This window comes from Leifsonia shinshuensis, assembly GCF_031456835.1.
GTDB classification, from domain to species: domain Bacteria; phylum Actinomycetota; class Actinomycetes; order Actinomycetales; family Microbacteriaceae; genus Leifsonia; species Leifsonia shinshuensis_C.
Genome location: NZ_JAVDVK010000001.1, coordinates 1,629,046 through 1,854,531, shown reverse-complemented (window position 1 = coordinate 1,854,531; position 225,486 = coordinate 1,629,046). Strand labels below are relative to the sequence as shown.

Annotated in this window: 228 protein-coding genes, 3 tRNA genes, 2 pseudogenes and 1 riboswitch (1 of these 234 only partly in view); of the genes and pseudogenes, 152 read left to right on the top strand and 81 right to left on the bottom strand. The window is 69.7% G+C overall.

Features of this window, described 5'->3' with window-relative positions; translation table 11 throughout:
* The first annotated feature begins 151 nt into the window (after positions 1-151).
* The 36 genes from rpsL to truA all read left to right on the top strand — a co-directional run bounded on the left by rpsL (position 152) and on the right by truA (position 24,291).
* The gene (gene rpsL / locus J2W45_RS09095; RefSeq protein ID WP_011186743.1) at positions 152-526 is read left to right on the top strand and encodes a 30S ribosomal protein S12; all 375 of its coding nucleotides are present in this window, start codon (positions 152-154) and stop codon (positions 524-526) included.
* Positions 526-996 (top strand): 30S ribosomal protein S7, encoded by a 471-nt coding sequence (gene rpsG / locus J2W45_RS09090; RefSeq protein WP_089908555.1) that lies wholly within the window; start codon positions 526-528, stop codon positions 994-996. Before rpsL ends, rpsG begins: the two co-directional genes overlap by 1 nt.
* An 84-nt stretch (positions 997-1,080) precedes the next feature.
* Positions 1,081-3,195 (top strand): elongation factor G, encoded by a 2,115-nt coding sequence (gene fusA / locus J2W45_RS09085; RefSeq protein WP_310130969.1) that lies wholly within the window; start codon positions 1,081-1,083, stop codon positions 3,193-3,195.
* Between the two features lie 115 nt (positions 3,196-3,310).
* Positions 3,311-4,504, top strand: coding sequence for an elongation factor Tu (gene tuf / locus J2W45_RS09080; RefSeq protein ID WP_310130967.1), 1,194 nt, complete (start codon positions 3,311-3,313; stop codon positions 4,502-4,504).
* Positions 4,505-4,974: 470 nt separating this feature from the next.
* Positions 4,975-5,973 (top strand): hypothetical protein, encoded by a 999-nt coding sequence (locus J2W45_RS09075; protein ID WP_310130964.1) that lies wholly within the window; start codon positions 4,975-4,977, stop codon positions 5,971-5,973.
* Between the two features lie 413 nt (positions 5,974-6,386).
* Complete coding sequence (rpsJ, locus tag J2W45_RS09070) at positions 6,387-6,695, top strand: 30S ribosomal protein S10 (protein WP_018191969.1); 309 nt, start codon at positions 6,387-6,389, stop codon at positions 6,693-6,695.
* A 14-nt stretch (positions 6,696-6,709) separates the two neighbouring features.
* Entirely contained in the window at positions 6,710-7,384 is a 675-nt protein-coding gene (rplC, locus tag J2W45_RS09065) for a 50S ribosomal protein L3 (RefSeq protein ID WP_310130963.1), read from the top strand.
* Positions 7,385-7,388: 4 nt separating this feature from the next.
* Positions 7,389-8,051: a 50S ribosomal protein L4 gene (gene rplD / locus J2W45_RS09060; RefSeq protein ID WP_310130962.1), complete on the top strand. Its 663-nt coding sequence runs from the start codon at positions 7,389-7,391 to the stop codon at positions 8,049-8,051.
* Positions 8,051-8,347 (top strand): 50S ribosomal protein L23, encoded by a 297-nt coding sequence (rplW, locus tag J2W45_RS09055; RefSeq protein ID WP_310130960.1) that lies wholly within the window; start codon positions 8,051-8,053, stop codon positions 8,345-8,347. Before rplD ends, rplW begins: the two co-directional genes overlap by 1 nt.
* Before the next feature lie 24 nt (positions 8,348-8,371).
* Positions 8,372-9,211, top strand: a complete 840-nt coding sequence (gene rplB, locus J2W45_RS09050; RefSeq protein ID WP_310130958.1) for a 50S ribosomal protein L2 — start codon at positions 8,372-8,374, stop codon at positions 9,209-9,211.
* Positions 9,212-9,223: 12 nt separating this feature from the next.
* Positions 9,224-9,505 carry a 30S ribosomal protein S19 gene (rpsS, locus tag J2W45_RS09045; protein WP_018191964.1) on the top strand — a complete coding sequence of 94 codons (282 nt, stop codon included), beginning with the start codon at positions 9,224-9,226 and terminating at the stop codon, positions 9,503-9,505.
* A 24-nt stretch (positions 9,506-9,529) separates the two neighbouring features.
* Positions 9,530-9,940, top strand: a complete 411-nt coding sequence (gene rplV / locus J2W45_RS09040) for a 50S ribosomal protein L22 (protein WP_310130956.1) — start codon at positions 9,530-9,532, stop codon at positions 9,938-9,940.
* Complete coding sequence (gene rpsC / locus J2W45_RS09035) at positions 9,940-10,707, top strand: 30S ribosomal protein S3 (protein WP_310130955.1); 768 nt, start codon at positions 9,940-9,942, stop codon at positions 10,705-10,707. Before rplV ends, rpsC begins: the two co-directional genes overlap by 1 nt.
* Positions 10,708-10,709: 2 nt before the next feature.
* Positions 10,710-11,129, top strand: a complete 420-nt coding sequence (rplP, locus tag J2W45_RS09030; protein WP_055894786.1) for a 50S ribosomal protein L16 — start codon at positions 10,710-10,712, stop codon at positions 11,127-11,129.
* Positions 11,129-11,458: a 50S ribosomal protein L29 gene (rpmC, locus tag J2W45_RS09025; protein WP_089908569.1), complete on the top strand. Its 330-nt coding sequence runs from the start codon at positions 11,129-11,131 to the stop codon at positions 11,456-11,458. The genes rplP and rpmC overlap by 1 nt, the downstream gene beginning before the upstream one ends.
* Positions 11,458-11,763: a 30S ribosomal protein S17 gene (gene rpsQ / locus J2W45_RS09020; RefSeq protein ID WP_310130954.1), complete on the top strand. Its 306-nt coding sequence runs from the start codon at positions 11,458-11,460 to the stop codon at positions 11,761-11,763. The genes rpmC and rpsQ overlap by 1 nt, the downstream gene beginning before the upstream one ends.
* On the top strand, positions 11,760-12,128 hold the full coding sequence (gene rplN, locus J2W45_RS09015; RefSeq protein ID WP_018191958.1) for a 50S ribosomal protein L14: 369 nt from the start codon (positions 11,760-11,762) through the stop codon (positions 12,126-12,128). Before rpsQ ends, rplN begins: the two co-directional genes overlap by 4 nt.
* Positions 12,129-12,131: 3 nt before the next feature.
* Positions 12,132-12,491 (top strand): 50S ribosomal protein L24, encoded by a 360-nt coding sequence (gene rplX, locus J2W45_RS09010; RefSeq protein ID WP_090035914.1) that lies wholly within the window; start codon positions 12,132-12,134, stop codon positions 12,489-12,491.
* A complete protein-coding gene (rplE, locus tag J2W45_RS09005) occupies positions 12,491-13,078 on the top strand; it encodes a 50S ribosomal protein L5 (RefSeq protein ID WP_310130952.1) in 588 nt (195 codons plus the stop codon). Before rplX ends, rplE begins: the two co-directional genes overlap by 1 nt.
* 100 nt (positions 13,079-13,178) lie before the next feature.
* Positions 13,179-13,577: a 30S ribosomal protein S8 gene (gene rpsH, locus J2W45_RS09000; RefSeq protein ID WP_310130950.1), complete on the top strand. Its 399-nt coding sequence runs from the start codon at positions 13,179-13,181 to the stop codon at positions 13,575-13,577.
* A 6-nt stretch (positions 13,578-13,583) separates the two neighbouring features.
* On the top strand, positions 13,584-14,120 hold the full coding sequence (rplF, locus tag J2W45_RS08995; protein ID WP_310130948.1) for a 50S ribosomal protein L6: 537 nt from the start codon (positions 13,584-13,586) through the stop codon (positions 14,118-14,120).
* A gap of 2 nt (positions 14,121-14,122) precedes the next feature.
* Positions 14,123-14,494 (top strand): 50S ribosomal protein L18, encoded by a 372-nt coding sequence (rplR, locus tag J2W45_RS08990; protein WP_310130946.1) that lies wholly within the window; start codon positions 14,123-14,125, stop codon positions 14,492-14,494.
* Positions 14,491-15,204, top strand: a complete 714-nt coding sequence (gene rpsE / locus J2W45_RS08985) for a 30S ribosomal protein S5 (protein ID WP_310130943.1) — start codon at positions 14,491-14,493, stop codon at positions 15,202-15,204. Before rplR ends, rpsE begins: the two co-directional genes overlap by 4 nt.
* On the top strand, positions 15,204-15,389 hold the full coding sequence (rpmD, locus tag J2W45_RS08980; protein ID WP_018191951.1) for a 50S ribosomal protein L30: 186 nt from the start codon (positions 15,204-15,206) through the stop codon (positions 15,387-15,389). The genes rpsE and rpmD overlap by 1 nt, the downstream gene beginning before the upstream one ends.
* A complete protein-coding gene (rplO, locus tag J2W45_RS08975; RefSeq protein WP_310130939.1) occupies positions 15,389-16,078 on the top strand; it encodes a 50S ribosomal protein L15 in 690 nt (229 codons plus the stop codon). The genes rpmD and rplO overlap by 1 nt, the downstream gene beginning before the upstream one ends.
* Positions 16,079-16,154: 76 nt before the next feature.
* Positions 16,155-17,477 carry a preprotein translocase subunit SecY gene (gene secY / locus J2W45_RS08970; RefSeq protein WP_115697821.1) on the top strand — a complete coding sequence of 441 codons (1,323 nt, stop codon included), beginning with the start codon at positions 16,155-16,157 and terminating at the stop codon, positions 17,475-17,477.
* Positions 17,474-18,088, top strand: a complete 615-nt coding sequence (locus tag J2W45_RS08965) for an adenylate kinase (protein WP_310130936.1) — start codon at positions 17,474-17,476, stop codon at positions 18,086-18,088. The genes secY and J2W45_RS08965 overlap by 4 nt, the downstream gene beginning before the upstream one ends.
* A 2-nt stretch (positions 18,089-18,090) precedes the next feature.
* Complete coding sequence (map, locus tag J2W45_RS08960; protein ID WP_310130935.1) at positions 18,091-18,921, top strand: type I methionyl aminopeptidase; 831 nt, start codon at positions 18,091-18,093, stop codon at positions 18,919-18,921.
* A gap of 179 nt (positions 18,922-19,100) precedes the next feature.
* Positions 19,101-19,322, top strand: coding sequence for a translation initiation factor IF-1 (gene infA, locus J2W45_RS08955; protein WP_011186713.1), 222 nt, complete (start codon positions 19,101-19,103; stop codon positions 19,320-19,322).
* Positions 19,323-19,404: 82 nt separating this feature from the next.
* The gene (gene rpmJ / locus J2W45_RS08950) at positions 19,405-19,518 is read left to right on the top strand and encodes a 50S ribosomal protein L36 (RefSeq protein ID WP_011186712.1); all 114 of its coding nucleotides are present in this window, start codon (positions 19,405-19,407) and stop codon (positions 19,516-19,518) included.
* 149 nt (positions 19,519-19,667) lie between these two features.
* Positions 19,668-20,042: a 30S ribosomal protein S13 gene (gene rpsM, locus J2W45_RS08945; protein WP_018191945.1), complete on the top strand. Its 375-nt coding sequence runs from the start codon at positions 19,668-19,670 to the stop codon at positions 20,040-20,042.
* A gap of 38 nt (positions 20,043-20,080) precedes the next feature.
* The gene (gene rpsK / locus J2W45_RS08940) at positions 20,081-20,479 is read left to right on the top strand and encodes a 30S ribosomal protein S11 (protein WP_018191944.1); all 399 of its coding nucleotides are present in this window, start codon (positions 20,081-20,083) and stop codon (positions 20,477-20,479) included.
* Positions 20,480-20,600: 121 nt separating this feature from the next.
* Positions 20,601-21,599, top strand: a complete 999-nt coding sequence (locus J2W45_RS08935; protein WP_018191943.1) for a DNA-directed RNA polymerase subunit alpha — start codon at positions 20,601-20,603, stop codon at positions 21,597-21,599.
* A gap of 54 nt (positions 21,600-21,653) precedes the next feature.
* Positions 21,654-22,226, top strand: a complete 573-nt coding sequence (rplQ, locus tag J2W45_RS08930; protein WP_310130928.1) for a 50S ribosomal protein L17 — start codon at positions 21,654-21,656, stop codon at positions 22,224-22,226.
* A gap of 165 nt (positions 22,227-22,391) precedes the next feature.
* A complete protein-coding gene (locus J2W45_RS08925; protein WP_310130926.1) occupies positions 22,392-23,417 on the top strand; it encodes a GNAT family N-acetyltransferase in 1,026 nt (341 codons plus the stop codon).
* Entirely contained in the window at positions 23,407-24,291 is an 885-nt protein-coding gene (truA, locus tag J2W45_RS08920) for a tRNA pseudouridine(38-40) synthase TruA (RefSeq protein ID WP_310130924.1), read from the top strand. The genes J2W45_RS08925 and truA overlap by 11 nt, the downstream gene beginning before the upstream one ends.
* Positions 24,292-24,314: 23 nt before the next feature.
* On the opposite strand, the gene J2W45_RS08915 is transcribed toward truA, so the two are convergent.
* Positions 24,315-25,154: a helix-turn-helix transcriptional regulator gene (locus tag J2W45_RS08915; protein ID WP_310130922.1), complete on the bottom strand. Its 840-nt coding sequence runs from the start codon at positions 25,152-25,154 to the stop codon at positions 24,315-24,317.
* 105 nt (positions 25,155-25,259) lie between these two features.
* Here J2W45_RS08915 and J2W45_RS08910 point away from each other — a divergent pair, with 105 nt between their 5' ends.
* The 4 genes from J2W45_RS08910 to glmM all read left to right on the top strand — a co-directional run bounded on the left by J2W45_RS08910 (position 25,260) and on the right by glmM (position 28,753).
* Positions 25,260-26,198 (top strand): SDR family oxidoreductase, encoded by a 939-nt coding sequence (locus J2W45_RS08910; RefSeq protein WP_310130918.1) that lies wholly within the window; start codon positions 25,260-25,262, stop codon positions 26,196-26,198.
* A 170-nt stretch (positions 26,199-26,368) separates the two neighbouring features.
* The gene (gene rplM / locus J2W45_RS08905; RefSeq protein WP_310130916.1) at positions 26,369-26,815 is read left to right on the top strand and encodes a 50S ribosomal protein L13; all 447 of its coding nucleotides are present in this window, start codon (positions 26,369-26,371) and stop codon (positions 26,813-26,815) included.
* Positions 26,816-26,866: 51 nt separating this feature from the next.
* The gene (gene rpsI, locus J2W45_RS08900; RefSeq protein ID WP_310130914.1) at positions 26,867-27,364 is read left to right on the top strand and encodes a 30S ribosomal protein S9; all 498 of its coding nucleotides are present in this window, start codon (positions 26,867-26,869) and stop codon (positions 27,362-27,364) included.
* Between the two features lie 27 nt (positions 27,365-27,391).
* Positions 27,392-28,753 carry a phosphoglucosamine mutase gene (glmM, locus tag J2W45_RS08895; RefSeq protein WP_310130910.1) on the top strand — a complete coding sequence of 454 codons (1,362 nt, stop codon included), beginning with the start codon at positions 27,392-27,394 and terminating at the stop codon, positions 28,751-28,753.
* 51 nt (positions 28,754-28,804) lie between these two features.
* Here the strand turns inward: glmM and J2W45_RS08890 are convergent, their stop codons facing one another.
* Both J2W45_RS08890 and coaA read right to left on the bottom strand, forming a co-directional pair.
* On the bottom strand, positions 28,805-29,113 hold the full coding sequence (locus J2W45_RS08890) for a helix-turn-helix domain-containing protein (protein ID WP_310130907.1): 309 nt from the start codon (positions 29,111-29,113) through the stop codon (positions 28,805-28,807).
* 78 nt (positions 29,114-29,191) lie between these two features.
* On the bottom strand, positions 29,192-30,130 hold the full coding sequence (coaA, locus tag J2W45_RS08885) for a type I pantothenate kinase (RefSeq protein WP_310130905.1): 939 nt from the start codon (positions 30,128-30,130) through the stop codon (positions 29,192-29,194).
* 66 nt (positions 30,131-30,196) lie between these two features.
* On the opposite strand from coaA, the gene glmS reads away from it, so the two are divergent.
* The 8 genes from glmS (at position 30,197) to J2W45_RS08845 (ending at position 36,985) form a co-directional block, all read left to right on the top strand.
* Complete coding sequence (gene glmS / locus J2W45_RS08880; protein ID WP_310130903.1) at positions 30,197-32,047, top strand: glutamine--fructose-6-phosphate transaminase (isomerizing); 1,851 nt, start codon at positions 30,197-30,199, stop codon at positions 32,045-32,047.
* A gap of 4 nt (positions 32,048-32,051) precedes the next feature.
* Positions 32,052-32,408, top strand: a complete 357-nt coding sequence (locus J2W45_RS08875; protein WP_310130902.1) for a holo-ACP synthase — start codon at positions 32,052-32,054, stop codon at positions 32,406-32,408.
* Complete coding sequence (gene alr, locus J2W45_RS08870) at positions 32,396-33,523, top strand: alanine racemase (protein WP_310130900.1); 1,128 nt, start codon at positions 32,396-32,398, stop codon at positions 33,521-33,523. Before J2W45_RS08875 ends, alr begins: the two co-directional genes overlap by 13 nt.
* Complete coding sequence (gene tsaE, locus J2W45_RS08865) at positions 33,520-34,056, top strand: tRNA (adenosine(37)-N6)-threonylcarbamoyltransferase complex ATPase subunit type 1 TsaE (protein WP_310130897.1); 537 nt, start codon at positions 33,520-33,522, stop codon at positions 34,054-34,056. Before alr ends, tsaE begins: the two co-directional genes overlap by 4 nt.
* A gap of 9 nt (positions 34,057-34,065) precedes the next feature.
* Positions 34,066-34,686: a tRNA (adenosine(37)-N6)-threonylcarbamoyltransferase complex dimerization subunit type 1 TsaB gene (gene tsaB / locus J2W45_RS08860; RefSeq protein ID WP_310130895.1), complete on the top strand. Its 621-nt coding sequence runs from the start codon at positions 34,066-34,068 to the stop codon at positions 34,684-34,686.
* A complete protein-coding gene (rimI, locus tag J2W45_RS08855) occupies positions 34,683-35,195 on the top strand; it encodes a ribosomal protein S18-alanine N-acetyltransferase (protein WP_310130894.1) in 513 nt (170 codons plus the stop codon). The genes tsaB and rimI overlap by 4 nt, the downstream gene beginning before the upstream one ends.
* Positions 35,192-36,274, top strand: a complete 1,083-nt coding sequence (gene tsaD, locus J2W45_RS08850) for a tRNA (adenosine(37)-N6)-threonylcarbamoyltransferase complex transferase subunit TsaD (protein ID WP_310130892.1) — start codon at positions 35,192-35,194, stop codon at positions 36,272-36,274. The genes rimI and tsaD overlap by 4 nt, the downstream gene beginning before the upstream one ends.
* A gap of 123 nt (positions 36,275-36,397) precedes the next feature.
* Positions 36,398-36,985, top strand: a complete 588-nt coding sequence (locus tag J2W45_RS08845; protein ID WP_310130890.1) for a DUF4190 domain-containing protein — start codon at positions 36,398-36,400, stop codon at positions 36,983-36,985.
* Here J2W45_RS08845 and J2W45_RS08840 read toward each other — a convergent pair whose 3' ends face one another.
* A complete protein-coding gene (locus J2W45_RS08840) occupies positions 36,986-38,173 on the bottom strand; it encodes a class I SAM-dependent methyltransferase (RefSeq protein WP_310130888.1) in 1,188 nt (395 codons plus the stop codon). It lies immediately after the preceding gene.
* A gap of 132 nt (positions 38,174-38,305) precedes the next feature.
* On the opposite strand from J2W45_RS08840, the gene groES reads away from it, so the two are divergent.
* From groES to guaB, 3 genes are all read left to right on the top strand, one after another.
* On the top strand, positions 38,306-38,602 hold the full coding sequence (gene groES / locus J2W45_RS08835) for a co-chaperone GroES (protein WP_055894868.1): 297 nt from the start codon (positions 38,306-38,308) through the stop codon (positions 38,600-38,602).
* Positions 38,603-38,722: 120 nt separating this feature from the next.
* A complete protein-coding gene (rarD, locus tag J2W45_RS08830; protein WP_310130886.1) occupies positions 38,723-39,664 on the top strand; it encodes an EamA family transporter RarD in 942 nt (313 codons plus the stop codon).
* Positions 39,665-39,760: 96 nt separating this feature from the next.
* The gene (gene guaB, locus J2W45_RS08825; protein ID WP_310130884.1) at positions 39,761-41,263 is read left to right on the top strand and encodes an IMP dehydrogenase; all 1,503 of its coding nucleotides are present in this window, start codon (positions 39,761-39,763) and stop codon (positions 41,261-41,263) included.
* A gap of 81 nt (positions 41,264-41,344) precedes the next feature.
* Here guaB and J2W45_RS08820 read toward each other — a convergent pair whose 3' ends face one another.
* Positions 41,345-42,502 (bottom strand): MalY/PatB family protein, encoded by a 1,158-nt coding sequence (locus tag J2W45_RS08820; protein ID WP_310134994.1) that lies wholly within the window; start codon positions 42,500-42,502, stop codon positions 41,345-41,347.
* Between the two features lie 112 nt (positions 42,503-42,614).
* Here J2W45_RS08820 and J2W45_RS08815 point away from each other — a divergent pair, with 112 nt between their 5' ends.
* The 7 genes from J2W45_RS08815 (at position 42,615) to guaA (ending at position 50,748) form a co-directional block, all read left to right on the top strand.
* Positions 42,615-43,733 (top strand): GuaB3 family IMP dehydrogenase-related protein, encoded by a 1,119-nt coding sequence (locus J2W45_RS08815; protein ID WP_310134991.1) that lies wholly within the window; start codon positions 42,615-42,617, stop codon positions 43,731-43,733.
* A 40-nt stretch (positions 43,734-43,773) separates the two neighbouring features.
* Positions 43,774-45,705: a glycerol-3-phosphate dehydrogenase/oxidase gene (locus tag J2W45_RS08810; RefSeq protein ID WP_396427083.1), complete on the top strand. Its 1,932-nt coding sequence runs from the start codon at positions 43,774-43,776 to the stop codon at positions 45,703-45,705.
* A gap of 185 nt (positions 45,706-45,890) precedes the next feature.
* Complete coding sequence (locus tag J2W45_RS08805) at positions 45,891-46,424, top strand: cation:proton antiporter regulatory subunit (RefSeq protein WP_310130881.1); 534 nt, start codon at positions 45,891-45,893, stop codon at positions 46,422-46,424.
* A 6-nt stretch (positions 46,425-46,430) separates the two neighbouring features.
* Entirely contained in the window at positions 46,431-47,807 is a 1,377-nt protein-coding gene (locus J2W45_RS08800) for a cation:proton antiporter (RefSeq protein ID WP_310130879.1), read from the top strand.
* Positions 47,808-47,863: 56 nt separating this feature from the next.
* On the top strand, positions 47,864-48,655 hold the full coding sequence (locus J2W45_RS08795; protein WP_310130877.1) for an SURF1 family protein: 792 nt from the start codon (positions 47,864-47,866) through the stop codon (positions 48,653-48,655).
* Positions 48,656-48,659: 4 nt separating this feature from the next.
* Positions 48,660-49,109: a DUF3817 domain-containing protein gene (locus J2W45_RS08790; RefSeq protein WP_310130874.1), complete on the top strand. Its 450-nt coding sequence runs from the start codon at positions 48,660-48,662 to the stop codon at positions 49,107-49,109.
* Positions 49,110-49,134: 25 nt separating this feature from the next.
* Positions 49,135-50,748 carry a glutamine-hydrolyzing GMP synthase gene (guaA, locus tag J2W45_RS08785; protein WP_310130871.1) on the top strand — a complete coding sequence of 538 codons (1,614 nt, stop codon included), beginning with the start codon at positions 49,135-49,137 and terminating at the stop codon, positions 50,746-50,748.
* An 83-nt stretch (positions 50,749-50,831) separates the two neighbouring features.
* Here guaA and J2W45_RS08780 read toward each other — a convergent pair whose 3' ends face one another.
* Together J2W45_RS08780 and J2W45_RS08775 are read right to left on the bottom strand one after the other, a co-directional pair.
* On the bottom strand, positions 50,832-51,623 hold the full coding sequence (locus tag J2W45_RS08780) for a Bax inhibitor-1/YccA family protein (protein WP_310130869.1): 792 nt from the start codon (positions 51,621-51,623) through the stop codon (positions 50,832-50,834).
* A 42-nt stretch (positions 51,624-51,665) separates the two neighbouring features.
* Positions 51,666-52,220, bottom strand: a complete 555-nt coding sequence (locus J2W45_RS08775; RefSeq protein WP_310130868.1) for a hypothetical protein — start codon at positions 52,218-52,220, stop codon at positions 51,666-51,668.
* Between the two features lie 53 nt (positions 52,221-52,273).
* Between J2W45_RS08775 and J2W45_RS08770 the strand changes: the two genes are divergently transcribed.
* From J2W45_RS08770 to J2W45_RS08760, 3 genes are all read left to right on the top strand, one after another.
* The gene (locus J2W45_RS08770) at positions 52,274-53,383 is read left to right on the top strand and encodes a glycerophosphodiester phosphodiesterase family protein (protein ID WP_310130866.1); all 1,110 of its coding nucleotides are present in this window, start codon (positions 52,274-52,276) and stop codon (positions 53,381-53,383) included.
* Positions 53,384-53,497: 114 nt separating this feature from the next.
* On the top strand, positions 53,498-56,050 hold the full coding sequence (locus tag J2W45_RS08765; RefSeq protein WP_310130865.1) for an ATP-dependent helicase: 2,553 nt from the start codon (positions 53,498-53,500) through the stop codon (positions 56,048-56,050).
* A 29-nt stretch (positions 56,051-56,079) separates the two neighbouring features.
* Positions 56,080-57,090 (top strand): FUSC family protein, encoded by a 1,011-nt coding sequence (locus J2W45_RS08760; RefSeq protein ID WP_310130863.1) that lies wholly within the window; start codon positions 56,080-56,082, stop codon positions 57,088-57,090.
* Here the strand turns inward: J2W45_RS08760 and J2W45_RS08755 are convergent.
* Both J2W45_RS08755 and J2W45_RS08750 read right to left on the bottom strand, forming a co-directional pair.
* Positions 57,087-57,884 carry an oxygenase MpaB family protein gene (locus J2W45_RS08755; protein ID WP_310130862.1) on the bottom strand — a complete coding sequence of 266 codons (798 nt, stop codon included), beginning with the start codon at positions 57,882-57,884 and terminating at the stop codon, positions 57,087-57,089. The two genes, J2W45_RS08760 and J2W45_RS08755, sit on opposite strands and share 4 nt — an antisense overlap.
* A 51-nt stretch (positions 57,885-57,935) precedes the next feature.
* The gene (locus tag J2W45_RS08750; RefSeq protein WP_310130861.1) at positions 57,936-59,495 is read right to left on the bottom strand and encodes a hypothetical protein; all 1,560 of its coding nucleotides are present in this window, start codon (positions 59,493-59,495) and stop codon (positions 57,936-57,938) included.
* Between the two features lie 233 nt (positions 59,496-59,728).
* Between J2W45_RS08750 and sucC the strand changes: the two genes are divergently transcribed.
* The 8 genes from sucC to ddaH all read left to right on the top strand — a co-directional run bounded on the left by sucC (position 59,729) and on the right by ddaH (position 69,313).
* Positions 59,729-60,892, top strand: a complete 1,164-nt coding sequence (gene sucC / locus J2W45_RS08745) for an ADP-forming succinate--CoA ligase subunit beta (RefSeq protein ID WP_310130860.1) — start codon at positions 59,729-59,731, stop codon at positions 60,890-60,892.
* 17 nt (positions 60,893-60,909) lie between these two features.
* A complete protein-coding gene (gene sucD, locus J2W45_RS08740; RefSeq protein ID WP_018191900.1) occupies positions 60,910-61,797 on the top strand; it encodes a succinate--CoA ligase subunit alpha in 888 nt (295 codons plus the stop codon).
* 159 nt (positions 61,798-61,956) lie between these two features.
* Complete coding sequence (locus J2W45_RS08735; protein ID WP_310130857.1) at positions 61,957-63,345, top strand: hypothetical protein; 1,389 nt, start codon at positions 61,957-61,959, stop codon at positions 63,343-63,345.
* Positions 63,346-63,400: 55 nt separating this feature from the next.
* Complete coding sequence (locus tag J2W45_RS08730; protein ID WP_310130855.1) at positions 63,401-64,702, top strand: cell division protein PerM; 1,302 nt, start codon at positions 63,401-63,403, stop codon at positions 64,700-64,702.
* Positions 64,703-64,748: 46 nt separating this feature from the next.
* Positions 64,749-65,342, top strand: a complete 594-nt coding sequence (purN, locus tag J2W45_RS08725) for a phosphoribosylglycinamide formyltransferase (protein WP_310130853.1) — start codon at positions 64,749-64,751, stop codon at positions 65,340-65,342.
* The gene (gene purH, locus J2W45_RS08720; protein WP_310130850.1) at positions 65,339-66,919 is read left to right on the top strand and encodes a bifunctional phosphoribosylaminoimidazolecarboxamide formyltransferase/IMP cyclohydrolase; all 1,581 of its coding nucleotides are present in this window, start codon (positions 65,339-65,341) and stop codon (positions 66,917-66,919) included. Before purN ends, purH begins: the two co-directional genes overlap by 4 nt.
* Before the next feature lie 99 nt (positions 66,920-67,018).
* The gene (locus J2W45_RS08715) at positions 67,019-68,089 is read left to right on the top strand and encodes a Glu/Leu/Phe/Val dehydrogenase family protein (RefSeq protein ID WP_310130847.1); all 1,071 of its coding nucleotides are present in this window, start codon (positions 67,019-67,021) and stop codon (positions 68,087-68,089) included.
* Between the two features lie 24 nt (positions 68,090-68,113).
* Positions 68,114-69,313, top strand: coding sequence for a dimethylargininase (gene ddaH, locus J2W45_RS08710; protein WP_310130845.1), 1,200 nt, complete (start codon positions 68,114-68,116; stop codon positions 69,311-69,313).
* Here ddaH and J2W45_RS08705 read toward each other — a convergent pair.
* Positions 69,285-70,679: an MFS transporter gene (locus tag J2W45_RS08705; RefSeq protein WP_396427082.1), complete on the bottom strand. Its 1,395-nt coding sequence runs from the start codon at positions 70,677-70,679 to the stop codon at positions 69,285-69,287. The genes ddaH and J2W45_RS08705 overlap by 29 nt on opposite strands.
* A 337-nt stretch (positions 70,680-71,016) precedes the next feature.
* On the opposite strand from J2W45_RS08705, the gene J2W45_RS08700 reads away from it, so the two are divergent.
* Positions 71,017-72,849 carry an ABC transporter ATP-binding protein gene (locus J2W45_RS08700; protein ID WP_310130840.1) on the top strand — a complete coding sequence of 611 codons (1,833 nt, stop codon included), beginning with the start codon at positions 71,017-71,019 and terminating at the stop codon, positions 72,847-72,849.
* Positions 72,846-74,660, top strand: coding sequence for an ABC transporter ATP-binding protein (locus J2W45_RS08695; RefSeq protein ID WP_310130837.1), 1,815 nt, complete (start codon positions 72,846-72,848; stop codon positions 74,658-74,660). Before J2W45_RS08700 ends, J2W45_RS08695 begins: the two co-directional genes overlap by 4 nt.
* Positions 74,661-74,734: 74 nt before the next feature.
* Here J2W45_RS08695 and J2W45_RS08690 read toward each other — a convergent pair whose 3' ends face one another.
* The 5 genes from J2W45_RS08690 to J2W45_RS08670 form a co-directional block, all read right to left on the bottom strand.
* Entirely contained in the window at positions 74,735-75,070 is a 336-nt protein-coding gene (locus J2W45_RS08690; RefSeq protein ID WP_310130834.1) for a hypothetical protein, read from the bottom strand.
* Positions 75,067-75,432 (bottom strand): hypothetical protein, encoded by a 366-nt coding sequence (locus J2W45_RS08685; protein WP_310130833.1) that lies wholly within the window; start codon positions 75,430-75,432, stop codon positions 75,067-75,069. Before J2W45_RS08685 ends, J2W45_RS08690 begins: the two co-directional genes overlap by 4 nt.
* 16 nt (positions 75,433-75,448) lie before the next feature.
* On the bottom strand, positions 75,449-76,678 hold the full coding sequence (locus J2W45_RS08680; RefSeq protein WP_310130831.1) for an alpha/beta hydrolase family protein: 1,230 nt from the start codon (positions 76,676-76,678) through the stop codon (positions 75,449-75,451).
* Positions 76,675-77,079 (bottom strand): hypothetical protein, encoded by a 405-nt coding sequence (locus J2W45_RS08675; protein ID WP_310130829.1) that lies wholly within the window; start codon positions 77,077-77,079, stop codon positions 76,675-76,677. Before J2W45_RS08675 ends, J2W45_RS08680 begins: the two co-directional genes overlap by 4 nt.
* Positions 77,080-77,226: 147 nt before the next feature.
* Positions 77,227-78,207, bottom strand: coding sequence for a type III PLP-dependent enzyme domain-containing protein (locus J2W45_RS08670; RefSeq protein ID WP_310130827.1), 981 nt, complete (start codon positions 78,205-78,207; stop codon positions 77,227-77,229).
* Positions 78,208-78,387: 180 nt separating this feature from the next.
* Here J2W45_RS08670 and J2W45_RS08665 point away from each other — a divergent pair, with 180 nt between their 5' ends.
* Genes J2W45_RS08665 through J2W45_RS08655 form a run of 3 tightly spaced genes read left to right on the top strand, consistent with a single transcriptional unit; the run spans position 78,388 to position 81,253 of the window.
* A complete protein-coding gene (locus J2W45_RS08665) occupies positions 78,388-78,735 on the top strand; it encodes a response regulator (protein ID WP_310130826.1) in 348 nt (115 codons plus the stop codon).
* A gap of 4 nt (positions 78,736-78,739) precedes the next feature.
* Positions 78,740-79,423 carry a response regulator transcription factor gene (locus J2W45_RS08660; protein ID WP_310130824.1) on the top strand — a complete coding sequence of 228 codons (684 nt, stop codon included), beginning with the start codon at positions 78,740-78,742 and terminating at the stop codon, positions 79,421-79,423.
* Between the two features lie 3 nt (positions 79,424-79,426).
* Complete coding sequence (locus J2W45_RS08655; RefSeq protein ID WP_310130822.1) at positions 79,427-81,253, top strand: sensor histidine kinase; 1,827 nt, start codon at positions 79,427-79,429, stop codon at positions 81,251-81,253.
* A gap of 18 nt (positions 81,254-81,271) precedes the next feature.
* Here the strand turns inward: J2W45_RS08655 and J2W45_RS08650 are convergent, their stop codons facing one another.
* From J2W45_RS08650 to J2W45_RS08640, 3 genes are all read right to left on the bottom strand, one after another.
* A complete protein-coding gene (locus J2W45_RS08650; protein ID WP_310130820.1) occupies positions 81,272-81,697 on the bottom strand; it encodes a hypothetical protein in 426 nt (141 codons plus the stop codon).
* A gap of 64 nt (positions 81,698-81,761) precedes the next feature.
* Entirely contained in the window at positions 81,762-82,127 is a 366-nt protein-coding gene (locus J2W45_RS08645) for an MGMT family protein (protein WP_310130819.1), read from the bottom strand.
* Positions 82,111-82,563, bottom strand: coding sequence for a GNAT family N-acetyltransferase (locus J2W45_RS08640; protein ID WP_310130817.1), 453 nt, complete (start codon positions 82,561-82,563; stop codon positions 82,111-82,113). The genes J2W45_RS08645 and J2W45_RS08640 overlap by 17 nt, the downstream gene beginning before the upstream one ends.
* A 144-nt stretch (positions 82,564-82,707) precedes the next feature.
* Here J2W45_RS08640 and J2W45_RS08635 point away from each other — a divergent pair, with 144 nt between their 5' ends.
* On the top strand, positions 82,708-83,922 hold the full coding sequence (locus J2W45_RS08635; protein ID WP_310130815.1) for an NADP-dependent isocitrate dehydrogenase: 1,215 nt from the start codon (positions 82,708-82,710) through the stop codon (positions 83,920-83,922).
* A 79-nt stretch (positions 83,923-84,001) separates the two neighbouring features.
* On the opposite strand, the gene J2W45_RS08630 is transcribed toward J2W45_RS08635, so the two are convergent.
* Positions 84,002-84,796 (bottom strand): SDR family NAD(P)-dependent oxidoreductase, encoded by a 795-nt coding sequence (locus tag J2W45_RS08630; RefSeq protein WP_310130814.1) that lies wholly within the window; start codon positions 84,794-84,796, stop codon positions 84,002-84,004.
* An 82-nt stretch (positions 84,797-84,878) separates the two neighbouring features.
* Here J2W45_RS08630 and J2W45_RS08625 point away from each other — a divergent pair, with 82 nt between their 5' ends.
* The 7 genes from J2W45_RS08625 to nagB all read left to right on the top strand — a co-directional run bounded on the left by J2W45_RS08625 (position 84,879) and on the right by nagB (position 92,734).
* Positions 84,879-86,060: an ROK family transcriptional regulator gene (locus tag J2W45_RS08625; protein WP_310130812.1), complete on the top strand. Its 1,182-nt coding sequence runs from the start codon at positions 84,879-84,881 to the stop codon at positions 86,058-86,060.
* 87 nt (positions 86,061-86,147) lie between these two features.
* Positions 86,148-87,494, top strand: coding sequence for an extracellular solute-binding protein (locus J2W45_RS08620; protein WP_310130810.1), 1,347 nt, complete (start codon positions 86,148-86,150; stop codon positions 87,492-87,494).
* Positions 87,495-87,590: 96 nt separating this feature from the next.
* Positions 87,591-88,547, top strand: a complete 957-nt coding sequence (locus J2W45_RS08615) for a carbohydrate ABC transporter permease (RefSeq protein WP_310130808.1) — start codon at positions 87,591-87,593, stop codon at positions 88,545-88,547.
* A complete protein-coding gene (locus J2W45_RS08610; RefSeq protein WP_396427114.1) occupies positions 88,541-89,452 on the top strand; it encodes a carbohydrate ABC transporter permease in 912 nt (303 codons plus the stop codon). The genes J2W45_RS08615 and J2W45_RS08610 overlap by 7 nt, the downstream gene beginning before the upstream one ends.
* Entirely contained in the window at positions 89,449-91,056 is a 1,608-nt protein-coding gene (locus J2W45_RS08605) for a glycoside hydrolase family 3 protein (RefSeq protein WP_310130806.1), read from the top strand. Before J2W45_RS08610 ends, J2W45_RS08605 begins: the two co-directional genes overlap by 4 nt.
* Complete coding sequence (locus tag J2W45_RS08600; protein ID WP_310130804.1) at positions 91,053-91,949, top strand: ROK family protein; 897 nt, start codon at positions 91,053-91,055, stop codon at positions 91,947-91,949. Before J2W45_RS08605 ends, J2W45_RS08600 begins: the two co-directional genes overlap by 4 nt.
* Positions 91,949-92,734 (top strand): glucosamine-6-phosphate deaminase, encoded by a 786-nt coding sequence (nagB, locus tag J2W45_RS08595; protein ID WP_310130803.1) that lies wholly within the window; start codon positions 91,949-91,951, stop codon positions 92,732-92,734. The genes J2W45_RS08600 and nagB overlap by 1 nt, the downstream gene beginning before the upstream one ends.
* Before the next feature lie 143 nt (positions 92,735-92,877).
* Here nagB and nagA (J2W45_RS08590) read toward each other — a convergent pair whose 3' ends face one another.
* From nagA (J2W45_RS08590) to purU, 3 genes are read right to left on the bottom strand one after another with little or no spacing between them, the layout of a single operon-like run.
* Positions 92,878-94,032 (bottom strand): N-acetylglucosamine-6-phosphate deacetylase, encoded by a 1,155-nt coding sequence (nagA, locus tag J2W45_RS08590; RefSeq protein ID WP_310130801.1) that lies wholly within the window; start codon positions 94,030-94,032, stop codon positions 92,878-92,880.
* Positions 94,029-94,391, bottom strand: a complete 363-nt coding sequence (locus J2W45_RS08585) for a YrdB family protein (protein ID WP_310130800.1) — start codon at positions 94,389-94,391, stop codon at positions 94,029-94,031. The genes nagA (J2W45_RS08590) and J2W45_RS08585 overlap by 4 nt, the downstream gene beginning before the upstream one ends.
* 23 nt (positions 94,392-94,414) lie before the next feature.
* Positions 94,415-95,278 (bottom strand): formyltetrahydrofolate deformylase, encoded by an 864-nt coding sequence (gene purU, locus J2W45_RS08580; RefSeq protein WP_310130798.1) that lies wholly within the window; start codon positions 95,276-95,278, stop codon positions 94,415-94,417.
* A 173-nt stretch (positions 95,279-95,451) separates the two neighbouring features.
* On the opposite strand from purU, the gene J2W45_RS08575 reads away from it, so the two are divergent.
* From J2W45_RS08575 to J2W45_RS08565, 3 genes are all read left to right on the top strand, one after another.
* On the top strand, positions 95,452-96,918 hold the full coding sequence (locus tag J2W45_RS08575) for a purine-cytosine permease family protein (protein WP_310130795.1): 1,467 nt from the start codon (positions 95,452-95,454) through the stop codon (positions 96,916-96,918).
* On the top strand, positions 96,915-97,472 hold the full coding sequence (locus J2W45_RS08570) for a cysteine hydrolase family protein (protein ID WP_310130793.1): 558 nt from the start codon (positions 96,915-96,917) through the stop codon (positions 97,470-97,472). Before J2W45_RS08575 ends, J2W45_RS08570 begins: the two co-directional genes overlap by 4 nt.
* A gap of 145 nt (positions 97,473-97,617) precedes the next feature.
* Positions 97,618-98,826: an MFS transporter gene (locus J2W45_RS08565; RefSeq protein ID WP_310130791.1), complete on the top strand. Its 1,209-nt coding sequence runs from the start codon at positions 97,618-97,620 to the stop codon at positions 98,824-98,826.
* A gap of 15 nt (positions 98,827-98,841) precedes the next feature.
* Here J2W45_RS08565 and nagA (J2W45_RS08560) read toward each other — a convergent pair whose 3' ends face one another.
* From nagA (J2W45_RS08560) to J2W45_RS08535, 6 genes are read right to left on the bottom strand one after another with little or no spacing between them, the layout of a single operon-like run.
* Positions 98,842-99,993, bottom strand: a complete 1,152-nt coding sequence (gene nagA, locus J2W45_RS08560; RefSeq protein ID WP_310130788.1) for an N-acetylglucosamine-6-phosphate deacetylase — start codon at positions 99,991-99,993, stop codon at positions 98,842-98,844.
* Positions 99,990-100,775, bottom strand: coding sequence for a DeoR/GlpR family DNA-binding transcription regulator (locus tag J2W45_RS08555; protein WP_310130786.1), 786 nt, complete (start codon positions 100,773-100,775; stop codon positions 99,990-99,992). The genes nagA (J2W45_RS08560) and J2W45_RS08555 overlap by 4 nt, the downstream gene beginning before the upstream one ends.
* Positions 100,772-101,647: a class II fructose-bisphosphate aldolase gene (locus J2W45_RS08550; protein ID WP_310130785.1), complete on the bottom strand. Its 876-nt coding sequence runs from the start codon at positions 101,645-101,647 to the stop codon at positions 100,772-100,774. Before J2W45_RS08550 ends, J2W45_RS08555 begins: the two co-directional genes overlap by 4 nt.
* A 31-nt stretch (positions 101,648-101,678) precedes the next feature.
* On the bottom strand, positions 101,679-102,590 hold the full coding sequence (locus tag J2W45_RS08545; RefSeq protein ID WP_310130784.1) for a 1-phosphofructokinase family hexose kinase: 912 nt from the start codon (positions 102,588-102,590) through the stop codon (positions 101,679-101,681).
* Positions 102,587-103,510, bottom strand: a complete 924-nt coding sequence (locus J2W45_RS08540; protein WP_396427113.1) for an ROK family protein — start codon at positions 103,508-103,510, stop codon at positions 102,587-102,589. The genes J2W45_RS08545 and J2W45_RS08540 overlap by 4 nt, the downstream gene beginning before the upstream one ends.
* 59 nt (positions 103,511-103,569) lie before the next feature.
* A complete protein-coding gene (locus J2W45_RS08535) occupies positions 103,570-104,451 on the bottom strand; it encodes an SIS domain-containing protein (RefSeq protein WP_310134985.1) in 882 nt (293 codons plus the stop codon).
* Positions 104,452-104,802: 351 nt separating this feature from the next.
* Here J2W45_RS08535 and J2W45_RS08530 point away from each other — a divergent pair, with 351 nt between their 5' ends.
* The 7 genes from J2W45_RS08530 to J2W45_RS08500 all read left to right on the top strand — a co-directional run bounded on the left by J2W45_RS08530 (position 104,803) and on the right by J2W45_RS08500 (position 117,713).
* On the top strand, positions 104,803-106,044 hold the full coding sequence (locus J2W45_RS08530) for an extracellular solute-binding protein (protein WP_310130780.1): 1,242 nt from the start codon (positions 104,803-104,805) through the stop codon (positions 106,042-106,044).
* 6 nt (positions 106,045-106,050) lie between these two features.
* Positions 106,051-107,025, top strand: a complete 975-nt coding sequence (locus J2W45_RS08525) for a carbohydrate ABC transporter permease (RefSeq protein ID WP_310130778.1) — start codon at positions 106,051-106,053, stop codon at positions 107,023-107,025.
* The gene (locus J2W45_RS08520) at positions 107,022-107,918 is read left to right on the top strand and encodes a carbohydrate ABC transporter permease (protein WP_310130776.1); all 897 of its coding nucleotides are present in this window, start codon (positions 107,022-107,024) and stop codon (positions 107,916-107,918) included. Before J2W45_RS08525 ends, J2W45_RS08520 begins: the two co-directional genes overlap by 4 nt.
* A gap of 515 nt (positions 107,919-108,433) precedes the next feature.
* On the top strand, positions 108,434-108,694 hold the full coding sequence (locus J2W45_RS08515; protein ID WP_310130772.1) for a hypothetical protein: 261 nt from the start codon (positions 108,434-108,436) through the stop codon (positions 108,692-108,694).
* The gene (locus J2W45_RS08510) at positions 108,694-114,861 is read left to right on the top strand and encodes an RHS repeat-associated core domain-containing protein (RefSeq protein ID WP_310130771.1); all 6,168 of its coding nucleotides are present in this window, start codon (positions 108,694-108,696) and stop codon (positions 114,859-114,861) included. The genes J2W45_RS08515 and J2W45_RS08510 overlap by 1 nt, the downstream gene beginning before the upstream one ends.
* Positions 114,862-115,576: 715 nt before the next feature.
* Positions 115,577-115,909 carry a hypothetical protein gene (locus tag J2W45_RS08505; RefSeq protein WP_310130770.1) on the top strand — a complete coding sequence of 111 codons (333 nt, stop codon included), beginning with the start codon at positions 115,577-115,579 and terminating at the stop codon, positions 115,907-115,909.
* Positions 115,910-116,468: 559 nt separating this feature from the next.
* Complete coding sequence (locus J2W45_RS08500) at positions 116,469-117,713, top strand: hypothetical protein (protein ID WP_310130768.1); 1,245 nt, start codon at positions 116,469-116,471, stop codon at positions 117,711-117,713.
* Between the two features lie 54 nt (positions 117,714-117,767).
* Here the strand turns inward: J2W45_RS08500 and J2W45_RS08495 are convergent, their stop codons facing one another.
* Entirely contained in the window at positions 117,768-119,288 is a 1,521-nt protein-coding gene (locus tag J2W45_RS08495) for a beta-N-acetylhexosaminidase (protein WP_310130767.1), read from the bottom strand.
* Between the two features lie 132 nt (positions 119,289-119,420).
* Positions 119,421-119,518: riboswitch (ZMP/ZTP riboswitch) on the top strand.
* 32 nt (positions 119,519-119,550) lie between these two features.
* Between J2W45_RS08495 and glyA the strand changes: the two genes are divergently transcribed.
* The 3 genes from glyA to J2W45_RS08480 all read left to right on the top strand — a co-directional run bounded on the left by glyA (position 119,551) and on the right by J2W45_RS08480 (position 122,324).
* A complete protein-coding gene (gene glyA, locus J2W45_RS08490) occupies positions 119,551-120,876 on the top strand; it encodes a serine hydroxymethyltransferase (protein WP_310130765.1) in 1,326 nt (441 codons plus the stop codon).
* Positions 120,877-120,963: 87 nt separating this feature from the next.
* Positions 120,964-121,845 (top strand): bifunctional methylenetetrahydrofolate dehydrogenase/methenyltetrahydrofolate cyclohydrolase, encoded by an 882-nt coding sequence (locus tag J2W45_RS08485; RefSeq protein ID WP_310130763.1) that lies wholly within the window; start codon positions 120,964-120,966, stop codon positions 121,843-121,845.
* Positions 121,842-122,324 carry a YbaK/EbsC family protein gene (locus J2W45_RS08480; protein WP_396427081.1) on the top strand — a complete coding sequence of 161 codons (483 nt, stop codon included), beginning with the start codon at positions 121,842-121,844 and terminating at the stop codon, positions 122,322-122,324. Before J2W45_RS08485 ends, J2W45_RS08480 begins: the two co-directional genes overlap by 4 nt.
* Before the next feature lie 101 nt (positions 122,325-122,425).
* Here the strand turns inward: J2W45_RS08480 and J2W45_RS08475 are convergent, their stop codons facing one another.
* The 3 genes from J2W45_RS08475 to galT are packed head-to-tail and all read right to left on the bottom strand — an operon-like array spanning position 122,426 to position 125,640.
* Positions 122,426-123,232: an MBL fold metallo-hydrolase gene (locus J2W45_RS08475; RefSeq protein ID WP_310130762.1), complete on the bottom strand. Its 807-nt coding sequence runs from the start codon at positions 123,230-123,232 to the stop codon at positions 122,426-122,428.
* Between the two features lie 45 nt (positions 123,233-123,277).
* Entirely contained in the window at positions 123,278-124,438 is a 1,161-nt protein-coding gene (gene galK / locus J2W45_RS08470) for a galactokinase (RefSeq protein WP_310130760.1), read from the bottom strand.
* Complete coding sequence (galT, locus tag J2W45_RS08465; RefSeq protein ID WP_310130758.1) at positions 124,435-125,640, bottom strand: galactose-1-phosphate uridylyltransferase; 1,206 nt, start codon at positions 125,638-125,640, stop codon at positions 124,435-124,437. Before galT ends, galK begins: the two co-directional genes overlap by 4 nt.
* Positions 125,641-125,722: 82 nt before the next feature.
* On the opposite strand from galT, the gene J2W45_RS08460 reads away from it, so the two are divergent.
* Together J2W45_RS08460 and J2W45_RS08455 are read left to right on the top strand one after the other, a co-directional pair.
* The gene (locus J2W45_RS08460; protein ID WP_310130757.1) at positions 125,723-126,508 is read left to right on the top strand and encodes a DeoR/GlpR family DNA-binding transcription regulator; all 786 of its coding nucleotides are present in this window, start codon (positions 125,723-125,725) and stop codon (positions 126,506-126,508) included.
* 16 nt (positions 126,509-126,524) lie between these two features.
* A complete protein-coding gene (locus J2W45_RS08455) occupies positions 126,525-127,460 on the top strand; it encodes an aldose 1-epimerase family protein (protein WP_310130755.1) in 936 nt (311 codons plus the stop codon).
* Here J2W45_RS08455 and J2W45_RS08450 read toward each other — a convergent pair.
* Positions 127,439-128,143 carry an SDR family oxidoreductase gene (locus J2W45_RS08450; protein ID WP_310130753.1) on the bottom strand — a complete coding sequence of 235 codons (705 nt, stop codon included), beginning with the start codon at positions 128,141-128,143 and terminating at the stop codon, positions 127,439-127,441. The two genes, J2W45_RS08455 and J2W45_RS08450, sit on opposite strands and share 22 nt — an antisense overlap.
* Positions 128,144-128,243: 100 nt before the next feature.
* Here J2W45_RS08450 and J2W45_RS08445 point away from each other — a divergent pair, with 100 nt between their 5' ends.
* Positions 128,244-128,822 (top strand): TetR/AcrR family transcriptional regulator, encoded by a 579-nt coding sequence (locus J2W45_RS08445; protein ID WP_310130751.1) that lies wholly within the window; start codon positions 128,244-128,246, stop codon positions 128,820-128,822.
* Positions 128,823-129,218: 396 nt separating this feature from the next.
* On the opposite strand, the gene J2W45_RS08440 is transcribed toward J2W45_RS08445, so the two are convergent.
* Positions 129,219-130,313 carry a calcium:cation antiporter gene (locus J2W45_RS08440; RefSeq protein ID WP_310130748.1) on the bottom strand — a complete coding sequence of 365 codons (1,095 nt, stop codon included), beginning with the start codon at positions 130,311-130,313 and terminating at the stop codon, positions 129,219-129,221.
* Between the two features lie 84 nt (positions 130,314-130,397).
* Between J2W45_RS08440 and J2W45_RS08435 the strand changes: the two genes are divergently transcribed.
* A complete protein-coding gene (locus J2W45_RS08435; RefSeq protein WP_310130745.1) occupies positions 130,398-131,009 on the top strand; it encodes a DUF4232 domain-containing protein in 612 nt (203 codons plus the stop codon).
* A 58-nt stretch (positions 131,010-131,067) separates the two neighbouring features.
* Here J2W45_RS08435 and J2W45_RS08430 read toward each other — a convergent pair whose 3' ends face one another.
* Positions 131,068-131,712, bottom strand: a complete 645-nt coding sequence (locus J2W45_RS08430; protein ID WP_310130742.1) for a transporter — start codon at positions 131,710-131,712, stop codon at positions 131,068-131,070.
* Positions 131,713-131,800: 88 nt separating this feature from the next.
* Here J2W45_RS08430 and J2W45_RS08425 point away from each other — a divergent pair, with 88 nt between their 5' ends.
* The 4 genes from J2W45_RS08425 (at position 131,801) to J2W45_RS08410 (ending at position 135,648) form a co-directional block, all read left to right on the top strand.
* A complete protein-coding gene (locus J2W45_RS08425) occupies positions 131,801-133,078 on the top strand; it encodes a chloride channel protein (protein WP_310130739.1) in 1,278 nt (425 codons plus the stop codon).
* A 262-nt stretch (positions 133,079-133,340) separates the two neighbouring features.
* Positions 133,341-133,931, top strand: coding sequence for an RNA polymerase sigma factor (locus tag J2W45_RS08420; protein ID WP_310130736.1), 591 nt, complete (start codon positions 133,341-133,343; stop codon positions 133,929-133,931).
* Entirely contained in the window at positions 133,928-134,521 is a 594-nt protein-coding gene (locus tag J2W45_RS08415; RefSeq protein WP_310130734.1) for a hypothetical protein, read from the top strand. Before J2W45_RS08420 ends, J2W45_RS08415 begins: the two co-directional genes overlap by 4 nt.
* 650 nt (positions 134,522-135,171) lie before the next feature.
* Positions 135,172-135,648 (top strand): hypothetical protein, encoded by a 477-nt coding sequence (locus J2W45_RS08410; protein WP_310130729.1) that lies wholly within the window; start codon positions 135,172-135,174, stop codon positions 135,646-135,648.
* Positions 135,649-135,751: 103 nt separating this feature from the next.
* Here J2W45_RS08410 and J2W45_RS08405 read toward each other — a convergent pair whose 3' ends face one another.
* The 3 genes and pseudogenes from J2W45_RS08405 to J2W45_RS08395 form a co-directional block, all read right to left on the bottom strand.
* Positions 135,752-135,856, bottom strand: coding sequence for a type II toxin-antitoxin system YoeB family toxin (locus J2W45_RS08405; protein WP_310130727.1), 105 nt, complete (start codon positions 135,854-135,856; stop codon positions 135,752-135,754).
* Between the two features lie 248 nt (positions 135,857-136,104).
* Positions 136,105-136,392 (bottom strand): annotated as a pseudogene (locus J2W45_RS08400) (type II toxin-antitoxin system Phd/YefM family antitoxin); the annotation flags it as partial.
* A gap of 394 nt (positions 136,393-136,786) precedes the next feature.
* Positions 136,787-136,859: transfer RNA gene (locus tag J2W45_RS08395), tRNA-Lys, on the bottom strand.
* Between the two features lie 56 nt (positions 136,860-136,915).
* On the opposite strand from J2W45_RS08395, the gene J2W45_RS08390 reads away from it, so the two are divergent.
* From J2W45_RS08390 to J2W45_RS08380, 3 genes are all read left to right on the top strand, one after another.
* Positions 136,916-137,545 carry a DNA-directed RNA polymerase subunit beta gene (locus tag J2W45_RS08390; protein ID WP_310130725.1) on the top strand — a complete coding sequence of 210 codons (630 nt, stop codon included), beginning with the start codon at positions 136,916-136,918 and terminating at the stop codon, positions 137,543-137,545.
* Between the two features lie 260 nt (positions 137,546-137,805).
* Positions 137,806-138,381, top strand: coding sequence for an ECF RNA polymerase sigma factor SigK (sigK, locus tag J2W45_RS08385; protein ID WP_310130723.1), 576 nt, complete (start codon positions 137,806-137,808; stop codon positions 138,379-138,381).
* The gene (locus J2W45_RS08380; protein ID WP_310130720.1) at positions 138,378-139,169 is read left to right on the top strand and encodes an anti-sigma factor; all 792 of its coding nucleotides are present in this window, start codon (positions 138,378-138,380) and stop codon (positions 139,167-139,169) included. The genes sigK and J2W45_RS08380 overlap by 4 nt, the downstream gene beginning before the upstream one ends.
* Before the next feature lie 88 nt (positions 139,170-139,257).
* On the opposite strand, the gene pstB is transcribed toward J2W45_RS08380, so the two are convergent.
* The 7 genes from pstB to J2W45_RS08345 all read right to left on the bottom strand — a co-directional run bounded on the left by pstB (position 139,258) and on the right by J2W45_RS08345 (position 147,468).
* Positions 139,258-140,037 (bottom strand): phosphate ABC transporter ATP-binding protein PstB, encoded by a 780-nt coding sequence (gene pstB / locus J2W45_RS08375; protein WP_310130717.1) that lies wholly within the window; start codon positions 140,035-140,037, stop codon positions 139,258-139,260.
* A gap of 32 nt (positions 140,038-140,069) precedes the next feature.
* Positions 140,070-141,164 (bottom strand): phosphate ABC transporter permease PstA, encoded by a 1,095-nt coding sequence (gene pstA / locus J2W45_RS08370; RefSeq protein ID WP_310130715.1) that lies wholly within the window; start codon positions 141,162-141,164, stop codon positions 140,070-140,072.
* Positions 141,164-142,111 (bottom strand): phosphate ABC transporter permease subunit PstC, encoded by a 948-nt coding sequence (gene pstC / locus J2W45_RS08365; protein WP_310130711.1) that lies wholly within the window; start codon positions 142,109-142,111, stop codon positions 141,164-141,166. Before pstC ends, pstA begins: the two co-directional genes overlap by 1 nt.
* A gap of 95 nt (positions 142,112-142,206) precedes the next feature.
* Positions 142,207-143,301 carry a phosphate ABC transporter substrate-binding protein PstS gene (gene pstS / locus J2W45_RS08360; protein WP_310130709.1) on the bottom strand — a complete coding sequence of 365 codons (1,095 nt, stop codon included), beginning with the start codon at positions 143,299-143,301 and terminating at the stop codon, positions 142,207-142,209.
* 157 nt (positions 143,302-143,458) lie between these two features.
* A complete protein-coding gene (locus J2W45_RS08355) occupies positions 143,459-144,409 on the bottom strand; it encodes an NUDIX hydrolase (protein ID WP_310130707.1) in 951 nt (316 codons plus the stop codon).
* Entirely contained in the window at positions 144,406-146,616 is a 2,211-nt protein-coding gene (locus J2W45_RS08350) for an RNA degradosome polyphosphate kinase (protein ID WP_310130705.1), read from the bottom strand. The genes J2W45_RS08355 and J2W45_RS08350 overlap by 4 nt, the downstream gene beginning before the upstream one ends.
* Positions 146,617-146,700: 84 nt before the next feature.
* On the bottom strand, positions 146,701-147,468 hold the full coding sequence (locus J2W45_RS08345; RefSeq protein ID WP_396427080.1) for a response regulator transcription factor: 768 nt from the start codon (positions 147,466-147,468) through the stop codon (positions 146,701-146,703).
* 96 nt (positions 147,469-147,564) lie between these two features.
* Here J2W45_RS08345 and J2W45_RS08340 point away from each other — a divergent pair, with 96 nt between their 5' ends.
* From J2W45_RS08340 to ygfZ, 3 genes are all read left to right on the top strand, one after another.
* On the top strand, positions 147,565-147,915 hold the full coding sequence (locus J2W45_RS08340) for a hypothetical protein (protein WP_310130702.1): 351 nt from the start codon (positions 147,565-147,567) through the stop codon (positions 147,913-147,915).
* 168 nt (positions 147,916-148,083) lie between these two features.
* Positions 148,084-148,680 (top strand): heme-binding beta-barrel domain-containing protein, encoded by a 597-nt coding sequence (locus tag J2W45_RS08335; RefSeq protein ID WP_310130701.1) that lies wholly within the window; start codon positions 148,084-148,086, stop codon positions 148,678-148,680.
* Positions 148,681-148,687: 7 nt separating this feature from the next.
* Positions 148,688-149,803: a CAF17-like 4Fe-4S cluster assembly/insertion protein YgfZ gene (gene ygfZ / locus J2W45_RS08330; RefSeq protein ID WP_310130698.1), complete on the top strand. Its 1,116-nt coding sequence runs from the start codon at positions 148,688-148,690 to the stop codon at positions 149,801-149,803.
* Positions 149,804-149,849: 46 nt separating this feature from the next.
* On the opposite strand, the gene J2W45_RS08325 is transcribed toward ygfZ, so the two are convergent.
* Positions 149,850-150,671, bottom strand: a complete 822-nt coding sequence (locus tag J2W45_RS08325; protein ID WP_310130696.1) for a class I SAM-dependent methyltransferase — start codon at positions 150,669-150,671, stop codon at positions 149,850-149,852.
* 103 nt (positions 150,672-150,774) lie between these two features.
* Here J2W45_RS08325 and J2W45_RS08320 point away from each other — a divergent pair, with 103 nt between their 5' ends.
* Together J2W45_RS08320 and J2W45_RS08315 are read left to right on the top strand one after the other, a co-directional pair.
* The gene (locus J2W45_RS08320; RefSeq protein ID WP_310130694.1) at positions 150,775-151,524 is read left to right on the top strand and encodes a phosphoglyceromutase; all 750 of its coding nucleotides are present in this window, start codon (positions 150,775-150,777) and stop codon (positions 151,522-151,524) included.
* Positions 151,525-151,577: 53 nt separating this feature from the next.
* Positions 151,578-151,997 carry a 2'-5' RNA ligase family protein gene (locus J2W45_RS08315; RefSeq protein ID WP_310130693.1) on the top strand — a complete coding sequence of 140 codons (420 nt, stop codon included), beginning with the start codon at positions 151,578-151,580 and terminating at the stop codon, positions 151,995-151,997.
* Between the two features lie 91 nt (positions 151,998-152,088).
* Here J2W45_RS08315 and phoU read toward each other — a convergent pair whose 3' ends face one another.
* Positions 152,089-152,745, bottom strand: coding sequence for a phosphate signaling complex protein PhoU (gene phoU, locus J2W45_RS08310; protein WP_310130692.1), 657 nt, complete (start codon positions 152,743-152,745; stop codon positions 152,089-152,091).
* Positions 152,746-152,937: 192 nt separating this feature from the next.
* Here phoU and J2W45_RS08305 point away from each other — a divergent pair, with 192 nt between their 5' ends.
* On the top strand, positions 152,938-154,089 hold the full coding sequence (locus J2W45_RS08305) for a sensor histidine kinase (RefSeq protein WP_310130690.1): 1,152 nt from the start codon (positions 152,938-152,940) through the stop codon (positions 154,087-154,089).
* The gene (locus J2W45_RS08300; protein WP_310130689.1) at positions 154,086-154,769 is read left to right on the top strand and encodes a response regulator transcription factor; all 684 of its coding nucleotides are present in this window, start codon (positions 154,086-154,088) and stop codon (positions 154,767-154,769) included. Before J2W45_RS08305 ends, J2W45_RS08300 begins: the two co-directional genes overlap by 4 nt.
* Positions 154,770-154,859: 90 nt before the next feature.
* On the opposite strand, the gene J2W45_RS08295 is transcribed toward J2W45_RS08300, so the two are convergent.
* Positions 154,860-155,366, bottom strand: a complete 507-nt coding sequence (locus tag J2W45_RS08295; protein WP_310130688.1) for a hypothetical protein — start codon at positions 155,364-155,366, stop codon at positions 154,860-154,862.
* Between the two features lie 139 nt (positions 155,367-155,505).
* Here J2W45_RS08295 and J2W45_RS08290 point away from each other — a divergent pair, with 139 nt between their 5' ends.
* The 5 genes from J2W45_RS08290 to rlmB all read left to right on the top strand — a co-directional run bounded on the left by J2W45_RS08290 (position 155,506) and on the right by rlmB (position 160,192).
* Positions 155,506-155,988 (top strand): CarD family transcriptional regulator, encoded by a 483-nt coding sequence (locus J2W45_RS08290; RefSeq protein ID WP_301211919.1) that lies wholly within the window; start codon positions 155,506-155,508, stop codon positions 155,986-155,988.
* Positions 155,989-156,090: 102 nt separating this feature from the next.
* Positions 156,091-157,248, top strand: a complete 1,158-nt coding sequence (gene ispD / locus J2W45_RS08285; protein WP_310130683.1) for a 2-C-methyl-D-erythritol 4-phosphate cytidylyltransferase — start codon at positions 156,091-156,093, stop codon at positions 157,246-157,248.
* A gap of 87 nt (positions 157,249-157,335) precedes the next feature.
* Positions 157,336-157,716: a nuclear transport factor 2 family protein gene (locus J2W45_RS08280; protein WP_310130681.1), complete on the top strand. Its 381-nt coding sequence runs from the start codon at positions 157,336-157,338 to the stop codon at positions 157,714-157,716.
* 26 nt (positions 157,717-157,742) lie between these two features.
* Positions 157,743-159,176 carry a cysteine--tRNA ligase gene (gene cysS / locus J2W45_RS08275; RefSeq protein WP_310130678.1) on the top strand — a complete coding sequence of 478 codons (1,434 nt, stop codon included), beginning with the start codon at positions 157,743-157,745 and terminating at the stop codon, positions 159,174-159,176.
* A complete protein-coding gene (rlmB, locus tag J2W45_RS08270) occupies positions 159,173-160,192 on the top strand; it encodes a 23S rRNA (guanosine(2251)-2'-O)-methyltransferase RlmB (protein ID WP_310130676.1) in 1,020 nt (339 codons plus the stop codon). Before cysS ends, rlmB begins: the two co-directional genes overlap by 4 nt.
* A 92-nt stretch (positions 160,193-160,284) precedes the next feature.
* On the opposite strand, the gene J2W45_RS08265 is transcribed toward rlmB, so the two are convergent.
* Both J2W45_RS08265 and J2W45_RS08260 read right to left on the bottom strand, forming a co-directional pair.
* Complete coding sequence (locus J2W45_RS08265) at positions 160,285-161,586, bottom strand: DUF4032 domain-containing protein (RefSeq protein WP_310130674.1); 1,302 nt, start codon at positions 161,584-161,586, stop codon at positions 160,285-160,287.
* A 102-nt stretch (positions 161,587-161,688) separates the two neighbouring features.
* Positions 161,689-162,783: an ABC transporter ATP-binding protein gene (locus tag J2W45_RS08260; RefSeq protein ID WP_310134974.1), complete on the bottom strand. Its 1,095-nt coding sequence runs from the start codon at positions 162,781-162,783 to the stop codon at positions 161,689-161,691.
* Between the two features lie 311 nt (positions 162,784-163,094).
* Between J2W45_RS08260 and J2W45_RS08255 the strand changes: the two genes are divergently transcribed.
* Together J2W45_RS08255 and J2W45_RS08250 are read left to right on the top strand one after the other, a co-directional pair.
* Positions 163,095-164,000, top strand: a complete 906-nt coding sequence (locus J2W45_RS08255) for a DsbA family protein (RefSeq protein ID WP_310130672.1) — start codon at positions 163,095-163,097, stop codon at positions 163,998-164,000.
* Between the two features lie 27 nt (positions 164,001-164,027).
* Positions 164,028-164,103: transfer RNA gene (locus tag J2W45_RS08250), tRNA-Thr, on the top strand.
* A gap of 10 nt (positions 164,104-164,113) precedes the next feature.
* On the opposite strand, the gene J2W45_RS08245 is transcribed toward J2W45_RS08250, so the two are convergent.
* Both J2W45_RS08245 and J2W45_RS08240 read right to left on the bottom strand, forming a co-directional pair.
* Positions 164,114-165,931: an acyltransferase family protein gene (locus tag J2W45_RS08245; RefSeq protein WP_310130671.1), complete on the bottom strand. Its 1,818-nt coding sequence runs from the start codon at positions 165,929-165,931 to the stop codon at positions 164,114-164,116.
* A complete protein-coding gene (locus J2W45_RS08240) occupies positions 165,928-166,575 on the bottom strand; it encodes an Ig-like domain-containing protein (RefSeq protein ID WP_310130669.1) in 648 nt (215 codons plus the stop codon). Before J2W45_RS08240 ends, J2W45_RS08245 begins: the two co-directional genes overlap by 4 nt.
* Positions 166,576-166,756: 181 nt before the next feature.
* On the opposite strand from J2W45_RS08240, the gene J2W45_RS08235 reads away from it, so the two are divergent.
* The gene (locus J2W45_RS08235) at positions 166,757-168,079 is read left to right on the top strand and encodes a glycosyltransferase family 2 protein (protein WP_310130666.1); all 1,323 of its coding nucleotides are present in this window, start codon (positions 166,757-166,759) and stop codon (positions 168,077-168,079) included.
* 24 nt (positions 168,080-168,103) lie between these two features.
* Here J2W45_RS08235 and J2W45_RS08230 read toward each other — a convergent pair whose 3' ends face one another.
* Positions 168,104-168,589 carry a hypothetical protein gene (locus J2W45_RS08230; protein WP_310130665.1) on the bottom strand — a complete coding sequence of 162 codons (486 nt, stop codon included), beginning with the start codon at positions 168,587-168,589 and terminating at the stop codon, positions 168,104-168,106.
* Between the two features lie 152 nt (positions 168,590-168,741).
* Here J2W45_RS08230 and J2W45_RS08225 point away from each other — a divergent pair, with 152 nt between their 5' ends.
* Positions 168,742-169,338 carry an alpha/beta hydrolase gene (locus tag J2W45_RS08225; protein WP_310130663.1) on the top strand — a complete coding sequence of 199 codons (597 nt, stop codon included), beginning with the start codon at positions 168,742-168,744 and terminating at the stop codon, positions 169,336-169,338.
* Positions 169,339-169,358: 20 nt separating this feature from the next.
* Here the strand turns inward: J2W45_RS08225 and J2W45_RS08220 are convergent, their stop codons facing one another.
* Genes J2W45_RS08220 through J2W45_RS08210 form a run of 3 tightly spaced genes read right to left on the bottom strand, consistent with a single transcriptional unit; the run spans position 169,359 to position 171,648 of the window.
* Positions 169,359-169,733 carry a PLD nuclease N-terminal domain-containing protein gene (locus J2W45_RS08220; RefSeq protein WP_310130660.1) on the bottom strand — a complete coding sequence of 125 codons (375 nt, stop codon included), beginning with the start codon at positions 169,731-169,733 and terminating at the stop codon, positions 169,359-169,361.
* Positions 169,734-169,756: 23 nt separating this feature from the next.
* Entirely contained in the window at positions 169,757-171,307 is a 1,551-nt protein-coding gene (locus tag J2W45_RS08215; protein ID WP_310130659.1) for a carboxylesterase/lipase family protein, read from the bottom strand.
* The gene (locus J2W45_RS08210) at positions 171,304-171,648 is read right to left on the bottom strand and encodes a YciI family protein (RefSeq protein WP_310130656.1); all 345 of its coding nucleotides are present in this window, start codon (positions 171,646-171,648) and stop codon (positions 171,304-171,306) included. The genes J2W45_RS08215 and J2W45_RS08210 overlap by 4 nt, the downstream gene beginning before the upstream one ends.
* A 194-nt stretch (positions 171,649-171,842) precedes the next feature.
* Here J2W45_RS08210 and J2W45_RS08205 point away from each other — a divergent pair, with 194 nt between their 5' ends.
* Positions 171,843-172,802, top strand: a complete 960-nt coding sequence (locus J2W45_RS08205; RefSeq protein WP_310130655.1) for a siderophore-interacting protein — start codon at positions 171,843-171,845, stop codon at positions 172,800-172,802.
* 15 nt (positions 172,803-172,817) lie between these two features.
* Here J2W45_RS08205 and lepB read toward each other — a convergent pair whose 3' ends face one another.
* Positions 172,818-173,552 carry a signal peptidase I gene (gene lepB, locus J2W45_RS08200; protein WP_310130654.1) on the bottom strand — a complete coding sequence of 245 codons (735 nt, stop codon included), beginning with the start codon at positions 173,550-173,552 and terminating at the stop codon, positions 172,818-172,820.
* Between the two features lie 214 nt (positions 173,553-173,766).
* On the opposite strand from lepB, the gene J2W45_RS08195 reads away from it, so the two are divergent.
* Positions 173,767-175,137: a M23 family metallopeptidase gene (locus J2W45_RS08195; protein ID WP_310130652.1), complete on the top strand. Its 1,371-nt coding sequence runs from the start codon at positions 173,767-173,769 to the stop codon at positions 175,135-175,137.
* Between the two features lie 87 nt (positions 175,138-175,224).
* Positions 175,225-176,562 carry a maltokinase N-terminal cap-like domain-containing protein gene (locus tag J2W45_RS08190; protein WP_310130649.1) on the top strand — a complete coding sequence of 446 codons (1,338 nt, stop codon included), beginning with the start codon at positions 175,225-175,227 and terminating at the stop codon, positions 176,560-176,562.
* A 125-nt stretch (positions 176,563-176,687) separates the two neighbouring features.
* Here J2W45_RS08190 and J2W45_RS08185 read toward each other — a convergent pair whose 3' ends face one another.
* Genes J2W45_RS08185 through paaA form a run of 6 tightly spaced genes read right to left on the bottom strand, consistent with a single transcriptional unit; the run spans position 176,688 to position 181,195 of the window.
* Entirely contained in the window at positions 176,688-177,458 is a 771-nt protein-coding gene (locus J2W45_RS08185; RefSeq protein ID WP_310130646.1) for an enoyl-CoA hydratase/isomerase family protein, read from the bottom strand.
* A gap of 13 nt (positions 177,459-177,471) precedes the next feature.
* Positions 177,472-178,560: a 1,2-phenylacetyl-CoA epoxidase subunit PaaE gene (paaE, locus tag J2W45_RS08180; protein WP_310130644.1), complete on the bottom strand. Its 1,089-nt coding sequence runs from the start codon at positions 178,558-178,560 to the stop codon at positions 177,472-177,474.
* A gap of 10 nt (positions 178,561-178,570) precedes the next feature.
* Positions 178,571-179,053: a 1,2-phenylacetyl-CoA epoxidase subunit PaaD gene (gene paaD / locus J2W45_RS08175; RefSeq protein ID WP_310130642.1), complete on the bottom strand. Its 483-nt coding sequence runs from the start codon at positions 179,051-179,053 to the stop codon at positions 178,571-178,573.
* A complete protein-coding gene (gene paaC / locus J2W45_RS08170) occupies positions 179,047-179,916 on the bottom strand; it encodes a 1,2-phenylacetyl-CoA epoxidase subunit PaaC (RefSeq protein ID WP_310130639.1) in 870 nt (289 codons plus the stop codon). The genes paaD and paaC overlap by 7 nt, the downstream gene beginning before the upstream one ends.
* Positions 179,913-180,200 carry a 1,2-phenylacetyl-CoA epoxidase subunit PaaB gene (gene paaB / locus J2W45_RS08165; protein WP_310130637.1) on the bottom strand — a complete coding sequence of 96 codons (288 nt, stop codon included), beginning with the start codon at positions 180,198-180,200 and terminating at the stop codon, positions 179,913-179,915. The genes paaC and paaB overlap by 4 nt, the downstream gene beginning before the upstream one ends.
* Complete coding sequence (paaA, locus tag J2W45_RS08160; RefSeq protein ID WP_310130636.1) at positions 180,197-181,195, bottom strand: 1,2-phenylacetyl-CoA epoxidase subunit PaaA; 999 nt, start codon at positions 181,193-181,195, stop codon at positions 180,197-180,199. Before paaA ends, paaB begins: the two co-directional genes overlap by 4 nt.
* An 87-nt stretch (positions 181,196-181,282) precedes the next feature.
* Here paaA and J2W45_RS08155 point away from each other — a divergent pair, with 87 nt between their 5' ends.
* Positions 181,283-181,876: a TetR/AcrR family transcriptional regulator gene (locus J2W45_RS08155; RefSeq protein WP_310130635.1), complete on the top strand. Its 594-nt coding sequence runs from the start codon at positions 181,283-181,285 to the stop codon at positions 181,874-181,876.
* 92 nt (positions 181,877-181,968) lie between these two features.
* Here the strand turns inward: J2W45_RS08155 and paaZ are convergent, their stop codons facing one another.
* Positions 181,969-184,056, bottom strand: coding sequence for a phenylacetic acid degradation bifunctional protein PaaZ (gene paaZ / locus J2W45_RS08150; RefSeq protein WP_310130633.1), 2,088 nt, complete (start codon positions 184,054-184,056; stop codon positions 181,969-181,971).
* A gap of 36 nt (positions 184,057-184,092) precedes the next feature.
* Between paaZ and J2W45_RS08145 the strand changes: the two genes are divergently transcribed.
* Positions 184,093-184,494, top strand: coding sequence for a PaaI family thioesterase (locus J2W45_RS08145; RefSeq protein WP_310130630.1), 402 nt, complete (start codon positions 184,093-184,095; stop codon positions 184,492-184,494).
* On the opposite strand, the gene J2W45_RS08140 is transcribed toward J2W45_RS08145, so the two are convergent.
* The 4 genes from J2W45_RS08140 to J2W45_RS08125 all read right to left on the bottom strand — a co-directional run bounded on the left by J2W45_RS08140 (position 184,469) and on the right by J2W45_RS08125 (position 187,962).
* The gene (locus J2W45_RS08140) at positions 184,469-185,356 is read right to left on the bottom strand and encodes a 3-hydroxyacyl-CoA dehydrogenase family protein (protein WP_310130629.1); all 888 of its coding nucleotides are present in this window, start codon (positions 185,354-185,356) and stop codon (positions 184,469-184,471) included. The two genes, J2W45_RS08145 and J2W45_RS08140, sit on opposite strands and share 26 nt — an antisense overlap.
* Positions 185,353-186,093, bottom strand: a complete 741-nt coding sequence (locus tag J2W45_RS08135; protein ID WP_310130626.1) for an enoyl-CoA hydratase/isomerase family protein — start codon at positions 186,091-186,093, stop codon at positions 185,353-185,355. The genes J2W45_RS08140 and J2W45_RS08135 overlap by 4 nt, the downstream gene beginning before the upstream one ends.
* Positions 186,090-187,274 carry a thiolase family protein gene (locus J2W45_RS08130; protein WP_310130624.1) on the bottom strand — a complete coding sequence of 395 codons (1,185 nt, stop codon included), beginning with the start codon at positions 187,272-187,274 and terminating at the stop codon, positions 186,090-186,092. The genes J2W45_RS08135 and J2W45_RS08130 overlap by 4 nt, the downstream gene beginning before the upstream one ends.
* Positions 187,275-187,533: 259 nt before the next feature.
* Positions 187,534-187,962 carry an Lrp/AsnC family transcriptional regulator gene (locus tag J2W45_RS08125; RefSeq protein WP_310130622.1) on the bottom strand — a complete coding sequence of 143 codons (429 nt, stop codon included), beginning with the start codon at positions 187,960-187,962 and terminating at the stop codon, positions 187,534-187,536.
* 127 nt (positions 187,963-188,089) lie between these two features.
* Here J2W45_RS08125 and pdhA point away from each other — a divergent pair, with 127 nt between their 5' ends.
* The 4 genes from pdhA (at position 188,090) to J2W45_RS08105 (ending at position 192,859) form a co-directional block, all read left to right on the top strand.
* Positions 188,090-189,217: a pyruvate dehydrogenase (acetyl-transferring) E1 component subunit alpha gene (gene pdhA / locus J2W45_RS08120; RefSeq protein ID WP_310130621.1), complete on the top strand. Its 1,128-nt coding sequence runs from the start codon at positions 188,090-188,092 to the stop codon at positions 189,215-189,217.
* On the top strand, positions 189,214-190,293 hold the full coding sequence (locus tag J2W45_RS08115; RefSeq protein WP_396427079.1) for an alpha-ketoacid dehydrogenase subunit beta: 1,080 nt from the start codon (positions 189,214-189,216) through the stop codon (positions 190,291-190,293). Before pdhA ends, J2W45_RS08115 begins: the two co-directional genes overlap by 4 nt.
* Positions 190,290-191,720 (top strand): dihydrolipoamide acetyltransferase family protein, encoded by a 1,431-nt coding sequence (locus tag J2W45_RS08110; RefSeq protein ID WP_310130620.1) that lies wholly within the window; start codon positions 190,290-190,292, stop codon positions 191,718-191,720. Before J2W45_RS08115 ends, J2W45_RS08110 begins: the two co-directional genes overlap by 4 nt.
* Before the next feature lie 188 nt (positions 191,721-191,908).
* Positions 191,909-192,859: a DMT family transporter gene (locus J2W45_RS08105; RefSeq protein WP_310130619.1), complete on the top strand. Its 951-nt coding sequence runs from the start codon at positions 191,909-191,911 to the stop codon at positions 192,857-192,859.
* A 21-nt stretch (positions 192,860-192,880) separates the two neighbouring features.
* Here the strand turns inward: J2W45_RS08105 and J2W45_RS08100 are convergent, their stop codons facing one another.
* Both J2W45_RS08100 and msrB read right to left on the bottom strand, forming a co-directional pair.
* A complete protein-coding gene (locus J2W45_RS08100) occupies positions 192,881-193,480 on the bottom strand; it encodes a nitroreductase family protein (RefSeq protein ID WP_310130617.1) in 600 nt (199 codons plus the stop codon).
* Positions 193,480-193,905: a peptide-methionine (R)-S-oxide reductase MsrB gene (gene msrB / locus J2W45_RS08095; protein ID WP_310130615.1), complete on the bottom strand. Its 426-nt coding sequence runs from the start codon at positions 193,903-193,905 to the stop codon at positions 193,480-193,482. Before msrB ends, J2W45_RS08100 begins: the two co-directional genes overlap by 1 nt.
* A gap of 195 nt (positions 193,906-194,100) precedes the next feature.
* Here msrB and J2W45_RS08090 point away from each other — a divergent pair, with 195 nt between their 5' ends.
* From J2W45_RS08090 to groL, 4 genes are all read left to right on the top strand, one after another.
* Positions 194,101-194,412 carry a DUF3263 domain-containing protein gene (locus J2W45_RS08090; protein WP_396427078.1) on the top strand — a complete coding sequence of 104 codons (312 nt, stop codon included), beginning with the start codon at positions 194,101-194,103 and terminating at the stop codon, positions 194,410-194,412.
* A 22-nt stretch (positions 194,413-194,434) separates the two neighbouring features.
* A complete protein-coding gene (locus J2W45_RS08085; RefSeq protein ID WP_310130612.1) occupies positions 194,435-194,995 on the top strand; it encodes a LytR C-terminal domain-containing protein in 561 nt (186 codons plus the stop codon).
* A gap of 168 nt (positions 194,996-195,163) precedes the next feature.
* The gene (locus J2W45_RS08080; protein ID WP_115695343.1) at positions 195,164-195,367 is read left to right on the top strand and encodes a cold-shock protein; all 204 of its coding nucleotides are present in this window, start codon (positions 195,164-195,166) and stop codon (positions 195,365-195,367) included.
* Positions 195,368-195,533: 166 nt separating this feature from the next.
* A complete protein-coding gene (groL, locus tag J2W45_RS08075) occupies positions 195,534-197,153 on the top strand; it encodes a chaperonin GroEL (RefSeq protein WP_175338331.1) in 1,620 nt (539 codons plus the stop codon).
* Positions 197,154-197,526: 373 nt separating this feature from the next.
* Here groL and J2W45_RS08070 read toward each other — a convergent pair whose 3' ends face one another.
* Positions 197,527-199,233 carry a sensor histidine kinase gene (locus J2W45_RS08070; protein ID WP_310130608.1) on the bottom strand — a complete coding sequence of 569 codons (1,707 nt, stop codon included), beginning with the start codon at positions 199,231-199,233 and terminating at the stop codon, positions 197,527-197,529.
* 81 nt (positions 199,234-199,314) lie between these two features.
* Entirely contained in the window at positions 199,315-200,007 is a 693-nt protein-coding gene (locus tag J2W45_RS08065) for a response regulator transcription factor (RefSeq protein ID WP_018191755.1), read from the bottom strand.
* A 104-nt stretch (positions 200,008-200,111) separates the two neighbouring features.
* Between J2W45_RS08065 and J2W45_RS08060 the strand changes: the two genes are divergently transcribed.
* From J2W45_RS08060 to J2W45_RS08045, 4 genes are read left to right on the top strand one after another with little or no spacing between them, the layout of a single operon-like run.
* Positions 200,112-201,335: an NAD(P)/FAD-dependent oxidoreductase gene (locus tag J2W45_RS08060; RefSeq protein ID WP_310130605.1), complete on the top strand. Its 1,224-nt coding sequence runs from the start codon at positions 200,112-200,114 to the stop codon at positions 201,333-201,335.
* Positions 201,289-202,233 carry a dihydropteroate synthase gene (gene folP / locus J2W45_RS08055; RefSeq protein ID WP_310130603.1) on the top strand — a complete coding sequence of 315 codons (945 nt, stop codon included), beginning with the start codon at positions 201,289-201,291 and terminating at the stop codon, positions 202,231-202,233. The genes J2W45_RS08060 and folP overlap by 47 nt, the downstream gene beginning before the upstream one ends.
* A complete protein-coding gene (locus J2W45_RS08050; RefSeq protein ID WP_310130600.1) occupies positions 202,226-202,978 on the top strand; it encodes a pyrimidine reductase family protein in 753 nt (250 codons plus the stop codon). Before folP ends, J2W45_RS08050 begins: the two co-directional genes overlap by 8 nt.
* Positions 202,965-203,837, top strand: coding sequence for an aminoglycoside phosphotransferase family protein (locus J2W45_RS08045; protein WP_310130598.1), 873 nt, complete (start codon positions 202,965-202,967; stop codon positions 203,835-203,837). Before J2W45_RS08050 ends, J2W45_RS08045 begins: the two co-directional genes overlap by 14 nt.
* A 444-nt stretch (positions 203,838-204,281) precedes the next feature.
* On the opposite strand, the gene J2W45_RS08040 is transcribed toward J2W45_RS08045, so the two are convergent.
* The 3 genes from J2W45_RS08040 to J2W45_RS08030 form a co-directional block, all read right to left on the bottom strand.
* Positions 204,282-205,925, bottom strand: a complete 1,644-nt coding sequence (locus tag J2W45_RS08040) for a DNA repair helicase XPB (RefSeq protein ID WP_310130596.1) — start codon at positions 205,923-205,925, stop codon at positions 204,282-204,284.
* A 91-nt stretch (positions 205,926-206,016) separates the two neighbouring features.
* Positions 206,017-207,900 carry a helicase-associated domain-containing protein gene (locus tag J2W45_RS08035; protein WP_310130593.1) on the bottom strand — a complete coding sequence of 628 codons (1,884 nt, stop codon included), beginning with the start codon at positions 207,898-207,900 and terminating at the stop codon, positions 206,017-206,019.
* Positions 207,901-207,924: 24 nt separating this feature from the next.
* The gene (locus J2W45_RS08030) at positions 207,925-208,236 is read right to left on the bottom strand and encodes a hypothetical protein (protein ID WP_310130590.1); all 312 of its coding nucleotides are present in this window, start codon (positions 208,234-208,236) and stop codon (positions 207,925-207,927) included.
* Positions 208,237-208,292: 56 nt separating this feature from the next.
* Between J2W45_RS08030 and J2W45_RS08025 the strand changes: the two genes are divergently transcribed.
* Complete coding sequence (locus tag J2W45_RS08025; RefSeq protein ID WP_020077081.1) at positions 208,293-208,673, top strand: cold-shock protein; 381 nt, start codon at positions 208,293-208,295, stop codon at positions 208,671-208,673.
* Positions 208,666-209,541, top strand: a complete 876-nt coding sequence (locus J2W45_RS08020) for a DUF3027 domain-containing protein (RefSeq protein ID WP_310130586.1) — start codon at positions 208,666-208,668, stop codon at positions 209,539-209,541. Before J2W45_RS08025 ends, J2W45_RS08020 begins: the two co-directional genes overlap by 8 nt.
* On the opposite strand, the pseudogene J2W45_RS08015 reads toward J2W45_RS08020, so the two are convergent.
* Positions 209,470-209,625: pseudogene (locus J2W45_RS08015) on the bottom strand (DUF2530 domain-containing protein); the annotation flags it as partial. The gene J2W45_RS08020 and the pseudogene J2W45_RS08015 overlap by 72 nt on opposite strands.
* 8 nt (positions 209,626-209,633) lie before the next feature.
* Positions 209,634-210,749, bottom strand: coding sequence for a phosphoserine transaminase (gene serC / locus J2W45_RS08010; RefSeq protein ID WP_310130584.1), 1,116 nt, complete (start codon positions 210,747-210,749; stop codon positions 209,634-209,636).
* A gap of 131 nt (positions 210,750-210,880) precedes the next feature.
* Here serC and J2W45_RS08005 point away from each other — a divergent pair, with 131 nt between their 5' ends.
* From J2W45_RS08005 to J2W45_RS07990, 4 genes are all read left to right on the top strand, one after another.
* Positions 210,881-211,576, top strand: a complete 696-nt coding sequence (locus tag J2W45_RS08005; protein WP_310130581.1) for a metal-dependent transcriptional regulator — start codon at positions 210,881-210,883, stop codon at positions 211,574-211,576.
* Between the two features lie 309 nt (positions 211,577-211,885).
* Positions 211,886-212,695: a C40 family peptidase gene (locus J2W45_RS08000; protein ID WP_310130578.1), complete on the top strand. Its 810-nt coding sequence runs from the start codon at positions 211,886-211,888 to the stop codon at positions 212,693-212,695.
* Between the two features lie 372 nt (positions 212,696-213,067).
* A complete protein-coding gene (locus tag J2W45_RS07995; RefSeq protein ID WP_310130575.1) occupies positions 213,068-213,583 on the top strand; it encodes an HNH endonuclease in 516 nt (171 codons plus the stop codon).
* Between the two features lie 30 nt (positions 213,584-213,613).
* A tRNA-Arg gene (locus J2W45_RS07990) sits at positions 213,614-213,685 on the top strand.
* A gap of 321 nt (positions 213,686-214,006) precedes the next feature.
* Here J2W45_RS07990 and J2W45_RS07985 read toward each other — a convergent pair.
* The 3 genes from J2W45_RS07985 to J2W45_RS07975 form a co-directional block, all read right to left on the bottom strand.
* Positions 214,007-214,516 carry a hypothetical protein gene (locus tag J2W45_RS07985; RefSeq protein ID WP_310130574.1) on the bottom strand — a complete coding sequence of 170 codons (510 nt, stop codon included), beginning with the start codon at positions 214,514-214,516 and terminating at the stop codon, positions 214,007-214,009.
* A 478-nt stretch (positions 214,517-214,994) separates the two neighbouring features.
* Positions 214,995-215,855 carry a deaminase gene (locus J2W45_RS07980; RefSeq protein ID WP_310130573.1) on the bottom strand — a complete coding sequence of 287 codons (861 nt, stop codon included), beginning with the start codon at positions 215,853-215,855 and terminating at the stop codon, positions 214,995-214,997.
* A 156-nt stretch (positions 215,856-216,011) separates the two neighbouring features.
* A complete protein-coding gene (locus J2W45_RS07975) occupies positions 216,012-216,686 on the bottom strand; it encodes a tyrosine-type recombinase/integrase (RefSeq protein ID WP_310130570.1) in 675 nt (224 codons plus the stop codon).
* On the opposite strand from J2W45_RS07975, the gene J2W45_RS07970 reads away from it, so the two are divergent.
* On the top strand, positions 216,679-216,918 hold the full coding sequence (locus J2W45_RS07970; protein WP_310130567.1) for a hypothetical protein: 240 nt from the start codon (positions 216,679-216,681) through the stop codon (positions 216,916-216,918). The genes J2W45_RS07975 and J2W45_RS07970 overlap by 8 nt on opposite strands.
* Before the next feature lie 47 nt (positions 216,919-216,965).
* Complete coding sequence (locus tag J2W45_RS07965; RefSeq protein WP_310130564.1) at positions 216,966-217,394, top strand: IS3 family transposase; 429 nt, start codon at positions 216,966-216,968, stop codon at positions 217,392-217,394.
* Here J2W45_RS07965 and J2W45_RS07960 read toward each other — a convergent pair whose 3' ends face one another.
* On the bottom strand, positions 217,395-217,541 hold the full coding sequence (locus J2W45_RS07960) for a hypothetical protein (RefSeq protein ID WP_310130562.1): 147 nt from the start codon (positions 217,539-217,541) through the stop codon (positions 217,395-217,397). It abuts the gene before it with no gap.
* Between the two features lie 18 nt (positions 217,542-217,559).
* On the opposite strand from J2W45_RS07960, the gene J2W45_RS07955 reads away from it, so the two are divergent.
* From J2W45_RS07955 to J2W45_RS07935, 5 genes are all read left to right on the top strand, one after another.
* The gene (locus tag J2W45_RS07955) at positions 217,560-217,790 is read left to right on the top strand and encodes an integrase core domain-containing protein (protein WP_310130560.1); all 231 of its coding nucleotides are present in this window, start codon (positions 217,560-217,562) and stop codon (positions 217,788-217,790) included.
* Between the two features lie 244 nt (positions 217,791-218,034).
* Positions 218,035-219,600: a type I restriction-modification system subunit M gene (locus tag J2W45_RS07950; RefSeq protein ID WP_310130558.1), complete on the top strand. Its 1,566-nt coding sequence runs from the start codon at positions 218,035-218,037 to the stop codon at positions 219,598-219,600.
* 14 nt (positions 219,601-219,614) lie between these two features.
* Positions 219,615-220,796 (top strand): restriction endonuclease subunit S, encoded by a 1,182-nt coding sequence (locus J2W45_RS07945; protein WP_310130557.1) that lies wholly within the window; start codon positions 219,615-219,617, stop codon positions 220,794-220,796.
* Entirely contained in the window at positions 220,793-223,891 is a 3,099-nt protein-coding gene (locus J2W45_RS07940) for a type I restriction endonuclease subunit R (RefSeq protein ID WP_310130554.1), read from the top strand. The genes J2W45_RS07945 and J2W45_RS07940 overlap by 4 nt, the downstream gene beginning before the upstream one ends.
* 1,126 nt (positions 223,892-225,017) lie before the next feature.
* On the top strand, positions 225,018-225,486 hold the 5' end (the start) of the coding sequence (locus tag J2W45_RS07935; protein WP_310130552.1) for a TIR domain-containing protein. It continues 533 nt past the right edge of the window; 469 of the gene's 1,002 nt are visible here — the first part of the coding sequence; its start codon is at positions 225,018-225,020; its stop codon lies off the right edge, out of view.

Here is a 225,486-nt window from a genome sequence, read left to right as displayed (position 1 = left end):
CCCCCACGGCATATCGGCCGGCGGACAACGCCTGTCGGCCGATTCCCCCAGTGCCTTCTCATCCGCGAGCCGAATGCGTGCGAAGCGGGCGGGTGGCTGCTGGGGAAAAAGCGACAACTGTCACCGTGCAGTCCATATAAGGAGAAGTTCAGTGCCAACCATTCAGCAGTTGGTCCGCAAGGGACGGACGCCGAAGGTCACCAAGACCAAGGCCCCCGCCCTGAAGGCCAACCCCCAGCAGCGCGGCGTGTGCACCCGTGTCTACACCACCACCCCCAAGAAGCCGAACTCGGCGCTCCGCAAGGTCGCCCGTGTGAAGCTGTCGAACGGGACCGAGGTCACCGCTTACATCCCCGGTGAGGGCCACAACCTGCAGGAGCACTCCATGGTGCTCGTCCGTGGCGGCCGTGTGAAGGACCTTCCCGGCGTCCGCTACAAGATCGTCCGCGGCGCCCTGGACACCCAGGCCGTGAAGAACCGCAAGCAGGCTCGCAGCCGTTACGGCGCGAAGATGGAGAAGAAGTAATGCCTCGCAAGGGTCCCGCTCCGAAGCGCCCCGTCGTCGCCGACCCGGTCTACGGGTCCCCGGTCGTCAGCCAGCTCGTCAACAAGATCCTCCTCGACGGCAAGAAGGGCCTCGCCGAGCGCATCGTCTACGACGCGCTCGAGGGCGTCGCCACCAAGTCCGGCCAGGATGCGGTCACCACGCTCAAGAAGGCGCTCGACAACATCCGTCCGACCCTCGAGGTCCGCTCCCGCCGTGTCGGTGGTTCGACCTACCAGGTGCCGGTCGAGGTGAAGCCGCACCGCGCCAACACCCTCGCGCTCCGCTGGCTCACCAGCTACGCCAAGGGCCGTCGCGAGAAGACGATGACCGAGCGTCTCACCAACGAGATCCTCGACGCCTCGAACGGCCTCGGCGCCGCCGTGAAGCGCCGTGAGGACACGCACAAGATGGCCGAGTCGAACAAGGCCTTCGCTCACTACCGCTGGTAATAAATCTGGCCGTCCGGGCGTTGTACTGAACAGTGCCGCGCCCGGACGGCACACCTTCCACTTTCAACTTTTCGGAGGAACCCTGTGGCACAGGACGTGCTCACTGACCTGAACAAGGTCCGCAACATCGGCATCATGGCCCACATCGATGCCGGCAAGACCACCACGACCGAGCGCATCCTGTTCTACACGGGCGTCAACCACAAGATCGGCGAGACGCACGACGGCGCCTCGACCACCGACTGGATGGAGCAGGAGAAGGAGCGCGGCATCACCATCACGTCCGCGGCCGTGACCTGCTTCTGGAACAAGAACCAGATCAACATCATCGACACGCCCGGACACGTCGACTTCACCGTCGAGGTGGAGCGCTCGCTCCGCGTGCTCGACGGCGCGGTCGCCGTCTTCGACGCGAAGGAGGGCGTGGAGCCCCAGTCGGAGACCGTGTGGCGCCAGGCCGACAAGTACAACGTCCCGCGCATCTGCTTCGTCAACAAGATGGACAAGCTGGGCGCCGACTTCTACTTCACGGTCGACACCATCATCTCCCGCCTCGGCGCCAAGCCGCTGGTGATGCAGCTCCCGATCGGTTCCGAGTCCGACTTCGTCGGCGTCGTCGACCTGATCGAGATGCGCGCGCTGGTCTGGCCGGGCGACGCCAAGGGCGATGTGACCATGGGCGCCAAGTACGAGGTCCAGGAGATCCCCGCCGACCTCCAGGCCAAGGCCGAGGAGTACCGCGCGAAGCTGATCGAGACCGTCGCCGAGAGCGACGACGCGCTGCTCGAGAAGTTCTTCGGCGGCGAGGAGATCACGGTCCCCGAGATCAAGGCCGCGATCCGCAAGCTCACCGTCAACAACGAGATCTACCCGGTCCTCTGCGGTTCGGCGTTCAAGAACCGCGGCGTCCAGCCGATGCTCGACGCCGTGATCGACTACCTCCCGTCGCCGCTCGACGTGCCCGCCATCGAGGCGCACAACCCGCGCGACGAGGAGCAGGTCATCATGCGTCACGCCGACGCGACCGAGCCCTTCTCGGCGCTGGCCTTCAAGGTCGCCGTGCACCCGTTCTTCGGTCGTCTGACCTACGTCCGCGTGTACTCGGGCCGCATCGACTCCGGTGCCCAGGTCGTCAACTCGACCAAGGGCAAGAAGGAGCGCATCGGCAAGATCTTCCAGATGCACGCCAACAAGGAGAACCCGGTCGACTTCGTCACCGCCGGGAACATCTACGCGGTGATCGGCCTCAAGGACACCACCACCGGTGACACCCTGAGCGACCCGGACAACCAGGTCGTGCTCGAGTCGATGACCTTCCCGGAGCCGGTGATCGAGGTCGCCATCGAGCCGAAGACCAAGGCCGACCAGGAGAAGCTGGGCACCGCGATCCAGAAGCTGGCCGAAGAGGACCCGACGTTCCGCACCGAGCAGAACCAGGAGACCGGCCAGACCGTCATCAAGGGCATGGGCGAGCTCCACCTCGACATCCTCGTCGACCGCATGAAGCGCGAGTTCAACGTCGAGGCGAACGTCGGTAAGCCCCAGGTGGCCTACCGCGAGACCATCCGCCGCACGGTGGAGAAGTACGACTACACCCACAAGAAGCAGACCGGTGGTTCCGGTCAGTTCGCAAAGGTGCAGATCAGCCTGGAGCCCATGGAGGTCACCCCGGAGACCTCGTACGAGTTCGTGAACGCCGTCACCGGCGGTCGCGTCCCGCGCGAGTACATCCCCTCGGTGGATGCGGGCATCCAGGACGCGATGCAGGTCGGCGTTCTCGCCGGCTTCCCGACGGTGGGCGTCAAGGCGACGCTCGTCGACGGTGCCTCGCACGACGTCGACTCCTCGGAGATGGCGTTCAAGATCGCCGGCTCGATGGCCTACAAGGAGGCCGCTCGGAAGGCGAACCCGGTGCTCCTCGAGCCGCTCATGGCGGTCGAGGTGCGTACGCCGGAGGAGTACATGGGCGACGTGATCGGCGACCTGAACTCCCGTCGTGGGCAGATCCAGTCCATGGAGGACGCCAGCGGTGTCAAGGTGGTGCGTGCCAACGTTCCGCTGTCCGAGATGTTCGGATACATCGGCGACCTGCGGTCGAAGACCTCGGGCCGCGCGGTGTACTCGATGCAGTTCGACAGCTACGCGGAGGTCCCGAAGGCTGTGGCCGACGAGATCGTCCAGAAGAGCAAGGGCGAGTGACCTCGGTCGCTCACCCCAGGCAACATCCCGTAACATAAGAAACCAATCCGCAGATCCCACCGGTCGAAATCCGTCGACCGGGGGACCTGCACGAGAGTCCTGAGGAGGACCCACAGTGGCTAAGGCCAAGTTCGAGCGGACTAAGCCGCACGTCAACATCGGAACCATCGGTCACGTCGACCACGGCAAGACGACGCTCACCGCGGCGATCTCCAAGGTGCTTGCTGACAAGTACCCGTCGGCGACCAACGTTCAGCGCGACTTCGCGTCGATCGACTCGGCTCCGGAAGAGCGTCAGCGTGGTATCACGATCAACATCTCGCACGTCGAGTACGAGACGCCGAAGCGCCACTACGCGCACGTTGACGCCCCGGGTCACGCCGACTACATCAAGAACATGATCACCGGTGCCGCTCAGATGGACGGCGCGATCCTCGTGGTCGCCGCCACCGACGGCCCGATGGCTCAGACCCGTGAGCACGTTCTGCTCGCCAAGCAGGTCGGCGTGCCGTACCTGCTCGTCGCGCTGAACAAGTCCGACATGGTCGATGACGAGGAGATCCTGGAGCTTGTCGAGCTCGAGGTCCGTGAGCTGCTCTCCAGCCAGGACTTCGACGGCGACAACGCTCCGGTCGTCCGCGTCTCGGGCCTGAAGGCTCTCGAGGGCGACGAGAAGTGGACGCAGTCCATCCTCGACCTCATGGAGGCCGTCGACGAGTCCATCCCGGACCCGGTGCGCGACAAGGACAAGCCGTTCCTGATGCCGATCGAGGACGTCTTCACGATCACCGGTCGTGGCACCGTCGTCACCGGTCGCGCCGAGCGCGGCACCCTCGCCATCAACTCCGAGGTCGAGATCGTCGGCATCCGCCCGACGCAGAAGACCACGGTCACCGGTATCGAGATGTTCCACAAGCAGCTCGACGAGGCGTGGGCCGGCGAGAACTGTGGTCTGCTCCTCCGCGGCACCAAGCGCGAGGACGTGGAGCGCGGCCAGGTCGTCGCGAAGCCGGGTTCTGTGACCCCTCACACCAACTTCGAGGGAACCGCCTACATCCTGTCCAAGGATGAGGGTGGCCGTCACAACCCCTTCTACACGAACTACCGTCCGCAGTTCTACTTCCGCACCACCGACGTCACCGGCGTCATCTCGCTGCCCGAGGGCACCGAGATGGTCATGCCCGGCGACACCACCGACATGTCGGTCGAGCTGATCCAGCCGATCGCCATGGAGGAGGGCCTCGGCTTCGCCATCCGTGAGGGTGGCCGCACCGTGGGCGCCGGTACCGTCACGAAGATCAACAAGTAAGTCCTCGCGACCTCGCTTGAAGAGGGTCGGGCCTTCGGGTCCGGCCCTCTTTTGTGTTCACCGGGGCTTTACCCGGCGGCATCTCCGTCGCAGAATTGACGCACCGTATCAACCGAACGGTTCCGTCGATGAGAGGAGTGCCTATGGATACCCACGGCCTCGCAAACCAGCCCACGTCGCTGACAGGTTCTCGCAACGGAAGTTCGGGGGCCGCGTAGCGGTCGTGGACACATCAGCTGAGTGGCGGCGCGAGGCGCCACTCGAGCGGGGTCGGCAGAGCCGGCCCCGCTCCTTTATGTCCGGCCGGCACCGCGACTGCTGCGTTCCGTAACGTCTGCGCCCCGTCGCCCCGCCGCAGACGTTACGAATCGGAGCAGAAGCCACTGTCCACAGGCCACGGGGTTGCCGACGGTCTCCACAGATCTGCGGCACGTCTTCGCCCGGTGCGTAACCGCCGGTAGACCGGAGGGATGCGCTCCTCCGACACTCCGCTGCTCCGGCTTCCGCCCACGGTGCTCGTCCGTCACCTCCACGGCCATGCGGAGACGCGGCAGCAGCACGCGCGGGCCGCTCACCGGGGCGACGAGATCCGGGTGGGCCGGGGTGCTTACGTCGACCGCTCCGAATGGGACCATCTCGGTGCGCGCGAGCGACATCTCGTCCGTGCCAGTGCGTTCGGCCGGACGCGTGCGACTCCGCCGGTGTTCTCGCACTGGTCTGCTGCGGCACTGCACGACCTTCCGTTCGCCCGAGATCGCGCCGACTTCATCCACATCGCCGTCGGCCGGACGAGCGGCGGCCGCTCTGCCCGGGATGTACGTGCTCACTCCGTCGATGTGCCGCAGGACGACATCGTCGATGTGCACGGGATGCGGTGCACCGGCCTCGAGCGGACCGTCGTCGACATCGCGGCGACCTCGTCGCGAGCCGAGGCCGTCGCCGTCGCCGACCACGTCCTCGCCGGCGCGGACGCCCGCGACCTCGTGAGCGGCGAGGCTCGCCGTGAGGCTCTCCTGGCCGCATGGATGCGCGCGCAGCCGTTGCGCGGACATCGCCGGGCACTGGAGGTGATCGGTTTCGCGGACGGACGCGCCGAGTCCCCGCTCGAGTCGATCAGCCGCGTGGCGATGCACGAAGCGGGGCTCCCGCGTCCGCTCTTGCAGGAGCCGTTCGACGACCGGCGCGGCCGGATCGGCTACGCCGACTTCGCGTGGCCTGAGTTCGGCCTGATCGGCGAGGCCGACGGCGACGCGAAGTACCTCGACGCCTCCCTGCGGGGCGGCCGGTCCGCCGAGCGGGTGGTGCTCGACGAGAAGATCCGCGAGGACCGCCTCCGCGCCCTCGGCTGGACCGTCGTGCGCTGGCGCTGGAGCACCGCCCGCGAGGCCGGCGCCCTGGCCCGCCTCCTCTCCGACGCCGGCCTGCCCGCCGACCCGCGTACCCGCTGGGACGACTGCGCCGTCTCGTAACGTCTGCCGCCCGTCGCGCACGCGCAGACGTTACGGGACGCGGCAGTCGCCGCGCGCGAGGCGCGCCACGCCGGCGCGACACGCCCGGGTTGCAGCATTGGCCGCGATCTGGCAAACTTGTCTAGTTCAACATTTCGGAACGCGTGCGCAGGTGCGCCCGCCGACCGGATCACTGCCAGGCAGTGCATAACCCGTCGCAGAAGCGACCGATGGTTAGGCCGCAGGCAGCAGGACACGCTCAATCAGACCACCGTAGAGGCCAGGGGTTACCCCTGTGCCACGAACCGGCCGGCTCGGGTGAGTTGACAGAAGAATAGTGGCGTTCCCCACGCGTACGTCGCACCGCGTCCAATGCGAAGAACGACTCGAGAGAGCCGTCTCGTACGACGCCATAACAAGAGAGAGAGTCAGACATGGCGGGACAGAAGATCCGCATTCGGCTTAAGTCGTATGACCACGAGGTCATCGACACCTCGGCGCGCAAGATCGTCGACACGGTGACCCGTGCAGGCGCGACCGTCGTCGGCCCGGTGCCCCTTCCCACCGAGAAGAACGTGGTGGTCGTCATCCGTTCGCCCCACAAGTACAAGGACAGCCGCGAGCACTTCGAGATGCGCACGCACAAGCGGCTGATCGACATCATCGACCCGACGCCGAAGGCCGTCGACTCGCTCATGCGTCTCGACCTGCCCGCCGACGTCAACATCGAGATCAAGCTCTAAGGGGGAGTGTCACCATGCCTAACTCCAACAGCGCAGCGCACGACACCAAGACCTCCAAGGGTCTCCTCGGCAAGAAGCTCGGCATGACCCAGGTCTGGGACGAGAACAACAAGCTCATCCCCGTCACGGTCATCGAGATCACGCCGAACGTCGTGACCCAGGTCCGCACCCCCGAGGCCGACGGCTACAACGCCGTCCAGATCGCCTACGGCCAGATCGACCCCCGCAAGGTCAACAAGCCGTCCGCCGGTCACTTCGACAAGGCGGGCGTCACCCCGCGTCGTCACCTCACCGAGGTCCGCACCGCCGACGCCGCCGAGTACGCGGCCGGCCAGGAGCTCACCGTCGACGGCACCTTCGAGATCGGCCAGCTGGTCGACGTCGTGGGTACCTCGAAGGGCAAGGGCTTCGCCGGTGTCATGAAGCGCCACAACTTCCAGGGCGTCTCCGCTTCGCACGGTGCGCACCGCAACCACCGCAAGCCGGGCTCCATCGGCGCCTCCTCGACCCCCAGCCGTGTCTTCAAGGGCATGCGCATGGCCGGTCGCATGGGTGGCGAGCGCGTCACCGTCCTGAACCTCAAGGTGCAGGGCATCGACGCCGAGAAGGGCCTGCTGCTGGTCAAGGGCGCCGTTCCCGGCGCTCGTGGCCGCATCGTTTTCGTCCGCAACGCAGTGAAGGGGGCCTAAGCACATGGCTACCTCGATTGACGTCGTCGACCTCAAGGGCAAGAAGGCCGGCTCCATCGAGCTTCCCGAGGCCCTGTTCGACGTTCAGACCAACATCCCGCTGATCCACCAGGTCGTCACGGCGCAGCTCGCCGCGGCACGCCAGGGCACGCACAAGACCAAGGGTCGTGGCGAGGTCTCCGGCGCCGGCCGCAAGCCGTTCAAGCAGAAGGGCACCGGTCGCGCCCGCCAGGGTTCCATCCGCGCCCCGCAGATGACCGGTGGTGGCATCGTCCACGGCCCGACGCCGCGCAGCTACGCGCAGCGCACCCCGAAGAAGATGATCGCCGCTGCTCTGCTCGGCGCTCTCTCGGACCGCGCTCGCGGCGCCCGTCTCCACGCCGTCCAGGCCTTCACCTCCGGTGACGCGCCCTCGACCAAGGCCGTCGTCGACCTGCTGAGCGGCATCGCGACCTCGAAGCACGTCCTCGTCGTGCTGGAGCGCGACGACGAGCTGGCCTTCAAGAGCGTCCGCAACGTCCCCTCGGTGCACGTGCTGACCTTCGACCAGCTGAACGCCTACGACGTCCTGGTGAGCGACGACATCGTCTTCTCGCAGGCCGCGCTCGAGGGCTTCATCGCCTCCAAGACGAACACTGCGAGCAACAAGGAAGAGGTGGATGCGTAATGGCCGTCAACAAGGACCCGCGCGACATCATCATCGCCCCGGTGGTCTCCGAGAAGAGCTACGGCCTGATCGACGAGGGCAAGTACACCTTCGTCGTCGACCCCCGCTCGAACAAGACCGAGATCAAGCTCGCGATCGAGTCGATCTTCAAGGTCGAGGTCGCTTCGGTGAACACCCTGAACCGTCAGGGCAAGACCCGCCGCACCCGCTTCGGCATCGGCAAGCGCAAGGACACCAAGCGCGCCATCGTCACGCTGAAGTCCGGTTCCATCGACATCTTCACGGCCGTCGGCTGAGCGAAGGACTAGAGGAAGACAGACATGGCTATTCGTAACTACAAGCCCACGACCCCCGGTCGTCGCGGCTCCTCGGTCGCCGACTTCGCCGAGATCACTCGCTCGACGCCGGAGAAGTCCCTTCTCCGTCCGCTGTCGAAGAGCGGTGGCCGCAACAACCAGGGCCGCATCACGACCCGTCACATCGGTGGTGGCCACAAGCGCCAGTACCGCGTGATCGACTTCCGTCGCAACGACAAGGACGGCGTCAACGCCAAGGTCGCTCACATCGAGTACGACCCCAACCGCACCGCTCGTATCGCGCTGCTCCACTTCGTGGACGGCACCAAGCGCTACATCCTCGCGCCGGCCGGCCTCAAGCAGGGCGACGTCGTGGAGTCGGGTGCCGGCGCGGACATCAAGCCGGGCAACAACCTGCCGCTGCGCAACATCCCGACCGGTACCGTCGTGCACGCGATCGAGCTGAAGCCGGGCGGCGGCGCGAAGATCGCCCGTTCGGCCGGTTCGTCGGTGCGCCTCGTCGCGAAGGACGGCCCCTACGCCCAGCTGCGCCTCCCCTCGGGCGAGGTCCGCAACGTCGACGCGCGCTGCCGCGCGACGATCGGCGAGGTCGGCAACGCCGAGCAGTCGAACATCAACTGGGGCAAGGCCGGCCGCATGCGCTGGAAGGGCGTCCGCCCGACCGTCCGCGGTGTCGCGATGAACCCGATCGACCACCCGCACGGTGGTGGTGAGGGCAAGACCTCCGGTGGTCGCCACCCGGTCAGCCCGTGGGGTCAGAAGGAAGGCCGTACGCGCCACCCCAACAAGGAAAGCGACAAGCTCATCGTCCGCCGCCGTAACGCCGGCAAGAAGCGCAAGTAGGAGTTCGAGAAGATGCCACGCAGTCTCAAGAAGGGCCCCTTCGTCGACGAGCACCTGTTTCGCAAGGTGGTCGCCGCGAACGAGGCCAACAGCAAGAACGTGATCAAGACCTGGTCGCGCCGCTCGATGATCGTCCCCGCCATGCTGGGTCACACCATCGCGGTGCACGACGGTCGCAAGCACATCCCGGTGTTCGTCACCGAGACCATGGTCGGTCACAAGCTCGGCGAGTTCGCGCCGACCCGTACCTTCCGCGGTCACGTGAAGGACGACAAGAAGGGTCGCCGCCGCTAACGCGGAGGCGAAAGGAGGAGAGAAATGGTGGAGTCGATCGCCCGCGTGCGACACATCCGCGTCACCCCCATGAAGGCCCGCCGCGTCGTCAACCTGATCCGCGGCAAGCAGGCCCAGGAGGCCCTGGCCATCCTGAAGTTCGCGCCGCAGAGCGCGAGCGAGCCTGTCTACAAGCTCGTCGCCTCGGCCATCGCCAACGCGCGGGTCAAGGCCGACCAGAGCAACACCTACCTGGACGAGCAGGACCTGTACGTGAGCCGCGCCTTCGTGGACGAGGGAACCACCCTCAAGCGGTTCCAGCCGCGTGCACAGGGCCGGGCCTTCCGGATCAACAAGCGCACCAGCCACATCACGATCGTCCTCGCGACGCCGGATGAGGTCGTGGACGCTCAGCCAGCGAAGAAGGCCAGCACCGTGAAGAAGGCGAGCAAGTAATGGGCCAGAAAGTCAATCCCTACGGCTTCCGTCTGGGCATCACCACCGACCACGTGTCGCGCTGGTTCTCGGACAGCACCAAGCCGGGTCAGAAGTACAGCGACTACCTCGCCGAGGACGTCAAGATCCGCCGCCTGCTGCAGACGTCGCTCGACCGCGCGGGAGTCTCGCGCATCGAGATCGAGCGCACCCGTGACCGCGTCCGCGTCGACATCCACACCGCCCGCCCGGGCATCGTGATCGGTCGTCGTGGCGCCGAGGCCGAGCGCATCCGCGCCGACCTCGAGAAGCTCACCGGCAAGCAGATCCAGCTGAACATCCTCGAGGTCAAGAACCCCGAGGCCGACGCCCAGCTCGTCGCGCAGGGCATCGCCGAGCAGCTCTCCGCCCGTGTGGCCTTCCGCCGCGCGATGCGCAAGGGCCTGCAGGGCGCGCAGCGCGCCGGCGCCAAGGGTGTCCGCATCCAGGTGTCCGGCCGTCTCGGCGGCGCCGAGATGAGCCGCTCCGAGTTCTACCGCGAGGGTCGTGTGCCGCTGCACACGCTCCGCGCCAACATCGACTACGGCTTCTACGAGGCCAAGACCACCTTCGGTCGCATCGGTGTGAAGGTGTGGATCTACAAGGGCGACATCACGAACAAGGAACTGGCTCGCGAGCAGGCGAACGTCAAGCCGTCCCGCGAGCGCAACGACCGTCCGCGTCGCGGTGGCCGGGGCAACGCCCCCGAGACCACGGCCGCGCCGGCCGCAGCAGGAGTTGAGGCATAACCATGTTGATCCCACGCAGAGTCAAGCACCGCAAGCAGCACCACCCCGGCCGTAGCGGCCAGGCGACCGGTGGCACGAAGGTCTCCTTCGGCGAGTTCGGCATCCAGGCCCTGACGCCCGCTTACGTGACCAACCGTCAGATCGAGTCCGCTCGTATCGCCATGACGCGTCACATCAAGCGTGGCGGCAAGGTGTGGATCAACATCTACCCCGACCGTCCGCTCACGAAGAAGCCGGCCGAGACCCGAATGGGTTCCGGCAAGGGTTCGCCCGAGTGGTGGGTCGCGAACGTCAAGCCGGGTCGCGTCCTCTTCGAGGTCTCGGGAGTCTCCGAGGAACTCGCTCGCGAGGCCATGACCCGTGCAATCCACAAGCTGCCCCTCAAGGCACGCATCATCAAGCGCGAGGAGGGCGACGCATAATGGCGATCGGTTCCAAGGAGCTTGCCTCGAGCGAGCTCGACACTTTCGAAGACGAGCGTCTCGTCGACGAGCTGAAGAAGGCCAAGGAAGAGTTGTTCAACCTGCGCTTCCAGTCGGCCACCGGCCAGCTCGAGAGCCACGGCCGCCTGCGCGCCGTGAAGCGTGACATCGCTCGTATCTACACCGTGATCCGCGAGCGCGAGCTCGGGATCCGGGCGACCCCGGCCCCGGCCGAGGCCGCGCCGGCCGAGAAGAAGAAGACCCGCGCCAAGAAGGCGGCCCCGGCCGCCGAGGCCGAGGTCGACACCACGAATGAGGAGGCCAAGTAATGGCTGAGACCACCAAGGCCGCGGCCGCGGAGTCGGCGGCCGGCGAGGCCCTCGTCCGCGGGTACCGCAAGGCCCGTCGCGGTTACGTCGTCAGCGACAAGATGGACAAGACCATCGTCGTCGAGGTCGAGGACCGCGTGAAGCACCCCCTGTACGGCAAGGTCATCCGCCGCACCTCCAAGGTGAAGGCGCACGACGAGAACAACACCGCCGGCATCGGCGACCTCGTTCTCATCAACGAGACCCGTCCCCTGAGCGCCAGCAAGCGCTGGCGCCTGGTTGAGATTCTGGAGAAGGCCAAGTGATCCAGCAGGAATCCCGACTCAAGGTCGCCGACAACACCGGCGCCAAGGAGCTCCTCGCGATCCGCGTGCTCGGCGGCTCCAGCCGTCGCTACGCCGGCCTCGGCGACGTCATCGTCGCCACGGTCAAGGACGCGATCCCGGGTGGGAACGTCAAGAAGGGCGACGTCGTCAAGGCGGTCGTCGTGCGTGTTCGCAAGAACACCCGCCGCCCGGACGGCTCCTACATCAAGTTCGACGAGAACGCCGCTGTCATCCTGAAGAACGACGGTGACCCCCGCGGCACGCGCATCTTCGGACCGGTCGGCCGCGAGCTCCGCGACAAGAAGTTCATGAAGATCATCTCGCTCGCACCGGAGGTGCTGTAACCCATGGCGAACATCAAGAAGGGCGACCTGGTCCAGGTCATCTCGGGCCGCTCGCAGGCCCGCGGTGGTGACCGTGGCAAGCAGGGTCGCGTCATCGAGGTTCTCGTCGAGCAGAACCGCGTCATCGTCGAGGGCGTCAACTTCGTGACCAAGCACGTGCGCGTCGGCCAGACGCAGCGTGGCACGAAGACCGGCGGCATCGAGACCCACGAGGCCCCGATCCACGTCTCGAACGTGGCGCTGGTCGACCCCGAGAGCAAGAAGCCGACCCGCGTCGGCTTCCGCGAAGAGAGCGTCACGAAGGACGGCGTCACCAAGACGGTCCGCGTTCGTTACGCCAAGAAGTCTGGTAAGGACCTGTAATGACCGACACTGCAACCGCTGCTGGCAAAATCCAGCCGCGCCTGAAGCAGAAGTACAAGAACGAGATCTCCAAGCAGCTCCAGGGAGACTTCGGCTTCACCAACGTGCACCAGGTGCCCGGTCTGGTGAAGATCGTCGTCAACATGGGTGTCGGCGAGGCGGCTCGTGACGGCAAGGTGATCGACGGTGCGGTCAACGACCTCACCCTGATCACCGGCCAGAAGCCTCAGGTCACCAAGGCCCGCAAGTCCATCGCGCAGTTCAAGCTGCGCGAGGGCCAGCCGATCGGTGCGCACGTCACGCTGCGCGGCGACCGCATGTGGGAGTTCCTCGACCGCCTGCTCTCCCTCGCGCTTCCGCGTATCCGCGACTTCCGCGGCCTCAGCGACAAGCAGTTCGACGGGAACGGCAACTACACGTTCGGTCTCACGGAGCAGTCGATGTTCCACGAGATCAACCAGGACCGCATCGACCGCGTCCGCGGCATGGACATCACCGTGGTGACCACTGCCAAGAACGACGACGAGGGCCGCGCGCTGCTGAAGCAGCTCGGCTTCCCGTTCCGTTCGAGCGACGCGGCCAACTAGGCCCACCTGCGGGCCGGCCGGCCTGGCCGGCCCGCTTCCACCACAGGTCGTCAGTCGTGTAACGGCTGAACGAAACCTGGTGACCAAAGGAAACACCGAAATGACCATGACAGATCCGGTCGCAGACATGCTGACCAGACTGCGCAACGCGAACTCGGCTCACCACGACACCGTGTCGATGCCGCACTCGAAGCTCAAGGCCCACATCGCCGAGATCCTCACCAACGAGGGCTACATCTCCGGCTGGGAGGTCACCGACGCCCGCGTCGGCAAGACCCTGACCCTGAACCTCAAGTTCGGTCCGGACCGCGAGCGTTCCATCGCCGGTATCAAGCGCGTGTCGAAGCCCGGCCTCCGCGTCTACGCGAAGTCCACGGAGCTCCCCACGGTGCTCGGCGGCCTCGGCATCGCCATCCTGTCCACCTCCTCCGGTCTGCTCACGGACCGTCAGGCTGAGAAGAAGGGCGTGGGTGGGGAAGTCCTCGCCTACGTGTGGTAATCCGCCATGTCGCGTATTGGAAGACTGCCCATCGACGTCCCCGCCGGGGTCGATGTGAAGATCGACGGCCAGGCCGTCACCGTCAAGGGTCCGAAGGGTGAGCTGAGCCTCACCGTCGCGAACCCGATCGAGGTCAAGCTCGAGGAGAACCAGGTCCTCGTGACCCGTCCGGACGACGAGCGCGAGTCGCGTTCGCTGCACGGCCTCACCCGCACCCTCATCAACAACCAGATCATCGGCGTCACCCAGGGCTACTCCAAGGGCCTGGAGATCGTCGGCACCGGTTACCGCGTCGTGCAGAAGGGTGCGGCCGTCGAGTTCGCGCTCGGCTTCTCGCACCCGGTGACCGTGGAGCCGCCGGCCGGCATCACGTTCACGGTCGAGGGCAACAACCGCCTCACCGTGGCCGGGATCGACAAGCAGGCCGTCGGCGAGGTCGCCGCGAACATCCGCAAGATCCGCAAGCCCGAGCCGTACAAGGGCAAGGGCGTGCGCTACGCCGGCGAGGTCGTTCGTCGCAAGGCCGGAAAGGCTGGTAAGTAATCATGGCTCTGGGTACCAGAGGAAAGAGCAAGGCGGCCGCTCGCGACCGCCGTCACACCCGCCTTCGCAAGAAGATCGAGGGCACCGCGGTCCGTCCGCGCCTGGTCGTCACCCGTTCGGCCCGCCACGTCTTCGTGCAGGTCGTCGACGACGCGAAGGGCCACACGCTGGCCTCGGCGTCGACCATGGAGGCCGACCTCCGCACGTTCGACGGTGACAAGACCGCCAAGGCCCGCAAGGTCGGCGAGCTCGTCGCCGAGCGCGCGAAGAGCGCCGGGGTCGAGGCCGTCGTGTTCGACCGTGGTGGCAGCAAGTACGCGGGTCGCGTCGCCGCTGTCGCCGAGGGAGCTCGAGAGGGTGGACTGAACCTGTGAGCGACGCAAACAACAAGGAGCAGACCGTGGCCGATCAGGTAACGGACAGCACGCAGCCGGTCGAGACCGCTGCGGGCACCGACAACAACACCCGGAGCGAGCGCGAGCCGCGCCGCGGTGGCCGCGAGCGCAACCCCAACCGCGACCGTGGCAGCCGTGACGCCGACAAGAGCCAGTTCCTGGAGCGCGTCGTCACCATCAACCGCGTCTCGAAGGTCGTGAAGGGTGGTCGTCGCTTCAGCTTCACCGCTCTCGTGGTCGTCGGCGACGGCAACGGCCTGGTGGGCGTCGGCTACGGCAAGGCCCGTGAGGTGCCGCTGGCGATCTCGAAGGGCGTCGAGGAGGCGAAGAAGAACTTCTTCCGCGTCCCGCGCGTCGGCAACACCATCCCGCACCCGGTGCAGGGTGAGGCCGCCGCCGGCGTCGTCCTCCTGCGTCCGGCCGCCGCCGGTACCGGTGTCATCGCCGGTGGTCCGGTGCGCGCCGTGCTCGAGTGCGCGGGCATCCACGACGTCCTGAGCAAGTCGCTCGGCTCGTCGAACACGATCAACATCGTGCACGCGACCGTCGAGGCGCTGAAGCAGCTCGAGGAGCCCCGTGCCGTCGCTGCCCGCCGTGGCCTCGACTACGACCAGGTCGCCCCGGCGCGCCTGCTTCGCACTGAGGCAGCGCTGGCCGAGGCCGCCGCGACCGCTAAGGCAGGTGCCTGATGGCTGCGCGTCTGAAGATCACGCAGATCAAGTCGAAAGTGAGCGAGAAGCAGTACCAGCGCGACACGCTGCGCAGTCTGGGACTGAAGCGCATCGGTGACGTCGTCGTCCGCGAGGACAATCCGCAGAACCGCGGGTACGTCAACACCGTCGCTCACCTGGTGAAGGTTGAGGAGATCGACTAATGGCTGACGACAAGGCCACCACTGAGGCCGCCGAGAAGCCGGCCACCAAGAAGCCCGCGACCAAGGCCGCGAGCACCAAGGCTGCCGCCGACAAGCCGGCCGCCGAGAAGACCAGCACCGCGAAGAAGGCTCCGGCCAAGAAGGCGACGGCTTCCGCCGCCGACAAGGCTGCCGCCTCGACGAAGGACGACACGGTGTCCGCAAAGCCGGCCGCCAAGGCGTCGGCCAAGAAGGACGTCGCGGAGCCCCGCGAGCAGGTCCTGAAGGTGCACCACCTCCGTCCCGCCGCCGGCGCCAAGAAGGACAAGACCCGCGTCGGACGCGGTGAGGGTTCGAAGGGTAAGACGGCCGGCCGCGGTACCAAGGGCACCAAGGCGCGTTACCAGGTCCGGCCCGGTTTCCAGGGCGGCCAGCTTCCGCTGCACATGCGTGCGCCGAAGCTGCGCGGCTTCAAGAACCCGTTCCGGGTCGAGTACCAGGTCGTGAACCTGGAGAAGCTCGCCGAGCTGTACCCGTCCGGCGGTGACGTCACCGTCGCGGACCTCGTCGCCAAGGGCGCCGTTCGCAAGAACGAGAAGGTCAAGGTTCTCGGCAACGGGGACATTGCGGTTAAGCTGAACGTTGCGGTCGACAAGGTCTCCGGCTCTGCCGAGCAGAAGATCGTCGCCGCTGGTGGCTCCGTCCAGTAGCCACCCGAACAGCAGTCGAGTCGGGTGGCCGGGAGACCGGCCACCCGACTGACTCTTAGGAAAGCAGGACGCAGGTTTGTTTAGCGCCGTTGCGCGGATCTTCCGCACCCCGGATCTTCGCCGGAAGATCTTCTTCACCCTGGGCATCATCGCCCTCTTCCGGTTGGGCTCCTTCATCCCTGCGCCGTTCGTCGACTTCGGTAACGTCCAGACCTGTCTGAACGCCAACCAGGACACGTCCGGCCTCTACTCGCTGGTGAACCTGTTCTCCGGCGGCGCGCTCCTCAAGCTCTCGATCTTCGCGCTCGGCATCATGCCGTACATCACCGCGTCGATCATCGTGCAGCTGCTGCGCGTGGTCATCCCGCGCTTCGAGACCCTCTACAAGGAGGGCCAGGCGGGCCAGGCCAAGCTGACGCAGTACACGCGCTACCTCACAATCGCGCTGGGCGTCCTGCAGTCCACCACCCTCATCACCGTCGCCCGCAGCGGCGCACTGTTCGGCACCACCGCCGTCTCGCAGTGCACGCAGCTCATCACGGACGACTCGTGGTACGCGATCATGCTGATGGTCATCACGATGACCGCCGGTACCGGCCTCATCATGTGGATGGGCGAGCTCGTCACCGAGCGCGGCATCGGCAACGGCATGTCGCTCCTCATCTTCACCTCGATCGCCGCGCAGTTCCCGTCCTCGCTCTGGGCGGTCGGCCAGTCGCAGGGCATCGAGATCCTCCTGGTCGTGATCGCGATCGGACTGCTCATCGTCATGGGCGTCGTCTTCGTCGAGCAGTCGCAGCGGCGCATCCCCGTGCAGTACGCGAAGCGCATGGTCGGCCGGCGGACGTACGGCGGCAACAACACGTACATCCCGATCAAGGTCAACATGGCCGGCGTCGTGCCCGTCATCTTCGCCTCGTCGCTGCTGTACCTGCCCGCCCTGATCGCGCAGTTCAACCAGCCCGCCGCGGGCAAGGCCCCGGCGCCGTGGGTGACCTGGATCACCAACTACCTGACCAAGGGCGACCACCCGCTCTACATGCTCCTGTACTTCCTCCTGATCGTGGGCTTCACGTACTTCTACGTGGCCATCACCTTCAACCCGGAGGAGGTCGCGGACAACATGAAGAAGTACGGCGGCTTCATCCCCGGCATCCGCGCGGGCCGCCCGACGGCCGAGTACCTCGACTACGTGCTCACCCGCGTGACGCTGCCCGGCTCGTTCTACCTCGGCATCATCGCGCTGATCCCATTGGTCGCCTTCGCCTTGATCGGTGCGAGCCAGAACTTCATGTTCGGCGGTACGTCCATCCTGATCATCGTCGGTGTGGGACTGGAGACGGTCAAGCAGATCGACTCCCAGCTCCAGCAGCGGCATTACGAAGGGCTTCTGCGTTGACCCGAATGCTGATCGTCGGTCCCCCCGGAGCGGGCAAAGGCACCCAGGCCGCCCGCATCACCACCGCATACGGGATCCCCGACATCTCCACGGGCGACATCTTCCGGGCCAACATCAAGAACGAGACCGAGCTCGGCAAGCAGGTCAAGGCCATCGTGGATGCGGGCGACTACGTTCCCGACAGCCTCACCAACCAGCTGGTCGCCGACCGCCTGGGCGAAGAGGATGCGGCCGGCGGCTTCCTGCTCGACGGCTACCCGCGGACGCTGGCTCAGGTCGAGTACCTGGACGAGCTGCTGGCCGGCCAGGGCGAGAAGCTCGACGCCGTCATCCAGCTGACCGCCGATCAGGACGAGATCGTGGAGCGCCTCAGCAAGCGCGCCCACGAGCAGGGCCGCGCCGACGACTCGGAGGAGGCGATCCGCCACCGCCAGCAGGTGTACCTGCGCGAGACGTCCCCGCTGATCGACGTGTACCGCGAGCGCGGTCTCCTCGTCCCCGTCGACGGCCTCGGCGGGATCGACGAGGTGGCCGAGCGCATCGCCGCGGCGCTGGCCGAGCGGGGCATCCTCCCCGTCGCCGGCGCCTCGACGGGCGAGTCCGTGGCCTGACGGTGGTCTTCAAGAAGTCGATCTACAAGACGCCCGCTCAGTTGCGCGACATGGTCGCGCCGGGGCTGGCGACCGCCGCCTCCCTTGAGAGCGTCGCCGCGGCAGTGGCGGCGGGCGTCTCGACCCTCGAGCTGGACGCGATCGCGGAGCGTGCGATCGTCGACGCCGGGGGAGCGTCCAACTTCAAGCTGGAGCCTGGATACCACCACACGATCTGCGCGTCGGTCAACGACGAGGTCGTGCACGGCATCCCGAGCGGGCGCATCCTGGAACCGGGCGACATCCTCTCGGTGGACAGCGGCGCGATCCTGAACGGCTGGAACGGGGATGCGGCGCGCACGTTCGTGCTGCCGGACCCCGCGCATCCCGAGACCGTGGCCGAGCGGCAGCGACTTTCGGACGTGACCGAGCAGTCGCTCTGGCGCGGCATCGCCACGCTCGCTTCGGCCCGCTACCTCAACGAGGTGGGGGAGGCGATCGAGGACCACATCATGACGCAGGGCGACTACGGCATCCTCACCGATTACATCGGCCACGGCATCGGCCGGCGGATGCACGAGGAGCCCCCGGTCTTCAACTACCGCGTGCGCGCGAAGGGCCCGGAGATCAAGCCCGGACTCGTCGTCGCCATCGAGCCGATGGTCGTCCTCGGCTCCCAGGAGACCTACGTCAAGGACGACGGCTGGACCGTCGCTACGGAGGACTCGTCGGCCGCAGCGCACTGGGAGCACAGCGTCGCCGTGCACGCGGACGGCATCTGGGTGCTGACCGCCCGCGACGGCGGAGCGGCCGGGCTGGCGCCGTTCGGCGTGACTCCGACCCCCATCCCGTGACCCGCCGGAGCCGTCTCGACGCGGGTTCGCTCAGAGCGCGCGCAGATGATACACGCGGATTGGCGGAATCGCTCCCTTTCCCATAAGATAGATCCTTGGTGTCTTAGGCACGTTTCAGACGAGCCTTCCGCCGATCAACGCACGACCAGCAAACCACTACTTTTAGCGACAGTGAGGCTATGGCCAAAAAAGACGGTGTCATCGAGATCGAAGGATCCGTGATCGAAGCTCTGCCCAACGCGATGTTCCGCGTCGAGCTGACGAACGGTCACAAGGTTCTTGCCCACATCTCCGGCAAGATGCGCCAGCACTACATCCGCATCCTCCCCGAGGACCGCGTGATCGTGGAGCTGAGCCCCTACGATCTGACCCGCGGCCGGATCGTCTACCGCTACAAGTAAAGGTCTGCTGTAAGTAACGGCCTCGCCCAACGGGTCGCCCCGGGCGAGGTACGAGGACAGCGAACAAAGGTTAGAAACACTCATGAAGGTCAACCCCTCCGTCAAGAAGATCTGCGACAAGTGCAAGGTCATCCGTCGCAACGGCCGGGTCATGGTCATCTGCGAGAACCCGCGTCACAAGCAGCGCCAGGGCTGAGCGAACGCGGCTGAACGCAGTCACAACCGAATAGAAGAACAGGCGATCCCAGAACCCGCATCCGGAGACGGATGCGGGGGACACCCTCGGAGGAGGCCGGGGCACCGGGATCGCTGCAGACCTCCACTCATCACAGGAGAAGCCAACACATGGCACGTCTAGCAGGCGTCGACATCCCGCGCGAGAAGCGCGTGGAGGTCGCACTCACCTACATCTACGGAGTCGGCCGCACCCGCGCCCTCCAGACACTGCGCGAGACCGAGATCTCGGGCGACATCCGCGTCAAGGACCTGACCGACGAGCAGCTCGTCGCTCTCCGCGACTACATCGAGGGCAACTTCAAGGTGGAGGGCGACCTGCGCCGCGAGGTGGCCGCCGACATCCGCCGCAAGGTCGAGATCGGCAGCTACGAGGGCATCCGCCACCGCAAGGGCCTCCCGGTCCGCGGCCAGCGCACCAAGACCAACGCTCGTACCCGCAAGGGTCCGAAGCGCACCGTGGCCGGCAAGAAGAAGGCGCGCTAAGGCCCGCGGCCCCACGCTCTTAGGATTCAGGAGAAGAAATGGCAGCACCCAAGTCGGCCGCTCGCAAGCCGCGCAAGAAGGAAAAGAAGAACATCGCTGTGGGCCAGGCCCACATCAAGAGCACGTTCAACAACACGATCGTCTCGATCACCGACACCACCGGTGCGGTCATCAGCTGGGCCTCGTCCGGCGGCGTCGGGTTCAAGGGCTCCCGCAAGTCGACCCCGTTCGCGGCGCAGCTCGCCGCCGAGTCGGCTGCGCGTCAGGCGCAGGAGCACGGCATGAAGAAGGTCGACGTCTTCGTCAAGGGCCCGGGTTCGGGTCGCGAGACGGCGATCCGCTCCCTCCAGGCCGCAGGCCTCGAGGTCGGCTCGATCAACGACGTCACCCCGCAGGCGCACAACGGTTGCCGCCCGCCCAAGCGCCGTCGCGTCTAAGCAGTTCTCTTCAGTCCGCCGCAGGCGGCGACTCCACCGGGTCGCCGCCTGACGGCGTGACACCCCCACCTCAGTAGAAGCGAATGTCATATAGCGGACATTCAGCCGAAAGGAATCAATAGTGCTCATTGCACAGCGTCCTACGCTCACCGAAGAGAACATCTCCGAGTTCCGCTCGCGGTTCGTCATCGAGCCGCTGGAGCCCGGCTTCGGATACACCCTCGGCAACTCCCTGCGCCGCACCCTGCTCTCCTCCATCCCCGGCGCCGCGGTCACCAGCATCCGCATCGACGGTGTGCTGCACGAGTTCAGCACCGTGCCGGGCGTGAAGGAGGACGTGACCGAGATCATCCTGAACATCAAGGGTCTGGTGGTCTCGAGCGAGCACGACGAGCCGATCACCGCGTACCTCCGCAAGACGGGCGCCGGTCAGGTCACCGCCGCCGACATCTCGGCCCCGGCCGGTGTGGAGATCCACAACCCCGAGCTCGTCATCGCGACGCTCAACGACAAGGCGAAGTTCGAGGTCGAGCTGACCATCGAGCGCGGCCGCGGCTACGTCTCGGCGCAGCAGAACCGCAACGAGTACAGCGAGGCGGGCCAGATCCCGATCGACTCGATCTACTCGCCCGTCCTCAAGGTCACCTACCGTGTCGAGGCCACCCGTGCCGGTGAGCGCACCGACTTCGACCGTCTGGTCGTCGACGTGGAGACCAAGCCCGCGATCAGCCCGCGCGACGCCATCGCCTCGGCCGGCCGCACCCTGGTCGAGCTGTTCGGTCTGGCCCGCGAGCTCAACAGCGCAGCCGAGGGCATCGAGATCGGCCCGGCTCCGGTCGACGCCGTCCTCAGCTCCGAGCTGTCGATGCCGATCGAGGACCTCGACCTGTCGGTCCGTTCGTACAACTGCCTCAAGCGCGAGGGCATCAACACCGTGAGCGAGCTCGTCTCGCTGTCGGAGACGCAGCTCATGAACATCCGCAACTTCGGTCAGAAGTCGGTGGATGAGGTCAAGGACAAGCTGACGGAGATGGGCCTGTCGCTGAAGGACTCGGTCCCCGGGTTCGACGGCGCCCACTTCTACAGCGGCTACGACGAGGACGAGTCCACCACCATCTGAGGCTCGTCGTCCGACTCAGCCATCAGACCTTTTCAACACTGGAGATAACCGATCATGCCTAAGCCCACCAAGGGCCCCCGCCTCGGGGGCGGCCCGGCGCACGAGCGCCTGCTGCTCGCGAACCTGGCCGCTGCGCTCTTCACCCACAAGAGCATCAAGACCACCGAGACCAAGGCGAAGCGCCTCCGTCCCGTGGCCGAGCGCCTGATCACGTTCGCGAAGCGCGGCGACCTGCACGCCCGCCGTCGCGTGCTCGCCGTGATCAGCGACAAGTCCGTCGTGCACGAGCTCTTCACGGAGATCGCGCCGCTGGTCGCCGAGCGTGAGGGCGGCTACACCCGCATCACGAAGCTCGGCTTCCGCAAGGGCGACAACGCCCCGATGGCTCAGATCGAGCTCGTCCTCGAGCCGGTCACCCCGAAGGTGAAGTCGACCAAGACCTCCGCCGCCCCCAAGGCCGCGCCGGCCGAGGAGACCTCGACCGAGGAGACCGCGACCGAGGAGACCCCGGTCGAGGAGACCAGCACCGAGACCGCGGCCGCCGAGGCCGAGGTCGCGGAGGACGCCACCGCCGACACCGAGGTTGCCGGCGAGTCCGACGCCGAGACCGAGGCGGAGAAGGCGTAACACCCTCCCGTTCCGAACGAAGGCCCCGCATCCCCGGATGCGGGGCCTTCGTCGTTCCGCCGGCATTGAGGGGTCGCAACACGCCGTTCTGGCCGCCGGATAACCGCGTGTTGCGACCCTTGGATGGGCGGGCGCGGGTGGGAGCCGAGGCTCTAGGGTGAAGGGATGACCGACGACACCCTGCCGCCGCTCCGCGAGCGGGTCACCGCGCCGCCGACCTACCGCCCGCAGCATCCCCTCATCGCCGACTGGCGTCCCGCCACGGCGGCGGACGTCGACGCCGTGCACGAGGTGTACCGGGCGATCGCCGTCCAGGACCACCCGAACTATGTCGCCACCCGCGAGGAGGTCGAGGAGGAGCTCGGCTACAGCTTCGTCGACCTCGAGGCCGACACGCTGCTCGCGGTCACCGCGGACGGACGCGTCGTCGCGGTCGGGGTCGTCATGGAACCGCCCCGGCAGGAGACGCTGGTGCGGGAGTTCATGAACGGCGGCGTGCATCCTGAGTTCCGGGGACAGGGGATCGGGCGCGAGCTGCTCGCCTGGCAGCGCGCCCGCGGCGAGCAGAAGCTCGCCGCCTCGGAGAAGACGCTGCCCGGCTGGCTCGTCGGCTACGCGGACCGCCGGGCGCCCGACCGTGAGCGGCTGCTGCTGGCCGGCGGGTTCGAGGTGGCGCGCTACTTCCGCACCATGGAGCGCGACCTGCGGGACCCCATCCCCGACGTCTCTCCGACGGTGGATGTGCGGATCGTGCCGTACACGAGCGAGCTGGCCGATGCCGTCCACGTGGCGCGCGACGACGCCTTCCGCGACCACTGGGGCAGCCAGCCGCTCAGCGACGAGCAGTTCGCCGGACTGGTCTCGGGCGTCTTCGTACCGGAGCTCTCCTTCGTGGCGCTGGCGGGCGACGAGGTCGCCGGCGTGCTGCTCACCGACGTGAACGAGGACGACTGGGAGGGGCAGGGCTTCACCGGCGCGTACGTGTCGACCGTGGCGGTGACGCGGCCGTACCGCGGTCGCCGTATCGCACCGACACTGCTGCGCAGCGTGCTCGAGGCGTGCGCCGCGCGCGGCTGGGACAAGGTGGTGCTCGACGTGGACGCCGAGAACCCGACCGGTGCGCTGGGCCTGTACACCGGGATGGGCTTCGTCACCACGCAGGCCGAGACGGGTCTGGTCCGTGCCTACTGACGCGGCCGCGCCTCGGCTGGCGCGCCGCTACCGGCTCGACATCGCGTACCAGGGCACCGACTTCAACGGCTGGGGGCGTCAGCCCGGGCTGCGGACGGTGCAGGGGACGCTGGAGGACGCGCTGGCGACGATCTTCCGCCGGGCGGGGGAGCCTCCGCTGCTCACGGTCGCGGGACGCACCGACGCCGGGGTCCATGCCGTCGGCCAGGTGGCGCACATCGATCTCACCCCGGAGCAGGAGGCTGTGCTGCGCAAACCGCACGGCAAGCGGCCGCCGCTCTCGGCGGAGGAGGCGCTGGGCCGCCGGCTCAACGGCATCCTCGGCCCGGTCTCCGACGTCGTGGTGCTCGCCGCGACCGTCGCGCCCGACGGGTTCGACGCCCGGTTCTCGGCGCTCTGGCGCCGCTACGAGTACCGGGTCGCCGACCGTCTCGCGCTGCGCGACCCGCTGCAGCGCCACCGCACGGCGTGGGTGTCGTCGGATCTCGACGTCGCCCGCATGGACATGGCCTCGCACGGACTCCTCGGACTGCACGACTTCGCCAGCTACTGCAAGGCGCGGGAGGGCGCGACGACCATCCGGACGTTGCAGGCCTTCTCGTGGAGCAGGGATGCCGAGGGCGTGCTGATCGCCGACCTGACCGCCGACGCGTTCTGCCACAGCATGGTCCGCGCCCTGGTCGGCGCGTGCGTCGAGGTGGGGGAGGGCAAGCTGGAGCCGGGCGCCCTGGTCGCCCTGCGCGACGAGCGCCGCCGGACCAGCGCGTTCAAGGTCATGCCCGCCCGCGGTCTCACCCTGCTGGAGGTCGGCTACCCGGAGGGCGCGGAGCTGGCCCTCCGGGCTGAGAGGACTCGCGCGATACGGGAGCTCTAGCGTCCAACCCGGCGACGCGACCCTCAGCGCAGTGCCTGGGCCCCGATGACCGACAGCAGTCGCAGCTTCTCCGCGGACTCACTGCCCGGGATCGCCGTGTAGACCAGCAGCGAGTGCGCGTGACCCGGGTCGACGAGCTGCTGGCAGTGGAGTTCGAGCTCCCCGACCTCCGGGTGCGCGAAATGTTTGACCTCCTTCGGCCGGAGCCCGACCTCGTGCGCCGCCCAGAGCGTCCGGAACTCGGCGCTGCGGTCGAGGATGTACTCCGCCAGGGCGGCCGCTCGTGAGCCGGGGCCACGGGCCGTCACGATCTCGCGCAGGCCGGAGGCGAACATCCGGCTCAGGAAGTCGTGGTCGCGCGGCGCGTACAGACGGCGTGAGGCGGGATCGGTGAACCATCGCACCCCGAGACTGCGCTCCGGACCGCGGAGCGACGCCGTGTCGCCCGTCAGTGCCACGCCCATCCGGCTCTGCCGCAGCGTCTCTCCCAGTTCGGTCACGATCTCGGCCGGGGTGTCGTCGAGCCGGTCGAGCACGCGCAGCAGGCCGGGGCTCACGTGCTCGCTCTCGGAGCCCTGCGCCGGCGGGGTGTGACCGGCGAGACGGAACAGGTGATCGCGCTCGGCATGGGAGAGATGCAGCCCCTGTGCGATGGATGCGAGCATCTGCTCGGACGGCTGAGGACCCCGTTCCCGCTCCAGACGGGCGTAGTAGTCGACGGACATGTGGGCCAGTGCCGCCACTTCCTCGCGCCGCAGCCCGGACGTGCGGCGACGGCTGCCGCGGGGGAGACCCACGTCCTCCGGCTGCAGCAGGTCGCGCCGCGTCCGGAGGAATTCGGCGAGTCCGATGCGATCGATCACCTCTCATGTCTACCGTCTGGCGCTCTCCGTAACCACGGATCGCCGGGCCGTGGCTACGGCGGACCGGAGCGTCCAGGGTGGAGTCACCGAACGAAGGAGAACACCGTGGCACGCACGATCGACATCCACATCCCACCGCTCACCGGCAGGCGGGCCGTCGTCACGGGGGCCAGCGACGGTATGGGAACGGTCATCGCGGCACGGCTCGCGCAGGCCGGCGCGGAGGTGGTCCTGCCCGTGCGCAACCGCGCGAAGGGGGCTGCGGCGGCGGATCGGATCCGTTCGGCCGTCCCGGATGCGGACCTGGTGCTGCGCGACCTCGACCTCGCCTCGCTCGACTCGGTCGCCGCCTTCGGCGAGGGGATGCGATCGGACGGCCGCCCGGTCCACATCCTCATCAACAACGCCGGGCTGATGACGCCGCCGGAGCGCCGCACCACGGTGGACGGGTTCGAGCTGCAGTGGGGCACCAACCACCTCGGCCATGTCGCGCTCGTCGGGGCACTCTTCCCGCTGCTCCGGGACGGGCGCGCACGGGTCACCTCGCAGGTGAGCGTCGCAGCGCGCAGGGGCGCGATCGACTGGGACGACCTCGCCGGCGAGCGTCGGTACCGCGCCCAAGCGGCCTACAGCGCCTCGAAGATCGCGCTCGGCCTGTTCGGGCTCGAGCTGGACCGCCGCAGCGCCGCGGACGGCTGGGGGATCAGCAGCAACCTCGCGCACCCCGGGGTCGCGCCGACCAACCTGCTCGCAGCGCAGCCCGGGTACGGGCGCGCGGCGGACACCGGCGCCGTCCGCCTCATCCGCCGACTGTCCGCGCGCGGCATCCTGGTCGGCACCCCGGAGACCGCCGCGCTGCCCGCGCTGCTCGCTGCGACCGGACCGGATGCGGAAGGTGGCCGGATGTACGGTCCCAGCGGACCGGGTCACCTCGGCGGGGCACCGGCGGAGCAGACCCTGTACCCGCCGCTCCGCGATACCGTGGAGGCTGCCCGGGTGTGGGAGGTCGCCGAGCAGCAGGTGGGCCTTTCCCTCCCGGTTTGACCGGGTACTCCCGGCTCACGTAGTATTGACCTTTGGTGTCCGGGCCCCCTGCGGCCGGACGCACGAACGTGAGCCCTCCACCGGTCCGGTTCTCTCGCCATCGGCGTGCGAACCCCCAACGGAGCGGGATTCACGAACACCTCCGTTCGAGACAGAAAGCAGCCACTACTGTGACGCGCACCTATTCCCCGAAGGCAGACGAGATCCAGCGCGACTGGGTCGTCATCGACGCGACCGATGTCGTGCTCGGCCGTCTCGCCAGCCACACCGCCGCGCTGCTGCGCGGCAAGCACAAGCCGACCTTCGCTCCGCACATGGACATGGGCGACTTCGTCATCATCGTCAACGCCGACAAGGTCGCGCTGACCGGTCAGAAGGCTCTGCAGAAGAAGGCCTACCGCCACTCGGGCTACCCGGGCGGCCTCAAGGCCACCACCTACTCCGAGCTCCTCGAGAAGAACCCGATCCGCGCCGTCGAGAAGGCCGTCCGCGGCATGCTCCCGAAGAACTCCATCGGTCGCGCCCAGCTCCGCAAGCTGAAGGTCTACACCGGAAGCGAGCACCCGCACGCCGCTCAGCAGCCGAAGCAGTACACGCTCGGCCAGGTCGCCCAGTAACGCCGGCGACGCAGACCTTCAGACTTCAAGAGACAAAGGATTATCACCACCGTGGCGAAGATCGCAGACAGCATCGACACTGCCCAGGCCGAGAACGTCGAGTCCTACTCGACCGAGACTCCGGCCTCTGAGGCCCCGGCCGCCCCGCGCGCCGTCCTCTCCGTCCCCGGCGCGGCCGTCGGCCGCCGCAAGGAGGCCATCGCGCGCGTGCGCCTGGTCCCGGGTTCCGGCACCCTCACGGTCAACGGCCGTGAGTTCGCGGACTACTTCCCGAACAAGCTGCACCAGCAGCTCATCACCGACCCGTTCAAGGTGCTCGACCTCGTCGGCTCCTACGACGTGGTCGCCCGCATCACCGGCGGCGGCCCCTCCGGCCAGGCGGGCGCCCTGCGCCTCGCCATCGCGCGCGCTCTCAACGAGATCGACCGCGAGAACAACCGCCCGACCCTCAAGAAGGCCGGCTTCCTGACCCGCGACGCTCGCGTCACCGAGCGCAAGAAGGCCGGTCTCAAGAAGGCCCGCAAGGCGTCGCAGTTCTCCAAGCGTTGACGCTCGCGAGCGTCTAGGCTTCGGTCCATGCCCCGCCTTTTCGGAACCGACGGCGTTCGCGGTCTCGCGAACGGCAGTCTCACCGCCGACCTGGCGCTCGGCCTTGCGCAGTCAGCTGCTGCTGTACTGACGCAAGGCCGAAGCGCCGAGGCGCGCCGCGCCGCCGGCAAGCGCCCCTCGGCCATCGTCGCCCGTGACCCCCGCGTCTCGGGCGAGTTCCTCTCCGCCGCCGTCGCGGCCGGGCTCGCCAGCTCCGGCATCGACGTGTACGACGCGGGAGTCATCCCCACACCCGCCGCGGCGTTCCTCATCGCCGACTTCGACGCGGACTTCGGTGTGATGGTGTCGGCGTCGCACAACCCGGCGCCCGACAACGGCATCAAGATCTTCGCCCGTGGAGGCACCAAGCTCCCGGACATCGTCGAGGACCGCATCGAGCAGCACCTCGACCTCGACAAGCTGACGCCCACCGGCGCGGCGGTCGGCCGCATCCGCCGCTTCGCCGACGCGGAGGACCGCTACGTCGTCCACCTGCTGGCCAGCCTGCCGCACCGCCTCGACGGCATCCACGTCGTGCTCGACTGCGCCCACGGCGCGGCCGCCGGCATCTCGCCGGAGGTGTTCACCGACGCCGGCGCCCGGGTCACCGTGATCGGCGACTCCCCGGACGGCATGAACATCAACGACGGGGTCGGCTCCACCCACCTCGACAAGCTCGCGGAGGCCGTGCTCGCCGCCGGCGCCGACGTCGGCATCGCCCACGACGGCGACGCGGACCGCTGCCTCGCGATCGACGCGAACGGAAACGTGGTCGACGGCGACCAGATCATGGCGATCCTCGCGGTCGGCATGAAGGAGCGCGGCAAGCTGCACGAGGACACGCTGGTCGCCACGGTGATGAGCAACCTCGGCCTCAAGCTGGCCATGCGCGAGCACGGCATCCGGGTCGTCGAGACCGCGGTCGGCGACCGCTACGTGCTCGAGGAGATGAACGAGCACGACTTCTCCCTCGGCGGTGAGCAGTCCGGCCACGTCATCATGCGCGAGTTCGCGACCACCGGCGACGGCATCCTCACCGGGCTCCACCTCCTCAGCGAGATGGCGCGCCAGAAGAAGTCGCTCGCCGAGCTGGCCAGCGTGATGACCGTCTACCCGCAGGTGATGATCAACGTGAAGAACGTCGACCACCACGGCGTCCACACCGACGAACTCCTGCGCACGGCTGTGCAGACCGCGGAGAGCGCCCTGGGCGACACCGGTCGCGTCCTGCTCCGTCCCTCCGGGACCGAGCCGCTGGTGCGCGTGATGGTGGAGGCGGCCGATCAGGAGACCGCGGAGCGCCTCGCCGCCGAGCTGGCCGACGTCGTGCGGGAGCGCCTCTCCCTCTGAGGGACGCTCGCGGAGAGGCTGCTACCGCAGCGCCTAGCGCGATGTCAGCGCCTAGCGCGACTCCTGCGCCCGCCGGGCGGCGATGAAGTCGGCGACCGAGTAGGCGCGCGACCGATCCGGCAGCATGTCGGCGCCGTACAGGCCGCTCATCAGCTCGGCCGGATCCACGTTCAACGCGGTCGCGAGACGGACGATCGTGTGCAGCTCGGAGTTCGCCTCGCCGCGCTCAACGCGGCCGTAATTGGTGACGTGCATGTCGGCCAGCCCGGCGATGTCCTCCTGGCTCATGCCGAGGGCGATGCGCGCCTCGCGCACGCGACGGCCGAACACCTCGGCGGCGCGGGAGCGTGGAGTTGGCATGCCTCATGCCTACGGGATGTGTGCATCCCGGGCCAGAGCTTGACGGCCTCCCGCATCTGGACGTGAGGTCTGAATGCCCTACAGCTTGCGGAGCAGGACCGAGCTGACGGCGTGGTCCTCGTCCTTGCGCAGCACCAGCTTGGCGCGCGAGCGGGTCGGCCGGATGTTCTGCACGAGGTTCGGCTCGTTGATGCTCGACCAGATCGCGGCGGCCCGGGCCCGCGCCTGCTCCTCGGTGAGCGACGCGTAGCGGTGGAAGTACGACTTCGGGTTGGCGAAGGCGCCTCGCTGCAGCTTGAGGAACCGCTCCTCATACCAGCGGGCGATGTCGCGGGTGCGCGCATCCACGTAGACGCTGAAGTCGAACAGGTCGCTCACGGCCAGCCGGTTGCCGCCGCCCGCGGGCTGCAGCACGTTGAGGCCCTCGACGATCAGCACGTCGGGACGGCGGACCACGATCTCCGCGTCCGGCACGATGTCGTAGCTGAGATGGGAGTAGAACGGGGCGCGAACCTCGGGGGCGCCGCTCTTGATGGCGGTGACGAAGCGCAGCAGCGCCTTACGGTCGTACGACTCGGGGAAGCCCTTGCGCTCCATGAGGCCGCGCCGCTCGAGCTCGACGTTGGGGAGCAGGAAGCCGTCCGTGGTGACGAGCTCGACGCGGGGGGTGTCGTCCCAGCGCGACAGCAGCTCACGGAGGAGGCGCGCGATGGTCGACTTGCCCACGGCGACGGATCCGGCGACGCCGATCACGAACGGCGTGCTCGCCGCGCGCTCCCCGAGGAAGTCGCTCGTCACCCGGTGCAGCTGCTTGGCGCCGCCCACGTAGAGGTTGAGCAGACGGCTCAGCGGCAGGTAGACCTCTTCCACCTCGCGCATGTCGAGCGGATCGCCGAGACCCCGCAGCTGCACGATCTCGGTCTCCAGCAGCGGGAGGCGCGTGTTCTGCGCCAGCTCGGCCCAGTCGCTCCGGCTCAGCTCGACGAAGGGGGTGGAGGAGTCACCGTTCGGAAGCATAGGGCACCCAGTCTAGGGGTGGCCTCCCAGCGGGGCTTCATCCGCGCCCACGATAGACTCGGGTGCATGTGTGGAATCGTGGGGTACGTCGGTACCGACAAGAGCCTCGAGGTGCTCCTCGGCGGTCTGAAGCGGCTGGAATACCGCGGATACGACTCGGCCGGCATCGCCGTCATCGGTCCGGACGGTGCCCTGGGCACCGCCAAGAAGGCCGGGAAGCTCTCGGTGCTGACCGACGAGCTGAAGCACAATCCCATCCCGAACGGTCAGACCGGCATCGGCCACACCCGCTGGGCGACGCACGGCGGCCCGACCGACGTGAACGCGCACCCGCACCTGGGTGACGAGGGCCGCCTCGCGGTCATCCACAACGGGATCATCGAGAACTTCGCCACGCTGAAGGACGAGCTCCTCGCCGACGGGTTCGCCTTCGAGTCCGAGACCGACACCGAGGTCGCCGCTGTGCTCCTCGGCCGTGAGTACCACCGCACCGGCGACCTGCCGCAGGCGTTCCAGGCCGTCGTGTCGCGCCTGGAGGGCGCCTTCACGCTGCTGGCGATGCACCAGGACCAGCCGCACGTCGTCGTCGGCGCGCGCCGCAACTCCCCGCTCGTGATCGGGCTGGGTGACGGCGAGAACTTCCTCGGCTCGGATGTCGCCGCGTTCGTCGAGCACACCCGCCGCGCGATGGCGATCGGACAGGACCAGATCGTCACGATCACGCCGGACAGCGTGATCGTCACCGACTTCGTCGGCGCGCCGGTCGAGGTCGAGCCGTTCGAGGTCGCCTGGGACGCGTCCGCCGCCGAGAAGGGCGGCTGGTCGTCGTTCATGGCGAAGGAGATCGCCGAGGAGCCGGACGCGGTGGCGAACACGCTGCGCGGCCGCCTGGTCGGCGAGACCGTGCACATCCCCGAGCTGGATGCGCTGGGCGACGAGTACTTCGCGGGCATCGACCGCATCACCATCATCGCCTGCGGCACGGCCGCGTACGCCGGTCTGGTCGGCAGCTACGCGATCGAGAAGTGGGCCCGCGTGCCCGTCACCGTCGAGCTCAGCCACGAGTTCCGGTACCGCGAGCCGGTGCTCACGGACGGCACGCTCGTCATCTCCATCAGCCAGTCGGGCGAGACGATGGACACGCTGATGGCCGTCAAGTACGCCCGCGAGGCCGGCGCCAAGGCGATCTCCGTCTGCAACACGCAGGGTGCGACCATCCCGCGCGAGTCCGATGCGGCGCTCTACACGCACGCCGGCCCGGAGGTCGCGGTCGCCTCGACGAAGGCGTTCGTCGCCCAGATCACGGCGCTCTACCTCTTCGGCCTGCATCTCTCCCGCGTGCGCGGCACCCTGTCCGCCGCGCAGCAGCGCGACGCGATCGCCGAGCTGCAGTCCGTGCCCGAGAAGATCGCGACCGTGCTCGAGTCGCACGGCGAGATCGCCCAGCTGGCCAAGTGGATGTCGGACACCCGCTCCGTGCTCTTCCTCGGCCGCCACGTCGGCTACCCGATCGCCCTGGAGGGTGCGCTGAAGCTGAAGGAGCTCGCGTACATCCACGCCGAGGGCTTCGCGGCCGGCGAGCTGAAGCACGGGCCGATCGCGCTGATCGAGCCGGGCCAGCCCGTCTTCGTCGTCGTCCCGAGCCCGCGCTGGTCGGACGAGCTGCACAAGAAGGTCGTGTCGAACATCCAGGAGATCCGCGCCCGCGGCGCCCGCGTCATCGCGATCGCCGAGGCCGGGGATGCGGCGGTGCTCCCGTTCGCCGACGAGGTCATCCGCATCCCGCTCGCCGCGCCGCTCTTCGAGCCGCTGCTCGCGGTCGTGCCGCTGCAGATCTTCGCGATGGAGCTCTCGGCGGCCAAGGGCCTCGACGTGGACCAGCCGCGCAACCTGGCCAAGTCCGTCACCGTGGAGTGATGCCGTGATCGCCGGCATCGGGGTCGACGTCGTCGATCTGGCCCGCTTCGAGCGGTCCATCGCGCGGACCCCGAAGCTGCGCGAGCGACTGTTCACGGAGGCGGAGCGCCCGCTTCCCGTGCACTCCCTCGCCGCGCGGTTCGCGGCGAAGGAGGCGCTCATCAAGGCGCTCGGCGGCTCCGAGGGCGTGCGCTGGCACGACATGGAGATCGTCCCGGACGAGGAGAGGAACCCCGGTTTCGTGCTGCACAACGTGGTCCAGGCGCAGGTGCGCGAGCGCGGCATCACGCGCATCCACGTGTCGATGTCGCACGACGCCGGGATCGCGACCGCGTTCGTCGTGACGGAGTGCGCGCCGTGAGCGCAGCGTTCCGCGAGCGTGTCGTCGACCTGGATGCGGTGGCCGGCAACGTCGCCCGCCTGCGGGAGCTGGTGGGCACGCCGCACGTGATGGCGGTCGTCAAGGCGGATGCGTACGGTCACGGCGCGGTCGAGTGCGCCCGCGCGGCGCTGGCCGGGGGAGCGGACTGGCTGGGTGTCGCCGAGATCGCCGAGGGGCTCGCGCTGCGCGAGGCCGGGATCACCGCGCCCGTGCTCGCGTGGTTGCACGATCCGGATGAGGACTTCGCCGCAGCCGCAGCGGCCGGACTGGATCTTGGGCTCTCGTCGCGCAGTCAGCTCGAGGCCGCCGCCGCGGCGGGCGACGGGTCGGCGCCGGTCTTCGTGCAGCTCAAGGTCGAGACCGGTCTGAGCCGCAACGGGCTCGCCGAGGAGGACTGGGATGCGGCGTTCGCCCGGGCCCGGGAACTCGAGACCCAGGGCGCCATCGTCGTGCGCGGCATCTTCTCGCACCTGTCGAACGCCTCGCCCGAGGACGACCGGGCGGCCATCGCGTTCTTCGAGCGAGCACTCGCCAGCGCTGCCGCGGCCGGTCTGACGCCCGAGCTCCGGCATATCGCCGCGAGCGCCGCGGCCCTCTCGCTGCCGGAGGCGCGGTACGACCTGGTGCGTCTCGGCATCGCCGTCTACGGTCTCTCGCCGTTCGGCGGCTCGGCCGCCGAACTGGGACTCCGCCCCGCGATGACGGTGCGCGGCCGGGTGGCCGCCGTGCGTCGGGTCCCCGCGGGCAAGGGCGTGTCGTACGACTACACGTACCGCACCTCCGGGGAGACGACGCTGGCGCTGGTCCCGCTGGGGTACGCCGAGGGCATCCCGCGGCACGCCTCCAACCGGGCGCCCGTGTCGATCGGCGGCCGGACGTTCCGGGTGAGTGGTCGCGTCGCCATGGACCAGTTCGTGGTGGATGTCGGCGATCTCGACGTGCAGGTCGGCGACGAGGTCGTGCTGTTCGGCGATCCGGCGACGGGTGTCCCGAGCGCCGATGACTGGGCGGAGGCCGCCGGCACGATCAACTACGAGATCGTCACGCGGCTCGGCGGGAGGCTGACCCGCACCTTCCTCGGAGGTGAGCGATGAGCACCGCATCCCACGCTCCCACCGTGCGTTGCGTCGCGACCGCGGAGGAGATGCACCAGCTGGGCCGGGAGCTCGCCCGCCTGCTGCGCGCGGGCGACCTGGTCGTGCTGTCCGGGCCGCTCGGTGCGGGCAAGACGACGCTGACCCGTGGCATTGGGGAGGGGCTCGACGTGCGCGGTCCGGTGACGAGCCCGACCTTCGTGCTCGCACGCACGCATCCCAGCCTGTCCGGCGGGACGCCGCTTGTCCACGTGGATGCGTACCGCCTGTCGAGCGCGCTGGAACTGGACGACCTCGACATCGACTTCGCCCGCTCCGTCGTCGTGGTGGAGTGGGGCGCCGGGATGCTCGACGGCGTCGCCGAATCGTGGCTCGAGGTCGCGATCGAGCGACCGACCGGCGCCGATCAGAGCGGCGACGCGGTCTCGGGCGACGAGGCCGACGTCGACCAGGTGGATGAGCCGCGCACGGTGACCATTACGGGCTTCGGACCGCGGTGGGCTCAGGGGCCGGACGTCGTCGATCCCGCATAGGCTGGACGCATGCTTCTCGCCATCGACACGTCGGCCGGCACCAGTGTGGCGGTCGTCGACCGGGACGCCGGAGTGCTCTCCGAGGTGATCGAGACCGACACCATGCGCCACGCCGAGGTGATCGGCACGCTGATCGACGAGGCGCTCACCGTCGCAGGCATCGAGCTGCGCGCGCTCTCCGGTGTCGTCGCCGGCATGGGCCCCGGCCCGTTCACCGGGCTGCGCGTCGGGATCGCTGCTGCGAAGGCCTTCGCGATCGGCATCGGCCGCCCCCTCGTCCCGGTGGTCAGCCACGACGCCGTGGCGTACGACCGCTACGCCGCCGGGCACACGGGACCGCTGCTGGTGGTGACGGATGCACGGCGCCGCGAGCGCTATTGGACCGCCTACTCCGGCGCCGGCGACCACGGCCTGCCGGTGCGGTTGGACGGGCCGGGACTCGCGAAGCCGGACGACCTCCCGCACCCCGGCATCGAGCGGTTCGACGCGGAGGTGGTGCCCGCAGGCCGCCTCGGGATGCTCGCCGAGCTGCGCTACGCGAACGGACTACCGATGGATCCGGACGAGGCGCTGTACCTGCGCTCGCCCGACGTCACCCTCTCCGCCGGCCCGAAGCGGGTGACCGCATGACCGTCGAGCCGGCTGCGAACGCGCACGTCGCCTACGAGCTGCGCCGCGCATCGCGCGACGACGTCCCGGCGATCATGGAGCTCGAGCGCTCGGTGTTCGTCACGGACGCCTGGTCGGAGCGCTCGATGCTCTCCGAGGTCACCGGTGAGCACGGCTACTACCTCGTCGCCTTCGAGCCCGGAGCGCCCGACCGCATCGACGGCTATGCCGGTCTGCTGGCGCCGCGCGGGGCCGGTGAGGGCGACATCCAGACCATCGCCGTCGCGCCGCAGGCGCGCCGTCGCGGCCTCGGGCGCACGCTCATGCTCGCCCTGATCGGGGAGGCCCGGCGGCGCGGAGCGCGCGAGGTCTTCCTCGAAGTGCGCGCCGACAACCCCGGCGCGCAGACGCTCTACCGCGCGCTCGGCTTCGAGGAGATCGGCGTGCGGCCCCGCTACTACCAGCCGGACGGCGTGGACGCGATCGTGATGCGCCTCACCGTCCCCAGCCCGGAGACGACGATCGCATGACCATCGCAGCCACGGACTCCGGACCCCTGGTTCTCGGCATCGAGACCTCGTGCGACGAGACCGGCGTCGGCATCGTGCGCGGCACGACCCTGCTGGCGAACACGATCGCGTCGTCGATGGAGGAGCACGCCCGCTACGGCGGCGTGGTCCCCGAGGTCGCGGCGCGCGCCCATCTCGAAGCGCTCGAGCCCACGCTCCGCACCGCGATCGCGGATGCCGGCATCGAGCTGGCCGACGTGGACGCGATCGCGGTCACGAGCGGTCCGGGGCTCTCGGGCGCGCTGATGGTCGGGGTCGGCGCCGCGAAGGCGCTCGCCGTCTCCCTGGGCAAGCCGCTGTACGCCGTCAATCACCTGGTCGGGCACGTCGGCGCGGACCTGCTGGATGCGTCGGGCGGCCCCGGCCATCCCGTCGAGCTCCCGACGATCGCGCTGCTGGTCTCCGGAGGCCACACCTCGCTCCTCCTGGTGCGCGACCTGGTGTCGGATGTCGAGCTGCTCGGCGAGACCATCGACGACGCCGCGGGCGAGGCGTTCGACAAGGTCGCGCGGGTGCTCGGCCTGCCGTATCCGGGCGGTCCGCAGATCGACCGGGTCGCCGCGGACGGCGATCCGGCCGCCATCCGCTTCCCGCGGGGGCTCACGCGGCCGAAGGACCTGGAGAACCACCGGTACGACTTCTCGTTCTCGGGGCTCAAGACGGCGGTCGCCCGCTGGGTGGAGCAGCGGCAGGACGCCGGGGAGGAGGTGCCGGTCGCCGACGTGGCCGCATCCTTCCGGGAGGCGGTCGTGGATGTGCTGATCACGAAGGCGCTGGCCGCCTGCCGCGACCACGGCGTCCCCCGGTTGCTGCTCGGCGGCGGGGTCGTCGCGAACGCCCGGGTGCGGCAGCTCGCCGTGCAGCGCGCGGCGGAGGCGGGCGTCGCGCTGCGCATCCCGGCCCTGTCGCTGTGCACCGACAACGGCGCGATGATCGCGGCACTCGGCGCGCAGCTCATCCTGGCCGGGCATGCGCCCAGCGAGCTGACATTCTCGGCCGACTCGACGCTCCCGGTGACGGAGATTCAGGTCACCCGCTGACGTCGTGCGTTGACACCCCCGCGCGCACCCTGTCACGATGGACCTGATACAGCGTTCTCTCAGGAAGCGGAGCTTCCCGGACGGGACGCCGAACGACGACTTCCACTGAAGGAGATGGGTCCCATGACCGATCCGAACACCCCCGCCGAGCCGGTGGACCCGAACGCGCAGAACGGGTCCGTCCCGCCGGCCGCGCCCCAGCCGCCCGCAGGCGACACCGGCGCCGTTCCGCCGCCGCCTCCGCCCGCGCCGGACTACGGCCAGCAGCCGCCTGCCCCGGGATACGGCCAGCAGCCGCCGGCGCCGGGCTACCAGCAGCCGTATGGTCAGCAGCCGTACGGGCAGCAGCCCTACGGCCAGCAGCCGGGCCAGCCGGGTTACGGTCAGCCGGCGTACGGTCAGCCCGCTCCGGGCTACGCGCAGCCCTACGGGCAGCCGGCCGCCAAGTCGCCGATCCTGAGCATCCTCTCACTCGTCGGCGGCATCGTCGGCATCGTGCTCAACCTCGCGTGGGGCATCGGATTCCTGTTCGGCATCGCCGCGGTCGTCCTCGGTTTCATCGGCCGCCGCAAGGAGCCGCAGGCTCGCGGCTTCTGGCTGACCGGTATCATCCTCGGTTTCGTCAGCATCGCGATCGCGATCATCTACTGGATCTTCCTCGCGATCATCTTCGCCAGCCTCGCCACCTACGGCAACAACTACGGAGGCTGATCAGAGCCGCTCGGCGAGCAGAGCCGTGTGCCGCCCGGCCACCCTGGTGAGGATCAGGGTGGCCGGGCGGTCGCCGTTGAGGGCGAGCCGACGGCGCAGGGCCGCGGGGTCCACATCGACGCCGCGCTTCTTGATCTCCAGGGTGCCGATCCCGCGCTGACGCAGCGCGCGTTTCAGGTCCTTCTCGCCGTACGGCAGGGTCTCGAGGACCCGGAAACCGGCGGCAAACGGCGTCTCCACGGGGGCGTCGGCGGTGATGTAGGCGATCTGCTCGGAGAGCATCCGCCCGTCGATGCGCCGGGCGAGGTCGCCGATGAGGCGGGCGCGGATGACGGCGCCGTCCGGTTCGTAGAGGTACTCGCCGAGGGGCCCGGTCTCCTCGTCCTCGCTGTCCGCGTCCGCGACCAGCTCGTCCGCCTGGTCGCCGCGGAGCACGAGGGCGGCTCGCCGGATGCCCGGGCGGGCCAGCGCCCCGAACCAGAGGCCCAGCTCGACGACCTGCCCGTCCGCCGACACCCACTGCGCTTCCGCGTTCGAGGGGATGAGATCGCGGTCGAAACCCGGGCCGAGCTTGAGGCCGACCGAGCGGCCGGTCGCCAGCTCGTACGCGAAACCGAGCGACGGAGTGTAGTCGTCGGGGTCGACGAGGCGCTCGGTCTGCGTGTGCCCGGCGGTGCGGCGGGCGGGGTCGAGGAACACGCCGTCGACGGTCCGGAGGTCCACATCCTCGGCCCGGCCGTGTTCGACGGTCGCCGTCGGGAACGGCGCGAGATTGAAGGACGCGATCGCCGCGGTGACCTCGTCGGCCTCCACAGCGGTCACCTCGAGCTCGAGAGCGGCCAGGGCCAGGGCGTCGCCGCCGATCCCGCAGCCGAGGTCGGCGACGCGGTGCAGCCCGGCGGCGCGGAACCGTCCGGCGTGACGCGCGGCGACCGGCAGCCGGGTCGCCTGCTCCAGGCCGGCCTCCGTGAAGAGCATGCTCGCGGCGAAGTCGCCGAACTTGGCCTGGGCCTTGCGGCGCAGCTTCGACTGCGTCAGGACGGCGGCCACGAGGGCGGGAGAGTGCCCCTGCTTGCGCAGGTCGGAGACGATCCGCAGCACGTCGCGCTCGCTGCGGTACGGCGGGAGCGAGTCGAGCAGGCGCAGGCCCTCGGGGCTCAGCAGTGCGACCAGCTCGGACCGTTCCATGGCGTCCAGGCTACCCTGGCACTCACGTTGCGGGACTGCTAACGCACCCCCTAGACTCGTGTTAGCACTCTCACTGCGAGTTTGCTAATCAGTCTTAGTCGAGACACTGTTCTTCACAGGAAAGGGGTCAACGTGTCGGTCTCCATCAAGCCGCTCGAGGATCGCATCGTCATCAAGCAGGTCGAGGCTGAGCAGACCACTGCTTCCGGTCTGGTCATCCCCGACACCGCCAAGGAGAAGCCGCAGGAGGGCGAGGTCGTCGCCGTGGGCCCGGGCCGCATCGACGACAACGGCAACCGCGTCCCCCTCGACGTCGCCGTGGGCGACAAGGTCATCTACTCCAAGTACGGTGGCACCGAGGTCAAGTTCGGCGGCGAGGACTACCTGGTCCTCTCGGCCCGCGACGTGCTCGCGGTCGTCGTCCGCTGACGCACCCTTCTTCCGACGGCCCGGCTGCTCTGAGCAGCCGGGCCGTCGTCGTGTCTGCGGTGATGTCTGCCGCGGCGCCGGGGGGCGGGGGTGTCTGCGGGCGGCGGTAGAGTCGTGCGAGTGGCACAGCCTGACGACCTCTCCTCGCACCGCACCTCCGGGCTGGTGTACGCGGTCTCCGCGTACGTCCTCTGGGGCATCCTCCCGATCTACTTCCTCGCGCTCGCCCCGGCCGGCGCGTGGGAGATCGTGGCGTGGCGGGTCATCTTCTCGCTGGTCTTCTGCGCCATCGCGCTGACCGTCACGCGGTCGTGGGGCCGGTTCGCGGCGCTGCTGCGGGATGGGCGGGTCCTCCTCACGATGGGCCTCGCCGGCGCGTTCATCTACGTGAACTGGCAGACCTACGTTCTCGCCACGGTCAGCGGCCACGTCGTGGAGGCGGCGCTCGGGTACTTCATCAACCCGATCGTGACCGTGTTCCTGGGTGTGCTGGTCCAGCGCGAGCGCCTCCGGATCGCCCAGTGGGTCGCCGTCGGCGTGAGCGTCGTCGCGGTCATTGTCCTGGCCGTCGGATACGGCTCGGTTCCGTGGATCGCGCTCATCCTCGCGTTCTCGTTCGGCTTCTACGGGCTCATCAAGAAGCGCGTCGGCGGACGGGTGGATGCTCTTTCGGGGCTCACCCTGGAGACCATGTGGCTGACCCCGGTCGCCATCATCCAGCTGGTCGTCGTCGGCGTCACCGCCGGCCTCACGATCGGCTCCGCCGGTCCCTGGCACACGGTCCTGCTCGCCGGGGCGGGAGTGATCACGGCCGTGCCGCTGCTGTTCTTCGCCGCGGCCTCCCGGCGGCTGCCGCTCGTCTACATGGGCTTCATCCAGTACTTCGCCCCGTTCATCCAGTTCATCGTCGGCGTCGCGGTGCTGCACGAGGCGATGCCGCCCGAGCGCTGGGTCGGTTTCGCGATCGTGTGGCTCGCGCTCATCATCCTCAGCGTCGACATGATCGTGGCCGCGCGTCAGGGTAAGCGCGCCGCGGAGCTCGACCTCGCGCCGGTCGACTGAAACCCACCAGATCCCGGACCCTGATCGGCGGAATAGCCGCCCAGTTTCTGCCGTTACCATTGAGCATCCACAGTCGCGCATCTTGATAGGGGTGAAATGGACCAGGCGGATCCGTTCGGATTCATCGGTTTGACCTACGACGACGTCATGCTGCTCCCCGGGCACACGGACGTCATCCCGAGTGAGGCGGACACCTCCACTCGCCTGACCAAGCGGATCTCGATGGCAACGCCGTTGCTGTCGAGCGCCATGGACACCGTCACCGAGTCGCGGATGGCCGTCGCCATGGCGCGCCAGGGCGGCATCGGCATCATCCACCGCAACCTCTCCATCGAGGACCAGGCGGCCCACGTCGACAAGGTGAAGCGCTCCGAGTCGGGCATGATCACCAACCCGGTGACCGCCACCCCGGACGCGACCGTCGAAGAGGTGGACGCGCTGTGCGGCCAGTTCCGCGTCAGCGGCCTCCCGGTCGTGGAGCCGGACGGCACCCTGGTCGGCATCATCACCAACCGCGACATGCGCTTCGTCTCGCCGTTCGAGCGGTCGACCACCAAGGTGCGCGACGTGATGACCCGTCAGCCCCTGATCACCGCTCCGGTCGGCATCGACCCGGACTCCGCGGTCGCCATCTTCGCCGAGCACAAGATCGAGAAGCTGCCGCTGGTGGACGGAGACGGCAAGCTGCGCGGACTGATCACGGTCAAGGACTTCGACAAGAGCGAGAAGTACCCCGACGCCACGAAGGACGAGGAGGGCCGGCTGCGCGTCGGCGCCGCCATCGGCTTCTTTGGCGACGCCTGGGACCGCGCCATGACGCTGGTCGACGCGGGCGTCGACGTCATCGTCGTGGACACCGCTAACGGCGACAGCGCGGGCGTGCTCGACATCATCCGCCGCCTCAAGGCCGAGCCGCGCGCGTCGCACGTCGACGTGATCGGGGGCAACGTCGCCACGCGCTCCGGCGCTCAGGCGCTCATCGACGCCGGTGCGGACGCGATCAAGGTCGGCGTCGGCCCGGGCTCCATCTGCACCACGCGTGTGGTCGCGGGCGTCGGCGTGCCCCAGGTGACCGCCGTGTACGAGGCGTCGCTCGCGGCGCGCGAGGCGAACGTCCCGCTCATCGCCGACGGCGGCCTCCAGTACTCCGGCGACATCGCCAAGGCGCTGGTCGCAGGCGCGGACAGCGTCATGCTCGGCTCGCTGCTCGCCGGGACCTCCGAGTCCCCGGGCGAGCTGGTGTTCGTCAACGGCAAGCAGTTCAAGAACTACCGCGGCATGGGCTCGCTCGGCGCGCTCCAGACCCGGGGCAAGAAGACCTCCTACTCGCGCGACCGCTACTTCCAGGCGGACGTGCCGAGCGACGAGCAACTGATCGCCGAGGGCATCGAGGGGCAGGTGCCGTTCCGCGGCCCGCTCTCCGCCGTCGCGTACCAGCTCGTCGGCGGCCTGCGGCAGTCGATGTTCTACGTCGGCGCGCGCACCATCCCGGAGCTCAAGCAGAACGGCAAGTTCGTGCGCATCACCGCGGCCGGCCTCAAGGAGTCGCACCCGCACGACGTGCAGATGGTCGTGGAGGCCCCGAACTACCGTCGCTGATCCGACGACTGCGGTCGTTCGGAACGTCTGCGGCGGGTCGCCCCGGCGCAGACGTTCCGAAACGCAGCAGTCGCGACCGGGTCAGTGCCGGGTCAGCTCGGCGATGCGGTCGACGGCCTCGGTCAGCACCTCCGGCGAGCAGGCGAAGTTCAGCCGGACGAACCCGGCGCCCTGGCGCCCGAAGTCGGTGCCGGGGTTGACGGCGACGCGGGCCTCGTTCAGGATGCGGGCGGCCGGGTCGTCGCCCCAGCCGAGTTCGCGGAAGTCGAGCCACGCCAGGTAGCCGGCCAGCGGCTCCCGGTAGCGCACGCGCGGCAGCCGGTCGGTGAGCAGCAGCGAGAGCAGTGCGCGATTGGATTCGATCGCCTCCAGCGCGCCATCCAGCCAGCTGCGCGCCGAGCGGTAGGCGGCCTCCGTGGCGATGCGGCCGAACTGGCTGGTCCGCACCTCCACCTCGATCGGGAGCGCGTGGATGCGCTGCGACTGCTCGCGCGAGGCCGTCACGAACAGCGCGCACTTCAGCCCGGCGAGGTTCCACGCCTTGCTCGCCGCATGGGCCGCGATACCCACCCGCCGCGCTTCGTCGGAGACGGACAGGAACGGGGTGAACGTCGCGTCGGAGTGCGTCAGCGGCGCGTGCACCTCGTCGCTCACGACCCACACGCCGTGGCGCGCGGCCAGCGCGGCCACGGCCTCCAGCTCCTCCCGCGGGTGGACGAGCCCGAGCGGGTTGTGCGGGTTGCACAGCAGGAACGCCTTCGCGCCCCCGGCGAAGGCGCGCTCCAGGCCATCGACGTCGAGGGCCCAGCCGCGGCCGTCGGCCCCGCCCTCCATCAGCGGCACCTCCTCGACCACGCCGCCGGCCTCCGGGATGAAGTCGAAGAAGGGCGGGTAGACCGGCGGGGTGATGACGACGCGGTCGCCGGGCTCGATGAGCATCCGGAGGGATTCGACGATCACCACGCCGACATCCGTCGTCGTCCGGGTACGCGCCGGTTCGACCTCCCAGCCCCAGCGGTCGCGCGCGAACCGTGCGAAGGCCCGCTGGGTGCGGTCGTCGGGGCCGATGTACCCGGTGTCGTTGCGGTCGACCGCCGCATGCAGCGCCTCGGCGACGGCCGGGGCGAGCGGGTAGTCCATCTCGGCGACGAACAGCGGGAGGACGTCCTCGGGGTAGGCGCGCCACTTCTCACTGGTGCGCTGGCGGAGGCGGCTGAGTGGTTCGGCTTCGACGGTCACCACCCCACCATCCCACCGCGGGGACCCTCCGACCTAGAGCCGCGTCCGACGGCGGTCGCGGGCGCGCGCACTGGCCCGGAGGGACCGGCGGCCTAGACTGAAGCGCGTGAGTATGGAGATCGAGATCGGGCGCGCCAAGCGCGCCCGCCGTGTGTACGCCTTCGACGACGTCGCGGTGGTTCCGAGCCGCCGCACCCGTGACCCGGAGGACGTCTCGGTCTCCTGGACGATCGACGCGTACCAGTTCGCCATCCCGTTCATCGCGGCGCCGATGGACTCCGTCGTCTCGCCGACCACCGCCATCATGATGGGCCAGCTGGGCGGCCTCGGCGTGCTCGACCTCGAAGGCCTGTGGACCCGCTATGAGGACCCGGAGCCGCTGCTCGCCGAGATCCGCGAGCTCCCGGCCGAGCGGGCCACCGCGCGCATGCAGGAGATCTACTCCGAGCCGATCAAGCCGGAGCTGGTCACCCGCCGCCTCGCCGAGATCCGCGAGGGTGGCGTCACGGTCGCCGGCGCCCTGTCGCCGCAGCGCACGCAAGAGCTCTACGAGACCGTGGTCGACGCGGGCGTCGACCTGTTCGTCATCCGCGGCACCACCGTGTCAGCCGAGCACGTCTCGAAGAACGTCGAGCCGCTCAACCTCAAGAAGTTCATCTACGAGCTGGATGTGCCCGTGATCGTCGGCGGCGCCGCCACCTACACCGCGGCGCTGCACCTGATGCGCACCGGTGCGGCCGGCGTGCTCGTCGGCTTCGGCGGGGGAGCCGCATCCACCACCCGCTCGACCCTGGGCATCCACGCGCCCATGGCCACCGCCGTGGCCGACGTCGCCGGAGCCCGACGCGACTACATGGACGAGTCCGGCGGCCGCTACGTGCACGTGATCGCCGACGGCGGCCTCGGCAGCTCGGGCGACATCGTCAAGGCGATCGCCTGCGGCGCCGACGCGGTCATGCTCGGCACGACCCTCGCCCGTGCGACCGATGCTCCGGGAGGCGGCTGGCACTGGGGCGCCGAGGCGCACCACTCGCAGCTGCCGCGCGGCAACCGCGTCGCGGTGGGCCAGGTCGCGCCGCTCGAGGAGATCCTCTACGGACCGGCCCCGGTCGCCGAGGGCTCTGCGAATCTGGTGGGAGCCTTGCGCCGGAGCATGGCGACGACGGGATACTCGGACCTGAAGGAGTTCCAGCGCGTCGAGGTCGTGGTCGCGCCCTACCGGACGCAGTAGCACTGACGCCGGCCGAAGATGGTCGGGGAGGGAGAGAACGATGACGGATACGCAATCGGCTCCGGGCGGCAACAGGCACGCCACCCCCGCCTCCAATCCGGCGGTGACATACCCGTCGCGGCTCGGCCCGGCCGAACGGGCCGCCGCGATCGCGGCGCTGAAGGACACCGAGCTCGACATCCTCGTCGTCGGCGGCGGCATCGTCGGCGCCGGCTCGGCGGTGGACGCGGCCACGCGCGGACTCAGCGTCGGACTGGTGGAGGCGCGCGACTTCGCGTCCGGCACGTCCAGCCGGTCGTCCAAGCTCGTGCACGGCGGCATCCGCTACCTCGAGCAGCTCGACTTCCGGCTGGTCCGGGAGGCGCTGATCGAGCGCGGACTGCTGCTGCAGCGAATCGCCCCGCACCTGGTGAAGCCGGTGCGGTTCCTCTACCCGCTGCACAAGCGGGTGTGGGAGCGCTTCTACATCGGCGCCGGCATGATGCTCTACGACATCTTCTCGTACTCGGGAGGCCGTCCGCCGGGGGTCCCGCACCACCGGCACCTGAGCAAGCGGCAGGTGCTCAACGCCATCCCGTCGATGAACAAGGACGCCCTGGTCGGCGGCATCACCTACTACGACGCCCAGGTGGATGACGCCCGGTACGTCGCGAACCTGGTCCGCACGGCCGCCCACTACGGCGCGCACGTCGCGTCGCGGGTGCGCGTCGAAGGGTTCATCAAGGTGGGGGAGCGCGTCGTCGGCGTGCGGGCGCACGACCTCGAGACGGACGAGCGGTTCGACATCCGCGCGAAGCAGGTCGTCAACGCGACCGGCGTCTGGACGGACGACACCCAGTCGATGGTCGGCGAGCGCGGTCAGTTCAAGGTGCGCGCATCCAAAGGCATCCACCTCGTCGTGCCGCGGGACCGGTTCCAGTCGACGATGGGCCTCCTGCTGCGCACCGAGAAGAGCGTGCTGTTCGTCATCCCGTGGGGCCGCCACTGGCTGATCGGCACGACGGACACCGACTGGCACCTGGACAAGGCGCACCCCGCGGCGACCGCGGCGGACATCGACTACCTGCTCGCGCACGTGAACGAGGTGCTCAACGTGCCGCTGACCCGCGAGGATGTCGAGGGCGTGTACGCCGGCCTCCGGCCGCTGCTCGCCGGCGAGTCCGAGCAGACGTCGAAGCTGTCGCGAGAGCACCTCGTCGCGCACTCGGTGCCGGGTCTCGTCGTCATCGCGGGCGGCAAGTGGACGACCTACCGCGTGATGGCGAAGGACGCGGTCGACTCGGCCGTGAGCGCCCTCGACGGCAAGATCCCCGCATCCACCACCATGGACATCGCGCTGGTCGGAGCCGAGGGGTACCAGGCGGCGTGGAACCGCCGCGGGCGCATCGCGAAGGAGTCGGGCCTGCACGTCGCCCGGGTCGAGCACCTGCTCAACCGGTACGGGACGTTCGCCGAGGACATCCTGGCGCTCATCCGCGAGGACCCGTCGCTGGCCGAGGCGCTGCCCGGAGCCGACGACTACGTCGGCGCAGAGGTCGTGTACGCCGCGTCGCACGAGGGCGCGCTCCATCTGGAGGACGTGCTCGCCCGCCGCACGCGCATCTCGATCGAGGCCTGGGACCGCGGGGTCTCGGCGGCGCCGGTCGCCGCGTCGCTGATGGCCCGCGTGCTCGGCTGGGACAAGGACCGCGAGGAGCGCGAGGTGCGCACGTACCTCAAGCGGGTCGAGGCCGAGCGCTCGAGCCAGCTGCAGCCCGACGACGAGTCGGCCGACCGCATCCGGCTCGAGGCCCCGGACATCGTGGATGTGGATGCCGCGGCGGCGAAGAGCGGAGCGGCGGCCGGCGCGGGGGCCGGCGCGGGCGCGGCGAAGCGCGGCGCGGCCGCCCGGCCGACGCCGACGAGCGCCGACGAGGCGCCGAAGGACGTGCAGGGTGCCGGCGCGGAGGACGCGCCCGCCACGGACGGCTGACCGCTCCGCCGAGCGTCGCCTCCAGCGACTGCGGCGTCCCGGAACGACTGCGTGGGCTCGACCCGCCGCAGTCGTGACGGGACGCCGCAGTCACGTCTGGCGCCGGCGCCGGAGGGGGTCCGCGTGCCTTCGATAGACTGGAGGCTCACTCCCCTTATGCCGGCGAACCCGGTGGATGGAGACGGATGATGGTAGACGTTCGGCGGGTCAAGCTCCCCGGGGTGGGGGTGCTGCACACATTCGTGACCGACGATGGCGGCAAGGTCGGCGTCATCGCGCACCGGTCCGGTCACAGCGACCTCATCACGTTCTCGGACCACGAGGACGGCAGCGACGTGACCAAGGTCTCGCTGCGGCTCAACGAGGACGAGGCGCACACCCTGGCGGAGCTGCTCGGCGGCACGCAGATCACCGAGACGCTGACGGCGCTCGACCAGATCCCGGGCCTGAGCATCGACTGGTTCACCGTCGACTACGACGACCACATCGCGGGGCAGCAGCTCGGCGCCCCCGGTGACCGCGGTTTCGTCGGTCTGACCGTCGTCGCAGTCGTGCGCGGGGACTCCGCGAACCCGGCGCCCGCTCCCGACTTCAAGGTCTTCCCCGGCGACACCCTGGTCGTCGCGGGCACACCGGAGAAGGTCGCCAAGGCCTTCTCGTTCTTCCGCACGGGCGAAGTCGCCTCCCGGGTCGCCGCCGACGCTCCGCCCGGAGGCTGATCGACGATGCATCTCGGCGAAGACCTCATCGTTCTCGGACTGCTCCTGCTCGTCGCGTACGTGCTGGGCCGCCTCGGCAAGCTGGTCGGTCTCCCCGCGATCCCCATCTACATGATCGTCGGTCTGCTGGCGAGCCCGCACACCGGCTGGTTCCCGCTGAACTTCGACAGCGACTACATCGAGCTCATCGCGATCTTCGGGCTCATCCTGCTGCTGTTCAATCTCGGGCTGGAGTTCGACCAGGACGAGTTCTTCGGCAACTTCGGCAAGCTGATCGTCTCCGGCGGGTCGTACATCCTCATCAACATGGGGGTCGGCCTCGTGTTCGGCTTCATGGTCGGCTGGGGCACCCGGGAGGCGCTCATCATCGCCGGGATGACCGCCACGTCGTCGTCCGCGATCGTCACGAAGCTGCTCATCGAGCTGCGGCGCCTGGCCAACACCGAGACGCCGATGATCCTGGGCGTCACCGTCGTCGAGGACATCTTCATCGCGATCTACCTCGCCATCGTCTCCGTGGTGCTGAGCGGTGAGACCGACTTCTGGCCGGTGGTCGGCAAGCTGACGATCGCCTTCGTCTTCCTGGTCGTGATGTTCACGATCGCCCGCTTCGGCGGCCGGTTCGTCTCGCGGCTGTTCCGCACGAAGGACGACGAGCTCTTCACCATCCTGTTCTTCGGGTTCGCCGTGCTGTTCGCGGGCATCGGCGAGCTGCTCGGGGTCACGGATGCGATCGGCGCGTTCCTGATCGGGCTCGTGCTCGGGGCGACGAAGTACCGCAACAAGATCGAGCAGATCGCCATCCCGCTGCGGGACGTATTCGCCGCCTTCTTCTTCCTCAACTTCGGGCTCGCCCTCAACCCCGCGCAGTTCCCGTCGGTGCTCGTCCCGGTGCTGGTCGCCGTGGGCCTGACCATCGTGCTGAACATCGCCGCCGGGCAGTTCGTGGCGTGGATCAACGGGCTGGGGGTGCAGGCCGGCATCAACACGACGGTGATCCTGCAGAACCGGGGCGAATTCGCGCTGATCCTCGCGACGCTGTCGCTCGCCGCGGGGCTGGATGAGCGCATCCAGCCGTTCGCCGGGCTGTACGTGCTGATCATGGCCGTGCTGGGGCCGATCCTCGCAGCGAACTCCGAGAAGATCGGTGCGATGATCCTACGGTCCGGGCCGAAGAAGGAGCGCCGGCGGAAGAGGAAGAAGACGCGCGATCCCATGCTCGACGAGGAGATCGCGCTCGTGGAGGCGGCGACCGCCGATCCCGGCTCCGACCCCGCCCCGCGGCGCGAGCACGCGAGCGCGGACGAGACGCGGCAGGCCGTCGACCGGATGGTGGAGCAGGCCATGCAGCAGGACATGAGCGGCGAACGGGAACGGGACTGACGATCGACACCACCACGGGAGGGTCCGCGGCCGACCGCCCCACCACCCTCTTCCAGATGATGCTGCGCCCGCGCTGGATCGCGGCGCTGGTCTTCGCCCTGCTCCTCGCCGCCGGTTTCGCCTGGCTCGGGCAGTGGCAGCTCGAGCGCGCCGTCGAGTCCGGCAAAGCGGTGGAGGCTCCGACCGAGACGGTGCTGCCGCTCGCGAAGGTCGCGGGCCCCGGGGCGCCGCTGCGCGACGTGGCCGTCGGCCAGCTCGTCTCGTTCACCGGCACGTTCGTGCCGGGGGACTACCAGCTGCTGCACGGCCGTCTCAACAAGGGCGCCAGCGGCTGGTGGGTCGTCGGGCACGCGAACGTCGAGCGGCCGGACGGCAGTCAGGCGGCGCTCGCCGTGGCGCGCGGCTGGGCGGCCGACGAGCCGACCGCGCGCGCCGCAATCGCGCGGCTCGCCGAGGAGCCGGCGACCCCGCAACCGATCGTGGGGCGCATCCTCCCCGACGAGCAGCCGCAGCTGCCGGACGACAAGGAGAAGGACCCGACCGGGATGACCAGCCTCGGCGTCGGCCAGCTCTACAACCTGTGGACCGGCGTGGACGGCATGGACGTCTACGCCTCGTACGTCGTGCAGCGGGGTGCGCCCGAGGGGCTCGTGCAGATCTATTCGCCGCCGCCGATCGCGCAGACGGAGCTCAACTGGCTGAACGTCTTCTACGCCGCCGAGTGGATCATCTTCGCCGGTTTCGCGGTGTTCCTCTGGTACCGCCTGGTGAAGGACGCCAAGCAGAAGGAGGACGAGCTGCGGGAGCTCTCAGCGCAGGAATCCGCCACCGCGGGGAACGTAGAATAGCCTCATGCCCCTCGCTCCCAAGCTCGAAGACTTCCCGAAGATCCGCGGGGCGCTCCGGTTCTACCAGGTGTTCGCGTACGTCACGGGCATCATGCTGCTCCTGCTGTGCGCCGAGATGGTCGTGAAGTACGGGCTCGGCTACGAGCTCTTCGCCTTCAGCAACTACGGGGCGCTGACCTTCGTGCCGGTGAAGACCGCGGTCGCGCCGACCGGCGTCGACCTGAGCACCGGCATCCTGATCCTGCACGGCTGGCTCTACGTCGTGTACCTGTTCTCAGACTTCCGCCTGTGGAGCCTGATGCGCTGGCCGTTCTCGAAGTTCATCATGATCGCCCTCGGCGGCGTGGTGCCCTTCCTGTCCTTCTTCGTGGAGGCGCGCATCACCAAGCAGGTGAGGTCCTACCTGGCCGGCCGGGAGGCCGAGGCCACGACCCTCGCGGAGGCGACAAATTAGCGAAGATTCCAGGAGGCCCGATCCGATGAGCACGGACGCCCCGTTCACCGAGCAGCCGGGGGGCGCCGACTCGGCGAATCCCTCCGGACCCGTGCTCGTCGTCGATTTCGGCGCGCAGTACGCGCAGCTGATCGCGCGGCGTGTGCGCGAGGCCAACGTGTACTCGGAGATCGTGCCGCACACCGTCACGGCGTCCGAGATCGCGGCCAAGCGCCCGTCCGGCATCGTGCTGTCCGGCGGCCCGTCGAGCGTGTACGAGGAGGGCGCCCCGCGCCTCGACGAGGGGATCTTCGACCTCGGCGTCCCCGTTCTCGGCATCTGCTACGGATTCCAGGTGATGGCGACCGCCCTCGGCGGCGAGGTCGCGAAGACCGGCCAGCGCGAATACGGCTCGACCGCGGTACGCATCTCCGACTCGGGCGTCCTGCTCGACGGCCAGCCGGCGGAGCAGACCGCCTGGATGAGCCACGGCGACTCCGTCTCGCGCGCCCCCGAGGGCTTCGAGGTGCTCGCCTCGACCGAGGGCACGCCGGTCGCCGCCTTCGCGAACGACGCTCGCCGCCTCTACGGCGTGCAGTGGCATCCCGAGGTCAAGCACTCGACGTACGGGCAGGCCGTGCTGGAGAACTTCCTCCACCGCGCGGCGGGCATCCCCGCCGACTGGAACAGCGGCAACGTGATCGCCGACCAGGTCGCCGCGATCCAAGCGCAGGTCGGCTCCGGCCGCGTCATCTGCGCGCTGTCCGGTGGCGTCGACTCGGCCGTCGCGGCCGCCCTCGTCCACAAGGCCGTCGGGGACCAGCTCGTGTGCGTGTTCGTCGACCACGGGCTGCTCCGCAAGGACGAGGCGCGCCAGGTCGAAGAGGACTACGTCAAGGCGACGGGCGTGCGGCTCGTCACGGTGAACGCCCAGAAGCAGTTCCTGGATGCGCTCACCGGCGTGAGCGACCCGGAGACGAAGCGCAAGATCATCGGCCGCGAGTTCATCCGCGTCTTCGAGAAGGCGCAGGCCGACCTCATCGCCGAAGCGGCGAGCGAGGGCGACCCCATCCGCTTCCTGGTGCAGGGGACGCTGTACCCGGACGTCGTCGAGTCCGGCGGCGGCACCGGCACCGCGAACATCAAGAGCCACCACAACGTCGGCGGCCTGCCGGAGGACCTCCAGTTCGAGCTGGTGGAGCCGCTGCGCACGCTGTTCAAGGACGAGGTCCGCGCGATCGGCCGCGAGCTCGGGCTGCCGGAGGAGATCGTCTCGCGTCAGCCGTTCCCCGGGCCGGGCCTCGGCATCCGGATCGTCGGAGAGGTGACCCAGGAGCGGCTCGATCTGCTTCGGGATGCGGACGCCATCGTCCGTGCCGAGCTGACCGCCGCGGGTCAGGACGCCGAGATCTGGCAGTGCCCGGTCGTACTGCTGGCCGACGTCCGCTCGGTCGGCGTGCAGGGCGACGGACGCACCTACGGGCACCCGATCGTGCTGCGCCCCGTGTCCAGCGAGGACGCCATGACCGCGGACTGGACGCGCCTGCCCTACGACCTGCTGGCGAAGATCTCGAACCGCATCACCAACGAGGTGGACGGGGTGAACCGCGTGGTTCTCGACGTCACGTCGAAGCCGCCGGGGACCATCGAGTGGGAGTGACCTCCCGCTGACGCGAGAAGCGTCGACGCGAGAAGGCCCGGGATGCGGTGAGCATCCCGGGCCTTCGTCGTTTGCTTATGCGATTAGTCGCGGCTGATGGCGAGCATGCGCAGGATCTCGAGGTACAGCCAGATGACGGTGACCATGATGCCGAAGGCGCCGGACCAGCCGTAGATGCGGGGGGCGCGGTTGGCGACGCCCTGCTTGATCGCGTCGAAGTCGAGCACCAGCGAGTACGCGCCGAGGATGACGACGAGCAGGCCGATGATCAGGCCGAGCTTGATGCCGGTGTTGCCGAGCTCGACGCTGTTGAGGCCGAAGGCGCCGTTGGTGGCGCCGGTCCACATCAGGACGAGGTTGACCAGCGAGTAGGCCAGGTACCCGAACATCGCGATCAGGAAGACCTTGGTCGCCTTGGCGGAGGCGCGGATCTTGCCCGACGCGAAGAGCGCGAGCGTCACACCGACGACCGCGAAGGTGGCGATGACGGCCTGGATGACGATGCCGGACCACTGCGCCTCGAAGACCATCGAGATCGCGCCGAGGAAGATGCCCTGCGCGAACGAGTAGCCGAGAATGAGCGCGGGCACGGGGCGGCGCTTGAAGATGTTGACCAGCGCCAGGACGAAGCCGATGATCGCGGCCGGGAGGGCGAGGGCGGGGACGAACCAGCCGATGCCGGCGCCGGCGAGCAGGAGGACGAAGCAGATCGCGGTCTTGACGATCGAGTCCTCGACCGTCATGCGGTCGGTGTCGACCGACGTCGCGGACGGCGCCTGGTACATCTGCTCCAGGTTCTCGGCCGAGACCGTGGCGGCCTGGCCGTTGTTGGAGAACGCCGGGTTCGTGGAGAAGGCCGGGTTACTGAGTGCCATGAGCTCCTCGTTCTTAGGGGACCGCAGGCGGGTGCGGTCGTGTCAGTCCAATCTATTCGTTTCTTTCCTGAGAGTTCTGACAGATTGCCATGAATCCGCCCGGATCGCGATCCAACGCGCGAGCCAGGCGGCGGCCACGATGATCACGCTGCACGACAGGATCGTGATCCAGCCCTGCCCGTAGTAGCGCACGAACGAGGGGAGGACGATGCTCCATCCGATCGGCAGCAGCAGCACGACGAAGGAGACCAGGGGGCGGAGCCGCACCAGCAGCCACGCGGCGAGGGGGACGGCGTAGCACCAGGCGAAGCCGGCGCCGCCGAGCATGAGCCAGGTGAAGCCGAGCACCGGGAGTGCGACGGCGACGCGGCGCCCGATGGTCGACGGCAGGACGGCCCAGCCGGCGGGCTGCATCAGCGACCCGACGAGCAGCAGAGGGAGGCTGTAGGCGGTCGTCGCGAGGACGCACGCGGTGCCCACCACGAGCATGGCGAGGCCCGTCACCAGACGCGCACGGTAGGAGCCCCAGCGGAGGGGGAGCCGCGAGGCGGGCTCCGTCCATGACGTGGCGGCGGTCGCGTTCGGGTCGGCGGGCACGGGACGATTCTGGCATCCCCGGGCGCGGCGTGGCGCCCGGCTAGGATCGGGCCATGCGAGCTCGAACCGCCCCCGTGGTCATCGGGCACCGGGGTGCCCCCGGGTACCGGCCCGAGCACACGCGCGGTTCCTACGAGCTGGCCTTCCAGCTCGGGGCGGATGCCGTGGAGCCGGACATCGTGGCCACCCGCGACGGCGTCCTGGTGCTCCGCCATGAGAACGAGATCTCCGGGACGACCGATGTGGCCGACCATCCCGAGTTCGCCGACCGGCGCACGACCAAGGAGGTCGACGGCGTCGAGCTGACGGGGTGGTTCACGGAGGACTTCACGTGGGCGGAGCTCTCCGTCCTGCGTGCGCGGGAGCGCATCCCGAAGCTGCGTCAGGCGAGCTCCACCTTCGACGGGCACTACCCGCTGCTGCGGCTTCGCGACCTGCTCGAGCTGATCGACCGCACGGCCGAGGCGGCCGGCCGCGACGGCGGCGGCCGCGATGGCGGCGGCAGGACCACGCCCGGGTCGCCCGGACTCGTCGCCGAGCTGAAGCACGCGACGTACTTCGCGGCCGCCGGGCTCCCGCTCGACGAGCTGTTCCTGGCGGAGCTCGCGGACGCGGGCTGGAACGACCGGTCGGGAGTCGTCGTCGAGAGCTTCGAGCGGACCGTGCTCGGCACACTGCACGACCGCGGTTTCCGGGGACGCCGGGTCTACCTCGTCGAGAGCTCGGGAGCGCCGGCGGACCGGGTGGCCGCGCTGGGATCGTCCGCTCCCGGCTACGACACCGATGTCAGCCTGCGCGGGCTCTACGCGCTCGGATCGGCGGCGGCGTCGCCCGCGCACCGGGTCGACGGCATCAGCGTGGAGACCAGCCAGGTGCTGTCGTCGGGGTCCGTCTCGGTCGCCCTGTTCGGCGAGGAGGACGCGGCCGACGTCGGAGCGGTGACCTCGGATCTGGTCGACCTGGCGCACTCGGCCGGACTCGCCGTGTTCTGCTGGACGCTCCGGCCCGAGAACGGCATGCTGCCCCCCGAGTTCCGCACCTCGTCGACGGACACCGAATGGGGCGATTGGCGCCGCTACTACTCGATCCTCCTCCACTCGGGGGTGGACGGGGTCTTCGCCGATCATCCCGACCTCGCAGTGTCGGTGCGCGACAACCGCTGAGCGGCACAGGGGCCGCGGGCGTCGCAGGCGCCGCGGGCGTGGCGGGCGCCGCGGGACCGGGCGCGGGGGACTCCCGGCCGAATGACGGTGGCAGCGACTAAAATCGACGGAGACATGACGAGCCTCCCCGACGCCCCGCAGACCACCCCCTCCTCCGTCCCGATCATCCTGGACGGGTGGCAGGGCGACGGTGCGGACCGCACCCCGGCCGAGGGGAGCCGCTCGGGCGGAGGCTCGGGCGGGTCCGGTGCCGGTCAGGAGGGTTCCGGGCACTGGCGCGGGCCGAGCGAGCGGCTGTTCGCCGGCCTCAACCCGCAGCAGCGCGAAGCGGCCGAGTACCGCGGGCAGGCGCTGCTCATCGTGGCCGGCGCCGGCTCCGGCAAGACCAGCGTGCTCACCCGCCGCATCGCCGGGCTCATCGAGAGCCGCGAGGCGTGGCCGAGCGAGATCCTGGCGATCACGTTCACGAACAAGGCCGCGAACGAGATGCGCGAGCGCGTCGAGCAGCTGCTCGGCGGCAAGGCGCAGGGCATGTGGATCTCGACCTTCCACTCCGCGTGCGTGCGCATCCTGCGGCGCGAGGCCGAGACGATCGGCAAGACCCCGAGCTTCACGATCTACGACTCGGGCGACAGCCGGGCCCTCCTCAAGCGCATCATCAAGGAACTCGACGCCGACACACTCGGCTTCACGGTGGGAGGCGCGGCCAACCGCATCTCGAAGCTGAAGAACGAGCTGACCGATCTCGAGACCCACGCGCGGTCCGCCAACCTGAGCGACCCGCAAGAGGTCATGTTCCTCGAGATCTTCCGTCAGTACACGCGCGAGCTCCGCCGGGCCAACGCGTTCGACTTCGACGACCTGATCGCCGAGACGGTGTACCTGTTCCGCGCGTTCCCGCGGGTCGCCGCCCTGTATCAGAGCCGCTTCCGGCACATCCTCGTCGACGAGTACCAGGACACGAACCACGCTCAGTACTCGCTGATCCGCGAGCTGACCATGCCGGTGGCCCCCGACATCGTCGACGATCTGGAGGCGCACGGCCGCAACGTCCGCCCGTTGCGCGACGCGGCGGGACTGATCCCGCCTGCGTCGCTCACGGTGGTCGGCGACTCGGACCAGTCGATCTACGCGTTCCGCGGGGCGGACATCCGCAACATCGTCGAGTTCGAGCGCGACTTCCCCGGTGCGAAGGTGGTGCTGCTGGAGCAGAACTACCGGTCGACGCAGAACATCCTGAGCGCGGCGAACGCCGTCATCGCGAACAACTTCGACCGCAAGGACAAGAAGCTGTGGACCGCCGTCGGCGACGGCGAGAAGATCATCGGCTACACGGGTTACTCCGGCCACGACGAGGCGCAGTTCGTCGCCGACGAGATCGAGAAGCTGCACTCCGCGGGGATGGACTACAAGGACATCGCCGTCTTCTACCGGACGAACGCCCAGACGCGTGCACTGGAGGAGATCTTCATCCGGTCGGCGCTGCCCTACAAGGTGATGGGCGGCACGAAGTTCTACGAGCGCGCCGAGATCAAGGACGCGATGGCGTACCTGATCACGGTCGCCAACCCGGATGACATGCTCGCGCTCCGCCGCATCCTGAACACGCCGAAACGGGGAATCGGACCGGCGACAGAGACGCAGCTGGCGAGCTATGCGGAGGACAACGGACTGACGTTCCGGGCGGCGATGCGCGACGCCGGATCGCTGGGACTCGGGCCGAAGGTCACCAACGCGATCCTGCAGCTGTCGAACCTGCTCGACGAGGCGGCGGCGAAGATCGACCCGTCGAACCCGGCGGGCATCTCGCCGGTCGCCGACGTGCTGACCTTCCTGCTGGACGGCAGCGGGTACCTCGAGGTGCTGCGCAACAGCCGCGATCCGCAGGACGAGGCGCGCGCCGAGAACGTGGACGAGCTGGTCGCGGTGACGCGCGAGTTCGCGCGCAACAACCCGGACGGCACCCTCGTGGACTTCCTCACCGAGGTCTCGCTCGTGGCGGCCGCCGATGAGATCGACGACTCGAGCGGCTCCGTGTCGCTCATGACGCTGCACACGGCGAAGGGGCTGGAGTACGACGCCGTGTTCCTGACCGGGATCGAGGAGGACCTCCTCCCGCACCGGATGTCGGCGAACGAGCCGGGCGGTCCGGCGGAGGAGCGCCGGCTGTTCTACGTGGGCATCACGCGGGCGAAGAAGCGGCTCTTCCTGTCGCTCGCGATGACCCGCGCGCAGTTCGGCGAGACAGCGGTCGCCATGCCCAGCCGTTACCTCCAAGAGATCCCCGCAGACCTCATCGACTGGCGGCAGTCTCCCGGCTCGGCGAACGGTCGCGGTGGCACGCAGTCGCGCGCGCTCAACGCCCGCCGGCCCGGCCTCGGCGCTGGTTCCGGCGACGGCTCCGGCGGCTGGAACGACCCGCTCTCCGCGTCGACGTTCCGGCAGGAGCGTCCGAAGGCGGAGTGGCCGAACCGGGTCACCGGCAAGGTCCGCGACAACGGCGACCTGGAGCTCGAGCCGGGCGACCGCATCCGGCACGCCGACTTCGGCGAGGGCCGCGTCACGGCCGTGACCGGGCAGGGCGCCAAGCGCGTCGCGCACGTGCAGTTCGAGAAGGTGGGCGCGAAGAAGCTCCTCATCAAGATCGCTCCGATCGACAAGCTGTGAGGGCCGTCTCCGGTCCCCGGAATCTGGAGGTGGGACTGCGGGCCGCGCTGGCGGTCGCCGTCCCGTTGTCGGTGCTGTTCGCGGTCGGTCGGCTCGACCTGACCGCGTACGCCACATTCGGTGCCTTCACGGCCCTGTACGGGCGGAACGAGCCGTACCAGTACCGGGTGCGCACGCTCACCGTCGCCGCGATCGCGCTGCTGGTGAGCATCGCGGCGGGAATCGGCCTCGCGGTGGCGGGCGAGCCCCTGCCGCTCGTCGCGGTCGCCCTCGTCGTGGTCGTGGGCGGCGGGACGCTGTTCGTCACGGTGTTCCAGATCGTTCCTCCGCAGTCGCTGTTCTTCGTCTTCGCCCTCCTGGTGTGTGCCGCGATACCCACCGCTCCGGCCGACGTTCTGCCCCGCCTCGGGCTGGCGGCGGTCAGCGCGGCGTTCGCCTGGCTGCTCACGATGTCGGGCTGGGCGATCCGCCGGATCCCCGGTGCCTCGCAGGGACTCCTGGCGCGCAGCGGTCTGGTCACCGAGCTTCGGCGTCGCCCCGGCATCGACACGGCAGCTCTGCGCGACCCGCGCGTGTGGCTGACCGTTGTGCAGAACGTCGTCGGCGTTCTCCTGGCGGGCGGCATCGCGCTGGCGTTCGGCTTCGGGCACGCGTATTGGGCGGTCGTGAGCGTCGTGGCTGTGATCCCGCCTGCGCGGGCGGCCCATTCGATCTCGCGCTCGTTGCACCGGATCGTCGGGACCGTCGTGGGCGTCGCCGTCACCGCCGTGCTTCTCAGCTGGTCGCCTCCGGCCGCCTTCGTCATCGCCGTGATCGTGGTGTGCCAGTTCTTCGCCGAGATCCTGGTGGCGCGGCACTATGGTGCTGCGCTCGTGTTCATCACGCCGCTCGCGCTGTCGGTGTCGCACCTCGCGAATCCCACGCCGATCGGAACGCTGGTGATCGATCGAGTGCTGGAGACCGTTCTCGGCGCCGGGATCGGCATCGTCCTGGTGCTCCTCGCCCGTGGGTTCGAGCGACGGCGGGGACTCGCGCCCTAGGACGTGACGACTGCGGACCGCAGCTTGGCCCGGTACCGCTCGTGGGGAAGCCGACGCAGCCTCGACGGGAGCCGCGGGTACAGAACCGCGGTGAAGCGCAGCATGCGGTCGAATCGCCGTCTCCTGCCCTCGCTCCAGTCGAGCCGGAACTCGGCTCGCACCTCGGGAGGCAGCAGACCGGCGGTGAGCAGCCGGAGGAGCGGCAGAGCCGGGCGCATCCCCCAGGGGACGCCTCGCGGGTACAGGATCTGGCGCGACACCGTCAGCACCTCCTCGTCCACGGAGAGGGTCGGGAGCATGTCGTCCCAGTACCGGTCGAAGTCCCGCCGCGAGGCCGGCCAGTGCTCCGGCGACAGCTGCAGGTTGGACAGAGCGTGCACGAAGTCCTCGTACACGGAGTCCGCCTGGTCTGGGGTCAGCTCGCCGAAGACCCGACCGTGGAGGTCCATCATCGTCTGGTAGAGCGTCGCCGCCACCCACACCTGCAGCTCCGGGTCGAACGCGTTGTACGGCGTCGTCCCCTCTCCGCCGCGGACCGGCGCATGCGCCCGATTCACCGCTCGCCGCATGGCCCCGACCTCCTCGGGCGAGCCGAACATCGACGCTGTCAGATAGAGGATCGTGGCATCGAAACGGTCCATCAGCCGCGTGGCGAAGTCGCTGTGCTCCACGACGCCACGGCCCACCGCAGGATGGGCGATCTGTAGGAGCAGCGCGCGTCCGCCTCCGGCGAGCGTTATCGCTTCCGCCGCGATATCGCGGGCATCCACGGGTCGGGTGCGGGGGCGAGGCACGGCTCCATGGTGCCCACTCCGCCTGCGAAGCAGCGGAGAGCACGCCGTCGTTCACAGTGAGATCCAGGTGGACCGCGCCCGCCGGGGACGCGCACGTCCGAAGCGGGGTGTGCGCCCCTTCCGCCGGTTCCGCCGCATGTGCGACATGACCAGCATGGCCACCCCGGTCCCGGTCGCTCCGAGGCTGGATAGGGCTGCGGGGCCGATGTCCCCACCGACGTCGGCGCCGGTGTCGGCCAGCACCACGGTCGTCGCCAGGCTGGCCGTCGAGCCCGGCGCGACCGGGACCGGCGCGACCGCGACCGGCGCCGACGAGACCCGCGTGATCTCCGTCGCGACGCCGAAACGGGACACCCAGGGCCGCAGACGACCGCCGCCGTCGGCGACCGCGACGCGAGACGGGTCGATCCTGTCCGTCCAGACGTAGTACCCGTCGGCCGGGACGGTGCAGGGCGGAGTCACGTACTCACCCGTGTCATGGATGGCCGTCTCGACCGTGCAGACCGTCGGCGCTCCGACGGGTGGCGCCTCAGCCTCCGCGATCGGGTCGGAGAAGGGGCCGTACAGCGTGCTCTCCACGACTGCTTCGACGGGCTCGAAGCCCTCGCCCGCCTCGCGCACGCCCCACGACGGGAGCAAGCCGTCGCCCTCCTCGACCGTGACCGTGAGCCGGTCGGCCACCTCCGCACCCGGGTGCGCCTGGGCGGCTGTGGTCTGCGTCTCGACTCGCGGCTGGAACGGCAGGGGAGACGGACCGGTCGCCTCGGTCTGCGCCTGAGCGCTGGCGGAGGACGGCTGCGCGATCAGCACCGCCTGCGCATCCACGGTCGGAAGGGCGACGGTCAGGCGGTTCCCGTACGGCAGGCCGTCGGTCGTCGCTGCGGCACTGACGGTGGTGCTCGCGGCCGTCCCCGTCGGGGTGATCGGGATGTCGGTCCCCGAGGGCACCGAGCGCTGAGTGGTGCCGTCGTCGAAGGCGGCGCCGTTCAGGGTCACGGCGACGGGATGCGCCCCGGGCGGCAGCTCCTCCGGGCCACTGACCCTGTCGACGGTCAGCTCCACGCGCACCCGGCCCGGTCCGGACTCGGCGAGCTCGACGATCGCCGCAGCGTGGACGCCGGTGGATGCCTGCGCCCGTGCCTCGGCCAGCATCCGCCCGGCACGTTCGTAGACGGCGTCCGCGTCGGCGCCTGCCCGAGCCGCGTGACCGCGGGCATCGGCGTCGGACATCCCGGCGTAGATCCAGGTCGCCAGCTGACCCGAGGCAGCGGTCAGGCGGTCGCCGGCGCCTGCCCACGTGCGGGCGATGTAGGCGAACACCGCCGACTGTTCCGGCGTCCACCAGCCCATCCCGGCCGGATCGGCATAGGTGTAGGTCACTCCGGTGGGGGACACCTTGCCCGGGTTGAGGCAGAAGCCGAGCGCCCCGTCGTCGAAGTGGTAGGCGCCGATCCACCAGCCGTCGGCGGACCGGTATCCGGGCCCTGTCCCGTCACCGGCGAGTGCCCGTGCGGGTGCGGCTCCGGCGACGACCGCCTGGAGGACGCCGAGGAAGACGGCGAGGCCGGCGAGCGCCACCGCCGTGATGAGGGAGAAGGGTCGATGCGTCATGCATCCACCGTCGTTGGCCGGCGAGGCCCGCTGTCGGGAGACCCCGGAATCGGTGGATAACCGCACATCCCGGGCGCCTGTGAGCACATCCCCGGTTTCGGGCCGTTCAGGGGGACGCGCTAAAGTTCTTCCTGGCGAATTTATCTCGGCGTCGAGCTATTCTCGCGTCGGACCGCCCGGAGAAATCAGCCGGCAGCCACGAGCGCACCGGACCACCAGCGGATTGGATAACCGTGGATCTATACGAGTACCAGGCCAGAGACCTGTTCGAGAAGTACGGGGTCCCGGTGCTTCCGGGAATCGTCGCAGACACCCCGGAGGAGGTGCGAGCAGCGGCCGAGAAGCTGGGCGGCGTGACCGTCGTCAAGGCGCAGGTCAAGACCGGCGGCCGCGGCAAGGCCGGTGGCGTCAAGGTCGCCAAGAACCCCGATGAGGCCGAAGAGGCCGCGAAGGCCATCCTGGGTCTCGACATCAAGGGTCACGTCGTGCGCCGCGTGATGGTCGCCGGCGGCGCCCGCATCGCTCGTGAGTTCTACTTCTCGGTGCTCCTCGACCGGGCCAACCGCTCCTACCTGTCGCTGACCAGCGTCGAGGGCGGCATGGAGATCGAGCAGCTCGCCGTCGAGAAGCCTGAGGCGCTCGCGCGGGTCGAGGTCGACCCCCGCGGCGGCATCGACCACGCCAAGGCCGTCGAGATCGCCCAGGCCGCCGGCTTCCCGGACGAGCTGGTGGAGAAGGTCGCCGACGTCTTCGTGAAGCTCTACGAGGTCTACACCGGCGAGGACGCGACGCTCGTGGAGGTCAACCCGCTCGTCCTCACCGAGGAGGGCGACGTCATCGCCCTCGACGGCAAGGTCAGCCTCGACGAGAACGCCGACTTCCGTCACCCCGACCACGAGGCGCTCGAGGACAAGGACGCGGCCGACCCGCTGGAGGCCAAGGCCAAGGCGGCGAACCTCAACTACGTCAAGCTCGACGGCCAGGTGGGCATCATCGGCAACGGTGCGGGACTGGTCATGTCGACCCTCGACGTCGTCGCCTACGCGGGCGAGAAGCACCAGGGCGTCAAGCCGGCGAACTTCCTCGACATCGGCGGCGGCGCGTCCGCCGAGGTCATGGCCGCGGGCCTGGATGTCATCCTGAACGACCCGCAGGTCAAGAGCGTGTTCGTGAACGTCTTCGGCGGCATCACCGCCTGCGACGCGGTCGCGAACGGCATCGTGAAGGCGCTGGAGATCCTCGGCGACGAGGCCAACAAGCCGCTGGTCGTCCGCCTCGACGGCAACAACGTCGACGAGGGCCGCCGCATCCTGAAGGATGCGAACCACCCGCTGGTGACGCTCGCACTCACCATGGACGAGGGCGCCGACAAGGCCGCCGAGCTGGCCGCGAAGTAAGCGAAGGACGAACGAGAATGTCTATCTTCCTCAACAAGGACTCCAAGGTCATCGTCCAGGGCATCACCGGCGGCGAGGGCACCAAGCACACCGCGCTGATGCTGAAGGCCGGCACCCAGGTCGTCGGCGGCGTCAATGCCCGCAAGGCCGGCACGACCGTCACCCACGGCGATGTCGAGCTGCCCGTCTTCGGAACGGTCGTCGAGGCGATCGAGAAGACCGGCGCCGACGTGTCGATCATCTTCGTGCCGCCGGCGTTCGCGAAGGATGCGATGGTCGAGGCCATCGACGCCGAGATCCCGCTGCTCGTGGTCATCACCGAGGGCATCCCGGTGCAGGACTCCGCCGAGGCGTGGGCCTACGCCAAGGAGAAGGGCAACAAGACCCGGATCATCGGCCCGAACTGCCCCGGCATCATCACGCCCGGCGAGTCGCTGGTCGGCATCACCCCCGCCACGATCACCGGCAAGGGCCCGATCGGACTCGTCTCCAAGTCGGGCACGCTGACCTACCAGATGATGTACGAGCTGCGCGACCTCGGCTTCTCGACCGCGATCGGCATCGGCGGCGACCCGGTGATCGGCACCACCCACATCGACGCGCTCGCCGCGTTCGAGGCCGACCCGGAGACCAAGGCCATCGTCATGATCGGCGAGATCGGCGGCGACGCCGAGGAGCGCGCGGCCGACTTCATCAAGGCGAACGTCACCAAGCCGGTCGTCGGCTACGTCGCGGGCTTCACCGCGCCGGAGGGCAAGACCATGGGCCACGCCGGCGCCATCGTCTCCGGATCCGCCGGCACCGCACAGGCGAAGAAGGAGGCCCTCGAGGCCGCCGGTGTGAAGGTCGGCAAGACGCCGTCCGAGACCGCCGAGCTGCTCCGCGAGGTGTACGCCGCGCTGTAAGGCGACTGCGTCGACACCGGCGCAACGCGCATCCGGAAGGCCGGGACCCCCGTGGTCCCGGCCTTCCCCGCGTCAGGCGAGAGGCCGCGAATACTGCCTGCCCACATCCGCATGCCCGGCGCTACAGTGAGCGCACCGTGACGGCGGAAGGGGGCCCTGATGGCTCGCCCGACGAATACCACCGACCTGCTGCAGCGCATCGCAGCCCTCGAGGAGGAGAACGCGTCCCTGCGTTCGAGGATGACCGAGGAACAGGTGGAGGGAGCGCCCGCCACCGTGGCGTCCACCCCGGTGAAGCACCGGCGCAGCTGGGCGTGGACGCTGCTGGCGACGGTCCTCATCGTGCTCGGCTCCGTCCTGGCGCCGCTCGCGGTCGTGTCCTCGTGGGCGAAGGTCCAGCTGACCGACACCGACACATTCGTGGCGACGTACGCGCCGCTCGCCCACGACCCGGACGTTCAGGCGTTCGTCACCGACCAGACGGTCAAAGCGGTGCAGCAGCACGTCGACGTCGAGCAGATCACCGGTCAGGTGATCGACGGGATCACAGGGCTCGGCACCGGATCCGTCGCGACGAAGGCGCTCGAGTCCCTGAAGGCGCCGCTCGCGCAGGGGATCGTGTCGCTGATGCAGTCGACGGTGCAGCGCTTCGTGGCGTCCGACGCCTTCGCGCAGGTGTGGCAGCAAGCGCTGCGGACCAGTCACGACCAGCTCATCGCGACGATGCAGAACAACCCGAAGGCGGCCGTCACCGTGGGAGCGGACGGCTCCGTCGGCATCCAGCTCGCACCGATCGTCGCGCGGGTGAAACAGCTGCTGGTGGATCAGGGGCTCACCTTCGCCTCGCGCATCCCGACCGTGGACCGCACCATCACCGTGGCGCAGAACTCGTCCATCCCCACCCTGCAGCTGCTCTACGGCCTGTCGATCGCGGCCGGTGCGTGGCTTCCCTGGGTGGCCATCGGGCTGCTGGCCCTCGGCGTCATCGTCGCCCGGCGACGCGCGCTCGCCCTCGTGTGGGCGTCCATCGCCCTCGGGCTGGCGATGGCGTTGACGCTGGGGGCGATCGCCGTCGCGAGGCTCGTGTTCGTCGCCAGCGCATCCCCCTCGCTGGTGCCCTCGGCGCTCGCCCAGACGCTCTATTCGACGGTGACGGATGCGATGATCGCGACCGCCGTCGCCGTCCTGGTGCTCGCCATCGCGGTCGCCCTCGTCGGCTGGTACGCCGGGCCCTTCGGCGTGCCCCGGCGCCTCCGCGGGTTTTTCGGCGACGGCGTCGCCTGGGTGCGCCGCTCGGCCGAGTCGCACGGGATCACCACCGGTCGCGTCGGCGAGTGGATGTACGCGCAGCGGGTCCTGCTCCGCACTGCTGTGGCGGTGATCGCGGCAGCGGTGGTGCTATTCGTCCGGCCGCTGACCCCGTCGCTCATTATCTGGACGCTGGTGCTCGCGGCGCTCGTCGTCGCCATCCTCGAGCTGCTGCAGCGTCCCGTGATCACCGTGCCCGAGACGGCCGACGAGGAGACGCCGGTGGTCACGGTCTCCTGAGCGCCGAAGTGTCGGCGGTGCGCGCGACCGCGCCGCCGGTAGGCTCCGTTCGGTCATGAGTCGCACATCCGTCGCCCTGCTCGCCGCTCTGGAGGCGCTCATCGTGGCCGCCATCGGGCTGGGCATCTGTCTCGTCCCGATCACCATCCTCTGGGCCGCGCAGTACCACCTGGGCGCGGACTTCACGGTGGTGTGGCGCTCGGCAGCGGACATCTGGCTGGTCGGGCACGGCGTGAACCTGACCGTGGCGCTCGACCCGCAGACCGTCGCCCAGCTGGGGCTGCCCGCGGCCGCCGCACCCTTCCAGGTGACCATCGCGCTTCTCGGCTTCGCGGCGCTCACCGCCGGTCTCGGCGTCCGCACCGGCCTGCGCGCCGCGGAGACGGACGAGCGCCTGATCGGGGCGCTGAGTGCGGTGGCGGCCTTCGCGGTGATCTCCACGCTCGTCGTGCTGTCGTCGGGGTCCGCCATCGCGCAGCCCTCGGTCTGGCAGGGGATCGTGCTGCCGCCGTTCGTCTACGCGCTGGGCATCGCCGTGGGCTTCGGCTTCGCCGCGCTGCGCGGACCGGCGCCGGAGGATGGCGAAACCGGCGCGCGCGCCGACGCATCCCCGGGAGCACCGCGCGAGAGGGCGGCCGGCGATTCGTCGTCCGGCGGCGCCGTCCTGTCGGCGCTGCGCACCCGCACGACCACCATCGAAGTGCCCGGTGCGCTCCGTTCCGGAGCACTCGCCGCCCTGCGGGCCGGTTCTGCCGCCACCGCGGTCGTCATCGGCATCGCCGCCCTGCTGCTCGCGCTCCTCATCTTCGGCCACTACGGCACCATCATCAGCCTCTACGAGCAGCTGCAGACCGGCGTCGCCGGAGGCATCGCGCTGACCGTCGGGCAGCTGGCCGTTCTGCCCAACCTGGTCGTATGGACGGCGTCGTGGCTGATCGGGCCCGGATTCGCCATCGGGACCGGCTCGTCGGTCGGCCCGCTCGGCACCGAGCTCGGGCCCGTTCCGGGGCTCCCGCTGCTCGGGGCCATCCCGACCGGCGGGGTGGCGTTCGGCCTGGTGGGGCTCGTCGTCCCGCTGCTGGCCGGCTTCCTCTCGGCCACGCTCCTGCGGTCGCGCGCCGGAGCAGCCGTGGCCGCGTTGCACGACCTGCGCGGGCGCATCCTGACCGCCGTCGGCATCGGCGTCGTCGCGGGTGTGCAGCTCGGGCTGCTGGCATGGTGGTCCTCCGGGTCGTTCGGGCCAGGACGGCTGCACGACGTAGGACCGAACCCGTGGCTGGTCGGAGCGCTCGCCGCCGCCGAGGTGGCGGTCGGCACTGTCGTCGGGCTGGTCATGGGAGCGCGCGACCGGCGCTGACACGGCCCGGGCATCCGGGCCCCGCACTCGCCGCTAGGCTGGGGGAGTGCTCACGATTGTGGTCCTGATCTCCGGCGGTGGCTCCAACCTGCGCGCACTGCTGGAAGCCGCCGGGGACGCCGAGTTCCCCGCGCGCGTGGTCGCCGTCGGAGCCGACCGCGACGCCGACGGCTTCGAGCACGCCGAGCGCTTCGGCATCCCGACCTTCACCGTCCCCTACACCTCGTACCCGAGCCGGGAGGAGTGGGGAGACGCGCTCCTGGAGCAGATCCGGCAGTGGGAGCCGGACCTCACCATCCTGTCGGGCTTCATGCGCCTGGTGCCGCCGCGGGTGGTCGAGGCGCTCTCTCCCAACCTCCTGAACACCCACCCGGCCTACCTGCCCGAGTTTCCGGGGGCGCACGCCGTGCGCGACGCCCTCGCGGCGGGAGTCACGCAGACCGGGGCCAGCCTGATCGTGGTGGACAACGGCGTCGACGCCGGTCCGATCATCAGCCAGGAACGCGTGGAGGTGCTGCCCGGAGACACCGAGGCGGCCCTGCACGAACGGATCAAACCCGTGGAGCGACGGCTGCTCATCGACGCCGTGCTCGACATCGCCAACGGACACATCGACCTCGAGGAGCTTGCCCGAGCATGAGCGGACCCCGCCACGACCCCAGCCTGTACCGCGAGCGGGACGTCGTCCCGATCCGCCGTGCCCTCGTCTCGGTCAGCGACAAGACCGGGCTCCTCGACCTCGCCGCGGCGCTCGCCGGGGCGGGCGTCGAGATCGTCTCCACCGGGTCGACCGCACAGACCATCCGGGATGCCGGGCACCCGGTCACCGACGTCGCCAGCGTGACCGGCTTCCCCGAGTCGCTGGACGGACGGGTCAAGACGCTGCACCCGGCCATCCACTCGGGACTGCTCGCCGACCTCCGCCTCGCCTCGCACGAGGAGCAGCTGAAGGACCTCGGCATCGAGCCGTTCGAGCTCGTGGTCGTCAATCTCTACCCGTTCGTCGAGACGGTCGCCTCCGGCGCGGTCGGCGACGACGTGGTGGAGCAGATCGACATCGGCGGCCCGGCCATGGTCCGCGCGTCGGCCAAGAACCACGCCAACGTGGCCATCGTGGTTTCGCCGTCGGACTACGCGGACGTCATCGCCGCCGTCGCCGCGGGCGGCACCACGTTCGACCAGCGCCGCGAGCTGGCGTCGAAGGCGTTCGCGCACACCGCCGCCTACGACGGTGCGGTCGCCGCGTGGTTCGCGGGCGAGGCGCCGACCACGGACGACTTCCCCGAGCGCTGGGAGGTGCGCGCCGAGCTGAAGCAGACTCTCCGCTACGGCGAAAACTCGCACCAGGCCGCCGCCCTCTACGCGGACCCGACGGGACGCGGCATCGCCCAGGCCACCCAGCTCGGCGGCAAGGAGATGTCGTACAACAACTATGTGGATGCGGACGCGGCACTGCGCAGCGCATACGACTTCGCCGAGCCGGCCGTCGCCATCATCAAGCACGCGAACCCCTGCGGCATCGCCGTCGCCGACGACATCGCCCAGGCGCACCGCAAGGCGCACGAGTGCGACCCGGTGTCCGCCTACGGCGGGGTGATCGCGGCGAACCGCACGGTCACGCTCGCGATGGCGGAGACGGTGAAGGGCATCTTCACGGAGGTCCTGATCGCCCCGGCGTTCGAGCCGGAGGCGCTGGAGCTGCTCCAGACCAAGAAGAACCTGCGCATCCTGCAGCTGCCCGAGGACTACGCGCGGGCGCTGACGGAGTTCCGCCAGATCTCGGGCGGCGTCCTCGTGCAGGACAGCGACCGGTTCACTGAGTTCTCCTCCTCGGGATGGACGCTCGTCGCGGGCGACGAGGCCGACGCCGCCACGCGCGCCGACCTCGAGTTCGCCTGGAAGGCGTGCCGCGCCGTGAAGTCGAACGCCATCCTCCTCGCGCACGACGGCGCCTCCGTCGGCGTGGGCATGGGCCAGGTCAACCGGGTCGACTCCTGCCGGCTCGCCGTCAGCCGCGCCGGCGACCGCGCGGCCGGGTCGGTCGCCGCGTCGGACGCGTTCTTCCCCTTCGCGGACGGCGCCCAGATCCTCATCGACGGCGGCGTGCGCGCGATCGTGCAGCCCGGCGGGAGCATCCGAGACGAAGAGGTCATCGAGGCGGCGAAGGCGGCCGGAGTGACCATGTACTTCACCGGGGAGCGGCACTTCTTCCACTGAGGCACGGACGCCGTTGCTTCCGGCGAGGACGCAGGGGAGAATGGACGGCGGTCCACAAGACCGCCTACCTTTTCACCGCGATCCCACGAGGAGACACCGATGTCCGCCCTGCCCGCACTTCCCCTTCCCGGCGACCTGCCCCACGAGACACTCCACGTGGTGAAGGGCAGGCGAAGCGGACTCACCATCAGCATCGCGGTGCACTCGACCGTCCTCGGCCCGGCCCTCGGCGGCTGCCGCGTGTGGACGTACGACTCCTGGCAGGACGCGGTGGCCGACTCCCTGCGCCTGGCCGAGGGGATGACCCTCAAGAACTCCGCGGCGGGTCTGAACCGCGGAGGCGGCAAGGCGGTCATCTACCTCCCGCGCGGCACGGTGCTGACCCCGACCGAGCGGTACGAGGCGATGCTCGACCTGGGTGACGCCGTCGAGACGCTGGGCGGCAGCTACATGACCGCCGAGGATGTCGGCACGAGCGCGGAGGACATGTCCGTCGTCGCCACCCGCACCGCTCACGTCTGCGGGCTGCCGCCGTCGGAGGGCGGCGTCGGGGAGCCGAGCGACGCGACCGCCGCGGGCGTCTACGCGGGGCTCCTCGCCACGCTGGAGCGCGCCTTCGGGTCGCGCTCGGTGGAAGGCCGCCGGGTCACCGTCCTGGGGCTCGGACACGTCGGGTCGATCATCGCCACGCGCCTCGCCGGCGAGGGCGCCGTGCTGACCGTCACGGACGTGAACCCCGCCAAGCGTGCTCTGGCCGACGCCCTGGGCGCCCAGTGGGTCGAGCCGGAGGAGGCGCACCGCGTGGAGGGCGACCTGTTCGTCCCCGCGGGCGTCGGCGGCGTGCTGACCGACCGGGTGATCGACGAGCTGCGCGTCCGCGCCGTCGTCGGCCCGGCGAACAACCAGCTGGCGCACCGCTCCGGGGCGGAGCGGCTTGCCGCTCGCGGCATCCTCTGGACACCGGACTTCGTGGTCAATGCGGGCGGCGTGATCTTCCTCGACATGATGGGGGAGGCCGGTGTCACCGCCGAGGCGACCCAGGAGCGGGTCGAGCGGATCGGCGACACCATCGCGGAGATCTTCCGCGCGGCGGACGAGCGCGGGATCACCACGCTGCAGGCCGCCGACGAGCTGGCTCTGGCGCGGCTGCGGGAGCCAGCGAACGCATAGCGGCGCTCCGCTAGGTTGGTTCCCATGACGTCTTCCTGGGGCCGCCGGCTCGCCGCATCCATCTCCGCTGCTTTCGCCGTCGCCGCGATCGCGTTCGTCGCCTCGACGTTCGTGATCCTGGTGGCGAGCCAGCTGAACTCCGCGGCGCTCGCCAACACGACGCCGTACGTCGGCTGGCCGACGGTGGTGGCCCTGGTGCTCGGCTTCGCGGCGGCGCTGCTGGGCGCGATGGACCGGCGCTGGATCGCGGTCGTGACGGGCATCGTGCTCGCTCTGGTGAGCACGGCGCTCGGCACGATCATCCTCTTCACGGTGCTGAAGGTGACGCTCTCCGGCGACGCGTGGGCGCAGCTGTTCCAGTCGTTCATCGGCATCAATCTGCCGTTCTGGCTCGCGGTCGCGATCGCCTTCCCGACGGCGGGCTACGCCGTCTTCCACGCCATCGACTCGGGCGAGCGCGCCGAGCGCCGGATCGCGCTGGTCCGCATCCCCGCGGCGAACCTCGCCGACGGCCTGACCACCCACATCGAGCGCGAGCCCGTCGACACCGAGCTGGCCGACAAGCAGTGGGATGCGTACGTGGCGGCTCTCGCCGGCGCCGGCTGGCAGACCGTGGAGGTCGCGAGCGCCGACCGTCTCGCCGACTCCGTGTTCGTCGAGGACACCGCCGTCGTGCTCGGCGACACCGCCGTGATCACGCGCCCGGGCGCCGAGTCCCGCCAGGCAGAGCCCGAGGGCACCGAGGCCGCACTGCGTGCGCAGGGCCTGCGCCTCGAGCGCATCGTCGAGCCCGGCACCCTCGAGGGCGGCGACGTGCTCAAGGTCGGCTCCACGGTCTACGTCGGCCGCGGCGGCCGCACCAACGCCGAAGGCGTCCGTCAGCTGCGGGCCATCGCCTCGCGGCTCGGTTACACCGTCGTCGCGGTGCCGGTCACCAAGGCGCTGCACCTGAAGACCGCCGTCACGGCGCTGCCCGACGGCACGGTCATCGGCTACGAGCCCATCGTGGACGAGCCGCGCATCTTCGAGCGCTTCCTGCCGGTCCCCGAGGCGCACGGCACCGCAGTCGTGGTGCTGGCGGAGGACACGGTGCTGATGTCCTCGTCCGCACCGCAGTCCGTCGCCCTGGTCGAGAGCCTGGGCTACACCGTCATCCAGGTGGACATCTCCGAGTTCGAGAAGCTCGAGGGCTGCGTCACCTGCCTGTCGATCCGGATCCGCTGAGCGCGGCCTCCTCGCGCCTGGCCCGGGGCAGCACGCACCAGGCGGCCGTCAGTGCGGCGACCACCGCGGCGCCCAGCCAGCCGGCGCCGACGCCGCCGAAGGACGCGACGAGGATGAGCACCGAGGTGCCGAGTGCGGTCCCCAGCTGTGCGCCGGTGTTGAGGATGCCGCTGGCGCTTCCGGCCAGCTCCTCCGGCACGCTCGTCCCGATGGTCGTCGCCGCCACCGACGACAGTCCGAGGCCGGCGCCCGCGAGTGCGACACCGGCCAGGATTCCCCACCACGAGCCGACGGTCAGCGTCAGCAGGAGGCAGCCGAGCGCGATCGTCCCGATGCCCACGCCGCTGACGGTGTAGGCGCTGAGACGTCCGAGCAGAGCACGGGTGGAGGTGGACGTCAGGACGACCGCCACGCTGAGGGCCATGAGGGTGAGGCCTGTCGCGACCGGATCGAGGCCGAGGCGTTCCTGCAGGTAGAGCGTGGCGAGCACAGCGGTGGAGCTCGTGGTGGCCGTGTTGACGAACGACAGGGTCGTGCCGTGGCGCAGCCGCCGGGAGCGGAAGGCGTCCGCCGGGATGAGCGGCGATCGCGCCGTGCGGAGCCGCACCGCGAGCAGCACGGCGAGCACCGCGCCGAGCGCGACGGCGACAGCGCCAAGGGCGCGGGTTTCCGCCTGCTCGATCCACGCGGCTCCGGCGATGACCGCCATGACGGCGAGGATGAGAAGGGCCGCGCCGGGCACGTCGAGTGGACGTCGGTCGACGTGTTCGCGTGTGGAGGGCACGGCCACCAGGACGCAGGCGGCGAGACCCACGGCGAGCGGGAGGTTCACCCAGAACACGGCCGGCCAGCCGAACGTCTGGACGAGCAGGCCGCCGACGAGGAAACCGGACGCGCCGGCCGCGGCACCGGTAGCGCTCCAGGCCGCCAGCGCCGCGTGGCGGCGATCCTCGGTGGGCGTCGCCGAGAGGAGCAGACGCAGTGCGGACGGGACGCAGAGGGCGGCGGCAGCGCCCTGGAGCGCACGCGCGATCAGCACGACGGCGAGCCCGGCGCCGCCCCACGCCCCCGCGGTCGCACCGAGAACAGACGCCGCGCCGAACAACCCGATGCCGGTGAGCAGGATCCGCCGGTGGCCGTAACGGTCGCCGAGCCGGGCTCCGAGGATGAGGACGCCGCCGAAGAACATCGCGTACACCGTGGCGAGCGGACCGGCCGCCGAGGGAGACGCGCCCAGCCCCGCGAGGATCGCCGGGATGGCTGTCGTCGCGCTCGTGACCCCGAGCACATCCACGAACTGCACCAGGCAGAGCACGACGACAACTCCTCGACGCATGAGCGTCACGGTACGCGTGGGGTCCGACATCCGATCCGCCGGCCGGACGTGAGAAAAAAATCTTGCGGTCCGGCTCAACCTGGCAATATCCTGTAGGGCTGCCTTGTTGCGGCACACAGGACGCATTCATCGAGGCTGGGAGGACGCCATGACGACGATCGAGACCGCACGAAAGACCACCGTGCCCGGGTCCGTCGCCGCCCTCGTGGCGACCACCCGACCGTCCGGGCGGTAGGTCCCGCCCCAGCCGCGCGCTCGTCGCGCCCGCGTCTTTCACAAGGTCTGCCACCGCCGGCAGCCCTTCGGCGACTCCTCCGCGCTGTCGCCGCCGACTCTCGTCGGACCACTCACAGAAAACGGAACACCCATGTCTGTCGCCCCGGCACAGAAGAAGAACGACTCCCCGCGGAAGAGCACGGCGCGCACCCTGCTGCGCATCCTGCCCTTCGCCAAGTCCGCCGCGCCCCGCATCGTGCTCGGCATGGTCGCCGCGCTGCTCGCCAGCCTGGTCGCCCTGAGCATCCCGCAGGTGCTGCGGTGGCTCGTCGACGGCCCGCTGTCGGACGGCGACCCGGCTGCCGTGTGGCCTGCCGCGCTGCTCGTCGTCGGCCTGGGCGCCGCCGAGGCCGTCTTCATCTCCCTCCGCCGCTGGTTCGTGCTCACCCCGGGAACCCACGTGGAGGCCCGGATGCGCAACGCGCTGTACGAGCAGCTGCAAGACCTCCCGGTCGCCTTCCACGACCGCTGGCCGAGCGGGCAGCTGCTGTCGCGTGCCGTCAGCGACCTGAGCATGATCCGCCGCTGGCTGTCGTTCGGCATCGTGCTGCTGGTGGTCAACGTGGTCACGATCATCGTCGGCTTCGCCATCCTGATCGGCTGGAACTGGCTGCTCGGGCTGATCTTCCTGGTCTGCTCCGTGCCGCTCTGGATCTACGGCTTCGTCTTCGAGAAGAAGTACTCGATCGTGGCGCGCCGCAGCCAGGACCAGGCGGGCGACCTGGCGACGGCGGTCGAGGAGTCGGTGCACGGCATCCGCGTGCTCAAGGCGTTCGGCCGCGGCAAGCACGCCCTGAAGAGCTTCGAGTCGCAGGCAGAGCAGTTGCGCGGCACCGAGATCGAGAAGGCGAAGGCGATCGCCGGCATCTGGCTGTGGCTGCTGCTGGTCCCCGACGTCGCATTCGCGATCTGCCTGGTGGTCGGCGTCTGGCTGTCGGCGCAGGGCCAGCTCTCCGTCGGTGAGCTCGTAGCGTTCTTCGCGACCGCCACGGTGCTCCGGTTCCCGGTCGAGTCGATCGGCTTCCTGCTGTCGATGACCTTCGACACCCGCACGGCCGCCGACCGCTTCTTCGAGGTGATGGACGAGGTCAACACGATCACGGACCCCGCCACGCCTGCGAAGATCACCGACCCGCGCGGTGAGCTGGTGTTCGACGACGTGCACTTCCGCTACCAGGACTCGCCCGAGCGCTTCCCGGATCTGCTCGACGGCATCCGCCTGACCGTCCGTCCCGGCGAGACGATGGCGCTGGTCGGCCTGACCGGCTCCGGCAAGTCGACGCTCACCGCCCTGACCACCCGCCTGTACGACGTGACCGGCGGCGCGGTGAAGGTGGACGGCGTGGATGTGCGCGACCTCACCCGCTACGACCTGCGGAAGGCGATCGCCATGGCGTTCGAGGACGCGACGCTGTTCTCGGCCTCCGTGCGCGACAACGTCCTGCTCGGCCGCGACGACCTCGACCCGGCTTCGGGCGAGGCGGAGCGCGTGCTGACGGAGGCGCTGGAAGTCGCCCAGGCCGGCTTCGTCTACGACCTGCCGGAGGGCGTCGAGACGAAGGTCGGCGAGGAGGGGCTCAGCCTCTCCGGCGGTCAGCGCCAGCGGCTCGCGCTGGCCCGTGCGGTCGCGGCGAACCCGAGCATCCTGGTGCTCGACGACCCGCTGTCCGCGCTCGACGTCGACACCGAGGCGCTGGTCGAGGCCGCGCTCCGCCGCGTCCTCGCCTCCACCACGGCCCTGATCGTCGCGCACCGCCCCTCCACGGTGATGCTCGCCGACCGGGTGGCCCTGCTGGAGGACGGTCGCGTCACGGCGGTCGGCACCCATCACGAACTGCTCGCGAGCAGCGAGCACTACCGATTCGTCATCTCCAGCCTGGAGGACGACGAGAACGAAGAGATCCTCGAGGAGGTGAACCTGTGAGCACGACGACTGTCCTCGGTGTCGAGGGCGAGGAGCGCAACGACCTGAACGCGGCGGAGAGCCGCCAGGTCCGGCGCCGCTCGCTCCGGCTGCTCGGTTCGCTGCTGCACCCGATGCGGATGCGGCTGGTCTTGACCGCGATCGTGGTCGTGGTGAGCACGGCCGCGCAGGTCGCGGGGCCCGCGATCATCGCGTACGGCATCGACAACGGCCTGCCGGCGCTGCTGAAGCAGGACTGGTTCCCGCTGGCCGCCGCCGGCGTCGCCTACCTGATCACCGGCGTGATCGGCGCGGTGCTGATCGCCTGGTACACGGTGCTGAGCGCGCGGATCAGCCAGGCCATCCTGATCGACCTGCGCAAGCGGGTGTTCCTGCACACGCAGAAGCTCTCGCTGGAGTTCCACGAGTCGTACACGTCCGGCCGGATCATCTCGCGCCAGACCAGCGACCTCGACTCCATCCGCGAACTGCTCGACTCCGGCATCAACCAGCTCGTGCAGGGCGTCCTGTACATGCTGTTCATCGCCATCGCGCTGTTCACCCTCGACTGGCAGAGCGGACTCGTGCTGCTCGCGTCGCTGGTGCCGCTGTACCTGCTGACCCGGTGGTTCCAGAAGCGCTCGCAGGTGCTGTTCCGCGTCTCGCGGGTGGCGTCGGCGAAGCTGATCGTGCACTTCGTGGAGACGATGACGGGCATCCGCGCCGTCAAGGCGTTCCGCAAGGAGAAGCGCAACGAGAAGGAGTTCGGCGGGCTGGTCGAGGAGTACCGCGACGTCAACGCGCGCGTCATCCAGCTGTTCGGGATCTTTGACCCCGGGCTCGTGATGATCGGCAACGTGACGGTCGGCGTCGTGCTGCTCGTCGGCGGCTTCCGGGTGGCCGACGGCCAGCTGGCCATCGGCGTCCTGCTCGCGGTGCTGCTGTACACGCGCCGGTTCTTCGACCCGATGGAGGAGATGGCGATGTTCTACAACTCCTACCAGTCGGCCGCCGCGGCGCTGGAGAAGATCTCCGGCGTCCTGGAGGAGGAGCCGAGCGTGCCGGACCCGGTCAAGCCGGTCGACCTCTGGTCGGCGCAGGGCCACGTGCGCTTCGACGACGTGACCTTCGCCTACAAGAAGGACCGCGTCATCCTGCCGGAGTTCACGCTCGACATCCCGGCCGGGCAGACCGTCGCCCTCGTCGGCTCCACCGGTGCGGGCAAGTCCACGCTGGCCAAGCTGATCTCGCGGTTCTACGACCCGAGCTCCGGCGCGGTCACCATCGACGGCGTCGATCTGCGCGATCTGCACCCGAAGGACCTCCGCCGCGCGATCGTCATGGTCACGCAGGAGGCGTACCTGTTCAGCGGCTCGGTCGCCGACAACATCGCGCTCGGCAAGCCGGACGCGACGCGTGAGGAGATCGTGCGGGCGGCGCAGGCCGTCGGAGCCCACGAGTTCGTCGCGGGCCTCCCGAACGGGTACGACACCGACGTGAACAAGCGCGGCGGCCGCGTCTCGGCGGGTCAGCGTCAGCTGATCTCGTTCGCGCGGGCGTTCCTCGCAGACCCGGCGGTCCTCATCCTGGACGAGGCCACCAGCTCGCTGGACATCCCCAGCGAGCGGCTGGTCCAGGAGGCGCTGCAGACCCTGCTCGCGGACCGGACGGCCGTGATCATCGCGCACCGTCTGTCCACGGTGGCGATCGCCGACCGAGTGCTCGTCATGGAGCACGGCCGCGTTGTCGAGGACGGAACGCCGGACGACCTGATCGCCGGCACCGGGCGGTTCGCCCAGCTGCACGCCGCCTGGCGCGACTCGCTGGTCTGACCGGCGGCGCTCGCCGGCACACGCGAACGGCGGGGACCACGGGAGGTCATCCCGGGGTCCCCGCCGTCGTGTGGTCAGTCTGTCTCGCGCTGCTGCGCGAGGAGGAGGTCGCGCGCTTCCGTCTGGCGTCTCGTCATGGCGTCGTACTCCTCGGACAGCTCGGCGATCATCCGCCCGACGGCGTGCACCTTCTGGTCCGTGTCGTCGCTGAGGCGCTGGAGTTCGGCACGGAAGGCGGGGTCGTCGGCGACGCCGTGATGCGCGGCCAGCTGGAAGAAGCTCTCCTGCACCCGGTGGACCTGTGAGCGGTACTGGGCGATGGCCGTCTCCGCGAGGTCGATCCGGCGCCGTGCGGTCTCGTTCTCGTGCTGGTGCTGCTCGTCCAGCCGGCGAAGGCGTGCGTCATTCACCATGCGATGCTGTTCACTCCGCGCGTGTAGTCCTTGGCTGACCGGAGATCGCGGATGCCCGACTGGACCGTGTCTGCCACGGCGCCGGCGAGCGCGGTGTTGCTCAGGTCCGCCGTCGCCAGCGCGGCGTCGATCGTCGCGGCGGCCGGGAGCAGGGTGGCCGACTCGCTGACCTTCACGGCGGCCATGTTCGCCCGGACGAGTGACGGCAGCAGGCTGTGCAGCAGCCCGACCGCCGCCCCGTGCACCTGAGCCTCGATCCAATCCTGGACGCCCTCCGCGCCCGTCTGCACATCGCGTTCGAGCCGGTCCTTCAACTCCCGGAGGAACGAGCCCGGGTCTGTGCCGCCGAAGGGAGTCATGTCGCCTTCCCCGTCTCTACTCGGTTGCGAGAGCAAGTGCCCACTGGGCGTCCTGCTCGATCGTGTGCCGCACGGAGCGGGTGATTCCGTCGGAGATGTCCGCGACCCGGGCGATGTGGGAACTGACGAGCCGGTCGACGTGGCGGACGGCGTCCTCGTCGATGTTCTGGTGCACGTGCAGCCGGTGCACGTCGGTACAGGTGGCGATGTCCTGTGCGGTGATGCAGGGGAGCAGGGCGGCGGCGTTCTGGGCGGTGCGCAGCCCGTCCTCCATGCGGGGGATGAGCCGGCTGTTCGCCGCCTTGATGTCCATGAGCGATGTGGTGGTGCCGCCGATGCTGGCGGCGAGCGCCAGAGCGGACACCGAGTTCACCGTCACGATGAGCGAGGAGGAGGCGGAGCCGAGCGCCTCCATGGCGGCCGGATTGCGCAAGCCGGCGACCAGGCCGGTGAACGCGGGACCGAGCGCTTGCGCGACGCCGGGCGCGTAGCGATGGAGCGCGTTCGCGACGATCGCGTCGAGGCGTCGCCCCTTCGCACCAGCACCCGCGATGGACCCGTCGGGGCCGACCCGGAAGCCCTCGCGCCTGCCGATGTTGTGATAGTCGAGCGGCGGCCGCCCGGGCTTGTCGGAGACGTAGACCGCTGCGCCGGTCCGGTCGGCGTAGAGGTTGCCGACGACATCCCACTCGTTGACGTAGTTCGTGAGCCGATTCCGGCCCGCTGCGATGTCATTCCGCACCCGCTCCTTCGCTGCGGGCGAGAGCCACTCCCAGGGATCGGGTCCGTTGAAGGCCGTCGCGGACCAGCCGTTCTCGGCGGCGACCAGGAGGGCGAGGAACGCACCCAGCGAGTGCCCGTTCGTCGTGATGGTCGCGCCGGGATGCGACTGTCGAATCCTCTCTGCGAACAGCTTCGCGTCGAGCACCTGCGTGCCGGCGCCCTGGTGGTCGCCGACGACCGACTGCGCGTCGGCGAGCACGTCCGCCCGGTGGTCGGGGTTGGTGCCGGCGTACGACACGACGATGTCGGAGCTGTCGACCCGGCCGTTCACGACCGGTGCGACCGCCATGGCCTGGAAGCCGTTCGCCGCGTTGTTCTCGGTGGCGAGGACCTCGTAGAGCTCGGTGTGGTCGCCCGTGCCGGCGGTGAAGCGCGTGCCGGAAGCCAGGGGCGGGTCCTGTCTTAACGGATCCACCGAGTATGCCGAGTTGGCGATGTCCAGGTATTGCTCGTCGGTCGTCATGGCACCACCTCGGACGTCCCGTCGCTGTAGATGAGAGTGAGAGGTGCCGGAGTGGAGCCGATCGGCGATGCCTGTGGCATGGCCCCCGTGATGAATGCGGCGGACAGATCGGGGCTGATGATGACTTGATATGCCGTGCCCTCGACGGTCGCGATGGCGTTCACCCTCCAGGACGCGCCGAACCCCGCGTAGTCGCCTTCCCGCGTGAAGCGGATGGCCTCCACGTTCGGCCATTCGCTGCGGAAGCGCAGTGCTGACTCGCGCTGCAGCTTCAGGTTGCTCGTCTGCGCCGTCTGGTGATCCATCCCGCCGTTCCCCCACATCGCACATGCTGTCGAAAGCGTGACGAGCACAGCACTCAGCACGATCACGCCGGTCGCCCGTGCGATGCGCCTGGCCATCCCCACCCCCTCTTCGAAGTCGTCACTTGTCATGACGCGGCAGCCGGCACATCGTGACGCGTCACCGCCATAACGAATAACGGCGGGGACCACAGGGAAGCCGTCCCGTGGTCCCCGCCGCCTGCGTCCGGTCGGCGAGGGGTTGGTTCAGCCGGCCGACGTCCAGGTCGATCGCGCCCTGGCGGGGCGGGGGATGCGGTGGCGGGCGCGGAGGACGACCACCTCGGCGCCCGCGTCGATCAGGGCGCTGGCGGTCGCCGGGTCGGCATACCGCTCGGCTGTGCCGGTCACGAGGGTGATGGCGTCCGCCGCGACGCCGCGGCCCGCCGAGGCGAGCACCGTGATCTGCGAGGTCGCCGGGGCGACGAGCGAGCGGATGCTGCGCCCGAGCGCGGCGAGCCGATGCGGGTGCGCGGTGGGCAGACCGTCGAGGGCCGGGCCGAGGTCGAGGATTCCCAGCCTGCGGCCGGTCGAGCGCGCGATGCGTGCGCGCGCGGCCATGGCCGCGTCCACCGCGTCGAGCAGGTGGGCGCTCGACGCGTCTCCGGGCAGCCGCAGCGAGAGCCCAGCGACCGGCACACCGAGCGCGTGGGCCCGGCTCTCCGCCTCATCCACGAGCAGCGGGTGCAGCCGGAGGAGCACAGCGACCCCGGCGGGCGCGCCGGCGAAGTCGTCGAGATCGCGGGCGTCGTCGATGACGAAGAGCCGGACACCGGCCTCCCAGGCATCGCGCCGTCGGGATCCGCGCGCCCACCGGTCCGCGTGGAGCACCCGGGCCGGGTCGACGCCGGTGCGCTGCAGCACGGGCAGGGCCGACTCGTGGGGCGCGACGAAGCCGGCACCGTCGGCGGCGAGGGAGGCGAGCAGCGCGGGATGCGCCAGAGCGCACGCGTCGAAGCGCACGTCCATCCAGGGCAGGGCCGCCCGCAACTCGCGGAAACGCTGCGCCACGCGCGGCAGGTCGATGACGACGACGGGCTGCGGCCGCGGGGCGTCGCGCCGGCCGTCGCGCCGGCCGTCGCGCCGGGCGTCGCGGCGGGGGAGGGCGGGGTCCATCGCGACCGCCCCGGCGGTCACCCGGGTGCGGGTGGCGCCGTTCGGGCGGGCGGTTCGGGTCGCGATGGACATCGCCGTCTCCTCGGTGGTTCTCGGCCCGGTTCGCCCGGGTCGGCGTCCTCCGCGTTCGGGTCGCTGAGGTTGTCTCATATGTTCGTCCTGCCGGGGATGCCCCGCATCCGGGGGGTCACCTCATTCCGAATGCGTGGAAGCACGGATGATCGAGGGGGTCCGCGCGGTGATGATGGGGACATGGGCCCCCGCGTAGTGATCGTCGACGACCACGAGCGGTTCCGCACACAGGTGGCGGAGCTGCTCCGTCTGGAGCGGTTCACCGTGGTCGGCGACAGTGCGACGGCGGCGGGGGGCATCGAGCTGAGCCGCCGGCTGGCGCCCGACCTCGTGCTGCTCGACGTGGGCCTTCCCGACGCGAGCGGGTTCGACATCGTGGCGACGATGCACGCGACCGGGGCGGTGGTCGTGCTCACCTCCAGCCGGACGGCGACCGACTACGGACGACGGGTCGCCGACAGCGGCGCGGAGGGGTTCATCAACAAGGAGGAACTGACCGGTGAGGCGATCCGCAGCCTGCTAAGGTAAGCGCGTGAGCGGGGGACAGACAGATAGTTCTCGCGCGCTCAGGGTGGCGGTCGCCGACGACGCAGTGCTGCTGCGCGAGGGCATCGGGCAGATCCTGCGCGCCGGCGGGATGGACGTGGTCGCGTCCGTCGACACCGCCGAGGAGCTCCTGGACGCCGTCCGCGCCGACGGGGACGTCGACGCCATCGTGCTCGACATCAAGATGCCGCCGACGCACACCGACGAGGGCCTCCGCGCGCTGGAACGCCTCCGCGCGGACGGCTCGCGCGCCGGCATCCTGCTGCTCTCCATGTACACGACCGCCACGTACGCGATCCGGGCCATGAGCGCCGGCAGCGGCACGGGCTACCTCCTGAAGGACCGGGTGGCGGATGCGGACACGCTGGTCACCGCGGTGCGCACGGTCGCGCGCGGCGGCTCGGTGGTCGACCCCGAGGTGGTGCAGCTGCTGGTGAACGCGCGCTCCTCCGAAGCGGCGGTCGAGGCGCTGTCGTCGCGTGAGCGCGACGTGCTGCGGCTCATGGCGGAGGGCAAGTCCAACGTCGGCATCGCCGGCGACCTGCACCTCAGCCTCCGCACGGTCGAGTCGCACATCGGCCACATCATGGCCAAGCTGGGCGTGGAGGACTCCGCGGAAGGGCACCGGCGTGTCTTAGCGGTGCTGCGCTTCCTCGGCCGGGACGTCTGACCCGTGGTCGCCGCGCGCGAGGACCTGGGCGCCGTCGAGACGCTGCGGCCCGGGAGCGCGCGCCCGCACGCACTGCGGCTGGCGCTGCGCGCGCTCGCCGTGACCGTGGCCGTCGCCTCCAACGTGCTGGCCCAGGTGGTCAGCGCGATGACGAACGACTACGGTCCGCGGCCCTCGGGAGCGGGCTGGGCCATCGTCTTCGTCACCGTCGCCCTCGACTACGTCGTCTGCGCCGTCGTCGCCTGGCGCCTCGTGCGCAGCTGGGTCCCCGGCTGGCTGATGGTCCTCGCCGCCGTGTTCTGGTCGGCCGGCGCCTGGTACCCGCTGGTGCGGCAGTGGGGATGGGTCTGGCCGTGGGTGGCGGGCGTCACCGATCTGTGGGCGGTGCTGGTCGGCATCCTGGTGCTCTGCTACCCGACCGGCCGGCTCCGGGCCCGGTTCGACCGCGTCGTGGTGCTCGTGGTGACGATCGCGTTCGCCATCCGCCTCGGCGGCATCCTGCTGTTCTCGTCGCCCGAGCCGTCCGAGTGCGGCTGCGCGCCCAACGCCTACGCGGTGCTGCCCAGCGACGCAGCGGATTACTGGCTCGGCCTCGGCTGGCGCTTCGTCGGGCTCGCCCTGATGCTCACCGTGGCGGCCCGGCTGATCGCCCGGTGGTTCACCAGCTCCCTCCCCGCACGCCGCGTGGCGTTCGTGATGCCGCTGGCCATCCTGCTGTGGTGCTACGGCACCGTCCAGGACTCGCTGAGCTTCGCACTCGGCTGGAACGGCGGCTGGCTGCAGTTCATCCCGCCGGTCGCGATCGCGCTCATCCCTCCCGCCTTCGTCGGTGGGGTCCTCTACGCCCGCGGTCTGCGCTCCCGGGTCGCCGACCTGGTGATCGTCGCCCGCGACAAGGTCGACCGCGCGCTCTGGGAGTCGAGTCTGGCCCGCACCCTGCACGACAGCTCCCTACGGGTGTTCTGGTGGGATGAGCCGCTGCAGCGCTACCAGACGAGTGACGGCCGTCCCACGCCGGAGGCCGGACCGGCCGCCCGGCCCGGAAGGTCGACGCTCGCCATCGACTCCGACCAGGGGCCGATCGCCCTCATCGAGCACGATGTCGCGCTGACGCAGGACGACCGGCTGCTCGACGCGGTCTCCTCCGCGCTGCTGCTCTCCGTCGACAACGACCGCCTGCGCGCCCGGCTGGAGCGCACCATCCAGGAGCTCCGCGAGTCGCGGCTGCGCATCGTCGAGGAGGGCTACCTGGCCCGCCGGCAACTGGAGCGCGACCTGCACGACGGCAGCCAGCAGCAGCTCGTCTCCCTCGCGATCAGCCTGCGCATCGCGACGTCGAAGGCGGAGGCCCATGGCGACGAGGAACTCGCCGGCGACCTGCAGCGCTCGTCCGAGCAGCTGGCGGATGCGCTGCGCGAGCTGCGCGAGCTGGCCCGCGGCATCCACCCGACCGTGCTCAGCGACGGCGACCTGCGCTCGGCGCTGGAGGAGCTCGGGATGCGCAGCCACCTGCCCGTGGAGGTACGGGTCGACCTCGACGAACGGCTGCCCGAGGTGGTCGAGGAGACCATCTACTACTGCGTCTCCGAGTGCCTGGCGAACGCCGCGAAGCATTCGCGCGCGCGCAACTGTTCCGTGGCGGTGAGTCGCGCGGATGCGACGGTCACGGTCGTCGTGAAGGACGACGGCCAGGGCGGCGCCCGGATCGAGCCGGGCGGCGGGCTCGAGGGCATCCGGGACCGGGTGGAGGCCGTCTCCGGCCGTGCGGACGTGCGCTCGGTCGAGGGGCTCGGCACGATCATCGAGCTGACCATTCCGGTGCACGCGTAGCCGGCGGCCGGCGGGCGGCTACTTCGCGGCCGGGGCCTTCGCGGCGTAGACCTGGTCGCCGATCGCGAAGCCGGACCAGCCGCCGCCGCAGTCACCGGCCTTCGCGGGCAGCCCGTCGACCGGCCACCAGCTGTCCTGGATGGTCGGCTTCGGCATCGGCACCTCCTTGGCGCACGTCCCCGGCGCCACGTGGGCCTTCGAGGAGTACGTCATGATCGCCGAGCCGTCCTGCGTGTCGTAGTCGACGCGGATGATCGTGGCGTCGTCGGGCACGAACGTCGGAGAGCCGAAAGTGGAGGTCTTCGCGGCCTTCATGTCCTTCGCCGTGTCGAAGATCTCCGACTCGACGTGCGGCGAGAACGCGGTCAGCACGGAGCATCCGGACAGGGCCAGGGCGAGGGCGGACATCGTCGCGATGACTCCGGCGGTACGGATGCGGGGCACGGCAGCTCCAGGTGACAGAAGGACAGGGTTCCGACAACGAGTGAACACTACGGAACTGAGCGAATCATCGGTCGGAGGGATGATCCCGCGCGGCGTCGAAGCGGGCCGCCCGTAAATCTACCCGGTACGCGACCGTTCCGCCGCCGAGGAGCGGCGTGCCCTCGGCCCGGTAGTGCTGCAGCGCGATGTGCTCGTGGTTCGCCGGTGGATGCCCGCCGGCCCGGACCACGCGCCACCACGGAACATCGGAGCCGTAATAGGCCATGATCTGGCCGACCATCCGGGCGGCACGGGAGCCGAGCGTCGCCGCGACGTCGCCGTAGGTCATCACGCGGCCGGGCGGGATCGAGTCCACGACGTCGAGGACGCGCTCCACGAAGGATCCGGCGGCGTCGCCGTCCCCGGGCTCCGCGTCAGAGGTCGAGGGCACCGATCGTCTCGCCGTACTGCGTCTCGCCGACCGGCTGGAAACCGCTCCGCAGGAAGAACTGCTCCGGACCGAGCTCGCCCGACTCCCAGATGACGTAGAGGCGCTGGTGCCCGCGAGCGCGGGCCTCGTCGGCGAGGGCGCGCACGGCGAAGGTGCCGATGCCGCGGCCCTGGTCGTCCGCGTCGACGTTGATGCGCCAGAGGATCGCCTTGAACTCCTCGTGCTCGGCGTTCGGGTCGAAGCTGCCCATGATGAACGCGACCACGTCGTCGCCGTCGAGCACCACGCGCTGCCACGAGGTGTTGGGGTCGGGGATGGCTGCCGCCGCCGAGTAGGAGACCGGAGCGACGAACTGCTCCTGGCCCGGCTTCAGTGTCAGCGCGTTGGCCGCCACGACAGTCCGCGCGCTCAACTCTTCCAGTCTCAACTCAGCCATGACGAAAGCGTATCCTGCGTGCCCGATCGGGGCATAGCTCCCTCCCAGCCGACCATCCGCCGAGAGAAAGTGTCTCGATGTCAAGATAGTTCTCCGGCTCAGGTAAGCTGTCGTCGGCTCAAACGGCACAGACTCAGGAGAACCATGGACAAGATCAAGGTTGACGGGACCGTCGTCGAACTCGACGGCGACGAGATGACACGCATCATCTGGAAGGCCATCAAAGACTCGCTCATCCACCCGTACCTCGACGTGAACCTCGAGTACTACGACCTCGGCATCCAGAAGCGCGACGAGACCGACGACCAGATCACGATCGACGCGGCCCACGCCATCCAGAAGCACGGCGTCGGCGTCAAGTGCGCCACCATCACGCCGGACGAGGCGCGCGTCGAGGAGTTCGGCCTGAAGAAGATGTGGAAGAGCCCGAACGGCACGATCCGCAACATCCTCGGCGGTGTGGTGTTCCGCGAGCCGATCATCATCTCCAACATCCCGCGGCTCGTCCCCGGCTGGAACAAGCCGATCGTCATCGGCCGTCACGCCTTCGGCGACCAGTACCGCGCCACCGACTTCACCTTCGACGGCCCGGGCACCCTCAGCATCAGCTTCCAGCCGAACGACGGCGGCGAGGCGCAGAGCTTCGAGGTCTACCAGGCCCCGGGCGCGGGTGTCGCGCTGGCGATGTACAACCAGGACGAGTCCATCCGCGACTTCGCCCGTGCGTCGTTCAACTACGGCCTCGACCGCCAGTACCCGGTCTACCTCTCGACCAAGAACACCATCCTGAAGGCCTACGACGGCCGCTTCAAGGACCTCTTCCAGGAGGTCTTCGACACGGAGTACAAGGAGAAGTTCGACGCGGCCGGCCTCACCTACGAGCACCGCCTCATCGACGACATGGTCGCCTCCAGCCTCAAGTGGGAGGGCGGCTACGTCTGGGCCTGCAAGAACTACGACGGCGACGTGCAGTCCGACACCGTCGCGCAGGGCTTCGGCTCGCTTGGCCTCATGACCTCCGTGCTGACCACGCCGGACGGCTCGGTCGTCGAGGCGGAGGCCGCGCACGGCACCGTGACGCGCCACTACCGCCAGTACCAGCAGGGCAAGCCGACCTCGACGAACCCGATCGCCTCGATCTTCGCCTGGACGCGCGGCCTCGCGCACCGCGGCAAGCTCGACGGTAACCAGGACCTCATCGACTTCACCCACACCCTCGAGGACGTCGTGGTGAAGACGGTCGAGCAGGGCAAGATGACGAAGGACCTCGCGCTCCTCGTCGGCCCGGAGCAGAAGTTCCTCACCACCGAGGAGTTCCTGGACGCGATCAGCGAGAACCTGAAGGCGCGCCTGGGCTGACCCCCGCCTGACGCATTCGTGCCGAATGTCGGCTCCCGCGCCGCGGGAAGCGACATTTGGCACGAATCGTTAACGGGGGTCAGCGCGCGGTCCAGCCCCCGTCGATCGCGAGTGTCTGGCCCGTGATGAGGGATGCGGAGGGCGACGCCAGGAAGGCGACCGCGCCCGAGACCTCCCGCGGCTGCCCGATGCGGTGCAGCGCGGCGATGCGGTCGACGGTGTCGGCGCGGAACGCGTCGTCCGAGAGGGCCTCCGCGGTGCCGTCGGTCTCGATGAACGTGGGAGCGACGGCGTTCACGCGGATGCCGTACTCGCCCCACTCGACGGCCAGGCAGCGGGTCAGGTGCACGACGGCCGCCTTCGCCGCGCAGTAGGACGCCTCGCCCGGCAGCGCGACGAGTCCCGCCTGCGAGGCGACGTTCACGATCGCGCCGCCGCCGTTCGCCCGCATGCTCTTCGCCACATGCTGCGACACGAAGAAGGTCGAGCGCGTGTTGAGCTGCCAGACGTGGTCGAAATCCTCCTCGGTCACCTCGAGCGCGGGGGAGTCGATGCCGCCGCCCGCGTTGTTGACCAGGATGTCGATCGGACCGAGCTCCGCGGTGACCGCGTCGATGGCGGCGCGGCACGCGGCCAGGTCGAGCACGTCCATCCTGATGGCCGTCGCCGTCACGCCGAAGGCCTGCAGCTCGGCCACGAGGTCCGCCGCCCCCTCGGGATCCCGGACCCCGAGGATGACGTCGGCCCCCTGGCCGGCGAGCTCGAGCGCGATCTCCCGTCCCAGCCCGCGGCTGGCGGCGGTGACCAGGGCGCGGGATCCGGTGAGCGAGAATGGTGTGCGGGGCGCCGGGACGGCGGTGGATGCGTCGGTCATGCTCGGAGCCTATTCCGCCGCTCATGTAACGACTTCGTTTCGTCTCTTGCAATTCATTTGTTCGTAAGCTTTACTAACAAACATGACGACGACGGAGGTGCAGGGAAGCACCGGCGGGCTGGGCCCGGGGCGGGTGCTCCGGCCGCGCGCCAAGGTGCTCCCGGAGCACGCCCGCAGTCACAACCGGTCGCTCGTGCTCCAGACGCTCTACCGTTCGGGGGAGCGCAGCCGGGCCGACCTCGCCCGGGACACGGGACTCACCCGCGTCACGGTCTCCGATCTCGTCGCCGAGCTGCTCGCCGAGGGGCTCGTCATCGAGCTGGGCCAGCGCGAGTCCGCCCGCCCGGGGAAGCCGGCCGTCCTGCTCGACATCAACCGCAGCGCCCACCAGATCGTCGGCGTCGACCTCAGCGACCACGACCGGTTCCGCGGCGCGGTCATGGACCTCGACGGCGCCATCATCGCCTCCGCCGAGGTCATGCTCGCGGACGACGGCGGCGTCCCCGCGACCGGCGAGGCCGCGCTCGCCAAGGTCGACGAGCTGGTCGACCGGCTCGTCGCATCCTCCACTGCTCCCATCCTCGGCGTCGGCGTCGGCTCGCCCGGCGTCGTGGACCTCGCCGGCACCATCCTCACCGCCCCCAACCTCGGCTGGAGCGACCTCGCCCTGCAGCGGCACCTCGCCGCACGTACCGGCCTCGCCGTGGTCGTCGCGAACGACGCCAACGCGGCGGCCCTCGCCGAGCACACCTACGGGGGAGCGGCGGGCGACATGATGCTCATCCGCGTCGGGCACGGCATCGGCGCCGGGCTCCTGGTCGCCGGCGCGCTGGTGTACGGCAGCCACTTCGCCGCGGGGGAGATCGGCCAGGTCATGGTCGGCACCGACCTCGGGCTCGACACCACGTACAACCGCGACCAGGTGCTCGAGCACTGGCTCAGCGTCCCGCAGCTGCAGCGCGGCCTGCGTGCCGCCGCGGAGGCGGGGATGGATGCGACGCCCATCCTGCGCGAAGCCGGTCAGCGCCTCGGCATCGCGCTCGCACCCGTCGTGGGCGCCCTCAACCTGTCGGAGATCGTGCTCAGCGGCCCGACCGAACTGCTCGACGGCCCCCTCGCGGAGGCGACCGTCCACACGCTCCGGAACCGGACGATGGCGGAGAACCACGCCGACCTGTCCCTCCGGATGACCACGCAGGGGCAGGACATCGTCCTGCGCGGCGCGGCCGTTCTCGTCCTCTCCGGACGACTCGGGGTCTCGTGACACAGCATGCCCCTTGACCACCTCGAACACCGTTCACCTCGAAAGTCCCACACAACCAAAGCCCCACCCCTACGAAAGGACAGTGCTATGAAGAGAAAGCTCGTCGGCCTCGCCGCAGTGGCCACAGCTTCCGCTCTCGTGCTCGCCGGATGCGCGTCGGGAGGCTCCACCGGAGCCAGCACCGACGGCAAGGGCAAGACGGTCACCCTCTGGCTCGTCGGCTCGGACACCCCGGACGCCCTCCGCAACTACCTCAAGACGGAGTTCGCCAAGGAGACCGGTGCGACCCTGAAGATCGAGCAGCAGGACTGGGGAGACATCGTCACCAAGCTCACCACCGCGCTCCCGGACGCCAACAACACCCCGGACGTCACCGAGATGGGCAACACGCAGTCCCCGACGTTCACCAACGTCGGCGCGTTCCTCGACATCTCCGACATGTACAAGGACCTCGGCGGGAGCGACCTGCTCCAGTCGTTCGTCGAGGCGGGCAAGGTCGACGGCAAGAACTACACGCTGCCGTACTACTTCGGCTCGCGCTACATGTTCTACCGCAAGGACGTCTACCAGGCGGCCGGCGTCAGCGTCCCGACCACCCTCGACCAGTTCAACAGTTCCGTGGCCGACATCACGGCCAAGAACCCGAAGAACATCGACAACTTCTCCGGCTTCTTCCTCGGCGGCCAGGACTGGCGCGACGGCATCTCGTGGATCTTCGCCAACGGCGGGGACATCGCGAAGAAGGACGGCGACAAGTGGAAGGCGACCCTCGAGTCGCCCGAGTCGCTGAAGGGCCTGCAGCAGCTCCAGGATCTGTACAAGAACGCATCCAAGGCGCCGAACGACGCCAAGGACTCGAACCAGTACATCTACCTGAACGACACCGACCAGACGGTCGACGCGAACGGCACCAAGACCGGTGACACCTCGCTCGCCGCCGCGACGATCATGGCCCCGGGATGGGCGCACTGGTCGATCGGCGACCTGTCGGAGAAGGACGGCAAGCCGGTCCGCACCTGGAACGACGCCACCTTCGGCACCTACGTGCTTCCGGGCAACGACGGCAAGCCGGCCCCGGTGTTCGCCGGCGGCTCCAACATCGGCATCTCGGCGAAGACCAAGGAGCCGGGCCTGTCGAAGACCCTCCTGAAGATCATCTTCTCGAAGGAGTACCAGGAGATGCTCGGCAAGAACGGCCTCGGCCCGGCCAATGCGAAGTACACGTCCTCGCTCGGCGACGACCAGTTCGCGAAGGCGCTCATCGAGTCCGCGTCCAACTCCAAGCTCACCCCGGCGGCTCCCGGATGGGCGTCGGTCGAGGCGGGCAACGTGATGGAGGAGTTCTTCTCCAAGATCCGCGACGCGTCCGACCTGAAGGCCCTGGCGCAGGAGTACGACAAGAAGATCGACGCGCTGCTCAACGTCAAGAGCTGACGCCGATCCATCCACCGGGGCGAGGGCGCGGAGGCACCCCTTCCGCGCCCTCGCCTCTGCCCTCAGACTCTGAACATCACCGGAAGGAGGACGCCCGTGACCGCCACCGAGGACACCCGCATCGCCGTCGCCGCGCCGCCCCCGCCCTCACCGGACGCCCCGCGCCGTCGCCGGGGGAGGCTGACGCCGTACACGCTGCTGCTGCCGGCCATCGTCATCCTGCTCGTCGCCCTCGGCTACCCGGTGGTCTGGCAGCTGATCACCTCCATGCAGCACTTCGGGCTGGCCCAGCAGTTCGGGAAGCCCGCCGACTTCGTCTGGTTCGAGAACTACATCACGCTGTTCTCGGACGGCTACACCTGGGTCGTCGTGGCCCGCTCGATCGCCTTCTGCCTGGTGACCGCCGCCGTCACGGTCGTGATCGGCGTCGGTACAGCGCTGCTGATGAACGCCGTGAACCGCGTGGTCCGCATCATCCTCCAGGTCGCCCTGCTGCTCGCCTGGGCGATGCCGGTCGTCGCCGCGATGACCGTCTGGAACTGGCTGTTCGACTGGCGCCGCGGCGTCGTCAACTACGTGCTGACGTCCTGGGGCCTCGACTTCCAGGACCACAACTGGCTGCAGAACCCGCTGTCGTTCTTCTTCGTGGCGATGGTCATCGTGACCTGGATGAGCGTCCCGTTCGTCGCCTTCTCCATCTACGCCGGGCTGACGCAGGTGTCGACGGAGGTCGTGGAGGCCGCCCAGATGGACGGCGCCCGCGGGTGGCAGCGGCTGCGCTACATCATCCTGCCGATCATCCGGCCCGTGCTCGGCATCGTGCTGCTGCTGCAGATCATCTGGGACCTGCGGGTCTTCGCGCAGATCAAGCTGCTGCAGGACAAGGGCTCGATCGCGAGCGAGACCAACCTGCTCGGCACCTACATCTACCAGCTCGGCGTCGGCTCGAGCGACTTCGCGATGGCCAGCGCCGTCAGCGTCTTCGTGCTCGTGCTCACGGTCGCCCTCAGCTGGTTCTACGTGCGCCACCTGCTGAAGGAGGACGAATCGTGACCGCCTCGACGACCGCCCGCACCGCCACCACTGAGCCCGGCGCGCCCGTGCGCCGCGTGCGCTCCCGCCGCCGCATCCGCGTCTCGCGCGTGCTGCTCGGCGCCCTGGGGATCGTGCTGGCCCTGATCTGGGTCTTCCCCGTGTACTGGATGGTGAACTCGTCGCTGCTGCCGAACGTCATCCTGCAGAACAGCACGCCGACCTGGCTGCCGTTCGGCGGCTCGTTCGACAACTTCGCCGCCGTCGTGCAGGGCGGCACGTTCTTCCCGGCGCTCGGGATGAGCGTCGCCGTCGCGCTGATCACGGTCGTGTGCTGCCTCGCCTTCGCGTTCCTCGCGGCGCTGGCGATCAGCCGGTTCCGGTTCCGGGGGCGGCGGTCGTTCGTGCTGGCGGTGCTCCTGATCCAGATGCTCCCCGCCGAGGGGCTGTTCATCGCCCAGTACAAGCTGATGGGCACGCTGGGCCTGCTGAACACGGTCGTCGGCGTGAGCATCCTGTACATCGCCGCGGTCGTGCCGTTCACCATCTGGATGCTGCGCGGCTTCGTCGCCGGCATCCCCGCCGACCTCGAGGAGGCGGCGATGGTGGACGGTCTCAGCCGCACGCAGGCGTTCCTGCGGATCACCTTCCCGCTGCTTGCGCCCGGCCTCGTCGCCTCCGGCGTCTACGCGTTCCTGCAGGCCTGGAACGAGTTCACGGTGGCCCTCGTCATCCTGCCGCAGTCGAGCAGTGCGACGCTTCCGCTCTGGCTGCGCGGCTTCGTGCAGCAGTCCGCCTCGCGGGCGACCGACTGGGGCCAGGTGATGGCGGCATCCACGCTCGTCGCGGTGCCGGTGATCATCTTCTTCCTCATCGTGCAGGGCCGCATGACCAGCGGCCTCGTCAGCGGGGCGGTCAAGGGGTGAGCGGCGCCTCCGTCGCCGACACCGCACTGACCGACCCGGACCTGCGCCGCAGCATCGCCGCGACGCTGCTGCCCGGCTTCGTCGGCACGACGCTGCCCGGCTGGCTGGCGGAACGACTGCGCGACGGCCTGGGCGGCGTGTGCCTGTTCGGGCAGAACATCGCCTCGGCCGAGCAGCTGCGCGCCCTCACGTCCGCGATCTACGAGGCCAACCCGCACGCGATCGTCGCGATCGACGAGGAGGGTGGCGACGTCACGCGGCTCTACTACGAGAGCGGCTCGCCGTATCCCGGCAACGCGATCCTGGGCCGGCTGGGCGACCCGGACTACACGGAGCGGGTCGCGCGCCGGGTCGGCGAGGAGCTGCGCCGTGCCGGCGTGAACCTCGACTTCGCTCCGGACATCGACATCAACTCCAACCCGGACAACCCGGTGATCGGCGTGCGCAGCTTCGGCTCGGACCCCGAGGTCGTCGCCGAGCACGGGGCGGCCTGGACGCGCGGGCTGCAGTCGGCCGGGGTCGCGGTCGCGGCGAAGCACTTCCCGGGTCACGGCGACACCGGGACGGACTCCCACCTGGAGCTGCCCGTGGTCGACCTGTCGGCGGCGCAGCTGCGCGAGCGGGAGCTCGTGCCGTTCCGGGCGGTCGTCGCCGCCGGGGCGCGCGCGGTGATGACCTCGCACATCCTGCTGCCCCAGCTCGACGCCGTCCTGCCCGCGACGCTCAGCCCGGCGATCGTCCACGGGATGCTGCGCGGCGAGCTCGGCTTCGACGGCGTCGTCGTCAGCGACGCCCTCGACATGCACGGCGCTAGCGGCGACCGCGGCATCCCGGAGGCGGCGGTGCTCGCGCTCGCCGCCGGCTGCGACCTGTTGTGCATCGGCACGGAGAACACGGACGCGCAGCTCGCCGCGATCGAGGACGCCATCGCCGCGGCCGTCGCCGCCGGCCGCCTCGCGCCGTCGCGCGTCGCCGACGCATCCGCCCGCGTGCGCGCGCTCGCCGCATCCGCCGCATCCGTTGCGCCATCCCCCACCGTCGAGTACACGAAAAGTGCACGCTCGGGCGGCGTGTCGCGTGCACTTTCTGCGGACTCGACGGAGGGGGCGGAGGGGGTCGAGTGTACGGAGGCGCTGGAGCGGGAGGATGCGGAGGCGGCGGAGCGCGCGTTCGACGTGAGCCCGCACGCGCGGGAGTGGCTGCGGCGGCACGGCGGGGGCCGGTTCTCCGTGGTGCGCATCGACACGGTCGCGAACATCGCCGTCGGGAGCGCCCCGTGGGGGCCGTTCTCCGTGCTGGAGGCCGAACCGGCGGACCCCGAGGCGGCTCAGTTCGCTGCGAATCCGACGGTGCTCTTCACCGAGGGCGACCATCCCGACCTCGTACTGGCGGCGCAGTCGCCGGTGCTGGTGATCGGCAAGGACAACCACCGGCACGCGTTCGCGCGCGCCGCGATCGACCGGCTCCGCGCCGAACGCGACGAGGTGCTCGTGGTCGACATGGGCTGGCCCAGCGACGACCGCGCCTACGCCGACATCGCCACGTTCGGCGCCTCGCGCCTGGTCGGGCGTGCCCTGCTCTCGCTGCTCGGGCGCGGGTCGTGAGACTCGGCATCGACATCGGCGGCACCAAGACGGACGCGGTCGCCGTCGACGAGTCCGGCGCGCTCGCGGAACGCATCCGCCTCCCCACCGGCTTCGGGCACGCGGCCGTCGTGGAGACCGCCGTCGCCGCGGTGTCGCGGCTCGGCGAGCTGACGGGCCTCGCGCCCGGCGGGTTCCAGTCGATCGGGGTCGGCATCCCCGGGATGGTGGATGCCACATCCGGCCATGTCGCCCACGCCGTCAACCTCGGGCTCGACCGACTGGAGCTCGGAGGGATGCTCGCGGGGCGCCTCGGCGTCGGCGTCCGCGTCGAGAACGACGTCAAGGCCGCGGCTCTCGGCGCGTCGCACCTGCTCGGCCTCACCGGGACGGTCGCGTTCCTCAACCTGGGCACCGGGATGGCCGCGGGCATCGTCGTCGACGGACGCCTGTGGCGCGGCAGCACCGGCATCGCCGGCGAGATCGGGCATCTGCCCGTCGACCCGGACGGCCCGCTGTGCGCATGCGGCCAGCGTGGCTGCCTGGAGACGCTCGCCAGCGGCTCCGGCATCGCCCGGCAGTGGCCGACCGACGACCCGTTCCCGGTGCGCGCGCTCTACGCCGCCGCGGAGCGCGGCGACCCCGCCGCGCGGGCCATCGCCGCTAGGCTGGCGGTGGGCATCGCCGCCGCGGTGCGCGTCCTCGTGCTCACCGTCGACCCCGCCACCGTGGTGATCGGGGGCGGACTGAGCCACCTGGGGGAGCGCCTGCTCGGCGAGGTCCACGAGGTGCTGCACGACTGGGAGCGCACGTCGCCCTTCCTGGCGTCGCTCGACCTGCCCGGGAGGGTGCGCCTCGTTCCCGAAGGAAGCCCCGTCGCCGCCCTCGGTGCGGCACTCGTAGGAGAGAACTGATGGCCGAAATCGTCGTCGTCCGCGACCAGGACGCCGCGGGCGACCTCGCCGCGCGCAGCATCCTGGACCTGATCGCCGCCAAGCCCGACACGGTGCTGGGGCTGGCCACCGGATCCACCCCGCTGGCCGTCTACCGGGCGCTGGAGCGCGGCATCCGGGAGCGCGGTGTGGATGTGTCCCACGTCCGCGGCTACGCGCTCGACGAGTACGTGGGCCTGCCCGCCGGCCACCCCGAGTCGTACCGCGCCGTCATCACCCGCGAGGTGGTCGAGCCGCTCGGGCTCACGCCGTCGCTCATCCACGTGCCGAACGGCTCGCTCGACGGCATCGAGCATGCGGGCGCCGACTACGAGCGGGCCATCGCGGAGTCGGGCGGGGTGGATGTGCAGCTGCTCGGTATCGGCACGGACGGGCACATCGGCTTCAACGAGCCGGGGTCGTCGTTCGCGTCGATCACCCGCGTGAAGACGCTGACCGAGCAGACCCGCAAGGACAACGCGCGCTTCTTCGCGTCGGAGGACGACGTCCCGATGCACTGCATCACGCAAGGCCTGTCGACCATCCTCAAGGCGCGCCACCTGATGCTGCTCGCGTTCGGCGAGGGCAAGGCGGAGGCGCTCGCGGGCGCCGTCGAGGGGCCCGTGTCCGCATCCAACCCGGGCTCGGCGATCCAGCTGCACCCGCACGTCACCGTGCTCGTCGACGAGGCCGCCGCCTCCCGCCTCCGCAACCTCGACTACTACCGGTACGCCTACGCGAACAAGCCGTCCTGGCAGACGCTGTAGCCGCCTGCGCCGCGCGCCGCGGCGCCGTGCGGCGCGCACCTGGCGGTGACTGCTGCGCCGCGTTACGTCTGCGGCGGGGCGCGCAGGCGCAGTCGTTACGAGACGGCGCAGTCGCGGGGCGCGCGGCGCGCGGCGCCCCGGGGTCAGCGGGGGAGGACGGCGCCGTCGGCGACGACCGTGCGCACGCGCCAGTCGTGGTCGAGCAGCACCGCGTCGGCGACGTAGCCCGTGTGCAGGCGGCCGAGCCGGTGCTCCTCGCCCAGCACGTGCGCCGGGGTACGCGTGAGAGCTGTGACCGCGGCGACCGGGTCGACGCCGGCGCGGGTGACGGCGTTGCGCAGGGCGACATCCTGGGTGAGCGTCGAACCGGCGATCGTGTCCGTGCCGGACAGCACCGCGAGGCCGTCGTGCACCGTCACGTTGAGCCCGCCGAGGTGGTAGTTCCCATCGGTCGCACCGGCGGCAGCCATCGCATCGGTCACGAGGGCGACGCGGCCGGGCGCCTCCCGGAACAGCAGTCCGGCGACCGAGGGATGCACGTGCAGCCCGTCGAGGATCAGCTCCAGCGTCACGTCGCGGTTGTCGATGGCCGCCATCACGGGGCCGGGGGCGCGGTGGTGGATGCCGGGCATCGCGTTGAACGCGTGCGTCAGCAGCCGGGCGCCCACCTCGAACGCGCGGGCCGCCTGCGCGTAGTCCGCGGTCGTGTGCCCGACGCCGACCACCACGCCGGCCTCGATCAGCACGCCGATCGACTCCAGCGCGTTCGGCAGCTCGGGGGCGATGGTCGCGGTGCGGAGGGTTCCGCGCGCGGCGCCGATCAGCGCCTCCACGGTCTCCGGCTCCGGGTCGAGCAGGTACCGCGCGTCGTGCGCGCCGCGCCGCTCGGGGGCGAGGAACGGGCCCTCGAGGTGCGAGCCGAGCACTAGGGGATCGGATGCGGTCAGCTCGGCGACGATCGCGAGGGTCTCGCGGAGCGCGGGGAGCGGATTCGCGACGTGCGAGATGAGGGAGCGGGTGGTGCCGTGCGCGCGGTGCGTCGCCAGCGCGGCGCGCAGGTCGTCGATGCCGTCGTCGTACGGATGGCCTCCGCCGCCGTGGCAGTGCAGGTCGATGAAACCCGGGGTCAGCCAGTGGCCCTCGGCGTCGACGACCGTCGCGCCCTCGGAGGCCGATTCGCGCCAGCCGATCCCCGTCCCGGTCGCGATGATCTGCGCCCCGTCGGCGACGAGCCAGAAGTCGTCGACCTGCCCATCCGCATCCACCTTGCGGGCGCTGTGGACGACGAGGCGGCTCATGCGAACTCGCGCCGGCCGTTGATGACCCCGCTCACCGTCGCGACGACCGCGAAGACGATCGCGACGACCGGCTGGCCGAGGTCCCACCAGGCGAACGCGGCGGACGCCATGACGACGACCTCGACGATGGCCTTCACGAACGCGTCCACGTGAAGCACGGCGCGCGGCGACCGGAACAGCGCCCAGAGCAGGATCGCGACGACGGGTGCGCCGATCCCGACGACGATGTTCCAGGGCAGCGGCCACGCGACGAAGCCCCAGATGGCCAGCGAGACGATCGCGAACAGCTCGAGCAGGAAGCGCACGACGTCGTTGACGCCCAGCTTGAAGGAGGCCTGCTGATCGGGGGCGGAAGTCACCGGACCAGTCTAGCCACGGGCGGTCAGCGGAAGATGATGGTGCGGGCGCCGTCGAGCAGCACGCGGTCCTCGGCGAACCACTTCACGGCCTGCGTCAGCGTGCGGCTCTCCTCGTCCTGCCCGATCGCCACGAGCTCCTGCACCGACTGGGTGTGGTCGACGCGCACGACGTTCTGCTCGATGATCGGCCCCTCGTCCAGGTCGCTGGTGACGAAGTGGGCGGTGGCTCCGATCAGCTTCACGCCGCGGGCGTGCGCCTGGCGGTACGGGTTCGCGCCCTTGAAGCCGGGGAGGAAGGAGTGGTGGATGTTGATCGCGCGTCCGGCGAGTCGCTCGCACAGCTCCGGCGACAGGATCTGCATGTACCGGGCGAGCACGACCAGCTCGATGTCGTGCTCCTCGACCGCCTCCAGGATGCGCGCCTCGAACGCCGCCTTGGAGTCCGGACCGTGCACCGCCTGCGCCTCGAACGGCACCCCGTAGAAGCCGGCCAGGTCGCTCAGCGTGTCGTGGTTGGACAGCACCAGCGGGATCTCGACCGGCAGCTGGCCGGCCCGCTGGCGGAACAGCAGGTCGTTGAGGCAGTGCGCCGCCTTCGACACCAGCACGAGCGTGCGCAGCGGCCGCCCGACGTTGTCGACGCGGTGCGTCATCCCGAACCGATCGACCACCGGAGCCAGCGCCTGCTCGAACTCGTCCCGCCCGGCCTCCGACTCGACCTGCAGCCGCATGAAGAACCGGCCGGTGTCGGTGCTCGCGAACTGCTGGCTCTCGGTGATGTTGCCGCGCGCCGCGACGATCGCGCCGCTGACGGCGTGCACGATCCCGGGGCGGTCGGCGCAGCTGAACGTGAGCACCCAGTGGTTGGAGGCGGTGGAGTCGGTCACCAGATCAGGGTAGCGGTCGGCGTGATAGCCTTGGCTGATATCCAAAATATGTCTGCATTAGGAGGCGCATGGTGGACAGGGAATTCGCTGACGTCGGCATTCCTGTCGTGAATCCATGGGAGGCGTGACGTGCCGCTGTTGACGTGCCGCCCCCCGTGCACCACGATCGGTGCATGACCAGCACCGGTGAGGATGCGCCCGACACCCGTACGGGCGCGGCATCCGCCTTCGACGTCGAGCTCAACGGGCTCAACACCATCCACGAGGACGAGCGGCACGGACGTCCACGCGACCTGTTCTGGCCGTGGTTCGGCGCGAACGTGTCCGTCTTCGGCCTGAGCTATGGATCGTTCCTGCTCGGGTTCGGCATCTCGTTCTGGCAGGCGACCATCGTCGGCGTGGTCGGCATCGTCGCTTCGTTCCTGCTGTGCGGGGTCATCGCCCTGGCCGGCAAGCGCGGGTCGGCGCCCACCATGGTGCTGAGCCGCGCGGTGTTCGGGGTGGAGGGCAACCGCGTCCCGTCGTTCCTCTCCTGGCTGCTGACGGTCGGGTGGGAGACGGTTCTCGTGTCGCTGGCGGCGCTCGCCACCGCGACCGTGTTCCAGCAGCTCGGCTGGGAGGGCGGCTGGGTGACCAAGCTGGTCGCCCTGATCGTCGTCGTCGCGCTGGTGATCGTCGGCGGCGTGGTCGGCTTCCACCTGATCATGCGCATGCAGATGGTCATCACCATCGTGACCGGCGCGCTGACCGTGGTCTACATCCTGCTCGTCCTCAACCACATCGACCTCGGCGCCGTCGCGGCCCTGCCGGCCGGTGACGCGCCCCACGTCATCGGCGGGTTCGTGTTCATGCTCACCGGCTTCGGCCTGGGCTGGGTGAACGCGGCCGCCGACTACTCCCGTTACCTGCCCCGCAGCGCCCGCAGCGGGGGAGTGGTGGGATGGACGACCTTCGGCTCGTCGCTCGCCCCGGTCATCCTGCTGATCTTCGGCATCCTGCTCGCCGGGTCGTCGTCGAAGCTGAGCGAGGCGATCGCCGCGGACCCGATCGGCGCGCTCGCCTCCCTGCTGCCGACCTGGTTCCTGGTGCCGTTCGTGATCGTCGCCGTGCTGGGGCTCGTCGGCGGCGCGGTGCTCGACATCTACTCGTCCGGGCTGGCGCTGCTCAGCGTCGGCGTCCGGGTGCCGCGGTACGTCGCGGCCGGCATCGACGGCGTCATCATGACCGCCGGCGCCATCTACGTCGTGTTCTTCGCGACCGACTTCCTCGGCCCGTTCCAGGGCTTCCTGATCACCCTCGGGGTGCCGATCGCCGCCTGGTGCGGCATCTTCGTCGCCGACATCCAGCTCCGCCGTCGCGACTACGCGGAGGCGGACCTGTACGACCGGCGCGGCCGCTACGGCGCGGTCCGCTGGCTCCCCATCGCGCTCATCGTCATCGGTACCGCGATCGGGTGGGGCCTGGTGACGAACGGCTCCGCGTCGTGGCTGGCGTGGCAGGGCTACCTGCTCGGCCCGATCGGCGGCACGCAGGGCGACTGGGCCTACGCGAACCTGGGCGTGCTCGTCGCGCTGGTGATCGGCTACCTCGGCACGCTGCTGTTCTCGCGGGCCGCCGTGCGCCGACAGGAGGAGCGGTGACCGACGCGGGCGGACCCACCCTCGTCGTCGTCGACATGCAGCAGGTGTTCGGCGACCCCGCCAGTCCGTGGTTCACCCCCAAGTTCTCCGAGGCGGAGGCGGTCATCGCCGGGATGGTGCCGGCGTTCGGCGACCGCGTGATCTTCACCCGCTTCGTCGCGCCCGAGCGGCCCGAGGGCGCGTGGGTGCCCTACTACGAGCAGTGGCCGTTCGCGCTGATGCCCGAGGACGACCCGATCTACGACCTGGTGCTCGCCTTCCGCGACACCGGGCACCCGGTGGTCACAGAGACCACGTTCGGCAAGTGGGGCGCCGACCTGCGCGCGGCGCTCGGCGGGTCTCAGGATGTGGTGCTCGCCGGCGTCTCCACCGACTGCTGCGTGCTCAGCACGGCTCTCGGCGCCGCGGACGCGGGGGTCCGCATCCGGGTCGCCGCGGACGCGTGCGCCGGGCTGTCCGACGCCGACCACCAGCGGGCCCTGGATGCGATGGCGCTGTACGCCCCGCTGATCGAGATCTCGGACAGCAGTCGCATCCTGGACGAGCTCCGGTAGAATCGTTCCTGGTCGGCGGTTCCCGCACGGCCCTGGGCGCGCACATCGGCGCGTAGTCGACCCGCCATCCCTCCCGGTACCGCAACGGACCGTGGCCCGCGCATCGCGGCGGATGGCCGGGGAACGCCACGTTGGACAGATCCGTATGACTGCCACTTCGACGACCCCGGCGCGCACCGCGCCGAAATTCCCCTGGGTGGGGCTGATCGCTCTCGCCTCCGCCACCTTCCTCTCCGTCACCAGCGAGATGATCCCGACCGGGCTGCTGCCGGACATGAGCGCCTCCCTCGGGGTGAGCGAGGCGCAGGTCGGCCTCCTCGTGACCGTGTTCGCGTTCACGGTCGTGGTCACGAGCACCCCGCTGACCGCGCTCACGCGACGCTGGCCGCGGCACGGCCTGCTGATCGGCATCCTGGTCGTCCTGGGCGTCTCCAACGCCCTCACCGCGATCGCACCCGACTACGGCTTCGTCGTCGGGTCGCGCATCCTCGGCGGGGTCGCGCACGGGATGTTCTGGTCGATCGTCGGCGCCTACGCCGGCCACCTCGTGCCGAAGGACCAGATCGGCCGCGCCGTCTCGATCACCCTGGGCGGCGGGACGCTCGCCTTCGTGTTCGGCGTCCCGCTCGGGACGTTCGCGGGTCACCTGTTCGGCTGGCGGCTGTCGTTCGCCATCCTCGCCGCCCTGATGATGGTGGGCGCGCTGGTGATCTGGAAGCTGCTGCCCGCGGTGGAGCGCGACTCGGACGGCGCCCGCCGCACCCGTCGCGACCGGACCGTTCCCCGGCCGCGCGACCGCACCGTCCCTGCCGTGATCATGGTCTGCGCCATCGCCGCGGTGACCATGGTCGGCCACTACGCCTTCTACACGTTCGTCGTGCCGTTCCTGACCGGGCCGATGGGCGTCCCTTCGGGCAACGTCGGGGCGCTGCTGTTCCTCTACGGCATCGCCGGCGCCGGCGGCCTGCTGCTCGCGGGCTCCGTGCTGGGGCCGCGCCCGCAGCTCGGCCTCATCCTCGCGCTCGCGGTGACCGGCGTCGCCGTGGCCGCCCTGGCGCTGGTGGCCGGGCAGATCGTCGCCGCGCTGATCGCCTTCCTGCTGTGGGGCCTCGCCTTCGGCGCGCTGCCGCCGCTGCTGCAGACCCGGATGCTGCACACGTCGTCGCCAGCGTTCCGCGACACCGCGAGCGCGCTCTACACGACCTCGTTCAACATCGGCATCGGCGGCGGAGCCCTGGTCGGGGCGCTGATCTTCGACCTCGGCGGGCTGATGCTGCTGCCGTGGTGCTACGTCGGCCTGCTGGTCGTGTCCATCGTGCTGGTCCTGCTCGTCCCGCGCCTGTCCCGCGCGTAGCCCGGGCCGCGCGCGTCAGCGGAGGACGGGCTCGCCCGCCGACCACACCTGCCGCACCCGCAGGTCCGCGTCGAGCAGCACGGCGTCGGCGGCGTAGCCGGCGCGCAGCCGTCCGAGGTCGTGCCCGCGCCCGATCGCCGCGGCGGGCGTCTCGCTGACCGCGCGCACGGCGTCCACGAGGGGGATGCCCACCTCCTGCACTGCGCGCCGCAGCGCGTCGTCGAGGGTGAGCGTCGACCCCGCGATGGAGCCGCCGCCGGCGAGCCGCGCAATTCCGCCGCGCACCTCGACCTCCAGCGAGCCGAGCAGATAGTCGCCGTCGTCGGAGCCGGCGGCGGCCATGGCGTCGGTGACGAGCGCCATCCGGCCGGGCGCGCCCGCGAACGCCATCCGGACCATCTCAGGATGGACGTGCACGCCGTCGTTGACGATTTCGAGGGTCACGCCCGGCGTGCGTGCGGCGGCGGCGACGGGTCCGGGCCCGCGGTGGTGGAGGCCCGGCATCGCATTGAAAGCATGGGTCAGGATGCTCGCCCCGGCGTCGAAGGCCGCGAGCGTCCGGTCGTAGTCCGCGTCCGTGTGGCCGACCGCGACGGCGACGCCCGCCGCCGCGAACGCGCGGACCGCGTCCATCCCTCCGGGCAGCTCGGGTGCCAGCGTGATCTGCCGAAGCGTGCCGCCCGCCGCGTCGAGCAGCGTCTCGATGTCGGCGGCGGTCGCCGGGCGCAGCAGTGCGGGGTCGTGCGCGCCCTTGTGCCCGACGTCGAGGAACGGTCCCTCCAGATGTGCGCCGAGGATGCGCGGGTCGGCCCTGGTCAGCGAGGCCACCTCGCGCAGCCGCTCCGCGAGCGAGGCGACCGGCGCGGTGACCAGCGAGATCACCGAGCGGGTGGTCCCGTGCCGGCGGTGCAGGTCGAGCGCCCGCGCGATGTGCTCACCGCCGTCGTCGAAGCTCGCACCGCCTCCGCCGTGGACATGGATGTCGACGAAGCCGGGCGTGAGCCACGCGCCGGCGGCATCCGTCACCGTCGTCGCGGGCGACCTCCGCCAGGAATCACCGGTCCCCGTCGCGGCGATCGTGCCGCCGGCGAACCGCACCCAGCCGTCGTCGACCACCGTTCCGCCGTCGACCAGCCGTGCCGAGTGGATGACGTGGTCGCCGCTCACGCGACGATCACCTCGAAGCCCTGCTCGACGAACGCGGTCCGCTGCTCGTCGGTGATCCCGTCGTCGGTGATCAGCGTGGTCAGCAGCTTCGGGCCGCCGAGGGTGGCGAACGCCTTGCGCCCGATCTTGGACGAGTCGGCCACCACGACGGCCCGGGTCGCGCGGCGCGCCATCAGCGAGTTGACGCTCGCCTCGCCCTCGTCGTGCACCGTCGCGCCGACCAACGGGTCGATGCCGTTCACGCCGATGAAGGCGATGTCCATGGTGATCTTCTCCAGCACCACGTCGCTGTACGGCCCGACGAGCTCGTACGAGCGCGCGTGCACCACGCCGCCGGTCACGACGGTCTTGATCTGCGGCCGCATGACCAGCTGGGCCGCGATGTTGATCGCGTTCGTGACGACGGTGAGGCTGGGATGCGGCGACGGCTCCATGAGGTCGGGCCGCGAGCTCAGCACGGTCGCGACGGCCGTGCTGGTCGTCCCGCCGCACAGCCCGACGACCGCGCCGCGCGGCACGAGGGCACTCGCCGCCTGTGCGATCCGCAGCTTCTCGGGGGCGTGCTGCTCGCGCTTGTAGCGGATCGGCAGGTCGTAGGCGACCGACTGCCCGATCGCCCCGCCGCGGGTGCGGGTGAGCAGCTGCTGCGACGCCAGCGCGTCCAGGTCGCGCCGTGCCGTGGCCGCCGACACGTCCAGCTTGGCGACGATGTCGTCGACCTCGACCTGGCCGGCCTCGGCCAGCAGGTCGAGCACGGCGTTCAGCCGTTCCGCTCTGTTCATCGGTGCATCGTCTCCGTTCCGCCGGTCCCGCCCGCGCCGTCGACGTCGAACAGGGTCATCAGGCGTGCCGCCTCGGCGGTCACCGCGGCCCGTCCCTCCCGCACGTACTTCCGCGGGTCCACCGTCTCGGGATGCGCGCCGAGGTGCGACCGGATCGCATCGGTGAAGAACCGGTTGAGGTGGGTGGAGACGTTGACCTTGGTGATCCCTGCGCGGATCGCCTGCTCGATCGTCTCATCCGCCACCCCGCTGGAGCCGTGCAGCACCAGCGGAACCGGCACGGCGTGTCGCAGACGCCCGATGAGCTCGAGGTCGAGCGCCGCCGTGCGCTCGGTCATCGCATGCGAGCTCCCGACGGCGACCGCGAGGGCGTCGACGCCGGTCTCCTCGGCGAACCGGCGCGCTTCGCCCGGGTCGGTGCGCACGCCGGGGGCGTGGGCGCCGTCCTTCCCGCCGATCTCGCCGAGCTCCGCCTCCACCAGCACGTCGTGCGCGTGGGCGTACTCGACGACGCCCACGGTCGCGGCGACGTTGTGCTCGTAGTCGAGCGCGGAGCCGTCGAACATCACCGAGCCGAAGCCCAGCTCGACCGCACGGCGGGCGAGCTGCGCGTCCTCGGCGTGGTCGAGGTGCACGGCGACGTGCGCGCTCGACCGGTGCGCCAGCGTGAGGGTCGCCTCCGCGATCGGCTCCAGGGCGCCGTGGTAGGCGACGCAGTTCTGCGAGATCTGCAGGATGACGGGCAGCCCGGTCTCCTCGGCGGCGTCGACGAGCGCCTCCGCGGTCTCCAGCAGCACGACGTTGAACGCCGCGAGACCGGTGCGGTGGCCGACCGCTGCGTGCAGCAGGTCGGCGGTGGGGACGAGGGGCATGGCGGCTCCAGGACGGTGGACGGGGAGGCGGTCAGGTGGTCACGAGGCGCGCCTCGAACTCCGGGTAGGAGGGATGCAGCTCTCCAGCGAGCGGGGCGAGCACGGCGGCGGCCGACCAGGCGGTCGCCCGGCGCAGCAGCCGCTCGGGGTCGTCGGTCCCGGAGGCGAGCAGGGTCGCCACCGCTGCGACGGCCGCATCTCCGGCCCCGGTCGCATTGCCGGTGAGCGGCTGGGGGAGGCGCGCGTGCAGGGGTTCTCCCGCGCGGGGCACGGCGAGCATCCCGTCGGCGCCGAGGGAGACGAGCACGAGCCCGGCGCCCGCGTCGAGAAGGATGCGCGCACCGGTCACCGGGTCGTCGTCGCCGGTGGTCTCGGCCAGTTCGCGCCGGTTCGGTTTCACGACATCGGCGCCGGCCGCCGCGGCCAGGATGAGCGCGCGCCCGATCGCGTCGATGACGCTCGGCACCCCGCGGTCCGCGGCGACGGCGACCAGGTCGGCGTAGATATCGTCGGGCGCGTCCGGCGGCAGGCTGCCGGACCCGACGATCGCGGTGGCGGGCACGGCCAGCCGCCGGGTCGCATCCCGCAGCGCGGTCCACTCGGCGTCGGTGAGCGGATCACCGGTCTCGTTGACGACCGTCGTCTCTCCCGCGGACTCGTCCACCAGCGCGATGCTCGTCCGGGTCGGAGACGCGACGGGCAGCAGCTCGGACGGCAGCTGTGACGCCTCCAGCTCGTCGGCGAGGCGCACGCCCGGCGCACCCCCGGCGGTCGTCAGCGCGAAGGCGGCGCCCCCGGTCTGCGCGATCACGCGCGCCACGTTGAGGCCCTTGCCGCCCGCGCGCACGGCGGGCGGAGCAGCGCGGTGGGTCTCGCCCGGCACCAGCGCGGTCAGTCGGTAGGTGAGGTCGAGCGCCGGATTCGGCGTGACGGTCAGGATCACGAGGCCGGCTCCGGAGCCGGCGCCGTCACGAGCAGGTCGCGCGCCCGCAGGGCCGCGCCGATCACGCCCGCGTTCTCGCCGATGCTCGCCGGCAGCAGCACCGGCCGGCGATGGAAGGTCAGGATGCCGTCGAGCTTCGCGGCGAGAGGCTCGAACAGCGCGGGGCCGGCCTGCGCCAGCCCGCCGCCGATCACGATCGCCTCCGGCGCGAGCAGGGCGACGGTGTGGGACAGGTCCAGGGCCAGGGCGTCGAGGGCGGACTCCCAGACCCGCTGGGCCACCGCATCCTCGTGCTGCGCGCGCTCCAGGACCTCGCGCGCCCCGGGCACGTCCGCCCCGGCCGCCGCGTTGTACCGCCGCGCGATCGACGCCGCCGACGCGACCGCTTCAAGACAGCCGATGCCGCCGCAGGCGCAGACCGGTCCGTCGGCGACCCGCGAGTGGCCCATCTCGCCGGCCATGCCGCCACCGGTGTACAGGCGGCCGTCGACGAAGACGGCCCCGGCGATGCCGGTGCCGATCGCCATCACGACGACGTCGCGGTAGGGCGCCGCGGCACCCAGCCGGTGCTCCGCCTCCCCGGCGCCGCGAACGTCGTGGCTGAACGAGACCGGCAGGCCGAGCGCCTGCTCGGCGCGGTCGCGGAACGGGAAGTCGTGCCAGCCCAGGTTCTCGGCGAACACCCCGACGCCCGCGGCGTCGTCCACGTGACCCGGGACGAGGAGACCCGCGGCCTGCGGGACGACGTCCGGATGCTCGGCGGTGAAGCGTGCGGCGAGACCGGCGATCGCGTCGACGACGGCGTCACCGGTGGCCTCGCCGGCATGCGGGGTCGGGATGCGTAGCACGCGCACCAGCCGGCCGTCCGCATCCACGAGCGCCGCCTTGGTGTCGGTCCCGCCGACGTCGAACGCCAGCACCGGCGCGCCGCTCCCGAGCGGGGCGGCGGTCGGTGCCTGCGAGGCGAGGGCGTCGGCGGTCACGAGGGCAGGATGACCGATCGCGTGAGGTTGCGGGGGCTGTCGGGATCGAGGCCGGCGCGACGGGCACGGGCCAGCGCCACCCGCTGCGCGCGCACCAGGTCGGCCATCCCGTCGATCGGACGGTCCTCGAAGCGGGCGCCGGTGACCCGCAGGTCGTCGGCGAGCCCGGTCGGCGCCTCGCCCAGCATCCACGTGACGCGGCCGGGGGCGGCGATCGCGATGGGGCCGTGACGGTACTCCTTGGCGGGGTAGGACTCGGTCCACGACTGCGAGGCCTCGCGCATCTTGAGCGCGGCCTCGTGCGCCAGTCCGATCGTCCATCCGGCGCCGAGGAACGAGTACTGCTCGGCCGCGATCAGCTCGTCGTCCAGCTCCTCCTCGATGGCGGCGGCGGCCTGGTCGATGGCGGGGGAGAGGTCTTCGCCGAGGGATGCGCGGACGAGCGCGAGGGCGGTGGTCGCGAACCGGGTCTGCACGACCGACTGCTCGTCGGCGAAGGGCAGCCGGATCGCGGTGTCGACGAGGTCGACCAGCGGAGTCTCGGGATCGCCGACGATGCCGACCGTGCGCGCGCTGCTGCCGGAGCTGCGGAGCGCGTCGAGCAGTTCGAGCACCTCGGTCGTCGTGCCCGAGCGGGTGATCGCCACGATCGCGTCGTAGCCGCGGTCGAGCACCGGCGCCTCGGAGGCCGCGAACGCGTCCGTCACGCCGTGCCCGGCGCGCTCGCGCAGCGCCGCGTACGCCTGCGCCATGAACCACGAGGTGCCGCAGCCGACCACGGCGATGCGCTCACCCGATGCGGGGAGCAGCGACTGCTCCTCGCGGAGCCCGGCCGCGGTGGCCCAGGTCTCGGGCTGCGAGCGCAGCTCGGCCTCCATGTGGGCTCCTGCGGTGGATGCGTGCGTCACTGATCGCTCCTGTCGATTCGTCTGCTCGATGTGCTGGTCACAATGATCGCTGATGATCGAACGTTGTGTCCAGTGATCATGTTCAATCGTTTCCGCCGCCTATGTACAGGGATATGGGTCTCGGTGTAAACGCCGTGTAACGATCTGCGGTCTGCTTCTTGACGGGAGCGTGGCGACACGACATGATTTCGATCATCCATTGAGTGCAAGTGCTTGTTTCGAGCAGAAACAAATCACTAAGCATCAAACAGCTACGCACCGTCGCGCAGGCACCAACAGCAGTGACGGTTCGTGTTTTTCCCTTCGAGAAGTGAGGAAGCAATGAAGAAGTCACTGCGGTGGGGAGCGGCGGTCGCAACCGCGGCGGTCGCCACCATGACGCTCGCCTCGTGCGGCTTCAGCGGCGGGTCCGGAGGCTCGTCCGGCGGCGCGCAATCGCTCGACCTGATGGTGGCGAGCTACTCGGACAACACCAAGGCCGAGTGGCAGCAGATCATCAAGGACTTCGAGGCCAAGAACAGCGACATCAAGGTCAACCTCGACGTCGAGTCCTGGACCGACATCAACAACGTCATCAAGACGCGCATCCAGGCCCAGAAGCAGCCCGACATCCTGAACATCGACGCGTTCGCCGGCTTCGCCTCCGACGACCTGCTCTACCCGGCGAAGGACATCGTCTCGGCGTCCACGCTGAACGACTTCCAGGACGCCTTCAAGAAGAACGCCAGCATCGACGGCACGCAGTACGGCCTCCCGTTCATCGCGTCGGCCCGTGCGCTGTTCTACAACAAGGACGACTTCGCCAAGGCCGGCATCTCGGCTCCGCCGAAGACGTGGGCCGAGTTCGAAGAGGACGCGGCCAAGCTGAAGGCCGCCGGCGTCACCGCCTACGGCATGCCGCTCGGCAGCGAGGAGGCGCAGGCCGAGACCGCGATCTGGTTCTACGGAGCGGGCGGCGGCTACGGCGACGCGAAGAAGCTGACCATCGACAGCCCCGAGAACGTCGAGGGCGCGACGGAGATGCAGAAGATCATCGACCAGGGCTACACCGAGCCGAACCCCGGCTCGACCAACCGGACGCCGCTGCTCAACGTCTTCATCCAGGGCCAGCTCGGCATGCAGGTCGGCCTCCCGCCGACAGTCGGCCAGCTCAAGGACAAGAACCCGTCGCTGCAGTACGGCATCGCGCCGATCCCCACCAAGGACGGCTCGCCGTTCACGCTGGGCGTCGCGGACCACCTGATGGCGTTCAAGAACAAGACGGACAAGACGGAGTCGATCAAGAAGTTCCTCGACTACTTCTACTCGAAGGACGTCTACACGAAGTGGGTCAAGGCGGAGGGCTTCCTGCCCACCACCAAGTCCGGCGCGGACGTGATGGGCTCGGACGAGACCATCAAGCCGTTCCTCGACCTGCTGCCGAACGCGAAGTTCTACCCGTCCACCAACCCGAACTGGTCGGCCGCGCAGGGCGCGATCCAGAGCCAGATCGGCCAGCTGGGTCAGGGCGCCAAGCCCGAGGACCTGCTGAAGTCCATCCAGGCGAAGGCCGACGGCCAGTAGACCCGGATGACCCGCACTGCTGAAGCGACCCGCGCGGGGGCGGCCACCGGCCGTCCCCGCCGCGGGGCGTCCCCCAAGACCCCCAAGGCACCGAAGAGTCCCGGAGGCGCAGCCGACCTGTGGCGCGCCGTGCCGTGGACGCTGCCCGCCCTCATCCTGATCTTCGGCGTCGTGCTGTTCCCGGCCGGCTACATGGTCTACAACTCCACCCGGAAGATCTCGATCGCCGGCGTGGACCACGGATCGGTCGGCCTGCAGAACTACATCACGGTGCTCTCGCGGCCGGAGCTCCCCGGCATCCTGATCAACTCCCTGGTCTGGGTGGTCTCGGTCGTCGTCATCACCGTGGCGATCTCGCTGGCCCTCGCCCAGTTCCTCGACAAGAACTTCCCCGGCCGCCGGTGGGTGCGGATGGCGATCATCGTCCCGTGGGCGGCGAGCGTCGTGATGACCACCACCGTGTTCGTCTACGGCCTCGACCCCTTCTACGGGATCATCAACAAGTTCCTCGTCGACATCCACCTGATCGCGGAGCCCTTCGGGTTCACCAAGGAGCCGCTGCCCGCCTTCATCTCGTCGATCGGCATCGCGGTGTTCGTCTCGCTGCCGTTCACGACGTACACGATCCTGGCGGGGCTCGCCGGCATCCCGGGCGACATGCTCGAGGCCGCGAAGGTGGACGGCGCGAGCGCCCTGCGCTCCTACTTCAGCGTCACGCTGCCCAACCTGCGGAACGCCATCGCGCTCGCGACACTGATCAACATCATCAACGTCTTCAACTCGCTGCCCATCCTGAAGCTCATGACCGGGTCCATCCCCGGCTACAAGGCGGACACGACCACCACCTACGTGTTCAAGCTGCTGCAGAACGAGCAGCGGATCGACCTGTCCAGCGCCCTCAGCGTGATCAACTTCCTGATCGTGCTGGTCGTGGTGGGCCTCTACCTGTGGATCGTCAAGCCGATGAAGGAGGTCTCGTGACCGCACCGGCCCCCGTCGCGCTCGCCGGAGCCCCGACGCCCCGCCGCCGCCGTGCGGGCGGGTCCGGGTCGCCCGGGCGCACCGTCGTCAAGGTGATCGCGGGCATCGTCATCGCGCTCGTCTTCATCGCGCCGTACCTGATCATGCTGGTCGGCTCGTTCAAGAGCCGGAACAACATCCTGGCCGTCCCCCCGACCTACCTGCCCGAGCAGTGGCATCCCGAGAACTACCTCACGATGTGGTCGACCCCGGAGACGCCGCTGCCGTACAACCTGATCTCGACCATCGTGATCGCGGTGTTCGCGACGGCGCTGGTGCTCGTGGTCTGCGTGCCCGCGGCGTACTACACCGCGCGGTTCCGGTTCCCGGGACGGGGGATCTTCCTGTTCCTCGTGATCGTGACGCAGATGCTGCAGCCGACCGTGCTCGCGACCGGCCTCTTCAAGGAGATGGTCGCTCTCGGGATCAACGACACCTGGCTCGCGATGATCCTCGTGAACGCCGCCTTCAACCTGGCGTTCGCGATCTGGATCATGCACAGCTTCTTCTCCGGCGTGCCGAAGGAGGTCGACGAGGCCGCGCAGCTCGACGGCGCGGGCAAGTGGACGGTGCTGTTCCGGGTGCAGCTGCCGCTGGTCTGGCCGGGCATCGTGACGGCGATCATCTACACCTTCGTCGCGTCGTGGAACGAGTTCGCGGCGAGCCTGGTGATCCTGTCGACGGATGCCAACCAGCCGCTCTCCGTGGCGCTCACCAAGTTCGTGGGCCAGTACGACGCCGCCTGGCAGTACGTCTTCGCGGTGTCGGTGGTCGCGGTCATCCCCGTCGTCATCCTGTTCATGCTCATCGAGAAGCGCCTGGTCGGAGGTCTCACGGCCGGCAGCGTCAAGTAGCGGAGGTCGACCGGCGGTCGTTGGGCCGGTCCATCTCTAGACGCATGAATGGATCGACCGGCTTGGTGTCATAGTCGTACCGGCCGTCCGTCTGGGAAGGTGTGGGTCATCGTCACCAGAGCTTCCTTCGTCTCCTCCAACTCGTCGCGGTCTCTGCCGCGGGTATAGCCGTCGCCGTACTCGGCGTCGTCTTGGGGGCGTCCCCTGCTTCTGCGACGGCTCCGTCGTCCTCGTGCACCGCTACCAATGACGTTCAGGCGTGTGATGCGGACCATGACTCCATCCCGGATGTGGTGGAGCGGGTGGTGTGTGGCAGCGCGACCTGCGCGACAGGCCGGGAGGATCGGGATAGGGACGGTATTCCCGACTGGGTCGAGGTCGCCGCTTGCAAAACATCGGCATGTGCCTCTCCCACGAAAGACTCGGTGAGGGATGCAATCCCTGACTTCGCCCGGCAAATCGTATGCGGCTCGGCGACCTGCCAGACGGGCAATGCGGATGCGAACGCGAACGGGGTGCCCAAGTGGGCCTCGGTGGTCATCTGCGGTACGGCGACGTGCGCGACGGGACATGAGGATTACGACGGAGATGGGGTCTCCGACGCGATCCAGCTCGCCGCCTGCGTGATCCCGCGCAGCAGTCTGGCCAGCACGGGGACGAGCATCGCGATCGGGCTGATCGCCGCCTCCGCTCTGGGCCTGATCGCAGCCGGATGCGTGCTCGCCCGGAAGCGGCACCTGTTCTCGAAGGCTCTCTGGACCGGAACCGTCGCCTGATGCGCCGGTCATGGTCGTTCGCGACGGTCGCGGCCGCTACGATCGGTGCTCTGGCGGCGGTCGGTGCGGTGACGCCGGCCGAGGCGTCACCGATGGAGGTGGCTCGGCGTACTGCCGCGTTCACGCTGGCGGAGGTGCGCGCTGCTGCTGCGGTTCAGGATGCCCGGGTTGCGGCGCAGACGGAAGCTCCGGCTCCCGTCGCGGAGGGAACGGTGAGACCGGACGCGTCCTCGACGGTGACCGCGGACGAGGTCGGCGCTGCGGTGACGTTCTCGGGGAACGATGTGCCGTCGGATCTGAAGGTGGCGGTCGGTGAAGCTCCCCGAGACGCCGCGGTCTCGGCGCAGGCCGAGCAACCGGGTGGCGGCGAGCCGGTGTCGGATCCCGTCCAGATCACGGCCAAGGATTCTGGTGGTGAGCAGCGCACGCAGTTTCCGGCGAAACGGACGCACACCCGCGGCGGCGGCAAGAAAGGACCCCTCGTCTCCGATGTCGTGCCCGGTATCGCACTCAGCCTCAAACCGGACCTCGACCGCGTCAAGGCCGCTGGCGTCGATCCGAAATCACTGAAGATCTACACACGCGAGAAGGCGGGGGAGCCGTGGAGCCTGCTGCCGTCGTACTACGACGAGAAGTCGGGACTCGTGAAGGGCGAGTCGACGCACCTGTCCCAGTTCGTGGTGATCGGGGAAAAGTTCGTGCCGCCGGCCGGGCCGGTCGTGGTCCTCGACCCTGACAATGACGAGGGGCGCGTGACAACGCCGGCTCCGCCTGTGAGTGAGCTCGGGTTCAACATCCGGCTGGCGCAGCTGGTACGGGATGCGCTGGTGCAAGATTGCCGGGCGAACGTCGTGATCACGCGAGAAGACCCGGCTGTGCCGGATATCAGTCGCGCCACGCGTGCCGGTATTGCCGCGAACGCGAACCCTGTGGCGACGGTGGGTCTCGCGTTCAACGCTCTCAACGGGCAAGCCTGGGGCGGGTCCGACCCGTCGCTGGGCGGATCGCAGACCTATTCGCGCGGCGGTCCCGCGGACGATCAGCTGTCGTTCTCGCTGACCGGCAACCTACCGACGTACACGGGACGTCCGGCGAAGAACATGGGCAACAACGGCAACTTCCCGGGCAGCGATTTCGATGGTGTGCCGGGCGCGCTGACGCACCTCGAGGCGCTGTTCATGGACAACAACTACGACCGCGTGATGATCGACAACAACTTCTCCGGGGTCGTGAACGGAGTGCTGACCGGGGTGGGGAAGTGGCTCGAAACGCAGGGTTTCGACTGCACGGACCCGGTGACCGGAGGCTGGCCGACTCCGCCGTCTGCGGCCGAGCTAGCCCGATGGCGCGCGCTCGGCCTGCAGAATTACCTGACCTACGGCGGCGAACCCTTCTCGTTCTCCACCGGCAACCTGGTCGAGCAGGAGAAGCTCTTCACCCTCCCCGGGCTGGGCGGTTCGTCGACCGATCTGACGCTGTTCTACAACTCCCAGGACGGCCGCTTGTCGCGGGTGGGCGCCGGGTGGTCATTCGGCCTCGGCGCGCGGGCGCAACGCTTCAGCGACGGAAGTGTGATGGTGGTGCGTGGCGACGGGGCCTCCTACGTCTTCACCCCCGACGGCTATGGCGGCTACCGGACCGACCCGACCCTGCATCAAACGCTGTCCGAGCAGCCGGGCGGCCGTCTCCTGCTCACGGATGTGTCCGGGGAGTCGTGGACATTCGATGCCGGCGACATCGAGGGCATCGGCGAGCTGGTGACCCACACGGACGCGAACGGCAACACGACCACGCTCACGTATGGTGCACCGGATGCGAACACGCAGCAGTTCGTGCCGCTGACCTCGATCACCGTGCCTGGCGGTCAGGTCATCCAGGTGCAGTCCGACGCCCTGGGCCGGGTCACCGGATTCACGCGGCCGGGTGGGGACCATTGGTCGTTGTCGTACGACGCCGCCGGGAATCTCACGACGGTGACCCTGCCGGACGGGCGTACCCACGTCTTCACCTACGATGGCGCCCACCAACTCCTCACCGGGACGGACGCAAGCGGGGTTCAGTATCTGAAGAACGCGTACGACGCGCAAGGCCGGATCGTGAAGCAGTGGGACGCCGTCGGCAAGCTGCGGACGCTGGACTACTCCACGCCCGGGCAGACGACCTACACGGATACGCTCGGTCGCACGAGCGTCTACTTCTTCGACGCGAGCTACCGCATCACGAAGGTGCAGCATCCCGATGGGACGACGGCTACTTTCGGGTTCGACAGTCAGAACAATGTCACCACCTCCACCGATGAGGACGGCCACGCGACGAAGTACGCTTACGACGGCTCGGGGAACATCCTCTCCGAGACGTCTCCGACGGGCGCCGTGACCAGGTACACGTACACCCCGACCGGGCGTGTCGCGACGAAGACGGATGCGGGCGGTCAGAGGGGCGCCGCACGAACGTGGGCATACGACTACGACAGCGCCGGGCATCTCACGGCAATCCACCAGCCGGACGGGAAAACGATCACTAACCGGTATGACGGCACAGGCACTCTGACAGCTACGGTCCAGCCCTCGGGCGCGACCACCACCTACCAGCACGACGCGACGGGGCACATCACGGTCGCGACCGACCCGACGGGCGCCGCGACCCATTACTCTTACGACACCGCGGGCCGCATCACCGCGGTCACCGACCCGAACGGACACACCACCTCGTACGGGTGGGACAGCGGCGACCGGCTGGTGTCCGTCACCGATCCGGCCGGACACACTACCTCGTACGCGTACGAGCCGAATGATCACGTCTCCCAGGTGACCGACCCGGTGGGTGCCACCCAGAAGTACACGTGGGACGCGCTTTTCCACCTGACTCAGGCGACGAACGCGGTGGGCGGGGTGACCTCGTATGCCTACGACAGCGAGGACTCCCTCACCGGCCAGACGGATCCGCTGGGTGCGAAGACCGCTTATTCGACCGACGGACAGGACCGGGTCTCTCAGATCACCGATCCCAAGGGCGGCGTCACCAAGCGCACCTACGACGGTGTTGGGAACCTCACCAGCGCCACGTCCGCCGGTGGGGGGAAGACGACCTACGCGTACGACGTGGGCGGCAACCTGACCCGTCGGACCGATCCGACCGGGGCCGTCACCCGCTATGAGTACGACGCGGTCGGGCGCCTGGTCCTGCTCACGGATCCAGATGGTGTGGTGACCCGGTACTCCTATGACGTGATGGACCGGATCACGCGGGTGACGGACGGCCTGGGCAAGCACCAGGACTTCGGCTACGACGTCGACGGGAACCTGGTCGCGGTGACCAAGCGCGACGGTTCGGTGACCAGGTACGCCTACGACGCCGCCGGCCGCAGGACGTCCACCACGTCACCGCTGGGTGAGACCACCGCGGTCACCTACGACGGTGCCGGGAAGGTGATTGCCGCGACCGACCCGCTGGGGCGTACGACAGCCATGGCGTACACGCCCACGGGCCAGCTGGCGTCGGTCACCGACCCTGCAGGCCATGAGACTGTGTACACGTATGACGCCGCCGGTCGGCGCACCGCATCGACCGACCCCAACGGGCACACCACGTCGTATACCTACGACGGGGACGGGAACCAGACGTCGACGACGGATGCAATGGGCGCGACGACGAGCTACGGCTATGACCTCGCAGGCCAGCAGACCTCTGTGACCAGCCCGAACGGCGACGAAACCCGCTACACGTACGACCCGCGCGGGTTGCTGAACCAAGTGATCCAGGGCTACAAGAAGGGTGCCGTTTCCGGCCCGTCGGTGAATGTGACGACAGCGTACGGGTACGACGCGGACGGTAACCGTACGAGTCTCACGGATCCGAACGGTCATGTCACGAAGTTCACGGTCGATGGAGTGGGTCGCACCACCGGCGAGGTGAACCCGGTCGGGAACACTACCCGGACCACCTATTCGCCTGCCGGTCGGACGACCTCCACGGTGACCGGCACTGGGGCGACCACCGCCTACCGGTACGACAAGCGCGGTGACCTGGTCCGTCAGGATGCCGCGGGCGCGATCGCCACCTTCGAGTACGACGCCGAGCAGCGGCTGATCGCGGTGACCGACCCGGGCGGGGTGACCGGTTTCGTGTATGACAAGGACGGCCGCGCCACCACCCAGATCGATCAGCAGGGCGGGCATCTGAAGACCGCCTACGACAAGGCCGGTCAGACCACCGGCGTCATTCTGCCGACCGGTCAGCAGTTGATGTACACGTATGACCAGGCCGGGAAGGTGACCTCGCAGACCTCACCGTGGGGTTCCCTTAGTTACGCCTGGGATGCGGCGGGTCTGCTCACCAAGCAGACCCGGTCGACCGGGGTGAGCACCGGCTACCAGTACGACGCGGATGACCGGGTCACGGCGATCGCGCACACCACCCCGCAACCGGCCACCCCGCCGGCCTCGTCCGCGACGCCGACTCCGGCTCCGTATGCGGCGGGCGAGGCGGCCGCGACGAAGTGCTCGAGTGTCGCCGGGTACATCGGCGCCCGCGCGCGTAGCACGGCGGATGCGCCGTTGTGCGAGCGGACGGCCCCGTACCTGTCCGGGCGTACGCTTCCGGCCCCGGCGAACCCGGTTCCGGACGGTGGGTCGTTGACTTACCAGTACGGCTACGACGCGAACGGCAATGTCACCAGCGCCACGCGCACCATCTCGAACGCGCCGAACAGGCTCGCCGCTTCCGGGCGGCCGGCGCCAGTGAACGGGAGCGCGCCGAAGATCACCACGACGACGGCCGCGTACAGCTACGACGCGCTGAACCGGCTCACCGGATCTATCACCGGTGGAGGGGAGAAGAACGCGTACGGGTATGACCCGGCCGGTAACCGGGTGTCGTGGTCGCGTTCTGGTGCAGCGGATGGGAACTTCGCCCAGCAGGCGTCGTTCAGCGACGCGAACCAGGTCACTCGCACTGCCACGACGGGGGCGGGTCGTGGTGTTCCGGGTGGTGTGGCGACCTACGGTTATGACGGGGCGGGGAACCGGACGAGCCAAAACGTGGCGGGTGTTTCGACAGGGTTCGCGTACAACCCGGCGGGTCAGACCACGCAGGTGGACCGTCCGGGCCGGACCACCAGTTACGGGTACGACGGTTTGGGCCGCAAAACCACGACCACGGACACCACGAGCCTGGGCACCAGCACCGCGCGCACCGTCTTTGACGGATCCGCCCCGGTTCAGACCACCACCGAGGCGGGCACCGCGACGACTGTCCGTGACGCGCTGGGGAACCTGGTCGAGCACGTGAACCAGAGCGGGGATGCGACCTGGGATCTCCTGGATCGTCTGGGCTCTACGATCGCGGGCGCGCAGGGTGGTTCGATCACCCAACTGTCCACCTACGACGACTGGGGAACCCAACAATTCGAGACCGCCGGTTGGTCGGGTCCTCAGAACTACACGGGTGAGCAGACCGACCCGACCCAGGGGTTGAACCATTACTTTGCCCGCACCTACGACCCGTCTGTCGGATCGTGGACCAGCCCCGACCCCTGGCGAGGAACCGCTACTCAACCGCAATCCCTGCACCGGTACGGGTACGTGTTCGACAACCCGGTCGCCAACGTTGACGTCCTCGGGTTTAAGCCATTCCCTAAGTGCCAGCCACTCTTGCAAAAGTGTGCAGGCGATCCACTTCCGAAGTTTCCGGGTATCGGACCGGCGAACACCTGCACCTCAGATCCTCGACCGCCATGTGCACCGCAATACCTGGCCAAGACTCCGTCGCCGAGCGCGCCAACGCACTCGACCCCCGTCCCGACCAAGCCAAGTCCAGCCAACCCCAACAGTAAGAACGACATCACGGACTCGCACGGGTGCAAACCCGGCACGGAGTGGTACACGAATTCGTATACCAATGGCCAGTGTGTAAGCACGGCGTACCTTAAACAGCAAGCTAACAACTGGGCCACCGTGGCGTCGTACTTGGCAGATTCAGGTGCGCTGTTCGGTGCGGATTTCTACGATCCAGCCACGGCCGAGAACTTGGCAGCCTTCCTCCACGATTTCGGTTGGGGAGCGGGACCCGTCGTCCTCATTTATGGCAGCTACCAGTTTGTCAAGTTCGCTGGCATTGCCATCTTCGTGACAGCTTGGGCGCTCATTTCAGGACCGAGCCAGGGCTGACACTGGGGCCGACGACTAAATGCGAAGAGGAGTTCTAGTGCGGAATCGATTCCTGCGAACATGGATACCCCTCGTGGGTCCACGAATGGCAAGGCGCTTATTCTGGTCGCACGTTCCACTGCTTGTGGCGGGCGCCGCCCTTGCCTCGTCGTGGTTGAGTGGCGCCGTACGTGCCGCAGGGGCCGATGCGGTTACCGTACAGGTTGCCGGAATCGTCAATGCGATTTTGGCCCTCGTAGTGGTCGTGGCGCTCGTGACGTGGACGTTGTTGCTTCACCGTCGTAGAGCAGAGATCCGTGTTCGCCTTGCTGCCCGTGGGGCCGCACTCCGGTTCGTGCCCCAGATCCTCACCCCGCACCGTTTCATCCAGTGGCGCGATCGTGAGCTCCTCACAACCGATTCCATACACGATGCACTCGGATGATCCAGCTTTGGCTTCAACGGCGCAGCCGCTCGTGGGGTGGGGGTCGACGTTAGCATCACCTGGTCAATCACGCCCCCCCGGAGTCTATGTGGCTGCAGTAGGGGCAGGGCTCGGCGAAGGTTTGTTTCTAGGAGCAGGATTTCAAGGCACATGGGTCCTCGATTGAAGATGTCATCTCTGTACCGAACAGCATCGGTCGGAGCGGCCCTAATATACGGGCTATCCGGCGCGGTGGCCGTCATTGCGTACGCCATACCAGCGCTGCGCTGCCCCGCGGCTGGGGGCACTGCGATGGTGCTTTCAATCGCGATTGCACTGCCGTCGACGGTCATCGCCTACATCGGTGGACGATCCGAACGAGATCGGACTCGACGCCTCACGGCTTCGAGCCCGGGCACCGGACTCGTCAACAACTATTTGCGGCGGCAGTCACCACTAGTGAAGTGCGGGCTCCTTTCGATGCTCGCGGCGGCTGTCGTTCTCGCCATGATCGCCATTTGGATAATGGGCAAGTCGTTCAACACGTCCGCTTTCCCGGGCCTGACGCTCGCGATGCTGGTTTCCACAGCAATCATCGTTCAGAACAACGCCCTAGTAGCCGCGAACCGTGGCTCCGGCGGGTGAGTCGAGTGCAGCGACCTCTCTTGGTGCTTTCAACCTGGCGTTTGCGATCTGGATCGTGCGCAGATTCTTCTCCGACGTGCCGAAAGACGTCGACGAGGCCGCCCAACTCGACGGCGCGGGCAAATGGACTGCGTCATCAATACCATCTTGGCTCTCGTTCCCGCTGGGGCGTCCGCGGTCACTATAGGGCTCAAGGGTGTGCTCAAGCCGATCGTCTCTGCAGCGATAGATGCGTTCGGCGGACTCATCGGCGGCCTTGGCCGTGGAGGAGCGCCGGAAGCATCAGGCCGATGGGGCTCCATCGTCCAAGCGGTGTGCACTCGACGGGCCTAGCAGGGCCTCTTCACGTGATGTGATGCAGCGTGTTAGCGATCTGACTACGAGGTAGGGCTTCTATGTAGCATTTCCGGTGGTGGGTGCGCGGATAGTTGACCCCGAGGCGGATTGGGCGTGAAGCAACGGCCGGAGTCAACCCGTCCCGCGGGCCGGCGGTGACGGGTACCATCCAAGAGGCGAAATCTGCCGGAGCGAGCTCCGGAGCGACCTCACGGATGGAACGATGACAGCGGGTACGACGAGCACGAGGCGGCCGGTCCTCACGGCTGCCCCGCTTCGCGTCCCACGCCGGCTGCGGATCGCCGGGCGCGAGGTGCCGTGGTGGGCGGCCGTGCTGGTGCTCTATGCGGTCTCCCGCCTCCTCACGACGACGCTGATGCTGGCGCTCTTCATCACGGCGACGGCGCTGCACTGGGACTTCGCGAGCCCTCGGATGGACCCCACCTTCTTCACGTTCTCGGGGTCGTGGGACGGCTCGTACTACAGCCAGATCGTGGAGCAGGGCTACCCCACGTCGCTGCCGCTCGACGCGGACGGGTCGGTGCAGCAGAACCCGTGGGCGTTCCTGCCGCTCTTCCCGATCGTGGTGCGCGCACTGATGTTCGTGACCGGCCTCAGCTTCTACCCGGCCGGGTTTGCCGTCGCCCTGGTCTTCGGCGCCGCCGCGAGCGTCGTGCTGTTCCGTCTGGTGGCGGCGCGCGCCGGTGTCTCCAGCGCGTTCTGGGCGACGGCGTTCTTCTGCTTCAACCCGCTCTCGTTCGTGCTGCAGATCAGCTACGCGGAGAGCATGTTCTTCTTCCTGATGTTCGCGGCGCTGCTCGCCATGATCCAGCGGCGGTACTGGTTGATGATGCCGTGCGGGGTGGCGGCGGCCTTCACGCGGCCGGGGGCGCTCGCCCTGCCGCTCGCGCTCGGCATCGTGCTGCTGTTCCGGATGCTGCAGGCGCGGCGCGGCGGCGAGGGGTTCCGCCCGCGGGAGCGGATGTCCATGCTCGTCGCCGGCGGGGTGATGGCGCTCGCCGGGATGTCCTGGCCGATCATCGCGGCGGCGGTCACCGGTACGGGCGACGCGTACGTCAGCACCGAGCTCTCCTGGTGGACGGGGTTCATCGGCAAGGTCGCGTTCATCCCGCTGACCCCGTGGTTCCTGCTCAGCTGGCGCTACCTCAGCATCCTGGGCGCCCTCATCGTCATCGGCATCGTCGCCGGTTACACGTGGATCCTCACCCGGCCGTCGGTGCGGGCGCTGGGCACGGACATGGTCGCGTACGCGGCCAGCTACGGCCTCTATCTGTTCGCCGTCTTCCTGCCGCAGCAGAGCACCTTCCGCCTCCTGCTGCCGCTCGCTCCGCTCGCCGGGGCCAGGGGACTCACCCGCAGCCGCCGCGCGCGCAAGGCCACGCTGATCGCCTGCATCGCGCTGCAGCCGGTGGCGCTCGTGCTGCTCTGGTTCATCGGCTACCCCTGAGTCGCGGGGCGGCGCGCGGGCGCCGCGTCTGCGCCGTCGGAGCAGGCGCGCCGGTCAGGAGTCGACGCGCTCCGGCCACGGCACCTCGGGCACCGCGCGGTAGTGCGTGCCCGCCGCATCCCAGTGCTCGGACAGCCGGGCGACGCGCTCGACGAAGTCGGGCAGGTCGCGTGCCGCCTCCACCGGTTCCGTGTCGGCGGGGGCCGTCGACCAGCCGATCTCGGCGATGGCCGCGAGGCGGGGGAGCACCATGTCCTCCACCTCCTCGATCGTCGCCACGGTCTCGGTCCACAGCGGCGCCTCGACGCCCAGGATGTGCGCATCGCCCACACCGGGCACGACGCGCGCCGGGTCCCAGCCGAACGAGCGGGCGAGGGTCGTGGGGGAGCCGGTCCAGTCCTGGCCGATCGGGTCGCCGTCCTCGTAGACGATGTCGAGGTAGGCGGCGTCGGACGGCGACAGGATGAGCGCGCCACCGCCGCGCACGAAGGTGAGCGCGCGCTCGGCCGCCCGATCGCGCGGCGTCGTGAAGTCCCAGTACTGGCCGACCGTGCCCGCGGGCAGGGCGTCCGCCTTGCCGAGCTCGTGCCATCCGATCGGCGTCTTCCCGTTCCGGGCAACCTCGGCGGCCGCGTGGTTCGCGAACGCGACGAAGTCCGCCTCCGGGGTGCTGAGGCACTCGTCCCCGCCGATGTGCAGGTATGGCCCGGGCGTCAGCGCCACCACCTCGCGGATGACGTCGCGCACGAAGCGCTCGGTGGTCGGGTCGCCGGTCTGCAGCGTGCTGAAGCCGACCTCCGAGCCGGTGTACAGGGCGGGGGCGATGCCGTCCGGGTTCAGCTCGGGATACGACGCGAGCGCGGCGTTGGTGTGGCCCGGCATGTCGATCTCGGGCACCACGGTGATGTGCCGGTCGGCGGCGTATCGCACCAGCTCGCGGTACTCCTGCTGCGTGTAGAAGCCGCCGCGGGTCCCGTCGCTGCCCGTCGAGCCGCCGATCCGGGAGAGCTCGGGCCAGGACTCGATGTGGAGGCGCCAGCCCTGGTCGTCGGTGAGGTGCAGGTGGAGGTGGTTGACCTTGAGCAGTGCGATCGCGTCGATGAAGCGCCGGACCTCGGCGGGCGTGAAGAAGTGGCGCGCCACATCCAGCATCGCCCCGCGGTAGGCGTAGCGCGGGTGGTCGTGGATGCGCTGGGCGTCGACCGCGACCAGGTCGCCCTCCTGCGCCGCGGGCAGCAGCTGCCGCAGCGTCTGGACGCCCCAGAACGCGCCGGCCGGGGTGGCCGCACCGATGCGGACGCCCTCGGCGGCGACCTCCAGGGTGTAGCCCTCGGCGCTGTCCGAGCCGTCCTCGTGCGGCCCCTCGCCCGGTGCGATCACGATCGCGATGTCGCCGTACGCCGGCGGTTCGTCGACGATGTGCGGTTCGTGGCCGAACCCGACGGCCAGCGCCTCGGCGAGCAGCCGGGCGACCGCGTCCGCTCCCGGACCAGCGACGCTGATCCGCGCGGCGTCGCCCAGAACGAAGGGGGACGCATCCGACGGGTCGGTGCGGACAGGGCGGGGCACGACCACAGGGCACTCCTCAGGGTCTGATGAGAACGGAGGAGGCCGACGTCGCCCGCCCCACGAGGGTCGGCCACAGCGAGTATCGCAGGGCTCCTGACAAACTGGCAAGGGTTCCGCCGGTCGCTCCCTTTGCTATGCTTGGCGCGTCGCGACTGGCGCTCAGATGGTCACCATCGGGGAGCGACACGGTATCTCGAGAACACGGATGGATGCGGCCGCGCGCCTGGGTCGCTACGGATAGGTCCATCCCTGTATGAAGGAGCCGGCAATGACCGATACCCTCCCCTCGACGTTCACCGCCCCACTGGCGGAGGTCGACCCCGAGATCGCGGAGGTGCTGCAGCTCGAGCTCGGTCGCCAGCGCGACTACCTCGAGATGATCGCCTCCGAGAACTTCGTGCCGCGCGCCGTGCTCGAAGCGGTCGGCTCGGTGCTCACCAACAAGTACGCGGAGGGCTACCCCGGCCGCCGCTACTACGGCGGGTGCGAGTACGTCGACATCGCCGAGCAGCTGGCGATCGACCGGGCCAAGGCCCTCTTCGGCGCGGAGTACGCCAACGTCCAGCCGCACTCCGGTGCGTCCGCCAACGCGGCCGTGCTGTCCGCCATCGCGACGCCGGGCGACACCATCCTGGGCCTGGAGCTCGCGCACGGCGGCCACCTGACCCACGGCATGAAGCTCAACTTCTCGGGCAAGCTCTACAACGCCGTCTCCTACGGCGTCGACCCGGAGACGTTCCTGGTCGACATGAACGTCGTGCGCGACAAGGCGCTCGAGCACAAGCCGCAGGTGATCATCGCCGGCTGGTCCGCCTACCCGCGCCAGCTCGACTTCGCCGCGTTCCGCGAGATCGCTGACGAGGTCGGCGCCAAGCTCTGGGTCGACATGGCGCACTTCGCCGGTCTCGTCGCCGCGGGCCTGCACCCGTCTCCCGTCCCATACGCGGACGTCGTCAGCTCGACCGTGCACAAGACGATCGGCGGACCGCGCTCCGGCTTCATCGTCAGCCGCGACACCGAGCTCGCGAAGAAGCTCAACTCCAATGTCTTCCCCGGCCAGCAGGGCGGACCGCTCATGCACGTGATCGCCGCCAAGGCGACCGCGTTCAAGCTCGCCGCGACCGAGGAGTTCAAGGACCGCCAGGCCCGCACCATCCGCGGCGCGCAGCTCCTCGCCGAGCGCCTGACCGCCGAGGACTCCCGCGCCGCCGGCGTGGACGTGCTCACCGGCGGCACCGACGTGCACCTGGTGCTCGCCGACCTCCGCACCTCGGAGCTCGACGGCCAGCAGGCGGAGGACGTGCTGCACGAGGTCGGCATCACGGTCAACCGCAACGCGGTGCCGTTCGACCCGCGCCCGCCGATGGTCACCTCCGGCCTCCGCATCGGCACGCCGGCGCTCGCGACCCGCGGCTTCGGCGACACCGAGTTCACCGAGGTGGCCGACATCATCGCGCTCGCGCTGCGTCCCGGCGCCGACACCCGCGCCCTCCGCGCGCGCGTCGACGCCCTGACCGCCGCCTTCCCGCTCTACCCCGGCCTGACCCCGTCCGGCCAGGAGGGCTTCCCGGTCGAGCTCCCCTCCTCGATCTGACCCGCCCGCAACAATCGCTTCCTCACTTAATCCGCTGTTTCGCGCCCGGAACACGGATTAAGTGAGGAACAGATGGAAGGAATGCGCGTGACCGCACAGATTCTGGACGGGAAGGCGACCGCCGCCGAGATCAAGGCGGAGCTGAAGGAGCGCGTCAGCGCGCTCCGCGAGAAGGGGATCGTCCCGGGGCTCGGCACGATCCTCGTCGGCGACGACCCGGGCTCGCAGTGGTACGTCGCCGGCAAGCACCGCGACTGCGCGGAGGTGGGCATCGCCTCCATCCGCCGCGACCTGCCTGCCGACATCTCGCAGGCCGAGCTCGAGGCGGTCGTCGAGGAGCTGAACGCGGACCCCGACTGCACCGGCTTCATCGTGCAGCTGCCGCTCCCCGGCCACCTCGACACCGACGCCATCCTGGAGCTGGTCGACCCGGCGAAGGATGCGGACGGGCTGCACCCGACGAACCTCGGCCGCCTCGTGCTGAACGTCAACCGCCCGATCACCTCGCCGCTGCCGTGCACGCCGCGCGGCGTGATCGAGCTGATGCTGCGTCACGGCATCGACATCCGGGGCAAGGATGTGGTGGTCGTCGGCCGCGGCGTCACCGTCGGGCGGTCCATCGGCGCCCTGCTCACGCGGCGCGAGTACAACGCGACCGTGACGCTGACGCACACCGGGACGCACGACCTCGACGAGCACCTGCGGCGCGCGGACATCATCGTCGCCGCGGCCGGTGTCGCGGGCCTCGTGACCGCGGACAACGTGAAGCCGGGCGCCGTCGTGCTCGACGTGGGCGTCAGCCGCGTCGAGGACCCGGTGACCGGCAAGAGCGTCGTCGCGGGCGATGTCGCACCCGAGGTGGCCGAGGTGGCCGCCTGGGTGTCGCCCAACCCCGGTGGCGTCGGCCCGATGACGCGGGCCCTGCTGCTGCAGAACGTCGTGGAGTCCGCCGAGCGGGAGCTGGCGTGAGCGAGACCGCTCGCTCGCATCCCGCGGTGGAGCGCGTCGAAGCGGCCCTGCTGGACGCGGGCGTCGAGCCGCGTGTCCGCTGGTTCGAGACGGCGACGCCCACGGCCGCAGCCGCTGCGGCGGAACTCGGTGTCGAGGTCGGTGCGATCGCCAACTCGCTCGTCTTCACCCTCGACGGCGAGCCGCTGCTCGTGATGACGTCCGGCGCCCACCGCGTCGACACCGCGTTCCTCGGCGAGCGTCTCGGCGGCCGCATCCGCCGCGCCGACCCGGAGACCGTCAAGGCCGCGACCGGCCAGACGATCGGCGGCGTCGCCCCGCTCGGCCACCCCGCGCCGCTCCGCACCGTGGTGGATGTGTCCCTCGCCGGCTACCCCGAGATCTGGGCCGCCGCCGGCCACGCCCACACCGTCTTCCCGACCACCTTCGACGAGCTCCTCCGCCTCACCCACGGCACCCCCACCCCCGTCACCCCCTGACCGCCTTCGCCCACCGTCGAGTACACGAAAAGTGCACGCGACGCGCCGTGCGGGCGTGCACTTTTCGTGTACTCGACGGAGGAGCGGAAGGGCGGAGGGCGTCAGCGGTCGAGGACGACGATGAAGCGGCGGCGGACGACGCGCTCGCCGGGCGTCCCGCGCAGTTCGTCGAGGGCGGAGAGCACGCGGTCCAGGATGCGCGGGCGCAACGCCAGCTCCGCCTCGTCGGGCTGGTCGACCGTCCCGGCCGGGTAGTCCACGCCGGGGTCGGTCGACATCTCGATGTGCGCACCGCGCAGCTCGCGCACCGGGGCGGTCGGGTCGTCGCGGAACCGGATCAGCCGCTCGATCGTGGAGCGGAACTGCGCCAGGTCCCGCACGTACAGCCGCGCGGGCAGCACGGTGTCCCCGGTGAACAGGATGCCCGTCGCACGATCGAAGAACACCACCGCCGACGGCTCGTGCCCCGGCCCGCCGATCACGTCGACGACGCGACGGCCCAGGTCGAACGCGACCGTTTCATCCGGCCACGAGCGGAACCCGAAGAATCCGATCACCTCCGCCGGGCTGGTGCCGACGACGGTGGTGCCGGGCCGGTCGCGCAGCAGCGCATCCCCCGCGATGTGGTCGCGGTGCGCGTGCGAGTGCGCGACGACCAGCGGGTACGGGCGGACGAACACCACGGGGTTCCGCCGCAGCCATTCCGCGATCAGCCGCTCCACCGTCGCGCGCAGCGGGAACTGCTGCTCGTCGGTGGTGGCGCCGGTGTCGATGAGGAGCGCCCGCTCCCGTCCGAACAACAGGTACAGGAAGGGCGCCTCCCAGTGCGACGTCTTGGGCTGCCGCAGCTGGACGGTGTCCGGGTCGAGCCAGAGCACGTCGGGCTCGTTCATCCGCTGTTCGCTCACCTGTCACATCCTCCACGCACCGGGTGACGTGCAGGTGAACGGATCTCAGCTCTCGCGCAGCGCACCCTCCGATGCACGAACGGTGAACATCTCCGGCTGACCGAAGCCGTGCTCGGCGAACGCCCCGTCGAGCGCCACGAGTACGCGGCTGACGGCGTCCGTCGGCACGAGAGCGATCGCGGAGCCGCCGAAGCCGCCACCCGTCATCCGGGCGCCGATCGCGCCGTTCGCCTGCGCTGTCTCGACGGCGAGGTCGAGCTCGGGCACCGAGATCTCGAAGTCGTCGCGCATGGAGACGTGGGAGGCGTCGAGCAGCGCGCCGATCGCCTGCGGCCCCTGCTCGCGCAGCGTGCGGACGGTGTCGAGCACGCGCTGGTCCTCCGTGACGACGTGCCGGACCCGCCGGAACCTCACGTCGTCCATGAGCTCGCGGGCGCGGTCCAGGTCGCCGACCGCGACGTCGCGGAGCGACTCGACGCCGAGGATGCGGGCGCCCTCCTCGCAGGATGCCCGGCGGTCGGCGTACCCGCCCGTCGCGTGCGCGTGGGCCACACCGGTGTCGATGATGAGGAGCTCGAGCCCCGCATCCTCGAGCCCGAGCGGGACGATCTGCGACTCCAGCGAGCGGCAGTCGAGGAAGACCGCGGCGTCGCGCTCGCCGAGCAGTGACGCGGACTGGTCCATGATGCCGGTCGGCGCGCCCACGGCCACGTTCTCGGCGCGCTGTCCGACACGCGCCAGGGTCCGGCGGTCGAGTCCGAGCCGCCACAGCTCGTTGAGCGCGACCGCGACGGCGCTCTCGATGGCGGCCGACGACGACAGGCCGGCGCCGACGGGCACGTTCGAGTCGATCAGGATGTCGACGCCCGGCACCGCGGCCAGGTCGGCGCCGAACTCGCCGAGCGCCCAGGCGACCCCGAGCGGATAGGCGGACCAGCCGCTGAGCGCGTCCGGCGTGAGCGCGTCGAGCGGAACCTCGACCAGCTCGTCGGCGAACGTGCTGCCGACGCGGACGACCCGGTCCTCGCGGGCGCCGACGGCGGCGACCGTCCGGCGGTTGATGGCGAGCGGCAGCACGAAGCCGAGGTTGTAGTCGGTGTGCTCGCCGATCAGGTTCACACGGCCGGGCGCGGACCACACCCCGTCGGGCTCGCGGCCGAACACCTCGGCGAAGTCGTCGCGGACGCCGGTGCGCAGGTCGGTCATCGGTCAGCCTCTCGGTCGGGGGTGGATGCGCTGTCGGCCGGATCGACCGTCACCAGTCCGGAGACGGTGACGGGCAGCTCGCCGACCGGGTTCTCGCGGTCGGCGCGCTCGACGGCCTCGCGGAGGGCGACGGCCGCCTGCTCGGGCGGGATGTCGCCGATCCAGGCGCCCATGGCCGACTCCGAGCCGGCCAGGAACTTCAGCCTATCGGCGCCGCGCCGGGGGGATGTGATCTGCAGCATGAGCCGGATCTCGTCGCGCCGCACGCCTACCGGCGCCTGGTGCCACGCGGCGATGTACGGGGTGGGGGAGTCGTAGAGCGCGTCCACGCCGCGCAGCACGCGCAGGTAGAACGTCGCGAGCTCGTCCCGCTCCTCGGGGCTCGTCTCGGCCAGGTCGGCGACGTGGCGGTGGGGGAGCACGTGGATCTCGATCGGCCAGCGGGCCGCGAACGGCACGAAGGCCGTCCAGTGCTCGCCGGACAGCACGACGCGCTCCGACGCCCGCTCACGCTCCAGGATGTCGGCGAACAGCGTGGGTCCGTACGCGTCGAGCGAGCGGAGCAGTGCGGTGGTCCGCGGCGTGATGTACGGGTAGGCGTAGATCTGGCCGTGCGGGTGGTGCAGGGTGACGCCGATCGCCTCCCCGCGGTTCTCGAACGGGAACACCTGCCGCACGCCGGGCAGCGCGGAGAGCTGGGCGGTGCGGTCCGCCCACGCCTCGATCACGGTGCGGGCGCGGCTCGGCGTCAGACTACCGAACGCTCCGGTGGTCGCCGGACTGAAGCAGACGACCTCGCAGCGGCCGACGGAGGTGCGCGTGCGACCGAGGCCCACGGCGGCCAGGTCGTCGAGCCCCTCCGGCGCGTTGCCGTCCTCGAGCAGCGGCCCGAACGACGGCGACTTGTTCTCGAACACCGCGACGTCGTAGAGGTCGGGGATCTCGGAGGGATTGGTCGGGCTGGCGGGGGCGAGCGGGTCGAGTTCCGCCGGCGGCAGCATGACGCGGTTCTGGCGTGCCGCCGCGATCGACACCCACTCGCCGGTGAGGGGGTCCTGACGCATGGTCGCCGTGGCGGGACGCGGTGCCGGCTCACGGAGGTCGGGCTTGCGCTCCGGGCTCAGCGTCGTGTCCGCGTCGTCGTAGTAGATGAGCTCCCGGCCGTCGGCGAGACGGGTGGGGCGCTTCGTAATCGCAGCCATGCCATCCTTTCGTTTCCGAAAGCGAGGATACCGCTTCTGCTTTCGTATTGACAAGGATTCGGAAGCGCTCCAGCATGGGTGCATGAGCGAACCGCTGCCCGCCGCGCTCCGCCGCGAACGGATGCTCGACCTGATCGGGCGGGCGGGGTTCGCGCGCGTCGCGGACCTGAGCGAGGCGTTCCAGGTGTCGGATGTGACGGTCCGCAGCGATCTCGATGCGCTGGACCGCGAGCAGAGCATCCGCCGGGTCCATGGCGGCGCCGTGCTGCGCACCGTGGGCATGCGGGAGCCGAGCTTCGAGGAGGCGCTGGAGTCGTCGGCCGATGAGAAGCGCCGCATCGGCGAGGCCGCCGCGGCGATGGTGGTCCCCGGCAGCAGCGTCCTGCTCGACGTCGGCACCACGACGGCGGCGATCGCACGGGCGCTGGTCGAGCGTGAAGACCTCGAGGGCGTCACCGTCATCACCAACGGACTGACGATCGCGCTGGAGCTGGAGCGCGCCATCCCGCGCTTCGAGGTGGTCGTGACCGGCGGGACGCTGCGCCCGCTGCAGCACTCGCTCGTGGAGCCGCTCGCGTCCGTGCTGCTCGGCCGGGTGCACGCCGACGTGGCGTTCCTGGGCTGCACCGGCGTGCATCCCACCGGCGGAATCACGAACGTGAACCTCCCGGAGGCCGACCTCAAGCGCGCGATGCTGCACTCGGCCGAGCGCGCCGTCGTCGTGGCCGACGGCAGCAAGCTGGGCCGCACGCACGTGGGCCGCATCGCCGCGGTGGATGAGGTGGCCGAGCTCGTGACGGGCGGATCGGCGTCGGGCGACGACGTCCGGGCGCTTCGGGATGCCGGTCTCCCGGTGGTCGTGGCCTGAGGCCTACCCTGGTCCCATGCGACCCGCGACCGGTGAACAGTACGAACTCGACTTCGGCGACCTGAGCGCCACCATCGTGCAGGTGGGGGCCGGCATCCGCTCGCTGCGGTTCGCCGAATCCGACCTGACCGAGCCGTATCCCGCAGAGGCCCAGCCGCCGTCCGCGTGCGGGATCGTGCTCGTGCCCTGGCCGAACCGCGTGGCCGACGGACGCTGGGAGCACGAGGGCGAGACGCTGCAGCTCGACCTGACCGAGCCGGCGAAGCGGAACGCCATCCACGGTCTGCTGCGCCGCCGGCCCTACGAACTGGTCGACCGCTCGGACTCGACGGTGACGCAGACCGCGACGATCTACCCCGAGCCGGGGTACCCGTTCCTGCTCGACACGACGGTGATGCACGAGCTGCACACCGAGGGGCTGACCGTCACGCACTCCATCGCGAACGTCGGCGACACTCCGGCCCCGGTCGCGGTCGGCGCGCATCCCTACCTGCGGATCGCGGATGTGCCGCCCGAGCAGCTGACGGTCACGGTCGCCGCCCGCACGCGGTTCGAGGTGGACGACCGGAGCAACGTCACCGGCGAGACGCCGGTGGCCGGCACCGACTACGACCTGTCGGCCGGCCGCCGGGTGAGCGAGCTCGACCTCGACACGGGGTTCGCGGACCTGCCGGAGGGTCCGGTGGAGCACACCCTCGCCGCCGACGACGGGCGCCGCGTCGTGCTGTGGGGCGACGACGACTTCCGGTACGTGCAGGTCTTCACGCACCGGAAGTTCGCGACGAAGCCCGGCGGGGTGGCCCTCGCTATCGAGCCGATGACCGCCCCGGCGAACGCGCTCAACTCGGGACGCGGGCTCCGCATCCTGCAGCCGGGCGAGACCTGGACGCTGAACTGGGGCATCCGGCCGGAGGGGTTCGGCGGGGAGGCCTACCTGGCCAGCTGGGGGTAGAGCACGCGGACGTCCTCGTGGAGGTGCGACTTCACGTAGCGGGCGGTGTCACCGACCACGGCCTCCGCCTCGTCGTTCTTCACGGCGTCCAGCGCCTCCTCGACGACCTGCTGCGGCGGCACCTTGTCGGCGGTCACGTCGGCGGCCATGTCGGTGTCGACGTAGCCGACGTGGACGCCGACGACCTGGATGCCCGCGGGCGCCAGGTCGACGCGGACCGAGTTGCTCGCCGACCACAGTGCGGCCTTCGATGCGCTGTACGAGCCGACGCCCAGCCAGCTGAGTGTGGAGTGCATGTTGACGATCGCGCCGCCGCCGTTCGCCTCGAGGATCGGGCTGAAGGCACGGGTGACCAGCACCGGACCCCAGAAGTTCGTGTCGAGCTCGCGGCGGATCTCCTCGAGGTCGCCGCTGACGAGCGACTGGTTCACCGCGATCCCGGCGTTGTTCACGAGGATGCTGACGTCCGTCGCGATGGACGCGGCACGGCCGATGCTCTCCGGGTCCGTGACGTCGAGCTCGAGAGGGACGACGCGCGGGTCGTCCGACTGCACCGAGCCGGGGCGGCGGGCGGCGGCGTAGACCTTCGAGGCGCCGCGCTCGAGCAGCTCGGCGACGAAGGCGGCGCCGAGGCCGCGGTTGGCGCCGGTGACGAGGGCGACGCGTCCGGTGATGTCCGTCATGAGGGTTCCTTCCAAAAGTAAACCGATCTGTGTATCGGCGACGGGACTCAATGTACACAGATCGGTTTACATTTCGCAAGCCGTTCCGTAGAATCGGGACATGACCAGCACTGCGACCCCCGTCAAGCCGAAGCCGCGCGACCGCGTTCTCGCCGCCGCGGCACGGCTGTTCATGCGCGACGGGGTCAACGCGGTCGGGGTCGACCGTCTTGCGCAGGAGGCGGAGGTGTCGAAGCGCTCGCTGTACCAGCACTTCGACGGCAAGGACGGCGTGGTCGCCGCGATGCTCGAGGCGTACGGTCCGCAGGTCGTCGCGGGCTACTTCGCCCCCGATGACGAGGGGACGCCGCGCGAGCGGGTCCTCCACGCGTTCGACGCGCTGCACAGCGCAGCCGAGGCGGACGACTTCTTCGGCTGCCCCTTCGTCAACGTGGCGACCGAGCTGCGCGACCGCGAGCATCCCGCCGCCATCGTGGCCCGCCACTACAAGGAGGAGCTGACCGCGTACTTCGAGCGGCAGGCCACGGCCGCCGGCGCGCACGACCCGCACACGCTCGCCGTGCAGCTCACGCTGCTCTTCGACGGCGCCTCGGCCAGCGCCGCGATGCGTGGCGGCACGCCCGAGGCGGCGCGCCTGGCGGTGGCCGCCCTCTTCGACGCCGCGGCCGCGCGTCGCTGACGCGCGCCGCCCCGCGCCCGCGCGCCGCCCCCTACATTCGTGCCGAATGCTGTCTCCGCGCCGCCACATTCGTGCCGAATGTCGCTTCTCGCCCCGCCAGCGGCGACATTCGTGACGAATGTCACCACCGCGCCGCCTGCTGCGCCGGGAACATTCGTGCCGAATGTCGCTTCTCGCCCCGCCAGCGGCGACATTCGTGACGAATGTCGCCGCCGTGCCGCCCGCCCCGCCCGTGAACATTCGTGCCGAATGTCGCCTCTCGCCCCACCGAACGCGACATTCGTCACGAATGTCACCACCGGCCGTGCCGCCCGCCGCGCCCAAAACATTCGTGCCGAATGTCGCCTCTCGCCCCACCGAACGCGACATTCGTCACGAATGTCGCCCCCGCCCCCGCTACGGCGCGATCGACAGGAAGATGAACGCCGCGAACAGCACGAGGTGGATGCCCCCCTGCAGCCGCACGGCGCGCCCCTGCACGATCGTGAGGATGCTGACCAGCACCGTCAGGATGAGCAGCACGATCTGACTCGACCCGAGCCCGAGGTGCAGGGCGCCCGGCAGCCAGATCGAGGCGACCGCGATGGCGGGGATGGTGAGCCCGATGCTCGCCATCGCCGAGCCGAGCGCCAGGTTCAGGCTCGTCTGGGTGCGGTTGCGGTTCGCCGCCTTGGCCGCCGCGATTCCCTCCGGGAGCAGCACGAGGAGCGCGATCACGACGCCGACGAACGACTGCGGCAGCCCGATCGCGGTCACCGCCCGCTCGATCGGCGTCGACTCCAGCTTGGCGAGTCCCACGACCGCGACGAGCGACACGAGCAGCAGCGCGACGCTGATCCACGCGGTGCGGTTCGACGGCGCCGCGGCGTGGTCGTCTTCGGCGAGCGGCTGCCCCTTGCTCCCGACCGGCAGGAAGAAGTCCCGGTGCGCGACCGTCTGGGTGAAGACGAACATCCCGTACAGCGCGACGGATGCGATGGCTGCGAATACGAGTTGCGGCCCGGAGAAGACCGGCCCGGGCGCGGACGTGAAGCTCGGCAGCACCATCGTCAGCGTCGCGAGCGCCGTCACCGTGGCGAGGGCCGCCCCGCTGCCCTGGGCGTTGAAGGCCGTCGACTCCCGCCGGGATGCGCTGAGCAGCAGCGAGAGCCCGACGATCCCGTTCATCGTGATCATCACCGCCGAGAACACGGTGTCGCGGGCGAGCTCGGGCGAATCCTTGCCCGTGGTCATCAGCGTGACGATGAGCGCGACCTCGATGATCGTGACCGCGACCGCCAGCACCAGCGATCCGAACGGCTCGCCGACCCGGTGGGCCACCACCTCCGCGTGCTGAACGGCGGCGAGCACCGTCCCGGCGAGGACCACTGCGATCAGGCCGACCGCGAATCCGTTCAGCTCCACCGCCCAGAACGCGACCAGGACCACGACGCCGATGGCAGGCACCCCGATCGTCCACCACCGTGCGAGCCAGGAGCCGAGTGCCGTCATGCAACCATCCTGCCAGGTGCCTCCTCCAGCGGTCCTGCGGCGGGTCCGCCGCCGTCGGGCCCTCTGCCGTGATGGGATGGGCGCATGACCGGGAACTGGACCCTCCGCGCCGCCGCCTCCGCCGGCCTCGCCGTCGCGCTCGCCCTCGTCGTCACCGGATGCGGGACGCCGAACTCCGCACCGACGACCGGCAGCGCCTCCGCATCCACCTCCACGACCCCGTCGACGTCGCCGCGACCGACCGGCACGACGACGGCCGTCCCGATCGAGGGCCAGTGCGACACCGCGAACCTGACCGGCACGATCGGCAAGGGAGGCGGGGGAGCGGCCGGAAGCGTCGAGGTCACGATCGTCCTCACCAACAACGGCAGCACCGAGTGCTCGCTGCAGGGCTGGCCCGGCGTCTCCTTCGTCGGCGACGGCAACGGCACGCAGCTCGGCAAGCCGGCCGACTTCGACCGCAGCACCCCGCATCCCACCGTCGTCCTGCAGCCGGGCGGAACCGCGCAGGCGCCGCTGCGGATCACCCAGGCGCTCAACTACCCGGAGGCCGACTGCAAGCCGCAGCCCGCCGACGGCTTCCGCGTCTACCCGCCCGGGTCCAAGGAATCCCTGTTCATCAAGTACGACGGCGCGACGGCGTGCACCACGGACACCGTGTCGCTGCTGCAGGTCGGGGCGCTCGTCGGCAGCTGATCCGGCTCGACCGCATCCGGCTCGACCCGGTCCGGCTCGCCCGGGTGCGGCAGCGCGGTCAGGCGCAGACGCGCGCGATCGATCCCTGCCAGGCTTGGCGCACCGCGTCCGAGGCCTGCTCCACCATCGTGTCGTCGGCCATGGATGCGGACGGAGCCGCCGCGTAGGCGCTCACGCTGTCCGACAGGGCGCTGAGGCTGCCGCGCACCGGTCCGAGGGCCGTGACAACGGAGTCGGTCGCCAGGTCCTCCGTCCGGGCGCGGAACGCCGCGACCGCCGACCGGATCGCCTGCGCCGCTTCCGCGTCCGGCGCGCGCAGCGGCAGGCGCGCCTGCAGCGTCGCATCGAGGGCGTGCCGCGCGCTGGCGATCGCGGTGCAGTCGCGTCCACGTTCGGCGGAGGCCTCGGAGAAGAGCGGGAACTCCATGCCGAGCGCAGCGTTCAGCAGCAGGCAGGCCGCGACGCAGCCCGCGACCAGCGCACCGAGCGGCGGCCCGAGCCGCCGGGCGATCGATCGGGCGGTCATCTCACGAGAGAGGACGCGGCCACCCGCGTTTCGTGACGCCGGCGCGGTGACCGGCGCGGTGTCGGCCGCCGGTCCGCTCGGCTCCGCGACAGCGGGCGCGCCGGCGGGCGCGGTCACGTTCGGCACAGCCGGACCGGTCGCGCCGAGTTCCCGCGGCTCGCGGAGGGATGGGGTCACGCGATCACCGTAGCCGGGACCGGTTAACTCTTCGTTGCCGGATCCATCGCGCACGAGCCCCGGCCGCGCCTCCCGATACGCTGGGCCCGTGTCCTCCGCCCGGCGCATCCCGCGACCCGCCACACCGCAGTGGCTGGCCCGGCTCGTCGTCGTCACCGCGCTCGTCGGCGTCGGGGCGGGCATCGGCGGAGTGCTGGTCTACCTGGGCCTGCACGCCCTGCAGCACCTCGCCTTCGGCTCCTCGGAGGGCGACCTGTACGAGGGCCTCCTCGACGCCCCGCCGGTCAACCGGGTGGTGGCGCTCGCCGTGGCCGGCGTCATCGGCGCCGTCGGCTGGTGGCTGCTGCGGCGGTGGGGCCGCCGCGTCCCGGAGCACGCGATCGTCTCCGTCGAGCAGTCGGTGGAGGGTCGCCGGATGCCGCCCTTCGTCACGCTCGCCAATGCGGCCCTGCAGGTGGTCATCGTCGGCCTGGGCGCATCCATCGGCCGGGAGGTGGCCCCGCGCGAGGTGGGCGCGCTCTGGGCCGGGTGGCTGGCCGAACGGGCGGGGGTGTCGGCGCGGGAGCGGCGCATCCTGGTCGCCTGCGGCGCGGGCGCGGGCCTCGCGGCCGTCTACAACGTGCCGTTCGGCGGGGCGGTTTTTGCGGTGGAGATCCTCCTCGCCGAGGTCAGCTTCGCGACCGTTCTGCCCGCGTTCGCGACGTCGGCGATCGCGGCCCTGGTCGCCCGGGTCGTCGTCCCGTCGAACCCCCTGTACCAGCTGCCCGAACTGCACCTGTCGGTCACGGTCGTGGTCTGGTCCGTGCTCGCCGGACCGCTGATCGGCTTCGCCGCCGTCGGCTTCGTCCGGGCGGTCCGTTTCCTCCAGGATCACCGGCCGGAGTCGTGGCGCATCCTGATCGTCATGCCGCTGACCTTCGTAGCGGTCGGGGTGGTGTCGCTCTGGCTCCCCGCGATCCTCGGCAACGGCCGCGCGCTCGGTCAGCTCGCGTTCGCCGCCTCGGTGCCGGTGCTGCTCATCCTGCTCACCACCATCGTCAAGGCCGGCTCCACCCTCGCGACGATCGGAGCGGGCGCTGCGGGCGGCACCCTGACCCCGTCGCTGGCGATCGGCGCCGGCCTCGGCCTCGCCGGCGGCGCCGCCTGGAACCTGCTCTGGCCGGGCGCCGAACTTCCCGCCTTCGCCCTCATCGGTGCGGCGGCATTCCTCGCCGTCACGATGCGCGCCCCGCTCACCGCCCTGCTCCTCACGATGGAGTTCACCGGCCAGGGCCCCGAGCTGCTGGTCCCGGTGATGCTGAGCATCGCCGGCGCGGTCGCCGTCGGCTACGTGCTCGAGCGCGCCCGCGTGACCGGCATCGCCTGACCCGCCGCCACGGGCCTACGCGGCTGTCCAGGGCCCACCGTCGGAGATCCGCCTCCGTCCGTCGGAGATCTGCGCCCGACCGTCGGAGATCTGCGCCGGTCCGTCGGAGATTTCACCCGCCTCGGCCCGAATCTCCATCCCCAGAGCCTTGTGTCGGAGATTTGGGACCCGTTCTCCGACGATCGTGTAGGAGGTATCCGGCGAGACAAGCGACGCTCACAACTGTCGGGAACCGTTTAAGCCGACCGGACATTACCTGAATGTGACGACAGACGAGACCGGCGAGCCAGCGATGCTTGTTCGTGCACGACGCGGCGATCCGCAAGCGTTCGGCGAACTGTTCGACCTTCACCGCGACCGGGTGTTCCGGCACGCGCTGCGGATGACGCGATCGGTGCACGACGCAGAGGACGTCACGGGCATGGTCTTCCTCGAGGCGTGGCGCCGGCGCGACGCTCTCACCGAGGTCGACGGCTCGGTGATCGGCTGGTTGCTGGTGACCGCGAACAACGTCAGCCGGAATCTGTCTCGGTCGATCCGCCGATATCGCCACACGTTGTCCACCCTGCCCGCGCCGGAGGACAGCCCGGATCACAGCAACTCGGTCGACGAGCGGCTCGATTCTCACCCCCAGCTTGCGGCGCTGAGGGAGGCTCTCGCCCGGTTGCCCCGTCGCGACCAGGACGTGTTGTCCCTGTGCGTGATGGAGGAGCTCAGCACGGCGGACGCGGCAGCAGTTCTGAACATCCCGACCGGCACGGTGAAATCGCGGCTGTCCCGCGCCAAGGCGCGGCTCGCCGCACTCCTCACACCGATCGACACGATCATCTCGATGGAAGGCGGTGACCGATGAATGACAACGTCCGCTTCGACGAGGGGCGCAGCGAAGCCTGGCGAGCAGCCATCGTGGAACATGCGAGCAATGGCGGCGCGAGAGGCCGAGGTGGCCGACGGACTCTGATCGTCGGGCTCGTCGTCGCCGCCGTCGCGGTGTCGGGCGGAGGCGTCGCGTACGCGCTGAGCGCTCACCTGCAGCAACCGGCGGTCATCGCCCCGACGACACCCACGCCGACGCCGATCGAGAGGGATACCCCCAGCGTGACGTTCACGCCCACGCCGACGCCCACGCGGGATTCCACCGCGATCGCGCGAGAGCACGCCGAGCAGGCCTGCCGCTCACTGGCATCGGCGCTCGACGGTAACGGCAACATCCTGAGCGCGGATGCGTGGTCTGCGGCACTGGAAAGCGCGCAGCAGTCGGCGGCCGAGGCTGCGGCGGAATCGTCCGCGTTCACCGCATTCGACGCGAACGTGTCGACGCTGTCCCAGACGGCGCTGCCAGGTCCCTCGGCGACCGACGCGGAGAAGAACGCCTACTTCGACGCCTATGCGCCCGTCGCAGGCGAGTGTTCCTCGCTGGGGGTCCGGCTGCCGACGGACTGACGACGCGACCAGAAGAGGGTGGGCCCGGTGGGGCTCGAACCAAAGACCCGCGGATCTAAAGTCCGTTCGAGTTCCGCGCGGGAATGATCGCTCGCGAGAATCCGCAGTATTTTGCGGCTCTTGAATCTCAGTAGGTCGCCGTGATCTCAAGCGATCCCAACCAAGTGTGGGCAAAGTGTGCGCACGGCTTTGGCATGATTGCGGTGCCAATGGGCTTGTTGGACAAAGGCATCGATCGCAATCTGCATCAGAACCGCGATCCCATACTCGCGCTTTCACCAAAGCGAGCAACGACTTCAAGTGAAACAGCCGAAGTGGGCGCGATCCCTATCGTGCCGTTGCCTCTGCAGTGGCAATCTGCGCCAGTGAATTCTGGCCGAAGTTGGCCCACCAACAGCTACCCTGCCTATGTGCCTGGTATGCCAGATCCTCGACTCGGCTGGGGGCTGCCCCGGACGTGGGCTGCAGTTCACCGTGCTCGAAGGATCTTGAACGAGCAAGCAGCGCGTCCGCCCTTTGGCTCTGCGGGCTTCAACGACCATCTTCCTTGGGTCTTTGACTGCATCCTAAATGTGCGGCGCACGATGGGTCTGGAGACCGTCGAGATGAGGGCGCGGAACCACGCTCACGAGCGATGGTGGTCCTCAGTAATGAGCGACGCAGAGCTTGTGGCCCTCAACAACGTTCGAAATGAGGAGGTGAAGGATTGGACCCGGGTCACAACCGAACACGTCGTCAACGCCCTCGGTGGCCATCTGAGCACTGTGGTCGCACGAACGACGGACGAATGGGAACGCGAGGAGACGTACCCGGTCGCGTACGTGGAGTCATTAGCGCCTGGGTCTCGCATTCGACACGAATTCCTGCTCCCACCATGGGAGGGGCTCGCTGTCCTACCGGTCCTTAAATCCATACTTGACAGACTCGAATTCGAGATCGTGCCGGTAGCGCTTGAGTTCACAAGGCAATGGGGACCATCCGGTCGCGATATGCCGTTCATCGGAAACTCAGAGATTGAGGAGTTCCCGGCATTCATCCCGGAAGCTTGGTGCATAGCCGAACCGCCCGACGTCCCAGGGACTATCAAGTGGGTGTACACGGCGCAGCAACCAGACGACGGCGCGTAATCCATCGCCGAGTCCCGGAGTGATGCGGGGCTAACCGGACCTATGTATGATGATAGCCCGCCGACGTGCCTGCCCTGTCCCGCACATGGGCGCGCTCATCAGGTCAGTAGTGGTAGCGAGCCAGCAGGATGATCACACAAGCGTCATCGACCAGGTACACAAGCCGATTCGCTTCATTGATGCGTCGCGACCACGCCGCAGCCAGCACGTGTTTGAGCGGTTCCGGCTTCCGACACCCTCGAACAGGTCGTACCGAAGCATGTCTTCGATCGGCAGATTGATCCGCTTGAGTGTTCGACGGTTCTGACCCTGCTTGTGGAGAAAACGCGGCGGTGGTCCATGCAAGCTTGCGGTCACACGCTGGTCAGGTCGTGTTCGGTGATATCTCCCGAGCGTGCTCTCGATGGCGTCGTTGAGGCGGCGTGCGTTCTTGGGGAAGCGCAGGAGGGAGGTGGTCTCGAGCAACGAGTCGTACTTGTCCTTCGACATCAGCACGGCCGAACCGCGCTTCGACGTGATCTCGACTTCGGCCTGGTCGAGGTTGACACGCTCGATAAGGCCGAAGAGGTCGCTGCGAGTCTCGCTTGCGATGATGGCCTTGATCCCTCCAATTGGTGCGGGACGTTGTACCACTTCGATTCGCGCCCGGTCGTTACGATTCAGTGCATGGGCTACGCAAAGCGGCCGCCGGGGCTGGCGAGACCGGGCATGTGGCTTGCGTACGTTGCGCTGCCTCCGCCGCATCTGAACGCGTGGGGCATGCTCTGGAGGCTCGTCGTTCGCTGGACCGCCACGGTCGTCATGACGGCGGTAGCCGCCCTCGCCATCTGGGTGTCTGCGACGTCGCCTGGAAGCGTGAATTGGTTCGACCTCGTCTTCGCGATATCCGGGTGGCTCTATAGCATCCTGCTCACGGTTGGGGTGACGGTCGCGATCGTCCGCAGTAGGCGAGACCAGAAGTCGACGAAGCGATCTCCCGCGGTCGGATAGTCGGCCGGCTGCGTTGGTTCGCGTTTGTCAGCGCCTCGTGTACGAGAGAACGACTACGTCGTCGACATCGCATTCATCACCGAACGTGATTCTCCCGGCATGGCGATGTCGGCGGCCCGCGAGGGGCTTGATTCGCTCTCACTGAGGGTGGGCCCGGTGGGGCTCGAACCCACGACCCGCGGATTAAAAGTCCGATGCTCTGCCAACTGAGCTACAGGCCCTCACCTCCAATCTAGCGTGGATTCAGGTGGCCGGTTCACGGGGGCAGAATGGGGGGATGTCGGATCGGTTCCACAAGCCCGCGCTGTTCACCAGCGGCATGTTCGAGGCGTTCCTGGGGGGAGAGGACCCCGCGCAGATCAGCCGCGTCGCCCACGAGACGGCCCAGGCGCTGCTCGCCCGGGTGCGGCAGGATCCGGACCCCGCGATCGTGGACCGGCTGGTCGCCTTCACGGACGAGCACGGCATCGACGCCCTCGCCGAGCTGTGGTCGCGGTCGAACGCGAAGAGCCTCCCCGGCGCACTGTGGCGCATCTACCTGCTGCGGCTGCTCATCCGGCAGGATGCGGAGGGCACCGCGTACCTGTACCAGCGCGGCACCGAGGTGCTGCAGTCGATCGACGCCGCGGTCGCGGGCGCGCCGACCCCGGCCGGCCCTGCGGAGATCACCGAGCTCGCGGATCGCATCCTGCGGGGGCTGTTCGAGGGCGACTTCGCCGTCGCGCTCGACCGCGCTGCCGCCTTCTGCCGGGTGGCCGCCGCCGGTGCCGCCTCCGTCGCCGACGACCGCGACATCCTCGACCCGGAGCGCGCCAGCGAGCTGACGACCCGGGCGCTCCGTTTCACCCGCACCGCCGAGGAACTGACGGCATGCGCACGCCTCTGGCGGTCCGGCTCCCTCGACTGACGCGGCGACGGCCGGCGACGGCCGTCCGCGGCCGCAACAGCGCCTCCGGTCCCGTCAACCCCCGCGCCGCATCCGCCGTTCTCGGCCCGCGAACGCCACGCCGACGGACGGCCGGGAGCCCTCCTGTACACTGGATGTCGCCGGGCCGCAGTAACCCCGGGCTCCAAAACTAGCCGCTCCGAGCGGCCTCGCGCCGAGAGGCGTTCTGCGGCCCGGCACTCATCTGTCGGAGGGCACTCGCCGGAGGAACGACAGACCGGATGAGCGGAGACGACGTGGAGGACGCCCCTGCGGTCGATCTCGACGCGCTCCTCGTCCGCACCGCCACCGGTGACCAGGCGGCCTTCTCGACCTTCTACGATGCCACCGCCTCGCGTGTCCTCGGGCTGGTCCGCCGCCTGCTGATCGACCCCGCGCAGTCCGAGGAGGTCGTGCAGGAGATCTACCTCGAGGCGTGGCAATCCGCTTCGCGTTTCGATCCGAATAAGGGTCGAGCGCAGACGTGGATCCTGACCATGGCCCATCGACGCGCCGTGGATCGGATCCGCGCGTCCCAGGCGTCGCGGGACCGGGACACCGCCGTGGGCATCCGCGACCTGCCGACCGCCTATGACGAGGTGGCCGAGACCGTGGAGGTCCGGGTCGAGCACGAGAGGGTGGAGGTGGCCATGGCGAAGCTGAGCGAACCGCAGCGGAAGGCCGTCACCTTGGCCTACTACGGCGGCCTCAGCCAGTCCGAGGTGGCTGCCGAGCTCGGGATCCCGTTAGGCACAGCCAAGACTCGGCTACGCGATGCGATGATACGGCTGCGACAGGAACTGGGGGTGACGACATGACCGACGAGCACGACCGAGGCGACACCCGCCTCGGCTTCCGGCTGGGAGCCGACGACGAGCAGGAGGCCCGCGCCTTCGAGGAGGTCGCCGCCCAGCTCGCCCTCTCCGCGGAGCCGGTGGAGCCGCGTCCCGAGCTCAAGGCCGCCCTGTTCGCGCAGCTCGCGAGCACCCCGCAGCTGCCGGCTCAGGATGCGGCGCCCGCCACACCTGCGCCCACAACGCTTCCGGAGGCCGCCGAGCCCGCCGCTCCCTCCGCTCCGGGACCCGACACCCAGACCGCCGACGCCCCGCAGCCCGGCCCCGCCGAGCGCGCCGCGCAGCGCCGCTGGTTCCAGCGTCCCGGACTCATCCTCGCCGCCGCCGCGGCCGCCGTCGTGCTGTTCATCGGCGGAGCGTTCGTCGGCTCGTCCCTGTCCGGGTCCAACTCGTACCAGTCGCAGCAGGCCTCCGCCCTGGCCGAGATCAACGCCGCCCCGGACGTGCAGCGGGCGACAGCCCCGGTCTCCGGCGGCGGTACCGCGACACTGGTGTGGTCGGGCGAGCTGGGCCGGTCCGCCCTGGTGGCGAACGACCTCCCCGACCTCCCGGCCGACAAGACCTACGAGCTCTGGTACATCCGCGACGGCCAGGCGACCCCGGCCGGCACGATGCAGCCGGCGTCGACGGGTTCGACCTGGCGGGTGCTCACCGGCGAGATGGCCGCCGGGGACACCGTCGGCGTCACCGTGGAGCCCCGGGGCGGATCGGACAAGCCGACCACCGCGCCCATCGTGGCCATCGCCTCCTGACCTGCGCCGGCGCCCCCGCCGCCCGCCCGCCAACGAGAAGACCCCGCGACATCGTGTCGCGGGGTCTTCGTCGTTCAGCGGCTGCGGATCAACCGAACCGGCCGGACACGTAGTCCTCGGTCGCCTGGACCGTCGGGTTCGAGAAGATCAGGTTCGTGTCGTTGTACTCGATGAGCTTGCCCGGCTTGCCGGTGCCCGCGATGTTGAAGAACGCGGTGCGGTCCGAGACGCGCGAGGCCTGCTGCATGTTGTGGGTCACGATGACGATCGTGTAGTCGTTCTTGAGCTCCTCGATCAGGTCCTCGATCGCCAGCGTCGAGATCGGGTCGAGGGCGGAGCAAGGCTCGTCCATCAGCAGCACGTCGGGGGAGACCGCGATCGCACGGGCGATGCAGAGGCGCTGCTGCTGACCGCCGGAGAGCCCGGAGCCCGGGAGGGCGAGGCGGTCCTTGACCTCGTTCCACAGGTTGGCGCCCTGGAGCGACTTCTCGACCAGCTCGTCGGCCTCGCTCTTCGACATCCGCCGGTTGTTCAGCTTCACGCCGGCGAGCACGTTGTCGCGGATGCTCATCGTCGGGAACGGGTTGGGACGCTGGAACACCATGCCCACCTGGCGGCGCACGAGCACCGGGTCGACGCCCGTGCCGTAGAGGTTGTTGCCGTCGATCAGCACCTCGCCCTCGACGTACGCGCCCGGGATCACCTCGTGCATGCGGTTCAGCGTGCGGAGGAAGGTCGACTTGCCGCATCCCGACGGTCCGATGAACGCGGTGACGGTGCGGGGCTCGATGGTGAGCGACACGCCCTCGACGGCGCGGAAGCTGCCGTAGTAGACGTTGAGGTCGTTGACTTCGATGCGCTTGGACACTTTTTTCCTTAGCTTTCGGGTGCGGGCCGGGGTCAGCGGCCGTACTTGGGGGCGAAGACCTTGGCGATGATGCGGCCGACCAGGTTGAGCACCATCACGATGATGATCAGGGCCAAAGCGCCGGTCCAGGCGCGGTCGATCGACGCCTGAGCGTGGAGACCGGCGGCCTGCGTGTACTGCGTGTAGACGAAGACGGGGAGGGTCATCATCCGGTCGTTGAAGAGGTCGTAGTTCATGCTCGTGGTGAAGCCGGCGACGATCAGCAGAGGGGCGGTCTCGCCGATGACGCGGGCGATGGCCAGCATGACGCCGGTCACGAGACCCGCGATCGAGGTCGGCAGGACCACCTTGAGCACGGTCAGCCATTTCGGCACGCCGAGGGCGAGGGAGGCCTCGCGCAGCTCGTTGGGGACGATCCGCAGGATCTCCTCGCTGGAGCGCACGACCACGGGGATCATCAGCACCGAGAGCGCGACCGACCCCATGAAGCCGTTCCGGATGCCGGGGCCGAAGAACAGCGCGAACAGCGCGTAGGCGAAGAGGCCGGCGACGATCGAGGGGATGCCCGTCATCACGTCGACGAAGAAGGTGATGCCGCGGGCGAGCATCCCGCGCCCGTACTCGACCAGGTAGATCGAGGTGAGCAGTCCGATCGGCACCGAGATGACGGCCGCCATCAGGGTGATCTCCAGCGTTCCCACGATCGCGTGCAGGGCGCCGCCGCCCGCGCCGATGACGTTGCGCATCGACTCGGAGAAGAAGGCGACGTCGAAGCGGGCGAGGCCCTGCGCGATGACGGTCCAGCCGAGCGAGATCAGGGGGAGCAGGGCGATGATGAACGCGGTCGCGACCAGCGAGGTGACCAGCCGGTCCATCGCCTTGCGCGAGCCCTCGACGAGCAGCGAGGTGACGTAGATGGCGACGTCGAACAGCACCGTGCCGAAGAAGATGGCCCCGACGATGTTGAAGCCGTCGGTCGCCCGGCTGGCGGCCAGGATGGCGAAGATGGCGACGAAGACGGCCCAGGATGCGACGAGCAGCACCCACGGGGTCCAGCGGGGCAGCTTGCCCGCGGTGTACGAGTTGGTGAGCGGGCGCGGGACGGCGGCGGCGGTCGTGGTGGCCATCAGTTCGCTCCAGAGAAGGCCTTGCGGCGGCTGACGATGTAGCGGGCGAGCATGTTGATCAGCAGCGTCACGACGAACAGCACGAGGCCGGACGCGACGAGCGCGTTCACGCCGAGGCCGGTCGCCTCGGGGAACTGGAGGGCGATGTTCGCCGCGATCGTGTTCGGGCTCTGCGCCTGCAGCACCGCGAACTTCACGATCAGCGCGGGCGAGAGCACCATGGCGATCGCGAGCGTCTCGCCGAGGGCACGGCCGAGGCCGAGCATGATGGCCGAGATGATGCCGCTGCGCGCGAAGGGCAGGACGGCCATCTTCACCATCTCCCAGCGGGTCGCGCCGAGGGCGAGTGCGGCCTCCTCGTGGAGGCGCGGGGTCTGCAGGAAGATCTCGCGGCAGATGGCGGTCATGATCGGGATCACCATGACGGCGAGCACGAGGCCGGCCGTGAGGATGGTGCGGCCCGTGCCGGAGACCGGCGGAGCGAAGAGCGGGATCCAGCCCAGGTTGTCACCGAGCCAGACGTAGAACGGCTGGACGAACGACGCCAGCGTCGCGATGCCCCAGAGGCCGAAGACGACGGACGGAACGGCCGCCAGGAGGTCGATGATGTAGCCCAGCACGACGGCGACGCGGCGCGGGGCGTAGTGCGAGATGAAGAGGGCGATGCCGATGGAGAGCGGCGTGGCGATCAGCAGGGCGATGAGCGCCGCCCAGATGGTGCCGAAGACGAGCGGCCAGACCCAGGACCAGAAGTTGGTGGCGTTGTTGGGCAGCTCGCCCGCGCCGGCGAACAGGGCCGGGATGCTCTGGATGACGAGGAACGCCGCCACCGCGGCGAGCGTGGCGAGGATCAGGGACCCGGCGACGACGGTGGCGGTCGAGAAGACGCGGTCGCCGAGGCGGACCTTCGCTTTGGGCCTGATGGCTCCTGCGGTTCCGGCGGTCATTCCTGGCTTTCTCTCATCGGGTGCGCCTTGCGGCTGAAAGGGGAGCGCCGCTCGGCCCGGGCTGCGGTGTGCAGCCCAGGCCGAGCGGTGGAGTGTTACTTGATGCTGGCGGCGGCCTTGGAGACCTTCGCGGCCAGGTCGCTCGACAGCGGGGCCGAGCCGGCCTGCTCGGCGGCGGCCTTCTGGGCGTCGCTCGAGATGATGTAGTCCACGTAGCCCTTCACCAGGTCCGCCTTGCTGGCGTCCTTGTACTCCTGGCACGCGATCACGTAGGAGACCAGGACGAGCGGCCAGGCGCCCTTCGTGGTGTCCTTGCGGTCGATCTGGATGGCCAGGTCGTTGGCCTCGCGGCCGTCGGCGATCGGGGAGGCGGCGACCACGGCGGCAGCACCGTCGGCGCTGATCTTCTCGTAGTTGTCGCCGACCTTCAGCTGGGCGATGCTCAGCCCGGCCGAACCCGACTCGTCGATGTAGGTGATGGAGTTCTTCGCGTTCTTGGTGGCGTCCGCGACACCCGAGGTGCCCTTGGCCGCGTCACCGACCTGGAACGGGAAGGTCTGGGAGGCCGGAGCGGTCCAGACGGTGGGGGCGTTCGCCGCGAGGTACTCGGTGAAGTTCTGGGTGGTGCCCGAGTCGTCGGAGCGGTGCACGACGGTGATCGGAGCCGAGGGGAGCGACGCGCCCGAGTTCTGGCTCTTGATCTTGGCGTCGTCCCACGTGGTGATCTTGCCCGAGAAGATGCCGGCGATGGTGTCGGCGTCGAGCTTGAGGTCCTTCACGCCGTCGACGTTGTACGCGATGGCGATCGGGGAGATGTAGACGGGGAGGTCGATGCCCTTGCTGTCCGCGGCGCAGCCGGCGAACGTGGAGGCGAGCTCCTCGGTCTTCAGCGCTGCGTCCGAGCCGGCGAAGTCGGCTGCGCCCGAGATGAAGCTCTTGCGGCCGGCGCCGGAGCCCTGCGGGTCGTAGTTGATGGTGGCCTTGGGGTTGGCCTGCTGGAAGCCGGCGGCCCAGACGGTCTGCGCCGCGCCCTGGGCAGACGAGCCGATGCCGTTCAGCGTGCCGGAGTAGTTCTTCGCGGCGGCCGTCGTGGTCGACGGGGTGCTGCCCTCGTTCGCCGCACACGCGGTGAGGCTGATGGCGGCGGCGGCGAGGAGCGCCACGGGAGCGCCGATGCGCTTGAGATTCACAGTTGTCCCTTCGGGGATCAGTAACAACAGGACGGGGTCGGTGCGACCCGCGTGAGACGCTATTCCCGGTGTCTGTCCAGAGTCCCCCGCAGTGGTAAACGGGAGGTTAACGCGGGGTGTTCTCTTGCCTGCGCGGTCCTGTGAATCCGCGGCGGAATCAGCCGGCCTGGCGGTCCTCGACCGGCGCGTATGTCTCGATCGAGACGATGCCCGAGGCCGGATTCGTCGCCGAGAGGTGGACCACGGAGAAGCCACCGGTGTCGAGGTCGGCGGCGTCGTTGAGGTACCCGCCCGGCATGGTGCCGGTGGCGAGCGCGATCTCGCGCATGATCTCCGGCAGCACCGGGCCGTGGCTGCAGAGCACGGCGGTCTTGCGGGAGCGGATGCGCTTGCCGACGACGCGGCGCACCTCCGGCTGGCCCTCCTCGTAGGCGTCCTGGCTGATGCCGTGATCGCGGTGCGGCTTGATGCCGGTCGCCGCGGCGAGCGGAGCAACGGTGGTGACGCAGCGCACGGCGTCGCTCGTCACGATCCGCTTCGGCCGCCACGCCTCGAGCGTCGCGACGTCGCCGGCCGCCTGCTTCACGCCGCGCTCGGTGAGCGGACGGGACGCGTCGGAACCGTTCCAGCGGTCGCGCGGCTCGGCCTTGCCGTGCCGCAGCGCGATCAGGGCGAAGGTGGACGTGATGCCCTGGTGCACCAGGGAATCGAACGCGTCGAGGATCTCGACGTCGCGTTCGTAGGTCAGGTAGCCGCGCGCCTTCTTGATGGTGACCCACTCGATCGCCGCGATCTCGCTGTTGGGAACGAACGTCGACCGCTCGATGGCCTTGTCGCTCACCTCCGCGGCCCAGTAGTGCACGATCTTCTCGCGCCCGCTGCTGAGCGGGTACGTGGAGACGCCGAGCGGCACGCCGAGGCCGATCCGCAGGCCGGTCTCCTCGTGGATCTCGCGGACGGCCGTCTGCGGGAGCGTCTCGCCCGGGTCCACCTTGCCCTTGGGGATGGTCACGTCGCCGTACTTGGTGCGATGCACGACGAGCACGACGATTCGGTCGTCGACCACCCGCCAGCAGAGTGCACCCGCGGCGTAGATGGCCGGGCTCACCGCCTCGTTCCCGTGCGGGTGCTGCGCGGACGGTGGCTGTACTGCTGGATAAGCTTGCTCTGGAGGTCGACGAGGGGCTTGCCGTCGGCGTCGAGGTGGTGGCGCGTCCAGACGCCGTCCTCGTCGAGCCGCCAGGTCGCGGTGCGCTCGTCGAAGGCGAGGTCGAAGAGCGCTTCCAGCTCGCGCAGGTGGTCCGGGTCGGACAGGCGCACGAGCGCCTCGACGCGACGGTCGAGGTTGCGGTGCATCATGTCCGCGCTGCCGATGAACACCTGCGGCTCGCCGCCGTTCACGAACGAGAAGACCCGCGAGTGCTCGAGGTACCGGCCGAGCACGGACCGCACCCGGATGTTCTCCGAGAGACCTTCGCGCCCGGGCACGACGCCGCAGATCCCGCGCACCCAGAGGTCGACGGGGACGCCGGCCTGGCTCGCGCGGTAGAGCGCGTCGATGATCGCCTCGTCCACGATGGAGTTGAGCTTGATCCGGATGCCGGAGGGACGCCCCGCCTCGGCGTTGATCCGCTCGGTGTCGATGCGCTTGAGCAGACCCTTGCGCAGGTGGAGCGGCGCCACGAGCAGGCGCTTGAACTTCTTCTCGATCGCATACCCCGAGAGCTCGTTGAAGAGGCGCGTGAGGTCTTTTCCGACCTGGTCGTCGTCGGTGAACAGCCCCAGGTCTTCGTAGATGCGCGACGTCTTGGGGTTGTAGTTGCCGGTGCCGATGTGGCTGTAGCTCTTCAGCACGCCCTTCTCCTCGCGGATGACGAGGGCGAGCTTGCAGTGCGTCTTCAGCCCGACGAGCCCGTAGACGACGTGCACGCCGGCCTTCTCGAGCTTTCGGGCCCACGAGATGTTGTTCTGCTCGTCGAAACGCGCCTTGATCTCGACCAGGGCGAGCACCTGCTTGCCGGCCTCGGCGGCGTCGATGAGCGCCTCCACGATCGGGCTGTCGCCCGAGGTGCGGTACAGCGTCTGCTTGATGGCCAGCACGTGCGGGTCGGCGGCCGCCTGCTCGAGGAAGGCCTGGACGCTCGTCGCGAACGACTCGTACGGGTGGTGCACCAGCACGTCCTGCCGGGTGATCGCGGCGAAGATGTCGGGCTTCGCATTCGGCTCGCTCGGCATGAGCTGCGCCGGAGTGGTCGGCACGTGGTTGGGGTAGTGCAGGTCGGGCCGGTCGATCTTGGCGAGGTCGAACAGGCCGCCCAGGTCGAGCGGCGCGGGAAGGCGGTAGACCTCCTGCTCGCTCACGTCGAGCTCGCGGACCAGCAGCCCGAGGGTGACCGCGTCCATGTCGTCGGTGACCTCGAGCCGGATCGGCGGACCGAACCGCCGGCGGAGGAGCTCGCGCTCCAGCGCCTGGATGAGGTTCTCGGTCTCGTCCTCGTCGATCTCCACGTCTTCGTTGCGCGTTACGCGGAACACGTGGTGATCGAGGATCTCCATGCCGGGGAAGAGGTCGCCGAGGTGGTTGGCGATCAGGTCCTCCAGCATGATGAACCGCACCTGCCCGAGTCCCTCGCGCTGGTCGATGCGCACGAACCGTGGCAGCATCTGCGGAACCTTGAGGCGGGCGAACTGCTCCTTGCCGGTGCGCGAGTTGCGCACGCGCACGGAGAGGTTGAGCGAGAGCCCGGAGATGTAGGGGAACGGGTGCGCCGGGTCGACCGCGAGGGGCATCAGCACCGGGAAGATCTGCTGCGAGAAGATGTCGCGCATCTGCGACCGGTCGGCGTCGTCCAGCTCGTCCCAGGTGGCGACCGTGATCCCGGCATCGCGCAGTGCGGGCAGCACGAGGTCGTGGTACGCCCGCGCGTGCCGCAGCTGCAGCTCGTGCGCCTTCTCGGAGATGTCGGCCAGCACCTCCTGCGGGGCGCGGCCGACGTTGGTCGGCACCGCCAGCCCGGTGGCGATGCGGCGCTTGAGGCCCGCGACGCGGACCATGAAGAACTCGTCGAGGTTGCTGGCGAAGATCGCCAGGAAGTTCGCCCGCTCGAGCACCGGGAGCAGCGGGTCTTCCGCGAGTTCGAGGACGCGCTGGTTGAAGGCGAGCCAGCTCAGCTCGCGGTCGAGGTAGCGGTCGTCCGGCAGCGTCGGATCCGGTTCGTAGATGAAAGGGGCGAAGTCGTCGTCGAAGTCGCTGCCCAGGCTCCCGCCCAGCCCTGTGTCAAGAAGGCCGTTCTCCAGAGTCGTCCGCTCGTCCATTGCTCCATCATGGCACCGCGGGCGGACACCGGGGACGGCCACCGGTAAACGGTGGATAAACGGAACCTGTGGAGGGATTCGCCGTCAGGGACGGACGGACGTGGGGAGGCGGTCGTTCTCGTCCTCGTAGACGTTGAACCGGTAGCCGACGTTGCGCACGGTCCCGATCAGCGACTCCAGGTCGCCGAGCTTGGCGCGCAGCCGCCGGACGTGCACGTCGACCGTGCGGGTGCCTCCGAAGTAGTCGTACCCCCACACCTCGCTCAGCAGCTGCTCACGGGTGAAGACGCGGGAGGGATGGGTCGCGAAGAAGCGGAGGAGCTCGAACTCCTTGAAGGTCAGGTCGAGCTGCCGCCCGTGCGCCTTCGCCGAGTAGCTGGCCTCGTCGATCGTGATGCCGGAGGCCTGGATCTTGGACTGCGAGTGCTCCTGCGTCTGGCGGCCGATGGCGAGCCGGATGCGCGCATCCACCTCGGCGGGACCGGCGGAGTCGAGCACGACGTCGCTCACGCCCCAGTCCGCGCTGACGGCGGTGAGGCCGCCCTCGGTCAGCACGAGAAGAAGAGGGACCGTCACGCCGGTGGTGGTGAGGATCTTGCACAGCGACTTCGCGCTCGCCAGGTCGCGGCGCGCATCCACGAAGATGAGGTCGCAGCTCGGGGCGTTGACCAGTGACGCCGGCTCGGCGGGGATCTGGCGGACGCGGTGGCTCAGCAGCGCGAGCGCGGGAAGGACCTCGGCGCCCGGCCCGGCGGAGTCCGCAGCCGACGACCCCGGTCCTGCCCCGAGCGACCCGGTGCCGCTGGAAGCGGACGGACCCGGCGCGGACGTGAGGATCAGAAGTTGCGCCACCCATTCCTCCTCATCCGTCTGTCCCGCAATGCTACCGGAAACGGGAGGAGCGACTTCCGGCTGCCCCGCCTCCGGCCGGCGGGGCACAATGGGAGGGTGAGCGACGACATCCCGGAGACCCCCGCACCGCACGCGCTCGGCCCTGCCGCCGCGGCCGGTCCGGCCGGGCCGCCGCTTCCGCGCTGGGCGTCCCGGCTCAGCATCGGGTCCGTGTGGGCGGTGGCGTTGCTGCTCGGCATCCTGATCGCGGCTCTCGCGCATCCCGGCGGCTACGCGTCGTGGCTGTCGCTGGCACTCGCGGTGTGCGCGCTCTTGGCCTTCGTGTCGCAGCTGGCGACCCAGCAGAAGGACGGTTTCATCACGCGCCTCGCGGCGACGCTTACCGGCAGTTTCGTGGTGCTCGGCCTCTTCGGCGCGGTCCTCGCCCTCGCATCCGGGATGCGCTGAGCGTCTCCGCTCGACTGTCGGTGGGCGACGGCTAGACTGAGGTCATGCTGGTCGCTCTCGAACTCTTCTTCATCGGCCTTCTCGGCCTCGCAACGCTCGCCATCCTCGGCGTCTCCGGCGTGGTGGTGTACAACCTCTTCCGCGGCCAGCGCTGATCCGCGGTCGATCATGATCGAGATCCCCACCGATCTTCCCGCCGAGCTGGTCCCCCTCTCCTGGCTGATCGGCGTCTGGGAGGGGACCGGCGTGCTCGATTACGCGATCGAGGAGGAGCACACCGAGCGGGAGTTCGGTCAGCGGATCAGCTTCAGCCACGACGGTCTCGGCTACCTCAACTACTCGTCCACGTCGTGGGTCCTCGACGAGGAGCGCACGCCGCTCGCCGCCGAGACCGGCTACTGGCGGCTGCACCGCACGCTGGTCGAGGGCGACCCGGGGCCGGCGATGCTGCCGGGCAGCGGCGTCCGTCCTTTCAACACGGCTCAGTCGGTGGAGACCCTGCGCAACTCGAACGGGGCGTTCGACATCGACGTTTCGATCATCCACCCCGACGGCGTCAGCGAGATCTACATCGGCCAGGTGGCCGGACCGCGGATCGACCTCGCGACCGACGCGGTGATGCGCACGGCCGGGGCGAAGGAGTACACCGCGGCCACCCGCCTCTACGGTCTCGTCGAGAACCACCTCCTGTGGGCGTGGGACATCGCGGCCCTCGGGCAGGAGCTGCGCACCCACGCCTCCGCCCGCCTCGCCAAGGTCGAGTGAGGCGCTCATGAGCGATCGCTCTCCCTTCCTCGACCTGCCGGGCGCGGTCGACCTGACCGGCTCCGGCGTGCCCTCGCACTACGGCAGCCCGCTCGCCGAGCAGCGCGCGCTGGCCGAGGGCGGCGCCATCGTCGACCTGTCCGACCGCGCGGTGCTCACCGTGCAGGGTCCGGACCGGCTGAGCTGGCTCAACTCGCTGACCAGCCAGGCGCTCACGGGTCTCGCGCCGGGCGAGTCCTCCGAGACCCTGCTGCTGGATGTGACGGGCCGCGTCGAGCACGCCGCCCGCGTGCTCGACGACGGCGACACGGTGTGGCTGCTGGTCGACCGTCCCGAGGCGGAGGGGCTGCTCGCCTGGCTGACCTCGATGCGCTTCATGCTCCGCGTCGAGCTGGCCGACCGCACCGCCGACCTGGCGACGATCGGCACGCTGGGCGACCCGCCCCTCCCGATCGCCGCACCGAACGGCGTCCCGCTGATCTGGCACGACCCGTGGCGCGAGGTCGCCCCCGGCGGCCACCAGTACGCGCGCGGCGAGCATCCCGGCGCGGGATGGGCGTGGAGCGAGCGCCTGGTGCCCCGCGACGCCCTGCCCTCGCTGGTCTCGCGGGTGACGAGCGGCGAGCTCGCCGTGGCCGGCACGGTCGCGGCGGAGGCTCTGCGCATCGCCGCCTGGCGTCCACGCTTCTCCACCGAGGTGGACGAGCGCACCATCCCGCATGAACTCGACTGGCTGCGCACGGCCGTGCACCTGAGCAAGGGCTGCTACCGCGGCCAGGAGACCGTGGCGAAGGTGCACAACCTGGGTCACCCGCCGCGCCGCCTGGTCATGCTGCACCTCGACGGCTCGGAGGGCGTGCATCCGGTGACCGGAGCGTCCGTGACGCTCGACGGCCAGGAGGTCGGCGCCGTGACCTCCGCCGCCCTGCACTACGAACTGGGCCCGATCGCGCTGGCCGTCGTGAAGCGGTCCACCGACCCGTCCGCGACACTGCTGGTGGATGCGGACGGTACCGCGGTCACGGCCGCACAGGAGATCGTGGTGCCCCCGGAGGCGGGGGCCGAGGCGCACGTGCCGCGGCTGCCGCGGCTCGGTGCGGTGACGCGGGCGTCGCGGGCGTAACTCGCGCCTCGTGCGCCGTGCGCCGTGCGCGCCACGCGCCGCGCGCCTAGTCCGCCGGCGCGACGGCCTCCCACGCCACCGTCAGTTCGCCCAGCCGCCAGCGTCGCGGTCCGCCGCTGACCGGCCAGCCCGCGTCGCGCATCCCGCGCGCCACCGCGATCCAGCGCTGGCTGGGGCCGTACGCGGCGAGCGGCGAGTGGATGCGCCACGCGCGATCCAGCTCGCCGAGGAAGGCGTGCACCCGCTCGCCGGGGACGTTGCGGTGGATGAGCGCCTTCGGCAGCCGCTCGGCGACCACCGACGGCGCGTCCAGCCCGCGCAGACGGAGCGAGACGGTGAGCGAGACCGGGCCGGCCGCATCCAGGGCGACCCAGCTGGCGATCCGCCCGATCTCGTCGCAGGTGCCCTCGACCAGGAGGCCGTCCGGCTGCAGGCGCGATCGCATCCGCTCCCACGCTCCCGCGACCTCCACCTCTCGGTACTGACGGAGCACGTTGAAGGCGCGGATCACCGCCGCCCGCCGGCCGTCGGGCAGCGGCACCTCGAAGCCGCCCAGGCCGAAGCGGATGCGGGCGTCCGGATCGAAGGCGGTCCGGCCCGCGCGGACCGCTTCGAGCTGCTCGTTCGCGGTGCGCACCCGTCCAGGTTCGATCTCGAGGCCGACGACCTCGACATCCGGCCGTACGGTCGCCAGCCGCTGATACAGCTCCAGCGCGGTGACTCCGCTGGCGCCGTAGCCGAGGTCGACGACGACCGGGTCGGGGGTGCGCCGGAGCTCCGGCTGCGCGGCGATCCAACGGTCGACCCGGCGCAGCCGGTTGGTGTTCGTCGTCCCCCGCGTGACGGTGCCGACGGCGCCGGATGCCATGCGTCCAGTCTGCCAGCGGACGCGGGACGCCGCCGCTGGCCCCGTCGCCCGCCCCGTGCCCGCCGGGAGGCCCGCATCCTCGTGAGGCGATAGATTGGAGCACATGGCCGCTCCCTACACCCTGATCCTCCTGCGCCACGGCAGCAGCGAGTGGAACGAGAAGAACCTGTTCACCGGCTGGGTCGACGTCCGTCTCAGCGAGACCGGCGTCGCCGAGGCCAAGCGGGCGGGCGAACTGCTCCGCGACTCCGGCCTGGCGCCCGACGTGCTGCACACCTCGGTGCTGACCCGCGCCATCCAGACCGCGAACTATGCGCTCGACGTGGCCGACCGGCTGTGGATCCCGGTGGAGCGCTCGTGGCGCCTCAACGAGCGCCACTACGGCGCCCTGCAGGGCCTCGACAAGGCGGAGACCCTCGAGAAGTTCGGCCCGGAGCAGTTCCAGCTCTGGCGCCGGTCGTTCGACGTGCCGCCGCCGCCGCTTCCCGACGACAGCGAGTTCTCGCAGGTCGGCGACCCGCGCTACGCCGGCCTCGGCGACGAGCTGCCGCGCACCGAGTGCCTGAAGGACGTCATCGAGCGGATGCTGCCCTACTGGGAGTCGGACATCACGCGCGATCTCGCCGACGGCAAGACCGTGCTGGTGACGGCCCACGGCAACTCGCTGCGCGCCCTGGTCAAGCACCTCGACGGCATCTCCGACGAGGACATCGCCGGGCTGAACATCCCCACCGGCATCCCGCTGGTCTACAAGCTGGGTGAGGACTTCACCCCGCTCGAGCCGTCGTACTACCTCGACCCGGAGGCCGCCGCCGCCGGGGCCGCCGCGGTCGCCGCGCAGGGCAAGAAGTAGTCACGACCAGCACGTTCGTCGTCGTCGCGTTCCTTCCGGGACGCGGCGACGACGTGTTTCCGGACCGGTTCCCGGCCGCAGACTGGCCATTGCACGTGACCATCGTGCCGCCCTTCGAGACCGAGCTCTCCGCCGAGGGCGTCGCCGCGCTCCTGCCGGGCGTCCCGCCGATCCCGGTCACCGGGGGAGCCCGGGAGCGTTTTGGCGCGCACCGCACGGTCCCCGTGACGGTGCTGCGCGCCTCCCCGGCGCTGCACGCGCTGCACACGGCATCCGTCGACGCCCTCGAAGCCGCCGACGTGGTCCTGCGCGACCAGCACCACCTGCGTGACGGCTACCGCCCCCACGTGACCGACCAGCGCGCCGGCCGTCTGCACCCCGGCGAGCACACCCTCCTCACCGCCCTCTGCGTCGTCGCGCGCGCCCCCCACTCCACGCGCTCCGTCGCCGCCCGCGTCCCCCTGCACCCCTGACCCCACCGTCGAGTACACAAAAACTGCACGCGACGCGCCGCGCCAGCGTGCAGTTTTCGTGTACTCGACGGAGGGGGGAGGGGCGATCAGGTCAGGAGGCGAGCTCGGGAGCCCAGTCGCCGGTCGCGAGGTACTGGACCTTCTTCGCGATCGAGACGGCGTGGTCCGCGAAGCGCTCGTGGTAGCGGGACGCGAGGGTCGCGTCGACCGTGTCGACGGCCTGGCCCTTCCACGTCTCACCGAGCACCTTGTCGAAGACGCTGATGTGCAGCTCGTCGATGTCGTCGTCGTCGTTGCGGATCTCGTCGGCGAGGCGCAGGTCCTGCGTGCGGAGCAGCTCGGAGAGCTTCTCGGCGATCTGCACGTCGAGGCGGCCCATCTCCGAGAACGTGCCGCGCAGGCTCTTCGGGACGACCTTGTCGGGGAAGCGGTAGCGCGCCAGCTGGGCGATGTGCTCCGCCATGTCGCCCATCCGCTCCAGCGACGCGCTGATCCGCAGGGCGCTGACCACGATGCGCAGGTCGCGGGCGACCGGCTGCTGCCGGGCGAGGATCTGGATGGACAGCTCGTCGAGCAGGACGGTCAGCTCGTCGATGCGGTGGTCGTTGACGATCACGTCCTCCGCGAGGCTCACGTCGGACTCGTTGAACGCCTGCGTGGCGTTCCGGATGGAGAGGACGACGAGCTCGGCGATCTCGACGAGCCGGTCCTGAACCTCCGCCAGCTCCTGCTGGAAGACTTCGCGCATGGGGTGGGGTCCTTCCTGGCGTGCGCGGGCACGCGGGATGTCGGGACCTTCTGGCCCCGTATGCATGTTCGCGAGAGCAGGTTAACAAACGGTGCCGCCCGGCTGAACACTGTCTAACGTACCCGCGAAAAGACGCGGCCGGTGGCGGGATGCGTCCATGCGGTCGCATCGGTATCACCTACGCTGAGAGCCATGGACTCCACCTGGTTGGTGCTGCTGTCGCTGGGCCTGGGGCTCGCCGTCGGCGCCGGTTTCGTGTGGGTCCTGCACATCGCCGCCCGCCGCGGTCACCACGCGGCCGCGGTCGTCAATCCGGCGGTGCCGGACGGGGTCGACCAGGTGCTCGACGCGCTCGAGTCCGCGGGCGTCGTGCTCGACCCGTCGAACAACGTCATCAAGGCGTCCCCGGGCGCCCACGCGATCGGCCTGGTCTGGAACGGCCTCCTGGTCCACCCGCACCTCGTCGAGCTCGTGGACCGCGTCCGGCGCACCGGCGAGTCGATCACCGAGGAGTGCGAGCTGTCGCGCGGCCCGTTCGGCGACGCCGGCATCCACCTCAGCGTGCGGGTGGCGCGCCTCGGCTCCCGCTACATCCTGCTCCTCGCGGAGGACCGCACCGAGTCGTTCCGGCTGGAGGCGGTCCGTCGCGACTTCGTGGCCAACATCAGCCACGAGCTGAAGACGCCGATCGGCGCGGTCGGTCTCCTCGCCGAGGCCCTCGACGACGCCTCCGACGACCCCGACCAGGTGCGCCGGTTCGCCCTGCGGCTCTCGGAGGAGGCCCAGCGCCTCGCCCGGATCACCCAGGACATCATCGAGCTGAGCCGGCTGCAGGCGACGGATGCGCTGGGCGACGCCCACCAGCTCTCGGCCAGCAAGGTCGTCAAAGCGGCGATCGACCAGAACCGGGTGGCCGCGGAGACGCGCAACATCGAGCTGGCGATGCGCGGCGACAAGCAGGCGCAGGTGATCGGCAACGAGGGCCTCCTGGTCACGGCCGTCCACAACCTCATCTCCAACGCCATCCAGTACTCGCCCGACGACTCCCGCATCGGAATCGGCGTCCGCAACACCGGCGGCGTCGTCGAGATCGCCGTCACGGATCAGGGCGAGGGCATCCCCGAAGAGGACCTGGACCGCGTCTTCGAGCGCTTCTTCCGCGTCGACCAGGCGCGCTCACGCAACACGGGCGGCACCGGTCTCGGTCTCGCGATCGTCAAGCACGCCGTGCAGAACCACGGCGGCGAGGTGCGCGTCTGGTCGCAGCCGGGACGCGGCTCCACCTTCACGATCCGGCTCCCGGAAGCCTCCACCGTCCGACCCCCGATAGGAGACACCCAGTGACATCCATCCTGCTCGTCGAGGATGAGGCCGCGCTCAGCGAGCCGCTCGCGTACCTGCTGAAGCGCGAGGGCTACGAGGTCGAGGTCGCGGAGGACGGTCCGAGCGCGCTCGCGGCGTTCGACCGCTCCGGCGCCGACCTCATCCTGCTCGACCTGATGCTGCCGGGCATCCCGGGCACCGAGGTGTGCCGTGAGATCCGGACCCGCTCGAACGTCCCGATCATCATGCTGACCGCCAAGGACTCCGAGGTGGACATCGTGGTCGGGCTCGAGCTCGGGGCGGACGACTACGTGACCAAGCCCTACTCGTCGCGTGAGCTGCTCGCCCGCATCCGGGCCGTGCTGCGCCGCCGCGTCGAGGAGGAGGAACTGCAGGATGACGGCGTGCTGGAGGCGGGCACCGTGCGGATGGACGTGGACCGCCATACCGTCGCCGTCAACGGCGCCGAGATCTCCATGCCGCTGAAGGAATTCGAGCTGCTGGAGCTGCTGCTCCGCAATGCGGGACGCGTGCTCACCCGCGGCCAGCTCATCGACCGGGTGTGGGGGAGCGACTACTTCGGCGACACCAAGACGCTCGACGTGCACATCAAGCGCATCCGCTCGCGCATCGAGGAGAGCCCCTCGGAGCCCCGGATGCTCGTCACCGTGCGCGGGCTGGGGTACCGCTTCAACGCCTGACGTGAAGCGACGCCGGCGAGACCGGTCGGAGGACGCGAAGAAGCCGCCCGGTGCGATGCGCCGGGCGGCTTCGTCGTTGCGTCGTGGGGCCTACTGCGCGGCCGGCAGGATGGTCGGCGGCACCAGGCTCTTGTACTCGGGCAGCTGGCCGTCGAGCACCGGGACCTTGAGGTTGACGCCGGTCTCGTCGCCGTACTGGAAGTAGACGGAGTAGAGCGCGCCGGGCTTGGTGGTGAACTCCGGGATGAGCACGTTGCTCGTGCCGCCGTTCTCCGGGTCCTCGCCGAGCTGCTTCACCTGGCCGGGTGCGACCGTGACGTGCGCGGCGGAGGAGCTGCCGTCGCCGGCGCTGATGGCGAGGCGGTGGCTCTTGTCGCCGGTGTTCACCAGCGTGACCACGAGGTTGCCCACCGTGCCGTCCTTCGCGTCGGTGACGATGATCGCGTTGCGGACGTCGATCGTGCCGACCGATCCGCTCACGCCGTCGCTCGCGTCGTAGTGCTTGGTGGTGGCCTGCGGGGCGACGAGACCGCATCCAGCGGTACCGAACGCGACGGCCAGGGCGAGGGCGACGGACGTCGCGACTCGTGCTTTCACGGATGACCCTCCCGGTGGAATTCTCGCTTCGACTCTATCCCATCGGCAGGGGCCATCCGGGCCCGCAGGAGGCGCGGGGGCGAACCTTAGCACGTGCCTCATGTGGTATCCTATTCATTGCTGAAGGGACAACAAATCTATGCTTTTCGAGGTTGGCGAGACCGTCGTCTATCCGCACCACGGTGCCGCAACGATCACCGAAGTCAAGAAGAGAATCATCAAGGGTGAAGAGAAGCTGTACCTCAAGCTCAATGTGACTCAGGGCGACCTGACCATCGAGGTCCCCGCCGATAATGTCGACCTCGTCGGAGTGCGCGACGTCATCGGCAAGGAGGGCCTCGACCGCGTGTTCGAGGTGCTGCGAGCCCCCTTCACCGAGGAGCCGACCAACTGGTCCCGCCGCTACAAGGCCAACCTTGAGAAGCTCGCCTCCGGCGACGTCATCAAGGTGTCCGAGGTCGTCCGCGACCTGTGGCGCCGCGATCAGGACCGCGGCCTCTCCGCCGGCGAGAAGCGCATGCTCGCCAAGGCGCGCCAGATCCTCATCTCCGAGCTGGCTCTGGCCGAGAAGACCGACGACGAGAAGGCCTCGAGCCTGCTCGACGAGGTCCTGGCCTCCTGAGGCGGCTGCACCGCCCATCGTCCGAAGCCCCGCTGCACCGAGCAGCGGGGCTTCGTCGTTTCCGCCGGGCCGTCAGTCGCCGGGTGCCGGTACGGTGGTCGGGTGGACAGCTACACCGGGCCGCGCGTCGCGGTCGTGATCGTCGCCGCCGGTTCCGGCACGCGGCTGGGCGCCGAGCGCCCGAAGGCGTTCGTGACCCTCCAGGGCCTCACCCTGCTCGAGCGCTCGCTGCATGCCGTCCGGGGTATGCGTCATGCGGCGGACCCGATCGTGGTGGCGCCCGCCGAGCTGCTCGCCGAGGCGGCGGAACTGTCCGAGCGCGCCTCCGGCCGGCCGGTGCAGGTCGTCGCGGGGGGAGCGACCCGGCAGCGCTCGGTCGCCGAGGGGCTCGCCGTGGTCGACTCCTCCGTCGAGGTCGTGCTCGTGCACGACGCCGCCCGCGCGCTCGCGCCGTCCACGCTGTTCGACGCCGTGGTGGATGCGGTCGTCGAGCGCGGCTACGGCGTCATCCCCGGGCTGCCCGTCAGCGACACGGTGAAGCGCATCGGCGCCGACGGCATCGTGCACGAGACCGTCGACCGGTCCGCCCTCGCGGCGGTGCAGACCCCGCAGGGCTTCCCGTGCGAGCAGCTGCTGACCGCCTACGCGCTGGCGGAGAGCGACGAGACCGACGACGCCGGCCTGGTGGCCGCCGCGGGGTTCCGGGTGGATGTGGTCCCCGGCGACGCGCACGCTTTCAAGGTGACCACCCCCTGGGACCTGCGCCGCGCCGAGGAGATGCTCACCGGCTCCCGGTCGCCGCGGATCGGTTCGGGCAGCGACACGCACGCCTACGATCCGGCCGCCGAGCTGTGGCTCGCCGGTCTGCACTGGCCGGGCGAACCGGGTCTCGCGGGGCACAGCGACGGGGATGCGGTGGCTCACGCCATCGTCGACGCGCTGCTCTCCGCCGCGGGGCTCGGCGACATCGGCGGCGTCTTCGGGACCGGCGATCCGCGGTTCTCGGGCGCCCACGGCGACGTCTTCCTCACCGAAGCCCGGAGACGGGTGGAGGAGGCCGGCTTCCGCATCGGCAACGTCGCCGTCCAGGTCATCGGCAACCGGCCGAAGCTCGCAGGCCGCCGCGCGGAGGCCGAGGAGCGGCTGTCCGCCATCCTCGGAGCCCCGGTCTCGGTCGGCGCCACGACGACCGACGGTCTCGGCTTCACCGGCCGGGGCGAGGGCCTCACCGCCCAGGCCACCGCGCTGCTGCTCGGCTGAGCACGGTGCGGCGTCGCGGCCGACGCCGCAGCGGGCCTACTCTGACCGATGGAGTGCCGCACGGGCGGCGCCGGGAAGGGGCACCACATGGCATCCACGGACACCGAGACGGTCGCGCGGCAGTACATCCACGCGGTGGGGGCGCGGGACGAGGACCCGCTCGACGACCTCTTCGACGTGGCCCTGGTGGCGGAGTTCGCCGGTTCGACGCTCGACAAGGAGGGGTGGACGGCGGCCCTGCGCCGGCTGATGCCCGTGATCCTCCGGAACGAAATCCGTGAGGTGTTCACGAACGGCGAGCGCGCGTGCATCGTCTACGACTTCGTCACCGACACCGCGGCCGGCGCCGTGCGGTGCGTGGAGCTCCTGACCGTGCGCGACGGGCGCATCGTGCAGATCGAGCTGTTGCTCGACCGCGCCGCCTTCGCCCCGGTGAACGAGGAGCTCGAGAAGCGCGCGGCCTCGTAGGCCCCGCGCCCTCTAGGCTGGTGGGCGTGACTCTGCGACTCTTCGACACGAAAGCGGGCGCCCTGCGCGACTTCGTCCCGCTGCGCGCCGGCGAGGTCGGCATGTACGTGTGCGGCCCGACCGTCCAGTCGTCCCCGCACATCGGGCACCTCCGCTCGGCCCTGGTCTACGACCAGCTGCGCCGCTGGTTCACGTACCGCGGTCTCGACGTCACCCTCGTGCGCAACGTCACCGACATCGACGACAAGATCCTGGTCAACGCCGCGGCCGGCCAGGCCGCCGGGGGCAGCGAGGAGTGGTGGGCGCTGGCCTACCGCTTCGAGCTCGAGTTCAGCGACTCCTACCGCGCCCTCGGCATCCAGCCGCCGACCTACGAGCCGCGCGCGACCGCGAGCATCCCGCAGATGCAGGAGATCATCCAGCGGCTCATCGACCGGGGTCACGCGTATGCCGCACAGGACGGCTCCGGCGACGTCTACTTCGACGTGAAGAGCTGGCCGTCGTACGGTGAGCTGACCCGGCAGAGCATCGACAACATGGAGGCCGCGGCCGACGCAGACCCCCGCGCCAAGCGCGACCCGCGCGACTTCGCGCTCTGGAAGGGCCGCAAGGACGACGAGCCGGCGTCGGCCGCGTTCCCGTCGCCCTGGGGCGACGGACGTCCGGGATGGCACATCGAGTGCTCGGCCATGTCGCGCCGCTACCTCGGGCCGCAGTTCGACATCCACGGCGGCGGGCTCGACCTGCGCTTCCCGCACCACGAGAACGAGATCGCGCAGTCGACCGCCGCGGGCGACGCGTTCGCGAACTACTGGGTGCACAACGGACTGGTGAACGTGAACGGCCAGAAGATGAGCAAGTCGCTCGGCAACTCCGTCTACGCGGCCGACCTGCTCGGCGCCGCCCGCCCGCTCGTGGTCCGCTACTACCTGGGCTCGGCCCACTACCGGTCGACGATCGACTTCACCGACGGCTCGCTCAGCGAGGCGGAGGCCGCCCTCGACCGGATCGCCGGCTTCTTCGAGCGGGTGGACCGGCGGCTCGCCGGCACCCGCTTCGCCGGCCACGGCGCGGAGGTCGTCCCCGACGCCTTCGCGGAGGCGATGGACGACGACCTCGCCGTGCCGCAGGCGCTCGCGGTGCTGCACGACACCATCCGCACAGGAAACGCGGCGCTGGATGCGGAAGACTTGGAGGCGGCCGCCACCGCCCGCGGGCACGCGCTCGCCATGACGGAGGTGCTGGGCATCAACCCGCTCTCCCCGCAGTGGCGCACCGGCGGCTCGACCGCGGCGGAGTCCGCACTGGGCGAGCTGGTCGGCCGGCTGCTGGCGGACCGCCAGGACGCCAGGGCCGCCCGCGACTTCGCGGCGGCCGATCGCATCCGCGACGAGTTGAGCGCCGCGGGAATCACCATCGAAGACACCCCGACGGGGTCGCATTGGAGCATCGGATCATGAAGAACTCGGGTGGAAAGCCCCGCGCCGGGGCGGTGCGCAAGAGCAAGAAGGGCGCCCAGGTCGGCACCGGGGGCCACGGCCGTAAGGCGCTCGAGGGTCGCGGACCGACCCCCAAGGCGGAGGACCGCGACTACCACCCCGCCGCCAAGGCGAAGGCCCTGCGCGAACGGGCCGCCGCGAAGGCCGCGCAGCGGGGCGGACGGGACGCGACGCCGCGCGGCGCGTCCGGCGCCTCGCGCCGCGCCAAGAGCGGGGACGAGAGCGAGATCGTGACCGGCCGCAACTCGGTGCTCGAGGCGCTGCGGGCCGACATCCCGGCCTCGACGCTGTACGTCGCGGCTCGCGCTGAGCTCGACGACCGGATGCGCGAGATCCTCTCGATCGCGACGGGCCGCGCCATCCCGATCCTGGAGGTCATGCGACCGGAGCTCGACCGGCTCGCCGGCCGCGACGCCGTGCACCAGGGCGTCGCGCTCAAGGTGCCGCCGTACGAGTACGCGCACCCGGGCGAGCTGCTCGACCGGACCCTGCGCTCGGGCGACACCCCGCTGTTCGTCGCGCTCGACGGCATCACCGACCCGCGCAACCTCGGCGCGATCATCCGCTCGACCGCGGCCTTCGGCGGCCAGGGCGTCATCGTGCCGCAGCGCCGCTCGGTCGGCATGACGGCCGCCGCGTGGAAGACCTCCGCCGGCGCCGCCGCGCGCACCCCGGTCGCCATGGCCGCGAACCTGACGCAGACCCTCAAGGACTTCAAGAAGGCGGGCGTCTTCGTGCTCGGCCTCGACGGGGGAGGCGACACGTCCCTCCCGGGTCTGTCGTTCGCCGACCGTCCGGTCGTGATCGTGGTCGGCAGCGAGGGCAAGGGCCTGTCCCGCCTGGTGACGGAGACGTGCGACGCGGTCGTGTCCATCCCGATCACGGCGACCACCGAGTCGCTCAACGCCGGCATCGCCGCGAGCGTCACGCTCTACGAGATCTCCAAGCTGCGGGCCGAGGCGCGCACCCGCGCCTGACCGCTGCTCAGAACGTCTGCTGCCGTCCGGAACGACTGCGCCTGCGTGAGCGGGCGCAGTCGTACCGGGACGCCGCAGTCGCGGCCCCGGCCTCAGACCTTGGAGCGCCAGTCGTCCTCGTCCTCGTCGGCGGACGCGGTGCCGTCGCCGAGCACGGGGATGCTGATGGTCTCCGTCGGCGGCGCGATCACGGTCGCCTCGTCGCGGCGGTGACGCAGGATGTCGTTGATGTACGAGGTGAGGGCCTCGGCCAGCGGCACATCCCGGCCCTCCTTCTGCGACATGAACCAGCGGTGCTCCAGCAGCTGGTGGAACACCTCGGCCGGCTCCAGCTTGCCCTTGAGGTCGGCGGGGATGGAGCGGATGACCGGCTCGAACACGCGCATGAGCCACTCGTGCGCCATCGCCTCCTCGTCCAGTCCCTCCTTGCCCAGGGTGGCGGCGTAGGAGTCGAGGTCGTTGAGCAGGCGGCGCGCCTGGTTCTCGCCGGTGTCCAGGCCCGTCAGCCGCAGCAGGCGGCGCTGGTGGTGACCCGCATCCACGACCTTCGGCTGGATGCGCACCTTGGTGCCCTCCTCCGAGGTCTTGATGGCCAGTTCCTCGATGTCGAAGCCGAGCTCGTTGAGACGCTCGACGCGCTCGCTGATGCGCCAGCGCTCCGATGACGAGAACGACTCGCTGCCCGTCAGCTCCTTCCAGAGCGACCGGTAGGCGGCGACGATGCCGTCGGAGAGGCTGATCGGGTCGAGCTCCTCGTCGACGCGGCCGCCGGCCTCCAGGTCCATCAGCTCGCCGGCGATGTTCACGCGGGCGATCTCGAGGTCGTTCTCGCGCTGGCCGTTCGAGAGGCCGCCCTCGTAGAGCTGGCCGGTCTCCGCATCCACCAGGTACGCGGCGAACGCGCCCGCATCCCGTCGGAACAGGGTGTTCGACAGCGACACATCCCCCCAGAAGAACCCGACGATGTGGAGGCGCACCAGCAGCACGGCGAGGGCGTCCACCAGGCGCGTGGCGGTGTCGGGCCGGAGCGTCTGCGAGAACAGCGCGCGGTAGGGGAGGGAGAACTTGAGGTGCCGGGTCACCAGCGCGGCGTTCAGCGGGGTGCCGTCGTCGGAGGTGCGGTTCTTGATGACGGCGACCGGGTCGACGCACGGCACGTCGAGGCGCTGAAGCGTGCGCAGCATGTCGTACTCGCGCTGCGCCATCTCCGCCGTCGTCTCCTTGATGGCGATGACGTAGCCCGACAGGTTCGCGAACCGCACCAGGTGGCGGCTGATGCCCTTCGGCAGCAGCGCGATGTGCTGGTTCGACCAGTCCTCCAGCGGGATGTTCCAGGGAAGGTCGAGCAGCGCGGGGTCGACGGTCGCCGCGGTGATGTTGACGGATCCGGCCACGATGGTCCTCCGGTCGGTTCAGTGGATGCGCGCACCCGTGGAAAGCACTCTGCCGCAGCCCGGCTCCGGACTGCGGCAGAGTGAGGAATCGCTCCTGGAACTTTAGTCGACGACCGCGCCGCCCAGGCGCTCGCCCGTCTCCGCGTGGAAGACGTGGACGTGGCCCGGCTTCGGCGTGATGTAGACCGTGTCGCCCGCGTTCGGGTGGATACGGCCGTCGACGCGGCCGACGATGTCGGTGCGCTTGCCCTCGACCTCGGAGTGACCGTACAGGTAGCCGTCGGCGCCGAGCTCCTCGACGAGGTCGACCGTGACCTTGAGGCCGGTGCCCTCGGTGTTGGACACGACGACGTCCTCCGGACGGACACCGATGGTGACCGCCGAACCGGCGCTGGCGATGGTGTCGCGCTCGACCGGGACGACCGCGGAACCGAACTTCACGCCGCCGTCGGTGACGTCAGCGGTGAAGAGGTTCATGGCCGGGCTTCCGATGAAGCCGGCGACGAACACGTTGTTCGGCTGCGCGTACAGGTCGCGCGGGGTGCCGACCTGCTGCAGCACGCCGTCCTTGAGCACCGCGATGCGGTCGCCCATGGTCAGCGCCTCGGTCTGGTCGTGCGTGACGTAGACCGTGGTGACGCCGAGGCGGCGGGTCAGCGAGGCGATCTGCGTGCGGGTCTGCACGCGGAGCTTGGCGTCGAGGTTCGACAGCGGCTCGTCCATGAGGAACACCTGGGGCGAACGCACGATCGCGCGGCCCATGGCGACGCGCTGACGCTGACCACCGGAGAGCGCCTTCGGCTTGCGGCCGAGGTAGGGCTCCAGGTCGAGCAGCTTGGCGGCCTCGAGGACGCGCTGGGCGCGCTCCTCCTTGCCGACACCGGCGATCTTGAGCGCGAAGCCCATGTTCTCGGCGACGGTCATGTGGGGGTACAGCGCGTAGTTCTGGAACACCATCGCGATGTCGCGGTCCTTCGGCGGAACATCGGTGACGTTGCGCTCACCGATGAAGATGTTGCCGTCGTTGACCTCTTCGAGGCCCGCGAGCATGCGGAGCGAGGTGGACTTGCCGCAGCCCGAGGGGCCGACGAGGACGAGGAACTCGCCGTCGGCGATCTCCAGGTCGAGCGCGTCCACGGCGGGACGGGTGGAACCCGGGTAGAGCCGGGTCGCCTTGTCATAGGTGACTGTCGCCATCTTCTTCTTGTCTCCTTCACCGGCAGGTACGTGCCGGACGATCCGTTGTGAATGGATGAACGTGGCGTAGACGTCCGATGGCGTCTCTGCCACGTGGCCATAATATGGCATCGGCGGACATGCTCTCGACCGGACCCCCAGCCGGACGCCCGCGCGGCCGCCGCTGATCCGCCGAACGCGCGTCCAGCCACCGTCTGGTCGATTCCCAGACTGCCGGTTTACGCTGTCCCGGTTGTGTGCGCCGGATGCGCGCCCCGCCCCACCGCGTCCCCCGCGCGGCCCGTCCGACCCGAGAGCAGTTTCCGGAAGACATGAGCCCTGACACCCAGCCCGACGACAGCCGCCCCGGCGACGTCCGCGCGGCCGCCCGTGAGAAAGCACGGCAGCTCCGCACGTCCCACCAGAAGAAGGAGCGCCGCAGACGCGCCCTCCTCGGCGGCGGCATCACCGTCGCTGTGCTCGCGGTTCTCGCGATCGTCGCCGTGGTGATCGTCAGCGCGATCCGTCCGACCGTCCCCGGCCCGAAGAACATGGCCAGCGACGGCGTGGTCGTCGGTTCGGGCCTCAAGGTGAAGACCACGATGGCGCTCGCCCCGGACGCCAAGCCCGTCGCCAGCACGCCGGACCCGAAGGCCAGCACGGTCGACATCCGCATCTACGCGGACTACCTCTGCAAGCTGTGCGGCGACTTCCAGCGCACCAACCTCAAGCAGCTCGAGCCGCTGGTGAAGAACGGCGCGGTCACCGTCGAGATGCACCCGGTGGCGATCTACACCAGCCACTCGGCGGGCACGAAGTACTCGCTCCGCGCGGCGAATGCCGCGGCCTGCGTCGCGAACTACGACCCCAACGCGTTCTGGAAGTTCAACGCCTCCCTGTTCGACAAGCAGCCCGCCGAGGGCGGACCGGGACTGAGCGACCAGGTGCTGAAGAAGCGCGCCGAGGCGGCAGGTGCTGCGCACACCGGCGACATCGACTCGTGCATCGACGACGGCCGCTTCAAGAGCTGGGTGACGACCGCGAGCGACCGCGCCCTGAGCGGCCCCATCCCCAACTCCGACGTCAACAAGATGACGAACGCCCTCCTGGTGCTGGTCAACGGCAAGCCGTACACCGGCTCGCTCACCAGCGCGGACGACTTCAAGGCGTTCATCCTCCAGGCGCAGGGCGACGAGTACACCTCGACCGCGACGCCGACCCCGACGCCGACCCCCTAGGATGTTGGGCGGGCGGGAGACCGCCGTGCCGGCTTAGCTCAGTTGGTAGAGCACTCGCCTTGTAAGCGAGCGGTCGCGGGTTCGAGTCCCGCAGCCGGCTCCATCCGCCGCGGTCACGGCGCCACCCGCAGCACCTCGTGGGTCAGCCACGGCTCGAGCTCCGCGAGTCCCGCGCGCGTGAAGTGGACGCCGTCGACATAGAGCGGGGCTCCGCCCTTCGTCGTCGTCGCGCAGTCGCCGCCCGGGCACAGATGTCCGTTCAGGTCGAGCAGGCTGAAGTTGCGGTGCGCGGCCGCGAATTCGGCGATCATCCGCGAGTGGATCGCTGCCGACTCCGCTGAGGTGACGCACGTGGAGGCGCGGGAGTTGGCGATCAGCACGTGGGCGGACGTGCCCTCGAGCAGTCCGCCGAGACGGCTCAGCTGCGCTCGATAGTGGTTCTGCGTCGCCTTATCGGTGAGATCGGACCAGCGGCCGTCGAGCTGCTGCTCGACGCCGTCCCATGCCAGATCGATCAGGACGACGTCCGGCCGGTCCTCGGCGAGTCGGGCAGCATAGCGTTCCTCCCAGGGGAGACAGCCGGTGGGCACATCCAGGCTGCCGGAGCCGGGCATCCTCGTCGCCTGAGGCGACATGATGCCGCACCCGCCGATTCCCCCGTCGCTGACCGCGATCTCCGATGAGGAGTGGGACAGGGCCGTCGCGAAGTTGTTCGCCAACGAGTCGCCCAGGGTGAGGACGCGGACTGCGCCACCGCCTCCCGGCGGCAGGACGGCGGCTCCCAGGACGGCGACAGCGGTGGCCGCGGTGAGACCGGCCGCGAGGATCCGGCGGCGCCCGTCCCAGGTCGCGCGCCGGAGCGGTTCGGAGAACGCATGGTGCAGCGTCGCGGCGATCATGAGCGAGACGGGAAGGGAGACGGCGAGCACCTCCACGTCGGTGAGGTTTTCCAGGATGGTGCGGGTGAACCAGATGACGGGCATGTGCACGAGGAACAGCGCATAGGACATGCGGCCGACTGCGACAAGGGGACCGACCGACAGGACGGAGGCGAGCGGACTCTCGCTCGTCAGCAGCACGATCAGAGCCGCAAGCGCGGCGGCGACAGCGGCGAATCCGCCGAAGTACAACCAGTCGGCACGATATGAGTCGGCGCAGATCGATGCGACGACGATGGCCGTGAGAAGGCTCATGCCGAGGAGCGAGGTCAGCAGGGGCGATCGCGCGGGCGGCGGGTCGCGATGCGGGATGCGGTTCTCGGTCCACAGGACGACCACAGCGGCCACCGCCCCGGCGGCAAGCGCCATCCCGTGGGTGTCCGTGCCGAGATACGCCCGGTCGGCGCCCTCGCCGGCGAAGACGAACGCACCCCAGACCGTCAGCTCGGCGACGAGCGTGAGGGCCAGCGCGCCGCCGATCAGCAGAGCCGTCATCCTCTGGATCGCTCCGGCCTTCCGGGCGAGGAAGACGATCGCCGCGAGCGCGGGCGGCCACACCAGGTAGAACTGCTCGGTCAGCGAGAGCGACCACAGATGCGAGAGCGGGCCCGGACGGTGTGCCGCCTCCCAATACCCGTCGCCCTGCACGATCGCCTGCCAGTTGGCCACGTTTCCGAGCGCGGCGAGGGCCCGGGGGATGAACTGGGCACGCTCGGCCGCGCTCGCCCACATCCACACGGCCCCTGTGGTCAGGACCAGGACCAGAAGCAGGGCGGGAAGCAGCCGTTTGACCCTTCGCCCGTAGAAAGCCCGCAGTCCCAGCCGGCCTTCGGTGACGAGGTCCCGCCCGAGGGTCAGCGTGACGAAGAACCCGGAGAGGACAAGGAAGGCGTCGACGCCGAAGATCCCGTTGCTGTAGAGGCCGGTGTGGTACACCGCGATGGAGAGGATGGCGATGCCGCGCAGGCCGTCGACCGCGGCATACCGTCTCACTCGGCGGTGACCCGCTCGGCCTCCGCTTCTGTCTCCGCGTCTGCCTCGGTGTCCGTTTCTGTGTCCGTTTCTGTGCCCGTCTGAGCGTCGGCTGTCGATTCGTTCTCGTCGGCCTCGGTCGCGGCATCCACGGCGGGCTCGCCGTGGTCCTGCTCGTCCCCGCGCTTTCGCCGCCAGGAGGCCAGCAGGATGCCGCCTCCGACGACCAGGATGATGAGAGCTGCGCCGCCGAGCGGGAAGACCCACGCGGGCACCGCCGGCCGGGGTTCGTAATCGACCTCGAAGCTCAACGAGGCCGACGTCTTCACCGCCCAGGCATCCTGGGTCGCGATGGCCCAGGCGGTTCCGTCGCCGATGGGGACGACGCTGGTGCAGGCCCAGCCGTCCGCAGTCACCCGCGCGGCGCAGAGCACGACGCCGTTCAGGCCGGTGACCACGACGGACGCACCCGGCTTGCCCGTGCCACGGAATTCGGGGGTGCGCTCGGTGACGCGTGAACCCGGCGCAGGGCTGGTGAACGCGACGGCGTCATGGGTGTCGGCGGCGACGACGGCGGTCGGTTCCGTCGCTCCGGCTGCCATGGCGGAGCCGCCCGACATGAGCAGCGCCAGCGCGGCGGCGACGATTCCTGGTGTCTTCTTCATGGTTCCTCATGCGGGTTCGGGTGCAGTGAGACCGATCGGCCTCGTCTATCAAGACCGCAAATTCGGCCCCGCTATGACGGCATTGGAGCCTGCCCGCCGCGTTGCGCCGGTGCCCGACAGTAATCGGCAGCCAGACGGGTCTCTTCAAGGAGAACGCCGACCTCGACAGAAAAGGCCGCACATGACCCTCGCCATCGCCATCATCAACTCGATCGCCGGTGTGGTGGTCTGCCTGTCGCTCGCCTACTTCCTGGTGTCGATGCTCGCCGGGCTCCACGAGAACCGGAAGCTGGGCGCCAAGCTCGGCGCGCAGGGCGACACCACGTACCTCGACCCGTTCATCGACGACCCGGAGACGTTCGACGTCTACGTGATGATCCCCTGCCTCAACGAGGAGGCCGTCATCGGCCCGACCGTGGCGGCGCTCCGGGGAGGCCGCCGGGTCACCACCATCGTGATCGATGACGCCTCGGACGACGCGACCTCCGAGATCGCACGCCGCGAAGGCGGCGACTCGACCATCGTGCTGCGCCGTGAACTGCCCCACGCCCGGCAGGGCAAGGGGGACGCGCTCAACGACGCCTACCGCCTGATCCGCGAGCTGGTGGAGGAGCGCGGGCAGGACCCGGCGCGCGTCATCGTCCTGGTGATGGACGCCGACGGCCGTCTGTCGGACGGTGCCTTCAGCCACGTCCTGCCGCTGTTCGAGGACGAGACGGTCGGGGGCGTGCAGCTGGCCGTCCGCATCCGGAACCGCGGTCGCAACTTCCTGACCCGGTTCCAGGACTTCCAGTTCTGGTCGATGTCGGCCGTCACCCAGTTCGGGCGCCGGAAGACCGGGACGGTGTCGCTCGGCGGCAACGGTCAGTTCACGCGCATGTCGGCACTCGAAGGCCTCGACGCGCTTCCCTGGTCGTCCTCACTGACCGAGGACCTGGACCTCGCGATCAGCCTGTCGAACAACGGCTGGGAGCTCACGACGACGCCGTACGCGTCGGTGGACCAGGAGGCCGTCGAGAGCCTGAAGCGGCTCATCGTGCAGCGCCGCCGGTGGTACCAGGGGCACATGATGGCAGCGAAGCGCCTGCCCGGCATCTGGTCGAACCCGAAGCTCAGCGCGCCCAAGGTGCTGGAGCTGTCCGGCTACCTGATCGTTCCGTGGCTGTTCGACCTGCCGTGGTCCCTCCTCTCGCACTGGACCCTGTTCATGTTCATCTCGCGCATGGACTCGTCGTTCGCTTTCGTGAGCGGGCCGCTCTCCCTGATCCTCGGGGTGCTCGCGTGGTACCTGCTCACCTTCGCGCCCGCGCTCTTCACCTCGGTGGTCTACCTGCGGCGCGACAGCGAGGTCGGGTTCTGGCGCGCTTACCTCATGGGCCACTCGTTCGTGGTGATGAACTACCTCTCCTACATCTGCGCCTGGGGTGCGCTCATCCGGATCTTCCAGAAGAAGACCGGATGGGACAAGACGGTGCGGACGGTCGAGGTCGCTGCCGTCGCCTGATCGGCGCGTCCGGCCGGTGCGGCCTCAGCAGTACCGGCTGGCCGTACTGTCGGCATCCGCCTGCTGCGCGCTCGAGGGGACGCGCAGCAGGCGGTCGAGTGCGGCCTCCGGCGCGATCCGGTGGCAGACCGCCTCGTCCCAGATGCGTTCGTAGGCGGCTGGGCTGATCGGGAGGGATCGGGCGCGGCGCGTGGACGTGGCCCGGCCGGGGCGCGGCAGCCGCAAAAGTCGCTCGCGGATCAGGAACGGGAGATTGTCCTCCGGCGCGATCCCGCGGCGGCCGTCCCGGAGCGAGACCACGAGGTCGCCCGTCGTCGTGGCGTGACGCACCTGCGCGATCGTGAGGCCGGTGAGGCGGGCGAACTCGTCGACGGCGAGCAGCTCCGGGAGCTTGCTCACGTACTCGTCGGCGACGGCCAGCCTCAGGCGCAGCCAGGCATCGGTCCGTGTGTGCGGGCTCGCCTGACGCCCCGGCGAGGGCTCGATGAGTGGTGCAGTGCGTTTCGGCATGGTCGTCTCCCCATCTCGGCTGTTCCGCGAAGCGGTTCCACACACGATGACGAGGGACTTCGGGCGCGCGTGACGCGACGTGGAGGCTACTGTCAGCGGCGTCTCACCGTGCCGGGGTGGACGCGGGCGGGCCGCGGGGGATGAATGGAGGGATGCCGACCTCGTCCACCGCCCCCGTCCTGCTGTTCCTGCACGGCCGCTACGGCATCCGGGAGGATCTCGCCTGGATCGCGGAGCGCACGCCCGCGCCGTGGCGGACCGAGCTGCTGCAGGCGCCGCTGCCGCTGGGAGACCGGTTCGAGTGGTTCCACGTCGCCGACGACGGAGAACGCGGGGCGCTCTCGAGCAACGTCGCGCCGGCGGCGGACCGGCTGCTGGCGTGGGTCGATGAGCGGTTCGGCGACGCGCCCGTGGCGGCGGTCGGGTGGTCGCAGGGCGGCGCGACGGCGCTTCAGATGCTGCGGCGCGCACCCGGGCGGCTCTCGTTCGTGGTGACGCTGGGCGGCTTCACGACGGACGACGAGGAGCGCGGGGATGCGGAGCTCGCCTCCAGCCGTCCGCCGGTGTTCTGGGGGCACGGCGCCCGCGACGACGTGATCAGCACGCACGACATCATCCGGATGCGCGAGTTCCTGCCCGGGCACTCGACGCTGGAGGAGCACGTCTATCCGGCGGCCGGCCACGAGATCACGCCGGGGATGGCGCATGACGCGATCCGCTTCGTCGCGCAGCACACGCCGGAGGGGTAGCGCGACGCAGCGGCGACCCGTCAGGCCGGTTCGCCCGCGTCGTCGCGGCGGCGGAGCTCCTCTTCGAGGCGCCGGATGCGCTGATCGCGGTCGGCGGCCTCGATCTCGCGCTCCAGGGCGGCGAGCTGCGCCTCGGTGCTGTCGGGCCGGAGGGCCGGGTCGGTTCGGTGCCGCTCGTCCACCGTCGGCATGCGCAGCGTGCGGCGGGGCGCGGGGGCGCTCTCGTACTCGCGGCCGACCGCGAACCAGAGGATGCCGCCCACCAGCGGGAGCAGGATGACGATGAACACCCAGGCGAGCTTCGGCAGGTGCTTCACCTGGTCGTCGCGGCGCAGGATGATGTCGACCAGCGCGAACACGAACAGTGCGAACACGATCAGCGGCAGCAGCACCATACCGGTCAGTCTAGGGGGAGCGTTCAGCGGAAGGACAGGATCTGCTCGCCCCAGCCCGCGCGCAGGGCTCCGTCCAGATCGGGGACCACGCGCTCTTCGGAATCGATGAGCAGGGTGGCGCGCTGCTCCGCGTCGTAGGGCGGCCATCCCTCGCCCGGGGCGCCGCCGTGCGCGAAGGAGGCCCACCGGGCCCGCATCCGCCGGGAGACCTCGTCGGCGCTGCGGCGTCCGCCGAGCCAGAACGACGGGTCGCGGGGGAGCCCACCGAACTCGCCCCAGACGTACGGGAGGTCCGTGGCGTGCGCGGCGCCGATGCCGCTCAGCCGGAGCAGCGGCGGCGCGAAGTCGAAGCGGTAGAGGAACGTCGGGGCGACCTCCGCGTGGCCGGCCGCGGCCCACACGGCGGGCATCCGGAAGGCGATGTCCGTGGCGATGCGGACGTTCCGGGAGAGCGGCGCCCGACGGTACGCGGCGAGCACGCGGTCGGGCGGTGGGAGGCGCGCCCCGTCCGGTCCACCGGCGCGCTGCTCCTCCTGCATGGCCTGGAACATGCGCTGGAGGGCCGCGCGCCGGATCGGGAGCAGCGGCGAACGCATCAGCCGGAACAGCGTCGCCTCGTCGCGGTTCGTGCCGATCACGAGCGGGACGCGCATCCCGCGGCCCTCGCTGAGGATCCGGAGCGGCGCCTCCGGCAGCACGTCGTCGCCGACCACGGGCGCGAAGGCGAGCATGCCGGGATGCTCGCGCGGGATGTCGGCGTAGACCGCGGCCCCCGCATCCACGATCCGCTCGACGGGCACGTGCTGCAGGGCGACCGCGTCGTCCGGACGGACGCCCAGCCGCTCGAGGAACGCTCGCGCGACGACCTCCGAGCGCTCCGGACCGTACATGGAGCCGGCGGGCGGGCTCTGCGCGATGGCGCGGTGGAAGAGGCCGTGCGCGAGCGGCGAGGCGAGCAGGGCGGTGACGAGACCGGCGCCGGCGCTCTGCCCGAACACGGTGACCCGAGCGGGGTCGCCGCCGAACGCCGCGATGTTGTCACGGACCCAGCGCAGCGCCAGCAGAACGTCGCGCAGGGCCACGTTGCTCTCGGCGCCGGGGACGCCCGCCGCGCCGAGGTCGAGGAACCCGAGGGCTCCCAGGCGGTAGTTGAGCGTCACGACCACGACGTCGCCGGAGGTCACCAGCTCGTCCCCGTGGTACACCAGCTGGCTGGAGGAGCCCAGGGCGTAGGCGCCGCCGTGCAGCCACACCATGACCGGGCGCGGCCGCCCTGGCGGCGGATCGGCGCTCGGGCGGACGACGTTGAGGAACAGGCAGTCCTCGTCCAGCCGGGCTCCGCCCGGTTCACCCGGCGCGAGCGGGACCGACGGATTCGGGCGCTGGGGAGCGGCCGGGCCGAAACGGACGGCATCGGCGACGCCGTCCCACGGTCGCGCGGGGACGGGGGCTCGCCAGCGCATCCGTCCGGTCGGAGGCTCGGCATAGCGGATGCCGCGCCACGTGCTGACGCGGTCGTCGTCACGCCCGCGGACGGCGCCCGCGGACGTGACGACGACCGGCCGCTCGCTCACGCCCCGGCGACCTCGTCCCACTCCATGAACGGGCGCAGCTCCAGCTGGCCGTTGCGGGCCATCGGGTGCCGGGAGGCGATCTCGATCGCCTCGTCCAGGTCGGCGACCTCGAGGATGTCGAACCCGCAGATCCACTCCTTGGTCTCGGCGAACGGGCCGTCGGTGACGTACCGCTTGCCGTCGCGCACGCGGACCACGCGCGACTCGGCGGGCGCCTGCAGCACCTCGCCGATCACGCGCTTGCCGCTCGCGTCCAGCTCGTCCACCCAGCCGTCGACGTCCGACTCGTCCCGCTCGGTGTCGGGCGAGCTGTCGGTGATCACGAACATCATGTACTTCATCGTTGTGTCCTCTCGAGAGCGAATGCTTCACCGGGGCGTCGAACGGGTGGACCGTCGATCGACATTCTGGACCGGGGAGCCGGGATCCGGCAGAGTCAGGCGCTCTACCACTCAGGGGATCACCAGGGGAGCGACGGGTTGGTTAGTGTAGCCTTACCTTAGTTCCGCTCCGCCGCCCGTCCACCGGAGACACCGTGACCATCCTCGCCCCGACCCGCACCGAGCGTCCGCGCCCGGCGTACCGGCCGTACCGTGCCCGGGTCGCAGCGATCAGCCGGCTGAGCCCGCACTTCACGCGGGTCCGCTTCGAGTGCGGCGACTTCGAGCACTTCGGCACCGAATGCCTGGACCAGCGGATCAAGCTCCTCTTCCCGCTGGCGGACGGCAGCTTCGCCGACCTCGGCGTGGACGACGAGGAGGCGCAGTTCGCGGGCGACTGGTACGAGCGCTGGCGCGGACTCCCCGAGCATCGGCGCAATCCGTTCCGCACCTACACGGTCCGTGCCATCGACACGGACGCCTGCTGCCTCGACATCGACTTCGTCGTGCACGGCGACGGCGGACCGGCCGCCCGGTGGCTGCTCGGCGCGCGACCCAACGACGAGCTGGTGGTGATCGGCCCGGATGCGCGCAGCCCGCACCGCGGCGTCGGCATCGACTGGCGTCCGGGGTCCGCCCGCGAGCTCCTGCTCGCCGGGGACGAGACGGCGGCGCCCGCCATCGCGTCCATCCTTGAGACCCTCCCCGCGGGTCGTCGCGCCCAGGCGTTCATCGAGGTGCCGTCGGCGCAGGATGCACTCTCGCTGCGCCTCCCGCCGCACGTCGAGGCGACGTGGCTGCCGCGCGGCTCCGCCGTGACCGGCGCCGCTCTGGTGCCGGCCGTGCAGTGCTGGCTGGCCGAGCATCCCCGGGTCGTCGCTGCGGCCGCCGCCGGCCGGGCGCAGAGCCTGGACGATGTGGATGTCGACCGCGACATCCTCTGGGAGAGCCCGCTCGACGAGGCCGACGCCACGCACGCCGGGTTCTACGCGTGGATCGCGGGCGAATCGGCCGCGGTCAAGACGCTGCGCCGGATGCTCGTGCGCGACCACGGGATCGACCGGTCGCGCGTCGCCTTCATGGGGTACTGGCGGCTGGGCCGCTCGGAGAACTGACCGTGACCGGCCTGGTTACTGGTCTTCGCGCTCCACGCCGCGGAACGTGTCCGGGTAGTCGTCGAGCCACGACCAGTGGCTCACCGGCCAGCTGATCACGAACGCCTTGCCCACGACATCCGACAGGGGCACGAAGCCCTTGCCCGGGTCGTCCATGTGGTACCGCGAGTCGGCCGAGTTGTAGCGGTTGTCGCCCATGACCCAGACGGTGTCCTTCGGCACGGTGACGTCGAACGACTTCTCCGAGACGGCCTGCACGCCGGCGGGGAGGAGCACGTACGGCTCCTTCAGGGGGACGCCGTTGACGCTCATCTGCCCGAGGGCGTTGCAGCAGCTCACGTGGTCGCCGGGAAGGCCGATGAGCCGCTTCACCAGGTGCTGGTCGGAGTCGGACGCGCCGAGGCCGACGAAGTCGAGGACGGCACCGATGCCCTGCTGCACCGCGTTGCCGGTCTGCGGGGGCGCGGGAGGGAGCCAGCCGCCCGGATCCTTGAAGACGACGACGTCGCCGCGCTGCAGGCCGAACACCTTCGGCTGCAGCTCGTTGACGATGATCCGGTCGTTGATCTGGAGGGTGTTCTCCATCGATCCTGAGGGGATGTAGAAGGAGCGGGCGACGAACGTCTTGATCAGGAACGACACCAGCACAGCGACGACGAAGATGACCACCACATCCCGCAGCAGGGTCTTCCAGCTGGACGTACGCCGCGCGGAGCGGCGCGGGCGCGCGGTGGCAGTACTGTCGGTCACAACCCCCCACCGTAACGTGCCGATGCTGTGAGCCGCATCACACCCTGTTCGGGTGGCTTGTCCCCGCCCGGAGGGAGTGAGAACATCTCACTACGGGCTTGCGGCACGTGCCGCCGGCCCGTTCCCACTCATGCGGCGAACGTTCGAACGGCACGGAACGGCGACGCGGTTCCGGGGGCCGCGCCTCCTTCACGCATGCGCGGTTCTCGCGCTCGTGGCGGGCGGCATCCTGGCGGTCCCGCAGGCGGCGGCCGCCGACGAATGCGGGGCGGGATGCGTCCCCGCGCCGACGGAGACCGCGGCGCCCACGCCGGACCCCGGGACGGGCGAAGGCACGGACCAGGGGAGCGACCCGGGCGACGGTCAGGACGCGACCGGCACGCCCGCGCCCACGCCCACGCCCGACCCGAGCGGCACGCCAACTCCCTCGCCGACGCCGACTCCGGACCCGACAGAGACGCCCACGCCGACTCCCACGCCGACCCCCGACCCCACCGGCACGCCGACGCCCGCCCCGACCCCCGCGCCCGCCCCGGACCCGGCCCCCGCCCCTCCGCCGACCGACGACATCCAGCTCGAAGCCCCCGACCTGCCGCAGTTCGACAGCGTCGACCCGGTGGAGCTCGCGCAGACGGCACAGCTCGCGAGTGACCTCGCCGCCGCCCAACAGCAACTCGCCGACGCGACCGAGCAGTCCGAGAGCGCGCAACGGGAGCACGACCAGGCGCAGGCGGTCGCGGACGCCGTGCAGAAGCGGGCCGACGCGGCGGCCAAGCAGGCGAAGTCGGCGGCCGCGTTCGCCACGGCGCTGATCCGCTCCTCCGGCACGCACCTGCTCACCCAGGACCCGCTCAGCGCCGCGCTGCACGGTCGGGGCGACCTGCTGACCAAGCTCGGCGCCGCAGACCGGCTGGCGAAGCTGTCCGCCGACCGGGATGCGGCCATCCGGGCCGCCGCCAGCGCCAAGAAGGCCGCGCAGAAGCTCACGCAGCAGGCGCAGGGCGCCGCGGACGCCGTCGCCGCGGTCGACGTCGACTCGCCGCAGCAGGCGGTCGCCGAGGCGCAGTCCCAGGTGGATGCGGCATCGGCGGCGCTCGCCGCGGCGCCCACCGTCCTCCAGGCGGGCTCCGACTGGCAGATGCTCACCTCCGACCCGGCCCTCGTCGCGAGCGGCTGGGCGCTGCCGGTGCACGGCGGCCTGACCGACGTGTTCGGGCCCCGGCCGTCGCGTCCCCTCGGCACGGCGCTGTTCCACCCGGGCGACGACATCGGCGCCTCCTGCGGCACCACCATCTACGCCGCGGCGGCCGGCACCGTCGAGCGGGCGGGGCCGTTCAGCGGGTACGGCAACTACATCCTGATCGACCACGGCGGCGGGGTCGAGACGGCGTACGGCCACATCCGCGACGGCGGGATCGGGGTCACCGTGGGCGAGCACGTCGCGGCGGGCCAGCCGATCGCGCAGGTCGGCTCGACCGGTCTCTCCACCGGCTGCCACCTGCACTTCGAGGTGCACGTCAACGGGCTGCAGATCGACCCGCAGCCGTTCATGGCGGCGCGCGGCGTGGTGCTCGGAACCCGCTGAGCCGCGCGGAAGCGCGACCGTCGCCCGTTCCTCCCGATCGCCTGACCGCCCCGCGCGAAAACGCCGGTCCGGGCGTACGGTTCAGGCATGACCGAACTCACCGAGCTGGTCGGATCGTGGATGCGGCGCCAGCGCTGGTACTCGACCAAGAACGTCGAGCCGCGCCTGCGCCTGCTCGCCTCGTTCGACGCCGAACCCGCGGCCGGCGACGTCCGCATCGTCACCCACTTCTTCGCCGACGACGCCCCGCGGACTCCGCGGGTGTACCAGGTGCCCGTGGTCGCCCGCACCGAGCGCGACGGCGACGAGGCGGCGCTGATCGGCGAGGCCGGAGGCCGGTTCCTGTACGACGGACCCACCGAGGAGGCGTACGTCACCGCGCTCGTCCAGCTGATGACGGGCGAGGAGCGGGCGGAGGGTCGCGACGCGCACGCGCAGGGCCACACGCTCGGCGAGCGGATCGCCCTGCGCTCGTCGCGGAGGCTCACCGGCGAGCAGTCCAACACGTCCATCGTCGGCGAGCTCGCGGATGGCCGGCGGGCGCTCATCAAGGTGTTCCGGGTCGTCCAGGACGGCGAGAACCCGGATGTGTCCACGCTCGCCGCGCTCACCGCCGGCGGCTCGCGGCGCACCCCGTCGCTCCTCGGCTGGCTGACCGGCCGGTGGCCCACCGCGGACGGCCGCACGGCATCCGGAGAGCTGGCGCTCATGCAGGACTTCGTGCCGGGCGCCGAGGACGGGTGGGAGCTCGCGGTCAGCGCGGCCGAGCGCGGCGAGGACTTCACCGAGCGGGCGTACCAGCTGGGCGGGGGAACCGCCGAGCTGCACCGCCTGATGGCGCAGGTGCTGCCGACGACGCGGGCGACGACCGAGGATGTGGCACGCGCGCTCGACGGGATGTTCCGGCGGCTGACGGTCACCACGACCGAGGTTCCGGAGGTGGAGGAGCTGCGGGCCGGGATCGCGGCCGTGTACGAGGATGCCGCGGCGGCTCCGCTGCCGACGCTGCAGCGCATCCACGGCGACCTGCACCTCGGGCAGGTGCTGTACTCGCTGGAGCGCGGCTGGCAGTTCATCGACTTCGAGGGCGAACCGCTGCGTCCGCTCGCGGAGCGCGCGCTTCCGGACGCGACCATGCGCGACGTCGCGGGGATGCTGCGGTCGTTCGACTACGTCGCCGGGTCGCTGGCCCGCCGCGACACCCCGATCGACGCCGCCGGCTGGGCGGGCGACGCCCGGCAGTCGTACCTCGACGGCTACGCCTCGGTCGCGGGCGGCGAGGTGGAGGAGTTCCGCCTGCTGCTCGACGCGTTCGAGCTCGACAAGGCGGTCTACGAGATCGCGTACGAGGCGCGGCACCGACCGGCGTGGATCCCGATCCCGCTCTCCGCGGTGCAGCGCCTGCTCGCGAGCCGCGTGTCCTGACCGCTCCGCGCGTCCGTCGCCTGCGTCGAACCGTGAGTAGATGCTCCAATCGGCGACGAATTGCCGCAAGATGTCACGACTCGACGGAGCGGCGCACGCGGCGGGAGCGCGCGGGCGCGCGCCGCTCAGCGGCCGGTGAAGCGGGGGATGCGCTTCTCCTGGAAGGCGCGGAAGCCCTCGCGGTAGTCCGCGGTGTCGCGCAGCTGCGCCTGCGCGGCGTTCTCGGCGGCGATCGAACCCCAGAAGTCGAGCGATCCGTCGCGCAGCCCGGCGACGATGCGTTTGCTCGCCAGGAACGCCTCGGTCGCGCCGCCCGCGGCTGCCGCGGCCGCGGCATCCACCGCCTCCGCTAGCTCGGCGGCCGGGAGCGCGCGCGAGAACAGCCCGCCCGCGACGGCCTCAGCGCCCGAGATCAAGCGGCCGCTCACGATCAGGTCCATGGCGCGGTGCGGGCCCAGGCGCGACACGAGCAGCCAGTGGCCGCCGGAGTCGAGGGCGGCGCCGAGCGCGGCGAACGGCGAGCCCACCTTCGCGTCCTCGGCGACGTAGACGATGTCGGTCGCGACCAGCAGCCCGAGGCCGACGCCGAGGCAGGCGCCGTGAGCTGCGGCGAATGTGGGCGCCGGGAAGGCGGCGATGCGCCGCAGCAGCGGGGTCACCAGTCCGTCGAGGTAGCCGCTGACGTCGTCCGTCGCCGGGTCGACGCCCGCGATGTCGCGTCCGGCGCAGAAGGCGCGCCCTTCGCCGCGCAGCACAAGGGCGCGCACGCCGGCGGCCTCCGCCTCGGCGTAGGCGGCGTCGAGCGCGCGCAGGTCGTCGGGGCCGAGCGCGTTCAGCCGCTCCGGGGCGTTCAGGGTCACCCGGGCGACGCCGTCGGCGATGTCGAGTTCGATCACGGGGCTCCTCGGTTCAGACGTCGTAGTCGACGACGACGCGGTCGGTGAGGGGATGCGACTGGCAGGTGAGCACGTAGCCGCGCTCGAGCTCCTCCGGCTCCAGGGCGTAGTTCTCCGTCATCCGCACATCGCCCGAGATCAGCCGCGCCCGGCAGGTGCCGCAGACGCCGCCGGTGCAGGCGAACGGCACGTCCGGGCGCACGCGCAGCGCGGCGTTCAGCACGGACTCGTTGGCGTCGATCGGCGTGGTGACCGTCGAGCTCAAGCCGTCGAGCGTGAACTCGATGTCGGCGGTCCTCTCGCCCTCGTGCACGACCACCGGACGCCCGCTGTCGCCGCGGACCTCGCCCGGCTCACCCGTCGTGAACAGCTCGAAGTGGGTGCGCTCCCGCGGCACCCCGTAGCTCTCCAGCACGTCCCGGCACAGCTGCACCAGCTCGAACGGCCCGCAGAGGAACCACTCGTCGACCGTGTCGGGAGGGAGCAGCGCGTCGAGCATCCTGCGCAGCCGGTCCTCGTCGATCCGGCCCGACAGCAGCGGCGCCGACCGCTGCTCGCGCGACAGCACGTGGTGGAGCGCCAGGCGGGACGGGTAGCGGTCCTTCAGGTCGGCGAGCTCCTCCAGGAACATGACGTCGATCGCCGTGCGGTTCGTGTAGACCAGCGTGAACCGGGATGTGTCGGAGCCGGCGAGGACGCTGCCCGCGAGGGCCATCAGCGGCGTGATGCCGGAGCCCGCCGCGATGCCGACGATGTGTTTGTGCGCCGCGGCCGCCGCATCCACCGTGAACGTGCCCTGGGGGCTCATGACGTCGATCGTGTCGCCGGGACGCAGCTCGCTCGTCGCCCAGGTCGAGAACGCGCCGCCCAGGTCGCGCTTGATCGCTACGGTGATCCGGCCGGGCGACGGCGGGCGGCACAGCGAGTAGCTGCGGCGCAGCTCCCGGCCGTCGACGTGCGCGCGCAGGGCGACATGCTGGCCCGGCAGGTAGTCGTACTCGCCGTGCAGGTCCTCGGGCACGGCGAACGTGACCTCGACGCTGGCGGCGGTGAGCGGGCGCACCTCGGCGACCGCGAGCGAGTGGAAACGGGCCCGCGCCATCAGCCGGCCCTCACAGCGCCTTGAAGTGGTCGAACGGCTCGCTGCAGGCGTTGCAGACGTAGAGCGCCTTGCAGGAGGTCGAGCCGAAGTGCGCCACCTCGCGGGTGTCGAGCGAACCGCAGTGCGGGCACTTGACCGACATGCGGACGCGGACCGGGCCCGTCGCCGAGGGCGGGGCGATGCCGTAGTCCTTCAACGCGGCGCGGCCGGCCGCGCTGATCCAGTCGGTGGTCCACGCCGGCGAGAGCTCGAGCCGCACCCGGACGTCGCCGAAGCCGGCGGACGACAGGGCGCGCACCACATCCTCGCGGATCGCATCCATCGCCGGGCAGCCGGAGTAGGTGGGCGTGATGACCACCTCGACCCCGTCGTCGGTGACGGTCACCTCGCGCAGCACCCCCAGGTCGTCGATGCTCAGCACGGGGACCTCCGGGTCGACCACGGAGGCCGCCGCCGACCACGCCCGCGCGGCGTCCGCGTGATGCGTCACCACGATGCCCCCGGGTGCTGACGGGCGAGCACCTGGAGCTCGGCCAGAAGTGGGGCCAGGTGCTCCGAATGCCGGCCGCGCCGTCCGCCGCCGGCGGCGTGGAACGCGTCCGGCGGGGTGAGCTCGGCCTCGGCGAGGATGGGAGCGACGTCCGCGTCGAAGGCCGCGCGCAGCGACGACGGGCGCACCGCGACGCCCTCCAGCGCGTCGAACAGGTCCGCATCCAGAGCCGACGCGTCGGAGAACAGCTCGTCGACGTACGGCCAGACGTCCTCCATCGCGCGCAGCGTGCGGCGGCGCGACTCGTCCGTGCCGAGAGCCAGGCGCAGCATCCACTGGTCGGCGTGGTCGCGGTGGTAGTCGACCTCCTTGACCGCCTTCGCGGCGACACCCGCCAGAACCGGGTCGGTGGATGCGCGGAGCCGGTCGTACAGGGCGTACAGGTAGTGCGCGGCGGCGAACTGGCGCACGATCGTGTGAGCGAAGTCGCCGTTCGGCTGCTCGAACAGGTGGGCGGAGCGGAACTCGCCCTCCTCGCGCCAGTACGCCAGGTCGTCCTCGGTGCGACCGGACGCGGCGCCCGCGTAGCGGAGCAGCGAGCGGGCGTGGCCGAGCAGGTCGAGCGCGATGTTCGCGAGCGCGACATCCTCCTCCAGCTCCGGAGCGCGGGTGATCCAGCCGCCGAGGCGCTGCGCCAGGACGAGCGCGTCGTCGCCCAGCCAGAGGGCGTACTCGGCGACCTCGGGGGAGGGCGGGACGTCAGAGCTGACGAACTCCTCGGAGAGGGTCACGGCGCTGAGCTCGATGTGGCCGGGCTCGGTGTGGTCGGTGTCTGCGTGGCCGGGCTCGATACGTGCATCCGTCACAGGTGCTTCACCCCTTCGGCGGCGGTGTAGTAGGTGGCGTGGCGGAAGTTCTTGCCCTCGGGGGAGGAGAAGAAGGCATCCTTGGCGTCCGGGTCGCTCGCGGTGATCGCGTCGGAGCGGACCACCCAGATCGAGACGCCCTCGCCGCGGCGCGTGTACAGGTCGCGGGCGTTCCGGACGGCGAGCTCCTCATCCGGCGCGTGCAGCGACCCGACGTGCACGTGGCTGAGACCGCGCGAGGCGCGGACGAAGACCTCCCAGAGGGGCCACGGCTCGGCGGTCACGCGACGGCCTCCGCGCTCTCGTGCGTCGCGCGCTGCTGCTGTGCTTGCTGCTTTTGGGCGTACGCCGCGGCGGCCTCCCGCACCCAGCGGCCGTCCTCGTGCGCCTCGCGGCGGCGCTGCAGCCGCTGCGCGTTGCAGACGCCGCGGCCGGCGATGACCTCTTGCAGCTCGGTCCAGTCGATCGGTCCGAGGTCGTAGGCCTGGCGCTCCTCGTTCCAGCGGAGGTCGGGGTCGGGGAGGGTGACGCCCAGCGCCTCCGCCTGCGGAACGAGCATCGCCACGAACCGCTGCCGCAGCTCGTCGTTCGAGAAGCGCTTGATCTTCCAGGCCATCGAGCGGGCCGAGTTGGGGGAGTCGCCGTCCGGCGGCCCGAACATCATCAGCGACGGCCAGTACCAGCGGTCCACCGCATCCTGAGCCATGCGCTGCTGCTCCGGGGTGCCGCGCATGAGCGACAGCAGGATCTCGAAGCCCTGCCGCTGGTGGAACGACTCCTCCTTGCAGATGCGCACCATCGCGCGGCCGTACGGCGCGTACGAGCAGCGGCACAGCGGCACCTGGTTGCAGATGGCGGCGCCGTCGACCAGCCAGCCGATCGCCCCGATGTCGGCCCAGCTGAGCGTGGGGTAGTTGAAGATCGACGAGTACTTGGCGCGACCCGAGATCAGCTGCTCGGTGAGCTCGTCGCGTGTGACGCCGAGCGTCTCGGTCGCGGAGTAGAGGTAGAGGCCGTGGCCCGCCTCGTCCTGCACCTTGGCCATGAGGATGGCTTTGCGCTTCAGGCTCGGAGCGCGCGTGATCCAGTTCGCCTCCGGCTGCATCCCGATGATCTCGGAGTGGGCGTGCTGCGACATCTGGCGGATGAGCGTGCGGCGGTAGTCGTCGGGCATCCAGTCACGCGGCTCCACGCGGGAGTCGGAGGCGATGAGCTGGTCGAAGGCGGCCTGCGCGGCGCCCCGCTCGGCGTCGGCTCGTTCTGTGGTGGTGGTCTCCATCAACGCCCCTTTGCGCATGGATCGGTTTACTTACTGATCGTTCGGTCAGTATATCCCCGCGGCCGGGCGACATGCCAGACTGATCGGGTGACCGAGACGGCGGACTCCGAGACCCTGCGGCGCGGGCGCCCCGGGTACGACCAGCGCGGCATCCTCGAGGTCGCCGTCGCCGCGTTCAACGAGCACGGCTACGACGCCACCTCGATCGGGATGCTCGCCGACCGGCTCGGGCTGTCGAAGTCCGCGATCTACCACCACGTCGCCTCCAAGGACGAGCTGCTGCGACTGGCGCTGGACGAGGCGCTCGACGGGCTCGAGGGCGTGCTGCGCGCGCCCGAGGCCGCGTCGGGCGCGGCCGCCGACCGTCTGGCTTTCGTGCTGCGCGGGGCCGTCCGGGTGCTGGCCGACCGGCTGCCCTACGTCACGCTGCTGCTGCGGGTGCGCGGCAACACCGAGGTGGAGCGCGCCGCGCTCGCCCGCCGGCGCGCTTTCGACCACGCCGTGGCCGACCTCGTCGCCGAGGCGCGGGCCGAGGGCTCGCTGCGCACCGACGCCGACCCGGCCGTCGTCGCGCGCCTCCTCTTCGGCATGATCAACTCCCTCACCGAGTGGTACACCCCCACGGGCCCCCTCACCCCCGACGACCTCGCCGCCACCATCCTCGCCCTCGCCCTGCGCTGAATCCCGGTCCGCCCCCCGTCGAGTACACGAAAAGTGCACGCGACACGCCGGGCGAGCGTGCACTTTTCGTGTACTCGACGGAGGGGGGCGGGCTACTTCGCGACGAGGGTGAGGACGTCGTAGGTGGCGACGAGCTCGTCGCGCTGGTTCAGGATGCGCGCATCCCAGCGCACCTCGCCGTAGTCGTCGGTCTCGCGCGGGGTGATCTGCTTCGCCGTCAGGGCGACGCGGATGCTGTCGCCGGGGACGACGGGGGTCAGGAACCGCAGATCCTCGAGGCCGTAGTTGGCGAGCACGGGCCCTGGCGCCGGGTCGACGAACATCCCGGCCGCCCACGACACCAGCAGGTAGCCGTGCGCGACCCGTCCCGGGAAGAACGGGTTCGCCGCCGCGGCCTCCTCGTCCATGTGCGCGTAGAACGTGTCGCCGGTCGACGTCGCGAAGTCCTCGATGTCGTCGAGCGTCACCTGCCGGGGCCCCGCCTGAACCTGGTCGCCGATCCGCAGGGTCGCGAGCGACTTGCGGAAGGGATGCTGCGCATCCGACGACACCGCCGCGCCCGGATGCCAGACGCCGGTGATCGCGGTCAGCAGGTCGGGCGACCCCTGCAGCGCGGTCCGCTGCATGTGGTGCAGCACCGCGCGGATGCCGCCCAGCTCCTCGCCGCCGCCCGCCCGGCCCGGTCCGCCGTGCACCAGGTGCGGCATCGGCGAGCCGTGCCCGGTGGAGGTGCGGGCGTCGTCCCGGTCGAGCACCAGGATGCGGCCGTTGTAGGCGCCGGAGCCGAGCACGAAGGTCCGCGCGAACTCCGGGTCGTGCGTCGCGACGCTGGTCACGAGCGACCCGCCGCCGCGCGCGACAAGGGCCACCGCCTCCTCCGCGGTCGAGTAGGGGAGGATGCTCGCCACCGGCCCGAACGCCTCCACCGTGTGCGCCTCGGGCGTCCAGGCGTCGGCGAAACGGAGCAGCACGGGCGCGACGAACGCGCCCTCGGGCGCCACGCCGGTCGTGCCGTCCGCGTGGCGGACGGTCGGCTGGTCGAGCCCGCCGACCACGAGCTCGCCGCCCGCGGCCACCAGCCGCGCCACCTGGCGCAGCACCTCCTCGCGCTGAGTGCGGGAGGCGAGCGGCCCCATCGTCACGCCCTCCGCCCGCGGATCGCCGAGGACGACGCGGGACGCGATGCGCTCGCGCACCGCGGCGATCACGTCGTCCTGCAGCGGCGCGGGCACGATCGCGCGGCGGATGGCCGTGCACTTCTGCCCCGACTTGGCGGTCAGCTCGACGACGAGCCCCTTGATGTAGGCGTCGAACTCCGGCGTGCCGGTCACCGCATCCGGGCCCAGCACCGACGCGTTGATCGAGTCGGTCTCGCTGGTGAACCGTACCCCGCCGGTCTGTACCGAGTCGTGGGCGCGCAGCCGCTCCGCGGTCGACGCGGATCCGGTGAAGGCCACCAGATCGCCGAGCCTCAGGTGCTCGAACAGGTCGGGCACGCCGCCGCTCACCAGCTGCAGCGATCCCGCCGGAAGCAGTCCCGACTCCACCATGATCCGCACCGCGGCCTCGGCGACGAACGCGGTCGGCGTCGCCGGCTTCACCAGGGTCGGCATCCCGGCGAGGAAGGACGGCCCGAGCTTCTCGAGCATCCCCCACACCGGGAAGTTGAACGCGTTGATCTGAACCGCGACGCCCGGCAGCCGGGTGTACACGTGGCGGCCGAGGAAGCTGCCGTCCTTCGACAGCTGCTCCGCCGGTCCGTCGAGCACGACCTGCGCGTTCGGGAGCTCGCGGCGCCCCTTGGAGCCGTAGGTGAACAGCGCGCCGATCCCGCCATCCACGTCGATCCACGCGTCCGCGCGCGTCGCGCCGGACTGCGCCGACAGCGCGTACAGCTCGTCCTTGCGCTCGGTCAGCGCCTGCGCCAGCTGCTTCAGGATGAGGGCGCGCTGATGGAACGTCAGCTCGCCGAGCGACCGCTGCCCGACCGTGCGGGCATGCTCCAGAGCGCCCGCGAGGTCGAGCCCGGCCGTGCTGATCTGCGCGATCGGCTCACCGGTGGAGGCGTCCAGCACCTCCGCGGGCCGGGGCGCCTCGTCGCCCGATCCCGTACCGAGGACGCCGGCCGGGGCGTCGTCGGGCGTCCACCATCCGTCACGGATGTAGCTGGGCACGATCATGAGAGGCCTCCTCGAGTGGATGCGTATGCTGACGGCATGGCCGACGGCGACTGGACGATCGAACTGGGTGAGCTCGACGTGAAGATGGGGGTGCGCATCCTGGAGCAGTCCGCCGAGCGGGTCGTCGCGACCATGCCGGTCGAGGGCAACCGCCAGTCGTTCGGGCTGCTGCACGGGGGCGCATCGGTCGCCTTCGCGGAGGCGCTGGGCTCGTGGGCCGCGGTCATCCACGCCGGTCCTGGCCGAAGTGCGGTCGGCGTCGACATCAACGCGACGCACCACCGGGCCGCGCGCTCGGGCGTGGTGACCGGGGTCGCGACCGCCATCCGGCTGGGCCGCACCATCGCGTCGCACGAGATCGTGATCACCGACGAGGAGGGCAACCGGCTCTGCACGGCGCGGATCACCAACCTCATCGTCGACGCTCCCGGGCGGTAGGGACCGCGGTCCCGTCCTCGTCCCAGAAGAAGAACCCCTGACCGCTCTTGCGGCCGAGCATCCCCTCGGCGACCATCTTCCGCAGCAGCTCGGGAGGCTCGTAGCGCGGCCCGAGCTCGCGCGCGAGGTACTCGGCGATGTCGAGCCGCACATCCAGCCCCACCAGATCGGTGAGGCGCAGGGGGCCGACGGGATGCTTGTACCCGAGCTCCATCGCGGTGTCGATGTCGTCGGGGGTGGCGACGCCCTCCTCCACCATGCGGATCGCCTCCAGCCCGAGCAGCACGCCGAGACGCGAGGAGGCGAAGCCGGGGGAGTCGCGGACGGTGATCGCGGTCTTGCCCAGCACGCGCACCCATCCGGTGGCCGCGTCGGCGGCGGACGGGGCGGTCGCCGTGCCGAGCACGACCTCGACCAGTGCGGACGCGGGCACCGGGTTGAAGAAGTGCAGTCCGAGGAAGGCGCCGGGACGGGCCAGCCCCTCGGCGAGCACGTCGATCGACAGCGACGACGTGTTCGTGGCGAGCACCGCGTCCACCGGCAGCAGGTCCTCGGCGCGGCGCAGCGCCTCGCGCTTCAGGCCCACCAGCTCGGGCACGACCTCGATCGCGAGCCCGGCGCCGCCGAGCGCCTCCCACGTGACCGTCACGACCAGCCGGTCCGGGTCGGGAGCCGCGGCTCCCCGGCGGACGCTGCCCTCGACGGCGGCGAGGATGCGGTCCCGCGCCTCGGACGCCGCCGTCGCGTTCTGCTCGACCACGGCCACGTCGGCGCCCGCCATGAGGAACGCGTGCGCGATCCCCGATCCCATCCGTCCGCCGCCGATCACGGCGACCCGCTCCGGCAGCCCCGTCGCGCTCATCGCCTGCTCCTCCGTTCCAGGAACTGGGTCATCCGCCGCCGCTTCTCCGGCGACTCGAACAGCACGGCCTGCGCCTCGCGCTCGGCGGCGGGATGGCGCTCCGCGGGCTCGCGCAGCACCTGCTTGGTGAGCCGCGTCGCCAGCGGGTCGTTCGCGGCGATTCGGTCGGCGAGGGCGTGCGCGCCGGTGAGCAGCTCGCCCGGCGCGAACAGGTCGCTGACGAGCCCGGCGGCCAGCGCTTCCTCTCCGGTGAGGACGCGCCCGGTCAGCACCAGCTCGGTGGCGAGCGGCAGGCCCACCAGCTGCGGCAGCCGCCACAGCGCGCCGGCCGCGGCGATGATCCCGAGCCCGGTCTCCGGGTTGCCGATCCGCAGCCGCGGGGTGCCGACCCGAAGGTCGGCCGCGTAGGCGAGCTCGGCGCCGCCGCCCAGAGCGTACCCGTCGAGGGCGGCGATCACGGGCATCGGGAGGGCCGCGATGCGCGAGAAGATCGTGTCGTTGATGCCGTTCGCGGCGTCGGCGGCGGTCCGCTCGCGCAGCTCGGCGATGTCGGCGCCGGACGCGAAGACGCCGTCCGACCCGGTGAGGATCAGGATGCGCGGCTCGCGCTCCAGCCGCTCGCACACCGCGTGCAGCGCATCCACCATCGCCTGGTCGATCGCGTTGCGGCGCTCGGGACGGTCGAGGGTGACGACCATCCGGTCGTCCTGCTCCTCGACGTGCAGGCTGTCGGTCATACGGCCTCCACGATCAGCGAGGTGCCCTGACCGACGCCGACGCACATCGTCGCGAGCCCGCGGCGGGCGCCCTCCCGCTCCATCCGGCCGAGCAGGGTGACCAGGATGCGCGTGCCGCTCGAGCCCAGCGCGTGGCCGAGCGCGATGGCGCCGCCGTCGGCGTTCACGGTCGCCGGGTCGAGGCCGAGGCGGCGGATGCACGCGAGCGCCTGGCTGGCGAACGCCTCGTTGAGCTCGACGGCTCCCAGGTCGGACACGTCGAGGCCGGCGCGCGCCAGGGCCTTCTGCGTCGCGGGGACCGGGCCGAGGCCCATGCCCTCGGGGGCGACGCCGGCGCTCGCCGCGGCGACGACCCGGGCGCGCGGGCGGAGGCCGTAGCGCTCGACGGCGGCGGCGCTCGCCACGAGGATGGCGGACGCTCCGTCGTTGAGGGGGGACGCGTTGCCCGCGGTGACCACGCTGCCGCCCGCGACGACGGGCTTCAGCCGCGCCAGCGCATCCAGGTCGGTGTCGCGGCGGATGCCCTCGTCGGCGGTGACCGCGCCGGCGGGCGTCTCGACCGGCAGCAGCTCGTCGTCGAACCGTCCGGCGTCGGCGGCCGCGGCGGCCCGGCGGTGGCTCTGCAGGGCGAAGGCGTCGGCCTCTTCGCGCGTGATGCCGTCGAGCCGGGCGACCTCCTCGGCCGTCTCGGGCATCGTGTAGGTGGCCTTGTCGCGGGCGAGCAGCCGCGGGTTGGCGAAGCGCCAACCGATCGACGTGTCGAACTGCGGACCGGGCTTCGCCCACGGGCGCTCGGGCTTCGCCTGCACCCAGGGTGCGCGGGTCATCGACTCGACGCCGCCCGCGACGACGAGGTCGGCATCCCCGGCGCGGATGGCCTGCGCGGCCTGGATGACGGCGGTGAGGCCGGAGGCGCACAGCCGGTTGACGGTCATCGCCGGGACCTCGTCGGGCAGCCCCGCCAGCAGGACGGCCATCCGGGCGACGTTGCGGTTGTCCTCGCCGGCCTGGTTGGCGGCGCCGAGGATCACCTCGTCGAGGGCGTCCGCGGGGGCCGCGGCGCGGCGCACCGCCTCGGCGACGACGAGTGCGGCGAGGTCGTCCGGCCGGACGCCCGCCAGGGCACCGCCGTAGCGGCCGACCGGCGTGCGCACGCCGCCGACGAGGTAGGCCTCCGCCATCGCGCTCTCCCTCGAACCCGAATTACCGAACGAGCGTTCAGCAATTGCATCGTCGCAGAATCGCCGCCCCCGGGCAACCCGGCGGGTGGCGCGCGGCGTCGGGTGGTCGCATGTCGGAGATCCGCGTCCGATCGTCGGAGATTCGGGCGGATTCGGCCCGAATCTCCAGCCACAACGCCTTGCGTCGGAGATTTGAACGTTTCACACCTACGATCGTGCGGCCGCCGGCCGCCGGCCGCCGGCCGCCGGCCACGCGCCGTCACCGCAGGTCGTGGTCCTCGAACACCAGCGACGTCTTCGTGTCGCGCACGGACGGGATGCTCGTCAGCTCCTCCAGCACCACCCGCCGCAGGTCTTCGTTGTCGCGCGCCCGCACCAGCAGGATCACGTCGAAGTCCCCGCCCACGAGCGCGAAGTGCTCCACCTCGGGGATGCGCTGCAGCCGTTCGCGCAGGTCGTGCCAGTCGGCCTGCTCCACCCGCAGCGTCACGTACGCCGAGGACGCACGCCCCGACCGGCGGGGGTCGACCTTCGCGGTGAACCCCGTGATCACCCCGTCGGCGACCAGCCGCGACACCCGCGCGTAGGCGTTGGCGCGCGAGACGTGGGCCGTCTCGGCGACGGCCGTGATGGATGCGCGGCCGTCGGCGCGCAGGGCGTCCAGGATGCGTACGTCGATGTCGTCCATGGTGCTGGACAGTCTGTCACTCGTGGCGCCCGCGCGCATCCGTTCGTCTCGACTCCGGGCGACCCATAGCGTTCGACGTCCGGCGAAGTCACCATGAGAGTGAGCGACGTCTTTCGAAGGAGAACAGATGCACGCGGACGATCTGCTGCCCGGCGACACCCCGCTGCGGCTCATCGACCAGGATGGCGCGTCCCACCCGGACGACCTCCACCGGATCCCGTCCACCGACACGATGCTGGACGGCTACCGCCGGCTCGTGCTCGCCCGCCGCCTCAACGACCAGGCCGACGCGCTGGTGCGCCAGGGCCGCCTCGCGGTGTACCCGTCGTCGCACGGGCAGGAGGCCTGCGAGGTCGCCGCCGCCATGGTGCTGGACGAGCAGGACTGGCTGTTCCCGACCTACCGCGACACCGTCGCCGTGATCGCCCGCGGCGTCGATCCGTTCGAGGCGTTCGTGCTGCTGCGCGGCGACTGGCACTCCGGGTACGACCCGACCGTGCACCACGTCGCGCCGCAGTCCACGCCGCTCGCCACCCAGCTGCTGCACGCGGTCGGCTTCGCGCACGCTGCCCGGCTGCGCGGCGAGGACACGGTCGTGCTGGCGATGTGCGGCGACGGCGCCACCAGCGAGGGCGACTTCCACGAGGCGCTCAACTTCGCCGCGGTGTTCCACCTGCCGGTCGTCTTCCTCGTGCAGAACAACGGCTACGCGATCTCGGTGCCGCTCAGCCGGCAGACCGCCGCCCCGAGCATCGCCCACAAGGGCGTCGGCTACGGGATGCGCGGCCGCCTGGTCGACGGGAACGACCTCGCCGCCCTGCTCGCGGTGCTCGGCGAGGCGGTCGGGGAGGCGCGCGACGGCGGCGGCCCGACCCTCGTCGAGGCGCTCACGTACCGCATCAAGTCGCACACCAACGCGGACGACGCCACGCGGTACCGCACCGCCGACGAGGTGGAGCCGTGGCTCGCCCGCGACCCGCTGCTGCGGCTGCGCACCTGGCTGACCGCGGAGGGCGCGCTCGGCGAGGGCGACGACGCGGAAGCGCACGCGCACGCCGAACGGGTCGCCGCCGACCTGCGCGCGGCGATCATGACGGATGCGGAGCCGCACCCCGAGGACCTCTTCGCCCACGTCTACGCCACCCCCACCCCGCACCTGCGGGAGCAGGCGGAGCAGCTGGCCGCCGAGCTCGCGGCCGGCGCATCCACCGAATCCACCGCACCCACCCCCGACACCGCGGAGGTCGCCCGATGACGCTCATGCACGACGCCCCCGCCGAGCGCGCCGCATCCACCACCCCGGCCGACGCCACCCCGGCCGACGCCCAGCCGGCAGCCCCCGCCGCCGCCCCCGTCACCATGACGATGGCCCAGGCCCTCAACCGCGCCCTGGCCGACGCCCTGGCCGCAGACCCGTCCGTGCTCGTCTTCGGCGAGGACGTCGGCACCCTCGGCGGCGTCTTCCGCATCACCGACGGCCTCACCGCCCGCTTCGGCGAGAGCCGCTGCTTCGACACCCCGCTCGCCGAGTCCGGCATCGTCGGCACGGCGGTCGGCATGGCCATGAACGGGATGCGCCCGGTCGTCGAGATGCAGTTCGACGCGTTCGCCTATCCCGCGTTCGAGCAGATCGTCGACCACGTCGCCAAGATGGGCAACCGCACCCGTGGCGCCGTCCGGCTGCCGATGGTCATCCGCATCCCGTACGCCGGAGGGATCGGCGGCGTCGAGCACCACTCCGACTCCTCCGAGGCCTACTACGTGCACACCCCGGGCCTCACCGTGGTGTCGCCCGCGACCCCGCAGGACGCGTACGGGATGCTGCGGGCCGCGATCGCGCATCCCGACCCGGTCGTGTTCCTGGAGCCGAAGAAGCTGTACTGGACCACCGGCGAGGTGGATGCGGCCGCGCCGCTCCCCGAGCTGGGCCGCGCCCGCGTCGCCCGGGAGGGCGGCGACGCCACCCTGATCGCGTACGGCCCGTCGGTCCCCGTGGCGCTCGCCGCGGCGGAGGCGGCGGCCGAGGAGGGACGCGAGCTCGGCGTGATCGACCTGCGTTCCCTGTCGCCGTTCGACGACGAGACCGTGTGCGCCGCGGTCCGCGCGACCGGCCGCGCCGTCGTCATCGCGGAAGCCCCCGGCTTCGCGGGCGTCGCCGCCGAGGTCGCCGCCCGCGTCTCGGAGCGCTGCTTCCACCACCTGCTCGCGCCGGTCCGGCGGGTGACCGGCTTCGACACCCCGTTCGCGCCCCCGAAGCTCGAGAAGTTCTACCTGCCCGACGTCGACCGCGTGCTGGATGCGGTGGATGCGCTGCAGTGGGAGGACGCGTGACCGCCCGGGTGTTCACCCTCCCGGACCTGGGGGAGGGCCTGACCGACGCCGAACTCGTGCGCTGGCTCGTCGCGGTCGGCGACACCGTCACGACCGACCAGCCGATCGCGGAGGTGGAGACCGCCAAGTCCGTCGTGGAGGTGCCGTCGCCCTACGCCGGGACGGTCGCAGCGCTGCACGGGGATGAGGGGGAGACGATCCTGGTCGGCGCTCCGCTGATCGAGGTCGAGGAGGCGGCCGCGCCGCAGGAACCCGCGCCTCAGGAACCCGCGGCGCAGGAGCACGCAACGGGCGGATCCGGCCAGGTGCTCGTCGGCTACGGTACGACCGCGCACAGCGGCCGCCGCAACCGCGTCACGCGCGCCGGGACCGTCACCGCCGAGCGTCCGGCCGCGGCGACCGGCGCAAGCGTCGCGTCCCGTCCGGCCGCAGCGACCGGTGCCGCGTCCCGTCCGGCCGCATCGACCGGCTTCGCGTCCCGTCCGGCGGGCATCGTGCCCGTCGTCTCGCCTGTCGTGCGGGCGCTGGCCCGCAGCCACGGGATCGACCTGGCCACGCTTCGTTCGAGCCGTTCCGACGGGGTGGTCACGCGCCGGGATGTGGAGGCCGCCTTCGCGACGGCGCCCGAGACGCTGGGGACCCGCCCGACCGTCGCCGCACCGGACGAGCAGAGGACCGACACCACCGCCCCCACCGACCCCCGCACCGGCCTCACCCTCCGCGCCACGACCCCGTTCTCCCGCCTCCGCCGCACCGTCGCCGAGACTATGTCGCGCAGCCGCTCCGAGATCCCCGAGGCGACCGTCTGGGTCGACGTGGATGCCACCGAGCTGTGGGAGGGACGCCGCCGGCTCGTGCGCGACGGCCGTGCGCCCTCGTTCCTCTCCTTCGTGGCCCGCTTCGCCCTGTCCGCGCTCGCGCGGCATCCCGAACTCGGCGGACGGGTCACGCCGGACGGCCAGGGCCTCGTCACCTTCGACGGCGTCAACCTCGGCTTCGCCGCGAACACGGACCGCGGTCTCCTGGTCCCGGTCGTCCGCCGCGCCGACCGCCTCTCGGTGCGCGAACTCGACGCCGAACTCGACGGTCTCGCCCGCGCCGCGCGCGACGGCTCGCTGCCGCCCGCCGACCTCACCGGGTCGACGTTCACGATCAACAACTACGGCAGCCTCGGCGTCGACGGTAGCGCCGCCATCATCAACCACCCAGAGGTCGCGATCCTCGGCCTCGGCCGGGCGATCGAACGGCCGTGGGTGGTCGACGGCGCGATCGTGCCGCGCCGCATCCTGCAGCTGTCGCTCGTCTTCGACCACCGCGTGACCGACGGCGGCGTCGCGGCGGGCTTCCTGCGGGAGGTGGCGGATGCGATCGAGTCGCCCCTCGGCGCGCTCGCGGACACGCCTGGACCGGCGAGCGGCCCGGCGTAAGGTGACGGCATGAGCGACAAGAAGAACGACGACCGCGACCTCAGCGAGGAGAAGGAAGTCGCGCCCGAGGAGAACATCGACTGGCTGCCCGACCCCGAGCCGACCGACGGCGGCGCGCCCGCTCCCTGAGCGCACCCGAGGACTGGCGGCCCCGGAGCCGCATCCAGCCCGGGCTTAGGGTAGGGGGAGTGACCCCTCGCTCCCTCCCGCTGTGGCTCGCGCTCGTCTTCGCGGTGCTGTGCGGCGGTCTCGTGGCCGTGCAGTCGCGGATCAACGGCGAGCTCGGCAGCCGCCTCGGCGACGGGTTCACGGCCGCCGCCATCTCGTTCGGCTCCGGCCTCGTCATCCTCACCGTCGGACTGGCGATCGCCCCTGCGGGCCGTCGCGGCCTCGCCCGGGTGCGGGATGCGCTGCGCACCCACCGCATCCGCTGGTGGTACGTGTGCGGCGGTGCGGCGGGATCGTTCCTGGTGCTCTCGCAGGGGCTCGCCGCCGCGGCGCTCGGCGTCGCGCTGTTCACCGTCGCGGTGGTCGCCGGTCAGACCATCAGCGGCCTGGTGCTCGACCGCGTCGGGATCGGCCCCGGCGGTCGGCGCCCGCTCACCGCCGCGCGCCTGGTCGGCGCCGTCCTCGCGCTGGGAGCGGTGACCTGGGCGGTCTCCGCGCAGTTCGGCGGCAGTGCGCCGGTCTGGCTGATGATCCTGCCGTTCATCGCCGGTCTCGGCACCGGCTGGCAGCAGGCCGTCAACGGCCAGGTGCGTCAGGTCGCGGAGAGCGCCCTCAGCGCCACCTTCATCAACTTCGCCGTCGGGACGACCGTGCTGCTCGTCCTGATGCTCGGCCACTGGGCGATGGTCGGCCTGCCGAAGCAGGTGCCGACCGAGCCGTGGCTCTACGTCGGCGGCGCGATCGGCTGCGTCTTCATCGGCGTGACGGCGCTGCTCGTGCGCCAGACCGGTGTGCTCCTGCTAGGGCTCGCGACCGTCGCCGGCCAGCTGGTGGCCGCGCTCCTGCTCGACCTGCTGCTCCCGACCGCCGGACACGTGCTCGCGTTCTCGACCGTGGGCGGCACCCTGCTCGCCATCGTCGCGGTCGCCATCGCCAGCATCCGCTGGGGCTGGCGGCGCACTCCCGCCTGAGCTCTCGGGACGCCCGCGCGCTCAGTCGAGCACGGACAGGAACCGCGACGGGTCGAGCGACGTGCGGTGCCCCTCCTTGCTGTCCGCGGGGATGCCGCCCACGTACAGCCAGCCCAGCAGCCGCTCGTTCTTGGCGAGCCCGTGCATCCGGTGCACCGCCTTCGACCGGGTGTGGTGGCCGGTGCGCCACATCACGCCCCAGCCGGCGTCGTGCAGCAGCAGGCTCAGGATGTGCGCGACGCCCGAGGCGACCGCGTCCTGCTCCCAGCCGGGCACCTTCTCGCTCTTCGTCCGCACCGCCACGATGGCGAGCAGAAGAGAGGAGCGCAACGGCTTCGCGGCCAGCTTCTCCGCCTCGTGACCGGTGGCCTTCGCATCCCGCACGAACGCGTCGCCCAGGCGCTGCCGGGCCTCGCCGCGCAGCTCGATGACGCGCCACGGATGCAGCGCGCTGTGATCCGCGACCCGTCCCGCGGCCGCGACCAGCGGCAGCAGCTCCTCGTGCGTCGGCGCGTCGGGGGTCACCCGCGAGTAGGAGCGCCGGGCGGCCACCCGGCGGGGCAGATCCGCGCCGCCGGTCTCGGGGGCGCCCCCGGCAGCGGCCGTCGCGCTTCCGCTCATCAGGCCTCCGGGGTGAAGTTCAGCGAGATCGAGTTCATGCAGTACCGGTCGCCGGTCGGCGTCCCGAAACCGTCCGGGAAGACGTGTCCCAGGTGCGATCCGCAGTTGGCGCAGCGCACCTCGGTGCGCACCATCCCGAGGCTGGTGTCCTCGATCAGCTCGACCGCCTCCGGTCGCACCGACTCGTAGAAGCTCGGCCAGCCGCAGCCGGAGTCGAACTTGGTTCCCGCGGCGAAGAGCTCCGCGCCGCACGCCGCACAGGTGTAGAGGCCGGCGCGGCTCTCGTCGAGCAGCTCGCCCGTCCACGGACGCTCGGTCCCGGCCTCGCGCAGCACCGCGTACTGCTCCGGGGTCAGCTCGCGCCGCCACTCGTCCTCGCTCTTCGCGATCTGGTAGCCGTCCTGCCTCGTGCCGTCGTGTGCCATGCCACTCCCTTTCGTCGTCACCAGGGTAAACGGCCTTCCTGAACCGGCTGTTCCCGATCCGGCGACCGCGCGCGCGAACCGCGACGTGCCGAGCGGGAACGGGAAAACCACAGGACCAGCGCCCTAGGATGACGTGCGAGCGCGGGGCGCGACCGGCACGCCGGTGGGGCCCGGCATCCGTGACGAGGGAAGGCGGTGCGCGTGGCCCGGTCAGCCGACGGACGGCCCGCCGACGACCGCGAGCCCTCGGACACGGAACAGCTGAGCGATCGGGATGCCGCGATCCTCGCGTTCGAACGCCAATGGTGGCGGCACGCCGGAGCCAAGGAGCAGGCCATCCGCGAGGAGTTCGGTCTCTCGGCGGCTCGGTACTATCAGTTGCTCGGTGCGCTGATCGACCGTCCGGCGGCGCTGCGCCACGACCCCATGCTCGTCAAGAGGCTGCTGCGGCTCCGCGAGGCGAGGCTGGCCGCACGACACGCACGGACCCTCCCGTCCGGCGACTGACCCCCAAGGACCACACTCCCCGATGGCAGAGAAGTTCCCCCGCGACCGGTTCGACGAGATCCCGGACGACCTGACGCGCGTCGGTGCGCACCGGGCGCCCCGTCCCCGAGGCCGCGCGTGGATCGCCGTCGGGTGGGCCGCGCTGGCCACCGTCCTGCTGGTCGGCGCCGGCATCTTCGGCCTGTCGCTCGTCAACGGCAGCATCTCGTTCCACGGCGCCGGGGCGTCCGCCTCGCGCACCGCATCCACGACGCCGACGCCGACCGCGACGCCGACGCCGACCATCGTCCCGACGGTGAACCCCGCGCTGACCGTCAACGTGCTCAACGGCACCAGCCGCGAAGGACTGGCCGGCACGGTCGGCGACGTGCTCACCAAGGCGGGCTGGAAGGTCGGCGCGCTCGCGAACGCCGACAAGACCGACCTCGCGGAGACCATCGTGTACTACGGCGACCCAGCGAACCAGGCCGCCGCCCTCGGCGTCGCGCAGTCGCTGCCGGGCGCGACCATCCAGCAGAGCACCGCGTTCTCCGACACCGGCGCCGACATCACCGTCGTGGTGGGCGCGAATTACGCCGGCTGAGCGGCCTCAGGGGCCGTCCGCTCCTCTTTGTTACGCACGTGTTTAACTTTGGCGGCATTTCGATACGGATTCACGAAATCGCTGGCGCCGCCCCGTATTGCACGCATTAGGATCGCACTCAACGTGCGGCGATGGACCGTGCGAGCGACACAGCAATGGGAGTAATGCATGGCGAACGGGACCGTGAAGTGGTTCAACGCTGAGAAGGGCTACGGCTTCATCACCGTCGAAGGTGGGGGACAGGACGTTTTCGTTCATTACTCCGCAATTGACATGGCGGGATACAAGGTTCTCGAAGAGGGCCAGCAGGTCGTATTCGAGGTCGGCTCCGGGCAAAAGGGCCCGCAGGCCGAATCGGTCCGACTGGCCTGACACCGATCCAGCAGCAACAGGAGCGCCGTCCCGCGAGGGGCGGCGCTTCGCTGTTCCCCTCGCTTGCACTCCACCGCCACGAGTGCCAGAATCTGTTTAGCACTCCATCTGTCTGAGTGCTAAAACACGGAATCTTTCGCAGACGTCCGGGAGGGACGAGAAACACATGGCAAAGATCATTGCTTTCGACGAGGACGCGCGCCGCGGCCTCGAGCGCGGCCTGAACACCCTGGCCGACACGGTCAAGGTGACCCTGGGCCCGCGTGGTCGCAACGTCGTCCTCGAGAAGAAGTGGGGCGCCCCGACCATCACGAACGACGGCGTCTCCATCGCGAAGGAGATCGAGCTCGACGACCCGTACGAGAAGATCGGCGCGGAGCTCGTCAAGGAGGTCGCGAAGAAGACCGACGACGTCGCGGGTGATGGAACCACCACCGCGACCGTGCTCGCTCAGGCCCTGGTCAAGGAGGGCCTGCGCAACGTCGCGGCCGGCGCCGACCCCATCACGCTGAAGCGCGGCATCGAGAAGGCCGTCGCGGCTGTGACCGAGGAGCTCATCGCCTCCGCCAAGGAGGTCGAGACCAAGGAGGAGATCGCGGCCACCGCGTCCATCTCCGCCGGCGACACCACCATCGGCGAGATCATCGCCGAGGCGATCGACAAGGTCGGCAAGGAGGGCGTCGTCACCGTCGAGGAGTCGAACACCTTCGGCACCGAGCTCGAGCTCACCGAGGGCATGCGCTTCGACAAGGGCTTCCTGTCGCAGTACTTCGTGACCGACCAGGACCGCCAGGAGGCGGTGTTCGAGGACCCGTACATCCTCATCGCGAACCAGAAGATCAGCAACATCAAGGACCTTCTGCCGATCGTCGACAAGGTCATCCAGGCCAACAAGCCGCTCCTCATCATCGCTGAGGACGTCGACGGCGAGGCCCTGGCGACCCTGATCGTCAACAAGATCCGCGGCATCTTCAAGTCCGTCGCCGTCAAGGCTCCGGGCTTCGGCGACCGCCGCAAGGCCATGCTGCAGGACATCGCGATCCTGACCGGCGGCCAGGTCATCTCCGAGGAGGTCGGTCTCAAGCTCGAGAACGTCACCCTCGACCTGCTCGGCCAGGCCCGCAAGGTCGTCATCACCAAGGACGAGACCACGATCGTCGAGGGCGCGGGCGACCCCGAGGCCATCGCCGGCCGTGTGCAGCAGATCCGCAACGAGATCGAGTCGACCGACTCGGACTACGACCGCGAGAAGCTGCAGGAGCGCCTCGCCAAGCTCGCCGGCGGCGTCGCCGTCATCAAGGCGGGTGCGGCCACCGAGGTCGAGCTGAAGGAGCGCAAGCACCGCATCGAGGACGCCGTGCGCAACGCGAAGGCCGCCGTCGAGGAGGGCATCGTCGCCGGTGGTGGCGTCGCCCTCATCCAGGCCGGCAAGACCGCCTTCGAGAAGCTCGAGCTGACCGGTGACGAGGCGACCGGTGCGAACATCGTCAAGGTCGCCATCGAGGCTCCGCTGAAGCAGATCGCGATCAACGCGGGCCTCGAGGCCGGCGTCGTCGTCGAGAAGGTCCGCAACCTCCCGGTGGGCCACGGCCTCAACGCCGCCACCGGCGAGTACGTCGACATGCTCGCCTCGGGCATCAACGACCCGGTGAAGGTCACCCGCTCGGCGCTGCAGAACGCCGCGTCCATCGCGGGCCTGTTCCTCACCACCGAGGCCGTCGTCGCCGACAAGCCGGAGAAGAACCCGGCGCCGGTCGGCGACCCGGGCGCCGGCATGGACTTCTGAGTCCAGTCCGACCGACTGACAGAGGGCGTCTCCCCTTCGGGGAGGCGCCCTCTTCCGTGTCTCGGGCGCCCGCCCCGCGGCGCCGAGCCGTGAGTTGCGGTCGTAATCGCGCGCGAGTGGCGACTTGATGTCGCAACTCGCGATGGTCCGTCGAGCGAGCGCACAGCGCCGGGCCGCGACTCGTGAGTTGTTGTCGTAATCGCGCGCGAGTCGTGACTACATGTCGCAACTCGCGGGGAGGCGGAGCTGACCCCTGGCGACGAGTCGTGAGTTGTCGTCGTAATCGCGCGCGAGTGGTGACTCGATGTCGCAACTCGCGGCACGAGCGGACGCGGCGGCGGCCCGCGAGGCACGAGCGTCCGGGGGCCGCAGGTTACGGCGCGATCGCGCCCGGCGCCGCGGCAGACGCCGCCAGCGGCAGCGAGACGCGGAAGGTCGCGCCGCCGCCCTCCGTGTCGACCACGTCGACCGTGCCGTTGTGGGCGGCCACGATCGACGAGACGATCGCCAGCCCGAGGCCGCTGCCGCCCGTCTCGCGGGCGCGGGAGGTGTCGGCGCGCCAGAAGCGCTGGAAGATCTTCTCGCGGATCTGCGGCGGGATGCCCTCGCCGTGGTCCCGCACCTCGAGCGTCGCGCGCTCGGTGCGGTGGTCGACGCGCACGGCGATCTCGATCGGGCTTCCCTCCGGCGTGTAGCGGAGGGCGTTGCCCATGAGGTTGGTGACGACCTGGCGGAGCTTGTTCTCCTCCGCCATGACGATCGCGGGCTCCGACGGCGCGGGGCGCGTCAGCACGACGCGCTCGCTGGTCGTGATCGGCAGCGGCTCCGTCGCGGTGCCGCGGCGGCCGCGCCCGCGGCGCAGCCGCGCGAGCGCCGATCCGGCAAAGGAGATCGGACCGGTGGCGTTCGACGGACGGCCGCTCGCGTCCGCGAACGTCATCGGCACCGTGTCGACACCGGGCTCGTCCAGCTCCTCTTCCTCAGGCGCGGCGGGCTCGGGGACGAGCACGGTCACGACGCGGCCGGGGGAGCCGGCCATCGCATCCATCGCCGCGTCCTGCGCGATCTTCACCAGGTCGACGCGGTGCAGGTCGAGCGGCTTCGTCTCGTCGAGGCGGGCGAGTTCCAGGAGGTCCTCCACGAGGATGCCCATGCGGATCGCCTCCTTCTCGATGCGGTCCATCGCCTGGGCGACGTCCTCGGGCGTCTGCAGCGCGCCCATCCGGTACAGCTCGGCGTAGCCGCGCACCGACACGAGGGGTGTGCGCAGCTCGTGGGACGCGTCGCCGACGAACCGTCGCATCTGCTCGATCGTGCGGGCGCGGTCGGTGAAGGCTCGGTCGATCCGGTTCAGCATGGTGTTGAGGGAGCGGTTCAGCCGGCCGACCTCGGTGTTGGGCGTCGCGCCGCCGAGGCGCTGACTGAAGTCGCCGTCCGCGATCGCCGCCGCCGTCTGCTCCACTTCGCGCAGGGGCGAGAACGTCGTGGTCACGAGCATCCGGGTCAGTCCCGCGCCGACGACGATGACGATCACGCCGAAGCCGAGGAAGATCGCGAGGAAGCTCGCCATCACGGTATCGATCTGGGAGGTCGTCGTCGCCACGATCGCGGTCGCCAGCTCGCCGCTTCCCTCGAAGGTCTGCGTGGTGGCCAGCGCCCGGTACGTGGTCCGGCCGTCGTTGCTCGGGAGGTTGAACCCTCCGGGAGCCATGTTCTTGGCCTCCGCGACGGTCAGGCTGCTGGGGATGGCCGGCCGGTGCGCGTAGGGGATGTTGTCCCAGTTGTGCGCGACGAGGTGGCCGTCCGAGTCGTAGAGCGCGGCGAAGTAGTCCGACGGGCTCGCGTCCGTCGCGATCTGGTCGGCGCCCGACGATGTCTTGAACAAGTAGGTGTTCAGGTACGACGCACCCGACGCCGCGGAGAGCTGCGCATCCAGCTGGTCCAGCAGCACCGGCTTGAGCATCGACATCGTGCCGATGCCGGTCACGAGCAGCCCCAGCGTCAGCATGAGCACGGTCACGCCCGTGATCTTCGTGCGGAGTGAGATCGCGTTCCAGCGGTCGAGCAGGCGTGAGTGCATCAGGCCGTCAGTCTATGCAGGGGATGCTGTGCCGGGCATGTGTGCGGGCGGTGCTCCCGCCCGCACACCGGCGGAAGCATCTCAGGCCTTGGCGGCCTTCAGCATGTACCCGAAACCGCGCTTGGTCTGGATGAGCGGCTCGCTGGAGTGCGCATCCACCTTGCGGCGGAGGTAGGAGATGTAGGACTCGACGATCCCGGCGTCGCCGTTGAAGTCGTACTCCCAGACGTGGTCGAGGATCTGCGCCTTCGACAGCACGCGGTTGGGGTTGAGCATCAGGTAGCGCAGCAGCTTGAATTCGGTCGGGCTGAGCTCGATCGGGGTGTCGCCGACGAAGACCTCGTGCGTGTCCTGGTCCATCGTCAGCTCGCCGGCGCGGATGACCGCATCCTCGTCGGCCTGCATCGTGCGGCGCAGGATGGCCTTGATGCGGGCGACGATCTCGTCGAGGCTGAACGGCTTGGTGACGTAGTCGTCGCCGCCGACGGTGAGGCCGGTGATCTTGTCCTCGGTGTCGTCCTTGGCGGTGAGGAACAGGATGGGCGCGGTGTAGCCCGCGCCACGGAGGCGCTTGGTGACGCCGAAGCCGTTCATGTCCGGCAGCATGACGTCGAGGATGATCAGGTCGGGCTCCTCTTCGAGGACCGCGGAGATCGCCTGGGCCCCGTTGCCGACCGCCCGTACGGCGAACCCGGCGAAACGGAGGCTGGTGGTGAGGAGGTCGCGGATGTTGGGCTCGTCGTCGACGATGAGAATGCGGGGTCCTGCGTTCATGGCCAACATTATCTGCGCGTCAGCTGACTCTTACCTGTGAGCCATCGGTGCGCGCCGGGTGCGGAGGTCTGGCGCCCGCAGTGGGAAGAGTGGATGCTGGAATCATGACCGAACCCACCGTCGTCATCGCGGGCGCCGGCCTCGCCGGGGCGAGCGTCGCGACCGAGCTGCGTGAGCACGGCTTCGGCGGTCGCATCCTGCTGCTCGGGATGGAGGAGCACCGCCCCTACATCCGCCCGCCGCTGTCGAAGGAGTTCTTGAAGGGCGATGCGCCGCTCGAGGGGGCCGCCGTCCATCCCGACGACTGGTACGCCGAGAACGCGGTCGAGTTCGTGCCCGGCGTCGAGGCCGGTTCGTTCGAGGCGGATGCGCACGAGCTGTTCATCACCGAGGACGGCGGCCGCATCACCTACGACAGCCTCGTGATCGCGACCGGCGCGCGGGCCCGTCCGCTCGGCGTGCCGGGCAGCGGGCACGGGGCCGTGTTCCCGCTGCGGACGCAGGAGGACTCCGTCCGGCTGCGGGATGCCCTGAAGGTGGGCGGGAGGCGCGTGGTCGTGATCGGCTCCGGCTGGATCGGCATGGAGGTCGCTGCGGCGGCCCGCGGCTACGGCAACGAGGTGACGGTGGTCGGCCACTCGGCCGTTCCGCTTTCCGGTGCGATCGGACGGGAGTTGGGCGGCGTCTTCGAGCGGCTGCACCGGGACAACGGGGTCGAGTTCCGCAACGACGCCGTGGTGGTGGGCGTCGACGGCGGCACGCAGCAGTACGTCGTACTCGCGACGGGCGAGCGCATCCCGGCGGATGTGGTGGTGGCCGGGGTCGGCGCGTCGCCGAACAGCCTGGTCGCCGAGCGCTCCGGCGTGGCGGTCGCGGATGGCGTGCTCACGGACAAGGGGATGCGCACCAGCATCGAGGACGTCTACGCCGTCGGCGACGTGGCGAACCCGTTCCTCCCGGCGATCGGACGGCACCTGCGCAGCGAGCACTGGGCGAACGCGATCGCGAGCGGGAAGGTCGCCGCGCACGCGATCCTGGGCGAGCGGGCGTCGTACGACGACATCCCGTACTTCTACTCCGACCAATACGATCTGGGCATGGAGTATTCGGGCTACGTGCCCCTGACCGTCGGAGCCCGCGTGGTGTTCCGCGGCGACGTCGAGGCGCGCGAGTTCATCGCCTTCTGGCTGCGCAACGACCGGGTCGTCGCGGGGATGAACGTCAACGTGTGGGACGTGCAGGACGACATCCAGCGCCTCATCCGCTCGGCCGAGCGGGTGGATGCGGACCAGCTCGCCGACCAGGACCTCGACCTTGCCGCGCTCTGAGCCGTACCTGCCGCCGCTGCGCGTGCCGGTCCGGCGGATCGGTGCGCGCACGTTCGACTTCTCGCGGCAGGTCGCCGTGATGGCCGTGGTGAACCGCACGCCTGACTCGTTCTTCGACCAGGGCCGCACCTACGCCTTCGACCGGGCGGTCGACGCGTGCTTCGAGGCGGTCGCGCTCGGCGCCGACTGGGTGGACATCGGCGGTGCGCCGTTCGCGCCCGGCGAGCCCGTGCCCGTCGAGGAGGAGATCGAGCGGGTCGTCCCGGTCGTCGCCGCGCTGCGCGCCGGATCCGACGTCGTCATCTCGGTGGACACCTTCCACGCCGCGGTGGCCCGCGAAGCGATCGCGGCGGGCGCGACGGTCATCAACGACACGACCGGGCTGCGCGACCCGGACCTCGCGCCGGTCGTCGCCGCCAGCGAGGCCACCCTCGTCATCACGCACAGCCTGGCGGAGCCGCGGAAGCCGTTCCCGCGGCCGCAGTACGACGACGTCGTCGCGGACGTGTCGGCGTTCCTCCTCGACCGCGTCTCGCGCGCGAAGGCCGCCGGCATCCCGGAGGAGCGCCTCATCATCGACCCGGGCCACGACCTGAACAAGAACACGCTGCACTCGCTGGAGCTCACCCGCCGCCTGAGCGAGCTGGCCGACCTCGGATACCCCGTGCTCGCGGCCGTCTCGAACAAGGACTTCATCGGCGAGACCCTCGACGCCCCGCGCGCCGAGCGGCTCGAAGGCTCGCTCGCCGCCGCCGTCATCAGCGTGATGAACGGCGCCCGCATCGTCCGGATGCACGACGTGCGCGCGTCCGTCGCCGCCATGCGGATGACGGAGGCCGTGCTCGGCCTGCGCGCGCCCGCCTACCTCAAGCACAACATGGGAGACGTGAATGACTGAGCCGGCCATCCATCGCCTGTCACCGCTGCCGTCGCAGACCGAGCTGAGCGACGACGACATCACCGAGCTGTACCTGCAGGATGCGGGGGACCCGTGGCTGCGCGTCAACTTCGTCAGCAGCGTGGACGGCGCGGCGACCCACCAGGGCCTGTCCGGCGGCCTCTCGAACGACGTCGACGGCCGGGTGTTCGAGCTGCTCCGCCGCCTCTGCGACGTGGTGCTCGTCGGAGCCGGCACCGTGCGCGCCGAAGGCTACGGCGCGATGCGGGTGGGCGCGGAGTCCGCTCGCGCTCGCAGCGGGGCCGGGATGACGCCGCACCCGGTGTTCGCCATCGTCTCGGCGGGCCTCGACCTCGACCCGCGCAGCTCGATCTTCGCGGACGCGCCCGAGCGTCCCATCGTGCTGACGACGGAGCTGTCGCGGCCCGAGTCGCGCGAGGCGCTCTCCGAGGTGGCCGACGTCGTCGTCTGCGGGCGGGAACGCGTGCAGGCCGAGCGCGGGCTCGCCGTGCTGCACGAGCGGGGGCTGACGCGCATCCACTGCGAGGGAGGTCCGCACCTGTTCGCCGACCTGATCGCCGCACGCGCCGTCGACGAGCTGTGCCTGACGATCAGCCCGCGGCTCGAGGCGGGAACATCGTCGCGCATCGCCACCGGCGCCGCCCCCATCGCGCCGCTCGGGCTGCGGCTCGCGCACACGCTGGCGGGAGACGACACGCTGCTGCTGCGGTATGTCCGCGGCTGAGCTCCGTCCGCACATCGACGCCGCGCTGGTCCGCCGGCTGGTCGACGCGCAGTTCCCGCAGTGGCGCGCTCTCGTCATCCGGCCTGTCGAGCACGACGGCTGGGACAACCGCACCTTCCGCCTCGGCGAAGAGCTGAGCGTCCGCCTGCCGAGCGCCGCCGGATACCGGGAGCAGGTCGCGAAGGAGCAGGAGTGGCTGCCCCGGCTCGCCCCGCTGCTGCCGCTGCCCATCCCGCAGCCCCTCGCGCAGGGCGAGCCGACGGAGGAGTACCCGCTGCCGTGGTCGGTCTACCGCTGGCTTCCGGGCACGCCCGTCGTGCTGCGCGGCGACGTGTCGCAGGATGTGGCGCTCGCCGAGGCGATCGGGGGCTTCCTCGTCGCCCTGCGTTCGGCGCCGGCCGACGGCGCGCCGGGCCCGGGAACGCACAACTTCTTCCGCGGCGCACCGCCCGAGGTGTACGGCGAGGAGGCGCTGGCGGCCTTCCCGGTGCTGGGCGCCGACGCCGCGGCGCGCGCGCGGGCGCTCTGGGCGGAGGCGACCGCGTCGCGGTGGCAGGGACCGCCGGTGTGGTTCCACGGCGACGTCGCCCCCGGCAACCTGCTCGTGGATGCGTCGGGCGCGCTTTCCGCGGTGATCGACTTCGGCACATCCGGGGTCGGTGATCCGGCCTGCGACCTCGTCCCCGCCTGGACGGTGTTCGAGGGCGCCGCCCGCGACGCCTTCGTGGCGACGGTGGGCCTCGACGACGCGACGTGGGCGCGGGCGCGCGGCTGGGCGCTGTGGAAGGCCGCGATCACCGTGCGCGACCGCCCGGCCGACGCCGAGGCGCGCGCGACGCTCGCGCGCATCCTGCGCTGACGCCGCCGCGCCGCCCGCACGTTCGCCGCTCTCGTGCCTGCCGCGACGCACGATTTGTGCCAAATCGTGGTTATGCGACCCCCCATAACCACGATTTGGCACAAATCGCGCCCCAGCCTGGCGCCCCGCGACTCGCCCGAGCGGCCCGAGATTTGTGCCAAATCTCGGTAATGGCGCCCCGATAACGACGATTTGTGCCAAATCTCTCGCGACGCCGACGCCGACGATCGTCGAGGGTCGCACGTGGAGGCGGGCCGACATTCGTGCCGAATGTCGGCTGCGACGCGCCGGGAACCGCGATTCGTGCCGAATATCGGCTACCGCGCTCCGGGTCGACATTCGTGCCGAATGTCGGCTGCGGCCCGCCGGGAACCGCGATTCGTGCCGAATGTCAGGGCCAGGGCCCGACGAAAACCCGTGATTCGTGCCGAATGCCGCCGCCCCCTACGCCGCCTGCAGCGCGTGCGCGTCCAGGATCGTGTACGAGTACCCCTGCTCGGCGAGGAAGCGCTGGCGGTTCTGGGCGAAGTCCTGGTCGACCGTGTCGCGCGCGACCAGCGTGTAGAAGTTCGCCGACAGGCCCGACTCCTTGGGGCGCAGGAGGCGTCCGAGGCGCTGGGCCTCCTCCTGGCGGCTGCCGTACGAGCCGGACACCTGGATGGCGACCGTCGCCTCGGGCAGGTCGACCGAGAAGTTCGCGACCTTGCTGACCACGAGCACCTTGGTGCGGCCGTCGCGGAACTCCTGGAACAGCCGCTCGCGCTCATCCACCGGCGTGGCGCCCGTCAGCTGCGGAGCGTCCAGCGCGGATGCCAGCTCGTCGATCTGGTCGAGGTACTGCCCGATGACGAGGATGCGCTCACCCTCGTGTCGCGCAACCAGCTGCCGCACGATGTCGAGCTTCGCCGGGGCCGTGGCGGCGAGGCGGTAGCGCTCGTCGTCGGGGGCGGCGGCGTAGCTGAGCCGGTCGGACGGCGGCAGGTCGACGCGCACCTCGTAGCAGGCGGCGGGGGAGATGAAGCCCTGCGCTTCGATCTCCTTCCACGGGGCGTCGAAGCGCTTCGGGCCGATCAGGCTGAAGACGTCGCCCTCCCGGCCGTCCTCGCGCACGAGCGTCGCGGTGAGTCCCAGCCGGCGGCGCGCCTGCAGCTCGGCGGTCAGCTTGAACACCGGCGCGGGAAGCAGGTGCACCTCGTCGTAGACCACGAGGCCCCAGTCCAGCGCGTCGAGCAGCGCCAGGTGCGCGTACTCGCCCTTCCGCTTGGCGGTGAGGATCTGGTACGTCGCGATCGTGACCGGCTTGACCTCCTTCACCTGCCCCGAGTACTCGCCGATCTCCTCCGCCGTCAGCGTGGTGCGGCGCAGCAGCTCGTCGCGCCACTGCCGCGCCGAGACGGTGTTGGTGACCAGGATGAGCGTGGTCGTCTTCGCCGTCGCCATCGCCCCGGCGCCGACCAGCGTCTTGCCGGCGCCGCAGGGGAGCACGACGACGCCCGAGCCGCCGTCGAAGAAGTTGGTGACGGCCTTGCGCTGGTAGTCGCGCAACGCCCAGCTGTCCTCCTTGAGTCCGATCTCGTGCGGGGTGCCCGGCGTGTAGCCGGCGAGGTCCTCCGCGGGCCAGCCGAGCTTCACGAGCTCCTGCTTGAGCTGCCCGCGCGCCCACGCCTCCACGACGAACGTCTCGTCGTCGCGGCGCTCCAGCAGCAGCGGAGCGATGCGCTTGGCGCTCGCGACCTCGGTCAGCACCGGCAGGTCCGCGGACCGCAGCAGCAGCGTCCCCTCGTCGTCGCGCTCGATGACCAGCCGCCCGTAGCGGGCGACCGTCTCGGTCATGTCGACCGACACCGTCTGCGGGATCGGGAACTTGGAGTACCGCTCCAGCGTCCCCAGCATGTCCTCGGCGGTGTGGCCCGCGGCCCGCGCGTTCCACAGTCCCAGCCGCGTGATGCGGTAGGTGTGGATGTGCTCGGGCGCGCGCTCCAGCTCGGCGAAGACGGCGAGGTCGTGACGCGCGTCCTCCGCGTCCGGGTGTGCGACTTCGAGCAGCACGGTGCGGTCGCTCTGGACGATCAGGGGGCCATCCGACATAGCTGCCCAGCCTACGCCCTGCCGGTGTGAGCAGGCTTCAGGATGCGCTCCCGGCGAAACCGGGACCCGCGGACCCGCGGACCCGGCCCCCTCACTCCTCCTGCTCGGGCGCCGGCCGCATGCCTCGCACGCTCGACAGCGGCAGTGTCCGCTCGATGTCCGCAGCTCGGTCACGTCCGCGCAACCGGCCTCCGCCGACGCCGGTCGGTTCGAGCAGGTAGTCGACGATCTGACCGTCGGGCATCGCCACCTCGATCACGATCGGCTGCCGCGCCCGCACCGCCAGGTCGAGCTGGCGCGCCAGCCAGCGCTCGCCGGTGTCGTCGCCCGCATCCGCGTCGGCGAGCCGGAGCCGCTCGACCAGTTCGAGGTCGCGGTCGTGCTCGGGGGCGGCCGCGGGATGCGCGACCCGCTGCCGCCGCAGCGTCACCTCGGCCCCGTTCGCGTCCTCGGCCACCACCGGATAGCGGGCGTCGCTCAGCGCCCAGAACACCACGTCCCGCGGGAAGCGGCTGATCAGCTCCCCGGTACGTCCGGGCGCCAGCCGCAGCGAGGCGAGCGCCTGGTCGACGTGGATCGTGCGCAGCAGCGTCGCGTCCTCCGACCGCACCGCCGACCGCACGCCCTCGCCGACCGCCTCGCGCACCCGGACGCGGCCGTGCCGCTCCGCCGCGTCCGCGATCAGGTAGTCGACCGGTTGCGGCAGTCCCGTCAGCGAGATCGCGCTGAGGAACTCGCGGATGCCGTCCGCCGTCTCCCCGGCCGTGAGCGCGCGGTCCACCGACGCGGCCGAGATCCGGAAGGTGGATGCGAGCGCCCGCGACTCCAGCTCGGCGATGCCGCGCAGCCGCGACTCGATCTCCGGCGCGAGGGGTCCCGGAGACACGATGGTCAGGTCGTGCTGCAGGTAGACGCGGTCGACCTCCGCCGGGAACTGCGTCGTCATCACCGCCGTCGCCGCGTCCGGGCCCTCCTCGACGAGCGCCGCGCCCGCCGAGCTCGGGGCCTGGTGCGCGGTCACGCCGAGCCACTCGGCGAGCCGCGTGTGCGCATCCACTCGCCGCTGCGCCTCCTCGATGGAGGCGGGATACAGCCACGCGACATGCTCGCGCAGGCTGTCGCCCCAGGCCGCCCGGCTGCGCAGCGCGAGCAGCGTGCGCAGGTCCTCGGGAAGCGCGGCCAGCCAGGCGGCCGCGAGGGCGCGCCAGCGGTCGGCCGTGGGGGAGTGCGACCAAGCGGCCGCCTCGTCGGTCGGGAGCCACATCCCTTCGTCCACCGCGACGAGCCCGGCGCGCTCGGCGGCCGACAGAGCCACCGGCACCAGGTCTGCGTCGAGCGACAGCGCCTCGGCGAGCCGCTTGACGGCCGGGAGCGCCAGGCCGCCCTTCTGCAGGCGCCGTGCGCCTTCGCGGCCGAGCTCGGCGAGCAGCTCCGAGACCGCCGCGACGGCCTCGAACGCCCGCTCGGCGGCCAGCCGGTCGGTGAAGCGGCGCTCGGTGTCCGGCACCGGAGCGAGCGCGGGAGGCGGGGGAGTTCCGAGCAGGTCGTCGCCCGACGGCAAGCCCTGCGCGGGCCACGCGGCGAGCTGCGCCGCGACGCCGTCGTACAGGTCGAACGCGCGAGCGCCGGACGAGTCGGCGGGATGCACGAGCAGCAGCCCCGCGAGGTCGTCGAGGGCCGCGACGACGGCGTCGCGATCGATGCCCGCGGTGGCGGGTGCGTCCGCGAGTGCCGCGGCCACCGCATCCACCGTCAATGGTCGCGCCGCGCGTGCGAGCACCACCAGGGCCGCCAGTCGCGGACGGTCGAGCGGAGCGAGCGCCCGCTGCACCGAGTCCGCGTCGAGCAGGGCGTCGGCGAGGTCGAAGAAGTCGGCGACGCCGGTCCGCCGGTAGGTGCGGCGCTGCAGGGCCGCGAGCAGCGCGGCGTCGTCCAGCTCCCGCAGCCGGGCTGCGAGCGCGAGCGTGGTCGTCATCCGCCGAACCGCCGGCCGTCCGGCCTAGCGCCGGCTTTTGGGTCCGCTGGGCGCAGCGCCGGGTGCGGCGTTCGCGCGGTTGAGCGCACGGTTGCGGCGCGCGCTGACGATCAGCAGCACGATGATGAGGATGAACGCGATCGGGAGGGCGGCGTAGGGGAAGAGGAACACGGTCGGCCAGAGGCCCTGACCCGATCCCTGGGCGGCGAACTGGCCCGCTGCGGTGCCGATGAGGATGGCCGCGATGCAGACCAGGGACACGATGACGAGCGCGGCGATGATGTAGGCGAGGATGCGCTGGAGCCGCGAAGCCGGCGGCGGGGTCTGCTGGGTCACGAAATCAAGGATAATTGAGGTTGGTCATACGATCCCCCATGCGAAGTGAGGTTCCCATGCCAACCGGCAAGGTCAAGTTCTACGACGAGGAGAAAGGCTTCGGCTTCATCAGCTCCGATGACGGCCAGGAAGTCTTCCTGCACGCCTCGGCGCTCCCCGCCGGTGCCGTCGTCAAATCGGGAACCCGTCTGGAGTTCGGCATCGCCGACGGCAAGCGCGGCGCGCAGGCCCTCTCGGTGCGCGTGCTGGAGGCTCCGCCGAGCCTCGTCAAGATGAAGCGCAAGTCGGCCGACGACATGGCGATCATCGTCGAAGACCTCGTGAAGCTGCTCGACGGCATCGGCGCGAACCTGCGCCGCGGCAAGTACCCGGACAAGGCGCACGGCGCGAAGATCGCGGCCGTGCTGCGCAAGGTCGCGGACGACCTGGATGCCTGAGCAGGGCGAGCCTGCCGCCGACGAGGAGCTGCTCGCAGCCCTCCCGCTGGCCCGCGCCGCGCTGGCCGAGATCACGCCCGAGGCGACGATCGGCGAGCCGCTCGGCCACGTCGTCGAGAGCGCCGGCGTGCTGTCCCTGCTGTTCGAGACGCGCCTCCCCGGCTACCCGGGCTGGCACTGGACGGTCACCGTCGGCCGCGCCGACGACGACAGCGAGCCGACCGTGCTCGAGGCCGAGCTGATGCCCGGCGAGGGCGCGCTCCTCGCGCCCGACTGGGTGCCGTGGTCCGAGCGCCTCGCCGAGTACCAGGCGACCCAGGAGGCGCTGGCCGCGCAGCAGGCGGAGGCCGGCGACGAGGATGCGGACGAGTCCGACGACGAGGACGCCGACGACGAGGATGCGGACGAGTCCGACGACGAGGACTTCGAGGACGCGGACGAGGACGACCGCGACGTCCACGACCTCCACGAGGACGACGACCTGGACGGGGTGGACATCGACAGCGTCGACGTCGGCTTCGACGAGGAGACGGATGTCGACCCCGACCTCGACCTGGAGGCGGAGGAAGCGGCGGCGCTCGCGGATGAGGACGACGACGACGACGAGGACGAGTCGGATGATGACGAGGACGAGTCGGACGACGATGATGACGAGTCGGGCGACGACGATGACGAGTCGGACGATGACGAGTCGGACGACGACGACGACTCGGACGACGACGACGCCCCGTCAGCGCCGGCGAGTGACCGTCAGGTAGCCGAGCCCGAGGACGCCGAGGCCGAGCCCGACGACGATGGTCCAGAGCCAGGTGCCCTCGGGGGCTCCGACGATGAGGACGACGACGAGGGCGACCACCCACAGGCCTAGCCCGACGAGCACGGCCCGCCGGTCGTCCGTCTTCACGGGGACCGGGTCGGGCCGACGCTCGTCGTCGCGGAGCCAGAGGCGCATGGCGCTGGTCAGCCCAGCCGCTCGACCACGTACTCGATGCAGCCGATCAGGGCCCGCACATCCGCCGGCTCGATGGCCGTGAACGTGGCGACGCGCAGCTGGTTGCGGCCGAGCTTGCGGTAGGGCTCCGTGTCGACCACGCCGTTGGCGCGCAGCGTCTTCGCGACAGCCGCCGCGTCGATCCGGTCGTCGAAGTCGATCGTCACGACCACCTGCGAGCGGTGCGCCGGGTCGGTCACGAACGGAGTCGCGTACTCCGCCTTCTCGGCCCACTCGTAGAGCGCGCCGGACGACTCGCGCGTTCGCGCATCCGCCCAGGAGAGGCCGCCGTTGCCGTTCATCCACTCGACCTGGTTCTCGAGCAGAACGAGCGTCGCGATGGCCGGGGTGTTGAGCGTCTGGTTGAGGCGGGAGTTGTCGACCGCGTTCTTGAGGCTCAGGAACTCGGGGATGTAGCGCCCGCTCGCCGCGATCCGCTCGACGCGCTCGAGGGCGGCGGGGGAGAAGAGGGCCAGCCAGAGTCCGCCGTCGGAGGCGAAGTTCTTCTGGGGCGCGAAGTAGTAGACGTCCGACTCGCTGACATCCAGGTCCACGCCGCCCGCGGCGCTGGTCGCGTCGACGACCGTCAGCGCTCCGTCGTCGCCGTGGACGCGGCGCACCGGCGCCATCACACCGGTCGACGTCTCGTTGTGCGGCCAGGCGTACACGTCGACGCCCGTGAGGACCTCGACCTCGCTGCGGGAGCCGCCCGGCGCCTCGATCACGTGCGGAGCATCCAGCCACGGCGTGGTCGCCGCCTTGGCGAACTTGCCGCCGAACTCGCCGAAGACGAGGTTCTCGCTGCGCTTCTCGATGAGTCCGAAAGCGGCCGCATCCCAGAACGCCGTCGACCCGCCGTTGCCGATGACGACCTCGTAGCCGTCGGGCAGGCGGAACAGCTCGCCGATGCCCTCGCGCACACGGCCGACCAGGTTCTTGACCGGAGCCTGGCGGTGGGAGGTGCCGAGCAGCTCGGCGCCGGGGCCGGACAGGTACGCGACCTGCTCGGGGCGGACCTTGGAGGGTCCGCATCCGAAGCGACCGTCGGCGGGCAGGAGCTCAGAGGGGATCGTGACGTCCGGCATAACTGAAGTGTATTGGCTGTTGTAGAGCGGGGACGGCGCGCCCGGTGCCCCCGTCCCGGCCTGCGCCGGCCTGTCAGCCGCACCAAGTAGGCTGATATCCGACGTTCGCGCGCCGTCACGTGGAGGGGTTCATGACCGATCTGATCGATACGACCGAGATGTATCTCCGCACCATCCTGGAGCTGGAGGAGGACAACATCGTCCCCCTGCGTGCGCGCATCTCGGAGCGTCTCGGGCACTCCGGTCCGACCGTCTCGCAGACCGTCGGCCGCATGGAGCGCGACGGCCTGGTCGTCGTCTCCGGCGACCGCCACCTCGAACTCACCGACGACGGCCGCCGCAAGGCCGTGCACGTGATGCGCAAGCACCGCCTGGCCGAGCGCCTGCTCAGCGACGTGATCGAGCTGGAGTGGGAGTACGTGCACGAGGAGGCGTGCCGCTGGGAGCACGTGATGAGCGAGCAGGTCGAGCGCAAGCTGCTCACCATGCTCGGTCACCCCACCGAGTCGCCGTACGGCAACCCCATCCCCGGTCTGGGAGAGCTCGGCGTCGTCGCCGACACCTCCGTATCCACCGAGAGCCTGATCAACCTGGTGGATGTGGTGCGCGGCAACAATTCCGGAGTCACCGCGAAGATCCGCCGGCTGGGCGAGCCCGCGCAGGTCGACCCCGAGCTGCTGCTCCAGCTGAAGCAGGCGGGCGTTTTTCCGGGCTCCACCGGCACTTTCTCTCCGGCCGGGTCGTACGTCGCCGTGCAGATCGACGGCTTCGAACCGGGCCTCGAGCTGCCCAACGAGCTGGCCGCGCACATCTTCGTCGACGCCTGAATCTCGTTACCGATTCGTTAAAAAGTCGTCCGAAAGATGTGACAAACGGGATAACGTCCCGTAGTCTCTTACGAGTCCGAACGGGCCACAAACGGCCCATCAGGACCCCGGATCGTGACGCTCCACCCCCCTATTACCCGTCTCGCGATCCGTGAAGCCGAAGCCACCCAGCTTGGGACGGGGGCAGCTCCCTAGTGCTGCCGGAGCGCTGGAGGTCACACTTTGGCACAGTCGAGCACGCCCGGTCCCGACGAGGACCGCACGAACCCGAACCAGAGCCTTTCTTCTTCCGCCGTCTCCCGTCGCGCCGTGCGCACGACGACCGCGGCCACCGCATCCACTCGCCCGGCAGGGTCGCCGGCGCGCGCTGGTGCTGCCGCGTCCGAGAAGCCGAAGAAGAAGCGCAAGGGCGGCTGGATCGTCAACGCCGGTGTCATCACCGTCGCCACCGGTCTCATCGCCACCATGTCGCTCCCGGCTTTCGCGTTCAACCCGAACGGCGCCGACAGCGCCGCGTTCGGCCCGAGCGCCGCGGACTCCATGAAGAAGGCGCAGTCGCAGACCGTCGAGGTCGGCGGCGTCGCCTCCGCGTCCGTCACCCGTGACGCCGCGTCGGCCACCACCGAGGAGCAGCTGAACGCGCAGAAGGCCGCGGCCGCCGCTGCTGCAGCCGCCGAGGCCGCCCGTCGTCAGGCCGCCGTGCAGCTCGCGACCTACGCGACCAGGTCGTCGAGCGGACCGTCGATCTCCGACTTCCTGGCCAACCCGCCGTACCCGAACTTCAGCCTCTCGCAGGTGTTCTCGGTGGCGCAGCAGTACATCGGCACCCCGTACGTGTACGGCGGCGCCAGCCCCGCGGGCTTCGACTGCTCCGGCTACGTGATGTACGTGTACGCCCAGTTCGGCATCAACCTGCCGCACTCGGTGTCCGGCCAGGCCGCCATGGGCAAGCGCATCTCGATCGCGGACGCCCAGCCCGGCGACATCGTCATCATGCCCGGCCACGACGGCTTCTACGCCGGCAACGGCAACATCATGGATGCGCCCGACGCCGGCCGCTCCATCTCCATCCGCCCGATCTGGACGAGCGACTACTACATCGTCCGGCTGGGTATCTGACTCACCACCGAGCCTGACCGACCGGTTTCCGGCCGGTGAACACTCCGCACCACAGCACCCGAGCGGCGCGCCACGAATAGGTGGCGCGCCGTTTCTGGGTTACCCTGTCGTTCTGAGCTGCCTCGCCGCAGCCGCAGATTCGGAGGATCCGATGGCCGGAACATGTTCCGCCGGGTCGCTGAGGGCGACCGGGTGGGACGAGTGCGGCCTCGACTTCCTCGCCTGCCGCCACCACGTGGAGGCCTGCCAGCGCCACCATGTGGCCTGCCACCACCATGCCGCCGCAACCTTGGGCGCTGTCCGCACGGACAGTGCCCTTTTTGTTTGCCTTCGCCCGCCCGCGGGCCGTCGCCTTTTCCCGGAAGGTCGCAGATGAAGACTCTGGTTCTGAACGCCAGCTACGAACCGCTCGGCGTGATCTCGACGCGGCGGGCCGTGATGCTCGTGCTCGCAGGCAAAGCCTCCACCGTCGCAGGGAGCGGGGCGCAACTCCACAGCCGCTCCCTGGTGCTGGATGCGCCGAGCGTCGTGCTCCTGAACCAGTACATCCGCGTGCCGCACCGCCGCATCCCGCTCACCCGCAAGTCGGCGCTGGAACGCTACGGCCACGTGTGCGCCTACTGCGGCAAGTTCGGCGACACCCTCGACCACGTCATCCCGCGCGCCCGCGGCGGCACGCACACCTGGGACAACGTGGTGATCGCCTGCTTCCGCTGCAACAACGTCAAGAGCGACCGCCTGCTGTCGGAGCTCGGCTGGAAGCTCCCCTTCGAACTGAAGGAGCCCCACCTCAACATGGCGTCGCTGATCAGCATGCGCTGGAACGACCCCAACTGGGACGAGTACACGGAACCCTGGCGCCGGCACGAACTGCAGCTCGCCGGCTGACCCGCCGCGTTCGCTAGGATTGACGGGCCAGCCTCTGTAGCTCAATGGAAGAGCAGTTCCGTCCTAAGGAAACGGTTGGGGGTTCGAGTCCCTCCAGGGGCACTTTAGTTGTGTAGCAAATATGCTGGTCAGAGGGGGTTTCTCACGGCATGGAATCGCCTGTTCGCGATTTGCCCACAATGCGCCCACAGGAACTCCGAGAAACTCTTTGCGTGCGGCCTAGCCAGTGCGCATGGTTTGGGCTGAAACCAATACTTAAGGACGCGGTCTGAGTGATGCCCGTTAGACGATCCGTCAGCAGCGGCGCGCGAGGACCTGCGCGGGCTGTGTCTCGTCCGGGCAGGCTAGAGGCTGAACGTCAGATGAATAAACAATGAGCCGCGGATCCATACATGTTGCGCCAGCATCGCTGAGAGCCCCCATTTAGTCGAACGCGTAGTAAAGCTCACGAACTCGGCCTTGCCAGCGAAGCAACAGATTGCGTAGTTCCTGAGGGTCCCCGACCGAAGTATCGCCCGACGGCATGCGGTGGACAAATGCGTCGGTGACACCAGCGTCGAAGACACCACCGGTCAAACCTTCCTCCCGGAAAATAAGTAGCGGTCGGCGGAGCGCAAACAGGATGCCAGCCTCGAGATGGTTCCACGGAGTTGGAAAGGACTTCACCTCCGTGGTCGTTGCCTCGACATCTGTTCCTGGCTTCACGACACCGTGCAAACTCCTGAACTGCTCAAAGCCAAGGATCACGGCCCCAAAACAAGACCGAGCAATGACTGCAACCTCCCGCAACGGGTAGTCGAGAGGATAGTCACCTCTGCCGAGCGCTCGCGCTTCAAAGCCAAACTCGTCGAGCAGGTCAACGATGCGCTGGCGAGAGGCCTCCTGCTCGGGATTTAGGCTGGTCGGAGCGCTGACAAAGACTGGGATCTGCACGGGGTAAACCTATCGAGTTGTCGAGCACTGTGAAACAAAACTTGACCCGTGCTGTGAGCGGCCGGCGCGCGAACGCCACCTTGCACCCGACATCCCTAAGGTCGCAGTCAGCAGGCATTAGCTTGCACTTGCGCTGACCTTGACGCTGCTCCGAGTCGTTGACGGCAATTCCGCGGCGAAGGGTAACGGTGCCCGTACCAGGACTCCGAATGCCCCAGGGACAGTAGCTGAGTGATGGCCGGGCTGGCGGGGCGCTGAACTTGCAGCTATCGAGTGTCTTTGTGTCGGGCGCTCCAAACGGCGGATCGATCCCGGGGCCTCATGCGGTCGTTCGGAACCTGCCGGTCACGCCTTCGCCGCGGCAGGCCGCGATCATGTGCTTGGCTGTGTCAGCTGGGGATCGCTTTGCGCAGTTTGGCCGCGAGTTCTCGATTTTATGTAGGGAGCCCTCCGGGTGGAGTGGCTCGCGCTCCCAACCTCATAGAATCGGCAGTGCTGGCTCTCGCAGTCGTATTTCCCATTCGATGGTCACCGATACGTGCCCTGTTCCGCCGTAGTCGGCGGTCGGCTCGATCGCGATGACCCTACAAAGCACGTGTCCATATTCGTTACGCATCACTCCGATAGAGCCAATTTCAATCTTCGGCGAATGGCTTCCGAAGTCGAGTGCGTCCGGGTCATCGATCTCTTCAAATCGATTTGCGTAACGTGCGTTAGCAACCACACCAGGACTTCCCCCGTACATATAGATGGCGTTTGCTCCGCAGTTCGACCACCGCGTCTCCCACGAAGGCGAGCCCTGTGCCGAGTCGACGGAGATGGTGAAGCGCCCTCCGTTCTGGGTGAAATCGAACTTTGCGCCCGCGCTCATCCCGGAGCCCTCGGTGAAGAACTTTGTGAAGTCTCTTCCAGCGTCGCGGGCACGCTCTCGTAGGTCCGGCGCAAAATCTCGCAGTCTCACCCCGTGATCGCGGAGGTACTTCCATCCAAGGCGGTAGACCTGAGGATTGGGGTCATAGTTCCCGATGTAGGCCTCCGCGATACCGGCAGACGCGATCAGCTCTGCACACGGGACCCGCCTCGTGCGAGAGTTCGCGCACGGCTCCAGGGTCACGTAGAGCGCGGCTCCACGCACATCTAAGTTCTGTTCGGCGGCTTTGTGGAGCGCAATCTCTTCGGCATGAAGACCATCAATCTCGCCTTTGTAGCCAGCTGCCAGAACGCTTTCACCGCGGGCTATGACGGCACCAACTCGAGCGTTGGTCATAGACTTCAACGCTTCTTCAACCGCCCGGGTTTCGTGTGCGCGCTCGACTTCGGCGGGCGGTCGCTCAGGCATGGTGGATCCATCGGTCGTGCGGTGCTCGAACCGAGCAGTAGATCTGTGCATAAAGGCGCTGCCTCTTGTTCACGGCGCGATCCTACGACAGTTGTAACCGACCGAGCGACGTACGAGGCGAGCTGGATAGTCGAGCCGAGGAACACTGCGAGTTGGCTAAGCGTCCCACAAAGCGCCTCCACTCTCTGCAAGAACCCGCTCGTTGAGCCGATCAGCGACTGACCCGAAATCGTCCTCGAACAAGTCGGCATGCGTGTCCAATGTCATCGCAGCCGACTTGTGCCCGAGCATGCGCTGGAGCGCTTTGACGTTGGCTCCGGCGCTCACTGCCAGACTCGCGGCGGTGTGCTTGAGGTCGTGTGGGGTCATGTGCTCGAGTTCGGCATCGCGTAGTGCGGTCAGCCACCAGGATTGCCGATTCCGGGCAGTGTCTGGTCGCCCGAGGGAGCCGCGGGCGCGAGCAGGAAAGACGAGCTCGTCGCGCTTCTTTCCGGTGATGAGCGTCTTAAGGCGTGGTGCGAGGAAGGCTGGGAAGGGTACGGAACGAGCTTCCCAACTCTTCGGTGGTCCGACGTGGATAAGCCCATCGACTTCTGTGGCGGTCTGATGAATGGCCGAACGGGAGCGTTCAAGGTCGATGTCGTTCACCGTGAGCGCGACAGCTTCGCCCCACCGAATGCCGGTGTAGGCGAGAGTCAGCACCAGGACGCTGGGAGCCTGACCCGCTTTTCCGGACACCTGAGTTGAGGCGATGATCGTCTCAGAGAGGAGTCCGTGATGCCTGCTGCTCACCCGCCGGAGTTTCGGCGGGTGTGCCCTGGATTTGGTCACCCAGGGCAATCCTCTCGCGCAGACCGCCCGTGATCTCGGGATCAGCGAGTTCTGTCTTCGCACCTGGATGAACCGTGACGCGATCGACTCCGGCCGCAAGGCCGGGGTGACGTCCGATGAGCACAAGGAGCTCGTCGAGTTGCGTCGACGGAACCGGGTGCTGGAGATGGAGAACGAGATCCTCAAGCGCGCGAGCGCGTATTTCGCGAGGGAGAACGTGCTCCCAAAATAGGGTTCCGGCTGGTCCAGGAGCTCGCTGCGGACGGTGTCCCCGTCGCGGTGGCCTGCCGGTTCCTGACCGTCTCGACCTCCGGCTACTACGACTGGGCGAGCCGGCCACCCTCTCGACGCAGCGTTGCAGACGCCGAGCTGACCACCACCATCCGCCGCATTCACGCCGATTCGAGGGAAACCTATGGCGCCCCGCGGGTGCTCGCTGAGCTGCGGCTCGGGCTCGGCGTTCACGTGGGCCGAAAACGCGTGGCTAGGCTGATGCGCCTGGACGGTCTGGTCGGGGTCTCGCATCGCCGGAAGCGACGCGGATGGAAGCCGGACACCGCCACGCACGAGGATCTCGTGAAGCGGCAGTTCCACGCGGACGCACCGAACCGGCTCTGGTTCTGCGACATCACCCAACACCGCGCGAGCGACGGCTGGGTTTACTGCGCGGCCGTGATCGACGCGTTCAGCCGCCGAGTCGTGGGCTGATCAATCGCGGATCGGATCACCGCCGAGATCGTCGTCGACGCGCTTGAGATAGCCCGCTGGCGACGCCGCCCCGAGCCCGGCACCATCGTCCACGCCGACCGAGGAGCGCAATACACCAGCTGGCTGTTCGGGCACCGGCTCCGCCAAGCCGGGCTGCTCGGCTCGATGGGCCGAGTCGCATCGTCGGTCGATAACGCCCTGATCGAGAGCTTCTGGTCGATCATGCAACGCGAGCTCCTGGATCGCACCAGCTGGGACTCGAAGACGCAGCTCGCCTCGGCTATGTTCGAGTGGATCGAGGGCTTCTACACCCCGCGCCGCCGGCACTCCGCCCTCGACTACCTCAGCCCCGCCGACTACGAAGCCCTTCACACCACCGCCGAAATCGCGGCATGATCAATACACAACAACCGTCCGGGAAACCGGGTCAGGCTCCGACCTTGTTCGAGGTTCCCCTCGGAGTGCGGACCACCCCGTAAGGTGTCGCGTTATACATCGGTGCCCTCCAGTAGTCTGGCGAGACGTCACTTCAGTACAGCAATGATTACCGTTTGGTGGAGGAGACAATTCCCGGCATGAGTAGCACCGTTATCACCCGACCAGTCGACGCATCCGATTCATCGACGGCGGTGACCTGGTGATGACGCCAACCACCCGCGAAGGCCAGCGCGCTGAGCTGCACAAGACGATCTGGCGGATCGCCAACGACCTGCGTGGCAGCGTCGACGGGTGGGACTTCAAGAGCTACGTGCTCGGGATGCTCTTCTACCGATTCATTTCCGAGAACATCACCGCCTACATCAACAAGGGCGAGCACGAAGCCGGCGATTCCAGCTTCGACTACGCCGACCTCTCGGATGCGGAGGCGGAGCTTGGTCGCGCAGTGACGGTGGCGGAGAAGGGCTTCTATATCCTGCCCTCTGAACTCTTCCAGAACGTGCGCAGCCGGGCACCGCACGACACTAATCTCAACGAAACGCTCGAGCGAGTGTTCAAAGACGTCGAAGGCTCAGCCGTCGGTACGGACAGCGAGAACGATCTGAAAGGTCTGTTCGACGACCTCGACGTGAACAGCTCCAAGCTGGGCAACACCGTCGCCCGACGAAACGAGAAGCTAGTCAAGCTCCTTGATGCGGTTGGGGACTTGCCACTGGGAAACTTCGAGGATCACTCCATCGACCTGTTTGGTGATGCGTACGAGTACCTGATGCAGATGTACGCATCCCAGGCCGGCAAGTCTGGTGGCGAGTACTACACACCCCAAGAGGTCTCAGAACTCCTCGCGCGAATTACCGTCATGGGTAAGACCCGGGTGAACAAGGTCTACGACCCCGCCTGCGGTTCAGGCTCCCTGCTCTTAAAGTTTGCGAAGGTACTCGGCAGGGAAAACGTCGGTGGGTTCTACGGCCAGGAGATCAACCTGACCACGTACAACCTGGCGCGGATCAATATGTTCCTGCACGACCTCAACTATGAGCAGTTCGACATCGCCCACGGCGATACCCTCCTCGACCCTCAGCACTGGGACGAGGAACCATTCGAGGCGATCGTGTCCAACCCGCCCTACTCGATCAAGTGGGAGGGCGATGCCAATCCGCTCCTGATCAACGACGAACGCTTCGCGCCCGCCGGCGTCCTCGCACCTAAGTCGAAGGCCGATCTGGCGTTCACGATGCACATCCTGAGCTGGCTTGCTGTCACCGGCACCGCCGCGATCGTCGAGTTCCCCGGCGTGCTCTACCGAGGGGGCACCGAGCGGAAGATCCGCAAATACCTCATCGACAACAACTACGTCGATGCGGTCATTCAGCTTCCGCCAGACCTATTCTTCGGCACCACTATTGCGACCTGCGTCATCGTGCTCAAGAAATCCAAGACAGACAATTGCGTGCTGTTCGTCAACGCCGCGGACGAATTCAAGCGCGTCGGTAATAAGAACAAGCTCTTGCCAGATAACCAGGAGAACATTCTTCTGGCGCTCGCTGAGCGTGCCGACAAAGATCATCTCGCGAAGCTCGTGCCGAACGAGGACGTCGCCGCCAATGACTACAACATTGCCGTTTCTTCTTACGTTGAGGACGAGGACACCCGCGAGTTTGTCGACATCACGGCACTGAACGCAGAGATCGGGCGCATTGTCGCGCGGCAGTCGGAACTGAGAATTTCCATCGACGAGATCGTGGCTGACTTGGAAGGTCCGAAGTGAGTCGTGTTGACCAAATGATCGACGAGCTCGTGCCAAGTGGCGTAGCCTTTCGGGCCCTTGGCGACATTGCAATAACGGTGGCGGGACTGTCGGGTAAGAGCAAGTCTGACTTCTCTGAAGGCAGTGCTCGATATGTGTCGTATAAAAACGCATTCGCAAATCTTTCGGTGGATCAATTTGCCGAAGACTTCGTGAAGGTTCGGGACGGCGAGAAGCAGAATCGACTCCAGCGGGGCGACGTCATAATCACTGGGTCGTCTGAGTCTCTCGATGAGGTTGGCATGTCGTCGGTTGTAGCGACCGAACCCGTAGGACCGCTCTACCTCAACAGCTTCTGTTTCGCCGTCCGTTTTGCTGACCCGTCGCTCCTGTTGCCCGAATTCTCGAAGTACCTTTTTCGTTCTGACGCCGTCAGGACTCAGATCCGCCGAACAGCAAGTGGCGTAACGCGCATCAACGTTTCCAAGCCGCGGTTCATGAAAGTGCGTGTACCACTTCCGCCTCTCGAAGTCCAGCTTGAGATTGCAAGGGTGTTGGACGAATTCACTCAGCGGGAAGTGAAGCTGGAAGCGGAGCTGGCAGCGGAGCTCAATGCGCGCCACCGTCAGTACGACTACTACCGAAACCAGTTACTTACCGCCGACATCGCTAGCGCACGTATTGCGCGCATTGATGAACTCTTCGACTTGCGCGCTGGAAAGTTCATTGCAGCGTCTGCCATCGTCGCATCTCCGGACGACGAGCACCCGATCCCATGTTTCGGAGGAGGCGGACTACGAGGATATGTTGCGACTCCGAATCAGAGCGGAGATCGAGTGCTGATTGGCCGCCAAGGCGCCCTTTGCGGAAACGTCAAAAGGACAAGCGGTGAGTTCTATGCTACTGAGCATTCCGTGGTCGTCACCCCGAAGCCAGGTGTCGATGTCAGTTGGGCTTTTCACACGCTCATGAGCATGAACTTGAATCAGTACGCATCCAGATCAGCCCAGCCTGGGCTGGCTGTCGCCACGCTCAACCAGTTGCAGACCGCTGCGCCGCCTCTCAACGAGCAAGTGCGTGTTGGGAAGATCCTCGACAGACTTGACTCCCTCGTCAACGACCTAAGCATCAGGCTTCCTGCCGAAGCCATTGCCCGCCGCAAGCAATATGAGTACTACCGTGACAAGCTCCTTACCTTCAAAGAAGCTATGACATGAGCGACAGGCTGCAGCCCCACTACGACCCGATTGCGGTTTCTGCAGAGTCGACAGTCGTGACGGAACACGTGCCCGCGCCCAGTCCCGCATCCGCCTATCAGTCGGAGGCTTCACTAGAGCAGGAATTCATCCAGCTCCTCGAATCGCAGGCTTACGAGCATCTGCGCGTCACCTCCGAAGCGCAGCTCGTTTCTAACCTGCGCTCCCAGCTCGAAACGCTGAACCACTTTACGTTCTCCGACGCAGAGTGGGAGACGTTCTTTACGAACGCGCTTGCGGGGAAGAACGACGGCATAGTTGAGAAGACGGTCCGCATTCAGGAGGACCCGGTTCAGCTTCTGAAGCGCGACGACGGGTCGACGAAGAACATCACCCTGATCGACAAGCGGAACATCCACAATAATCGCCTTCAGGTCATCAACCAGTACGAGGTGGGTAAGGGCGAGGGGGGCGGGAAGTTCGCGAATCGTTACGACGTAACGGTGCTGGTCAATGGCCTGCCGATGGTGCACATCGAACTGAAGCGTCGCGGGGTCGACATCCGCGAGGCGTTCAACCAGATCGACCGGTACCAACGCGACAGCTTCTGGGCCGGATCTGGCCTGTTCGAATACGTCCAGCTGTTCGTGATCAGCAACGGAACGTTGACCAAGTACTACTCCAACACCACCCGATTCCAGCACATCAAGGAGGCGCAGAAGCCTGGTAAGGGCAAGAAGACGTCGAACTCATTCGAGTTCACGTCATGGTGGGCGGACGCTAACAATCAGCCTATCCGCGACCTCGCATCGTTTGCCGGGACTTTCTTCGCGAAGCACACCCTCCTCAACGTCCTCACCCAGTATTGCGTGATGACTGTCGACCGCCTTCTCTTGGTGATGCGCCCGTATCAGATCGTCGCGACCGAACGGATCCTTCAACGCATCCAGACGTCAACCAACTACAAGCAACTGGGGACAGTCAAAGCGGGCGGGTATGTGTGGCACACAACTGGCTCCGGGAAGACGCTCACGAGCTTCAAGACAGCGCAGCTAGCTTCTCAGATTCCGAGCGTGGCCAAAGTGCTGTTCGTAGTGGACCGCAAAGACCTCGACTACCAGACGATGCGCGAATACGACCGCTTCCAAAAGGGCGCCGCGAACTCGAACACGTCAACGGCGGTGCTGAAGAAGCAGCTAGAGGATCCGGGCGCGCGGATCATCATCACGACAATTCAGAAGCTGTCTAACTTCGTAGCCGGTAACAAGGGCCACGAGATCTACTCGGGCCACGTCGTCCTGATTTTCGATGAGTGCCACCGCTCGCAGTTCGGCGACATGCACAGCGACATCACGAAAGCGTTTAAGCGTTACAACCTTTTCGGGTTCACGGGTACGCCGATCTTCGCTGCGAACTCAGGCACCAGCGGTAACCCGCTGTTGAGGACGACCGAGCAGGCCTTCGGTGACAGGCTGCACACTTACACGATCGTCGACGCGATCACTGACAAGAACGTGTTGCCGTTCCGCATTGATTACGTCAATACAGTCAAGGTGGGCGCGGTCGATGACAAGCAAGTGTCGGCAATTGATACCGAGAAGGCACTGCTTGCACCGGAACGGATCAGCCAGATCGTCCAGTACACGCTGCAGCACTTTGATCAGAAGACCAAGCGTTCCTCCGCCTACGAGCACTCTGTCGTCACTAACGTGGTCGAATCGACTCGGGCACGTCGACAGGTCGAGGCGATACGGGAAAGGCAGCGAGTCCGCGGCTTCAACGCAATTTTCGCGACCGCCAGCATCGAAGCAGCTCGCCGGTACTACAACCACTTCCAAGTCCAGCAGGAGCCGCTCCCTGCAGAACGCCGCCTCAAGATCGGCCTCATCTACTCATACGGTGCCAACGAGGCGACAGATGACGGAATCCTGGATGACGAAGCATTCGACACCGACGCGCTTTCGGCAGATGCGCGCGGCTTCCTGGAAGACGCGATCCAGGACTACAACGCCATCTTCGGCACGAGCTACGACACAAGTGCGGACAAGTTCCAGAACTACTACAAGGACCTCTCGCAACGGCTGAAGAACCGTGAACTGGACCTTGTGATCGTGGTCAACATGTTCCTTACGGGTTTCGACGCAACGACCCTCAACACGCTCTTCGTCGACAAGAACCTCCGCGCACACGGCCTGATCCAGGCGTACTCGCGTACCAACCGCATCCTCAACTCAGTTAAGACCTACGGCAACATCGTCGCTTTCCGCGACCTCGAAGAGCAGACTAACGTCGCGCTGGAACTCTTCGGCAATAAAGACGCCCGCGGCGTCGTCCTGCTCAAGCCATACGCCGATTACTACACCGACTACGCCGGCAAAGTCGGCAAGCTCCTGACCTTCTTCCCGCTGGGGGAGCAGATAATCGGGGAGACCGCGCAAAAAGCGTTCATCCAGCTCTTCGGCCAGATCCTACGACTTCAGAACATCCTCACCTCATTCGATGACTTCGCCGGCCACGAAATCCTGACCGAGCGCCAAAGCCAGGATTACCGCAGCATCTACCTCGACCTCTACGCCGAGTTCCGCAAGGACAAGAACGCCGACAAGGAACTCATCAACGACGACATCGTCTTCGAGATCGAGCTGATCAAACAGGTCGAGATTAATGTCGATTACATCCTGATACTCGTCCAGAAGTATCGCTCACAGTATGGCGATGGCGATGACAAGGAGATCCGCGCGGAAATCTCTCGCGCCGTTGATGCCAGCCCGACTTTGCGCAACAAGAAGGACCTGATCGAAGCCTTCGTCGACTCCGTCTCAGTCGACGGTGCCATTGACCAAGAGTGGCAGGCGTTCGTTGCAGCCAAGCGGGAGGCGGAGCTTGAGGCGATCATCGAGGACGAGGGGCTCCGGAGCGACGCCACGCGTGTCTTCATCGAAACTGCCTTCCGCGATGGAGTGCTCCGCACGACAGGCACTGCGATTACGAAGGTGCTTCCGCCTGCGTCACGTTTTGCGGCGGATGGCGGCCACGTCGAGAAGAAGCAGCGCGTGATTGAGAGACTCGGCAAGTTCTTCGAACGATTCGTTGGACTCGCTCGAACGCCTCATTAAGCCGGGATCCCGGTGATTGGGTCGGCCTTCAGGACGATGACTCCAACTGCCGCGGCGCAGATTATCCCGTTCAGCCAGCGGGAGCCAAAAAGATGACGACCTCGCGGGCGCCGAAGACCAGGCCTGATGGTGTCCTGAGTGTTCGCGATTACCGAGATTGAGAAGCGCGGGCAGGCCGAGTTGGTCTCGAGGCGAGGGCACACTCGACGAAAAGTAGGGCCGTGAGTCTGGGCGCAGCGAACTGCCGGCTCTCGGCACGTCACCATTAAGTCTGACGGGACGGTCCTCTTCTCGTTGCACGGTCAAAATTCTGTTGCTCGCTACCCTTAGTGTGGGCGCGAAACGAGCATTCCCGGGGAGGAGCGTTGGTGCTTATGAGCTCGGCTTATTTGCTTGTCCTGGGAGAACGCGAAGCAATCTCGTGGGTCCTTCACCAGCAAAAGATGGCGTTCACGGCGCGCAAGAGACGAGAAGTGTCCGCTCTGAGAGCCGGCGATGAGCTCTTCCTGCTGACGACTCGTACCGCGTTTCACAATCCCCGAGGAGACCGCACGATGATCGTGGGCAGAGCACTAGCAACAAGCTCGGCCCGCCCCCTGCAGAGTCCGCTTAAGATGGCGGGTCGAACCTTCACGAGCGAGTGCGACCTAGTGATTGAGTCGCTCGCGCCTCGCCGCTCTGGCGTTGAAGTCGCTCCGATTGTTCACTCACTCGAAGCCCTTTCCCGTAGCGCGTCCTGGGGATGATCTTGAGGCGCCCCCTGCTTGAGTTCACCCGGGCCGATGCCGCCTTTCTGGCGCAGCAGCTCGAATCCTACGTTGTCGAATTCCGTGACGCTTTGCGGTCGTACCCAGTGGCGATTGCTCCGACGAAAACCCCCACTCCTCGCTGAGGCACGGAACTTCGAGACAACCCGTGAACCTGACATTCGCCAGGAGGGAAGTTCGACATGGAGCGTGACACTACGTCCCCGCACTCGAACTAGGTCATCGAAGAATTCGCGGAACGCGCGCAATCGCTCAGCGGGGGCTTGCCGAGCACTTGTTGGATGGCTTTCACGTTCGCGCTGCCCCTCCCGCGGACGCAGCCGCGACGATGCAAGCAAGAAAGACAATAGGGTTCTGACATGGCATCAACCGTTTTCCAGCCGCTCGACAAGCCGTCGATCATCGAAGCACTCGAAGCGAGCAACACGGGCGGTACCCTCGGTCGCCTTGAGGCGGGAATGGAACTTAGGCCAAGCGCGGACAACAAGTCCATACGAGCCACGCGCATCGTGAACGCATGGTTTGCGCATCGCGACACTGACGAGTTGATATTTCGCTTCCTCGACTCGACGTATGTGCAAGCAGAGAACGCCGATCGGCTCCGCGGGTCGAGAGAGTTCAGGCAACTCAAACGGACCCTTGATCGGCGGGGGGTCCACTTTTCCGAGTCCGGGTTCTTCGTCGACAACAAGCGGCCCCCCGAGCCAATACCTTCATCCACTTCTGATGTTCCGCCACCATGGTCCGCCCCGACTACCGCGAATCCATCATCGGAATCGGTGGTTATTTGGACACAGCCAGCTAGGCAAACACCAACCCCGGAGAAAG

Excerpts from the sequence above, each read along its gene's own strand:
- J2W45_RS08510 (WP_310130771.1), top strand. The coding sequence starts at position 108,694 with ATGCGCCGGTCATGGTCGTTCGCGACGGTCGCGGCCGCTACGATCGGT.
- J2W45_RS08700 (WP_310130840.1), top strand. The coding sequence starts at position 71,017 with ATGTCTGTCGCCCCGGCACAGAAGAAGAACGACTCCCCGCGGAAGAGC.
- J2W45_RS08045 (WP_310130598.1), top strand. The coding sequence starts at position 202,965 with ATGTCCGCGGCTGAGCTCCGTCCGCACATCGACGCCGCGCTGGTCCGC.
- guaB (WP_310130884.1), top strand. The coding sequence starts at position 39,761 with ATGGACCAGGCGGATCCGTTCGGATTCATCGGTTTGACCTACGACGAC.
- J2W45_RS08675 (WP_310130829.1), bottom strand. The coding sequence starts at position 77,079 with ATGGCCAGGCGCATCGCACGGGCGACCGGCGTGATCGTGCTGAGTGCT.
- galT (WP_310130758.1), bottom strand. The coding sequence starts at position 125,640 with ATGGCTGCGATTACGAAGCGCCCCACCCGTCTCGCCGACGGCCGGGAG.
- rplD (WP_310130962.1), top strand. The coding sequence starts at position 7,389 with ATGGCTACCTCGATTGACGTCGTCGACCTCAAGGGCAAGAAGGCCGGC.
- serC (WP_310130584.1), bottom strand. The coding sequence starts at position 210,749 with ATGCCGGACGTCACGATCCCCTCTGAGCTCCTGCCCGCCGACGGTCGC.
- J2W45_RS08070 (WP_310130608.1), bottom strand. The coding sequence starts at position 199,233 with ATGCACTCACGCCTGCTCGACCGCTGGAACGCGATCTCACTCCGCACG.
- J2W45_RS08035 (WP_310130593.1), bottom strand. The coding sequence starts at position 207,900 with ATGACGACCACGCTCGCGCTCGCAGCCCGGCTGCGGGAGCTGGACGAC.
- J2W45_RS08040 (WP_310130596.1), bottom strand. The coding sequence starts at position 205,925 with ATGTCGGATGGCCCCCTGATCGTCCAGAGCGACCGCACCGTGCTGCTC.
- J2W45_RS08280 (WP_310130681.1), top strand. The coding sequence starts at position 157,336 with ATGGCATCCACGGACACCGAGACGGTCGCGCGGCAGTACATCCACGCG.
- rpsQ (WP_310130954.1), top strand. The coding sequence starts at position 11,458 with ATGGCTGAGACCACCAAGGCCGCGGCCGCGGAGTCGGCGGCCGGCGAG.
- coaA (WP_310130905.1), bottom strand. The coding sequence starts at position 30,130 with ATGCTTCCGAACGGTGACTCCTCCACCCCCTTCGTCGAGCTGAGCCGG.
- J2W45_RS08410 (WP_310130729.1), top strand. The coding sequence starts at position 135,172 with ATGAGCGACGCAGAGCTTGTGGCCCTCAACAACGTTCGAAATGAGGAG.
- J2W45_RS08135 (WP_310130626.1), bottom strand. The coding sequence starts at position 186,093 with ATGACCGACAGCCTGCACGTCGAGGAGCAGGACGACCGGATGGTCGTC.
- rpsS (WP_018191964.1), top strand. The coding sequence starts at position 9,224 with ATGCCACGCAGTCTCAAGAAGGGCCCCTTCGTCGACGAGCACCTGTTT.
- rplC (WP_310130963.1), top strand. The coding sequence starts at position 6,710 with ATGCCTAACTCCAACAGCGCAGCGCACGACACCAAGACCTCCAAGGGT.
- J2W45_RS08145 (WP_310130630.1), top strand. The coding sequence starts at position 184,093 with ATGGCCGACGGCGACTGGACGATCGAACTGGGTGAGCTCGACGTGAAG.
- J2W45_RS08445 (WP_310130751.1), top strand. The coding sequence starts at position 128,244 with ATGACCAGCACTGCGACCCCCGTCAAGCCGAAGCCGCGCGACCGCGTT.
- rpmC (WP_089908569.1), top strand. The coding sequence starts at position 11,129 with ATGGCGATCGGTTCCAAGGAGCTTGCCTCGAGCGAGCTCGACACTTTC.
- rpsJ (WP_018191969.1), top strand. The coding sequence starts at position 6,387 with ATGGCGGGACAGAAGATCCGCATTCGGCTTAAGTCGTATGACCACGAG.
- groL (WP_175338331.1), top strand. The coding sequence starts at position 195,534 with ATGGCAAAGATCATTGCTTTCGACGAGGACGCGCGCCGCGGCCTCGAG.
- J2W45_RS08735 (WP_310130857.1), top strand. The coding sequence starts at position 61,957 with ATGGCTCGCCCGACGAATACCACCGACCTGCTGCAGCGCATCGCAGCC.
- J2W45_RS08050 (WP_310130600.1), top strand. The coding sequence starts at position 202,226 with ATGACTGAGCCGGCCATCCATCGCCTGTCACCGCTGCCGTCGCAGACC.
- J2W45_RS08790 (WP_310130874.1), top strand. The coding sequence starts at position 48,660 with ATGCCCCTCGCTCCCAAGCTCGAAGACTTCCCGAAGATCCGCGGGGCG.
- J2W45_RS08220 (WP_310130660.1), bottom strand. The coding sequence starts at position 169,733 with ATGGTGCTGCTGCCGCTGATCGTGTTCGCACTGTTCGTGTTCGCGCTG.
- paaZ (WP_310130633.1), bottom strand. The coding sequence starts at position 184,056 with ATGATCGTGCCCAGCTACATCCGTGACGGATGGTGGACGCCCGACGAC.
- J2W45_RS08415 (WP_310130734.1), top strand. The coding sequence starts at position 133,928 with ATGAATGACAACGTCCGCTTCGACGAGGGGCGCAGCGAAGCCTGGCGA.
- rpsM (WP_018191945.1), top strand. The coding sequence starts at position 19,668 with ATGGCACGTCTAGCAGGCGTCGACATCCCGCGCGAGAAGCGCGTGGAG.
- glyA (WP_310130765.1), top strand. The coding sequence starts at position 119,551 with ATGACCGATACCCTCCCCTCGACGTTCACCGCCCCACTGGCGGAGGTC.
- nagB (WP_310130803.1), top strand. The coding sequence starts at position 91,949 with ATGGCCGAAATCGTCGTCGTCCGCGACCAGGACGCCGCGGGCGACCTC.
- J2W45_RS08555 (WP_310130786.1), bottom strand. The coding sequence starts at position 100,775 with ATGAACAGAGCGGAACGGCTGAACGCCGTGCTCGACCTGCTGGCCGAG.
- J2W45_RS08625 (WP_310130812.1), top strand. The coding sequence starts at position 84,879 with ATGACGACGACGGAGGTGCAGGGAAGCACCGGCGGGCTGGGCCCGGGG.
- J2W45_RS07945 (WP_310130557.1), top strand. The coding sequence starts at position 219,615 with ATGATCGACGAGCTCGTGCCAAGTGGCGTAGCCTTTCGGGCCCTTGGC.
- J2W45_RS08525 (WP_310130778.1), top strand. The coding sequence starts at position 106,051 with ATGACCCGCACTGCTGAAGCGACCCGCGCGGGGGCGGCCACCGGCCGT.
- J2W45_RS08455 (WP_310130755.1), top strand. The coding sequence starts at position 126,525 with ATGCGACCCGCGACCGGTGAACAGTACGAACTCGACTTCGGCGACCTG.
- rplO (WP_310130939.1), top strand. The coding sequence starts at position 15,389 with ATGGCTGACGACAAGGCCACCACTGAGGCCGCCGAGAAGCCGGCCACC.
- infA (WP_011186713.1), top strand. The coding sequence starts at position 19,101 with ATGGCCAAAAAAGACGGTGTCATCGAGATCGAAGGATCCGTGATCGAA.
- paaE (WP_310130644.1), bottom strand. The coding sequence starts at position 178,560 with ATGGCGCGGGCCCGTTTCCACTCGCTCGCGGTCGCCGAGGTGCGCCCG.
- J2W45_RS08685 (WP_310130833.1), bottom strand. The coding sequence starts at position 75,432 with ATGACTCCCTTCGGCGGCACAGACCCGGGCTCGTTCCTCCGGGAGTTG.
- J2W45_RS08550 (WP_310130785.1), bottom strand. The coding sequence starts at position 101,647 with ATGCCCCTCGTCCCCACCGCCGACCTGCTGCACGCAGCGGTCGGCCAC.
- rplQ (WP_310130928.1), top strand. The coding sequence starts at position 21,654 with ATGCCTAAGCCCACCAAGGGCCCCCGCCTCGGGGGCGGCCCGGCGCAC.
- J2W45_RS08440 (WP_310130748.1), bottom strand. The coding sequence starts at position 130,313 with ATGACGGCACTCGGCTCCTGGCTCGCACGGTGGTGGACGATCGGGGTG.
- J2W45_RS08320 (WP_310130694.1), top strand. The coding sequence starts at position 150,775 with ATGGCCGCTCCCTACACCCTGATCCTCCTGCGCCACGGCAGCAGCGAG.
- J2W45_RS08925 (WP_310130926.1), top strand. The coding sequence starts at position 22,392 with ATGACCGACGACACCCTGCCGCCGCTCCGCGAGCGGGTCACCGCGCCG.
- J2W45_RS08800 (WP_310130879.1), top strand. The coding sequence starts at position 46,431 with ATGCATCTCGGCGAAGACCTCATCGTTCTCGGACTGCTCCTGCTCGTC.
- rplB (WP_310130958.1), top strand. The coding sequence starts at position 8,372 with ATGGCTATTCGTAACTACAAGCCCACGACCCCCGGTCGTCGCGGCTCC.
- J2W45_RS08505 (WP_310130770.1), top strand. The coding sequence starts at position 115,577 with ATGGTGCTTTCAATCGCGATTGCACTGCCGTCGACGGTCATCGCCTAC.
- J2W45_RS08705 (WP_396427082.1), bottom strand. The coding sequence starts at position 70,679 with ATGTCGGACCCCACGCGTACCGTGACGCTCATGCGTCGAGGAGTTGTC.
- galK (WP_310130760.1), bottom strand. The coding sequence starts at position 124,438 with ATGACCGACCTGCGCACCGGCGTCCGCGACGACTTCGCCGAGGTGTTC.
- J2W45_RS08730 (WP_310130855.1), top strand. The coding sequence starts at position 63,401 with ATGAGTCGCACATCCGTCGCCCTGCTCGCCGCTCTGGAGGCGCTCATC.
- J2W45_RS09075 (WP_310130964.1), top strand. The coding sequence starts at position 4,975 with ATGCGCTCCTCCGACACTCCGCTGCTCCGGCTTCCGCCCACGGTGCTC.
- rlmB (WP_310130676.1), top strand. The coding sequence starts at position 159,173 with ATGAAGAACTCGGGTGGAAAGCCCCGCGCCGGGGCGGTGCGCAAGAGC.
- J2W45_RS08140 (WP_310130629.1), bottom strand. The coding sequence starts at position 185,356 with ATGAGCGCGACGGGGCTGCCGGAGCGGGTCGCCGTGATCGGCGGCGGA.
- glmS (WP_310130903.1), top strand. The coding sequence starts at position 30,197 with ATGTGTGGAATCGTGGGGTACGTCGGTACCGACAAGAGCCTCGAGGTG.
- J2W45_RS08305 (WP_310130690.1), top strand. The coding sequence starts at position 152,938 with ATGGACTCCACCTGGTTGGTGCTGCTGTCGCTGGGCCTGGGGCTCGCC.
- J2W45_RS08460 (WP_310130757.1), top strand. The coding sequence starts at position 125,723 with ATGAGCGAACCGCTGCCCGCCGCGCTCCGCCGCGAACGGATGCTCGAC.
- J2W45_RS08840 (WP_310130888.1), bottom strand. The coding sequence starts at position 38,173 with ATGGAACGGTCCGAGCTGGTCGCACTGCTGAGCCCCGAGGGCCTGCGC.
- tsaB (WP_310130895.1), top strand. The coding sequence starts at position 34,066 with ATGCTTCTCGCCATCGACACGTCGGCCGGCACCAGTGTGGCGGTCGTC.
- rpsC (WP_310130955.1), top strand. The coding sequence starts at position 9,940 with ATGGGCCAGAAAGTCAATCCCTACGGCTTCCGTCTGGGCATCACCACC.
- purH (WP_310130850.1), top strand. The coding sequence starts at position 65,339 with ATGAGCGGACCCCGCCACGACCCCAGCCTGTACCGCGAGCGGGACGTC.
- J2W45_RS08635 (WP_310130815.1), top strand. The coding sequence starts at position 82,708 with ATGGACAAGATCAAGGTTGACGGGACCGTCGTCGAACTCGACGGCGAC.
- J2W45_RS08225 (WP_310130663.1), top strand. The coding sequence starts at position 168,742 with ATGCCGACCTCGTCCACCGCCCCCGTCCTGCTGTTCCTGCACGGCCGC.
- J2W45_RS08390 (WP_310130725.1), top strand. The coding sequence starts at position 136,916 with ATGTCGGATCGGTTCCACAAGCCCGCGCTGTTCACCAGCGGCATGTTC.
- rplE (WP_310130952.1), top strand. The coding sequence starts at position 12,491 with ATGACCGACACTGCAACCGCTGCTGGCAAAATCCAGCCGCGCCTGAAG.
- J2W45_RS08190 (WP_310130649.1), top strand. The coding sequence starts at position 175,225 with ATGACCGAACTCACCGAGCTGGTCGGATCGTGGATGCGGCGCCAGCGC.
- J2W45_RS08450 (WP_310130753.1), bottom strand. The coding sequence starts at position 128,143 with ATGACGGACATCACCGGACGCGTCGCCCTCGTCACCGGCGCCAACCGC.
- J2W45_RS08210 (WP_310130656.1), bottom strand. The coding sequence starts at position 171,648 with ATGAAGTACATGATGTTCGTGATCACCGACAGCTCGCCCGACACCGAG.
- J2W45_RS08795 (WP_310130877.1), top strand. The coding sequence starts at position 47,864 with ATGATGCTGCGCCCGCGCTGGATCGCGGCGCTGGTCTTCGCCCTGCTC.
- pdhA (WP_310130621.1), top strand. The coding sequence starts at position 188,090 with ATGCACGCGGACGATCTGCTGCCCGGCGACACCCCGCTGCGGCTCATC.
- J2W45_RS08750 (WP_310130861.1), bottom strand. The coding sequence starts at position 59,495 with ATGACGCATCGACCCTTCTCCCTCATCACGGCGGTGGCGCTCGCCGGC.
- J2W45_RS08500 (WP_310130768.1), top strand. The coding sequence starts at position 116,469 with ATGACAGCGGGTACGACGAGCACGAGGCGGCCGGTCCTCACGGCTGCC.
- J2W45_RS07955 (WP_310130560.1), top strand. The coding sequence starts at position 217,560 with ATGGGCCGAGTCGCATCGTCGGTCGATAACGCCCTGATCGAGAGCTTC.
- J2W45_RS08100 (WP_310130617.1), bottom strand. The coding sequence starts at position 193,480 with ATGAGCGGAAGCGCGACGGCCGCTGCCGGGGGCGCCCCCGAGACCGGC.
- J2W45_RS08640 (WP_310130817.1), bottom strand. The coding sequence starts at position 82,563 with ATGGCTGAGTTGAGACTGGAAGAGTTGAGCGCGCGGACTGTCGTGGCG.
- sigK (WP_310130723.1), top strand. The coding sequence starts at position 137,806 with ATGAGCGGAGACGACGTGGAGGACGCCCCTGCGGTCGATCTCGACGCG.
- J2W45_RS08620 (WP_310130810.1), top strand. The coding sequence starts at position 86,148 with ATGAAGAGAAAGCTCGTCGGCCTCGCCGCAGTGGCCACAGCTTCCGCT.
- J2W45_RS08080 (WP_115695343.1), top strand. The coding sequence starts at position 195,164 with ATGGCGAACGGGACCGTGAAGTGGTTCAACGCTGAGAAGGGCTACGGC.
- rpsK (WP_018191944.1), top strand. The coding sequence starts at position 20,081 with ATGGCAGCACCCAAGTCGGCCGCTCGCAAGCCGCGCAAGAAGGAAAAG.
- J2W45_RS08680 (WP_310130831.1), bottom strand. The coding sequence starts at position 76,678 with ATGACGACCGACGAGCAATACCTGGACATCGCCAACTCGGCATACTCG.
- J2W45_RS07940 (WP_310130554.1), top strand. The coding sequence starts at position 220,793 with ATGAGCGACAGGCTGCAGCCCCACTACGACCCGATTGCGGTTTCTGCA.
- ddaH (WP_310130845.1), top strand. The coding sequence starts at position 68,114 with ATGACGTCTTCCTGGGGCCGCCGGCTCGCCGCATCCATCTCCGCTGCT.
- rplP (WP_055894786.1), top strand. The coding sequence starts at position 10,710 with ATGTTGATCCCACGCAGAGTCAAGCACCGCAAGCAGCACCACCCCGGC.
- J2W45_RS08350 (WP_310130705.1), bottom strand. The coding sequence starts at position 146,616 with ATGGACGAGCGGACGACTCTGGAGAACGGCCTTCTTGACACAGGGCTG.
- J2W45_RS08780 (WP_310130869.1), bottom strand. The coding sequence starts at position 51,623 with ATGGCACTCAGTAACCCGGCCTTCTCCACGAACCCGGCGTTCTCCAAC.
- pstA (WP_310130715.1), bottom strand. The coding sequence starts at position 141,164 with ATGGCCACCACGACCGCCGCCGCCGTCCCGCGCCCGCTCACCAACTCG.
- J2W45_RS08770 (WP_310130866.1), top strand. The coding sequence starts at position 52,274 with ATGCGAGCTCGAACCGCCCCCGTGGTCATCGGGCACCGGGGTGCCCCC.
- msrB (WP_310130615.1), bottom strand. The coding sequence starts at position 193,905 with ATGGCACACGACGGCACGAGGCAGGACGGCTACCAGATCGCGAAGAGC.
- nagA (WP_310130801.1), bottom strand. The coding sequence starts at position 94,032 with ATGAGCCGCCTCGTCGTCCACAGCGCCCGCAAGGTGGATGCGGATGGG.
- J2W45_RS08715 (WP_310130847.1), top strand. The coding sequence starts at position 67,019 with ATGTCCGCCCTGCCCGCACTTCCCCTTCCCGGCGACCTGCCCCACGAG.
- rplV (WP_310130956.1), top strand. The coding sequence starts at position 9,530 with ATGGTGGAGTCGATCGCCCGCGTGCGACACATCCGCGTCACCCCCATG.
- J2W45_RS08325 (WP_310130696.1), bottom strand. The coding sequence starts at position 150,671 with ATGGCATCCGGCGCCGTCGGCACCGTCACGCGGGGGACGACGAACACC.
- J2W45_RS08380 (WP_310130720.1), top strand. The coding sequence starts at position 138,378 with ATGACCGACGAGCACGACCGAGGCGACACCCGCCTCGGCTTCCGGCTG.
- J2W45_RS08230 (WP_310130665.1), bottom strand. The coding sequence starts at position 168,589 with ATGCCGAAACGCACTGCACCACTCATCGAGCCCTCGCCGGGGCGTCAG.
- J2W45_RS08530 (WP_310130780.1), top strand. The coding sequence starts at position 104,803 with ATGAAGAAGTCACTGCGGTGGGGAGCGGCGGTCGCAACCGCGGCGGTC.
- J2W45_RS08260 (WP_310134974.1), bottom strand. The coding sequence starts at position 162,783 with ATGGCGACAGTCACCTATGACAAGGCGACCCGGCTCTACCCGGGTTCC.
- J2W45_RS07980 (WP_310130573.1), bottom strand. The coding sequence starts at position 215,855 with ATGCCTGAGCGACCGCCCGCCGAAGTCGAGCGCGCACACGAAACCCGG.
- J2W45_RS08290 (WP_301211919.1), top strand. The coding sequence starts at position 155,506 with ATGCTTTTCGAGGTTGGCGAGACCGTCGTCTATCCGCACCACGGTGCC.
- J2W45_RS07995 (WP_310130575.1), top strand. The coding sequence starts at position 213,068 with ATGAAGACTCTGGTTCTGAACGCCAGCTACGAACCGCTCGGCGTGATC.
- J2W45_RS08130 (WP_310130624.1), bottom strand. The coding sequence starts at position 187,274 with ATGGCGGAGGCCTACCTCGTCGGCGGCGTGCGCACGCCGGTCGGCCGC.
- J2W45_RS08235 (WP_310130666.1), top strand. The coding sequence starts at position 166,757 with ATGACCCTCGCCATCGCCATCATCAACTCGATCGCCGGTGTGGTGGTC.
- J2W45_RS08810 (WP_396427083.1), top strand. The coding sequence starts at position 43,774 with ATGACGGATACGCAATCGGCTCCGGGCGGCAACAGGCACGCCACCCCC.
- J2W45_RS08435 (WP_310130745.1), top strand. The coding sequence starts at position 130,398 with ATGACCGGGAACTGGACCCTCCGCGCCGCCGCCTCCGCCGGCCTCGCC.
- J2W45_RS08765 (WP_310130865.1), top strand. The coding sequence starts at position 53,498 with ATGACGAGCCTCCCCGACGCCCCGCAGACCACCCCCTCCTCCGTCCCG.
- ygfZ (WP_310130698.1), top strand. The coding sequence starts at position 148,688 with ATGAGCGATCGCTCTCCCTTCCTCGACCTGCCGGGCGCGGTCGACCTG.
- J2W45_RS08085 (WP_310130612.1), top strand. The coding sequence starts at position 194,435 with ATGGCAGAGAAGTTCCCCCGCGACCGGTTCGACGAGATCCCGGACGAC.
- J2W45_RS08630 (WP_310130814.1), bottom strand. The coding sequence starts at position 84,796 with ATGACCGACGCATCCACCGCCGTCCCGGCGCCCCGCACACCATTCTCG.
- J2W45_RS08005 (WP_310130581.1), top strand. The coding sequence starts at position 210,881 with ATGACCGATCTGATCGATACGACCGAGATGTATCTCCGCACCATCCTG.
- J2W45_RS08255 (WP_310130672.1), top strand. The coding sequence starts at position 163,095 with ATGAGCCCTGACACCCAGCCCGACGACAGCCGCCCCGGCGACGTCCGC.
- phoU (WP_310130692.1), bottom strand. The coding sequence starts at position 152,745 with ATGCGCGAAGTCTTCCAGCAGGAGCTGGCGGAGGTTCAGGACCGGCTC.
- J2W45_RS08575 (WP_310130795.1), top strand. The coding sequence starts at position 95,452 with ATGACCAGCACCGGTGAGGATGCGCCCGACACCCGTACGGGCGCGGCA.
- glmM (WP_310130910.1), top strand. The coding sequence starts at position 27,392 with ATGCCCCGCCTTTTCGGAACCGACGGCGTTCGCGGTCTCGCGAACGGC.
- paaA (WP_310130636.1), bottom strand. The coding sequence starts at position 181,195 with ATGGAGACCACCACCACAGAACGAGCCGACGCCGAGCGGGGCGCCGCG.
- J2W45_RS08665 (WP_310130826.1), top strand. The coding sequence starts at position 78,388 with ATGGGCCCCCGCGTAGTGATCGTCGACGACCACGAGCGGTTCCGCACA.
- rplR (WP_310130946.1), top strand. The coding sequence starts at position 14,123 with ATGGCTCTGGGTACCAGAGGAAAGAGCAAGGCGGCCGCTCGCGACCGC.
- rimI (WP_310130894.1), top strand. The coding sequence starts at position 34,683 with ATGACCGTCGAGCCGGCTGCGAACGCGCACGTCGCCTACGAGCTGCGC.
- J2W45_RS08125 (WP_310130622.1), bottom strand. The coding sequence starts at position 187,962 with ATGGACGACATCGACGTACGCATCCTGGACGCCCTGCGCGCCGACGGC.
- J2W45_RS08815 (WP_310134991.1), top strand. The coding sequence starts at position 42,615 with ATGGAGATCGAGATCGGGCGCGCCAAGCGCGCCCGCCGTGTGTACGCC.
- rpsH (WP_310130950.1), top strand. The coding sequence starts at position 13,179 with ATGACCATGACAGATCCGGTCGCAGACATGCTGACCAGACTGCGCAAC.
- J2W45_RS08805 (WP_310130881.1), top strand. The coding sequence starts at position 45,891 with ATGATGGTAGACGTTCGGCGGGTCAAGCTCCCCGGGGTGGGGGTGCTG.
- J2W45_RS08060 (WP_310130605.1), top strand. The coding sequence starts at position 200,112 with ATGACCGAACCCACCGTCGTCATCGCGGGCGCCGGCCTCGCCGGGGCG.
- J2W45_RS08240 (WP_310130669.1), bottom strand. The coding sequence starts at position 166,575 with ATGAAGAAGACACCAGGAATCGTCGCCGCCGCGCTGGCGCTGCTCATG.
- tsaE (WP_310130897.1), top strand. The coding sequence starts at position 33,520 with ATGAGCACCGCATCCCACGCTCCCACCGTGCGTTGCGTCGCGACCGCG.
- rpsG (WP_089908555.1), top strand. The coding sequence starts at position 526 with ATGCCTCGCAAGGGTCCCGCTCCGAAGCGCCCCGTCGTCGCCGACCCG.
- J2W45_RS08890 (WP_310130907.1), bottom strand. The coding sequence starts at position 29,113 with ATGCCAACTCCACGCTCCCGCGCCGCCGAGGTGTTCGGCCGTCGCGTG.
- J2W45_RS08335 (WP_310130701.1), top strand. The coding sequence starts at position 148,084 with ATGATCGAGATCCCCACCGATCTTCCCGCCGAGCTGGTCCCCCTCTCC.
- rplF (WP_310130948.1), top strand. The coding sequence starts at position 13,584 with ATGTCGCGTATTGGAAGACTGCCCATCGACGTCCCCGCCGGGGTCGAT.
- J2W45_RS07950 (WP_310130558.1), top strand. The coding sequence starts at position 218,035 with ATGACGCCAACCACCCGCGAAGGCCAGCGCGCTGAGCTGCACAAGACG.
- guaA (WP_310130871.1), top strand. The coding sequence starts at position 49,135 with ATGAGCACGGACGCCCCGTTCACCGAGCAGCCGGGGGGCGCCGACTCG.
- J2W45_RS08535 (WP_310134985.1), bottom strand. The coding sequence starts at position 104,451 with ATGGAGGCCGAGCTGCGCTCGCAGCCCGAGACCTGGGCCACCGCGGCC.
- J2W45_RS08065 (WP_018191755.1), bottom strand. The coding sequence starts at position 200,007 with ATGAACGCAGGACCCCGCATTCTCATCGTCGACGACGAGCCCAACATC.
- J2W45_RS08020 (WP_310130586.1), top strand. The coding sequence starts at position 208,666 with ATGCCTGAGCAGGGCGAGCCTGCCGCCGACGAGGAGCTGCTCGCAGCC.
- J2W45_RS08565 (WP_310130791.1), top strand. The coding sequence starts at position 97,618 with ATGACTGCCACTTCGACGACCCCGGCGCGCACCGCGCCGAAATTCCCC.
- pstC (WP_310130711.1), bottom strand. The coding sequence starts at position 142,111 with ATGACCGCCGGAACCGCAGGAGCCATCAGGCCCAAAGCGAAGGTCCGC.
- folP (WP_310130603.1), top strand. The coding sequence starts at position 201,289 with ATGCGGACCAGCTCGCCGACCAGGACCTCGACCTTGCCGCGCTCTGAG.
- J2W45_RS08025 (WP_020077081.1), top strand. The coding sequence starts at position 208,293 with ATGCCAACCGGCAAGGTCAAGTTCTACGACGAGGAGAAAGGCTTCGGC.
- rpmD (WP_018191951.1), top strand. The coding sequence starts at position 15,204 with ATGGCTGCGCGTCTGAAGATCACGCAGATCAAGTCGAAAGTGAGCGAG.
- J2W45_RS08115 (WP_396427079.1), top strand. The coding sequence starts at position 189,214 with ATGACGCTCATGCACGACGCCCCCGCCGAGCGCGCCGCATCCACCACC.
- rpmJ (WP_011186712.1), top strand. The coding sequence starts at position 19,405 with ATGAAGGTCAACCCCTCCGTCAAGAAGATCTGCGACAAGTGCAAGGTC.
- sucD (WP_018191900.1), top strand. The coding sequence starts at position 60,910 with ATGTCTATCTTCCTCAACAAGGACTCCAAGGTCATCGTCCAGGGCATC.
- tsaD (WP_310130892.1), top strand. The coding sequence starts at position 35,192 with ATGACCATCGCAGCCACGGACTCCGGACCCCTGGTTCTCGGCATCGAG.
- J2W45_RS08845 (WP_310130890.1), top strand. The coding sequence starts at position 36,398 with ATGACCGATCCGAACACCCCCGCCGAGCCGGTGGACCCGAACGCGCAG.
- rplW (WP_310130960.1), top strand. The coding sequence starts at position 8,051 with ATGGCCGTCAACAAGGACCCGCGCGACATCATCATCGCCCCGGTGGTC.
- rplX (WP_090035914.1), top strand. The coding sequence starts at position 12,132 with ATGGCGAACATCAAGAAGGGCGACCTGGTCCAGGTCATCTCGGGCCGC.
- J2W45_RS08670 (WP_310130827.1), bottom strand. The coding sequence starts at position 78,207 with ATGTCCATCGCGACCCGAACCGCCCGCCCGAACGGCGCCACCCGCACC.